General features: G+C 58.7%; 192 protein-coding genes, 13 tRNA genes, 7 pseudogenes and 1 other annotated feature (2 of these 213 cut by a window edge). Of the genes and pseudogenes, 100 read left to right on the forward strand and 112 right to left on the reverse strand.

Translation table 11 applies throughout. From position 1 onward, the window contains the following. Nucleotides 1-1,626, forward strand: partial view of an MlaD family protein gene (locus tag ACTG19_RS02020; RefSeq protein ID WP_439988657.1) — the 3' portion only. Its footprint begins 927 nt before the window's first position; the window shows 1,626 of its 2,553 coding nt (coding positions 928-2,553); its start codon lies off the left edge, out of view; it ends in the stop codon at nt 1,624-1,626. Between the two features lie 144 nt (nt 1,627-1,770). After that, entirely contained in the window at nt 1,771-3,201 is a 1,431-nt protein-coding gene (gene rsmF / locus ACTG19_RS02025) for a 16S rRNA (cytosine(1407)-C(5))-methyltransferase RsmF (protein ID WP_113739558.1), read from the forward strand. 226 nt (nt 3,202-3,427) lie between these two features. Here the strand turns inward: rsmF and ACTG19_RS02030 are convergent, their stop codons facing one another. Together ACTG19_RS02030 and ACTG19_RS02035 are read right to left on the reverse strand one after the other, a co-directional pair. Continuing rightward, complete coding sequence (locus ACTG19_RS02030) at nt 3,428-3,700, reverse strand: RepB family protein (RefSeq protein ID WP_174218724.1); 273 nt, start codon at nt 3,698-3,700, stop codon at nt 3,428-3,430. Between the two features lie 143 nt (nt 3,701-3,843). Further along, nucleotides 3,844-4,203 carry a helix-turn-helix domain-containing protein gene (locus tag ACTG19_RS02035; RefSeq protein ID WP_439988658.1) on the reverse strand — a complete coding sequence of 120 codons (360 nt, stop codon included), beginning with the start codon at nt 4,201-4,203 and terminating at the stop codon, nt 3,844-3,846. A gap of 126 nt (nt 4,204-4,329) precedes the next feature. Here ACTG19_RS02035 and ACTG19_RS02040 point away from each other — a divergent pair, with 126 nt between their 5' ends. From ACTG19_RS02040 to ACTG19_RS02095, 12 genes are all read left to right on the forward strand, one after another. After that, nucleotides 4,330-4,524 (forward strand): hypothetical protein, encoded by a 195-nt coding sequence (locus ACTG19_RS02040; RefSeq protein WP_439988659.1) that lies wholly within the window; start codon nt 4,330-4,332, stop codon nt 4,522-4,524. Between the two features lie 271 nt (nt 4,525-4,795). Further along, the gene (locus ACTG19_RS02045; RefSeq protein ID WP_323935249.1) at nt 4,796-5,020 is read left to right on the forward strand and encodes a hypothetical protein; all 225 of its coding nucleotides are present in this window, start codon (nt 4,796-4,798) and stop codon (nt 5,018-5,020) included. 152 nt (nt 5,021-5,172) lie between these two features. Next, a protein-coding gene (locus ACTG19_RS02050) for an IS3 family transposase (protein WP_100654772.1) occupies nt 5,173-6,377 on the forward strand; the annotation gives its coding sequence in 2 pieces (ribosomal slippage) (nt 5,173-5,491 and nt 5,491-6,377; 1,206 coding nt in all). A 270-nt stretch (nt 6,378-6,647) separates the two neighbouring features. Next, a complete protein-coding gene (locus tag ACTG19_RS02055) occupies nt 6,648-7,826 on the forward strand; it encodes a replication initiation factor domain-containing protein (RefSeq protein ID WP_439988660.1) in 1,179 nt (392 codons plus the stop codon). Beyond that, on the forward strand, nt 7,819-8,208 hold the full coding sequence (locus ACTG19_RS02060; protein ID WP_439988661.1) for a hypothetical protein: 390 nt from the start codon (nt 7,819-7,821) through the stop codon (nt 8,206-8,208). The genes ACTG19_RS02055 and ACTG19_RS02060 overlap by 8 nt, the downstream gene beginning before the upstream one ends. Before the next feature lie 249 nt (nt 8,209-8,457). Further along, nucleotides 8,458-8,679, forward strand: coding sequence for a hypothetical protein (locus ACTG19_RS02065; protein WP_439988662.1), 222 nt, complete (start codon nt 8,458-8,460; stop codon nt 8,677-8,679). Nucleotides 8,680-8,791: 112 nt separating this feature from the next. Further along, complete coding sequence (locus ACTG19_RS02070; protein ID WP_439988663.1) at nt 8,792-10,234, forward strand: hypothetical protein; 1,443 nt, start codon at nt 8,792-8,794, stop codon at nt 10,232-10,234. Between the two features lie 36 nt (nt 10,235-10,270). Beyond that, entirely contained in the window at nt 10,271-10,579 is a 309-nt protein-coding gene (locus ACTG19_RS02075; protein WP_323935240.1) for a DUF2523 family protein, read from the forward strand. Between the two features lies 1 nt (nt 10,580). Further along, the gene (locus tag ACTG19_RS02080) at nt 10,581-11,768 is read left to right on the forward strand and encodes a zonular occludens toxin domain-containing protein (RefSeq protein ID WP_439988664.1); all 1,188 of its coding nucleotides are present in this window, start codon (nt 10,581-10,583) and stop codon (nt 11,766-11,768) included. Nucleotides 11,769-11,776: 8 nt separating this feature from the next. After that, a protein-coding gene (locus tag ACTG19_RS02085) for an IS3 family transposase (protein ID WP_439988665.1) occupies nt 11,777-12,939 on the forward strand; the annotation gives its coding sequence in 2 pieces (ribosomal slippage) (nt 11,777-12,032 and nt 12,032-12,939; 1,164 coding nt in all). Then, a complete protein-coding gene (locus tag ACTG19_RS02090; RefSeq protein ID WP_439988666.1) occupies nt 12,936-13,172 on the forward strand; it encodes a hypothetical protein in 237 nt (78 codons plus the stop codon). Before ACTG19_RS02085 ends, ACTG19_RS02090 begins: the two co-directional genes overlap by 4 nt. A gap of 142 nt (nt 13,173-13,314) precedes the next feature. Next, nucleotides 13,315-13,752, forward strand: coding sequence for a hypothetical protein (locus tag ACTG19_RS02095; protein ID WP_439988667.1), 438 nt, complete (start codon nt 13,315-13,317; stop codon nt 13,750-13,752). Between the two features lie 513 nt (nt 13,753-14,265). Here the strand turns inward: ACTG19_RS02095 and ACTG19_RS02100 are convergent. The 15 genes and pseudogenes from ACTG19_RS02100 to yceD all read right to left on the reverse strand — a co-directional run bounded on the left by ACTG19_RS02100 (nt 14,266) and on the right by yceD (nt 26,437). Beyond that, a complete protein-coding gene (locus ACTG19_RS02100; protein ID WP_439988668.1) occupies nt 14,266-14,613 on the reverse strand; it encodes a DUF3653 domain-containing protein in 348 nt (115 codons plus the stop codon). Between the two features lie 87 nt (nt 14,614-14,700). After that, complete coding sequence (locus ACTG19_RS02105; RefSeq protein WP_419178071.1) at nt 14,701-15,642, reverse strand: site-specific integrase; 942 nt, start codon at nt 15,640-15,642, stop codon at nt 14,701-14,703. Between the two features lie 373 nt (nt 15,643-16,015). Then, nucleotides 16,016-16,795 (reverse strand): TatD family hydrolase, encoded by a 780-nt coding sequence (locus ACTG19_RS02110; protein WP_100653773.1) that lies wholly within the window; start codon nt 16,793-16,795, stop codon nt 16,016-16,018. A gap of 25 nt (nt 16,796-16,820) precedes the next feature. Next, nucleotides 16,821-17,768, reverse strand: a complete 948-nt coding sequence (gene holB / locus ACTG19_RS02115) for a DNA polymerase III subunit delta' (protein WP_113739561.1) — start codon at nt 17,766-17,768, stop codon at nt 16,821-16,823. After that, entirely contained in the window at nt 17,753-18,394 is a 642-nt protein-coding gene (gene tmk / locus ACTG19_RS02120) for a dTMP kinase (protein WP_005345536.1), read from the reverse strand. Before tmk ends, holB begins: the two co-directional genes overlap by 16 nt. Further along, entirely contained in the window at nt 18,394-19,395 is a 1,002-nt protein-coding gene (gene mltG / locus ACTG19_RS02125) for an endolytic transglycosylase MltG (RefSeq protein WP_162628389.1), read from the reverse strand. The genes tmk and mltG overlap by 1 nt, the downstream gene beginning before the upstream one ends. After that, on the reverse strand, nt 19,385-20,191 hold the full coding sequence (gene pabC / locus ACTG19_RS02130; protein ID WP_113739562.1) for an aminodeoxychorismate lyase: 807 nt from the start codon (nt 20,189-20,191) through the stop codon (nt 19,385-19,387). Before pabC ends, mltG begins: the two co-directional genes overlap by 11 nt. A 68-nt stretch (nt 20,192-20,259) precedes the next feature. Next, nucleotides 20,260-21,501, reverse strand: a complete 1,242-nt coding sequence (fabF, locus tag ACTG19_RS02135; RefSeq protein ID WP_005333158.1) for a beta-ketoacyl-ACP synthase II — start codon at nt 21,499-21,501, stop codon at nt 20,260-20,262. 82 nt (nt 21,502-21,583) lie between these two features. Then, nucleotides 21,584-21,820 carry an acyl carrier protein gene (gene acpP / locus ACTG19_RS02140; protein WP_005300909.1) on the reverse strand — a complete coding sequence of 79 codons (237 nt, stop codon included), beginning with the start codon at nt 21,818-21,820 and terminating at the stop codon, nt 21,584-21,586. 158 nt (nt 21,821-21,978) lie between these two features. Next, complete coding sequence (gene fabG / locus ACTG19_RS02145) at nt 21,979-22,713, reverse strand: 3-oxoacyl-ACP reductase FabG (protein WP_005333159.1); 735 nt, start codon at nt 22,711-22,713, stop codon at nt 21,979-21,981. Between the two features lie 13 nt (nt 22,714-22,726). Next, complete coding sequence (fabD, locus tag ACTG19_RS02150; protein ID WP_005333161.1) at nt 22,727-23,662, reverse strand: ACP S-malonyltransferase; 936 nt, start codon at nt 23,660-23,662, stop codon at nt 22,727-22,729. A 71-nt stretch (nt 23,663-23,733) separates the two neighbouring features. Beyond that, nucleotides 23,734-24,692, reverse strand: a pseudogene (locus ACTG19_RS02155) (beta-ketoacyl-ACP synthase III). Nucleotides 24,693-24,699: 7 nt separating this feature from the next. Then, nucleotides 24,700-25,719 carry a phosphate acyltransferase PlsX gene (plsX, locus tag ACTG19_RS02160; protein ID WP_113739563.1) on the reverse strand — a complete coding sequence of 340 codons (1,020 nt, stop codon included), beginning with the start codon at nt 25,717-25,719 and terminating at the stop codon, nt 24,700-24,702. 9 nt (nt 25,720-25,728) lie between these two features. Beyond that, entirely contained in the window at nt 25,729-25,896 is a 168-nt protein-coding gene (rpmF, locus tag ACTG19_RS02165) for a 50S ribosomal protein L32 (protein ID WP_005300935.1), read from the reverse strand. Between the two features lie 19 nt (nt 25,897-25,915). Then, complete coding sequence (gene yceD / locus ACTG19_RS02170; RefSeq protein ID WP_013723766.1) at nt 25,916-26,437, reverse strand: 23S rRNA accumulation protein YceD; 522 nt, start codon at nt 26,435-26,437, stop codon at nt 25,916-25,918. A gap of 118 nt (nt 26,438-26,555) precedes the next feature. Between yceD and ACTG19_RS02175 the strand changes: the two genes are divergently transcribed. Beyond that, on the forward strand, nt 26,556-27,137 hold the full coding sequence (locus ACTG19_RS02175) for a Maf family protein (protein WP_113739564.1): 582 nt from the start codon (nt 26,556-26,558) through the stop codon (nt 27,135-27,137). Between the two features lie 100 nt (nt 27,138-27,237). Here ACTG19_RS02175 and ACTG19_RS02180 read toward each other — a convergent pair whose 3' ends face one another. Together ACTG19_RS02180 and rluC are read right to left on the reverse strand one after the other, a co-directional pair. Continuing rightward, nucleotides 27,238-27,900 carry an HAD-IA family hydrolase gene (locus tag ACTG19_RS02180; protein WP_113739565.1) on the reverse strand — a complete coding sequence of 221 codons (663 nt, stop codon included), beginning with the start codon at nt 27,898-27,900 and terminating at the stop codon, nt 27,238-27,240. Continuing rightward, nucleotides 27,900-28,844, reverse strand: a complete 945-nt coding sequence (gene rluC, locus ACTG19_RS02185; RefSeq protein ID WP_005351815.1) for a 23S rRNA pseudouridine(955/2504/2580) synthase RluC — start codon at nt 28,842-28,844, stop codon at nt 27,900-27,902. The genes ACTG19_RS02180 and rluC overlap by 1 nt, the downstream gene beginning before the upstream one ends. A gap of 413 nt (nt 28,845-29,257) precedes the next feature. On the opposite strand from rluC, the gene rne reads away from it, so the two are divergent. Next, nucleotides 29,258-32,344: a ribonuclease E gene (gene rne / locus ACTG19_RS02190; RefSeq protein ID WP_439988669.1), complete on the forward strand. Its 3,087-nt coding sequence runs from the start codon at nt 29,258-29,260 to the stop codon at nt 32,342-32,344. A 115-nt stretch (nt 32,345-32,459) separates the two neighbouring features. Continuing rightward, nucleotides 32,460-33,550 (forward strand): annotated as a pseudogene (locus tag ACTG19_RS02195) (IS3 family transposase); the annotation flags it as partial. Between the two features lie 184 nt (nt 33,551-33,734). Here ACTG19_RS02195 and ACTG19_RS02200 read toward each other — a convergent pair. From ACTG19_RS02200 to apbC, 4 genes are all read right to left on the reverse strand, one after another. Then, on the reverse strand, nt 33,735-35,207 hold the full coding sequence (locus ACTG19_RS02200; protein ID WP_439988670.1) for an inorganic phosphate transporter: 1,473 nt from the start codon (nt 35,205-35,207) through the stop codon (nt 33,735-33,737). A 376-nt stretch (nt 35,208-35,583) separates the two neighbouring features. Then, nucleotides 35,584-36,165 (reverse strand): dCTP deaminase, encoded by a 582-nt coding sequence (dcd, locus tag ACTG19_RS02205; protein ID WP_005336719.1) that lies wholly within the window; start codon nt 36,163-36,165, stop codon nt 35,584-35,586. Nucleotides 36,166-36,228: 63 nt separating this feature from the next. Continuing rightward, the gene (gene udk / locus ACTG19_RS02210) at nt 36,229-36,873 is read right to left on the reverse strand and encodes a uridine kinase (RefSeq protein ID WP_005352133.1); all 645 of its coding nucleotides are present in this window, start codon (nt 36,871-36,873) and stop codon (nt 36,229-36,231) included. A gap of 110 nt (nt 36,874-36,983) precedes the next feature. Further along, nucleotides 36,984-38,066 (reverse strand): iron-sulfur cluster carrier protein ApbC, encoded by a 1,083-nt coding sequence (gene apbC / locus ACTG19_RS02215; protein WP_005345574.1) that lies wholly within the window; start codon nt 38,064-38,066, stop codon nt 36,984-36,986. Nucleotides 38,067-38,252: 186 nt separating this feature from the next. Here apbC and metG point away from each other — a divergent pair, with 186 nt between their 5' ends. Beyond that, a complete protein-coding gene (gene metG / locus ACTG19_RS02220) occupies nt 38,253-40,286 on the forward strand; it encodes a methionine--tRNA ligase (protein ID WP_026034905.1) in 2,034 nt (677 codons plus the stop codon). 109 nt (nt 40,287-40,395) lie between these two features. Here metG and ACTG19_RS02225 read toward each other — a convergent pair whose 3' ends face one another. Both ACTG19_RS02225 and ACTG19_RS02230 read right to left on the reverse strand, forming a co-directional pair. Further along, nucleotides 40,396-41,154 (reverse strand): CHAD domain-containing protein, encoded by a 759-nt coding sequence (locus ACTG19_RS02225; RefSeq protein ID WP_113739569.1) that lies wholly within the window; start codon nt 41,152-41,154, stop codon nt 40,396-40,398. A 15-nt stretch (nt 41,155-41,169) separates the two neighbouring features. Continuing rightward, nucleotides 41,170-41,442 carry an acylphosphatase gene (locus ACTG19_RS02230; protein ID WP_113739570.1) on the reverse strand — a complete coding sequence of 91 codons (273 nt, stop codon included), beginning with the start codon at nt 41,440-41,442 and terminating at the stop codon, nt 41,170-41,172. An 82-nt stretch (nt 41,443-41,524) separates the two neighbouring features. Between ACTG19_RS02230 and ACTG19_RS02235 the strand changes: the two genes are divergently transcribed. From ACTG19_RS02235 to ACTG19_RS02260, 6 genes are all read left to right on the forward strand, one after another. Then, nucleotides 41,525-42,955, forward strand: a complete 1,431-nt coding sequence (locus ACTG19_RS02235; protein WP_113739571.1) for a methyl-accepting chemotaxis protein — start codon at nt 41,525-41,527, stop codon at nt 42,953-42,955. A gap of 113 nt (nt 42,956-43,068) precedes the next feature. Further along, a complete protein-coding gene (locus tag ACTG19_RS02240) occupies nt 43,069-44,262 on the forward strand; it encodes a class I SAM-dependent methyltransferase (RefSeq protein ID WP_113739572.1) in 1,194 nt (397 codons plus the stop codon). A 343-nt stretch (nt 44,263-44,605) separates the two neighbouring features. Continuing rightward, nucleotides 44,606-45,790 carry an acyltransferase family protein gene (locus ACTG19_RS02245; protein ID WP_113739573.1) on the forward strand — a complete coding sequence of 395 codons (1,185 nt, stop codon included), beginning with the start codon at nt 44,606-44,608 and terminating at the stop codon, nt 45,788-45,790. 409 nt (nt 45,791-46,199) lie between these two features. After that, complete coding sequence (selD, locus tag ACTG19_RS02250) at nt 46,200-47,237, forward strand: selenide, water dikinase SelD (RefSeq protein ID WP_064336017.1); 1,038 nt, start codon at nt 46,200-46,202, stop codon at nt 47,235-47,237. Next, nucleotides 47,234-48,349 carry a tRNA 2-selenouridine(34) synthase MnmH gene (mnmH, locus tag ACTG19_RS02255; RefSeq protein WP_113739574.1) on the forward strand — a complete coding sequence of 372 codons (1,116 nt, stop codon included), beginning with the start codon at nt 47,234-47,236 and terminating at the stop codon, nt 48,347-48,349. The genes selD and mnmH overlap by 4 nt, the downstream gene beginning before the upstream one ends. A 22-nt stretch (nt 48,350-48,371) precedes the next feature. Then, on the forward strand, nt 48,372-49,016 hold the full coding sequence (locus ACTG19_RS02260; RefSeq protein ID WP_113739575.1) for an MBL fold metallo-hydrolase: 645 nt from the start codon (nt 48,372-48,374) through the stop codon (nt 49,014-49,016). Between the two features lie 187 nt (nt 49,017-49,203). On the opposite strand, the gene rnd is transcribed toward ACTG19_RS02260, so the two are convergent. The 7 genes from rnd to ACTG19_RS02295 form a co-directional block, all read right to left on the reverse strand. Next, entirely contained in the window at nt 49,204-50,316 is a 1,113-nt protein-coding gene (gene rnd / locus ACTG19_RS02265) for a ribonuclease D (protein WP_108612378.1), read from the reverse strand. 108 nt (nt 50,317-50,424) lie between these two features. Next, complete coding sequence (gene fadD / locus ACTG19_RS02270; RefSeq protein ID WP_100647250.1) at nt 50,425-52,101, reverse strand: long-chain-fatty-acid--CoA ligase FadD; 1,677 nt, start codon at nt 52,099-52,101, stop codon at nt 50,425-50,427. A gap of 198 nt (nt 52,102-52,299) precedes the next feature. Continuing rightward, on the reverse strand, nt 52,300-53,178 hold the full coding sequence (locus tag ACTG19_RS02275) for an alpha/beta fold hydrolase (protein ID WP_113739577.1): 879 nt from the start codon (nt 53,176-53,178) through the stop codon (nt 52,300-52,302). Between the two features lie 8 nt (nt 53,179-53,186). Next, on the reverse strand, nt 53,187-53,702 hold the full coding sequence (locus ACTG19_RS02280) for a Slp family lipoprotein (protein ID WP_113739578.1): 516 nt from the start codon (nt 53,700-53,702) through the stop codon (nt 53,187-53,189). Nucleotides 53,703-53,820: 118 nt separating this feature from the next. Beyond that, nucleotides 53,821-54,522, reverse strand: coding sequence for a tRNA (adenosine(37)-N6)-threonylcarbamoyltransferase complex dimerization subunit type 1 TsaB (gene tsaB / locus ACTG19_RS02285; protein WP_005345613.1), 702 nt, complete (start codon nt 54,520-54,522; stop codon nt 53,821-53,823). Nucleotides 54,523-54,612: 90 nt separating this feature from the next. Beyond that, complete coding sequence (locus ACTG19_RS02290) at nt 54,613-56,532, reverse strand: ATP-dependent DNA helicase (protein WP_113739579.1); 1,920 nt, start codon at nt 56,530-56,532, stop codon at nt 54,613-54,615. 67 nt (nt 56,533-56,599) lie between these two features. Then, nucleotides 56,600-56,845 carry a hypothetical protein gene (locus ACTG19_RS02295; RefSeq protein WP_005336755.1) on the reverse strand — a complete coding sequence of 82 codons (246 nt, stop codon included), beginning with the start codon at nt 56,843-56,845 and terminating at the stop codon, nt 56,600-56,602. A gap of 187 nt (nt 56,846-57,032) precedes the next feature. After that, nucleotides 57,033-57,161 (forward strand) — a sequence feature (His leader region). Nucleotides 57,162-57,186: 25 nt separating this feature from the next. Here ACTG19_RS02295 and hisG point away from each other — a divergent pair. The 8 genes from hisG to hisIE are packed head-to-tail and all read left to right on the forward strand — an operon-like array spanning nt 57,187 to nt 64,437. After that, nucleotides 57,187-58,083, forward strand: coding sequence for an ATP phosphoribosyltransferase (gene hisG / locus ACTG19_RS02300; RefSeq protein ID WP_005352174.1), 897 nt, complete (start codon nt 57,187-57,189; stop codon nt 58,081-58,083). A 12-nt stretch (nt 58,084-58,095) separates the two neighbouring features. Then, complete coding sequence (gene hisD, locus ACTG19_RS02305) at nt 58,096-59,421, forward strand: histidinol dehydrogenase (RefSeq protein WP_113739580.1); 1,326 nt, start codon at nt 58,096-58,098, stop codon at nt 59,419-59,421. Further along, nucleotides 59,418-60,488 carry a histidinol-phosphate transaminase gene (gene hisC, locus ACTG19_RS02310; protein ID WP_113739581.1) on the forward strand — a complete coding sequence of 357 codons (1,071 nt, stop codon included), beginning with the start codon at nt 59,418-59,420 and terminating at the stop codon, nt 60,486-60,488. The genes hisD and hisC overlap by 4 nt, the downstream gene beginning before the upstream one ends. 15 nt (nt 60,489-60,503) lie before the next feature. After that, a complete protein-coding gene (hisB, locus tag ACTG19_RS02315) occupies nt 60,504-61,613 on the forward strand; it encodes a bifunctional histidinol-phosphatase/imidazoleglycerol-phosphate dehydratase HisB (protein WP_160882141.1) in 1,110 nt (369 codons plus the stop codon). Beyond that, on the forward strand, nt 61,613-62,254 hold the full coding sequence (gene hisH, locus ACTG19_RS02320; RefSeq protein WP_201989473.1) for an imidazole glycerol phosphate synthase subunit HisH: 642 nt from the start codon (nt 61,613-61,615) through the stop codon (nt 62,252-62,254). The genes hisB and hisH overlap by 1 nt, the downstream gene beginning before the upstream one ends. Before the next feature lie 5 nt (nt 62,255-62,259). Beyond that, nucleotides 62,260-63,021, forward strand: a complete 762-nt coding sequence (gene hisA, locus ACTG19_RS02325) for a 1-(5-phosphoribosyl)-5-[(5-phosphoribosylamino)methylideneamino]imidazole-4-carboxamide isomerase (RefSeq protein ID WP_201989475.1) — start codon at nt 62,260-62,262, stop codon at nt 63,019-63,021. Further along, nucleotides 63,021-63,794, forward strand: a complete 774-nt coding sequence (hisF, locus tag ACTG19_RS02330) for an imidazole glycerol phosphate synthase subunit HisF (protein WP_113739585.1) — start codon at nt 63,021-63,023, stop codon at nt 63,792-63,794. The genes hisA and hisF overlap by 1 nt, the downstream gene beginning before the upstream one ends. After that, the gene (gene hisIE, locus ACTG19_RS02335; protein WP_439988671.1) at nt 63,787-64,437 is read left to right on the forward strand and encodes a bifunctional phosphoribosyl-AMP cyclohydrolase/phosphoribosyl-ATP diphosphatase HisIE; all 651 of its coding nucleotides are present in this window, start codon (nt 63,787-63,789) and stop codon (nt 64,435-64,437) included. Before hisF ends, hisIE begins: the two co-directional genes overlap by 8 nt. Nucleotides 64,438-64,470: 33 nt before the next feature. Here hisIE and ACTG19_RS02340 read toward each other — a convergent pair whose 3' ends face one another. After that, nucleotides 64,471-65,985 (reverse strand): KAP family P-loop NTPase fold protein, encoded by a 1,515-nt coding sequence (locus tag ACTG19_RS02340; RefSeq protein WP_439988672.1) that lies wholly within the window; start codon nt 65,983-65,985, stop codon nt 64,471-64,473. A gap of 354 nt (nt 65,986-66,339) precedes the next feature. Between ACTG19_RS02340 and ACTG19_RS02345 the strand changes: the two genes are divergently transcribed. After that, nucleotides 66,340-67,629, forward strand: coding sequence for a sensor domain-containing diguanylate cyclase (locus tag ACTG19_RS02345; protein ID WP_439988673.1), 1,290 nt, complete (start codon nt 66,340-66,342; stop codon nt 67,627-67,629). Between the two features lie 86 nt (nt 67,630-67,715). Here the strand turns inward: ACTG19_RS02345 and ACTG19_RS02350 are convergent, their stop codons facing one another. Then, a complete protein-coding gene (locus ACTG19_RS02350; RefSeq protein WP_439988674.1) occupies nt 67,716-69,338 on the reverse strand; it encodes an acyl-CoA synthetase in 1,623 nt (540 codons plus the stop codon). Nucleotides 69,339-70,003: 665 nt separating this feature from the next. On the opposite strand from ACTG19_RS02350, the gene ACTG19_RS02355 reads away from it, so the two are divergent. Continuing rightward, nucleotides 70,004-71,530, forward strand: coding sequence for a YfcC family protein (locus ACTG19_RS02355; protein ID WP_201989479.1), 1,527 nt, complete (start codon nt 70,004-70,006; stop codon nt 71,528-71,530). A 62-nt stretch (nt 71,531-71,592) separates the two neighbouring features. Here ACTG19_RS02355 and ACTG19_RS02360 read toward each other — a convergent pair whose 3' ends face one another. Then, nucleotides 71,593-71,781 (reverse strand): hypothetical protein, encoded by a 189-nt coding sequence (locus tag ACTG19_RS02360; RefSeq protein WP_113740031.1) that lies wholly within the window; start codon nt 71,779-71,781, stop codon nt 71,593-71,595. Nucleotides 71,782-72,282: 501 nt separating this feature from the next. Here ACTG19_RS02360 and ACTG19_RS02365 point away from each other — a divergent pair. Continuing rightward, the gene (locus ACTG19_RS02365; protein WP_058058824.1) at nt 72,283-72,822 is read left to right on the forward strand and encodes a glycine zipper 2TM domain-containing protein; all 540 of its coding nucleotides are present in this window, start codon (nt 72,283-72,285) and stop codon (nt 72,820-72,822) included. 275 nt (nt 72,823-73,097) lie between these two features. Here the strand turns inward: ACTG19_RS02365 and xdhC are convergent, their stop codons facing one another. From xdhC to ygfK, 10 genes are all read right to left on the reverse strand, one after another. Beyond that, a complete protein-coding gene (gene xdhC, locus ACTG19_RS02370; protein ID WP_021230037.1) occupies nt 73,098-73,583 on the reverse strand; it encodes a xanthine dehydrogenase iron sulfur-binding subunit XdhC in 486 nt (161 codons plus the stop codon). Further along, on the reverse strand, nt 73,580-74,458 hold the full coding sequence (xdhB, locus tag ACTG19_RS02375) for a xanthine dehydrogenase FAD-binding subunit XdhB (RefSeq protein WP_058058807.1): 879 nt from the start codon (nt 74,456-74,458) through the stop codon (nt 73,580-73,582). The genes xdhC and xdhB overlap by 4 nt, the downstream gene beginning before the upstream one ends. Further along, nucleotides 74,451-76,769 carry a xanthine dehydrogenase molybdenum-binding subunit XdhA gene (gene xdhA, locus ACTG19_RS02380; protein ID WP_439988675.1) on the reverse strand — a complete coding sequence of 773 codons (2,319 nt, stop codon included), beginning with the start codon at nt 76,767-76,769 and terminating at the stop codon, nt 74,451-74,453. Before xdhA ends, xdhB begins: the two co-directional genes overlap by 8 nt. Nucleotides 76,770-77,133: 364 nt before the next feature. Further along, the gene (locus tag ACTG19_RS02385; RefSeq protein ID WP_180343373.1) at nt 77,134-78,435 is read right to left on the reverse strand and encodes an NCS2 family permease; all 1,302 of its coding nucleotides are present in this window, start codon (nt 78,433-78,435) and stop codon (nt 77,134-77,136) included. A gap of 397 nt (nt 78,436-78,832) precedes the next feature. Then, nucleotides 78,833-80,149 (reverse strand): guanine deaminase, encoded by a 1,317-nt coding sequence (gene guaD / locus ACTG19_RS02390; protein ID WP_005336781.1) that lies wholly within the window; start codon nt 80,147-80,149, stop codon nt 78,833-78,835. A gap of 52 nt (nt 80,150-80,201) precedes the next feature. Next, nucleotides 80,202-81,725 (reverse strand): nucleobase:cation symporter-2 family protein, encoded by a 1,524-nt coding sequence (locus tag ACTG19_RS02395; protein ID WP_439988676.1) that lies wholly within the window; start codon nt 81,723-81,725, stop codon nt 80,202-80,204. 95 nt (nt 81,726-81,820) lie between these two features. Then, nucleotides 81,821-84,718 carry a molybdopterin-dependent oxidoreductase Mo/Fe-S-binding subunit gene (locus ACTG19_RS02400; RefSeq protein ID WP_439988677.1) on the reverse strand — a complete coding sequence of 966 codons (2,898 nt, stop codon included), beginning with the start codon at nt 84,716-84,718 and terminating at the stop codon, nt 81,821-81,823. Then, the gene (gene ygfM, locus ACTG19_RS02405) at nt 84,715-85,491 is read right to left on the reverse strand and encodes a molybdopterin-dependent oxidoreductase FAD-binding subunit (RefSeq protein ID WP_439988678.1); all 777 of its coding nucleotides are present in this window, start codon (nt 85,489-85,491) and stop codon (nt 84,715-84,717) included. Before ygfM ends, ACTG19_RS02400 begins: the two co-directional genes overlap by 4 nt. Nucleotides 85,492-85,571: 80 nt before the next feature. Beyond that, the gene (ssnA, locus tag ACTG19_RS02410) at nt 85,572-86,900 is read right to left on the reverse strand and encodes a putative aminohydrolase SsnA (protein WP_439988679.1); all 1,329 of its coding nucleotides are present in this window, start codon (nt 86,898-86,900) and stop codon (nt 85,572-85,574) included. A 30-nt stretch (nt 86,901-86,930) separates the two neighbouring features. Then, nucleotides 86,931-90,041, reverse strand: a complete 3,111-nt coding sequence (gene ygfK, locus ACTG19_RS02415) for a putative selenate reductase subunit YgfK (RefSeq protein ID WP_439988680.1) — start codon at nt 90,039-90,041, stop codon at nt 86,931-86,933. A 136-nt stretch (nt 90,042-90,177) separates the two neighbouring features. Between ygfK and ACTG19_RS02420 the strand changes: the two genes are divergently transcribed. Further along, on the forward strand, nt 90,178-90,405 hold the full coding sequence (locus ACTG19_RS02420) for a hypothetical protein (RefSeq protein WP_124242039.1): 228 nt from the start codon (nt 90,178-90,180) through the stop codon (nt 90,403-90,405). Nucleotides 90,406-90,514: 109 nt separating this feature from the next. On the opposite strand, the gene mocA is transcribed toward ACTG19_RS02420, so the two are convergent. Further along, the gene (gene mocA, locus ACTG19_RS02425; RefSeq protein WP_439988681.1) at nt 90,515-91,180 is read right to left on the reverse strand and encodes a molybdenum cofactor cytidylyltransferase; all 666 of its coding nucleotides are present in this window, start codon (nt 91,178-91,180) and stop codon (nt 90,515-90,517) included. Between mocA and yqeC the strand changes: the two genes are divergently transcribed. Continuing rightward, nucleotides 91,179-92,027 carry a selenium cofactor biosynthesis protein YqeC gene (yqeC, locus tag ACTG19_RS02430; RefSeq protein WP_439988682.1) on the forward strand — a complete coding sequence of 283 codons (849 nt, stop codon included), beginning with the start codon at nt 91,179-91,181 and terminating at the stop codon, nt 92,025-92,027. The genes mocA and yqeC overlap by 2 nt on opposite strands. 27 nt (nt 92,028-92,054) lie before the next feature. Then, complete coding sequence (gene yqeB / locus ACTG19_RS02435) at nt 92,055-93,647, forward strand: selenium-dependent molybdenum cofactor biosynthesis protein YqeB (protein ID WP_439988683.1); 1,593 nt, start codon at nt 92,055-92,057, stop codon at nt 93,645-93,647. Nucleotides 93,648-93,718: 71 nt separating this feature from the next. Here yqeB and ACTG19_RS02440 read toward each other — a convergent pair whose 3' ends face one another. The 6 genes from ACTG19_RS02440 to ygeW all read right to left on the reverse strand — a co-directional run bounded on the left by ACTG19_RS02440 (nt 93,719) and on the right by ygeW (nt 101,253). Next, nucleotides 93,719-94,642, reverse strand: a complete 924-nt coding sequence (locus tag ACTG19_RS02440) for a DMT family transporter (protein WP_439988684.1) — start codon at nt 94,640-94,642, stop codon at nt 93,719-93,721. Between the two features lie 171 nt (nt 94,643-94,813). Then, nucleotides 94,814-95,746 carry a carbamate kinase gene (gene arcC, locus ACTG19_RS02445; RefSeq protein WP_113740019.1) on the reverse strand — a complete coding sequence of 311 codons (933 nt, stop codon included), beginning with the start codon at nt 95,744-95,746 and terminating at the stop codon, nt 94,814-94,816. A 95-nt stretch (nt 95,747-95,841) separates the two neighbouring features. Next, nucleotides 95,842-97,266: a dihydropyrimidinase gene (gene hydA / locus ACTG19_RS02450; RefSeq protein ID WP_201989525.1), complete on the reverse strand. Its 1,425-nt coding sequence runs from the start codon at nt 97,264-97,266 to the stop codon at nt 95,842-95,844. A gap of 105 nt (nt 97,267-97,371) precedes the next feature. Then, on the reverse strand, nt 97,372-98,589 hold the full coding sequence (locus ACTG19_RS02455; protein ID WP_042011253.1) for a YgeY family selenium metabolism-linked hydrolase: 1,218 nt from the start codon (nt 98,587-98,589) through the stop codon (nt 97,372-97,374). Nucleotides 98,590-98,728: 139 nt separating this feature from the next. Continuing rightward, the gene (dpaL, locus tag ACTG19_RS02460) at nt 98,729-99,928 is read right to left on the reverse strand and encodes a diaminopropionate ammonia-lyase (protein ID WP_113740018.1); all 1,200 of its coding nucleotides are present in this window, start codon (nt 99,926-99,928) and stop codon (nt 98,729-98,731) included. Between the two features lie 137 nt (nt 99,929-100,065). After that, complete coding sequence (gene ygeW, locus ACTG19_RS02465; RefSeq protein ID WP_043820254.1) at nt 100,066-101,253, reverse strand: knotted carbamoyltransferase YgeW; 1,188 nt, start codon at nt 101,251-101,253, stop codon at nt 100,066-100,068. A gap of 605 nt (nt 101,254-101,858) precedes the next feature. Between ygeW and ACTG19_RS02470 the strand changes: the two genes are divergently transcribed. After that, nucleotides 101,859-102,452 carry a hypothetical protein gene (locus tag ACTG19_RS02470; RefSeq protein WP_113740017.1) on the forward strand — a complete coding sequence of 198 codons (594 nt, stop codon included), beginning with the start codon at nt 101,859-101,861 and terminating at the stop codon, nt 102,450-102,452. 41 nt (nt 102,453-102,493) lie between these two features. Here ACTG19_RS02470 and ACTG19_RS02475 read toward each other — a convergent pair. Further along, nucleotides 102,494-103,497 (reverse strand): annotated as a pseudogene (locus ACTG19_RS02475) (Wadjet anti-phage system protein JetD domain-containing protein). Nucleotides 103,498-103,709: 212 nt separating this feature from the next. On the opposite strand from ACTG19_RS02475, the gene ACTG19_RS02480 reads away from it, so the two are divergent. Then, nucleotides 103,710-104,951: an esterase/lipase family protein gene (locus ACTG19_RS02480; RefSeq protein WP_113740016.1), complete on the forward strand. Its 1,242-nt coding sequence runs from the start codon at nt 103,710-103,712 to the stop codon at nt 104,949-104,951. Nucleotides 104,952-105,431: 480 nt separating this feature from the next. Then, complete coding sequence (locus ACTG19_RS02485; RefSeq protein ID WP_033113256.1) at nt 105,432-105,635, forward strand: hypothetical protein; 204 nt, start codon at nt 105,432-105,434, stop codon at nt 105,633-105,635. A gap of 78 nt (nt 105,636-105,713) precedes the next feature. Here ACTG19_RS02485 and ACTG19_RS02490 read toward each other — a convergent pair whose 3' ends face one another. The 4 genes from ACTG19_RS02490 to ACTG19_RS02505 all read right to left on the reverse strand — a co-directional run bounded on the left by ACTG19_RS02490 (nt 105,714) and on the right by ACTG19_RS02505 (nt 108,062). After that, the gene (locus ACTG19_RS02490) at nt 105,714-106,544 is read right to left on the reverse strand and encodes a hypothetical protein (protein ID WP_113740015.1); all 831 of its coding nucleotides are present in this window, start codon (nt 106,542-106,544) and stop codon (nt 105,714-105,716) included. A gap of 49 nt (nt 106,545-106,593) precedes the next feature. Further along, nucleotides 106,594-107,097 (reverse strand): peptide deformylase, encoded by a 504-nt coding sequence (def, locus tag ACTG19_RS02495; RefSeq protein ID WP_033113258.1) that lies wholly within the window; start codon nt 107,095-107,097, stop codon nt 106,594-106,596. Next, nucleotides 107,097-107,579 (reverse strand): GNAT family N-acetyltransferase, encoded by a 483-nt coding sequence (locus ACTG19_RS02500; protein ID WP_113740014.1) that lies wholly within the window; start codon nt 107,577-107,579, stop codon nt 107,097-107,099. The genes def and ACTG19_RS02500 overlap by 1 nt, the downstream gene beginning before the upstream one ends. A 99-nt stretch (nt 107,580-107,678) precedes the next feature. Then, nucleotides 107,679-108,062 carry a septal ring lytic transglycosylase RlpA family protein gene (locus ACTG19_RS02505; protein ID WP_439989587.1) on the reverse strand — a complete coding sequence of 128 codons (384 nt, stop codon included), beginning with the start codon at nt 108,060-108,062 and terminating at the stop codon, nt 107,679-107,681. A gap of 92 nt (nt 108,063-108,154) precedes the next feature. On the opposite strand from ACTG19_RS02505, the gene ACTG19_RS02510 reads away from it, so the two are divergent. Further along, on the forward strand, nt 108,155-109,195 hold the full coding sequence (locus ACTG19_RS02510) for an IS481-like element ISAs19 family transposase (protein WP_101615945.1): 1,041 nt from the start codon (nt 108,155-108,157) through the stop codon (nt 109,193-109,195). A 115-nt stretch (nt 109,196-109,310) separates the two neighbouring features. Here the strand turns inward: ACTG19_RS02510 and ACTG19_RS02515 are convergent, their stop codons facing one another. The 5 genes from ACTG19_RS02515 to cmoM form a co-directional block, all read right to left on the reverse strand. After that, nucleotides 109,311-109,928 (reverse strand): hypothetical protein, encoded by a 618-nt coding sequence (locus ACTG19_RS02515; protein ID WP_162628425.1) that lies wholly within the window; start codon nt 109,926-109,928, stop codon nt 109,311-109,313. 61 nt (nt 109,929-109,989) lie between these two features. After that, nucleotides 109,990-114,417, reverse strand: a complete 4,428-nt coding sequence (gene mukB / locus ACTG19_RS02520; protein WP_439988685.1) for a chromosome partition protein MukB — start codon at nt 114,415-114,417, stop codon at nt 109,990-109,992. A 3-nt stretch (nt 114,418-114,420) separates the two neighbouring features. Beyond that, the gene (gene mukE, locus ACTG19_RS02525; protein ID WP_005336835.1) at nt 114,421-115,140 is read right to left on the reverse strand and encodes a chromosome partition protein MukE; all 720 of its coding nucleotides are present in this window, start codon (nt 115,138-115,140) and stop codon (nt 114,421-114,423) included. Continuing rightward, nucleotides 115,121-116,440, reverse strand: a complete 1,320-nt coding sequence (gene mukF, locus ACTG19_RS02530; protein WP_041207658.1) for a chromosome partition protein MukF — start codon at nt 116,438-116,440, stop codon at nt 115,121-115,123. The genes mukE and mukF overlap by 20 nt, the downstream gene beginning before the upstream one ends. A gap of 100 nt (nt 116,441-116,540) precedes the next feature. Continuing rightward, entirely contained in the window at nt 116,541-117,317 is a 777-nt protein-coding gene (gene cmoM / locus ACTG19_RS02535) for a tRNA uridine 5-oxyacetic acid(34) methyltransferase CmoM (protein WP_033113262.1), read from the reverse strand. 101 nt (nt 117,318-117,418) lie between these two features. On the opposite strand from cmoM, the gene elyC reads away from it, so the two are divergent. From elyC to pfkA, 3 genes are all read left to right on the forward strand, one after another. Further along, nucleotides 117,419-118,189: an envelope biogenesis factor ElyC gene (elyC, locus tag ACTG19_RS02540; protein WP_439988686.1), complete on the forward strand. Its 771-nt coding sequence runs from the start codon at nt 117,419-117,421 to the stop codon at nt 118,187-118,189. A gap of 135 nt (nt 118,190-118,324) precedes the next feature. Continuing rightward, entirely contained in the window at nt 118,325-119,080 is a 756-nt protein-coding gene (gene tpiA / locus ACTG19_RS02545) for a triose-phosphate isomerase (protein ID WP_047440675.1), read from the forward strand. Nucleotides 119,081-119,229: 149 nt separating this feature from the next. Beyond that, complete coding sequence (pfkA, locus tag ACTG19_RS02550) at nt 119,230-120,201, forward strand: 6-phosphofructokinase (protein ID WP_005336840.1); 972 nt, start codon at nt 119,230-119,232, stop codon at nt 120,199-120,201. 1,610 nt (nt 120,202-121,811) lie between these two features. On the opposite strand, the gene ACTG19_RS02555 is transcribed toward pfkA, so the two are convergent. Next, on the reverse strand, nt 121,812-123,053 hold the full coding sequence (locus ACTG19_RS02555) for a dicarboxylate/amino acid:cation symporter (protein WP_005360943.1): 1,242 nt from the start codon (nt 123,051-123,053) through the stop codon (nt 121,812-121,814). Nucleotides 123,054-123,323: 270 nt separating this feature from the next. Here ACTG19_RS02555 and ACTG19_RS02560 point away from each other — a divergent pair, with 270 nt between their 5' ends. From ACTG19_RS02560 to ACTG19_RS02570, 3 genes are all read left to right on the forward strand, one after another. Next, the gene (locus tag ACTG19_RS02560) at nt 123,324-123,608 is read left to right on the forward strand and encodes a pyrimidine/purine nucleoside phosphorylase (protein WP_043820279.1); all 285 of its coding nucleotides are present in this window, start codon (nt 123,324-123,326) and stop codon (nt 123,606-123,608) included. Nucleotides 123,609-123,760: 152 nt separating this feature from the next. After that, nucleotides 123,761-125,146, forward strand: coding sequence for an L-serine ammonia-lyase (locus tag ACTG19_RS02565; RefSeq protein WP_113740008.1), 1,386 nt, complete (start codon nt 123,761-123,763; stop codon nt 125,144-125,146). Between the two features lie 275 nt (nt 125,147-125,421). Further along, entirely contained in the window at nt 125,422-126,792 is a 1,371-nt protein-coding gene (locus ACTG19_RS02570; RefSeq protein ID WP_005336844.1) for an L-serine ammonia-lyase, read from the forward strand. Between the two features lie 854 nt (nt 126,793-127,646). Here ACTG19_RS02570 and ACTG19_RS02575 read toward each other — a convergent pair. Beyond that, nucleotides 127,647-127,925, reverse strand: coding sequence for a YcgL domain-containing protein (locus tag ACTG19_RS02575; protein ID WP_005360946.1), 279 nt, complete (start codon nt 127,923-127,925; stop codon nt 127,647-127,649). Between the two features lie 107 nt (nt 127,926-128,032). On the opposite strand from ACTG19_RS02575, the gene minC reads away from it, so the two are divergent. The 6 genes from minC to ACTG19_RS02605 all read left to right on the forward strand — a co-directional run bounded on the left by minC (nt 128,033) and on the right by ACTG19_RS02605 (nt 131,755). Next, a complete protein-coding gene (gene minC / locus ACTG19_RS02580) occupies nt 128,033-128,752 on the forward strand; it encodes a septum site-determining protein MinC (protein WP_439988687.1) in 720 nt (239 codons plus the stop codon). An 18-nt stretch (nt 128,753-128,770) separates the two neighbouring features. Then, nucleotides 128,771-129,583, forward strand: a complete 813-nt coding sequence (minD, locus tag ACTG19_RS02585) for a septum site-determining protein MinD (protein WP_005336847.1) — start codon at nt 128,771-128,773, stop codon at nt 129,581-129,583. Between the two features lie 2 nt (nt 129,584-129,585). After that, a complete protein-coding gene (minE, locus tag ACTG19_RS02590; RefSeq protein ID WP_005336848.1) occupies nt 129,586-129,852 on the forward strand; it encodes a cell division topological specificity factor MinE in 267 nt (88 codons plus the stop codon). Nucleotides 129,853-130,049: 197 nt separating this feature from the next. Then, complete coding sequence (locus tag ACTG19_RS02595; RefSeq protein ID WP_005352317.1) at nt 130,050-130,376, forward strand: HI1450 family dsDNA-mimic protein; 327 nt, start codon at nt 130,050-130,052, stop codon at nt 130,374-130,376. Then, complete coding sequence (gene mtgA, locus ACTG19_RS02600) at nt 130,361-131,152, forward strand: monofunctional biosynthetic peptidoglycan transglycosylase (protein WP_439988688.1); 792 nt, start codon at nt 130,361-130,363, stop codon at nt 131,150-131,152. The genes ACTG19_RS02595 and mtgA overlap by 16 nt, the downstream gene beginning before the upstream one ends. Nucleotides 131,153-131,431: 279 nt before the next feature. Beyond that, nucleotides 131,432-131,755: an HI1450 family dsDNA-mimic protein gene (locus ACTG19_RS02605; RefSeq protein WP_005336851.1), complete on the forward strand. Its 324-nt coding sequence runs from the start codon at nt 131,432-131,434 to the stop codon at nt 131,753-131,755. 55 nt (nt 131,756-131,810) lie between these two features. Here the strand turns inward: ACTG19_RS02605 and ACTG19_RS02610 are convergent, their stop codons facing one another. Further along, entirely contained in the window at nt 131,811-132,122 is a 312-nt protein-coding gene (locus ACTG19_RS02610) for a DUF1289 domain-containing protein (RefSeq protein WP_005360950.1), read from the reverse strand. A gap of 1 nt (nt 132,123) precedes the next feature. Then, nucleotides 132,124-133,002 (reverse strand): CvfB family protein, encoded by an 879-nt coding sequence (locus ACTG19_RS02615; RefSeq protein ID WP_005345791.1) that lies wholly within the window; start codon nt 133,000-133,002, stop codon nt 132,124-132,126. Nucleotides 133,003-133,233: 231 nt separating this feature from the next. Between ACTG19_RS02615 and ACTG19_RS02620 the strand changes: the two genes are divergently transcribed. The 4 genes from ACTG19_RS02620 (at nt 133,234) to ACTG19_RS02635 (ending at nt 135,617) form a co-directional block, all read left to right on the forward strand. After that, complete coding sequence (locus ACTG19_RS02620) at nt 133,234-134,448, forward strand: UPF0149 family protein (RefSeq protein WP_439988689.1); 1,215 nt, start codon at nt 133,234-133,236, stop codon at nt 134,446-134,448. Nucleotides 134,449-134,618: 170 nt separating this feature from the next. Beyond that, a complete protein-coding gene (locus ACTG19_RS02625) occupies nt 134,619-135,083 on the forward strand; it encodes a MarR family winged helix-turn-helix transcriptional regulator (protein ID WP_005336856.1) in 465 nt (154 codons plus the stop codon). A 2-nt stretch (nt 135,084-135,085) separates the two neighbouring features. Next, nucleotides 135,086-135,274 carry a DUF4250 domain-containing protein gene (locus ACTG19_RS02630; RefSeq protein WP_257724851.1) on the forward strand — a complete coding sequence of 63 codons (189 nt, stop codon included), beginning with the start codon at nt 135,086-135,088 and terminating at the stop codon, nt 135,272-135,274. A gap of 163 nt (nt 135,275-135,437) precedes the next feature. After that, nucleotides 135,438-135,617, forward strand: a complete 180-nt coding sequence (locus tag ACTG19_RS02635; protein WP_005345799.1) for a hypothetical protein — start codon at nt 135,438-135,440, stop codon at nt 135,615-135,617. A 183-nt stretch (nt 135,618-135,800) separates the two neighbouring features. Here the strand turns inward: ACTG19_RS02635 and ACTG19_RS02640 are convergent, their stop codons facing one another. After that, a complete protein-coding gene (locus ACTG19_RS02640; protein WP_439988690.1) occupies nt 135,801-136,388 on the reverse strand; it encodes an FMN-dependent NADH-azoreductase in 588 nt (195 codons plus the stop codon). 226 nt (nt 136,389-136,614) lie between these two features. Between ACTG19_RS02640 and ACTG19_RS02645 the strand changes: the two genes are divergently transcribed. The 4 genes from ACTG19_RS02645 (at nt 136,615) to ACTG19_RS02660 (ending at nt 140,177) form a co-directional block, all read left to right on the forward strand. Next, a complete protein-coding gene (locus ACTG19_RS02645; protein ID WP_101530832.1) occupies nt 136,615-137,505 on the forward strand; it encodes a DMT family transporter in 891 nt (296 codons plus the stop codon). Between the two features lie 85 nt (nt 137,506-137,590). Next, nucleotides 137,591-138,769: a formate-dependent phosphoribosylglycinamide formyltransferase gene (gene purT / locus ACTG19_RS02650; RefSeq protein ID WP_421312162.1), complete on the forward strand. Its 1,179-nt coding sequence runs from the start codon at nt 137,591-137,593 to the stop codon at nt 138,767-138,769. Nucleotides 138,770-138,894: 125 nt separating this feature from the next. Beyond that, entirely contained in the window at nt 138,895-139,554 is a 660-nt protein-coding gene (gene hxpB / locus ACTG19_RS02655; RefSeq protein WP_421312164.1) for a hexitol phosphatase HxpB, read from the forward strand. A gap of 419 nt (nt 139,555-139,973) precedes the next feature. Beyond that, a complete protein-coding gene (locus ACTG19_RS02660; RefSeq protein WP_005336871.1) occupies nt 139,974-140,177 on the forward strand; it encodes a CPXCG motif-containing cysteine-rich protein in 204 nt (67 codons plus the stop codon). Nucleotides 140,178-140,351: 174 nt separating this feature from the next. Here the strand turns inward: ACTG19_RS02660 and ACTG19_RS02665 are convergent, their stop codons facing one another. Both ACTG19_RS02665 and ACTG19_RS02670 read right to left on the reverse strand, forming a co-directional pair. Beyond that, nucleotides 140,352-140,969 (reverse strand): riboflavin synthase subunit alpha, encoded by a 618-nt coding sequence (locus ACTG19_RS02665; protein WP_167556565.1) that lies wholly within the window; start codon nt 140,967-140,969, stop codon nt 140,352-140,354. A gap of 102 nt (nt 140,970-141,071) precedes the next feature. After that, nucleotides 141,072-141,974 (reverse strand): DMT family transporter, encoded by a 903-nt coding sequence (locus ACTG19_RS02670; RefSeq protein WP_439988691.1) that lies wholly within the window; start codon nt 141,972-141,974, stop codon nt 141,072-141,074. 130 nt (nt 141,975-142,104) lie between these two features. Here ACTG19_RS02670 and ACTG19_RS02675 point away from each other — a divergent pair, with 130 nt between their 5' ends. From ACTG19_RS02675 to ACTG19_RS02705, 7 genes are all read left to right on the forward strand, one after another. Further along, nucleotides 142,105-142,311 carry a YaeP family protein gene (locus ACTG19_RS02675; protein ID WP_005352334.1) on the forward strand — a complete coding sequence of 69 codons (207 nt, stop codon included), beginning with the start codon at nt 142,105-142,107 and terminating at the stop codon, nt 142,309-142,311. Nucleotides 142,312-142,459: 148 nt separating this feature from the next. Then, nucleotides 142,460-143,839 (forward strand): MATE family efflux transporter, encoded by a 1,380-nt coding sequence (locus ACTG19_RS02680; protein WP_439988692.1) that lies wholly within the window; start codon nt 142,460-142,462, stop codon nt 143,837-143,839. 159 nt (nt 143,840-143,998) lie between these two features. Continuing rightward, a tRNA-Val gene (locus ACTG19_RS02685) sits at nt 143,999-144,075 on the forward strand. 12 nt (nt 144,076-144,087) lie between these two features. Beyond that, nucleotides 144,088-144,164: transfer RNA gene (locus tag ACTG19_RS02690), tRNA-Val, on the forward strand. An 18-nt stretch (nt 144,165-144,182) separates the two neighbouring features. Then, nucleotides 144,183-144,259: transfer RNA gene (locus tag ACTG19_RS02695), tRNA-Val, on the forward strand. Between the two features lie 25 nt (nt 144,260-144,284). Further along, a tRNA-Val gene (locus tag ACTG19_RS02700) sits at nt 144,285-144,361 on the forward strand. Nucleotides 144,362-144,399: 38 nt separating this feature from the next. Next, nucleotides 144,400-144,476 (forward strand) — tRNA-Val (locus tag ACTG19_RS02705). Between the two features lie 170 nt (nt 144,477-144,646). Here the strand turns inward: ACTG19_RS02705 and ACTG19_RS02710 are convergent. The 6 genes from ACTG19_RS02710 to fadR all read right to left on the reverse strand — a co-directional run bounded on the left by ACTG19_RS02710 (nt 144,647) and on the right by fadR (nt 150,214). Further along, entirely contained in the window at nt 144,647-146,482 is a 1,836-nt protein-coding gene (locus ACTG19_RS02710; protein ID WP_101530828.1) for a sigma 54-interacting transcriptional regulator, read from the reverse strand. A 283-nt stretch (nt 146,483-146,765) separates the two neighbouring features. Beyond that, nucleotides 146,766-147,230 carry a hypothetical protein gene (locus ACTG19_RS02715; RefSeq protein WP_021229454.1) on the reverse strand — a complete coding sequence of 155 codons (465 nt, stop codon included), beginning with the start codon at nt 147,228-147,230 and terminating at the stop codon, nt 146,766-146,768. Nucleotides 147,231-147,451: 221 nt separating this feature from the next. Then, nucleotides 147,452-148,336 (reverse strand): AEC family transporter, encoded by an 885-nt coding sequence (locus ACTG19_RS02720; protein WP_201946795.1) that lies wholly within the window; start codon nt 148,334-148,336, stop codon nt 147,452-147,454. Between the two features lie 12 nt (nt 148,337-148,348). Beyond that, nucleotides 148,349-148,906: a YaeQ family protein gene (locus tag ACTG19_RS02725; protein WP_439988693.1), complete on the reverse strand. Its 558-nt coding sequence runs from the start codon at nt 148,904-148,906 to the stop codon at nt 148,349-148,351. A gap of 188 nt (nt 148,907-149,094) precedes the next feature. Then, on the reverse strand, nt 149,095-149,235 hold the full coding sequence (locus ACTG19_RS02730) for a TIGR02808 family protein (RefSeq protein WP_005345965.1): 141 nt from the start codon (nt 149,233-149,235) through the stop codon (nt 149,095-149,097). 265 nt (nt 149,236-149,500) lie between these two features. Further along, complete coding sequence (gene fadR, locus ACTG19_RS02735) at nt 149,501-150,214, reverse strand: fatty acid metabolism transcriptional regulator FadR (RefSeq protein WP_026034983.1); 714 nt, start codon at nt 150,212-150,214, stop codon at nt 149,501-149,503. Nucleotides 150,215-150,547: 333 nt separating this feature from the next. Between fadR and nhaB the strand changes: the two genes are divergently transcribed. Both nhaB and dsbB read left to right on the forward strand, forming a co-directional pair. Next, complete coding sequence (nhaB, locus tag ACTG19_RS02740) at nt 150,548-152,128, forward strand: Na(+)/H(+) antiporter NhaB (RefSeq protein WP_064338053.1); 1,581 nt, start codon at nt 150,548-150,550, stop codon at nt 152,126-152,128. Nucleotides 152,129-152,226: 98 nt separating this feature from the next. Next, a complete protein-coding gene (gene dsbB / locus ACTG19_RS02745; RefSeq protein ID WP_005336895.1) occupies nt 152,227-152,748 on the forward strand; it encodes a disulfide bond formation protein DsbB in 522 nt (173 codons plus the stop codon). 78 nt (nt 152,749-152,826) lie between these two features. Here dsbB and ACTG19_RS02750 read toward each other — a convergent pair whose 3' ends face one another. The 3 genes from ACTG19_RS02750 to uvrB all read right to left on the reverse strand — a co-directional run bounded on the left by ACTG19_RS02750 (nt 152,827) and on the right by uvrB (nt 155,920). Beyond that, nucleotides 152,827-153,474 (reverse strand): DedA family protein, encoded by a 648-nt coding sequence (locus tag ACTG19_RS02750; protein ID WP_040069761.1) that lies wholly within the window; start codon nt 153,472-153,474, stop codon nt 152,827-152,829. A gap of 179 nt (nt 153,475-153,653) precedes the next feature. Further along, nucleotides 153,654-153,911, reverse strand: coding sequence for a YkvA family protein (locus ACTG19_RS02755; RefSeq protein ID WP_043820318.1), 258 nt, complete (start codon nt 153,909-153,911; stop codon nt 153,654-153,656). Then, on the reverse strand, nt 153,908-155,920 hold the full coding sequence (gene uvrB, locus ACTG19_RS02760) for an excinuclease ABC subunit UvrB (RefSeq protein WP_439988694.1): 2,013 nt from the start codon (nt 155,918-155,920) through the stop codon (nt 153,908-153,910). Before uvrB ends, ACTG19_RS02755 begins: the two co-directional genes overlap by 4 nt. A gap of 133 nt (nt 155,921-156,053) precedes the next feature. Here uvrB and ACTG19_RS02765 point away from each other — a divergent pair. Continuing rightward, nucleotides 156,054-156,129, forward strand: a tRNA-Asn gene (locus ACTG19_RS02765). Nucleotides 156,130-156,601: 472 nt separating this feature from the next. On the opposite strand, the gene ACTG19_RS02770 is transcribed toward ACTG19_RS02765, so the two are convergent. Beyond that, complete coding sequence (locus tag ACTG19_RS02770; protein WP_439988695.1) at nt 156,602-156,766, reverse strand: hypothetical protein; 165 nt, start codon at nt 156,764-156,766, stop codon at nt 156,602-156,604. A gap of 137 nt (nt 156,767-156,903) precedes the next feature. On the opposite strand from ACTG19_RS02770, the gene ACTG19_RS02775 reads away from it, so the two are divergent. Next, a complete protein-coding gene (locus ACTG19_RS02775) occupies nt 156,904-158,589 on the forward strand; it encodes an aspartate:alanine antiporter (RefSeq protein WP_005336899.1) in 1,686 nt (561 codons plus the stop codon). A 267-nt stretch (nt 158,590-158,856) separates the two neighbouring features. On the opposite strand, the gene ACTG19_RS02780 is transcribed toward ACTG19_RS02775, so the two are convergent. Continuing rightward, nucleotides 158,857-160,076, reverse strand: a protein-coding gene (locus ACTG19_RS02780) for an IS3 family transposase (protein WP_439988696.1) whose coding sequence is annotated in 2 segments (ribosomal slippage) — nt 158,857-159,728 and nt 159,728-160,076 — 1,221 coding nt in all. Because the reading frame shifts where the segments join, the coding sequence is not laid out codon by codon here. Between the two features lie 104 nt (nt 160,077-160,180). Then, complete coding sequence (fabB, locus tag ACTG19_RS02785) at nt 160,181-161,392, reverse strand: beta-ketoacyl-ACP synthase I (protein ID WP_040068049.1); 1,212 nt, start codon at nt 161,390-161,392, stop codon at nt 160,181-160,183. Between the two features lie 90 nt (nt 161,393-161,482). Between fabB and mnmC the strand changes: the two genes are divergently transcribed. After that, a complete protein-coding gene (gene mnmC / locus ACTG19_RS02790) occupies nt 161,483-163,501 on the forward strand; it encodes a bifunctional tRNA (5-methylaminomethyl-2-thiouridine)(34)-methyltransferase MnmD/FAD-dependent 5-carboxymethylaminomethyl-2-thiouridine(34) oxidoreductase MnmC (protein WP_439988697.1) in 2,019 nt (672 codons plus the stop codon). Between the two features lie 95 nt (nt 163,502-163,596). Here mnmC and ACTG19_RS02795 read toward each other — a convergent pair whose 3' ends face one another. Both ACTG19_RS02795 and ACTG19_RS02800 read right to left on the reverse strand, forming a co-directional pair. After that, complete coding sequence (locus ACTG19_RS02795; RefSeq protein ID WP_064335946.1) at nt 163,597-164,193, reverse strand: DUF922 domain-containing protein; 597 nt, start codon at nt 164,191-164,193, stop codon at nt 163,597-163,599. Nucleotides 164,194-164,376: 183 nt separating this feature from the next. Beyond that, nucleotides 164,377-164,841, reverse strand: a complete 465-nt coding sequence (locus ACTG19_RS02800) for a hypothetical protein (RefSeq protein WP_201950787.1) — start codon at nt 164,839-164,841, stop codon at nt 164,377-164,379. Between the two features lie 195 nt (nt 164,842-165,036). On the opposite strand from ACTG19_RS02800, the gene dcuC reads away from it, so the two are divergent. From dcuC to ACTG19_RS02825, 5 genes are all read left to right on the forward strand, one after another. Beyond that, entirely contained in the window at nt 165,037-166,389 is a 1,353-nt protein-coding gene (gene dcuC, locus ACTG19_RS02805) for an anaerobic C4-dicarboxylate transporter DcuC (RefSeq protein ID WP_158111151.1), read from the forward strand. A 91-nt stretch (nt 166,390-166,480) separates the two neighbouring features. After that, on the forward strand, nt 166,481-168,127 hold the full coding sequence (locus tag ACTG19_RS02810; protein ID WP_439988698.1) for a bifunctional metallophosphatase/5'-nucleotidase: 1,647 nt from the start codon (nt 166,481-166,483) through the stop codon (nt 168,125-168,127). Nucleotides 168,128-168,316: 189 nt separating this feature from the next. Then, entirely contained in the window at nt 168,317-169,960 is a 1,644-nt protein-coding gene (locus ACTG19_RS02815; protein WP_439988699.1) for a hypothetical protein, read from the forward strand. Nucleotides 169,961-170,104: 144 nt separating this feature from the next. After that, nucleotides 170,105-170,608, forward strand: coding sequence for a M48 family metallopeptidase (locus ACTG19_RS02820; RefSeq protein WP_005333421.1), 504 nt, complete (start codon nt 170,105-170,107; stop codon nt 170,606-170,608). A 26-nt stretch (nt 170,609-170,634) separates the two neighbouring features. Further along, on the forward strand, nt 170,635-171,498 hold the full coding sequence (locus ACTG19_RS02825) for a DUF2927 domain-containing protein (RefSeq protein ID WP_439988700.1): 864 nt from the start codon (nt 170,635-170,637) through the stop codon (nt 171,496-171,498). 171 nt (nt 171,499-171,669) lie between these two features. Here the strand turns inward: ACTG19_RS02825 and ACTG19_RS02830 are convergent, their stop codons facing one another. Continuing rightward, nucleotides 171,670-171,921, reverse strand: a complete 252-nt coding sequence (locus ACTG19_RS02830) for a DinI family protein (protein WP_005333426.1) — start codon at nt 171,919-171,921, stop codon at nt 171,670-171,672. 74 nt (nt 171,922-171,995) lie between these two features. Beyond that, nucleotides 171,996-174,421: pseudogene (locus tag ACTG19_RS02835) on the reverse strand (DNA polymerase II). A gap of 166 nt (nt 174,422-174,587) precedes the next feature. Here ACTG19_RS02835 and ACTG19_RS02840 point away from each other — a divergent pair. After that, nucleotides 174,588-175,082, forward strand: coding sequence for a prolyl-tRNA synthetase associated domain-containing protein (locus ACTG19_RS02840; protein ID WP_439988701.1), 495 nt, complete (start codon nt 174,588-174,590; stop codon nt 175,080-175,082). A gap of 109 nt (nt 175,083-175,191) precedes the next feature. On the opposite strand, the gene ACTG19_RS02845 is transcribed toward ACTG19_RS02840, so the two are convergent. Continuing rightward, nucleotides 175,192-175,320, reverse strand: coding sequence for a hypothetical protein (locus ACTG19_RS02845; protein WP_439988702.1), 129 nt, complete (start codon nt 175,318-175,320; stop codon nt 175,192-175,194). A gap of 25 nt (nt 175,321-175,345) precedes the next feature. Here ACTG19_RS02845 and ACTG19_RS02850 point away from each other — a divergent pair, with 25 nt between their 5' ends. Together ACTG19_RS02850 and ACTG19_RS02855 are read left to right on the forward strand one after the other, a co-directional pair. Next, a complete protein-coding gene (locus tag ACTG19_RS02850) occupies nt 175,346-176,584 on the forward strand; it encodes a GGDEF domain-containing protein (protein WP_439988703.1) in 1,239 nt (412 codons plus the stop codon). Continuing rightward, nucleotides 176,581-177,105: a GNAT family N-acetyltransferase gene (locus ACTG19_RS02855; RefSeq protein WP_439988704.1), complete on the forward strand. Its 525-nt coding sequence runs from the start codon at nt 176,581-176,583 to the stop codon at nt 177,103-177,105. Before ACTG19_RS02850 ends, ACTG19_RS02855 begins: the two co-directional genes overlap by 4 nt. Before the next feature lie 60 nt (nt 177,106-177,165). On the opposite strand, the gene ACTG19_RS02860 is transcribed toward ACTG19_RS02855, so the two are convergent. The 4 genes from ACTG19_RS02860 to ACTG19_RS02875 form a co-directional block, all read right to left on the reverse strand. Beyond that, complete coding sequence (locus ACTG19_RS02860) at nt 177,166-178,026, reverse strand: PA4780 family RIO1-like protein kinase (protein ID WP_439988705.1); 861 nt, start codon at nt 178,024-178,026, stop codon at nt 177,166-177,168. Between the two features lie 195 nt (nt 178,027-178,221). Continuing rightward, nucleotides 178,222-179,217: an LpxL/LpxP family acyltransferase gene (locus tag ACTG19_RS02865; RefSeq protein WP_439988706.1), complete on the reverse strand. Its 996-nt coding sequence runs from the start codon at nt 179,215-179,217 to the stop codon at nt 178,222-178,224. A gap of 150 nt (nt 179,218-179,367) precedes the next feature. Beyond that, the gene (locus ACTG19_RS02870) at nt 179,368-180,357 is read right to left on the reverse strand and encodes a lipid A biosynthesis (KDO)2-(lauroyl)-lipid IVA acyltransferase (protein ID WP_439988707.1); all 990 of its coding nucleotides are present in this window, start codon (nt 180,355-180,357) and stop codon (nt 179,368-179,370) included. A 195-nt stretch (nt 180,358-180,552) separates the two neighbouring features. Continuing rightward, nucleotides 180,553-181,545, reverse strand: coding sequence for a TDT family transporter (locus tag ACTG19_RS02875; protein ID WP_439988708.1), 993 nt, complete (start codon nt 181,543-181,545; stop codon nt 180,553-180,555). Between the two features lie 102 nt (nt 181,546-181,647). On the opposite strand from ACTG19_RS02875, the gene ACTG19_RS02880 reads away from it, so the two are divergent. Then, nucleotides 181,648-182,553, forward strand: coding sequence for a LysR substrate-binding domain-containing protein (locus tag ACTG19_RS02880; RefSeq protein WP_439988709.1), 906 nt, complete (start codon nt 181,648-181,650; stop codon nt 182,551-182,553). Nucleotides 182,554-182,649: 96 nt separating this feature from the next. Here ACTG19_RS02880 and nfo read toward each other — a convergent pair whose 3' ends face one another. From nfo to ACTG19_RS02905, 5 genes and pseudogenes are all read right to left on the reverse strand, one after another. After that, complete coding sequence (gene nfo, locus ACTG19_RS02885; RefSeq protein ID WP_439988710.1) at nt 182,650-183,492, reverse strand: deoxyribonuclease IV; 843 nt, start codon at nt 183,490-183,492, stop codon at nt 182,650-182,652. Nucleotides 183,493-183,799: 307 nt separating this feature from the next. Beyond that, nucleotides 183,800-184,129, reverse strand: a complete 330-nt coding sequence (locus ACTG19_RS02890) for a YbaB/EbfC family nucleoid-associated protein (RefSeq protein ID WP_005333445.1) — start codon at nt 184,127-184,129, stop codon at nt 183,800-183,802. Between the two features lie 114 nt (nt 184,130-184,243). After that, a pseudogene (gene dnaX, locus ACTG19_RS02895) lies at nt 184,244-186,833 on the reverse strand (DNA polymerase III subunit gamma/tau). A 172-nt stretch (nt 186,834-187,005) separates the two neighbouring features. Then, nucleotides 187,006-187,551 carry an adenine phosphoribosyltransferase gene (gene apt, locus ACTG19_RS02900; RefSeq protein WP_005352403.1) on the reverse strand — a complete coding sequence of 182 codons (546 nt, stop codon included), beginning with the start codon at nt 187,549-187,551 and terminating at the stop codon, nt 187,006-187,008. Nucleotides 187,552-187,685: 134 nt separating this feature from the next. After that, a complete protein-coding gene (locus tag ACTG19_RS02905; RefSeq protein ID WP_005352406.1) occupies nt 187,686-188,063 on the reverse strand; it encodes a YbaN family protein in 378 nt (125 codons plus the stop codon). Between the two features lie 123 nt (nt 188,064-188,186). Here ACTG19_RS02905 and dusC point away from each other — a divergent pair, with 123 nt between their 5' ends. The 3 genes from dusC (at nt 188,187) to ACTG19_RS02920 (ending at nt 190,477) form a co-directional block, all read left to right on the forward strand. Continuing rightward, nucleotides 188,187-189,131 carry a tRNA dihydrouridine(16) synthase DusC gene (gene dusC / locus ACTG19_RS02910; RefSeq protein WP_204381018.1) on the forward strand — a complete coding sequence of 315 codons (945 nt, stop codon included), beginning with the start codon at nt 188,187-188,189 and terminating at the stop codon, nt 189,129-189,131. Nucleotides 189,132-189,228: 97 nt separating this feature from the next. Continuing rightward, nucleotides 189,229-189,597 (forward strand): TraR/DksA family transcriptional regulator, encoded by a 369-nt coding sequence (locus tag ACTG19_RS02915; protein WP_005333451.1) that lies wholly within the window; start codon nt 189,229-189,231, stop codon nt 189,595-189,597. Nucleotides 189,598-189,757: 160 nt separating this feature from the next. Beyond that, nucleotides 189,758-190,477 (forward strand): substrate-binding periplasmic protein, encoded by a 720-nt coding sequence (locus ACTG19_RS02920; RefSeq protein WP_439988711.1) that lies wholly within the window; start codon nt 189,758-189,760, stop codon nt 190,475-190,477. A gap of 116 nt (nt 190,478-190,593) precedes the next feature. On the opposite strand, the gene yjjG is transcribed toward ACTG19_RS02920, so the two are convergent. From yjjG to ACTG19_RS02965, 9 genes are all read right to left on the reverse strand, one after another. Further along, the gene (gene yjjG / locus ACTG19_RS02925; protein ID WP_076491983.1) at nt 190,594-191,274 is read right to left on the reverse strand and encodes a pyrimidine 5'-nucleotidase; all 681 of its coding nucleotides are present in this window, start codon (nt 191,272-191,274) and stop codon (nt 190,594-190,596) included. 14 nt (nt 191,275-191,288) lie between these two features. Continuing rightward, nucleotides 191,289-192,788, reverse strand: a complete 1,500-nt coding sequence (locus ACTG19_RS02930) for a M17 family metallopeptidase (protein ID WP_439989588.1) — start codon at nt 192,786-192,788, stop codon at nt 191,289-191,291. Between the two features lie 171 nt (nt 192,789-192,959). Continuing rightward, nucleotides 192,960-193,036, reverse strand: a tRNA-Met gene (locus tag ACTG19_RS02935). 88 nt (nt 193,037-193,124) lie between these two features. Continuing rightward, nucleotides 193,125-193,201, reverse strand: a tRNA-Met gene (locus ACTG19_RS02940). Nucleotides 193,202-193,289: 88 nt separating this feature from the next. Further along, nucleotides 193,290-193,366, reverse strand: a tRNA-Met gene (locus ACTG19_RS02945). A gap of 87 nt (nt 193,367-193,453) precedes the next feature. Beyond that, a tRNA-Met gene (locus tag ACTG19_RS02950) sits at nt 193,454-193,530 on the reverse strand. An 88-nt stretch (nt 193,531-193,618) separates the two neighbouring features. After that, nucleotides 193,619-193,695: transfer RNA gene (locus tag ACTG19_RS02955), tRNA-Met, on the reverse strand. Between the two features lie 88 nt (nt 193,696-193,783). Continuing rightward, nucleotides 193,784-193,860 (reverse strand) — tRNA-Met (locus ACTG19_RS02960). 94 nt (nt 193,861-193,954) lie between these two features. Continuing rightward, nucleotides 193,955-194,031: transfer RNA gene (locus ACTG19_RS02965), tRNA-Met, on the reverse strand. Nucleotides 194,032-194,227: 196 nt separating this feature from the next. Between ACTG19_RS02965 and glgX the strand changes: the two genes are divergently transcribed. After that, nucleotides 194,228-196,291 (forward strand): glycogen debranching protein GlgX, encoded by a 2,064-nt coding sequence (gene glgX / locus ACTG19_RS02970; protein WP_439988712.1) that lies wholly within the window; start codon nt 194,228-194,230, stop codon nt 196,289-196,291. A 94-nt stretch (nt 196,292-196,385) separates the two neighbouring features. Here the strand turns inward: glgX and ACTG19_RS02975 are convergent, their stop codons facing one another. The 3 genes from ACTG19_RS02975 to ACTG19_RS02985 all read right to left on the reverse strand — a co-directional run bounded on the left by ACTG19_RS02975 (nt 196,386) and on the right by ACTG19_RS02985 (nt 200,082). Further along, nucleotides 196,386-197,105 (reverse strand): hypothetical protein, encoded by a 720-nt coding sequence (locus tag ACTG19_RS02975; protein ID WP_439988713.1) that lies wholly within the window; start codon nt 197,103-197,105, stop codon nt 196,386-196,388. Nucleotides 197,106-197,303: 198 nt separating this feature from the next. Then, entirely contained in the window at nt 197,304-198,941 is a 1,638-nt protein-coding gene (locus ACTG19_RS02980; RefSeq protein ID WP_005333463.1) for an ATP-dependent endonuclease, read from the reverse strand. Between the two features lie 262 nt (nt 198,942-199,203). Next, nucleotides 199,204-200,082: a helix-turn-helix domain-containing protein gene (locus ACTG19_RS02985; protein ID WP_139746712.1), complete on the reverse strand. Its 879-nt coding sequence runs from the start codon at nt 200,080-200,082 to the stop codon at nt 199,204-199,206. Nucleotides 200,083-200,250: 168 nt separating this feature from the next. Here ACTG19_RS02985 and ACTG19_RS02990 point away from each other — a divergent pair, with 168 nt between their 5' ends. Then, nucleotides 200,251-201,189 carry a DMT family transporter gene (locus ACTG19_RS02990; RefSeq protein ID WP_439988714.1) on the forward strand — a complete coding sequence of 313 codons (939 nt, stop codon included), beginning with the start codon at nt 200,251-200,253 and terminating at the stop codon, nt 201,187-201,189. A 48-nt stretch (nt 201,190-201,237) separates the two neighbouring features. Continuing rightward, a complete protein-coding gene (locus tag ACTG19_RS02995) occupies nt 201,238-202,104 on the forward strand; it encodes a LysR family transcriptional regulator (RefSeq protein ID WP_439988716.1) in 867 nt (288 codons plus the stop codon). 76 nt (nt 202,105-202,180) lie between these two features. Here the strand turns inward: ACTG19_RS02995 and ACTG19_RS03000 are convergent, their stop codons facing one another. From ACTG19_RS03000 to ACTG19_RS03015, 4 genes and pseudogenes are all read right to left on the reverse strand, one after another. Continuing rightward, nucleotides 202,181-202,957 (reverse strand): TSUP family transporter, encoded by a 777-nt coding sequence (locus ACTG19_RS03000; RefSeq protein WP_124929336.1) that lies wholly within the window; start codon nt 202,955-202,957, stop codon nt 202,181-202,183. Nucleotides 202,958-203,131: 174 nt separating this feature from the next. Then, entirely contained in the window at nt 203,132-203,887 is a 756-nt protein-coding gene (locus ACTG19_RS03005; RefSeq protein ID WP_439988717.1) for a tRNA-uridine aminocarboxypropyltransferase, read from the reverse strand. A gap of 173 nt (nt 203,888-204,060) precedes the next feature. Next, nucleotides 204,061-205,271: pseudogene (locus ACTG19_RS03010) on the reverse strand (ROK family protein). 132 nt (nt 205,272-205,403) lie between these two features. Then, the gene (locus ACTG19_RS03015; protein ID WP_139406894.1) at nt 205,404-207,071 is read right to left on the reverse strand and encodes a methyl-accepting chemotaxis protein; all 1,668 of its coding nucleotides are present in this window, start codon (nt 207,069-207,071) and stop codon (nt 205,404-205,406) included. 123 nt (nt 207,072-207,194) lie between these two features. On the opposite strand from ACTG19_RS03015, the gene ACTG19_RS03020 reads away from it, so the two are divergent. From ACTG19_RS03020 to glpC, 4 genes are all read left to right on the forward strand, one after another. Further along, nucleotides 207,195-207,650 carry a YchJ family protein gene (locus ACTG19_RS03020; protein WP_075115082.1) on the forward strand — a complete coding sequence of 152 codons (456 nt, stop codon included), beginning with the start codon at nt 207,195-207,197 and terminating at the stop codon, nt 207,648-207,650. Nucleotides 207,651-207,892: 242 nt separating this feature from the next. Further along, nucleotides 207,893-209,566, forward strand: a complete 1,674-nt coding sequence (gene glpA, locus ACTG19_RS03025; RefSeq protein ID WP_421252236.1) for an anaerobic glycerol-3-phosphate dehydrogenase subunit A — start codon at nt 207,893-207,895, stop codon at nt 209,564-209,566. Beyond that, entirely contained in the window at nt 209,556-210,821 is a 1,266-nt protein-coding gene (glpB, locus tag ACTG19_RS03030; RefSeq protein WP_421209282.1) for a glycerol-3-phosphate dehydrogenase subunit GlpB, read from the forward strand. Before glpA ends, glpB begins: the two co-directional genes overlap by 11 nt. A 51-nt stretch (nt 210,822-210,872) precedes the next feature. Then, nucleotides 210,873-212,075: an anaerobic glycerol-3-phosphate dehydrogenase subunit GlpC gene (gene glpC / locus ACTG19_RS03035; RefSeq protein WP_236294136.1), complete on the forward strand. Its 1,203-nt coding sequence runs from the start codon at nt 210,873-210,875 to the stop codon at nt 212,073-212,075. Nucleotides 212,076-212,175: 100 nt separating this feature from the next. Here the strand turns inward: glpC and ACTG19_RS03040 are convergent. Further along, nucleotides 212,176-222,860 (reverse strand): annotated as a pseudogene (locus tag ACTG19_RS03040) (retention module-containing protein). Nucleotides 222,861-223,586: 726 nt separating this feature from the next. Here ACTG19_RS03040 and nrfA point away from each other — a divergent pair. The 7 genes from nrfA to nrfF form a co-directional block, all read left to right on the forward strand. Next, nucleotides 223,587-225,023 (forward strand): ammonia-forming nitrite reductase cytochrome c552 subunit, encoded by a 1,437-nt coding sequence (gene nrfA / locus ACTG19_RS03045; protein ID WP_439988718.1) that lies wholly within the window; start codon nt 223,587-223,589, stop codon nt 225,021-225,023. Between the two features lie 53 nt (nt 225,024-225,076). After that, nucleotides 225,077-225,676 carry a cytochrome c nitrite reductase pentaheme subunit gene (nrfB, locus tag ACTG19_RS03050; protein WP_439988719.1) on the forward strand — a complete coding sequence of 200 codons (600 nt, stop codon included), beginning with the start codon at nt 225,077-225,079 and terminating at the stop codon, nt 225,674-225,676. After that, entirely contained in the window at nt 225,673-226,353 is a 681-nt protein-coding gene (gene nrfC / locus ACTG19_RS03055; RefSeq protein WP_439988720.1) for a cytochrome c nitrite reductase Fe-S protein, read from the forward strand. The genes nrfB and nrfC overlap by 4 nt, the downstream gene beginning before the upstream one ends. An 87-nt stretch (nt 226,354-226,440) precedes the next feature. Then, nucleotides 226,441-227,394, forward strand: coding sequence for a cytochrome c nitrite reductase subunit NrfD (gene nrfD / locus ACTG19_RS03060; protein WP_139746703.1), 954 nt, complete (start codon nt 226,441-226,443; stop codon nt 227,392-227,394). Nucleotides 227,395-227,712: 318 nt separating this feature from the next. After that, nucleotides 227,713-229,680: a heme lyase NrfEFG subunit NrfE gene (nrfE, locus tag ACTG19_RS03065; RefSeq protein ID WP_439988721.1), complete on the forward strand. Its 1,968-nt coding sequence runs from the start codon at nt 227,713-227,715 to the stop codon at nt 229,678-229,680. Further along, the gene (locus tag ACTG19_RS03070; protein WP_439988722.1) at nt 229,677-230,267 is read left to right on the forward strand and encodes a DsbE family thiol:disulfide interchange protein; all 591 of its coding nucleotides are present in this window, start codon (nt 229,677-229,679) and stop codon (nt 230,265-230,267) included. The genes nrfE and ACTG19_RS03070 overlap by 4 nt, the downstream gene beginning before the upstream one ends. Beyond that, a protein-coding gene (nrfF, locus tag ACTG19_RS03075; protein WP_439988723.1) for a heme lyase NrfEFG subunit NrfF crosses the window boundary here: on the forward strand, nt 230,264-230,686 show its 5' portion. It continues 783 nt past the right edge of the window; the window shows 423 of its 1,206 coding nt (coding positions 1-423); its start codon is at nt 230,264-230,266; the stop codon falls past the right edge of the window. The genes ACTG19_RS03070 and nrfF overlap by 4 nt, the downstream gene beginning before the upstream one ends.

Here is a 230,686-nt window from a genome sequence, read left to right on the forward strand (position 1 = left end):
GACAAAGGCCGGGTGGTCACAGCGCTGATCAACCCGGAGCAGGCTTATCGCATTACCGACAAGAGCCAACTGGTGTGGGAGAGCATCTCCCTCTCCGCGACCGGCGTGCAGCATGCAGATCGCCTGCTCTCAGGCCCGGCCATTCGCCTCGACTATGTGGCGGGCAAACCGGTACAGAAGATGACCCTGACCGATCGCGCGCCCCAGAGCGGCACCAAGGTGACGCTGCAGGCTGACGATCTGGCAGGGCTCAATCAGGATGCACCTGTCTGGTACAAGGGATTTCAGGTGGGCCGTATCAGCCAGCTCACCCTGGATGCGCGCGGCAATGCCAGCATCGAGCTGGTGATGGCGCCAAATTATGGCCATCTGCTCAATTGTGCTCGCTTCTATCGCGCCGCCCCGTTGCAGATTGATGCCGATCTGAGTGGCATCAAAGTAGAAACCAGTCCGGCCAGTGCTTGGCTGGGGGGCGGGATCAAGCTGGTGCAAGCCAGCAGTGGCGAGCGGATTAATCGTCTCTACCCGAGTCAGGAGCTGGCACTGCTCGGCACCCGTGATGCCAAGCCGCAGCGCTGGTTGCTCAAAGCAGATCAGGCCGATGGCATTGGCATTGGCTCGCCAGTGCTTTATCTGGGGCTGGAAGCGGGCAAGGTCAAACAGCTGCGCGCCGCCAAAGAGGGGGTCGAGATCGAACTCGAGATTGATGGAGTCTATGCTCCCCTCCTCGCCCAGCAACCCCAATTCTGGAAAAAACCGGCCATCGACACCAAGGTGCGGGTCGATGGGGTGCAGGTCAAGGTGGGCAACCTCGGTACCCTGCTGCGCGGCGCCATCGAGTTCGATCGGCTGGCCAATGGCCGCAGCAGCCATCAACTGTTCGATTCCAGGGAGCAAGCCAAGGCCAAGGTGCGCCAACTGTCACTGGTGGCAGAGAGTAACCCGGGGCTCGGGATTGGCAGCCCGATCCGCTATCGCGGTGTCGATATCGGCAAAATTGAAGAGATCGAGCTGGAGCCGTCACTGGGTCAGGTGATCTTCAAGGCAGAGCTCGATGGCCACTACGCCGAGCGTTTCCTGCAGTCCGGTGCCCGCTTTACTCTGGTGCAGGCCAAGCTGGGGCTGGGCGGTGTCGCTCACCTCGATACCCTGATCAAGGGGGCGTTTGTAGAAGCACAACCCGGTAAAGGCGCTGGCAAAGATCGCTTCCCCTTGAGTCAGGTCGGCCCGGTGGGTCTGGCCCTGACCCTCAAGAGCCCCTCCGTCAATGGCCTGAGCGTCGGCAGCCCGCTACTGTTTCGCAAGATGGTGGTGGGCAGTGTCACCAAGGTGGCACTGGCTCGGGATGGTAGCGAGGTGGTGATCGACGTTAACGTCGATCAGGAGTATGCCCATTTGGTGCGGGCCAACTCCCGTTTCTGGAATGTCTCCGGGGTCAAGGCGGATATCGGCCTGACTGGCGGCACCATCGAAGTGGAGACAGTACAGAGCCTGCTGGCTGGCGGCATTGCTTTCAATACGCCGGAGAAAGAGATGGGTCCAACCGTCAAGGCAGGACACAGCTATCCGCTCTACGGCAAGGCCGAGAAAGAGTGGCTGGAGTGGAGTCCGCGTATCCAGCCCTGATCTCTTCCCTTTGTATCTCATCCAAGCCCGGCACAGTGCCGGGCTTTTTTATATTCCGGTGCCTGTTGATAGGGTTCAGATTCAGAATATTCTTAGCCTTGTGGTAGGATATCGCCCCTCTTTTTCGGTCAACGAGACGGCACAGTGCACGACAACACCTTCCTTCCCGATTACTTTTTACGCCACATTGCGGCCATCATGCCGGCCCATCTCTCGATGGATGACTTTGTGGCCAGTTGTCGACGTCCGCTGCGCCGCAGCATTCGGGTCAATACCTTGAAGATCGCCGTCTCGGATTTCGTCGCCCTGATGGAGCCACTGGGTTGGCAGCTTGACCCTGTCCCCTGGTGTGATACCGGCTTCTGGCTGACCCGCAGCGATGAAACCGTCCCACTTGGCAACACCGCCGAGCACTTGAGCGGGCTCTTCTACATTCAGGAAGCGAGCTCCATGCTGCCGGTGACGGCACTCTTTGCCAGCGACAAGATCAAAGCGGATGGCATGTTGCTGGATGCGGCGGCGGCCCCCGGCTCCAAGACCACCCAGATAGCCGCCTTGATGAACAATCAGGGGATGCTGGTTGCCAACGAGTTTTCCAGCAGCCGGTTGAAAGTGCTTAGCGCCAATATCCAGCGCTGCGGCGTGACCAATGTGGGCATGACCCATTTTGATGCCAAGGTATTTGGCCAGTGGTTGCCGGAGACCTTCGATGCCATCCTGCTTGATGCCCCCTGCTCCGGTGAAGGTACGGTGCGCAAGGATGAAGATGCGCTGCGCAACTGGAGTATCGAGAGCATCGACGAGATTGCGGCGGTGCAACAAGGGTTGCTGGAGAGCGCTTTCCATGCCCTGAAACCGGGTGGCGTACTGGTCTACTCCACTTGCACCTTGAGTGAGCAGGAGAACCAAGCGGTTTGCCAATCCCTGCTGGACAAGTTTGGCGATGCCTTGAGTTTTGACTCGCTGGCAGACCTGTTCCCTCATGCAGAGCAGGCCTGCACATCCGAGGGATACCTGCACGTTTGGCCCCAGATCTTCGACAGTGAAGGCTTTTTCGTCGCCAGATTGCGCAAGCATCACTCGGTTCACAACACCATGTTCAAGCCGGGCAAGCTGGGTAGATTCCCCTTTGCGCCGCTTCCTGCCAAAGAGGCGGAACCCATGTTGCGCGAGATTGAAGCCAACTTCGGGGTGGCACCACAGGGTCTGCTGTTTGGCCGCAATGACGAGATCTGGCTCTTCCCCCAGCGGTTTGATCAGGTGCAGGGCAAGTTGCGTTTCGATCGCATCGGCATCAAGTTGGCCGAAACCTTCAAGAAAGGCTATCGCCTCACTCATGAGTGGGCACTGGCCTATGGCGATAAAGCGAGCAAGGGCGTGGTTGAGCTTGATAGCGCCAATGCGCGGGAATTCATGATGGGGCGGGATGTCTGGCCAGAACAGGATGTTGGCACTGGCGAGGTGATCGTCCGCTATCAGGGGCATACCCTGGGCATGGGGAAATGGGTGGGGAGTCGGGTCAAGAATGCCCTCCCCCGCGAGCTGGTGCGTGACAACAATCTGTTCAATGCGTAGCGGGTCGTTCGGTGCATCAGCACTTGAACGAGTCTGAAATACCCACACTCTGGTTGAACTTTTCTTCGGATCTTGAAAAGCCTTGAGCCTTGTCTAAGCTTAAGGCAATCCGAACACCAGTTAGCGCACGGCTCTGCAAGGAGCCAATTCCCCTATGCCAGGTACAAGGAATTCGTACCTGGCTTTTTTTATCTCTTCACGTATCGCTGTTACTTCACTCTTGTGTCTATTCAACGGTCTCTTCGACCTGTGTGGCGACTCTGTTTTCAAACGGAGGTTCTCTACCCAGCTCATGTTGGTAGAGCAGATCGATCGCCTGCTCGATGAGTGATGCCTGACTGTCTTCGAGATGAAGACCCAGTGCGGCCAATCGTTCGGCGTGGCGATTGCTGATCCAGCATTGCAGTCTGGTATGGGTCTCTTGCTTGCGTTTTACATGTTGGCGCTGCCGCTCGGCATTGTTTTGTGGCCCCGCCTCTTGCACTTCACGCCCTGTCATTTCTTGGCTCATATGTCCTTGCGATGTTCCATTTCCGGATTTGTTATCTCTCATGACATGCCATTATAAATTGGAAGATGGCCCTTCCCTCTTGGGCTGTTGGCTTGCGAGACAAATATATCATCAGATCAACAAGATATCATTTAACATAAAAAATGAATATGCGCAGTGACCAACCCACTAAGGCTAGCGCTTTCGACCATCATGCAAGTCACGGCTAGCGCGGTTCCCGTGCTTGCGCAGTATTTTTTTAAGATGCCATACCATGTCTCTTTCATCTCTGGAGTCTTGGCTCTTACTGCATTCAGGGAAATTATTACTTCGAACGGATCCAGCCCTGCCCCTTCTGCTAGAAATTTTGCAGTCTCATCAGTGAATTGCGCTCTTCCTTTGTTTATTCCTGCTATGTATGCACTGCTAAAACCAAGGTCTTGGCACACTTGCGCGTAACTCGTGTAGTTTTTGGCCCTCATGTAGGCCTCCATCAACGTTTTAGAGTCCATTTTCTTTCCTCATCTGCTTGTCAAATCGATCTTACCACAGCTCATTCGGTACACATTCCATACGTTGTAATAAGTTAGCGCTTCATTTATAAATCATTCGAACTTACTACTTAGTGAGCAAATGACATGGAACGCCAGACCCTACAGCAGATAACACCGGTTTACCACGTTTGCCCTGAGTGCAACGGCGACGGCTGCCGTGACTGTGGTTCCATGGGCATTGTTGAGGGTGACTATCCCGACGACCTGTTTGATCTGGCAATTCCCTTCCCTTCCGACCGTGAACTTGATTTCAACGCTGATGCTGGAGTTTCCCAATGATTACTTCTAAGTCAGGCCTTTTGGGTCACGCCATGACTATTCAGCCTTCTACTGAATCTAAGTCTTGCCCTCACTGTGGGAAGACTGACTTTGATAACGGATCTGCTTGTTACGCCCCACAGGTTTCATCCCCTGCCGTTGGTGATTGGGTTTGTGTTTATTCCCGTGATTATGGCCCTGATGCTGATCTTGACCCTTATGAGTGTCGTTATTGTGGTTGTATTGGTGGCCATGTTGACGGTTGTGTTTCTGTCGATCCGGACCTTGATTTATGACTACTCCGACCATTCAACGCACCCTCTACTGGCAACAAGAGCCCACCGGCTGGATTGCTGCCAGTATTGCCGGGCAGGTCGAGATGTTTCCTTCTCTGCTGTCCTGTGCCAACTACCTTTCTTTTAACTACCCCGACACCGACTTTGACTTTGTTGAAGTCACCGAAAGCACCTGGGCAGCTCTCTATGAGCAAGGAGTGTTTTTCGATGACTGGTCATAACGCCCAACTCGTTAAGCATGACTTTCTCTCCTTCACTTGGAGCCCAGAAGTCATCAAGCGCTAGATTGGCCCCTTGAAGATCCAGACACTTCGCCCCTCTTAACTTAAGAGGTAGTCTTGGAGCTATGTTCAGTACTAGTCACAACGAGAAGATGGTCGAAGTGTTAACAGGGGCCGAGCGCCGTCGACGCCGGACTCCACAAGAAAAGATCGCCATCGTGCAGCAGACCTTTGAGCCCGGGATGACCGTCTCTCATGTTGCTCGCTTGCACGACGTCAACGCAAACCAGCTTTTCAAATGGCGTAAGCAATTCCAAGAAGGGTCTCTCACGGCGATCACCGCCGGTGAGGATGTTGTTCCTGCTTCCGAGTTGGCTGCTGCCATCAAGCAGATCCGAGAGCTTCAGCGTCTGCTCGGGAAGAAGACCATGGAGAACGAGATCCTCAAAGAAGCCGTGGAGTATGGTCGAGCAAAAAAATGGATTGCGCATGCGCCCTTGTTGCCGGGGGACGACGATTAAGTGCTGTGAGCCAGGCTCTTAATGTATCGCGTGCGCAGCTATCCGTTCGTGTTCATCGAAAACCGGGTTGGCAAGATGGTCGTCATCATCGCCAGCGTGATGATGCAGCCTTACTTGGCCGTATCATGGAGGCGATGGCAGAGCTTCCCTCCTATGGCTATCGCCGGGTCTGGGCGCTGTTACGGCGTCAGTCTGAGGCAACAGAACAACCTGTGGTAAACGCTAAGCGGGTATATCGCGTCATGCGCGAACATGGCTTGCTGCTGGAAAGAAAACCAGCTGCACCATTGGCCCAGCAGGCACATAAGGGGCGTGTTGCCGTCAAGGAGAGCAATCGACGGTGGTGCTCAGATGGCTTCGAGTTTCGCTGCGATAACGGTGAAAAACTACGTGTCACGTTCGCCATGGATTGCTGCGATAGGGAAGCGTTGGACTGGGCGGCCAGTACTGGGGGTTACGATAGTGACACTGTGCAAGATGTCATGCTGAGGTCTGTCGAACGTCGCTTTGGGGATTCGTTGCCGGCATCACCGGTGGAGTGGCTGACTGATAATGGCTCGGCGTATCGAGCCCATGAGACCCGCGCGTTTGCACGAGAAATCGGGTTGGAGCCCAGAACGACAGCAGTGAGAAGCCCACAGAGTAACGGTATAGCGGAGAGCTTCGTGAAGACGATGAAGCGAGACTATATCGAGATGATGCCAAAACCGGATAGCCGAACAGCGGTAGGCAATTTGGCTATCGCGTTTGAGCATTATAACGAGCACCACCCGCACAGCGCCTTGGGATACCGTTCACCACGGGAATTTCTGCGCAGTCGGGTATCACAACCCTAAGCGGGAAAAAGTGTCTGGACCTATGGGGTCAAATCCAAGCGCATTGCTGGCCTTGCCAAGCAAGGTGCCATTCTCAAGTCTATTCCGGTGTTCGATAAGCACACTCATCACTTGCTGAGTCGCATCAAGCCTTTGCCAACTGAAAAGGGGCTTATCTATGTACGACCCGTCCCTAGTCGCGATGACCCTCGCGCTCTTGTTGACGTTTCTATCCCTAACGCAGCTGTAGAAGGTGCCCGCGCCGTTCTCACTGCTTCCATGTACGAAGCCATGGAAGCCAACATTCGCCGTGGTTACAAGGACGACGCTAACCGCCGTTTGAACAAAGAGCTCAAAGCCGTCCTCGGCCAGCTGGTTGACGCTTCAGAACTGGAACTCAATCCAGAAGGCACCATCTGGGATGCCTACAACGATTTGATTCATGCATACGGAATTCAATTCCTTGATTCCTTGTGCTGCTCAGAACTGGAGATCTTCTTTGATGAGCTTAATCATGAAATCGGCGTCCCTATTCCTGCGCCTCGCTTTGCTATTCGCCCTCGTCGTGGCGGTGTGCACGGTTATTCAAGTTCAGGAGATATCCTCGTTGACGGAATCCCAGCAGGATTGGTTGCTTGGGGTGCTGCTAATCACGGCTGTTTCGTCTCGTTCTCCGGTATGGGCTGTGATGCTCTTGACTTTGGTGCTCTGCATCGCGTCTTGGCCCGTATTCCTGGTGTTCGGATTACTCGGGTTGATTTGGCACTCGACGATTATCATGGAAGATTTATTTCCTACGGATCAGCCGTAGAGGCCGCCAAGGCTGGCGGGTTCCATCCCCAGCGCGGCATGGCTCCCAAGTGGATGAAGATAGAAGCCGGTGAGTTCGAGCTCATCCCTGAAGTCGTCAAGGGCCTGGCCAAGCGCTTTGGCATGATTGCCAATGCCGGTTGTTCTCTCTACATCGGTTCTCGTATCAACGGTAAATGCGGCCGGATGTATGAAAAAGGTAAACAACTTTCATCCGTTGAGTTTCCTGATTGGGTCCGGGCTGAGGGTGAACTGCACAGCAAAGACCGCGTTATACCGCTCGATGTGCTGATCAACCCAGACCCTTACTTTGCTGGTCTCTATCCCCAGTTCGCCGTGTGGCTGCAACAGCTTTCTGAGGCTGCCAAGCCGGTAGAGCCTGTCCGTGTCACCACGTTCAAGAACAAGTTTGCTCTGTCCCGTGATAACGCAATTGCCAATATGGCCCGTCTTGCCGGTCGTGTTGTCAATTACATGAGCACGGTTGAAGGTTTGAAACCTGAATCAATTATCAAACAGTTGACCAGCCATTTGTCACCTGACGATGTTCCATCCCGACTATTGATGCCGTTACCGCCAGAGATATTGGACGGTACTTGCTCATTGTTTCTTGTGCCCAAAGCAGAGGGCTTTTTAACCGGAGAGTACAACCATGTCTGAGATCCAAAACGTCATTGTTATGTGCGTCACCCACGGTCGTGGTGTGTCCCGTAAAAGCGGTTCACCCAAGCCTTATGACTTCGCACAGCTCGAATACATCGTGCCGGCCACGAACGTGGATATGGCCGAGTGCAACATCACCAACTGGGGATTCCAGTCCAAACAGTTCCCAGTCAAGAACGACCCAACCGTTTTGGCTCACCTGGCTGTCTGTCCGAAGCTGGTTCCTGTGACCTTGATCCTTGAGTCTGACCCGCGCGATTTCTCCAAGAACATCGTTGTCGGCTTCAAGTCTGATCAACCGGTCAAAGACGAATTTGGCGGCCCTGCTGCCAAAGTCACTGGCAAAGACGATAAGTCTGAGTCCGTGAGTAAGTTCTGATGAGCTGCCTACTTGTCTCCGGTACCGGGGATCTCATCGTCACTCAAGACGCTCTGAGCTCTTGCACGGGATATGTGCTTGTTACCCCTGACCAATATCGGGCACAGGTAGGCGCTTTGTCAGAATTTGATAAGAACCTCGCCAATGAGTACCTCGGATTCATGCTGTTGACCTTCTTTGCCGGTCACAGCCTTGGCCGAATCGTTCGCTGGCTCGGTAAACACTGATTTCACTCAAAAGGATATTGCTATGAAAATCCGTAACATGGTTCGTAAGTACGCTGCTCCGGTAGCTGTTGTCACCTCCGCCGCTGTCGCCTCCTCCTCTGCGTTCGCCGTGGATATCGCGACTGAGTTCGCCGCTGCCAAGGCCGCTGCTGAAGGCAATATCAACCTTGTTGTGGTTGGTGTTGTCGCTCTGGCCCTGCTGACCTTCGGTATCGGTGCTGTCCTGTCCTGGACTCGTAAGTAATGTTCTCCGCCCTTCTCTGGGCAACGGCTGTAGGCCTCTGCTTCGTTCTTGGCTTTACGTCAGGGGTCTATGCCGGATAACACGAGGGGGCGGGGAAACCCGCCTTTTTTTTATGAAATGGATCTTCGCCCTCTTATTTCTCATTCCATCGCTTTCATTTGCTGTTGCATCATTACCTGCTAAACAATCCGCTGATATTGATAAAACAAAATCCGGCCTTTGTTATTTTAATGGCTCCAATAATGGTGCCTCTACATTTGATGCATGCGTTTCTTCTAATACTGGCTCAGGTACTAACCGCTCTTGGGAATTGACAGGCGGCTTCTCTTATTCAGGAAAGAATTCACAGGGTTATCATGTTTTTACTGCTCCTATAAGAAAATATCGTTCTGATGGTTGGAATCCTCCTCAAGGCACTGTTGGTACGTTGTCTTTTTGGGCTGTTTCTGTTTTTTCTTCTTTTATTTGCCCTCCCGATGGTAATCCCGAATACTCTGTTGGTCCTATTGATTTAAATGGCTCCAAGGTTTGTCAGATACCGCCAAAGGTTTGTTTGAAGGGCGCAATTATTCGTGTTACTTCCGATGGCAGAGAAACTTGTGTCTCAAATTGTGGCGCAGCTGCTGGCCTTGCTCATTCCGGTCAATACTTCTTTCAGGCTGGCCCAACTGTTGGATCTACAGCTGGTGAGGTTAAATGCTATGGCCAGTGCTCTATTCAGACCATTGGTGGTGGTGTTCAGCTTTCTACTGGTGCTTGGACTGGCTCCTTTACTTTTAACGGTGCTAATTGTCCTGTCGTTCGTCCTGAGCCTACGCTCGATTCTGAGAGCAATACATCATCCAACGGTGATGCCCCTCCCGTAGATAACTCAAACACCTCTGAGGGTACTGAGGACGCCATGGGTGATCTTTCCGGTGCAGCCTCCAGTGCAACCGGTACTCAAGTCCAGCCCAACGCTACCGGTACAAATGGTGAGACCACGCTCAAGGATGTAGCCAAGGTAGTGGCCGACTCCGCCAACGCACAGATTAAGGCCTCTTCCGAGCAGAACGTCGCAACCGGCAAGCTCGTTTCCAATATCTCCAAGGATATTCAGAACGCCATCCACAATAGTGGCCATGGCGGTGGTGGTGCCTCTGCATCCCTTCAGGCCCAAGGCAACGGCAAGCTCGACGGCATCAAGGACGCTCTCGACAAGATCTCCGACAAGCTCGATGAGGAAGAAACAGGGGATGGCCCGTTTGTTCCTGGCTCCGGCTCCGGTGCGTTCTGGGAAAGCGTTATTCCCGAATCCTCGTTTACAGAAATCAAAGAGAAACAGGCCGAATCCATCCAGAAGATGAAAGACCTGAGCACTGAATTTCAGTCCTCTATCAAGTTCACCGAACTCTCTGCATCCGGTGAACCTGATGAGTGGACGTTGAATATGCACGGGACGGCTATGCCGTTCGGTATGGGGGCGTTTCAGATGATCTTGGATATGGGCCTTGCTGCTATCGTCCTCTTCATCTGTGCGCTGTATGCGGTCTACATCATCGCGAATAGGAAATGAATTATGATAACGGAATTCATAAATTGGGTGTCGGGAATGATGGTGGATATCCATGCCTTTTTTACGGATGGAGTCCCTTATATCGTGTCCAGAACTCTTGCCTACGTGGTCGAGATTGGTCTCTACCTCAAGATTGAGGGTGAGATCATGATGATCCAACTGGGTTATTCCATTGCCCAACAGATCCTCCAGGACTTCAACATATCCGGCATCCTCCAGCCGCTTATGAGTTCGTTACCGTCCTCTATCCAGTGGTTCCTATTCCAGTCTGGCGCGGTCGATGGCTTGAACATGATCCTTCACGCCATTGTTACTCGCTTTGCTCTGAACTTCTTGGGGTGGTGATATGGCCGTCGTCATTCGTCACGGGCCTAATGGCTCTTACAAGTCCGCTTCCGCTGTTTGGTATGACCTGCTTCCTGCCCTTCGTCAAGGCCGTATCTGTATCACCAACCTTGAGGGGTGTTATCCCCTCGAGGACATCGAGAAACGGCTCGGAGAGAAGTTTCCAGACTCTACTCGTCTCTACCGTATCAATATCATCCACGATGACGCCTTGCGCCTCTGGCGGCGCTGGTTTCACTGGGCCCCTGTCGGCTCGTTTCTTCTCATGGACGAAGTTCAGGATATTTACCCTGACAAGTCATGGAAGGAATCCGACTTGGATTACCAGCCGATTGAGACCTACAAAGACCAATTACCTCCCGGCTTAATTGAGGATTATTACGCGGCTCTTGATGCCTGTAAGCCTGAACAGTTCGAATCCTGTGATTATGATGATACGGGTTCATTATTATTTGATGATAATGGCCGCGTTATTTATCCCAAAACCTTGAACGGTGCTTTTAAACGTCACCGTAAATTCAACTGGGATATTGTTTGCGTTACCCCTGATATTAACGATATTTCCCCAATGGTTCGTGGTTGTGCCGAATTAGCCAAGGCTCAATCTAATAAGGACTCCTTTTTCTTATACAGACGTAAACCGAGGATATATGAACATAATCCGCGTTCGAATGGTGTTCCCGCTGCGAATTCTCCGGTATATCGTGAGAAAGTACCGTTGGCGGCGTTCCTCCTCTACAAATCAACCCAGACCGGCAAGCATACGAAATCGGGTCAGTCTAAAGGCCCTTTCAGCTCACCCCTCTTTTATTTTTATGCGTTTCTTATGCTGGTCTTTGGTGGGTTCGCTATATACAACTATTCTGAGGCCGACAAGCTCAATGCTCAGATCGATGGTAAGTCGACTGTGGCAACTCCTGAAAAAGATCCTGATGTGGCTGTTCAAGCTGGTTCGGATCTTCCTGATAATGTGGGTACTGGCCGCCCTGACAAGATACCTCCTCGCAAGCCTATTTTTGTGAACCCTTATGATGCCAAGGCCGTCTACGTTACCGGCGAATCACTCGACACCCAGGGGAACGGCGTGATCACCATCGCCCTGTTTACCAAAGACGGCGATGAGTACCACTGTAGTGGTCTAATCATCCCGGACACCATTTTAGGTGGTACAGTCGCCACCATGACCTGAGGTGTTCAATGACAAGATTACGTCGCTCATTTACTGCCGAATTCAAACTCGAAGCTGCATCCCTGGTGCTCGACCAGGGATATTCTGTCCCTGAAGCCAACCGTTCACTGGATGTCGGTGAAACCGTGCTCCGTCGCTGGGTTCAGCAACTGCAATCCGAACGAACTGGCACAACCCCAATCGGCAAAGCACTGACTCCGGAGCAGCAAAAAATTCAGGAGCTGGAAGCCCGTATCAACCGGCTCGAACGTGAAAAGGACATTCTAAAAAAGGCTACTGCTCTCTTGATGGCGGACGAGTTCACACGTACGCGCTGATAGACCGATTAAGGGAGCAAGCCCCCATCACCTTGGTCTGCTGCGCTTTCGATGTTCCCACCTCCTGTTTTTACGATTATCTGGCCCGTAGGCGGGCGATTAACCGTGAGCGCATGCAACAGCGCTCTGAGTTGCGCCGGTTGTTCAAAGCGAGCAGGGATTCGGCTGGCAGCCGCGCCTTGATGTCGATGATGCGGGAGTTGGGGTATCAGATTGGTCGATTCAAAGTACGTAACCTGATGAAGGAAGCCGGGCTGGTATCCAAACAGCCGGGCGCACACCGCTATAAGGTGGCACAGTCTGAACGACCGGACATTCCCAATCTGCTGGCCCGCGAATTTGATGTCCAGCAACCCAATCAGGTGTGGTGTGGCGATATCACCTACGTCTGGGCAGGTGGTCGTTGGCATTACCTGGCAGCGGTGCTTGACCTGCACACCCGGCGGGTCGTGGGCTGGGCGATGTCAGATAAACCAGATGCAGAGCTTGCCATCAAAGCACTTGAGATGGCGTATCAGCAACGAGGTTGTCCGTCAGGCGTGCTGTTTCACTCTGACCAGGGCAGCCAATATGGCAGCGGGGCATTTCGGCAACGACTGTGGCGCTATCGCATGACCCAGAGTATGAGTCGGCGTGGCAACTGCTGGGATAACGCCCCGATGGAACGGTTGTTCAGAAGCCTGAAGTCAGAGTGGCTCCCGGCTATGGGATATATGAACTTGCGAGAGGCGAAGCGGGATATCAGTTACTACCTGATGGATTACTACAACTGGCGGCGTCCACATCAACACAATGACGGGATACCGCCAGCAAAAGCCGAAGAACGGCCTAACCAAGTGTCCGGATTTAGTTGACCACTACACACACCAACAACGATGAGCTCTACTCCATGGGCTATGCCGTTCGCTATAAGCGTTACTGCCAAGCCGAGCTCTACAACGTAGAGACCGGCGAGTCTGTCACCATCTTCTGTCAGCCTACCAAGTACGAAGAGCCCAAGGCTTCTGTCCTGCCTACTCCAGCCCTTATGAACCCGTTCACCACCAAGGAGACGGCTGAGGGAGGAAGCAAGGAGGGAGCGGCCTAGCGGACGACGACGCGACGACCGGAAAGTGAAACCCGATCATCATTAAATTAATGGTAACAGTTACTGTAATTACCTTGCTATTTTGGTAACAGTGACCGATAATGTAATTACGGTAACAGTTACCTTAAACAAGGGAATGATCATGAAACTTATCTGCACCAAATCAGGCCTTGGGATTGAAGTCGGCACACAATATCCCGTTCTTTCAGAGAATAAGTTAGCCTGGGTAATCGTTATTGGTCAGATGGAAAAGAAGGTTATGAAATCTACTGGTCTTTTCGCTTGTGCTCAAAGCCGCGGCCCTTCTTTTGAATTGGTAACAGTTACCGAAACTCAGCTTGATCTTATTCCCCAAAAGCGTCCAGTTGGTCGCCCTAAGACTGGTAAAGCTCTTACTCCAGCCGAAAAACAGGCCCGTTACCGTGCCCGTCAGGCACAAAAAACGGTAACAGTTACTTTTAATCGTTCTGATATTCCTGCTCTTAAGATTTTGCTTGCGCAAGCTGATCTCTCTCGCGCGCTTCCTGCTGATGAGCTTGATCGTCTTTGTAAGGCTGTTTATTCAGCTTCTCTTTCCTAGCCCTCTCTCTTTGCCGCCTTGTGTCGTTCTTGGCGAGCGGCCGAAGGCCATAGCGAGTATAAGGCCGCCCACTGCTGTCCATTTCTGGGAAAGCGGTAGGTCGGCCGAAACTTCTTTGGAATGCTTCCCTGATGCAGGCTCACCCCCTTCCCTGCTAAACCGTCTTTAGTGCTCCGCTAGGTTTCCTAGTCAAACGCTAAATCGCGGGGGCCCCACTTGTGGGGTTCCGATTTAGTGATTGACTACTCCACCCCTCTATATCCTTGTGCAGGGGATTGGGGGGATCACTTCGCCCCCAATCCCTTGATAAACCTGTTTGTCTCTTTTCTTGATAGAGTGCCCAGCCGAAGGCTATGGGGCACGTCCAGCGACTTCCTGTGCCTCCTGTCGAAGACAAGCGACACTCACCGCGCCAGCCTGTTTACCCCCCGTGTAGTAATACGGGGGGAATTCTCGGTGCCTACCCTGGGCACAGACCTATGAAAAACGAAGGGGCCCTTGGGCCCCTTGTCTTTATCTGTAGTACCTGTATTTCTTCCTTGGGTTGTGCCACCGCTTGAAATGGTCGGCGCCCATGATATCGATCAGCTCCAGCCGCTGACGGGTCATCTGTGAACCGGCAGGGGTGATAAGGTGGTAGCCTGACATGCGCCACCCCTCCCAGTATCGCGTGAAGATGGTCGGCAACTCTCTCCCGCATGCCATCCGCATCACTCGCTTGTAAATGTCGGGGATCTTCTTTCCCTCGTCCCACAATGTGACCTCGGTCACAGAAACGAAACAGAGTTCAGCTGTTTCTTTGACGCTCAACCCGCATTCAAACCAACGGAAAATGAAATTTTTCGTGATATTACGTTCCATACAATCCAAACCGTCATAACTGGGGGATTCCAGCGGGTCGCAGTTTGAGCCCGTATTTAACGTAATCTGTGCAGTGACGCAGTTATGTCAAAGCAAACCATCCAGGGCATGATCGGAGAACTTATGGGCGTCATCGAAGTACTCCTGCAGGGTTCGCATATCCTTGTGGCGAGTGACTTCAATGATCTTGTTCATCGGCTTGCCGGCAGTCACTGCCGAGGTGATAAAACCGCGCCGCAGGCTATGGCCACTGACGTAAAGATCGTCGATGGTTTGGCCGGTTCGCCGCTTGATCATCAGGTTGATGCCCTGTGGGCCGAGTGGTTCGGCCATCAATTGGCCCCAGCGGTTCATGCGCCGAAACAGCGGCCCCTCGCTGATCCGGCTTTTGTGTAGCCATTTTTGCAGTGCCGACACGGGGCAATAGTGTTTGCCCGGGATCAGGGCTATCTCGGTTTCATGCAGCTGATGCTTGCTCGGTTTGAGACGAAGACGGATCCCCTGCCCCACAAAATCGAGATCGGTCACTTCAATTCGGGCCGCTTCCGAACGGCGCAAGGCGCCACTAAACATCAGCAGTAGCAGGGTGTGATCGCGCAAGCCCGCCAGATCATGGGTGTCAATGCCATCGAGTACCTGGGTCAATGGCTGTAACGTCAGGGCGCCAGTTTTGCGCTTGCGGTTATCTCCCAATCTGACAATACCGCGCATCATCTCCTTGATTTCGGGATGCTCGGTGGGCATGGGATGAATCCCTTTCTGCTTGAAGGCATAACGGATCCCGGCAAGCCGCCGCACCAGGGTTGCCGGTTTACGAGGTTCACCGTTACGCAGCTCACCCTTCCCCTCCTCTTTATCCAGCCATACCCAGTCGGCCAATACGCCGTCGGCCTGATCTGCCAGAAAGTTCATGATGTCGTGATGGGTGGTTTGCAGCGGATCCAGCCTGTGCAATTGGCACCAGAAGACAAAAATACGGGTATCCGCCTGATAGGCATTGAGGGTGGAATCCGCTTTTGCACTGCGCAAAAAGCGGCGTGCCCGGCTATTTAGTTGCGCATCGAACACAGTCTGCAGTGACTGATGAGCCGGATTGGACAAGGTTGGAAATGCCACGGAACTCTATGATTCATATGAAGTTTGAGAGGATCTTACAGGATCTTCCCTATACATCAAGTATTGATAATGAATATTATCGATACTTAGAACATCTTGTTTTAATGCCCTTTAACCACGCTGAATAAAGGAAACATAGGAATATCATTCAACCCAGTTTGGCAGAAACGAAAAAGTAAAATTGGCAGGGAAAAGTGAGAGATAACACAGCTCGGTGTTGATATTCAGGTGGGTAATCAGCTTGGTATTTGAAATATAAAAAGCCCCGAGCAACGGGGCTTCTGTGTTATTTTTTCGCCAGTTTGAATAGTTCAAAGAAATTCCGGCTAGTGGCTTCTGCCAATTCATTAAGCGGAATATGACGCAGATCGGCAATAAACTGCGCAACGTCTCGCACAAAGGCGGGCTCGTTCTCCCTCCCCCGATGCGGCACGGGGGCAAGATAGGGCGAGTCGGTCTCGACCAGCAATCTGTCGAGGGGCAGAGCCTTGACCACCTCTTGCAGGGCAGACGCATTTTTGAAGGTGACGATCCCGGAGATGGAGATATAGAACCCCATCGCCATCGCAGCTTGCGCCATTTCGAGGGATTCGGTGAAGCAGTGCAGCACACCGCCAACCTGATCAGCGCCCTCTTCAAGCATGATCTGCAAGGTATCTTGCTGGGCATCGCGGGTATGGATGATCAGCGGCTTGTTCAACGCGCGAGCAACCCGGATATGTTCGCGGAAAGAGGCTTGCTGCACCTCTTTGTTCTCGGGTGAGTAAAAGTAATCGAGACCGGTCTCACCGATGGCCACCACACGTGGATCGGCAGCTTGCTTGAGCAGCAACTCGGCATCGACACCGGGTTCCTGATTGAGCGGGTGTACCCCGCAAGAGGCAAATACCTGGGGATAGGGAGCGATCGCCTCGAGCATGGTCGGGAACTGTGCCTGAGTCACACTGACACAGAGAAAATATCCCACGTCCAGTTTCGCGGCCTTTGCCAGTACATCAGCCAAGCTGGTCTGCTTGCTGCCATAGCTGAGGCGATCGAGATGACAGTGGGAATCAACGAGTAACATATAAAACCTTTCTGCTTGTCGGTACTTATAACCAGCGACTGAGCCAGTTCATCAGATAGATGGTGGGATTGGAGAGCTGACCCGGCTGACATGCCGCTTTCAGGGCAACCAGATCTTGTTCTGCCTCCAGCAGTTTTTCGCTGGAGTGCTGCTCCGCCAACCGTTGACTCAAGATGGCCAGATCAGGCATTGCCAGCTGATGGTGACCACATCCGGCCTGGGTTTTCAGGGCATCGCACAAGAAGAGCTGCAACCAGTGCAACCTGACCTGCGTCTCCTGACCAAGCTGGCTGCACAATGCCGTCGCCTTGACCGGACTTTGACTCAGGGCGACAAACTGCTCCAGCAGTTCGCGGCGAGTACCGTCCTGTTGCTGCTCGATATAGTCGAGTACCCGCAGCGGGGCCCCCTGACAGATCCGCACCTGAGCCAGAGTGGCCTGATGACCCTGCTCGGCCAACCAGCGTACTGTTTCCCCTTCCGCAGGCAACTGACAGACATGTTTGTGACAGCGACTGAGAATGGTAGGGAGCAGCCGGGAAACCTGGGAGGCAATAAGCAACAGCAAGCTGTCGCCGGCCGGCTCTTCCAGGGTTTTCAGCAGGGCATTTGCCGCCGATTCGGTCATCCGCTCCGCATCAGGAATGATCACCACCTTGCCACGGCCGAGCTGGGCAGAGCCCTGCAGCCGCGTGCAGATCTCGCGAATGGCCTCGACCCCGATGGTCTTGCTGTCGCGCGTTATGGTGCCGAGATCCGGGTGGTTGCCCTTGTCAAACAGCTGGCAAGAGTGGCAGTGGCCGCACGGCTCTCCGCGATCCGGTTGCTGGCAAAGGTGCAAACGTGCCAGCCGCTCGGCCAGTTGCTCCTTGCCAAGACCAGGATCGCCCAGCAACAACCAGGCGTGGCCGAGACGACCGGACTGGGCCGTCTGGCTCAGGGCATGCCAGTCGGGGATCAGCCAGGGATACATAGCGGCTCGTTCGACAGATAGTGATCCAATGCACGCTCGATGGCAGCTTTGACCTGTTCCGGCGTTTGCGCCGCATCGATCACCACAATGGAATCATCCTTGGCGGCCAGTTCGAGATAACGAGTTCGGGTACGCTCGAAGAAGCTCAGTTGCTCCAGTTCGATGCGATCCAGCTCGCCGCGATGGCGCGCGCGCTGCAAGCCAAGGGCAGGATCGATATCGAGATAGAGGGTAAGATCCGGCTTGAAGTTGCCAAGCACCGCCTGCTTGATGGCACCGATAAGCTGGGCATCGATACCACGGCCGCCCCCCTGATAGGCCTGGGAGGAGAGATCGTGGCGATCCCCCACCACCCAGACACCGTCGGCCAGTGCGGGTTTGATGCGGGTCTCCACCAGTTGTACCCGGGAGGCATACATCAGCAGCAATTCCGCCTCGATGGTGAGGCGCTCGTCGTGCACCTCTTTGACGATGGCCCGCATCCGCTCGGCCAGCGGCGTACCACCCGGCTCGCGGGTGCACTCGATCCGGTTGATGCCGTGACGCTGCAGATAGTCAGTCACATAACGCACGGCCGAGCTCTTCCCTGCCCCTTCCAATCCTTCGATCACAATAAATTTAGACATTAGGGTTTCTTCAATATGTACTCACGAACCGCCCGATTGTGTTCATCGAGGGTCTTGGAGAAATAGTGGGCACCGCCCCCCTTGGCGACAAAATAGAGATAGTCGGTCGATTTGGGGTTAAGCGCAGCTTCGATGGAGGCCTTACCCGGCATGGCAATAGGCGTGGGCGGCAGGCCGTCGATCACATAGGTGTTGTAGGGATTCTTGTCGGTCAGATCGCTGCGGCGAATATTGCCATCGTAGCGATCTTTCACCCCGTAAATGACGGTGGGATCAGTCTGCAACTTCATGCCCAGACGCAGACGGTTGACGAATACGGAGGCGATCTGCGCCCGCTCGTCCGGCTGGCCGGTCTCTTTCTCGATGATGGAGGCCATGATCAACGCCTCATAGGGCGTTTTGTAAGGCAGGTTAGCCTGACGTTTTTCCCAGCTCTGCTGCAGGAAAGCCTCCATATCCAGATGGGCGCGACGCAAGATCGAGAGATCGCTGGCATGGGTGGTATAGGCGTAGGTTTCCGGCAAGAACCACCCCTCCAGCTTGCCATTCTCGATGCCGAGCTCCTGCGCTAGGTCGGCTTCGGATTGCTCGACGGTCAACCGCTCAAGATATGGGGCGCTGGAGAGCTGCTTCTGCCAATCCTCGAAACGGGAACCTTCGACGAAGGTGAGGCTGAAGTGAAACTCCTTGCCCGATGCGAACAGGGAAAGGGTCTCCTTGAGAGGGGCCCCTTCCTTGATTTCATAGGTGCCCGATTTGATGGCCACCAGTTCGGGATGGCTGCGCAGCCAGAGTCGCACCGCCCAGGGGCTGGTTTCCCCCTCCCCCAGTTCGGCGATGAGACGCGCCGCATGGGCGCCCTTCTCCACCGTAAAGAGCCGGGTCGGCCCCTTGTTGGTTAGCGTCTCTACCTGTTGCCATTTGTAATGTACATAGCCCCCGGCAGCGGCCACCGTCAGTGCCGCCCCCGCGAGCAGGGTGTAAAGCCGATTAAACTTCAATGACCAAACGCTCCTGTAAACGGCGACTCAATACCGCAGTGGGATAGTGAATATCCTCGATGCCATTGACCGGCACGACCCCCATAAGGGTATTGGTGAGCCACACCTCTTCCGCCTGCCATAGTGACTCCAGCGGAGCCTCTACCACACGCAACTCAATACTCATCTGTTTCAGCATCGCCATCACCTGGCGGCGCATGATGCCATCGACACCACCGCGGGCGAGATCGGGCGTAAACACCGTCTTGCCCCGACGCCAAAACAGATTGGCACTGACCCCTTCAATGAGAAAACCGCGACTGTTAAGCACTATCCCTTCGACTGCATTTCTGCTGACAAGTTCGCTTTTTAGCAATACCTGCTCCAGACGATTCAAGGTTTTAAGCCCGGCCAGCATGGGGGCATCACCGATCCGCTGGCGGCACACCACCATCTCGATCCCCTCCTGTTGCCACTGTCCATAGTGAGTGGGAAATGGCGCCAGAGTGACAATCCGGGTTGTGTGTTGACATCCGCTGCCATCATAGCCCCGCCCCCCCTTGCCGCGGGTCAGGATCACCTTGGCAACGCATTGTGGCTGGTCGGCCACCATCTTTTCAACCTCCCGGGTCAAGAGACCCCAGTCCGGTTCAATCAATCCCAGCCGGTTGTTGGCCAGCTGCAACCGTGCCAGATGGGCAGGCCACTGCAACACGCGACCCTCCCTGACCGCCATGGTGGTGAAATGACCGTCACCATAAGCCAGCCCCCGATCATAGACCGAGATGGTATCAAGCTTCATGCCATTGATAAGCAAAGGGATCCCTCCGATAAAAAAGGCCCGATACCGGCAGTATCGGGCCTGTGTCTTTGCCCTGCGGCAAATTATACGCGTTTGAAGATCAGTGAGCCATTGGTGCCGCCAAAACCAAACGAGTTGGAAAGGGCGTACTCGAAGCTACCAGGCTTGGCCACATGGGGTACCAGATCCAGATCGCACTCTTCATCCGGGTTGTCCAGGTTGATGGTGGGCGGAGCCACCTGGTCACGCAGGGCCAACACAGTGATGATCGCCTCGATGGCACCGGCGGCGCCCAGCAGGTGACCTGTCATGGACTTGGTGGAGCTCACCATCAGGGATTTGGCGTGCTCACCAAACACCGACTTCATGCCACGCAGCTCGGCCACATCACCCAGCGGGGTGGAGGTACCGTGCGCGTTGATGTAACCAATCTGCTCGGGGGCAATGCCGGCATCCTTGATGGCATTTTTCATGGCGCGAGCGCCACCGTTGCCATCAGCAGGAGGCGCAGTCATGTGATACGCGTCACCGCTCATGCCAAAACCGACCAGCTCGGCGTAGATCTTGGCGCCACGGGCTTTGGCGTGTTCGTACTCTTCCAGCACCAGTACACCGGCACCGTCACCCAGCACGAAACCATCGCGATCTTTATCCCACGGACGGCTCGCTTTTTGCGGCTCGTCGTTGCGGTTGGAGAGTGCCTTGGCGGCAGCAAAACCACCCATTCCCATCGCGGTGGAGGCTTTCTCGGCGCCACCGGCGACCATCACATCGGCATCACCGTAAGCGATCATCCGGCCAGCCATGCCGATGGCATGGGTACCTGTGGTACAGGCGGTAGTCACGGCGATGTTCGGCCCTTGCAGACCTTTCATGATGGAAAGATGACCGGACACCATATTGATGATGGTGGACGGAACGAAGAAGGGACTGATCTTGCGCGGGCCGCCATTGACCAAGCTTTCGTGGTTCTGTTCAATCAGACCCAGACCGCCGATACCGGAGCCAATCGCCACGCCGACACGCTCGGCATTCTCTTCATTGATGGTCAGGCCGGAATCATCCAGCGCCTGCATTCCGGCCGCGATGCCGTATTGAATGAAGAGATCCATCTTGCGAGCGTCTTTACGGTTGATACCGTACTGCTCGGGATCGAAATCCTTGACCAGGCCAGCGAAGCGGGTTGCAAACTCGCTGGCATCAAAATGTTCGATAAGGGAAATGCCGCTCTGCCCGTTGAGCAGTGCTTGCCAGCTGGATTCGGCAGTGTTACCCACCGGGGAAAGCATCCCCAAGCCGGTCACCACGACTCTGCGTTTTGACACTGAGGTAGTCTCCGAGAGGTGTTTTGAAAGGGAACAAATACAAAAGAAGCGGCCCTTGGGCCGCTTCTCTTAGAACAGGAACTTATTCCTGATTAGCGGTGATGTAGTCGATAGCCGCTTGAACAGTGGTGATCTTCTCGGCTTCTTCATCAGGAATTTCGGTATCGAATTCTTCTTCCAGCGCCATTACCAGTTCAACGGTATCCAAAGAGTCAGCGCCCAGGTCGTCGACGAAGGAGGCAGCGTTCTTAACGTCTTCCTCTTTAACACCCAGTTGTTCGATGATGATTTTCTTTACGCGTTCTTCGATGTTGCTCATGACCTGAATTTTCCTTTAAAAATACGCTATTTGCGTCTGGTTGGGGTAGTTTATTCAATTGACGTGAGTTTGCAAGTAGCTTGCCGCTGGTCAAACCACGAAATGTGCCAAACTTCGGCGTACTATCGCAAATTTGAACAGATCTTACGACAAATTGATTACACCATGTACATCCCGCCATTAACATGCAGGGTTTCGCCGGTGATATAGGCTGCTTCATCAGAAGCCAAGAATACCACAGCTGCGGCAATTTCTTTTGGATCACCCAAACGGGCGGCAGGCACCTGACTCATGATGCCGGCACGTTGATCGTCATTCAGGGCACGGGTCATGTCGGTTTCGATGAAACCGGGAGCAACCGCGTTCACTGTGATACCACGGGATGCCACTTCCCGCGCCAACGATTTGGTAAAACCAACCAGACCGGCCTTGGCGGCAGCATAGTTGACCTGACCGGCATTGCCCATGGTTCCCACCACGGAGCCAATGCTGATGATGCGACCGTGACGTTTCTTCATCATGGCACGCAACACCGGTTTGCTCAGACGGTAGAGAGAGGTCAGATTGGTATCGATGATCTCGTTCCACTCGTCATCTTTCATCCGCATCAACAGGTTGTCACGGGTGATACCCGCGTTGTTGATCAGGATGTCGATGTCGCCAAAGCGCGCCTTGATGGCGGCGAAGACGGCTTCGATGGATTCCTGGCTGGTCACGTTCAGTGCCATGCCGCAACCATTCTCGCCCAGATAGGCGCTGATCGCCTCGGCACCGCTCTCGCTGGTCGCCGTACCGACCACTTTCGCGCCACGGGCCACGAATGTTTCGGCAATCGCACGGCCGATGCCACGACTGGCACCGGTCACCAACACAACCTTATCGGTAAAGCTCATCACTTGCTCCTGTTTACTTGATCTGGGCCAGCGCCTGCTCAAAAGAGGCGGCATCGTTGGCGTGAATACCTTCCACCCGCTTGTCGATGCGCTTTGCGAGCCCGGTCAACACTTTGCCCGGTCCCATCTCGATCTCGAGGGTAACGCCCTCATTGGCCATCCTCTCGACAGTCTCGGTCCAACGAACCGGGCTAAACAGCTGACGTACCAGCGCTTGCTTGATGGCGGCCGGATCCTGTTCACAGGATACGTCGACATTATTGATGACCGCGATGGTTGGAACCTTGATCTCGATCCCGTCCAGCGCAGCTGCCAGTTTTTCTGCGGCAGGTTTCATCAGTGCGCAGTGAGACGGCACGGAGACCGGCAGCGGCAGCGCACGCTTGGCGCCCGACTCTTTCATCAGCACGTTGGCGCGCTCAACGGCCTCTTTGTGACCGGCGATAACCACCTGGCCCGGGGAGTTGAAGTTAACCGGAGAGACCACCTGCCCTTGTGCCGCTTTTTCGCAGTTGGCGGCGATGGATTCGTTATCCAGACCGATGATGGCCGCCATGGCGCCGGTGCCTTCGGGTACCGCTTCCTGCATGGCCAGACCACGCAGCTCGACCAGTTTGACCGCATCGGCAAAATCAAGTGCGCCACTGCAAACCAGCGCGGAGTACTCACCCAAGCTATGACCCGCCATCATGGCAGGCGTTGCCCCACCCTGCTGTTGCCACAGGCGCCAGAGGGCGACAGAGGCAGTCAGCAACGCAGGCTGAGTGCGCCAGGTCTTGTTCAGATCTTCAACCGGACCATCCATCACCAGGGCAAACAGGTCATAACCCAGCACCTGACTCGCCTCGGCGAAGGTCTCCTTGATCACGGCATGTTGTTCGGCCAGCTCGGCCAGCATGCCAACGGACTGGGAACCTTGTCCCGGGAAGGCAATGGCAAATTGGGTCATCATTGATTCCTTTTAGATAAGACAAAAATGAAATCGGTGACGGGATGATGGGCGCACCATCCCGCCGAAGATCAGAGGCGAACCAGCGCCGAGCCCCAGGCAAAACCGCCGCCAAAGGCTTCCAGCAGTACCAGCTGACCCGGTTTGATCCGGCCATCCCGCACCCCTTCGTCGAAGGCGACCGGAACAGAAGCGGCAGAGGTATTGCCGTGCTTGTCGAGGGTCAGCACCACTTTATCGAGGCTCATACCGAGCTTCTTGGCGGTGGCACTGATGATGCGGAAGTTGGCCTGATGCGGCACCAGCCAGTCCAGCTCGCTCGGTTCGATGCCAGCAGCGGCCAACGTCTCGGTGACGATCTCGCTCAAACGGGTGACCGCGACCTTGAAGACATCGTTGCCCTTCATATACATGTAGGCTTCGAGCTCGGCACCCGCATGCCGCGACGGGGATGAGGCAGCTTGAGCAGCTCGCCATAACGGCCATCGGCATGAAGATGAGTAGAGAGGATGCCCGGGGTCTCGCTGGCACCGACAATCACGGCCCCTGCCCCGTCACCAAACAGGATGATGGTGCCGCGATCTTGCGGATCGCACATGCGGGAGAGCACATCGGCCCCGACGACCAGCACATGGCGGGCTGCGCCGGATTTGACGAACTGATCGGCAATGGAGAGTGCGTAGGTGAAGCCTGCGCAAGCAGCAGCCACGTCAAAGGCAGGAATGCCCGGAACGCCGAGCAGCCCCTGCAGCTCGCAGGCGGCAGCAGGGAATGCATTTTCAGCACTGGTAGTGGCCAGCACTATCATATCGAGATCGGCAGCGGTCAGACCGGCTGCATCCAGGGCGCGCAGGGCGGCCTGGTAAGAGAGGGTGGCAACGGTTTCGTCAGCCCCGGCAATACGGCGCTCACGGATACCGGTGCGTTCCACGATCCACTCATCACTGGTCTCAACCATCTGCTCGAGATCGGCGTTGGTACGCACTGAACTCGGCAGGTAGCTGCCAGTACCCAGAATTTTGCTATGCATAGAGTTCTTATAGATCCCTGTCAGAGAAGACAGCTTCAAGGCGATCTGCTATTTGCAGTGGAAGTTGATGTTTGGCCTCTTGTGCGGCCAGCAGGATCGCATTACACAGGGCGCGCCGTTCGGCCCGCCCATGACTTTTTACCACAATGCCGCGCAATCCTAACAGACTTGCTCCGTTATACTGGTCGGGGTTCAGGTAAGAAAAACGCCGTTTGAACATAAATCCGGCGATCCGGCCAAGAAAAGTGCGTTTCTTGCGGGGATATCCGGCCAGCTGGGCCATCATCCGCACCACCCCTTCTGCCGTCTTGAGGGCGACATTGCCGACAAAACCGTCGCAGACGATCACGTCGCTGTCGCCGCTGAAGATGCGATCCCCTTCTACAAACCCGACATAATTGAGCGCGTGGCACTGACGCAACAATTCGGCGCTGTGGCGCACCAGATCGTTGCCCTTGATCTCCTCCTCGCCGATGTTGAGCAAGGCAACACGGGGGGATGCAATGCCTTCTACCTTTTCGGCCACGACGGAGCCCATCACCGCAAACTGCAGCAAGGTATCCGCATCGCAACTGACGTTGGCGCCGAGATCCAGCATCACGGTGCGTTTGCCACTCAATGTCGGCAGCGCCTTGATAAGTGCCGGCCGATCGACCCCGGGCAGGGATTTGAGCACGCACTTGGCCATCGCCATCAACGCACCGGTATTACCGGCACTGACGCAGGCATCGGCCTCACCGGCTTTCACCAGATTGAGTACCACCCGCATGGAGGAGTCTTTCAGAGTTCGCAGCGCCACGATCGGTTTATCGCCCATGCCAACCACCTGGGATGCATGTACGAAACGAACGCGGGGATGATTCAGCAAGCCATGTTGCTGCAGCAGAGAAGAGCTCTGATGCTGGTCGCCGACCAGGATCAGTTTTAACTGGGGTAAAAGAGACAGTGCCTGCACGGCGGCAGGCACTGTTTCCGAGGGGCCAATATCTCCCCCCATGATGTCTAGCGCGACAGTTTGCGTAGACAAAGGCAATCCTTAAGCGATTACCTTTTTACCGCGGTAGAAACCATCGGCAGTCACGTGGTGACGACGATGAATTTCGCCACTGGTCTGATCAACAGTCAGGGCAGCGGTGGTCAGCGCATCGTGGGAACGACGCATGCCACGCTTGGCACGGGTTTTACGGTTCTGTTGTACGGCCATTGTAGGCTAACTCCTAAATTCACTTACGTTTAAGCTCTTCAAGAACTGCAAAGGGATTCGGCCGCTCATCAGCAGGTTCGATTTCACCCCAGGTCATCTCCATGTTTCCTCTCGGGCATGCATCCAGAGAATGCATTGCAACTTGAGGCAACGAGAGGATGAGTTCATCCTCCAGGATTTGATGAAGATCTATCTCGCCGTTTTCGTCCAACTCAATGGGCTCATAAGCTTCCGGCAGTTCTTCCTCGTTTGTTCTTTCGAACAGCGGAGTGTAGATAAATTCAGCTTCACAGAGGTGTTCGAATGTCTCTCCGCAACGTTGGCAAACCAGGTCAACCTTGGCATGGGCAGTGCCTTTCATAACGGTCAACTTCTGGACATCTTTGCCAAAGTGCAGTGATACATCGATATCACTCTGCAAGCCAGCGGTTGATTCCTCCAGCCTGGGCATCTGCGACTTTTCCACTATCCCGATGTAATCGAGCAGCTTCAAGGCACTACGGACTGGATCAACCTTAACGGGCAACTTCACCTTTTGCATAGGGCGCGAATAATATAGGTCCAACAACTGATAGTCAAAGGAAAAAGTCCTTACCGCCGATGATTTTAACGTCACAAGTCCCTAGAATGCCGGTACTCGCTTTCATCGGTACCTGATTATGCCACAGAATCTGATCCTCGCCTCAACTTCTCGCTATCGCAAAGCCCTGCTGGAGAAGCTCGGACTCCCCTTTGAATGTGCCGCCCCCGATGTGGATGAGCAACCACTGGCTGGCGAATCCGCCGAGGCGCTGGTGGCCAGACTGGCTCGTGCCAAGGCTGATGCCATCGCTGGGCAACGTGATCACGGCTTGATCATCGGCTCTGATCAGGTGTGTGTCTGCAATGGCCGTATCCTCGGCAAACCGGGCACCATCGACAATGCCATCGCCCAGCTGATGGCGGCTCAAGGTCGCAGCGTCACCTTTTACACCGGGCTGTGCGTACTTAACGCTGCAACCAATGAGATTCATCAATTGATTGAACCGTTTACGGTCCACTTTCGCGATCTCGACGAATCCGCCATTCGCCGCTATGTAGAGGCTGAACTGCCCCTCGATTGTGCGGGCAGCTTCAAGTGTGAAGGGATGGGGATCGTTCTGTTCAAGGGGCTGGAGGGGCGCGATCCTAACGCATTGATCGGTCTGCCACTGATCGGCCTGATCGAGCTGCTGGAGCGCCACGGTATTGCCCTGCCCTGATTGCGGACGAATAGATAAGCTAGAACGAGAATATAAAAAGCCCGGTCAATATACCGGGCTTCTGTTATCAATCAGATTGATGTCTGTTAAAAAGATGCGTCTACAACAGCCCGCGAAGAGCCGTCATGGAGTCCACCACCGCCACAGGTCCGTGACGACTGAGGGCATCCCGACTATCTACACCCCAAGTAACGCCGATGCGCGGCATGGCAATTGCCTCGGCCATCGCCATATCGTGAACAGAGTCGCCGATCATGACGGCCTGCCAGGGTGACAGCCCCAGCTCATCCAGGATCTGCTCAAGCATCAGCGGATCAGGCTTGGAGCGGGCTTCATCGGCCCCACGACTGATCACAAACAACGGGCGCAGCCCGGTCTCATCCAATACCCGATCCAGCCCACGGCGCGATTTCCCGGTAGCAACAGCCAGTTGCAGTCCCCGTGACTGCCAGTCATGCAGCAACTCCCCTGCCCCGGCAAACAGCGGACTGGGGGTCGCATCGTGCAGATAGTGATGACGATAGCGATCGATGAGCGCGGCAATTTTGCGCTCATCAATAGCGCTACCATTGTCGCTACGTAAAAGGAAAAGGCGGGACATGGCGACATCAAGGCTCAATCCGATGATCTGCCGGATCTGGGCTGGTGCAGGAACCGCCAGCTCACAATCTCTGGCAGCCCCCTGCACACAGGCCACAATCCGGCCCACCGAATCCATCAGGGTACCGTCCCAATCGAAAATGGCGAGCCGGATATCCTGCATCAGCGTGGCAAGCCGTTGAGGAAGTTGTCGAGCTCAGGTGCCAGCGGCGCTTCTACCTGCATCTCGCGACCATCGGCCGGATGGGTGAAACTGAGCTTCCAGGCATGCAAAAAGAGCCGTTTCAGACCTTGGCTGCGCATTTTCTCGTCAAACGCCGCTTCACCGTACTTATCGTCACAGGCGATCGGATGACCGGCATGCAGGGTGTGCACCCGGATCTGGTGGGTACGACCGGTGATGGGGCTGCACTCGACCAGAGTCGCTTCGGCAAATTGACGCACGATGCGGAACCGGGTTTCGGAGGGCTTGCCATCGGCACTGACCCGTACTACCCGTTCGCCAGACTGCAGATCGTTTTTGCGCAGCGGCGCATTGACCACCTTGACGTGAGCCTGCCATTTGCCGCGAACCAGCGCCAGATACTGCTTGCGCATGGTCTTGACCCGCAACTGCTCATGCAGGCTGCGCAGGGCGCTGCGTTTTTTGGCAACCAGCAGTACGCCTGAGGTATCGCGATCCAGTCGATGAACCAGCTCGAGGAAACGGGCTTCAGGACGCAGGGCGCGCAGCCCTTCAATCACACCAAAGCTCAGCCCGCTGCCGCCATGTACGGCCATGCCGGAGGGCTTGTTCAGCACGATCATGGCATCGTCTTCAAACAGGATCTGGCTCTCCAGACGCTGGATAACACCGAGGTTGGCTGAAGGCAGCTCATTCTTCTCGGCAACGCGCACGGGGGGCACCCGCACCTCGTCACCTGCGCAGAGTTTGTACTCCGGTTTGATGCGCTTTTTGTTTACTCGCACTTCACCTTTGCGAAGGATGCGATAGATCAGGCTCTTGGGGACGCCCTTTAGCTGAGTCTTGAGAAAATTGTCGATGCGCTGCCCGTCATGCTCAGCTTCGATGGTGAGCAGCTGCACTTGTTGTTGTATCTGTGTCATGGCGCGGATTTTAACACTGCCAGCGCCCCTTGGCTGCATGGTTTGTTGAAAAATGGCGCCTTGCTATAAAAGAGGTTTAAATGGGATAATAAACAAGGTTTTGTCATTGTGTTCAAGCCTTGTACTAAGTGGCCAAAAAGTATGCCACCCAATCCCGAAACACCGTGTATACAAGAACATGACGGTTCCCGGGTGCGAGGTACAACGCATGGAGAACACAAACATCACCGTTTATTTGTCTCCATTTCGGCATCCTTATTCATTCCTTCTCGAGAAGTGATGACCAGAACGCCCTTAGTTTGCGCCTCATGCATACCCCAACCGGGAGGTTGCCCCAGTATGCTGAAGACCCGAGGCCGGCGCTGGCAGGACCCAGATGGAGGAAATCAAAATGACACAATAATGAGAACTCAATGAAAAGAATGCTTATCAACGCAACTCAAGAAGAGGAGTTGCGCGTAGCGCTGGTTGACGGACAACAGCTCTACGATTTGGATATTGAAAGTCCGGGACACGAGCAGAAGAAAGCGAACATTTACAAGGGTAAGATCACCCGCGTAGAACCCAGCCTTGAAGCTGCTTTTGTCGACTACGGCGCCGAGCGCCACGGTTTCCTGCCGTTGAAGGAGATCGCCCGCAATTACTTCCCCTCCGGTTACTCCTATCAGGGTCGTCCCAACATCAAAGAAGTGGTCCGCGAAGGTCAGGAAGTTATCGTCCAGATCGACAAGGAAGAGCGTGGCACCAAGGGTGCAGCCCTCACCACCTTTATCAGCCTGGCAGGTAGCTACCTGGTACTGATGCCCAACAACCCCCGTGCCGGTGGTATCTCCCGCCGTATCGAGGGTGATGAGCGGACTGAACTGAAAGAAGCCCTGAGCGGATTGACCGTGCCGGAAGGCATGGGCCTGATCGTACGTACCGCCGGTGTGGGCAAGTCGCCAGAAGAGCTGGAATGGGATCTGAACGTTCTGCTCAACCACTGGGACTCCATCCACAAAGCCTCCCAGGAGCGCGCCGCGCCGGTGCTGATCCATCAGGAAAGCAATGTCATCGTGCGTGCCATCCGTGACTATCTGCGTCGCGATGTGGGCGAGATCCTGATCGACAATCCGGTGATTTTCGAACGCGCCAAGGCCCATATCGAGCTGGTACGTCCCGATTTCCTCAACCGTGTGAAGCTGTACAAGGGTGAAGTTGCCCTGTTCAACCACTTCCAGATTGAAAGCCAGATCGAATCAGCCTTCCAGCGTGAAGTGCGCCTCCCTTCCGGTGGCAGCATCGTTATCGATCCGACCGAAGCACTGACCTCCATCGATATCAACTCCTCCCGCGCCACCAAGGGCGGCGATATCGAAGAGACGGCGCTGCAAACCAACCTGGAAGCGGCCGACGAAATTGCCCGCCAATTGCGTCTGCGCGATCTGGGTGGCCTGATCGTAATCGACTTCATCGACATGACGCCGGTTCGCCATCAGCGCGAAGTAGAAAACCGTCTGCGTGAAGCGGTTCATCAGGATCGCGCCCGCATCCAGCTGGGCCGTATCTCCCGTTTCGGTCTGCTGGAGATGTCTCGCCAGCGTCTGCGTCCTTCCCTCAACGAGTCCAGCAGCCACATCTGCCCCCGTTGCCAGGGTCAAGGCGTGATCCGTGACAACGAATCCCTCGCCTTGTCCATCCTGCGTCTCATCGAAGAAGAGGCCATGAAGGACAACACCGAGCAGGTTCACGGCCAAGTGCCGGTGGATGTTGCAGCCTATCTGCTTAACGAGAAGCGTGCCGCCATCGCCAGTCTGGAACAGCGAAATGATGTGCGTGTTTACATCATTCCGAACCAGCATCTGGAAACCCCGCACTACGAAGTGACCCGCATTCGTCAGAACGAGATCCCGGAAGCGGCCAGCTATGAGCTGAAAACCGAGATTGCCAAGCCGGTCTACCAGCCGAAGCAAGCTCAGGTGATCGAGCGTGAACAACCGCTGCTGCAAGGCTTTGCCCAGCCGACTCAACCCGCGCCAGTTGCAGCACAGCAGCAGACAGCCCCGGCCGTTGCCGCTGCACCTGCCGAAGCAGGTTTCTTCAGCAAGCTGATCAAAGGCATTACCGGCCTGTTCAGCAGCGATGCAGCACCTGCCGACGTGAAAGCGCCCGCCGAGAAACCTGCTGCTCGTGAAGCACGCAAGGATGAAGGTCAACGTCACCAGCGCGAAGAAGGTCGTGGCCGTGGTCAGCGTCCTCGTCGTGACGACAATCGTGGCAACCGCAACAATGCGGAAGCTGGCGAGAAGCGTGAAGGTGGCAACCGCGAAGCCGGTGAAAACCGCAATCGCCGTCCCCGCAAAGAGCGCGAGCCTCGTCAGGAGCGTGAAGCCCGTGGTGAGGTGCGTAGCGAACAGCGCATTGAACGTGAACCCCGTCAGGAGCGCGAACCTCGCGAACCGCGTCAGGAACGTGCGCCACGTCCTGCCCGTGAACCTCGTGCTCCCCGTGAGCCGCGCACCGAAGTCGTTGTTGAAGCGGTAGACGCCGTTGATGCAACTGCCGTCCAGCCACGTCAGGAGAAAGAGCTGAAAGTGGCCGAGCGCCGCGAACGTCGTCAACTGCGCAAGCAGATCCGTGTCGATGTCGCCGCTGCTGACACCTCTGCCCTGCCGGTTGACGAAGTAGCAGCGCAAGCTGAAGTGATCGATGCCACAGTGGGTAACGAGCAGGAAGAGCAGAGTGAAGGCCAGCGCCGCTCACGCCGCACTCCGCGCAGCCAGCGTATCGAAGGTCAGCGCCGCAAGCGCATCAACGAAGATGCCCGCAGCCAGCGTGACGAAGAACAGCAAGATACCACCACTCTGACCACCGCAGCCCAGGCAGATATTGCCAAAGCGCAGGTTGAAGAGCCGGTAGTGCCTGTTGTTACCATCCCGAGCGCTGAAGCCGTCGCTGCTGCCCTGCAAGCCTCTGCGGCACTGACCGAGCATGTGGTTGTCGAAGCCGTTGCTGAAGAAGCTGCCGAGCAGGCTGCTGCCCAGGTCGAAGCAACTCAAGCCGATGTGATCGCTAGCCCGGTTGTTGACGCTGTCGCTGAGGTCGTGGTGCCAGCAGAGCCGGAAGTTGCCGTTGTCGCCGCTCCGGTTGCCGACATGGCTGCCACTGAAGTCGTTGAAACTGCTCCGGTTGTTGAAGAAACCCCTGCTGTCAGCACTCCTGTCGTGGAAGCTGTACCGGCTGCAGTCGAAATGCCAGTTGCTGCCCCGGCACCTGTCGCTGCAGTTGTGGTGGAAGAGACTCCGGTCGTGACCAAACAGGTAGCTCACGGTGCTGGCCTGCTGGCTCGTGCCCGCAAAGCATCCGCCCCGATGGCAACCCCTGCCGAAGCCCCTGCCCTGCCTGTTCGTGAGCCGGTTAACTACCCGCCGCTGGTACGCAACGAAGTGAGCACCTCAGGTCGTCATGGTGGTAGCACTGCCGCCGTCAACGTGGCCACCTGCCCGGCCGGTCGCCCCTAAGCAACCCGGGTTGACCCCCTAAACAAAAGCCACACCAACCGGTGTGGCTTTTTTATTGCCTGTGTCCCGTCCTGAATATGGTTTACACCTTTCCCCCCAATAAATGGAGAACCCGATGGGACAAGGTGTGAAACGGACACAGCGCGATTACTCGCTGACTTTTAAACTGGCACTGGTCGAGCAGATTGAAAAAGGCGAGCTCACCTACAAACAGGCTCAGGTGCGTTATGGCATTCAGGGCCGTTCCACCGTTCTGGTATGGTTGCGTAAACATGGTCGGCAAGATTGGAGCCAGGGGGCTTCTGTACGTGCCGGCAGGAGCATCACCATGCCTGACTACGACAACCAGACGCCAGAACAGCGCATCAAGGAACTTGAGCAACAGCTGGCGCTGATGAGTCAGAAAGCCCAGTTCTTTGAGGCCGTCGTCGATGTACTGAAGAATGACTACGGCGTCTCCATCGTAAAAAAGCGACCCGTCAAGTCCTCTCGCAGCGGCAAGTCGAGAGGCTGACCATTGTCAGGGCTTGCCTGTTTCTGGGGATAAGCCGGCAGGCTTACTACAAGCGCAATCGGGTCGCCGACGAGCGCCATGCACAAGGGCTACAGGTGGTGCGCTTTGTGCGTCAGGTTCGACTGCGACAACCGCGGGTGGGCACTCGCAAGCTGCATTATCTGCTGCAGGGTCAGGATGATGACGGGCTCAAGGTCGGGCGTGACAGGCTGTTTCAGATATTGGCCGAGCACCGCCTGCTGGTGCCACCCAGACGGGCGTATCACAAGACCACCCACAGTTTTCACCGTTTCTACCGTCATCCCAACTTGCTCAAGGCGGGGCCAGAGCAGGTCACACCGGTGGCCCCGGAGCAGGTCTGGGTTGCTGATATCACCTATCTGCCAGCCAGGAGCGGGCCGCTGTACCTGAGCCTGGTGACGGATGCGTACTCACGCAAGATAGTGGGCCATCACGTACACGAAGGAATGCATGCCGAATCGGTGGCGATGGCGTTCAAGAAAGCGCTGAAGCAACGGTGTGGCAGCGGGGAGCTAATCCATCATTCGGACCGCGGCGTGCAGTATTGCTCTGGGCTGTATCAGTCACTACATGAACGGTACGGGGTGAAATGCTCGATGACGGATGGGTATGACTGTTACCAGAATGCGTTGGCGGAGCGGATGAACGGGATTTTGAAGGGAGTGTTACTACAGGAAAACGCCCTGGTTTCTCCTGTGTTTGCGCTTTGGATATTTCTGAGAAAGTTCATTCAAAGCGTCAATGTTCAGTATCACACCTATTGATAATTTCAATACAACACTTTGTTTGTTGGCATATCAAAGCCAATCACAGATATGAAAAAAGGGCCCACAGGCCCTTAGAAAAATAGCGATATTATCCACCAAACAGATGGTGGCTAACGATGAACAGGCCGCCGGAGAGCAGCATGGTCAGCGGCAGAGTCAATACCCAGGCCATCAGGATGGTCTTGATGGTCTGGCTCTGCAGGCCGGATTTGTTGGCAATCATGGTACCCGCCACCGCAGAAGAGAGAATATGGGTGGTGGACACCGGCATACCGGTCAGACTGGCGACACCGATGGAGGTTGCAGCCGTGATCTGGGCCGCAATGCCCTGGCTGTAGGTCATGCCTGTGGTGCCGATCTTCTCGCCCACGGTATGAACGATACGACGCCAGCCCACCATGGTGCCACAACCCAGCGCCAGCGCGATGGAGACAATCACCCAGGTCGGTGCGTATTCAGCGGTCGCGGTCAGATCCTTGCGCCATTTGGCCAGATCGGTCAGCTCCTTGGCTGGCAGTGGCAGCTTGGCTGCCTTGCGGGCGGTGTCATCGATACAGAGCAGCAGACGACGCACTTCACGGCGGTCGGTCAGGCTCATCTGATCATAAGTACGCACGGCCCCCAGACGGGCATCCAGGGTGGCCATCGCCTGCAGCACGCCATCGGCGGAACAGTGGGTCATCAGCTCTTCCTGAGCCGTTACCGGTGCAGAGAAGTTGATGACACCTGAGAGGGCTGACTGGTTTCGCTGGTAGATCTCCATGATGCGCTGGTTGGCATCCTGGGTCCGATCCAGATCATAGGAGCGGCTGTTCATGTCCAGCGCGAAATAGGCGGGCGCCATGCAGATCAGCACCAGCATCACAAGACCGATACCCTTCTGGCCATCGTTGGAGCCGTGCACGAAGCTGACGCCCATGGCCGAGGCCACCAGGGTAAGACGCGCCCAAAACGGCGGGTGCTTCTTGCCATCCACCAGCTGACGCTCTTCCGGTGTTTTGTGGATCTTGTTGCTGGTCCAGATGCGTTTCATTGCCAGCAGCAGCAGTGCCGCGATGATGAAACCTATGGTGGGAGAGATGATGAGGGACAGCATGATGTCGATCGCTTTGCCCACGTTGATCCCTTCTGTCACCGGTTTATGGGTGATCCAGGCATAGGCGCCGCCTACCCCCAGAATGGAACCGATCAAGGTATGTGAACTGGAGGCCGGGATCCCGAAGAACCAGGTGCCCAGGTTCCACACGATGGCGGAAAACAGCAAGGAGAAGACCATGATCAACCCTTGGGTGGAGTCCATCCCAAGCAGCAGGTCGATGGGCAGCAGATGGACAATGGCATAGGCCACACCCAGACCGCCGAACATGACGCCAAAAAAGTTGAAGATCCCCGATGCAACGACCGCCAGGTGAGCGGGCATCGCCTTGGTATAGATAACCGTTGCTACCGCGTTGGCGGTATCGTGAAAGCCGTTGATGAATTCATAGGCAAGCACAAAAAAAACGGCCAATACTAAACCGATCGACCACCACAAACCCAAACCACTAAACATTTCAAACATAAAAAAAAGCCTGTTTATGAGTTGCGGCGGATTATGCCAGATGGCGGCCAACACCATAGCCACCATTGAAATATTTCAGCCATAAAAAAAAAGAGCTTTTTGGAAAAAAATATCCTAGAGCCAGTCCTCATGCGGCTTGCCATCGATTAATTAAAGCCATCAATGATTGCAGGAAATGGCAAAATTAGCTGACAATTAAACCAATAATTTCATTTTTATGACGCATTTATGACAGAAAAACGGGAAAAAGTGGTGATAAAACAACCCGCCCCTCCCATCTCATCCGACCATTACCATTAACCCCATATCCATTTGATTCCAGATGCAAAAAGGGAGCACCTTGTGCTCCCTTGAATCGTTGCAGTGCCGTCTGTCATCAGTCCTGATTGATGCGGCTGGCAACGGCGCCCTGCTGGCTTTTGTACTTGGCATTTTCCCGCTTGTTGTAGGGGCGGGCCGCAACACCGGAGAGCATCTCGAAGTTCAAGGCGCCAATCTTCATCTTCGGGCGCAGCGCCAGCGGCAGTTTGCCACCATTGTAGAACTCCAGCACGATACGACCGGACCAACCCGGATCGATCCGGTGCGCCGTCACGTGCACCATCAGACCCAGGCGCGCCAATGAAGAGCGGCCATCCAGCCAACCGACGATATCGGCAGGCAGGGTGACGGATTCGTAGGTCACTGCCAGCGCCAGCTGACCCGGGTGCAGATAGAAAGCTTCGCCATCGGGGATGTGGATCTCGTCACTCATCACCCGATCGATGGCATCGGCCATCTCGCTGCTCGGGCCGCTCAGGTCGATATAGGGCGCGGTATGATCGCGAAACACCCGAAACTCGTTACCCAGCAGCACATCGACACTGACACCACTGATCCGCTCTACCCCGGGCCGTGGCTCAATGACGATCTTGCCTTCATCCAGATGGCGTTCAATATCGGTATCACACAGACGCATTGGGCGACTCTCCTGACAAATTGTGCTTTTAAAAAAGCCGGGCATCACCCGGCTTGTTTCATCTTAACCAATCAACATGTGGCGAATACGCGCCTTGAGCATGTCGATGGCGATGCGGTTCTTGCCACCACGGGGCACGATCACATCGGCATACTGTTTGGACGGCTCGATAAACTGCAGGAACATCGGACGTACCGTCTTCTGGTACTGCTTGAGCACGGAGTCCATGGTACGGCCACGCTCCTGCACGTCACGCACCAGACGGCGCAGCAGGCAGATGTCGAGCGGGGTATCCATAAAGATGGAGGCATCCATCAGGTCCCGCAGACGGCTGTCGGTCAGCAGCAGGATCCCTTCCAGAATGATCACCCGGCGCGGCGCAAACGGGGTCACTTCGTTCATCCGGGTGTGTTCGGTGTAGGAGTACTGGGGAATGGCAACCGCGTCACCTTTAACCAGCTGGCTCAGGTGCTGTACCAGCAAGTCGTGATCCAGCGCGTTAGGGTGGTCATAGTTGGTCTTGACCCGCTCTTCCATGGTCAGGTGGGTCTGATCACGGTAGTAGCAATCTTCGGTGATCACACCAATCTGACCTGCGCCCAGTTCGGCCACCAGCTCTTCATAAATGGTCTGGGCTATAAGACTTTTGCCAGACGCAGATGCGCCCGCAATACCGATGATCACACACGAATGTTGAGTATCAGACATGACAAATACCTAAAAGAGAAGAGCAGTGGGGATGGTTTAAACCGATCCATTATATAAAAAAGGGTGGGTCATGCCCACCCTCAATTCCCTTTCAAGTGACCGACCGCCGATTATTCATCCAGCGCCATGGCATAGAGGGGGGTCGCAATCGGTTTTGCGCTGAAAAAGAGTTCAGCCCCTACCCTGCGCGCCAGCTTCAAATAGGCCTGAGCCAAGCTCCCTTCCGGTGCGCCGAACACCGTCGGGCAGCCATCATCCATGTGTTGGCGGATGTCGATGTGCAGCGGCAACTGGCCAAGCAGCGCCACTTGATACTGCTCTGCCATCTTCTGGCCGCCACCGGTACCAAACAGCGGCTCATGATGACCACAGGCGCTGCAGACGTGGTAGCTCATGTTCTCGATAATACCGAGCACCGGCACATTGACCTTGTTGAACATGGCGATCCCCTTGCGGGCATCGGCCAGCGCCACATCTTGCGGGGTGGTGACAATCACCGCCGCCGAAGTCGGCACCTGCTGGGCCATGGTGAGCTGGATATCGCCAGTGCCCGGCGGCATGTCGACCACCAGATAATCCACCTCGCCCCAGCGGGTCTCATGAAGGATCTGCGCCAGCGCCTTGCTCGCCATCGGGCCACGCCAGATGGTGGCATCCTGCTCGGAGACCAGATAGCCGATACTGTTGCTCTTGAGGCCGCAGGCCATCACCGGCTCCATCAGCTTGCCGTCATGGCTGACCGGGCGCTCTTTGAGGGTGCCCATCATGGTGGGAATGGAAGGGCCATAGATATCGGCATCGAGAATGGCGACCCGCGCCCCCTCTTTCTGCAGCGCCAGCGCCAGATTGACCGCGGTGGTGGATTTGCCCACCCCCCCCTTGCCGGAGGCAACCACGATGATGTTGCGAATGCCCTGCACGGCATTGAGGCCCTGCGCCCGCGGCATGCTGGCGACGTCAATCTCCAGTGCCCAGTCGATACGGGCGGCACCGGTGGCGCTACGCAGCCTGGCATCATAGTTCTCTTTGAGCTGATCGAGCAGCGAAAGACCGGCAAACGGCAATACCAGCCGGATAGTGAGCCCCTGACCCTGATTGATGATCTCGCGAACGAATCCGGCATCCACCAGATCCTTGTGCCAGCCTGCTGGCTTAAATTCGGCGAGGATCTGTTTTACTGAATCAATCACCATTAACTCCTCATTATCTTGTCATTATCTTGAGGTGAACGGTTACCGCACACAAATCAGTGGCTTGCCTGCCATCGTAACAGCAGGTGCTGCCAAGGTTGGCATAGCCACAACCCTAGGCAGGCTACCCCCAATTCGGGTAACATGCACGGCACTCTATCATCCCAACAAGCACATCAAGAACGTAATATGGCAACTGATCCCCGTAAAATGCTGGTAACCTGCGCCCTCCCCTATGCCAATGGCTCCATCCATCTTGGCCACATGCTGGAACACATCCAGGCCGATATCTGGGTTCGTTATCAGCGAATGCGCGGTCATCAGGTGCACTTCATCTGTGCCGATGATGCCCACGGCACCCCGATCATGCTCAAGGCACAGCAGATGGGGATCACCCCGGAAGAGATGATTGCCGCTGTCTCCAAGGAGCACCAGGCTGATTTCGCCGGGTTCAACATCAGCTTTGACAACTATCACTCTACCCACAGCGACGAGAACCGCGAGCTGGCGGAGCTGATCTATGGCCGCCTGAAAAATGGTGGCTTTATCAAGAGCCGCACCATCTCCCAACTGTTCGATCCGGAAAAATCCATGTTCCTGCCGGACCGTTTCGTCAAGGGTACCTGCCCCAAGTGCAAATCTCCGGAGCAGTATGGCGACAACTGCGACAGCTGCGGCGCCACCTACAGCCCGACGGAGCTGATCGATCCGAAATCCGCCGTCTCCGGTGCAACTCCGGTAATGAAGGACTCCGAGCACTTCTTCTTCGACCTGCCGCAGTTTGAAAAATGGCTCTCTGAGTGGGTACGCGGCTCCGGCGCCATTCAGGAAGAGATGGCCAACAAGATGCAGGAGTGGTTCGAGAGCGGCTTGCAGCAGTGGGACATCACCCGTGATGCCCCCTACTTCGGGTTCGAAATTCCCGGCGCCCCGGGCAAGTACTTCTACGTCTGGCTGGATGCCCCCATCGGTTACATGGCTTCCTTCAAGAACCTGTGCAACAAGCGTGGCGACATCGACTTTGACAGCTACTGGAAAGCGGACTCCGACGCCGAGCTCTACCACTTCATCGGCAAGGATATCGCCTACTTCCACTGCTTGTTCTGGCCGTCCATGCTGGAAGGTGCCAACTTCCGCAAGCCGACCAAGGTCAACGTGCACGGCTATGTGACCGTCAACGGCGCCAAGATGTCCAAATCCAAGGGCACCTTTATCAAGGCATCCACCTACCTGAACCACCTGGATCCGGAGTGCCTGCGTTACTACTACGCCGCCAAGCTCAACAGCCGCATCGATGATCTGGACCTGAACCTCGAAGATTTCGTGCAGCGCGTCAACGCCGACGTGGTCAACAAGCTGGTCAACCTCGCCTCCCGCAACGCCGGCTTTATTGCCAAGCGCTTTGGCGGCAAGCTGGCAGCAACCTGCGCCGAGCCCGAGCTCTACGCCGAATTCGCCAATGCCCGTACCGCCATTGCCGAAGCGTATGAGAGCCGCGAGTTCAGCCGCGCCATCCGCGAGATCATGGCGCTGGCCGACAAGGCCAACCGCTACGTGGACGACAAGGCTCCCTGGGTTATCGCCAAGCAGGAAGGGGCTGACGCCGAGCTGCAGGCGGTCTGCTCTGTTGGCATCAACCTGTTCCGCGTGCTGATGGCCTACCTCAAGCCCGTCATGCCGCTGCTGGCCGAACGTGCCGAAGCCTTCCTGGCCGAAACCCTCAGCTGGGATGGCATCGAGATGCCGCTGGTCGATCACACCGTTGCACCGTTCAAGGCCCTCTTCTCCCGCATCGAGCCGGCGAAGATTGAAGCCATGATCGAGGCATCAAAGGAAGACCTGGCCAAGGAGCAGGCACCGAAAGTGACCGGCCCGCTGGCTGATGACCCCATCAGCGAAACCATCACCTATGACGACTTTGCCAAGATTGACCTGCGCGTCGCGCTGATCAAGAAGGCCGAAGCGGTACCGGAAGCCGAGAAACTGCTAAAGCTGCAACTGGATATCGGCGGTGAAACCCGTCAGGTGTTTGCCGGTATCAAGTCCGCTTACAACCCGGAAGATCTGGAAGGCAAGCTGACCGTGATGGTGGCCAACCTGGCGCCGCGCAAGATGCGTTTCGGCATGTCCGAAGGCATGGTGCTGGCTGCAGGCCCGGGCGGCAAGGATCTCTGGATCCTGGAGCCGCAGGAAGGCGCCCAGCCGGGTATGCGCGTCAAGTAAGCGCATCGACCCGATAAAAAAGAGGCCTGCGGGCCTCTTTTTTTGTCTCTGCACTCTTTTCGTCTCTGCGACTCTGCTGATTACTCCTATTGAGCATTCAGCAGGATGATTAGAGTGGGCTATCCAGCATCGCCACCCTGAGCCCCACCAGTTCAGCCTGCTGACAATCGAGGCGGCGCAATCGCGCCGCTATCTTGCGCTTGAGTTTGCACCTTACCCTGCGCTGCCGTTTATTTCCTTTCAGAGCGCGCCGCCACTGCTGCCAATCCTGCAACTGCCCGAGCCGCTCCTGCCAATGGCTAAAGGCGCTAACCCACTGCGCCTCCCCCGCCCCCAGCTCCAGCAGCAACTCGGCGCCGTAGCGCGCCTGTTTTATCTCAAGGCGCAAATGATGCCAGCGGCGCAGCTGTTGGCGATGGGAGATGTTGCCAGCCGGGTGCTCATCAAGTCGGCTCAATGCTCCATCGAGGCGACGGGCAAGGTGGCGCCGGTAGTGACGAGCCAGCCCTGAGGTATCGGGAGTTTGCTCCAATGCATCCAGCCAGCGGGCAAGCAGGCCCGAAAAAAGGGGAACCGTCACCCTGGGCAAGACGATTGTGGATGACGCGCCAAAGCGCGCGGCGTAAACCTGTGCATCGCGCAGGGCCGAGAGTCGGCCAATGGCCCGCTGCAGCCGTCGTTCCAGTTTTGGATGGCAAAGGGCGGGTCGCCACAATGCGAGCAGCGCCTGCATGCGGCGCGCAGCGATGCGATAACCATGGACATGGGTTTCGCTCGCTTCACGGCGCACCGCGCGAGCAGCATGGCGGTAGCTGGCAACCAGCACCCGGGCCTGCGCCAGCAAGGGATCACGCGTATCGGCAGTCATGATGTTCCCGGCAGATCAGTTGGTATGAAAGCCCTGGCCGCTTGGCGGCAGCGCCTCTTCATACTCCATCCGGGTCACCCGGGCGGTGCGCGGGCCATGTTCCAGCCAGCCCAGCATCATCTGCACCCCCTGTGCGGGACCGCTGATGAGGATCTCCACCGATCCATCCTCCAGGTTGTAGGCATGGCCCCGCAAACCCAGTTGCAGCGCCCGCTCACGGGTGAAATAGCGAAATCCCACCCCCTGCACCTGCCCCCACACCCGAATGACAAACGATTGCTCTCCCATTTCTCACACCTTCCGCTTAAGAAAAAATTTCCCGAGACGATAATGTGCCCGACACTCTATCTCTGCAGGATGCAGCTCCATTATGAAAGAAGTTAAATTCCGGTGGGTTGACCGCTATCTCATTCACCTCACCATCAGTGAAAAATTCCATATCGCGTTCTGGTTACCTCTCTTCATCATCGCCTTTCTCAGCTGGTATATGCTGGCGGCCAGCCATCAGCAGGAGATCTCCCTGCGGGTAGCGCAGTTGCAGCAACGGGTCGAGACCACGGCGCAGCTGGTCAGCCAGCAGCCCACTTTGGTGTTGCCTGCTGATCTGCGTCTGACCCGGCAAGGCAGCAGCGGGTTGCAGCAGCAAGGAGATCACTACCTCTTTACCGCGCCAGCGGGTCAGGCAGGCTACGTCACCGGTGATCTCGATACCGGCAACCTCTCCATGTGGGAGGGTCAGGGCTCGACCCTGCTCCTCATCGGCGCGCTGGCCGCCCTGATGGCACTGGTGATCCACTACATGATGACCTTTGTCTCCGGTGCGCTCTACTCCACCAACAAGGCGCTGCAAACCGTGGCGGACGGGGATCTCACCTTCCGTCTCAACTTCTTCCCGGTGCGGGACGAGTTCTCCACCCTGGCGGGCAGCATCGACCGCTTTACCGACCGCCAGCATCAGATCGTCAAGCTGGTCGAAGAGTCTGCCGAAGCGCTGACCCTGGCCGCAGACGAGTTTCGTGACCATGCCCGCGAAGGCGAGACCATGGCGCGTTCCCAGCGCCAGCACATGGATTCACTGGCCACCGCCATGGAACAGATGTCGGCGGCAATCCGCGAAGTAGCGCGCAATGCCAACGATACCCTGCAGCAGACCCGCCAATCGAGCGAAGAGGCGGCAAATGGCGCCAACCGGGTAGCCCGCACCATCGAAGCGATCCGCACCCTGGCCGACGAGATTGGCAACGCCTCCGGCGCGGTCGAGCGGCTCACCCACAATGCCAACCGGATCAACGAGGTGGTCAACGTCATCAACGCCATCTCCCAGCAGACCAACCTGCTGGCTCTCAACGCCGCTATCGAAGCGGCCCGTGCCGGTGAGCAGGGTCGCGGCTTTGCGGTGGTAGCGGATGAAGTACGTACCCTCGCCAGCCGTACCCAGCAGGCGACGGTGGAGATCCAGCAGATGATCGAAGAGCTGCAGACCGGTACCGGCGCGCTGAACGAGATCATGGAAAAGACTGTAGGGCGCGCCGCCAGCAGCCAGCAGCTCATCAGCGAAGTGGGGCTCGATATCGAAAAACTGAGCAACCACAGCGATGCGGTGCTGGAGATGAGCACCCAGATCGCTACCTCGAGCGAAGAGCAAAGCTCGGTCGCCGCCGAGATCACCCACAATCTGGATCAGGTACGCCATGAAGCGGCACAGGTGGAAGAGTCTGCCAGCGCCTCGGTAGCCGGTACGCAGGGACTTAAAGCCACCGCCAGCGAACTGACCCAGGCACTCAAGGGGATTAAGCTCTGACCATATGAGGTGTCAGATCAGGGCAACCCCATCCATTACACAGGGTTGTTTGAGTTTTACCTGCGGGCCACATAGAATGTGGCCCCTTTTCTTTCTACCATCGGCAAACATCCATGAGCGCTTCCATCTATCTCGTCAAAGGCCGCGAAAAATCCCTGCTGCGTCGCCATCCCTGGATCTTCTCCAAGGGGATAGAGCGGGTTCAGGGCAACCCCATTGACGGCGATACCGTCGAGATCTATGCCAACGATGGCAAGTGGCTCGCCCGTGGCGCCTGGTCAGGCAGCTCCCAGATCCGTGCCCGGGTCTGGACCTTCGACAAGGATGAGACCGTCGATCTCGACTTCTTTATCCGTCGTCTCAAATATGCGCAGGAGTCTCGCGATCCGCTGATCAAGCGTCAGGGCCTCACCGGCTATCGCCTCTGCGCCGCCGAATCCGACGGCCTGCCGGGTCTGACCATCGACCGTTATGCCGATTTTCTGGTGTGCCAGATCCTCTCTGCCGGCGCCGAGTTTCAGCGTGAGCTGATAACGCAAGCACTGCGTACCCTCTACCCCGAGTGCAGCATCTATGAACGCTCCGATGTGGCAGTGCGCAAGAAGGAAGGGCTGAAAGAGCGCACCGGCATTATCTATGGCGAGACCCCGAACGAGCCGGTGGTCATCGAGGAGAATGGCGGCGTCAAGATCCTGGTAGACATTCGCAACGGCCACAAAACCGGTTTCTATCTGGATCAGCGTGACAACCGTCAGGCTGCCGCCAAGTACACCGAAGGCAAGCGGGTGCTCAACTGCTTCTGCTACACCGGCGGTTTTGGCGTTTATGCCCTCAAGGGCGGCGCCAAAGAAGTGGTCAACGTCGATCTCTCCCAGAATGCGCTGGATATTGCCCGCCAGAATGCCGAGCTGAACGGGCTGGATACCAGCAATACCCAATTTGTCCGTCACGACGTGTTCAAGCTGCTGCGGGAATATCGCGAGAAGGGCGAGAAGTTCGATGTCATCGTGCTGGACCCGCCCAAGTTTGCCGAAAGCAAGGCCCAGCTGCTGGGTGCCTGCCGTGGCTACAAGGACATCAATATGCTGGCGTTCCAGCTGCTGGCGCCGGGTGGCGTGCTCTTGACCTACTCCTGCTCCGGCCTGATGGAGCAGAGCCTGTTCCAGAAGATCGTTGCCGATGCGGCGCTCGATGCCGGCCGCGATGCCCAGATCCTGGAGCTGCTCTCCCAGGCCTCCGATCACCCCATCGGTACCGCCTATCCGGAAGGCTTCTACCTCAAGGGTCTGGTGGTGCGCGCCCGCTGATCGGCCCCCCCCTCCCCTTGTGATCAATCAGGCCCCTTGCGGGCCTGATTGCTTTGCATCGTATGGTGCCTGAGCCTGACGCTCGCCCCGATTCCCCCTCTCTGCTTTATGGGTGTTTCCTCTCTTCCTCTTTCCCTACCTGCTCTCCACGGCTTCTCTGTTTAAATTTTTTTGCACAAAAGCTGCACATTTATGATTTAAATCACACCCGTATGACTCTCTTTTCCGTAGTGTGATCCCGCCTGCGGCAGCCAAGCCGGGGCAACCGTCCCATCAGGATTGATGGACGGCACAACAACTAAATAGATGTCAGGCCAAGCTGAACATCACAAGGGATCCCGTTATGAATCAATCATTGCCGCTGTTAACGCCGCTGCGGGGCATCGCTGCCCTGATGGTGGTGCTGTTCCATGCCCGCTTGCTGCTCTTTCCCCAGTGGATGGAGTCGATCGCAGGCCACACCCAACTCATCGAGAATGGCTACCTCTGGGTCGACCTGTTTTTTATTTTGAGCGGCGTGGTGCTGGCCCATGTCTATGGCGAGGCCTTCACCCATACGCCCCGCACCATGAGCTATGGCCGTTTTCTCTGGCTACGGCTGACCCGCGTCTACCCCCTCTATCTGGTGACCCTGCTGCTGCTGGTCGGCTGGGAGCTTTACAAGGCGCAGCACGGGGTGGGCTTCTACGCCGGCCCCTTGTTCAAGATGTGGGAGTGGGAAGGGATGCCGCCTTTCGGCTCCCCCTTCACCCCGGCCGAGGCGTTGCCGAGCGCCTTCCTGCTGCTGCAGGTGGTGACCGATCACGGGCTGACCTGGAACTTCGCCGCCTGGTCCCTCAGCGTGGAGTGGATCAGCTACCTGCTGTTCCCGCTGCTGATTCCGCTGGCGGTCACCCGCAGTCGCTGGAGCCATCTCGCCCCCCTGCTGGCGCTGACGGTGCTGGCCTTTATCGTGCACAGTCGCGGCACCCTGGATGTCACCAGCGGCGCGCTGGCGGTGGGGCGCGGGGTGAGTGAATTTGTGCTCGGCCTCTGGCTGCTGCCGAGGGTCAAGGCCGCGCAAGGCTTGCCCATGATGAAGCGAGATCTGCCGCTGCTGGTCGCCTTTGTGCTGCCCTTCGCGCTGATGCAGTGCACCATGACGCCACCACTGACACTGCTGCTGATCGCCTCCTACGTGCTGCTGATCTGGATTGCCGCCTGCCAAGGCAATCGCCAAAGCCCGCTGCTGCGCTTCCTGGATAACCGCTTCACCAACTGGCTGGGGGATCTCTCCTACTCCATCTATCTGCTCCACGCGCTGGTGCTGCTCACCGGCTGCGAGCTTATCCACTATCTGGCGCCGGGGATCACCGAATGGTGGTATGGCCAGACCAACCCGCTGCTGGGGGTGGTAGCAACTTTGCTGATGCTGGCGGTGCTGATCGGGCTGTCGGCGCTGAGCTACAACCTGCTGGAGCGGCCACTGCAACGGCGCCTGCGCCGCTGGGGCAAGGCTCGCCAGCCGGTGCTGGAGCAAGCCGGCTAACCCGTTTTCGCCAACTGATAGCCCCGCAGAGGTCAAGCCAACCTCTGCGGGGCAAATCCGCGAGTGCTCTCCCCCTGCCGATAACTGAGCGGCTCATGCCAGCGCCCTCCTCCCTTACCTTCCACCCGCCAATCCCCTTCGCTTTGTGTGAATTCCTGTTCGAACCGGAGGGGGCATTTGTGGCATAATGCCCTGTCCTGTGGCCCTTGGCGGGGCTGTGTTGGCGCATCTGCCGCCTCTTCTTCCCCGTCCTACCCGGCAGCCCTGCGTGACTGCCTGACATCACTGCTTCCAGAAGCAGCCAAGGCCACCAATTTTTGCGGCTCTTTACATGACGGTAGATGGCCGCGCATTGACCAAGATGGCTCCCGCAGAGCCTCTGCACACGGTGCACAAACAAGGGGTAAGTATGTCTTCCATTCGTCTGACCCAATACAGCCACGGCGCTGGCTGTGGCTGCAAAATCTCTCCCAAGGTGCTCGACACCATTCTCAAGAGCCAGATCCCGGGCTTCAACGACCCGACCCTGATCGTTGGCAACAGCAGCAAGGATGACGCGGCCGTGGTCGATATCGGCAACGGTCAGGGCATTGTCTCCACCACCGACTTCTTCATGCCCATCGTCGATGACCCCTTCACCTTTGGCCGCATCGCCGCTACCAATGCCATCAGCGATATCTACGCCATGGGCGGCAAGCCTATCGTTGCCATCGCCATTCTCGGCTGGCCCATCAATACTCTGGCGCCGGAAGTGGCCCAGCAGGTGATCGACGGCGGCCGCCAGGTGTGCCACGAAGCGGGGATTTCGCTGGCCGGTGGCCACAGTATCGATGCCCCCGAGCCCATCTTCGGCCTCGCGGTCACCGGTATCGTGCCCCTTGACGCCATCAAGCAGAACGACACCGCCAAGGTGGGTGACACCCTCTACCTGACCAAGCCCCTCGGTATCGGCATCCTCACCACCGCCCAGAAGAAGGGCAAGCTCAAACCCGAACACGAGCAACTGGCCCCCAACGCCATGTGCACCCTCAACAAGATTGGCCAGCGTTTTGCCGAGCTGCCGGGTGTCCACGCCATGACCGACGTGACCGGTTTTGGTCTGGCGGGCCATCTGCTGGAGATGTGTGAAGGATCCAATGTCAGCGCCCGCCTCGACTTCAAGGCGCTGCCGCTGCTGGATGAGGTGGATTACTACCTCACCGAGGGCTGCGTACCGGGTGGCACCCTGCGCAACCACGACTCCTACGGACACAAGCTCGATGCCATGGACGATCGCACCCGCAACATCATGTGCGACCCGCAAACCAGCGGCGGCCTGCTGGTCGCAGTGGGTAAAGAGAGCGAAGCCGAGCTGCTCGCCATCGCGCGTGAAGCTGGCCTTGCGCTCTCGCCCATCGGCCAGATCAAGCCCCTTGAGGGCTCCCGCTTTATCGAGATTGTCCAATGAGTGAATTGCCACTGGCCACGGACTACGCCCAACTCTTTTTGGACGATGTGCCGTTGATTGATGTGCGCGCCCCCATCGAGTTCAAGGAGGGGGCTTTCCCCTGCTCGACCAATCTGCCCTTGATGACAGACGATGAGCGCGCCCAAGTGGGGACCTGCTTCAAGAAGCAGGGTCAGGCCGCCGCCATTGAGCTTGGACACAAGCTGGTGGGGGGAGCAGTACGTGCCGAGCGACTCGAAGGCTGGCTGGCGCAGTTGCGCCAGCAGCCCGATGCCGTGCTCTACTGCTTTCGCGGCGGCCTTCGCTCGCAAACCGTACAACAGTGGCTGGCTGAAGCGGGGGTGACTCGCCCCCGCGTCGCCGGTGGCTACAAGGAGCTGCGCCGTTTCCTGATCGACACCCAGGACAAGGCTTCTGCCGAGTGTCACTGGAGCGTGCTGACCGGCATGACCGGCTCCGGCAAGACCCACATGCTCGATCAGGTGACCCAGGCGGTGGATCTGGAGGGGCATGCCCATCACAGGGGCTCGTCGTTTGGTCAACTGCCCGGCGGCCAGCCCAGCAACATCAATTTTGAAAACAACCTCGCCATCGAGCTGCTCAAACGCCGCCATCGTGGCGAGCATGCCTTCGTGGTCGAGGACGAGAGCCGCCTGATCGGCCGCTGCTGCCTGCCCCTCTCCCTCCATGAGGCCATGAGTCAGGCACCGCTGGTGGTGGTGGATGTACCGCAAATCGATCGGGCCGAGCAGATCCGTGAGGATTACGTGCACGATCTCTGGCTGCGCTATCAAGCCATGTATGGCCAGGAAGCCGGTTGGCCACTGTTTGCTGCCTACCTCACCGATGCGCTGGCCCGCCTCAAGCGCCGTCTTGGTGATCAGGCCCACCGCGAGCTGGACGCCCTGATGCAGACCGCCCTCACCGAGCAGGAAAAGAGCGGCGATACCGCGCAGCATCTGGCCTGGATCACGTTGCTGCTGACCCGCTACTACGACCCCATGTATCTCTACCAGCTTGGCAACAAGCAGGAGCGCATCGTATTCCGCGGTGACAAGCAGGCCTGTCTCGACTATTTCGCCGAGCAGCATGCCAGCGCGCTGCGCGGCTGACCCATCCCAAGAGAGGAACTCTATGTTGAAATTCGAGGTGATCCCGGTCACCCAGTTCGCCCAGAACTGCTCCCTCATCTGGTGTGACGAGACCCATCAGGCGGCCCTGATCGATCCGGGCGGCGAAGCGGACAAACTGCTGGCTGCCATCGCCAAGCGCGGCCTGACCCTGACCCACATCCTGCTGACCCACGGTCATCTGGATCACGTCGGTGCAGCCGCCGAGCTGCGGGAAAAAACTGGCGTCACCATTACCGGCCCCCACAAGGAGGACGCCTTCTGGCTCGACATGCTGCCCCAGCAGAGCCAGATGTTCGGCTTCGCCCATACCCCCGCGTTCACGCCGGATCGCTGGCTGGAGCAGGGTGACAAGGTGCAGGTTGGCCAGTGCGAGCTGGATGTCTACTTCTGCCCAGGCCACACCCCGGGTCATATCGTGCTGCTGAACCAGGCCGAAAAACTCGCCTGGGTTGGCGACGTGCTGTTTGCCGGCAGCATCGGCCGCACCGACTTCCCCCGTGGGGATCACGGTACGCTGATCAAGTCGATCACCGAGACCCTGCTGCCGCTGGGTGAGGAAATCGTCTTTATCCCGGGTCACGGCCCCAGCTCCACCTTCGGTCGCGAGAAGGTGAGCAACCCCTATCTGACCCAGCCTATCTGGTGATCAAAAAAGGCAGCGGTGTTCCGCTGCCTTTTCTTCTCTGCTCTCTTTTTCATTCTCGACTCCTGCCATCCGGCCAGCCACGTCCCACCAGCGTTCCCCATTTCGGCATGCCCATTTGTCTCTTTCGCCCAATAAAAATCCCCACCCGAGGGTGAGGATTGATTTATAGGTGCAACCGTCTGGTGGCTTATTGTGCCAGCAGGTGACCGACCAGCTCATGACGCCACCCTTGCAGCAGCATCGGTTTGTCGCTGCGGGCCCGTTCTTCGTCATTCATCCGCCAGCTCCAGGTGAAGTACTGGTGAATGATCTTCTTGCTGGCAATCAGCTCGGGCGGAATATTGCTCGCCTTGGCCTTCTCTTCCACCATTGCCTTGATGCGCTTGAGCTCGGCCTTGTACTGGGGGAAGTCCACCAGCCGGCGAATGGGCTCGGGCCAGCTGTCAGGATCGCTCTGCTGCGCCTTGGCGACGATATCGAGCATCCGCTTGCCGTGGATCTTGATCTCGATGGGCGAGAGGCCGAGCTCGTTGAGATCCCGCAGGGAGGCAGGACGACGCTCCGCCACCTTGAACAGGTGCAGCTCTTTCACCACAAAATTGAGGGCCAGGTCCCGGCGCACCGCCTCTTGCTGGCGCCAGGCGGCCAGCTCGCGCAGAATGGCGAGCTCGCGGCGACCCAGTTGCCAGGCGTTGACGATTTCAAGATAAGCCTGACGGGGATCGCTACCCTGGGTCTTGCGGGCAGAGTGGTTCTGGCACTCCTGCTCGAACCAGGCAAACTTGCCGCTTTCCCGCAGTTTGGCCATCACTTTCTCGTAGAGCGGCATCAGGTAGAAGACATCCGCTGCCGCGTATTCGAGCTGACGTGGCGTAAGCGGGCGGGCCAGCCAATCGGTGCGCGCTTGGTCTTTTTCCAGCTCGACCCCAAGGAATTCGTTCACCAGCGCACCAAAGCCGACCGAGACACCGTAACCGAGAAAAGCGGTTGCCAGCTGGGTGTCGTGCATCTGGTTGGGCAGGTGGCCCGCCTGATGCTGGATAAGCTCCAGATCTTCGCCAGAGGCGTGCAGGATGGCGATCTGCCCTTCCCGGCCCAGTCGCTGCCAGAGGGCGGAGAGATCCAGGGTGAGCGGATCCAGCAGCGCCAGATGCTCGCCGTCATAGATCTGGAACAGGCCAAGCTGGGGATAGTAGGTACGGGTGCGAACGAATTCAGTATCGATAGCCAGGGGAACGTCGGCCAGAGAAGCAAGATACTGCTCAAGTTCGGCTTGCTGAGTGATAAGTTGATAGTGCATCTGTGCCTGCGCGGTTGATCAGGGCCAAAAAGAAAAAACCGTGGGATGACCCACGGTTCTGCATAACGACGGTGCTGGTTTGCAGAAAATTCTGCAGCTGCAGTCCGGTTATTGCTTGGCAATCTCCTCGTCGCGCAGTACGCGGCGCAGGATCTTGCCCACATTGGTCTTGGGAAGTTCGTCACGAAATTCTACCAGTTTCGGCACCTTATAGGCAGTCAGATGTTTGCGGCAGTGGGCAATAATCTCGTCCTCCTGCAATTTTGCATCTTTCTTGACCACAAAGATCTTCACCAACTCGCCGGAGACCTTGTGCGGCACACCCACGGCGGCCACTTCCAACACTTTCGGGTGCAGGGCAACGACATCTTCGATCTCGTTCGGATAGACGTTGAAACCGGAGACCAGGATCATGTCCTTCTTGCGGTCAACGATCTTGAAGAAGCCCTGCTCGTCGCACACCGCGATATCACCGGTACAGAGCCAGCCATCCTGCATCACTTCGGCAGTCGCCTCGGGGCGCTGCCAGTAGCCCACCATCACCTGCGGGCCACGAACCTGCATTTCGCCGGGGGTGCCGAGGGCGTGGATCACCTGACCGTTGTCATCCACCAGACGGATCTCGGTAGAGCAGACCGGCAAACCGATGGAGCCGTTGTAATCGGTCAGATCGTAGGGGCAGACGCTCACCAGTGGCGAACACTCGGTCAGGCCATAGCCTTCCAGCAGCGGGGTGTCGGTCAGTGTCTTCCACTTCTCCGCAACCGCACGCTGCACCGCCATGCCGCCACCGATGGTCAGCTTGAGCTTGTCAAAGGAGATCCCCTGAAACTCTTCGTTGTTGACCAGCGCATTGAACAGGGTGTTAACCCCGGTAATGCAGGTAAAGGGGTACTTCTTGATCTCTTTGACAAAGCCCGGGATGTCGCGCGGGTTGCTGATCAGCAGGTTGTAACCGCCGATACGCATAAAGAGCAGGCAATTCACGGTCAGGGCGAAGACGTGATAGAGCGGCAATGCGGTGACCACGAACTCCTTGCCGCGTTCCAGCATGGGGCCGTAGACGCCGAGGCATTGCTCGACGTTGGCAATCATGTTGCGATGAGTCAGCATGGCCCCTTTGGAGAGGCCGGTGGTGCCACCGGTGTACTGCAGGAAGGCGAGATCGTCGTTGGTGATCTCCGGCTTGATGTACTGCAGGAAACGCCCCTTGGAGAGGGCCTGACGCATGGTGGTGGCGTGGGGCAGATTGTATTTCGGCACCAGCTTCTTGACGTACTTGACCACGAAGTTGACCAAGGTGCCCTTGGCCAGCCCCAGGTTATCCCCCATCCGGGTCAGGATAACGTGCTTGATCGGGGTGTCGTAGACCACTTTTTCCAGGGTATGGGCGAAGTTGGAGACGATAACGATGGCTTTGGCACCGGAGTCCTTGAGCTGATGCTCCAGCTCACGCGGGGTATAGAGCGGGTTGACGTTGACCACTATCATGCCGGCACGCAGGATGCCAAACACGGCGATGGGGTATTGCAGCAGGTTCGGCATCATCACCGCGACCCGATCCCCTTTCTCCAGCTTCAGCTCGTTTTGCAGGTAGGCAGCAAAGGCGCGGGACTGCTCTTCCAGTCGGCGGTAGGTGATGGTTTGGCCCATATTGACGAAGGCGGGCTGATCGGCAAACTGGGTCACCGAGGATTCGAACATCTCGACCAGGGAGCTGTATTGGTCTGGATTGATCTCGGCGGGGACCCCTTCCGGATAACGTTTCAGCCAGACTTTTTCCACAAACTTCTCCTGCATAACTAGCACCTGTGCGCTCACTGTGTTGCCTCCGTCCCGGTTCACATCCATTTTAATCGGTTGTTTTAAGCTGATGCTCTAATGCCGCACATATTTACACAGCGCAACATCAATTAACAGCAAATTAACAACAGAAAAATGTGAGGGAGAAAACAAACCTGGAATTATTGAAAGCTGGCGATTCTACCGAACTTGACAAAACTTTACGATACAAACGGCCGTATCAACCGAATTTTCCATATGAAAATGGTGGTTTCCACCCAATATGACCCGCTCGATCTGCTGGAAAGCATCCTGACGGGCCTGCCATTGGGCTTCAAGTGCAGCAAAGCCCTGCTCCCCCTGAATCAACAGCACAGGACAACGGATAGCCGCCATCAATGCCCGAGCCTGTCCTTCGCTCATTCTCAGGGGCGACAGATCCCGCAAACGGGGGTCGCTGCGCCAGTGCCAGCGTCCTGCCCGCTCTTCAAGCTGCCGCTCACAGATAAGACGCGCCGCCTGCGACGTGATATCCGCCACTTTGCAACGGGCGGCGACAGCTTCATCGATGGAAGCAAAGCCGTTAGCACTGCGCTCCCGGGTGCGACTGCGGTTTAAAATCGCTCGTCGCAGCTGGGCAGGTACCTCCTCATCGGGCTGGCTCAGCGGCCCCAGCCCCTCCAGCATGATCAACCGCTCCACCTGTTTGGGGAACACCCCGGCATAGGCGGAGGCGATCAGCGCCCCGAGGGAGTGACCGAGCAGAGTGAAGCGCGACCACCCTGCCGCCTGCACGATCTGGTAGAGATCGTCCAGCCAGTCAACAAAGACATAAGGGGTGGTTTTGTGATCGGAGTGACCGTGTCCCGGCAGATCGACACAGATGAGGTGAAAATCACCCAGATGGGGCGCCAGCGGCAAGAAGCTGACGCTATTGTCGAGCCAGCCATGCAGGGCGATCAGCAGGGGTTTGCCCTGCTGATCATGCTCCGCAGACTGGTTATCCAGCAGGGCTACCCGCCGCCCATCTGCCAAGGTGAGCAGGCGTTCGTGCAGAGTGCTTTTGATGCTCTTGATCATGGCAAGCCTTAGCGACGCAGCGGCCGTCTCGGCCAGAAGGGATCATAGAAGGGGTCGTAGAAGTAAGGGTCCATATAGCGCACCTCCACCTCCTTGACTGGCGGCCACAGCTTGCTGCCCGTCACATTGAGCACAGAGAGGCGGTACTTGTGCTCGCCAATCTGGCTATCCACCGGTTTGCCTATGGTGCCAAGCACCGTCAGGCTGCGCCCCTTGGCGTAGAGGGTCGGATCGACAAAACCCTTCATGATGGCCAGAAAACGGCCCGGGCTCTGCTCGGTCTGCTCCGGCACACCGTTGGATTTAAGCGGCAGATAGACCACTTCAATAACACTCTGATCCGCCTTGTTGTGCACCGCCGAGATAACGCCGCTCCAGCGGGCCGGTTTGCCCTCCATTCCGCCAAGGGCGGGTTGATAAGCCACCAGCTGGTTTTCTGGCTCATAGGCCAGCTCCTTGGGTACCGAGCTACAGGCCCCGAGCAGCAGAGCCAGCGCCCCGACCACCATAGTGCGTTTCATCATGTCGCTTCTGCTATTACGCATCATGTCACTCTCCTGTTGCCAGCGTGGCCTGTCGGACCACCCGCTTTTATTGCAGCTGATGAGCGGCAAGAGCGACATGCTGTCAGTGCTCCTGCCCTTATTCGCGACCCGGCAGTTTTTTCCAGGTCACCTTGTCACGCAAATAGACCGGCGTTGCTTGTTCAACCGGCACCGCCTCCCCCGCCAGCCAGGCGGCGCGGGCCAGCGGCAGCATGTCCTCTGCCGCCGGGAAACGTACCTGGCTCACCGCCAGCTCATCGGCCAAACCACTCAGGGTCTCGCCATAGGTTTCAAAACCGGTGCCGACGCAGGTCACAGGGCCCGCCAGCTTGCCACGGACGTCAACCAGTGCCGCGGGCTCGCTCACCACCTCGTCCCCCACCAGTTGCATGCGGCCATCAATCAGCTCATAGCGGCCGAAATAGACCTCGTTCATCCGCGCATCGATGGCGGTCAGCACCTGCTCGGCGCCATCCAGTCGATAGGCACCTTGCGCCATGGCGGCCAGGGTCGAGATGCCGATCAGCGGCACCCCCGCACCAAACGCCAGACCTTGCGCCACACTGATGCCGATCCGCACGCCAGTAAAGGAGCCCGGGCCGCGACCGAACGCAATGGCATCAAGGTCACTCAAACTTATCCCGGCATCCTCTAACACAGCCTGAACCATGGGCAGGATTTTTCGGGTGTGATCCCGTGGCGCCTCCTCCCAGCGGGAGAACAGCTTGTCACCCACCAGCAAGGCGGCGGAGCAGGCTTCGGTGGCGGTATCTACGGCCAGGATCTTCAACTCGTTCATGCTTTCCAATCTCTATAAAATCAGTCAATTACATAACCGGCAAGCGAGATATGCTCACCCGTTGTTCAAATCTGTTAGCTGGCGACACATTTATTCACCGCGTTCAGTGCGATCGAAAAAACTCCCCAGCGTACCCAACTCCCGGGTGCGAGGGATGGCAGGCAGACTCTTGATAAAGGTGGCGCCGTAAGGTTTGTTGACCATGCGTGGATCACAGATAACCAGCACCCCGTGATCACTGCGATCACGAATAAGCCGCCCCACCCCCTGCTTGAGGGCAATCACCGCCTTGGGCAACTGCAGCTCGGCGAAGGGATCCCCCCCCTTGAGCTTGCAATCATCCACCCGCGCCTTGAGCAGCGGATCATCGGGGCTGGCAAACGGCAGTTTGTCGATGATAACACACGACAACGCCGCCCCTCGCACGTCGATCCCCTCCCAGAAACTGCTGGTCGCCACCAGCACGGCGCGGCCATTCTCGACAAACTCCTTGAGCAACCGTTGCTTGTTGTCCTCCCCCTGCAGCAAGACGGTGCGGCCAATCTCCCGGCGCAGCACCTCGGCCACCTGACGCATCACCTGATGGCTGGTGCAGAGGAAGAAACAGCCCCCAGGCGTCTTGTTGATGAGGGGGATCATCAGATTGGCCAGCTGCTCGCCACGGCCAAAGGCGTTGGGTTCCGGCAGATAGCGGGGCACACAGAGCCGCGCCTGCTCGCCATAGTCGAACGGGCTGTCGAGAATAAGCTCGGCGCTGCCTGCCAGCCCCAGCTCGGCCTTGAAGTGATCAAACCGCATATCCACCGTCAGGGTGGCGGAGGTGAAGACCCAGGCCACTTCCGGTCTTTGCACCTCGGCACTGAATCGCTCGGCCACCGAAAGCGGCGTCAGATTGAGGGTGAAATGAAGCCGCGAGCAGTCATACCAGTAGGAGAAACCGGTCTGGTTGACCGCCAGCACTTCACCCAGGCGAGTGCGCAGTTCACTGATGCGCCCGAAGGCGTGATCCAGCTGCTCGCCCCGGCCGAGAGCCAGTTTCAGCACTTCATAACAGAGTCCGAGGGCATCGTTGAGGCGGGCCAGCGCCTGGCCCCAGAGCGGCTGGCGCAACATGTCGCGGGTATTGCCGCGACCGCCATCCACCCCGAAGGCGAGACGCAGATCCTGACTGGCGATAGCGAGCCGGTCCGCCGCCTTGCCGAGCTGGGCCATGTCGTGGGCCTCTGCCCGATAGGCCAGCTGGATATCCTGCGCCAGATCCTGAATCGTTCGGCTGCCTACCGATTTGCCGAAGTAGTTGGTGGCGATCTCCGGCAGCTGATGGGCTTCATCAAACACATAGACTTGTGCTTCCGGCACCAACTCGCCAAATCCCGTGTCTTTCACCGCCATATCGGCGAAGAAGAGGTGGTGGTTGATCACCACCACCTGGGCATCCATGGCGCGGCGACGAGCCACCACCAGATGGCAGTCGTCGTAATAGGGGCAGTCGCGACCGAGACAGTTATCGTTGGTGCTGGTGACGTGGGCGAGGATCTCGGCGTTCTCCTGCAATCCCGGAATATCCCCCACATCGCCGTTATCGGTAGCAGTGGACCAAGATTTGACCTTCACCAGATCGTTCAGGATTTCAGGCTTTTGCAGATGGGATTCGCTCAAGAGCCGGTTCATCCGCTCGATGCAGAGATAGTTGCTGCGCCCCTTGAGCAGGGCCACCGGCGGGGTGTAGGAGAGCGCGCCTGTGATTGTCGGGAGATCCCGATAGAAGAGCTGCTCCTGCAGGTTCTTGGAGCCGGTACTGATCACCACCCGCTTGCCGGATTCCAGCGCAGGGACCAGATAGGCGTAGGTCTTGCCGGTACCGGTCCCCGCCTCCACCAGCAGACGGCCACCACTTTTGATGGCGCATGCGACCGCTTCGGCCATCTCCAGTTGGGGAGCGCGGGCTTTGAAACCGTCGATATGGCTGGCCAGAGGGCCATCTGGCTTGAACAGGGTCTGGATGGTCAAAAGGGCGTCCCGCAGCAAAAGCGGACATTATGCCAAAAGCGCGGCAAAAGCGGGACAGATAATCTGCCTAGACGAACAGATCGATCTGATGCTCGGGATCCGGCTTGTGATCGCCCTCCTCCGCCTTTGGCTGATCACGCTTGGCGGGGGTGCTATACGCCTGCTGGCGCTGTTGGGAGTCACTGTTATCAGTGCTGGTCTTGCGCAGCTGGTGCTTTTTGCTGATCTGGTTCACTTCCCGCTTGATCTCTTCGCTGCCGGGCGCGGCAGGCGCCCGGGGCAAAATGGGGAACAACAGGTCCTGGCTGGGCATGATGGCGACTCCTGCAGGGGTTATTGTCTAGTTATCGACCAGAAAACCGTTTTCGCCACTTTAATCGATCAAATCACAATTTCGGGTTGCATTTTCTGTCAAGGCAGGTAGTTTAAATCAGGCGTCAATTACGACATCTTATTTTGTAAAGGATTGATTACATGAAGTTCACCACCCTGAAGACTCATCACCACCATCATCATCCCGACTAGTCTTTCAGGAGGTTGACTGCTGGAAGACACTTAACTGGTGACTTCCAAAAGGACCGCAAGATTCATAAACCCTCGGAAGCACCCACTTCCGAGGGTTTTTTCGTTTTTGACTAGAAGGAAATCGAGCAAATGGAAACACAACGTCTGCGTATCGCCATGCAAAAGTCCGGTCGTCTGAGCCAGGACTCCCAGGCCCTGTTCAAGAGCTGTGGCCTCAAGATCAACCTGCGCGAGCAGCGCCTCATCGCCCATGTCGAGAACATGCCCATCGATATCCTGCGGGTGCGTGATGATGATATCCCGGGGTTGGTGATGGAAGGGGTGGTCGATCTTGGCATCATCGGCGAGAACGTGCTGGAAGAAGTGCAGCTGATCCGCGCCTCACAGGGCCTGCCCTTCGAAGTCAAAACCCTCAAGCAGCTCGATTTTGGCGGCTGCCGCCTCTCGCTGGCGGTGCCGGAAGATGTGACCTACACAGGGCCACAGAGTCTGGCGGGCAAGCGCATCGCCACCTCCTACCCCGGGCTGCTCAAGCGCTTCTTTGATGAAAAGGGTCTTGGCTTCAAGAGCGTGATGCTGGGCGGCTCGGTGGAAGTGGCGCCCCGTGCGGGCCTGGCCGATGCCATCTGCGATCTGGTCTCCACCGGCGCGACCCTGGAAGCCAATGGCCTCAAAGAGGTGGAGGTGATCTACCGCTCCAAGGCGGTGCTGGTACAGGCCCCCAACCCCTTGTCCGATGCCAAGCAGAAGCTGATCGACAAACTGCTGCCCCGCATTCAGGGGATGCAGCAGGCCCGCGAGAGCAAGTACATCATGCTGCACGCCCCCAAAGACAAGCTCGATGCCATCACAGATCTGCTGCCGGGTGCCGAACGCCCCACCATCATGCAGCTGGCCGGAGACACCAATCAGGTAGCGTTGCACGTCGTCTCCAGCGAGACCCTGTTCTGGGAGACTATGGAGCAGCTCAAGGCTCTGGGTGCCAGCTCCATTCTGGTGCTGCCCATCGAAAAAATGATGGAATAAGGAAGGGACATCATGCAGACCCTGATCTGGAAGACCCTCTCCCCTGCCCAGCAGGCCGACGTGCTGACCCGGCCCGCCCTCAATGACGAGGCCGATATTGGCGCCGTGGTCAAAGAGATCATCGCCGCGGTACGCAGCCGTGGCGATGAGGCCCTGCGCGAGCTGAGCCAGCGCTTCGAGCGTGCCCCCCGTGAGCAGTTGCGCGTCAGCGAAGATGAGATTGAAGCCGCCTGCGCGCGGCTGGATGACGACATCAAAAATGCCATCGAAGCGGCCATTACCAACATTCGCACCTTCCACGCCGCCCAAATGCAGCCATTGGTACGGGTAGAGACCCAACCCGGAGTGGTGTGCGAGCTGCGCACCCAACCCATCAGTCGGGTCGGCCTCTATGTGCCGGGGGGCAGCGCGCCGCTCCCCTCCACCGTGATGATGCTGGCCATTCCGGCTGCTATCGCCGGTTGCCGTGAAGTGGTGCTCTGCACCCCGTCTCCGGCGAGCGACGAGATCCTGTTTGCCGCCCGCGCCTGCGGCGTCGAGAAGGTGTTCGCCATCGGCGGCGCCCAGGCCATCGCGGCAATGGCGTACGGCACAGAGAGCATTCCCAAGGTGGACAAGATCTTCGGCCCGGGTAACGCCTATGTAACCGAAGCCAAGGGGCAGGTTTCCCGCGACTGGCGCGGCGCCGCCATCGACATGCCCGCCGGCCCCTCCGAGGTGCTGGTGATTGCCGACGAGAGCGCCAACCCCGCCTTCGTGGCGGCGGATCTGCTCTCCCAGGCCGAGCATGGTCCCGACAGCCAGGTGGTGCTGATCACCACCTCGCCGCTACTGGCCGATGCCATCGCAGGGGAGATCAAGAGCCAGCTGGCCAAGTTGAGCCGCCGCGATATCGCCGCCCAGGCGCTCGGCAGCAGTCTGGTGATCCTCTGTGACGATCTGGCCGAAGCATGTGCCATCTCCAACGCCTACGCGCCGGAGCACCTGATCGTGCAGACCCGCGCCCCCCGCGATCTGCTGGACCAGCTTGAGAATGCCGGTTCCATCTTTCTGGGAGCATGGACCCCCGAGTCGGTCGGCGATTACGCCAGCGGCACCAACCACACTCTGCCTACCTATGGCTATGCCCGCACCTGCTCGAGCCTTGGCCTTGCAGATTATCAGCGCCGCTACACAGTGCAGGAGCTGAGCGCCGAAGGTATTCGCGGCCTTGGCCCCATTGTCGAGCGCATTGCTCAGGCCGAAGGGCTCGATGGCCACAAGAACGCCGTGACGCTGAGATTGAACGCCCTGGCCGCCGCGCCCCAACAAACAGCACAGCAGAAGGATTTGTCATGAGCATTGCCAATCTGGCGCGCCGCGTGGTGCGGGCCCTCACCCCTTATCAATCCGCCCGCCGCATCGGCGGCAAGGGCCACGTCTGGCTCAACGCCAACGAGGCGCCGCAGGCCTATCCCTTTACCATCGAGGGGAGCCGCCTCAACCGCTACCCCGAGTGCCAACCGGCCGAGGTGGTGAACGGCTATGCCGCCTACGCCGGGGTCAATCCCGATCAGGTGCTGGTGAGCCGCGGCGCCGACGAGGCCATCGAACTGCTGATCCGCACCTTCTGCGAAGCGGGTGAAGATCAGATCCTCATCTGCCCGCCCACCTACGGCATGTACGCCATCAGCGCCGAGACCTGTGGCGTCGGTATCGTCGAGCAGCCGCTGACCGCCAGCCGCCAACCTGACTGGCCCGCCATCGCCGATCGCCTCAGTGACGTGAAGCTGGTGTTTCTCTGCTCCCCCAACAACCCCACCGGGGATCTGGTGGGGCGCGACGGCCTCATCGCCCTGCTGGAAAAAGCGCGGGATCGCGCCATCGTGGTGGTGGACGAGGCCTATATCGAGTTCTGCCCGGAAGCGTCCGTGGTGGACCTGCTGGCCCGCTTCCCCAATCTGGTGGTGACCCGCACCCTCTCCAAGGCCTTTGCCCTGGCGGGGATCCGCTGCGGCTTTACGCTGGCAAGCCCCGAGGTGATCGCCATGCTGGCCAAGGTGATCGCCCCCTATCCCATCCCCGAGCCCATCGCCCAGATCGCGGCACAAGCCCTCTCCCCCATGGGGCTGGAGCTGATGCAGGAGCGAGTGGTAGAGCTCAACAAGCAAAAAGCCGCCTTCAAGGCAGAGCTGACAACGCTTGCCTGCGTGAAGGAAGTATTCGAGGACAAGGGCAACTTCGTGCTGGTGCGCTTTGTGGATGGCGCAGCCGTCTTTGCCGCCATGAAGGCCGCTGGCATCATACTGCGGGATTTCTCGACCAAACCCGGCCTTGATAACAGCATTCGCGTCACCATCGGCTATCAGGGCGAGATGGATGCCGTGCTGGCGGTATTGCGTGATCTGCCCTCTCCCACTTTGTAAGACAAGGATGTAGCGATGAAGACCCCGTTTTTGTTTATCGACCGCGACGGCACCCTGATTGAAGAGCCGGTGACCGACAAGCAGGTAGATAGCCTCGCCAAACTGCGCTTCGAGCCCATGGTCATTCCGGTGCTGCGCGAGTTGCAGGCCGCAGGCTACGTGCTGGTGATGGTGACCAATCAGGATGGGCTGGGCACCGCCAGCCTGCCGCTGGAGAACTTCCAGCCACCCCACGACCTGATGATGCACCTGTTTGAATCGCAAGGGGTGAAGTGGGAGCAGGTGCTGATCTGCCCCCACTTCCCCACCGACGGCTGCAGCTGCCGCAAGCCCCATCTCGGGCTGGTGAAAGAGTACCTCGCCTCGGGTCGCATCGACTTTGCCAACTCCTTCGTGATTGGCGATCGCCAGACCGACCTGCAGCTTGCCGAGAATATGGGCATTGGCGGTATTCGCTACCACCCGCAGGATCACGACTGGCTCGCTATCCGTGATCAGCTGCTTTCCAAGGGGCGCGTAGCCTCGGTGGAGCGCAACACCAAGGAGACCCGCATCCAGGTGGCGCTGGACTTAGACAAGAGCGGCGGCAACCAGATCGCCACCGGCATAGGCTTCTTTGATCACATGCTGGATCAAATTGCCACCCACGCCGGTTTCCAACTCAAGCTGAACGTCAGCGGCGACCTGCATATCGACGATCACCACACGGTGGAAGACGTCGGTCTGGCCCTCGGTCAGGCATTGCGTCAGGCCCTTGGCAACAAGCGCGGCATCGGCCGTTTCGGCTTCGTGCTGGCAATGGACGAAGTGCAAGCGGTGATCGATGCGCGCCCGCTGACCGAGCAGGAGGTGAGCACCGCGCTGGATCTCAGCGGCCGCCCCTACTTCGTGTTTGACTGCCCGAGCGGCTTTGGCCGCGACAATGTTGGCGAGATGGCCACCGAGATGGTGCCCCACTTCTTCCGCTCGCTGTCAGACGCCATGGCCATCACATTGCAGATGAAGGTGGGCAGCGGCAATACCCACCATCAGGTAGAGGCGCTGTTCAAAGGCTTTGGCCGCGCCCTGCGTCAGGCTATTCGGGTGGAAGGGAGCGAACTTCCCTCCAGCAAGGGAGTGCTGTGATGGATGTGAGCAAGCAGAAGCTGGTCATTATCGATACCGGTTGTGCAAATCTGGCCTCGGTCAGAATGGCGTTCGAACGCCTCGGCGTGCAGCCGCTGGTCTCAAGCGTGGCGGCTGATATCGAGCAGGCGGACAAGCTGATCCTGCCCGGCGTCGGCACTGCGGTGGCCGCCATGAAAAACCTCAATGAACGGGGACTGGTGCCCCTTATTCGCGCCGCCAAGCAGCCGCTGCTGGGCTTTTGCCTCGGTATGCAGATGCTGGCGGAGGCCTCCGAAGAGAGCATGAGTGCCGATGGCAGTAAAGGCGATCTCATCGACTGCCTTGGCATAGTGCCGGGCAAAATCCGGCTGATGGAGGTCGGTAATCTGCGCCTGCCCCATATGGGCTGGAACCAGATTGAGCATGACGAAACCCATCCTCTGCTCAAGGGGATCCCGAGCGGCAGCTACTTCTACTTCGTCCACTCCTATGCGCTGGAGGTAACCGAAGCGACGCTGGCGACCTGCGACTACGGCAACCCTTTTACCGCCATCGTCGGTGGGGTTGCAGAGCACAGCAACTTCTTCGGCGCCCAATTCCACCCGGAGCGCTCAGGCGCATCCGGTGCCCGTTTGCTGCAAAATTTTCTGGAGCTGTGACTAGCATGATCATTCCCGCAATTGACCTTATCAACGGTCAGGTAGTTCGCCTCTATCAGGGGGACTACCAGCAGAAGACCGAATACAGCAGCAGCCCGCAGGCCCGCTTTGACGAATATGTCTCCCAGGGGGCGGTGCAGCTCCATCTGGTGGATCTGGACGGTGCCAAGGATGCCAAGGCGCGCCAGCTGCCCCTGCTGACCCAACTGCTGTCAGCCACCGAAGCGCCTGTGCAAGTCGGTGGCGGCGTGCGCACCGAGCAGGATGTGGCAGATCTCTTGGCCGCCGGTGCCAGCCGAGTGGTGATTGGATCCACCGCCGTCAAATCCCCGGATCTGGTAGCCAGCTGGATGGAGAAATACGGCCCCGAGCAGATCGTGCTGGCGCTGGACGTCAATATCGATGAGCAGGGCAATCGCCATATCGCGGTAGCAGGCTGGCAGGAGAACAGCGGCGTAACCATCGAAGCACTGATCGAGCGCTTCCTCCCCGCCGGGCTCAAGCACGTGCTCTGCACCGACATCAGCCGTGACGGCACCCTGGCTGGCACCAATGTCGAGCTCTATCGGGATCTCTGCGCCCGCTACCCGAGCGTCGCCTTTCAAGCCTCCGGCGGCATTGGCGGCATCGCAGATATCGAGGCGCTCAAGGGCTCCGGCGTCAAGGGGGTCATCCTTGGCCGCGCCCTGCTGGAGGGCAAGTTCTCGGTGGGTGACGCCATCGCCTGCTGGCAAGCTCCCGCAGCCGTTACCACAGGAGGTAACTGATGCTGGCAAGACGCATTATCCCCTGCCTCGACGTGAAAGATGGCGTGGTGGTCAAGGGGGTGCAGTTTCGCAACCACGAGGTGATGGGCGGCATTGTCGAGCTGGCGCGCCGCTACGCCGAGGAAGGCGCTGATGAGCTGGTGTTCTATGACATCACCGCCTCCAGCGATGCCCGGGTAGTGGACAAGAGCTGGGTGAGCCGGGTGGCGGAGGTGATCGATATCCCCTTCTGCGTCGCCGGTGGCATCAAGAGCGTCGAAGACGCCCGCCAGATCCTCGAATTTGGCGCCGACAAGGTCTCCATCAACTCCCCTGCCCTTGCCGACCCGACCCTGATCAGCCGACTGGCCGAGCGCTTTGGCGTGCAGTGCGTGGTGGTGGGGATTGACTCCTACTTCGACGCCGACACGGGCCACTATCAGGTCAAACAGTTTACTGGTGACGAGAGCCGCACCCGCACCACCGCCTGGCACACTCTCGACTGGGTGCAGGAGGTGCAAAAGCGCGGCGCGGGCGAAATCGTGCTGAACGTGATGAATCAGGACGGCATGCGCCAAGGTTATGATCTCGAGCAGCTCAAGCTGGTACGCAGCATCTGCAAGGTGCCGCTGATTGCCTCCGGCGGCGCCGGTGCCATGGCACACTTTCGCGATGCCTTCACCCTCGCCGATGTGGACGGGGCGCTGGCCGCCTCTGTGTTCCACAAGGGCCTTATCCCCATTCCCGAATTGAAACGCTGGCTGAAAACTGAAGGAGTCGCCATCCGTGAATAACTTCTCTGAAAATGCACAAACAACCGCCAGCGCGCGCCCCCTTGCCGAGCAACTCGACTGGGAAAAGTGTGACGGCATGATCCCCGCCATCGTCCAGCATGCCGCCAGCGGCGAGGTGCTGATGCAGGGCTTTATGACCCGCGAAGCGCTGGAGAAGACCCAGAGCTCCGGTCAGGTCACCTTCTTTAGCCGCAGCAAACAGCGGCTCTGGACCAAGGGTGAAAGCTCGGGCAATGTGCTCCAACTCGTGGCCATCAGCACCGACTGCGATCAGGACTCTCTGCTGATTGCCGCCAACCCCGTCGGCCCCACCTGTCACAAAGGGACAACCTCCTGTTTCCATGGTCACCCGCTGCCACCCCTCGGTTTTCTGGTGGAGCTGGAACAGGTGCTGGCCGCCCGCAAAGGGGCCGATCCGGCCACCAGCTACACCGCCAGCCTCTATGGCAAAGGCACCAAGCGCATCGCCCAGAAGGTCGGTGAGGAAGGTGTCGAAGTGGCGCTGGCCGCCATGGCCAAGGATCGGGAGGAGCTCATCAACGAATCCGCCGATCTGCTCTACCACCTGACCGTACTGCTGCAAAATGAAGGTCTGGGATTACAGGATGTCGTTCAGCGGCTTTATGAGCGGCATAATAAATAAACTGATAATAAAGCCGGGTTACCCCGGCTTTATTTAGTCAAGATGCACGGCTAGCTCAACTAAATTTTTATACGTTGTTAAGCGTCGCTCCAATAGTGACAGTTCCTTTTCTGCCAAAATAGTGTTTTCTTCTACAGTCAAATTCCGCATACGCCTAACACAATCTATTGTTAACGAGATAAAACGAGATGAATATTCATCATCTAAAGTCGGCTTCAATAGCCCCTCATAAGACATGACTAAAATGTTTCTCAAGGAAACCATATATTCACTATCTTTAAATGGATTTGCATATCGTTCACCATCGACATACTTAATATAACTTCCTATAGTACTCCCTGCTTTTATAAAACATTGAAAATGTTGTTCTTCATACTCACTTGTCAGACTATTAAAACCTTTCAAAGTAGGATGGTTATCTGTCTTAGGCATTTTGCCATCCGCTACAGCGCGATAATCTCCATTGTTTTTCTCGCATAGAGAGAACAGGTAAACAAGAAAAATCAGATTTAATGTGCGACCTTGGTAATTTACGATGGACGCGATCGTTCGATCCAACACTTGCTCTGTTTTTCTTAAGCTCAATGAAAAATGATCACAAACAGCAGTTAATACATTTACCAACACTTGGCTATTAGTGATCTCAGGCCATACATTGATATACTCAAAATGCAATTTTTTATCTACAACTGCCTGCTTAATAAACTCTCGCCGAGAGATACTGCCTAACGTAAATCGTCTATGAAAAAATCGTCCAAGATAGCTTTCTGCATCAAAACCATCGCCATAAATGACCTTGATAGCATGCTGCAACTGCTCAGTATCTGTTGCCAGTACAAATACTACCCCGGGAATATCAAAAATATGTTTGATGGTCTCCAGCATTTCTACCGCATAGGAGGGGCGACAGCGATCCAGCTCATCAATCAGGATAAATGCGGGTGCCTGTTTCTTTTTCTTGCCAATAATTGCTTCAACCCACTGTTTTATTTCATGCTTGAGCAACTGTACTGCTTCTGTCTTTTTACGAGTATCTTGAAAAAGTGATTCAACCAGTTTGCCCGCGTCATCAGCTGTAATGACCTCTTGGACTTCATCGATATTGATGCCAGAGACTTTTTTAAACAGAGCCTTGGTTACTATCGGCGCAGTTGCTTTTAACAATGATGCCAATTTGGTCGACAGATAGGGGGAAAGCTGAGGGCTACCCGCTTCTTCTTTCAGCTGTTCAATAATCGACGAAATCACCGTCAATAAGGGATCATCGGAAAAGTCCTGCTGCCAGGCATCGATATAGACGGTGGGATAGTGCGCTTTCAGCTCCATATACCAGCGCTTGATAAACCAGGTTTTACCCGCCCCCCACTCGGCATTGAGGTTGAGCACATAGTTGCGCTGCTTGCCTTCGGCGGCCAAGTAGTTGGTCAGAAACTCTGCATAGCGGGCACGATCAAGCCGATCGGCACTCAAGATCTCTTCGCTACCCGCAATGGCCCCCGGCCCGTCCCACTGAACAACGTCATCCCAATTAAACGGTGCCACTGCCATCTCGAATCTCTCCATATTGCGTTGCTGAGGATGATATCAGGGGCACAGTGAAAATTGTTTGATTAAAGACCTGTTTGTTGCCCTTTCTGCCGCTCGGGCTGGCGTATTTAACTGCCGGGCAATTGCTCTGCTGCTCGCCCACGATGCCGGGCCGATATAGGTGGGACGGTTATCTGCATAGCCACGGACTCAGTTGATTTCCTTTGACCACACCAACGATGACAATCGTGTGACATGGCGCAGAACTTGCGGAAATAAACACGAAATATGGCCTGTTCAGTGCTTAATTTAAACCGTTGGTACATATATTAGCGCGGTATACAACGACTCCATTGACCAAGGATGGTTAACCCCATGAAGAATGAACCCTTCTCTATCCAGTTACAGCATGAGCTGGATCACCTCAAAGCCATCTTCAACGAGACGGACGCCTACATGTTTACCAAGGATCTGGCGGGCCGTTACACCTATGCCAATCAGGCGGTGCTGGATCTCTTTGGTTGCACCCTCGCCGAGTTGCAGGGGCAGGATGATCGGGCCTTTTTTGATCTCGAATTCTCCGACACCATTCAACGCAACGACCGGTTGGTACTGGAGCAACAACTCGCCATCGCCCAGGAGGAGATCAACTACCTCAAATCCACCGGGGAAAAGCGCTGCTACTGGACCGTTAAAAAGCCCATCCATGACAAGGATGGCAACCTGATCGGCCTGTGCGGCATCTCCACCGATATCACCGAACACAAGCTGATTGAGGCCCGCATGGCGGAGCAGCATCAACTGCTGGAAATCATCCTCGCCAATGTGGATGCCCATATCTATATGAAGGACAGCCTGCACCGCTTTCTCTACGTCAACCAAAAGGTCGCCGATCTGCTGGGCCTTCCTGCCGAGCAGATCATCAACCGGCGCGATGACGAGGTGATCCCGGCTGCCAGCGCCTGCCAGCTGTGGCGGCTGGACAACCGGGTATTCGAAACCGGCGAGCTGCAAGCCGGGGAAGAGATGCTGACCGATCCCGAGGGAAATCAGCACTACTATTGGTCGGTCAAGGTGCCCTTTCTGCTGGGGGATGGCACCCCCACCCTGATCGGTATCTCCTCCGACATTACCGAACTGCACCAGCTCAAGGAGCAGCTGCACCAACAGTCGGTGCGCGATGGCCTCACCGGTCTCTACAACCGCCGTTTCTTTTTCGAGTTGTGCGAGAAGAACCTCAGTCTGGACATGCGCCACCACCTCACCTCGGTGCTGATGGTGCTGGATGTGGATCAGTTCAAGTGCATCAACGATCGCTTCGGCCATCCCCTTGGGGATAGCGCGCTGGTGCATCTGGGCAGGGTGATGCAATCGGTGCTGCGCAGCGAAGATGTGTTGGCCCGCATCGGCGGTGACGAGTTTGCCATCTTGCTACCCAACACCACCCTCTCGGCCGCCGCATCCCTGGCCGAGCGGCTGCGCCTGCAGGTGATGCAAAGCCCGCTCCCCCTACCCGATGGGGAGAAGCTGGTCATCACCATCAGCGCCGGACTGGTGGAAAATGGCGAAGGGGAGCTGATGGAGAGCCTCTACGCCCGCGCCGATCAGATGCTCTATCAGGCTAAACAGAGCGGCCGCAACTGCGTCGCCTGCAAGGCACCCTAGCCATACAACGGGAGGGCCAGCAGCCCTCCAGCTCCCTCGTATCTCCCTCCTATGAATGGCTGTGCTGGCTCCTTACGAACAGGCCGCTACCCCAGCTGTTTGCGCAGCACAAACTTTTGCACCTTGCCGGTGGAGGTTTTCGGCAGCGGGGTGAAGATGATGCGTTTGGGGGCCTTGAAGTGGGCCATCTGCTCCCGGCAAAAGGCGATCAACTCCGCCTGGGTGGTCTCTCGCCCCTCTTTCAGTTTGACGAAGGCGCAGGGCACCTCCCCCCACTTCTCATCGGGCATGGCGATCACCGCCGCTTCGTCCACATCGGGATGGCGATAGAGCACATCTTCCACCTCCAGACTGGAGATATTCTCCCCGCCGGAGATGATGATGTCCTTGGATCTGTCCTTGATCTCCACATAACCATCCGGGTGCCATACCGCCAGATCGCCACTGCGAAACCACCCCTCCGCCATCGCCTCGGCGCTGGCCGCCGGATTTTTCAGATAGCCTTTCATCACCACATTACCGCGCAGCACTATTTCTCCCATGGTTTTGCCATCCTTGGCCACCGGCTCGCCACTGACCGGATTGATGACCCGCATCTCCCCCTGCAGAGGTGACGCAACCCCCTGGCGCGCCTTGAGGCGGGAGAGCGCCGTGGCATCCTGACCTTGCCAGCTTCTTTGCGGTTCGCACAACACGCAGGGGCCATAGGTTTCGGTCAGGCCATAGACGTGGGTCACAGCGATCCCCATCGCTTCCATACCGGCGATCACGGTGGCGGGGGGCGCAGCGCCAGCGGTCATCACCTTGATGGGGTGATCCAGCCCCCGCTTGAGCGCCGGATCGGCATTGTTGAGCATATTGAGCACGATGGGCGCTGCGCAGAAGTGGCTCACCTTGTGCTCGTGCAGCGCCTCATAAATGGCGGCGGCCTGCACATGCCGCAGGCAGACGCTCACCCCGGCGGTGGCCGCCAGCGTCCAGGGGAAACACCAGCCGTTGCAGTGAAACATCGGCAATGTCCAGAGGTAGACGGGATGTTTGGGCAGCTCCCAGGAGAGTACGTTGTTGATGGCGTTGAGGTGGGCGCCGCGATGGTGATAGACCACACCCTTGGGGTTGCCGGTAGTGCCGGAGGTGTAGTTAAGTGAGATGGCCTGCCACTCATCCTCTGGCAACCAGCCGGGTTCATCGCCACTCCCTTGCGCAAGGAACTGTTCATAGTCGAGGTCACTGATAAGCGCACCCTCCCGGTAGAGGGGATCATCGATGGCGATGACCAGCGGTTGGCTCTCCAGCAGATCCAGCGCCTTGCGCACCACAGGGCCAAACTCCCTGTCCACCAGCACCACCTTGCTCTGGGCATGCTGGAAGATAAAGGCCATCGACTCGGCATCGAGCCGGGTATTGATGGTGTTGAGCACGGCGCCGCTCATCGGCACCCCGAAATGGGCTTCAAACATCGCCGGGATATTGGGCGCAACGATGGAGACGGTATCCCCCTCCCCGATACCGCGAAGCCGCAGGGCAGAGGCCAACTGGCGGCAACGGCGGGCGGTCTCGCCCCAGCTCTGGCGCAGCGGGCCGTGGATCAGCGCCGGATAGTCGGGGTAGACCCGCTCCGCCCGCCCCAAAAAGCTGATGGGGGTCAGGGCCTCGAAATTGGCGGGATTTTTTTCCAGATCGCGCTGATAGATGTTCTGCACTGTCATCGGGTTCCTTCCTCACAAGTGGCACAAAACGGGCAGTTTAGGGATGATTCAGAGATCAGTAAGCGACATGGGCATCCTGCCCGTCACTGGTCTCTTATGGGGATGACAGCCTAACAGCGAGCCTGCGGCGGCAGGTATTAGCAAAACGTCTTAGACAGGAACAGCCTGCTGCCAACAGGGGTTCCCTGTTTTCGTTGCAAAAAATATTTCATTACGGGAAAGCGTGCCATTTTTTTCACTGGCTGTTTTTGGCGAATAACAAAAATGGCGATAATGGAATATTATTCCGCCAAAGCCTCTTTATATGTCATTTCATTCATCTCGGTGCGCACTACTTTCATGGCATTTATTTAAGACAAGCCACATTAAACGAAAGCTGAAATAGTTATTGCATAATAACTTTTATTTCATATCAGCTATTAGATCCATGACAAATAAATTCTGTGAGCCATCCCATAAAGTGAGCATGGTGCCATGTTCATCCAGCCGAGCACGGGTTACGGTTACAACGTGAAACAATCTACCGGATGTTCAATATCAGGCCAGATTTCTCGCCAATCACTACGCAATCCACAGTGAGTTTGCGTACCTTAGATGTATGACGCAGAAACCCTATCGACCCGATATTCCGCCGAGCCCAAACCTGCTTTATCAAGGAGCATTTTATGAGTGCCGTGCCGAATACTACACCACGCAGACAATTCCCTACTGCATTTACCATTCTGTTTCTTATTATGTTGCTGGCCATTGCGCTGACCTGGATAATTCCGGCGGGCGCCTATGCCAAGCTCTCATATAATCCGGTCAGTGAAAGCCTGATGGTCAATAGCCCACAGGGGGAAATAAGCCGACTTCCCGCAACCCAGGATGCTCTGGCAAAACTCAATATCAATATCGCGGTGGAGCAATTTACCAACGGCACCATCCGCAAGCCCATCGCCATTCCCGGCACCTATGCACGACTGGAGCAAGCGCCCAAGGGGCTCGGTGACGTGGCAGTCAGCATGGTCAAGGGCACCATAGAGGGGGCGGATATCATCGTCTTTATTCTGGTGCTCGGGGGGCTGATCGGCGTCATCAACAAGACAGGTGCCTTCAGTGCAGGGCTGGTGGCGTTGTCACGCAAGACCCGGGGCAACGAGTTCCTGTTTGTGGCGCTGGTCTGCTTCGTAATGGCGCTGGGAGGCACCACCTGCGGACTGGAGGAAGAAGCGGTCGCCTTCTACCCCATACTGGTGCCCATCTTTCTGGCGCTCGGCTATGACTCCATCGTCTGCGTAGGGGCCATCTTCCTCGCCGCCTCCATGGGAACCACCTTCTCCACCATCAATCCCTTCTCGGTGGTGATCGCCTCCAATGCCGCTGGCATTCCCTTTACCGAGGGGCTGATCTTTCGCGCCATTGGCTGTCTGGTGGGCACCCTGGTGGTGATCGGTTATCTCTACTGGTACTGCAAGAAGATCAAGGCCAATCCAGCCTTCTCCTACACCTATGAGGACAGAGAGAGTTTTCGCGCCCGTTTTCTCAAAGAGGGCTCTATGGACGAAGGGGTGCCCTTCACCCTGCGCCGCAAGATCATTCTGACCCTGTTTATCCTCGCCTTCCCGCTGATGGTGTGGGGCGTCTCCATGGCGGGTTGGTGGTTCCCGCAGATGGCGGCCTCCTTCCTGACCATCGCCATCATCATCATTTTTATCTCGGGCCTCAAAGAGAAAGAGGCGGTCGAAGCCTTCACCCAGGGCGCATCGGAGCTGGTGGCCGTTTCGCTCATCATCGGACTGGCGCGGGGGGTCAATCTGGTGCTGGATCAGGGGATGATCTCGGACACTATTCTGGCCTATGCCTCCGATCTGGTCTCCGGCATGCATGGCGCCGTGTTCGCGGTGGCGCAGATGCTGGTGTTCGCCCTGCTGGGGCTGGTGGTGCCCTCCTCCTCGGGGCTTGCAGTGCTCTCCATGCCCATCATGGCGCCGCTGGCAGATACCGTCATGATCCCGCGCTATATCGTGGTGTCGGCCTACAACTGGGGGCAATACGCCATGTTGTTTCTGGCCCCCACCGGACTGGTGCTGGTCACTCTGCAGATGCTCGGCATCCAGTTCAACAAGTGGGTCAAGTTCGTGCTGCCCATGGTGGGTTTTGTGCTGGGATTTGGCGCCCTGATGCTGGTGGTGCAAGTGATGTTGGCCTGATGGGCCTGTGATACATGAGTGACAACACCCCGAGCCTGGCGCGGGGTGTTCTTTTGTCAGTCTTAGTGGCGCACCCGCTCCTGCTGGCGGAAGCAGTAGAGTTTAAGGCTGATGTCGGCGATATCGGCAGGAAGCTCCTCTCCCTGCTCGGCCAGGGGCCGGTAGAGGGATGAGAGCAGACGTTCGGCCTGCTGCGCCGTGATGATGTTGGCCTGGACGGCCGGGGTGATCCAGCTGGGTAACATTGACATATCTCCCCCTCGTTGATCCGGTGATCTCGGGTGAACGTCTTCATATCAGGTCTTACGCAGTTGTCTGCCGACCCGCTCACCCTTTGCTTCACCCAATCAAAGCAAAATGCTTGCCGTGATCTCTTATCGGCCAACATCCGATGGGGCTGGAGCCATTTATCAATTACTTGCGTGGCCATCTCAACAAACAGAGCCCTTGTTCAAGACCTCCCTTGACCTGCCCCCGTCAGCACTTTGCCACTCTGGCATTCTGCTCACCGCCCGCCTTGCAAATTGCGACTCGAATTGCTCCTTATCACACTGGCAAAGCCCGCCATGCGACGGAAACTGGTCACTTTTAGTCCGTTGTCGCCAAAGCCCGACACTTTTTCATGGTGGCTATTTTTTGACCTTGCCAGCGCCTGTCGCAGGCCCATCCCCCTCGCCTTGTCCGGCCAACCGGTTATGACAAGATGGCGCCAGATTGGAACAGCCCGTATGGGTATGCAGGAGAACAACAAGATGAACAGATCCATGATGGCAGGTATCGGTATTGGCATCGCCTCGGCCCTGGCACTCTCGGCGGCGGCCAGCGGCTCCCTCTTTACACCCCAGCCCACCTTTGCCGAGGTGATCGCCAGCAAGCCGATCACCGAGACCATCAAGACTCCCCGACAGGAGTGTCGCAACGTCACCGTGACCCACCGCAAGCCGGTACAGGATGAGCACAAGATCCTCGGCACAGTGGTTGGCGCGGCGCTGGGTGGCGTGGTTGGCCACCAGTTTGGCGGCGGCAGCGGCAAGAAGGTGGCCACTGCTGCAGGGGCCGTCGCGGGTGGCTATGCCGGTAATCAGGTGCAGGGCAATATGCAGGCGGGCGATACCTACACCACCACCGAGCAGCGCTGCAAGACCGTGCAGGATACGAGCGTCAACACCATAGGTTATGACGTGACCTATCGCCTCGCAGGTCAGGAGGGGGTGATCCGCATGAAGCAAGTCCCGGGCGCCACCATTCCGGTCAAAGATGGCAAATTGGTGATCGACCAGCCAAAAGTGTGATTTCTCCTGACCCCACTCAGCAGCAGGCCCGCCTCTTTCGAGGCGGGCCTGTGTGGGCGGCTTGATTTCCTTTTTTCAAATAACGGCACGCACCACTCACGGCACCCGAACTATCACCCTTTGCACCACCACTTGCAGGATACGAGCGTCAACACCATAGGTTATTGACCTACTCGCGCCCGTCCCGGGCGCCACCATTCCCAAAGATGGCGTTCTGATAACCGGTATTTCCTTTTTTCAAATAACGGCACGCACCACTCACGGCACCCGAACTATCACCCTTTGCAACACTTCTTCACCGCCCGTACCACGTTCTGATAACCGGTACAGCGGCAGAGGTTGCCCGACAGCCCGCGGCGGATCTCCGCATCGGTCAGCGGACGGCGTTCGGTCTTGTCGAGCAGGGCGGCGCTCGCCATCACAAGACCAGGCGTGCAAAAACCGCACTGCACCGCCCCCTCGTCGATAAAGGCCTGCTGCACATCAGAGAGCTCGTTACCTTTGCGTTCCCCCTCCACGGTACGAATGGATTTGCCATCGGCCCAGACCGCCAGATAGAGGCAGCTGTCGATGGCCGTGCCATTCACCCGCACGGTACAGGCGCCGCACTCACCGACACTGCACCCCTCTTTCACACTGATCAGCCCCTGCCCGCGCAGGAAGTGGAGCAGCGACATGGTGGGCGGCACTGCATAGGAGTAAGGCTTGCCGTTGATCTCGCACTGGATCTCCACGGCGGGACAGCTTTGCGGTTGCATCATAGGATCTTCCCTCCGGCACGTTCGACTGCGCAGGCGACCACCCGCTGCGCCAGGGTTTTGATAAGGTGCAGGCGAAACTCCTTCTCTGCCCGCCAGGAGGATCGCGGCGCCACATCGGCTACCACAGCCTCGGCAATCGCTGCCAGTGTGGCGCGAGTCAGCGGTTGCCCCTCGGCCGCCGCTTCCGCGTGAGGGGTGCGCACCGGTGTCGGGGCCGCCACCCCATAGGCCAGCCGCAGGCGCTTAAAGTGACCATCCTCAATCTGGCAGTAGGCGGCGCAGCCGATGGTGGCGATATCCATGGCATCGCGCATGGCGTACTTGAAGTAGTGGGAGCCCACCTGGGTGTGCGCGTCCGGGGCAAAGTGAAACGCCACCAGGATCTCCGCCGGTTGCAGCGCCACCTTGCCGGGGCCGGTATGAAATCCGGCGATGGGGATGCGGCGCGTACCATTGGGCCCGGCAATTTCCAGCTCCGCTTCCAGCGCCACGGTAGGCGCCGCCGAGTCGGCACTGGTGGCGCCGTTGCAGATGTTGCCGCCATAGGTGGCGACGTTGCGGATCTGCGGCCCGGCGATGGTGGCGGCCGCTTCAGCCAGCATCGGCAGGCGGCGCTGCACCAGCTCGTTTTCAATCAGCTCGGTAAAGGTGGTGCCGGAGCCGATACGGATCGATCCGTCCGGCAACTCGCTCACCCCTTTGAGTTCGGGCAAGTCGTGAATATCGACGATATGGCGATAGGCGGCGTTGAGGTGATGCAGCTGGATCATCACATCGGTGCCGCCTGCCAGCAAACGCGCCTCGGGGTCAGCCTGACGCAGGGCGACCGCCTCGGCCACACTGTGCGCCTTGTAGTAACGGGCAATATCAAACATGGTGTTGCTCCTCCCCTGCTCCCTCGCCAATCAAACCCGCCGCGACAAACTCCCGGAACAGGGTCTTGGGGGTGATGGGCAGCTCGTTGATGGCGACGCCGGTCGCCATGCGAATGGCGTTACGGATGGCGGGGCCCGGCGAGATGATAGGCGGTTCCCCCAGGGATTTGTGGCCATAGACCGACTGGGGCTCGTAGGTCTGCACGAAGTCGCATTCAAGCTCGGGCAAATCCAGCATGGTGGGGAACTTGTAGTCGAGCAGGTTGGGGTTGCGCACCACACCGGTCTTGGCGTCGATGATCATCTCCTCGAACAGGGACCAGCCGATCCCCATCCCCATGCCGCCATGCACCTGTCCCTCCGCCAGCTGCGGATTGAGGATCTTGCCCGCATCGTGCAAGTTGAGGATGCGATTGATGGTCACCTTGCAGAGATCGATATCGACGCTGAGATCGACAAAGGTACAGCCAAAGCTCGGCGGGTTGGTGGTGGTCTTGTGGGAGACTTCCGAGGTGATCTGGCCGCCGATGGTGAGATGGTAATAAGCATTGACCGACACCTCGGCGACGCTGATCAGCACCTTGTCCGGCGCACCGGCCAGCACCACGTAGCCGTCGATCAGGGTCAGCGATCCCACATCCTGATGGCAGAGTTGGGCTGCCAGCGACAAAATGCGCGCCCGCAGCTGCAGCGCCGCCTGATGGATGGCGGGGGCTGCCACATAGCTCTGGCGCGAGGCGAACGAGCCCGGATCATAGGCGGTAATGTCGGTATCCTGAGTCGAAATGACCCGGATCTGCTCAAACGGAATGCCTAACGTCTGGGCCGCCATCTGGGCAAAGACGGTATCCGACCCCTGTCCTATCTCGGTAGCGCCGATCTGCAGATTGACGGTGCCATCCTGATTGAGCAGCATGCGGGCGCCGGCAATTTCGACCCCCACCGGGTAGGTGTTGGAGCCGTAGCTAAAACACGCAACCCCGATGCCACGGCGTACCCGACTTGCCGGATCCTGCGCCAGACATTCGGCCTTGAGCCGTTCCCACTGGAACTGCTCGCCGCCCCGGCGCAGACACTCAGGGAGCCCTGCGCTGTAGATGGTCTTCTGGTTGACCTGATTGACATCCCCCTCGCGCGCCACGTTGGCGATGCGTACTTCGAGCGGATCCAGACCCAACTCGGCGCAGGCATCATCCAGCATGCATTCAAGGGCAAACACCACCTGCGGCGCACCGTAACCGCGCATGGCACCGGCGGTGGGCAGGTTGCTGTAGAAGGTTTTGGCGTCGTAGCCAAAGGCGCTGCGCGGATAGAGGTAGCTGATCTTGTTGGCGCCGGCGCTGGCGATGGAGTGGCCGTGGGAAGCATAGCCACCGGTGTTGGAGAGCACGTCGAGCTGATAGCCCTTGAGGATGCCATCCCGGTTGATACCGATGATGCCGTCGATGGCAAAGCCGTGGCGGGTGCGGGAAGCAAAGAAGCACTCCTCCCGGCTCAAGGTAACCTTGACCGGCACGCCGCCGAGCTTGTAGCTCAAAAATGCCGCCATCGGCTCTTCCAGCACATCCTGCTTGTTGCCAAAGCCGCCGCCCATATAGGGCTTGATCACCCGCACGCTCGACCAGGGCAGACCGAGGGATTTGGCCACCCGGCTGCGCACAATCTGGGGGATCTGGGTGCTGCTGACGACGATGATGTGGTCCGGTTGATCCATGTAGGCGTAGCAGGTCACCGTCTCCAGATGGCAGTGCTGCACCACCGGCGTCCGGTAGTGCCCCTGAAATTGCAGGTCAGCGGAGGCAATGGCCTGCTCCGGGTCATTGGCGCGAAGCTGGCTTTGGCGCAGCAGATTGCCGCTCGGGTGGATGGGATAGGCACCGTCGGCCAGCGCGCTTTGGGCATCCGTCATCACCGGCAGCGGCTCGTAAGTCACCTTGACCAGCGCGGCCGCTTTTTCGGCCACCAGCGGATCGCGCGCCACCACGATGGCGACCCCATCACCAAAGTGGCGTACATGGTCGGTGAGCAGACGGCGGTCTTTCACATCCCGTTTCGCCTCATCGAGGGACCAGGCGTGACCGGCGGTGCGAAAACAGGTGGTGGGGACATCTTCATGGGTAAATACGGCTTCGACCCCGTGCAGGGCCAGTGCCTCGGTCGCATCGATGGCGAGCACCTTGCCGTGGGCAATATTGCTTCGCACGTACTTGGCGTGGCGCATCCCGAGCATGATGTTGTCATCGGTATAGCGGGCGCTGCCGGTCACCTTGGCCTCGGCATCCACCCGCTGGAGCGGTAATCCTATGGACATATGCAAGTCCTTTTTCGAATGGAAAAATCTGGAACCGGCATAAAAAACAGCAAGATATGCGCCTGTTTCCCGCCCTCATCAGGAGAATGGGGAGAAGTGTGAAGGGGATCCCATCTAGCCCGCTTTTGTTGGCCCGAAGCGACAAGCCAGGGGCAGCCCCTGAGCAAATGTGTCCCGTCGGCGGTGAAAAAATCGGCATTGCGAGGACAACAAGGGCGAGAGCCTATCAATCTGGTAGGGAGATTTATCAAAATGGTATCGCGATGGCACCAGCAGCTAAGGCATGGTAACCAGCGTTGACGGTCAGAGCGCCGCAGATATAAAAATGGGGCCGCCAGAGCGACCCCAAACGGGAGGGTTATCCCTAAATAGCCCACCCTCCAGCATAAAAGAGCACCAGCGCCAGGGCGATGACCACGGTGCCGACGTTGAGCTTGTGCCACTCCTTCGAGCAGATGCGGCCGATCACCAGCGAGCTGAAGCCAAGCATGATGCCGGTGACGATGTTGCAGGTGAGCACGATAAAGACCGCGCACACCAGCCCGGACATGGCCCCGACAAAGTCATCGAAATCGAGCTTGGTGACATTGCTCAGCATCAAGAGCCCCACATACATCAGGGCCGGCGCCGTGGCATAGGCGGGCACCAGATAGGAGAGCGGCGAGAGGAACAGCATCAGCAGGAACAGGCCGCCAACCACGGTAGCGGTCAGGCCGGTTTTGCCACCCGCCGCCGTGCCCGCGGCCGATTCGATATAGACGGCAGCCGGGGCCGCCCCCACCAGACTGGAGAAGATGCTGCTGACCGAGTCGGCACTGAGCGCCTTGCCGCTGTTGATGATGTGACCATCCTTATCCAGCAGGTTGGCCTGCCCCGCCACGGCCCGGATGGTGCCGGTGGCATCGAATACCGCTGTCATCACCAGCGCCAGCACGCTGGGCAGCACCAGCGGCGAGAGGGCCCCCATGATGTCCAGACTGAAGATGAGGGACTTGCCCTGATCGTCCGAAAGGCTCGGCAGGGCGAACAATCCCTGATACTTCACCGCCGGATCGAAGATAAGGCCGAAGATGGAGATGGCGATGATCACCAGCAGGATCCCGCCCGGTACTCTCAGCTTCTCCAGCCCGAAGATCACCGCAAGGCCGATCAGGGACATAATGACCGGCATAGAGGTAAAGGCTCCCAGCGCCACCGGCAGCCCCTCGAGCGGGTTCTTGATCACCAGCCCCACCCCGTTGGCGGCGATAAGCAGCAAGAAGAGACCAATCCCGATGCCGGTGCCGTGGGCAATCCCCATCGGCAGGTTGTCGAGGATCCAGCTACGCACCCCAGTCACCGAGATGGCGGTAAACAGCACCCCCATCAGGAAGACGGCCCCCAACGCCACCGGAATGGGGATCTGCTGCCCCAGCACCAGACTGAAGGCAGTAAACGCCGTGAGGGAAATAGCGCAGCCGATGGCCATCGGCAGCTTGGCCCAGAGCCCCATCAAGAGCGAACCGAACCCCGCCACCAGACAGGTGGCGACAAACACGGCGCCGGGGGGAAAGCCCGCCTTGCCGAGCATGCTCGGCACCACGATCACCGAGTAGACCATGGCAAGGAAGGTGGTGAGGCCCGCCAGAACCTCCTGTCTGACATTGCTGCCCCGCTCGCTGATCATAAAGTAGCGATCAAGAGCCGTGAGCGGCTGTTGCTTTGCTGCGCTAGGGCTGGCGTCATCATTGGCCAGCTGTTCCACGCTGTTTGTCCTGCTGTTTGCTTGGGTCATACCCAACTCCTTCACACGCGCCTGAATGTTCCATGACGAAATGGCGACAGGATCTGCGGGTCTGCCTCGCGCCAGTCTGATGAGAAACAGGCGATGGAGGCAGAGGATGCTACAGACAGACCAGGGCAGGCAGCCTTGACTCAAACGTTTGCCTTGCTGGTCAAAAAAACCGGGCCATTTCACGTTCTATGCGGGGAGATCCCCTGTGGTGCGGCAAGACTGGCGCCCCTGTGGGGCACGCCAGCCACCGTATTCGTTGGGGCTGCGCCGCGGCAGCCCACTCCAGCCTCTACCCCCGTTCATGCACCAGTTGGCCATCCACATAGGTGCGGTAGATGGATCTGTCATCCCCCAGGGTCAACAGCACAAAGAGCTTGTCCCGCAGGGTGGTGGAGTTGTCATAACGCAGCTGCTGCAGCGGGGTAGCGACCGGGTCGAGCACCACGAAGTCCGCCTCCTTGCCCACCGCAAAGCTGCCGATCTTCTCGTCCAGCCCCAGCGAATGGGCGCCGCCCAGGGTGGCCAGATAGAAAGCCTGATAGGCCGAGAGCCGTTCGCCCTGCAGTTGCATCACCTTGTAGGCCTCGTTGAGGGTCTGCAGCATATTGAAGGTGGTGCCCGCGCCGATGTCGGTGCCCATCCCCACCTTCACCTGCTTGCGCCACGCCTTGTGCAGCTTGAACAGGCCGCTGCCGAGATAAAGATTCGAGGTGGGGCAAAACGCGATGGTGGAGCCGGTCTCCTTCAAGCAATCCCACTCCTGCTCTTCCAGATGGACGCAGTGGGCAAAGACGCAGTTGTGGCCGGTCAGCCCATGCTGGTGATAGACATCGAGATAGCCCTTGTGCGCCGGGAAAAGAGATTTGACCCAGGCGATCTCGTCCTTGTTCTCGCACAGATGGGTGTGCAGATAGGTGGTGGGAAACTCTTCGCGCAGTCGCCGCGCCATCGCCAGCTGCTCGGGTGTCGAGGTGGGTGCAAATCGTGGTGTGATGGCATAGAGCAGTCGACCATTGCCGTGCCAGCGCTCGATAAGCTGCTTGCTCTGCACATAGCTGCTCTCGGCTGTATCGAGCAGATAATCGGGCGCATTGCGATCCATCATCACCTTGCCGGCGATCATCCGCATATTAATTCGACTGGCCGCCTCGAACAGGGCATCCACCGACTCGGGGTGAACGGTGCCAAACACCAGCGCCGTGGTGGTGCCGTTTCGCAGCAGCTGTTTGATAAAGAAGGTGGACATCTCGCGGGCATATTCGAGATCGTTGTAGCGCCGCTCGGCCGGGAAGGTGTGGCGGTTGAGCCACTCCAGCAGCTGCTCGCCATAGGCCCCTACCATCTCGCTCTGGGGATAGTGAATGTGGGTATCGACAAAGCCCGGCACTATCATCTTGCCGCGATAATCGCGCACCCGCACTTCGGCCGGAATGCGATCTTTCCCCTCCTCCCACTCACCGAACCAGTCGATGCAGCCGTTGCGAATGATCAGCAGACCATCCTCTATAAGGCGGGCGTTGGACTCAATCTCCTCGGGCTGATCCACCACCCGGGTGATATCGAAGAAGCTGCCGCGTACCGCTTTGACAGAGTTGTCGTTTTTCATAACCGTTTCCCTGTTTTTCTTGTTCTGTTGACGTTTTTTGCCGGTTTAACCGTCAGATCCGTTCCACTTGTGGCGCCACCGCCTGCCCAGGCACTGGCTCGGGTGAACCCTCCCCCTTGCTGGCCAATGGCTGGCCCGCGCTGCGGGCGGTAAAGATCACATCCGGCTTGTCGCTCAGCTGGATCACCTCCACCGCCTCGGCATCCCTGACGGCTGCCTTGCGCTTGCGGCTCTGTGGCAGCACCAGATTCATGATGATGGCGGTGATGCCGCCGGCGCAGATGGGGTTCTCCACCAGCATATAGATACCCGCCGGCAGCACCTTGAAGACGTTCGGGTCATAGGAGACGCCGAGTCCAAGACCCAGCGAAGTGGCGACAATCAGGGTCTCCCGCCGATCGAAACCGTGGCTGATGATGATGCGACCACCGGCGATGGCGATCATCGAGAACATGATGACCATGGCTCCCCCCATCACAGGTGACGGTATGGTGGTAAAGAAGCGCCCCACCACAGGGAAGAGCCCCAGCAGCACCAGAATGACGGCGATAAACTTGCCCACATGGCGTGACGCCACCCCGGTCATCTGGATGACGCCGTTGTTCTGGGCAAAGGTGGTGAGTGGCAAAGAGCCGAGGGCAGAGGCGATCACCGATACCAGACCGTCAGCCAGCACGCCGCCGGAGAGCCGTTTTTGAAATTCAGGCCCCTGAATATCCCGGTGGGAGACCATGGCGGTGGCGGTGATGTCCCCCACCGCCTCCAGCACGCTCAACAGATAGATGGTGCCCGCCAACATAAAGGCGTGAAAATCGAAGGAAAAACCGTACTTGAACGGGATCGGCACCGTAATAAGCGGCAGGTCCTCAAGGGCGGAGAAATCCACCATGCCGAGCATCAGGGCCACCGCATAACCCACCAGCAGGCCGATGGCAATGCCGCTCATCCGCAGCAGCGGGCTTCGACTGCAGTTGAAGGCGACGATAACGCAGAGCACCAAGAGCCCCAGCCCGATGTGCTCGTATTTGCCAAAGGTGCCGCTGCTCATGGCAGAGAAGCCGCCGCCAAAGTCGATGATCCCCACCTTGATAAGGCTCAGGCCAATCATCAGTACCACCACACCGCTCACGGTCGGGGTGATCACCCGCTTGAGATAGGGCAGCACGAAGGAGGAGCCCATCACCAGAAAGGCACCGACAAAGGAGACCCCGAGCAGGGTCGAGACGATCAGCTCCTCGTGGATGCCATCTTTTTTCATGGCGCCGCCGAGGGCGATCATCACGGTCACGAAGGAGAAGTTGACCGACTGGATGGAGAGCAGCCCCGAACCGATGGGGCCATAACGGTTCACCTGCAACCAGGTGCCGATGCCGGAGGCGATCATCGCCATGGAGACCAGATAGGCGGTGGTCTCGGTGGAGAGGCCCAGGGCGCCGCCGACGATCAGCGCCGGGGTCACCATGGGGACAAAAATCGCCAGTAGATGGGTCACTGCGCCCATCAGGGTTTGATAAAACGGGGGTTTGTCTTCCAGCTCGTAAATGAGATCCGAGTGCTTGCGTGTTGTTTTAGACATCGTGTTTGTCCCATCACACAGAATGTAGGCGGAGTACTCATTCCGCCGTCAGGCGCTGGGGGCGAGCTGGCGCCCGCCCCTCACCTTTTCTTTTGTTATGCCGACACTTTTTGCTCCAGCTTGCCCAGTTCGCGCAGGATCTGTTCCGGCGTGAAGTGCCACTTGCGCAGCCAGACGCCGCAGGCGTCGTGGATGGCGGTGGCGATGGCGGGCGCCGCACCGTTCACCCCGATCTCCGAGATGGACTTGGCGCCGTAGGGGCCAACCTTGTCGTCACTCGGTACCAGGAAGGCCCGGAAGTCGCGCGGAATATCGCCAATCTTGGGCGCGCCATAGCTCTTCAGATCCCGGGTGAGCGGGATGCCCTTGCTGTCGTAGCAGATCTCTTCGCTCATGGTGTGGCCGATGGCCCGCATGGTCGCCCCGTAGATCTGGCCGAGGGCCAGCTCCGGGTTGATGGGAGTGCCGCAGTCGAGCAGGGCGTAGAACTTGTCGAGCCGGATCTCGCCGGTTCTGACGTTGACCGCCACCTCGGCGAAGTTGGCCCCGTATGGGAAGGCAAGCTCAGAGGTGATGTAGCTGGCAGTGCCCACCAGAATGCCGAAGCCGGTGCCGGTCTCGGCCTTGTGGGCCAGCTTGGCGAGGGTCACCTCCCCCTTCTTGCCGCGCACGATACCGGGGTGAACCAGCTCTACGTCTTCGACCGGCTCGCCCAGCATGGCGGCGCCGTGGAACAGGATCTTCGCCTTGAGGTTCTCGGCCGCCATCTTGGCCGCGTTGCCGGAGAAGCAGGTACCGGACGAGGCGTAGGCCCCCTTGTCGAACAGGGCATGGTCGGTGTCGCCAGAGATCACATGCACATCGCTGAGCGGGCAACCGAGCACTTCAGCGGTCAGCTTGGCCACCACGGTATCGAGGCCGGTGCCGATATCGGCGCCACCGGAGTGGACGATAAAGGTGCCGTCCGATTCCAGCTTGACCATGCAGTTGGCCTGATCAATATCGGGGATCCCCGATTTTTGCATGATGATGGCGACGCCACGACCGATGCGCCAATCCCCGTCAGCGGGTTTGGGGCTATCCCAGGCAATCAACTCGCGACCCTGCTTGAGGATGGGTTCAAGCGCGCAACTGGCCGCGTGCGGCACAGAGGTGGGCATCTTGCCCTCACCGATGGCACCCAGCACCTTGAGGATGTCCCCTTCGTGCACCCGGTTGTGCTCCACCATGTCGAGCTGATCGATCTCCAGTTTATCGGCCAGTTCGGCAATCGCCATGGTCAGCGCGAAGTTACCCTTGGGCGCGCCATAACCCTGATAGGCGCCGGTCGGACAGATGTTGCTGTAGTAGGTGTTGACGGTAAAGCGCACGTTGTCGCACGGATAGAGCGGCAAAGAGAGCGCCGGGCCGTTGCTTGGCACCGTCAATGAGTGGTTGCCGTAAGGGCCGGTGTTGGCGCGAAAATCCATCTCGATGGCGGTAATGGTGCCATCTTTCTTGGCCCCCACTTTCACCTTCACCTTGGCCACGTGGCGGGAGGTGTTGCTGATGAACTCCTCTTCACGGGTGTAGCGGAAAGTGACGGGACGGCCGGTGACCTTGGTCGCCCAGGCGCACACCTCTTCCAGCAAGATATCCTGCTTGGAGCCAAAGCCGCCCCCTACCCGCTCCTTGATCACATGCACCTGATGCTGCTTGAGGCCCACAATGCGCGCTACCTGACGACGCACGTGCCACGGCACTTGGGTAGAGGCGTGAATGACCAGACGATCCCCATCCATGTAGGTGAAGCAGATGTGCGGCTCGGTCGGGCACTGCTGGGCCTGGGTCGATTCGTAGGTGCGCTCGACAATCTCGTCCGCCTCGGCAAAGCCCTTGGCCACGTCGCCGATCTGGCCATGGACGCTGGCGGCCAGGTTCTCGTGGGGGCGGGAGCCGATGGGGAAGTTGATGATCATGTGCTCGTCGCCGCGGCGCACCGAGCAGGCGTTCTGCTGCTCGAGATCCGCAGGGGCACCGGCCATGTAGACAATGGGCTCGTCGTGCACCAGCGGTGCATTGGGGGCCATCGCCTCATCGATAGTCATGACCGCTGGCAGAACCTGATACTCGACCTCGATGAGTTTGAGGGCCGCCAATGCGATGGCTTCGCTCTCGGCCACCACAGCGGCAACACGATCACCTACGTGACGCAGCTTGCGGCTGAACATGCGGCGATCGAGGGGTGACGGCTCAGGGGCACTCTGGCCACCCGGGGTGTAAAACACATCCGGGCAGTTGAGGTGGGTGATGACATGCACGACGCCCGGCAGCGCTTGCGCGCGGCTCACATCGAGTTTGGTGATCACCGCATGGGGATGGGGGCTGCGCAGCATCTTGATGATCAACGCATCGTCGGTAACCCGATCCTCCACATAACAGGGCTTGGCCTGCACCATCTTGGCGGCGTCCACTTTTGGGCAGCTCTTGCCGATGTGGCGCAGATCGTCACGGAACTCGGGGGCAATCTGGCACAGGTAATCGGGATTCTTCATCCGTGAACAGGCCAGTTCGATGGCCTGATAGAACTGCTGGTAGCCGCCGTCCCGGTGAAACAGGCCCGAGAGCGCGTCATCGATTTGATCACGGGTGGGGTTGGGGTGGCGATCAAGCAGGTCGGTGACGATGAGCGCCGCAGCCGGATCGTTGTAACCGGACTGAACTACCCCCACATCCACCATCGCCTGCTGTACCAGACTGAGCTGGTTCCAGCTGCCGAGGGACTCGGCGGTGCGCACGTCTGCTCCATCCAGCTGGGCTGCGATCAGCAGGGAGGCGTTGATCACCTTGCCATTGAAGAGAATGGCGTCGGAGCCGGCAAAACCGAAGCCGTCGTCGCTGTTGCGCACCGAGTGCATCCGGCACTGATTGAACAGCACCCGCTGGGCATTGTCACCGACCTTGCAGATGACGGTGCGCAGGGCACCGTTCAGGGTAAAGTTGAGTTCCATCATGCTTGCACCTCCTGCTGCTGGCAGTCCACCAGCAGCTCCGCCACTACCACGCCGGTGATATACCGCTTGTAACTTATGCTGCCCGCCAGATCCTCACGGGGCGCAATCAGCTCGCTCACGGCGGCCTCCAGCGCGGCATCGTGCAGATCTCGGCGCTCCAGATCCCGCAGGCGCATCGGCTGCGGGGTGACGCCAGCGACGGCCACCCGCATCTCGCCAATGCTGTCGAGGGCCACCGCGGCGGTCATCACCGTCAGACCGTCGGCGTTGCGGCTGATGCGGCGAGTGGCGCAGCGCAGCGCGGGCTCCGGCAGCACCACCCCCAGCACCAGCTCCTTGCGCTGGCCCGCCAGATAGGCATCGATGGGTTGCAACTGATTGTTCTCCAGCACCACCACGGCTTCGAGTACCAGCAGTACCGGCAGCAGCGGGGAGTCCTGCTGCTGGCAGGCAATTTCGCCGCCAATGGTGGCCTGATTGCGCACATGGCGGGAGTAGACAAACCCCAGCGCCTCGCACAGGGCGGCCGGGGTACGGGGGTCATCTTTGAGTGCTTGCAGGGTGACGGTGGCGCCGATGTGGAGTTGACCGTGCTGCTGCTCAATCTGGCCAAGTCCGAGCTTGTCCAGCGAGATGGCGACCTTCTTGTCGGTGCGGGTCGGGGCTGCGTTGAGCTTGCTGCCGCCCCCCATGTAGACGGCGTCGTTGCCAAAGCGGGCCTTGAGTTCCAAAGCCTGACCCAGTTGTTCGGGTCGGAAGAATTGCTCAATCATGTGTCGTCCTTACTCTTGCAGCCCGCCGCCGGGGAGATCCACAGGGCGGGCAATCCGGTCCAAAATTGTGGAGGGTGGCCTCAGGCCAGCTGATCCATCCGTTGCCACAGGCGGCTCGCCACCTTGCTGGCCTGCTGATAAATGGGCTCGACGTCAAAGGCGAACTCGCGGTCCTGATAGACCATGCGACCCTCGACCATCACGCTGTTAACGCTGGCAGAGCCCATGCCAAAGGCGAGATGGCCGCCGAGGTTGCGCGGCGCCAGCGGGGTCGGTGCGGCGTAGTCACAAATGGTGAGGTCGGCCTTGTATCCCGGCTCCAGGCGGCCAAATTTGGCGTCGAAGTTGCGCTCCAGCAGGGTGTTGCCATTCCAGAGGAAGCGGGCAAAGCTGTCGGGCCAGAGCGCTCCGCCGGCATCCTTGTGCTTGAAGTAGGCAAACTTGAGCTCTTCGAGCATGTCGGAGCCGATACCATCGGTACCCAGCGCCAGGTTGCGATACTCCGGCAGATGCATGTTGTAGCCCACATGGTTGTTCATGTTGGAGCGGGCGTTGTGCACCAGGAAGGCATCGCGGCTGTTGAGCAGCTCGATGTCGGCCGGGCTCAGGTAGATGCCGTGGGCGATCAGGGTCTTGCTGTCGATAAGACCAAACTCGTCCAGCCGGGCGATGGGCTCCTTGCCATAGTGGTGGTGGCCGTGGGCCATGTCGTAACGGTCTTCCGCCACATGGATATGCAGCCCGCGACCGGTAACCTGTACCGCTTCGCGCAGCATGGCCAGCCCCTCGTCGGGCACGGTGAAGGGGGCGTGGGCACCAATATGGGCTTCCACCAGATAGGGTTCGCTCCCCTTGGCTTTGGCCGCATCGATCTGTTGGGCGAACAGGATGTTCTCTTCCACCCCGGCCTGCAGCTCGGCGAGGCCGCCGTTGCGATCCGTGGTCTCGAAGCAGGTCATGCCACGCAGGCCCGCCTCCATAAACCCTTTGCGCAGCACATTCAGGGAGCCCTTGATGAAGTTGGGCGAAGCGTGGTGGTCGATCACCGCACTGCAACCGCTCTTGATCGCTTCCAGCGAGCAGATGAGGCCGCTGTAGTAAAGGGACTCTTCATCGAGCGCCCGATCGAGCCGCCACCAGAGGTTTTTCAGGGTAGATATAAAATCCGGGCAGGGGGCGATGTTGGCCATGATCCCCCGCGACAGGCCGGAGTAGAAGTGGTTGTGGGCGCAGACGATGCCCGGCATCACCAGCTTACCGCCCATCTCCCGATAGTTGGCCTCCGGGTAGAGGGCCCGCAGATTGGGCCCTACCGCTTTGATAAGGGTGCCTTCGATGGCGATATCCACCCCTTCCAGTACCCGGGTCGGCTCCAGCTGGACGGCGGTGACGTTTTTCAGAATAAACATGGTTTGCTCCTTCGCTTATTCGTTATTCGCTCAGACCTCGACGGCCCCCAGCAGGTAGTGGTGATGGGCGTGGACATGGCTGATGATCCGGCACATGTCGCCAAGGGCCGCTGGCGCATCCTTGATCTGGCTCTGGGCGTCTATGGTCAGGCGATAGGTCTCGCCATCCTGACGCACCCGCAGTTCGCCACCGTCAGCCAGATAGAAACCGGGGTTGCGGCTGTTGTCGAAGTCCTCGGGCAGGCTGAAGATGGTGACCTTGTCCTGATAGGGCTTGCCCTGCCACGGGCAGAACTGGGCACAGTTGCCACATTCGTTGCAGTAGGCATCCAGGTGCAGGGTCTGGAACTGGTCTTTGAAGCCCGGCACCGCGATGGCGACGTTGGCCCGGTTGGGGCAGACATCCACGCACTTGCTGCAGAGGTAGTTGCACTCGAGGCAACGGTGTGCCTCTTGCGCCACGAAGGCATCACGCTCGCTCTTGTCAACCATGGTGACGGCGATGCTCCCCTTGCGGCGGTAGATCTCGTCCTTGCCCGACGGCTGGATTGAGACCTCGGACTGACTGCCAGCGATATGCTCGCGAGAGAGCACCAGATCCGCGGCGCGGCGGGCACCGCCGATGGCACCGACGATGGAGGACGGGCCGCTCTGCACATCGCCAATCAGGAAGACGTTGCGACGGCTGGTTTCGCCGGTCTGGCTATCCACGTCCGGCCAGCCATCGCTGCCAAGGGGAATGCCCATCGCTTTCAATACCTCGCAATCAGGCTGCTCGCCGATGGCGGTGATCAGGGCATCCATCTGCATCACTTCAGTCTGCTCGGTCGGCACCGGACGGCGGCGGCCCTGCTCGTCAGGATCCCCCAGCGCCATCATCCGCACGGTCAGCTTGCCATCTTTGTCAAAACGCTCCGGATTGGTGAGGAAGCAGAAACGCACCCCATCCTCCACCGCTTCCAGATACTCCTCGCGATAGGCGGGCATCTCTTTTTCGCTGCGACGGTAGATAACGGTCACATCGCTGACACCGGGTACCTTGAGGGCGGCGCGGGCACAGTCCATGGCGGTGTTGCCGGCGCCGATCACCGCCACATGGCGGCCGAGCGGCAGCGGCTTGCCCTGATTGAAGCTGCGCAGGAAGTGGAAGGATTTGTAAATCCGCTCGTGCCCCCCATCGAGGCGCATACCGCCATTCTTGTCGGCACCGATGCCGACGAAGACATAGGTAAAGCCCTGAGCATGCAGCTTGTCGATGGTGAGCGCCGGATCGCAGCCAAACTCGAACTTGACCCCGTGAGCGGCGACAAAGTCGATGTCGTGCTGGATAAGCTCGGCCGGGATGCGGAACTCGGGGATGATGTGTTTGACCACGCCACCGGCATCGGCTTCGCGCTCGAACACGGTGACCGGGTGGCCGGCACGGGCCAGGAAGTAACCGGCGGAGAGACCAGCCGGGCCTGCACCAATAACCGCAACCGGGTGCTTGTCACCGCTGCCTGCCGGCTTGTGCCAGCGCGCCTTGTACCCTTCCCAGCCGCGCTCCAGCGCCACTTTTTTCAGCTCACGGATATTGAGCGGGCTGTCGTAATCGAGACGGGTGCAGTTGTACTGGCACTGGTGATCGCAGATATGGCTGGTGATGGCGGGCAAGGCGTTGCGCTGATAAATCAGCTCAAGGGCTGCCACATACTCTCCCTCGCCCATCAGGCGAATGTACTCGGGGATATCCTGATGCACGGCGCAGGCGGTGACGCAGGGCGCCACGTAGCAGTCGGTCAGCGGCAGGCCACCACCCACTTCGATGCGATCCTCGGACTTCCACTCCTTCTGGGTGTAATCCATGGTGAGCGCCTTGGCGGCAAGCGCCTCCAGCTTGGCCACGTCCACCTGACTCATGCCCCAGCTGTCCGACGCATCTATCTCTTTGAGGCACTCAATCTGACGCAGGTAGCCACCCGGTTTCAGCAGGTCGGTGGCCATGGTGATGGGACGAATACCGGTCTCGAAGATCTCGGCGATGTTGAACTTGCTGGCTCCGCCCGAGTATGAGATGGGCAGCTTGCCATCGAAGGCGCGGGACAGCACGGCGGCCACGTTGATGGAGAGGGGGAACAGCGCCCGGCCGGACATATACATCTCATCCCCCGGCAGCGCCCCCTTGCGGTTGATGGTGCCAAGGGTATTGGTCAGCTTGACCCCGAAGGTGAGCCCCTTCTCGGCCCCCAGCGCCATCAAGCGGGTCAGCATGGCCTTGGCCTGATCCAGCTTGAGGTCGTGATCGAACGACTCTTCACTCAGCCCAATGTAATCAAAGCCACAGGTATCGAGGATCTCGCGCACCCGCGGGTAGCCCAGCAGGGTCGGGTTCAGTTTGACGAAGGTGTTGAGCCCCTTCTCTTCCAGCATGTAGCGGCAGATGGCCTCAATCTCGTTCGGTGGGCAGCCGTGCATGGTAGAGAGGGTAACGCCATGAACCAGATTGGCCGGGATGTGCTCCACCAGCTGTTGCAGGCGATCGCGGCGCGCCCCCAGTCCCAGCTCGGTGATAAACTGCTCGTCGGCCACCAGCTCGCGTACCACCTGCTGGTACTCGGCAAATTTCGGATTGCTGCTGGCATCCATCAGGCTGTGGATGAACTGCTGCATCGGTGGCTGTTTGATGCCATCGAGGTTGTAACCCACGCTCATGTTGAAGATGAAGGACTTGGCCTCTCCGTCGAGGCGGGGGTCGAACACCTCCTCCAGCAGATAGAGGGCAAACCAAGCCTTCAGATACTCGTCAAACGCCTTGGGCAGGGTGAACTCGGTGGACCACTCTGTGTTGAAGCACTCGTCTTCGGCGTCGATGCAGGGCTTTTCCAGTTCGAGACGGTCCAGGATCTGCACCGTCTTGAGCTCGATAAAGCGCCCGCCAGTCAGCCAGGAGGTGACGATGTTCTGGGCCAACTGAGTATGGGGGCCAGCTGCCGGGCCTATGGGGGTCTCGCAGGTTTCACCGAACACCTTGATCTTGCGCTCGTCCTGCTTGCGATAGAATTGCGCGGCGGGAATACCGAAAATGCTCTGACTCTCTTTATATTCCGCGAAAATACGGGTCAGCAGGTTCTTGAACGGAACGGGTCGCATAATATCGCCCATGGCTATCTCCTTGCAGCTGTTCTGCACATTGGCAGCATGAATAAATGGGGTATCCCGCACGGGCATTACCCCTTGGCAAGGAGAGGAGCAACTATCAGGCCACTCCATCGGCAAAACTATTTTTTAGGGTAAAAGCGTGAGATGGCTCGAATTAATGAAGGCGGTTTGGCATGTCGCCATTATGATTAATGAGAGTGGTTCTCACTCACTTGAAATTTTATTCAAGGCAATGCCAGAGAAAAATGAAAAGTATCAAATCGGCAGCGATAAATATCACTTTGATAGGGTAAAAATCATCCAGCATTATCGCAAGCAAACCCCGGCCAATATGGCCGGGGTTTGCTTAAAAGTCACTGCTATATAAAAGGCGGTCGTCGCTATTTCGGTTTATCCAAAGGCTGCGAGATGACTCGGCGTTACCGCCCCGCTGGCTGCCATTGTATGCAGAGGGAGGTGGGTCCCAACGATGCGACTCAGCCCTGCTCGGTTGTAAGCTCGTCGGCAGAACGCAGCTCCAGCTCGCCGCGGATCAGCGCCTGATAGCGCTCGGGGGTATCGATATCAAAGAGGATGGCAGGACTTTCAACCGGTATGCTTCGGTGTGGGCATTGCAGCAACCAGCGGCGCACCGAACCCTGTGCTGGCGCGGCAGCCAGCTCCCTTGCGAGGGATTTTGGCAGCAAGACAGGGTGGCCCGCCTCCCCCTCATAGCTCGGGAACAGGGCGAACTCTCCGCGTGCCTGCCACAACTGTTGATAGACCTCGCGCGGGATACAGGGCAGATCCCCGTGGCTGATAAAGAGGTAGTCAGCATCGCTGGCCGCCAGAGCGCAGCGGATGGAACTGCCCAACCCCTGCTCATAGTCAGGGTTGTGGACGATGAGGATGTCTGGGCGATTTCCATAACAGGCAGCGAGCTCGGCCCTGCGATGGCCCACGACCAAAATAATCCGGGAGCAGAAGGCCAGGGCATTTTTGAGACTTGCATCAAGAATTGTCCCCGAGCCATAAGGTAGCATCATTTTCCATGCCCCCATGCGGGATGACAAACCTGCTGCGGTAATTATACAGTCACACTGTTCACGCCCCCGAGCCTGCACCTTTTCATTCACCTCGCTATTTATTTCGGTCATTGCCATGTCCTTGCCACACTCTGTTATTCACGCGTTTCCGGATATTGGTTCGCTTTTAAATCCACTGCTTGAAAATAGTGACAACCATACCACGCTAATTAGCCTTTGTGGTGCCGGCGGAAAAACCAGCACTCTGTTCTGGCTGGCGGAATATTTTTATAAGCAGGGTAAAAGGGTGCTAATTACCACCACCACCCGGATGTTTCTGCCAGCCCCGTCACACTATCGGGAATTGATTATCGAGACGGATCCCGTTCGTCAACTTACCCGCTGTCAGGCCCTGCCAGATGGCCCGACCCTGGTTGCCCTGTTCAGCCATCTCGACGAGCGCACCGGCAAGGTTGCAGGGCCGGATCTGCGCCAAATCGACCTGCTCAAAGGACAGCAGCGCTTCGATCTCATCCTGGTCGAAGCGGATGGCGCCCATCACAAGTTATTGAAAGTGCCCGCTTTGCACGAACCTTGCATTCCTCAGCACAGTGATTGGGTGATCGCCCTGACGGGCGGCGCCATGGTGGGGGCCAAGGCCGACCCGCAGCAGATCCACCGCTGGGCAGAGCTTCAGGCCCTGTGCGGGATAGAGGCCGGTGACCCCCTCGACTGGGCCCTATTTCACCAGCTGCTCTCCCACCCCGAGGGGCTGTTCAAGGGCACCCCGGCCAGGGCGCGCCGGATCTGGTTTATCAATGGGGATTATCAAAATGAGGCGTCGTGGCTCGATGAATTGATAAAGCTGCATAGCCGCCACCCCGAGATCTATGCCATCTGGCAGGGGGCGGTTCGCGAGCCACAGCCCATTCGCCACGCACTCGGTTACTTCGCTCAGGATGAGGCTCAGCCGCCTCACCCATGATGGTTTAAGGATAAGAAGAGGTACCTTATGAATCTGTTTGCACACGCAGCCCGACTGGAACAGGAGAACATTCCCTTTGCCATGGCCCAGATCATCGAGAGCCGTGGCTCCACCCCCCGCCATCAGGCCCAGATGCTGGTGATGGCTGATGGCCAGATCCTCGGCACCATCGGCGGCGGCATGATCGAGCGGCTGGTGATCGAGGAAGCGATGGCCGCCATTGCCGAGCGCAAGCCGCGCATCTTCCATGGCCGGATGGCCCGCAGCGGTGAACATGCGGTAGGGTCGGATTGCGGCGGCGCCATGTCGGTCTATATCGATGTCTATGGCCTGCGCCCCCGGCTGGTACTGATCGGTGCTGGTCACGTCAACCGGGCGCTGGCACATGCTGCGGCGACGCTGGGTTTTGATATCCATGTGGGCGACTGTTTTGAAGGGAGCCTCAACCCCGACCACTTCCCCGCAGGTACCCATCTCAAGCAGGCCGATACCATCAGCGCGGTGATCGAGGCGCTGGCCATAGAGCCCGCCAACTTCGTCATCATCGCCACCAACCATCAGGACAAGGAGGCGCTGGAGCGGCTCATCACCCGTCCCCTCGCCTATCTGGGGCTGCTCGCCAGCAAGCGCAAGGTACAGACCTTCACCCAGGCCCTGCGCCAGCAAGGGGTGAGTCAGGAGCAGTTGCAGCGGCTGCACGCCCCCATCGGCTACAACATCGGTGCCGAGACGCCCGAGGAGATCGCCATCAGCATCCTCGCCGAGCTGCTGCAGGTGAAAAACGGCAAATCGGGTGGCCTGATGCAGGATGACGTGCGCCTCAAGCGGGATCAGCTGGTGGTGATGCGCGGCTCCGGCGATATCGCCACCGGCGTGGCGCTGCGCCTGCACAATGCCGGCTTCAAGGTGGTGATGCTGGATCTCGACAAGCCCACGGTGATCCGCCGCACCGTCGCCTTCGCCCAGGGGATGTTCGACGGTGAAACCAGCGTCGAGGGTGTGCGCGCCAAGCGGGTCGAGAGCGTTGAGCAGGCGTTCGAGCAGCTGGATCGGGGCATCATTCCGCTGCTGGTTGACCCCGACTGCGCCACCCTCACCGAGCTCAAGCCCCGCTATCTGGTGGATGCCATCCTCGCCAAGCAGAACCTCGGCACCCACAAGGAGATGGCCCCCATTACGGTAGCCCTCGGCCCGGGGTTTGAGGCGGGGTGCGACTGCGATGCGGTGATCGAGACCAACCGTGGTCACCATCTGGGGCGAGTTATCTATCAGGGCCCCGCCCAGCCCAACACCGGTATTCCCGGAGTGATCGAGGGGCACTCCGCCCGCCGGGTGGTGCGCGCCCCCGCCCCCGGGGTGATGAAGAGCCTTATCAAGCTCGGTGATCTGGTGCAGGAGGGGGATGTGATCGCCCATGTGGGGGACGCCCCCATTATCGCGCCGCTCTCCGGCATGGTGCGGGGGCTGCTCAGCGATGGCATCGAGGTGACCGTCGGCTTCAAGATCGGTGACATCGACCCCAGAGGCGAGCGGGCCGACGCCACTACGGTATCGGACAAGGCACGCGCCATCGGCGGCGCCGTGCTGGAAGCCATGATGCATCTGGCCCAGCGCAGATAAGAGAGTGTTCTTAAAACCAGAAGGGCCCGCCATGATGGCAGGCCCTTTTTATTTCGTTGCCGACAATCGACTCAGCCGTGCTTGACGCGGGTCTCCCCCGCCACCGACACCACAGAGCGCTTGCCCTTGCGGCTGATGACGAGAAGCGCCAGCACGATAAGGGCGATGCCGCTCCCCTCCACCGGCCCCGGATTTTCGCCCAGCAGCCACCAGGAGAGCAGCACGCCGCTCACCGGCACCGCCAGTGTGCTGAGGCTGGCGATCCCGGCCGGCAGCTTTTTCAATACAAACAGCCAGAGGCTCCAGGCCAGCGCCGTGGCGAAGATGGCGCTGTAGGCGAGCGCACCAAACACATAGGGCTGCCAGTCGATGGGTCGCTCCGGCACCAGCGCCGCCACCACGGCCATCACCATGGTGGCGTAGATCATCTGCCAGGTGGTGAGGGACATCAGATCCACCGCGGGGTGGCGGACATACATCCGCTTGGCGATGATGGCGCTGATCCCCCAGCAGATGCCGGAAGCAATCCCCAGCAGCGCACTCTTCATGGAATCCAGATGCAGCTGCCAGGGCTCGATCACCAAGAGCAGCCCGCAAGCCGCCACCCCGACCGCCAGATAGTGGAGCTTGCGCATCCGCTCGCCGAGAAAGAGCGCCGCGAAGATCACCACCCAGAACGGCATGGTGTAGCTCAGAATAGCCACCTTGCCCGCCACGCCGCTGATCAGCGCCCACTGGGCCAACCCCACCATGCCGCAGGTTTGGAACAGGGCGATGGCGAGGGTATAGCGAAACGGGGTGGGTTTAAGATAACGGCGCCCACGCAGGGCCAATACCAGCAGCAGAACCAGAGATCCGCACAGGCAGCGCAGGGCGGTGAACTCGAAGGCCCCCGCGTAGAGCATCACCTGCTTCATCACGATCCAGCTGTAACTCCAGATGGCGGTGAGCAGGATCAATCCCACCAGCGCCGCCATATTGATCTTTCCGCTCATTTGCTTGTTACTCACCTCTTGTCACTCATTGCGCCGGGTCTGCTCTCGGCGTCTTGCCCGCGCTTGAAGGCGGTCATCTTACGCCGCTCATCCTCCGCTGACCATGGTCGCCCCGAAATGAACAAGGGGGCCGTCGGCCCCCGCAATCACACTCAACCCGAGCTGGAACGCCTAGCGGCAGATAAGGGTTCCCGTCTTGCCGGCAATGCCGTCGGCGGCCTTCTCCAGCAAGGTGATCAGGGATTTGCGCCCCGGCAGGGAGGTGGCGAACGAGAGCGCCGCCTCCACCTTGGGCAGCATGGAGCCCTTGGCAAACTGCTCCTGGGCAATAAAGCTGTTGGCATCGGCCACGCTCAACTGATCGAGCCACTGCACATCGGGCTTGCCGAAGTTGATGGCCACTTTCTCTACCGCGGTAAGGATGATCAGCATGTCGGCGTCAATCAGTTCCGCCAGCTTGGCACTGGCCCAATCCTTGTCGATCACCGCGCTGGCACCGCGCAGGTGATTGCCTTCGCGCAGCACCGGAATGCCGCCGCCACCGACGGTGATCACCACCTGACCGGCAGCCAGCATGGCTGAGACGGTCTCTTTCTCGATGATGTCGACGGGTTTGGGGGATGCGACCACCCGGCGATAGCCACGGCCGGCATCCTCTTTGAGCCGCTCGCCTTTGGCCATGAGCGCCTCGGCCTCCTCCTTGCTGAAGAAACCGCCAATGGGCTTGCTCGGGTCGAGGAAGGCTGGATCGTTCTTGTCGACCTCAACCTGAGTCACCAGAGTGGCGACCGGCTTGTGGATGCCGCGTTCCAGCAGTGCTTCGCGCAGGGCATTTTGCAGGTCATAGCCGATATAACCCTGACTCAGGGCCACACAGACCGACATGGGCAGATGGGGGGATTTTGGCTCGTGGCGGGCCGCCACTTCGAACGCCTGCTGGATCATCCCCACCTGCGGCCCGTTACCGTGGGTGACCACCACCTCGTGCCCCTGGGCGATCAGGTCGGCAATGGTGCCCGCCGTGCTCTGCACCGCCTTCATCTGCTCGGGCAAGTTGTTGCCCAGCGCATTGCCACCAAGGGCCAGTACGATTCTCTGTTTCATCTTGTTATCTCCAGTGATGGGACAAGCCGGCGCGATACCGGCCCACCTTTCGTTGTTCACATAACCTTGCTGATTTGCGTGTTTCGAACGAATTGTCAGCCTGCTACCAAGGGGCAAGGCGAGTGCAGCTCCGGCGCCAACGCCGGATCAAAGGGCGCTCTGGCCAAAAACCGGCCATGACCACGCCGCCCCAGAAACTCGCCATCGCGGGCGACTATCTCGCCGCGACTCAGGGTCATCCTGATCTGGCCGGGGCAATGCATCCCCTCGTAGGGGCTGTAGTCGCCGTTGTCGTGCAACTGTTGATGGGAAATCAGGGTGTCACCACGGGGATCCATCAGCACCAGATCGGCGTCAGATCCCGGTTGCAAGTTGCCCTTGCGCGGCCAGAGGCCAAACAGGCGCGCCGGGTTGGCACTGGTGAGGGCCACGAAGCGGGACGGCGAGATGCGCCCGCCCAATACCCCGTGGGCAAAGAGCAGCAGCATCCGGTTTTCGACCCCGGGCAAGCCGTTGGGGCAGCGGCTGAAATCGCCCCCCGAGAGGGTCATGCGCTGGGCGTGGGAGAAGTTGCAGTGATCGGTCGCCACCGTATCGATGTCACCAGCAGCGATACCGACCCACAGCTTGTCCTGCTCGCGGCGCGAGCGCAGCGGCGGGCTCAGCAGATAGTCGACCCCGTTCTCCTTGTAATAACACTGCTCATCGAGCAGCAGATATTGCGGGCAGGTCTCCACCCAGACCGGCTGGCCCTGACGGCGCGCCAGTTTCAGATACTCCAGCCCCAAGCCATTGGAGAGGTGGACGATATAGAGCGGGGCATTGCCAGCGAGCCCCGCCAGATTGATCATCCGGGCGATCGCCTCCGCCTCGCACTCCAGCGGACGGCTTTGCGGGTGATACCAGGGTTCACAGTTACCGGCGGCCAATAGGGCCGCCCGGCGCGCCGCGATGGCGGCATCATTCTCGGGATGGACGGTGGCAAGCGCCCCCACCTCTTTGAGGCGGGCCAGGGCGCGCAGCACGTCATGGTCCCCCAGCTTGTACTGGTAGGTGAGATAGAGCTTGAAGCTGCTGATCCCTTCCTCCTGCACCATGGCGGCCATCTCATTAAGGATGGCGTCATCCACATGCTGGATCACGCCATGAAAGCTGTAGTCGATCACCGCCTGATCGGCGGCGTAATCGTGATAGCGGGCCAGCTGGTGATGCAGATTGCACCCCGCCGGGCCAAATCCCATGTGATCGACGATGGTGGTGGTGCCACCACAAGCGGCGGCACGGGTACCGCTGAAAAAGTCATCGCAACTGCGGGCAATCCCGACATCGATGTTGAAATGGGTGTGGACGTCGATGCCACCCGGCATCACATAGCAGCCGCTGGCATCGATCACCTCGGTTTCGCTATCGGGCTGGATATCGGCGGCACGGGCGCGGATCACCCCGTGCTCGATCAGCAGATCCTGACGATATTCCCCCTGCGCATCGACCAGCACACCGTTTTTGATCAGCCGTTTCATCCCCACCACCTCGAACATCACTTCAAACAGCAAAGCCCCGCCTCAATGGAGACGGGGCACTTGCAACAGCTGGGCGGTGATGAGAGTCACCACCCGGCAGACCCCTTACTTGTCCAGCTCGGCCAGATAGAGCATAGGGATCACGGCGTACATGGCGGCGCACTTGACCAGATGCTCTTTCCAGGTCTTCTCGTTCGGGGCATGGGCTTCCGGCTCTTTACCCGGGCCAAAACCGATGACCGGAATACCGTGACGACCCATGATGGAGACCCCGTTGGTCGAGAAGGTCCACTTGTCCACCACCGGCTCCTTGTTGAACAGCTCGCGATAAGCCTTGGAGAGGGTTTTGACGGTGATGTGATCCTCTTCCACCTTCCAGGTCGGGAAGTAGCACTCGGTCGGGTAGACCAGACCGGTATAGGCCGGACGGTCATACTGGTACATGGAGACCTCGGCACCGGCGGCTTGCACCGCTGGCAGGGCGCGGATCTCGTCCAACGCACCTTGCCAGGTCTCGCCCCAGGTGAGACGACGGTCGATGGAGACGGCGCAGCTGTCCGCCACGGCGCAGCGGCTCGGAGAGGTGAAGAAGATCTCGGAGACGGTCAGGGTGCCCTTGCCGAGGAAGTCGTCGTTGCCGAGGTTGTGGCTGAGCTCCTGCAGCTCGCCAAGAATGGGGCCCATCTTGAAGATGGCGTTGTCACCGCGCTCCGGCGCAGAGCCGTGGCAGCTCACCCCCTGCACTTCCACCCGGATCTCCATACGGCCACGCTGGCCACGGTAGATCTGGCAGTCGGTGGGCTCGGTACTGACCACGAACTCGGGGCGGATCTTGCTCTGCTCGATGATGTACTGCCAGCAGAGGCCATCGCAATCCTCTTCCTGGACGGTACCGGTCACCAGCAGGGTGTACTGATCTTCCAGCCCCAGATCCTTGATGATCTTGCCGGCATAAACCATAGAGGCCATGCCCCCTTCCTGATCGGAGGCGCCACGGCCACCGATGATCTCGTGATCTTCCATCCCCTCATAGGGGTCGAAGGTCCAGTTGGCGCGGTTGCCGACCCCCACGGTATCGATGTGGGCATCCATGGCGATCAGGTGCGGGCCGTGACCGATATAACCCAGCACGTTACCCATGGGGTCAATCTCGACCTTGTCAAAGCCAACCTTCTCCATCTCCTGCTTGATGCGCAGCACGACGCGCTCTTCATCGCAGCTCTCGCTCGGGATGGCGATCATGTCGCGCAGGAACTGACTCATCTCGGCCTTGTACTGATAGGCCTTCTCCAACACCATTTCAAACGGAATTTGCTTGCTCATTGTGATTCTCCATAACAACTGAGAGTGCGCGGCCTGTTCGTCGGCAGCGCCCTGTGCCCGTTACCGCGCCCCGTTGGCGAGGCGCGATCAATGCTTCAATTCGTGTCTCTGCTCTCGCAGGGATTAGTCACAGCCGGGGTTAATCGCAGGCAGGATGTTTGCCTTCCCACACCACTTCCCGGTAGTGGGTCACATCGGTGTCCCCTTCGGTGTTGATGATCAGCACCACGGAGTCGCGACTTAGCCCGAGACGTTCCATCAGCGCCGCGCGATCCGGGTGGTGGCGCACCGCCGCCAGCACGCCGGTACCGACCGAGCCGGACTCACCGGAGATGATGCGCGGATCATTGCCAAGAGGGTTGCCCAGCACTCTCATCCCCAGCGCCGACACCTTGTCGTGGCAGGAGATAAACTGGGTGGTGCAGCTTCTGAGCAGTGGCCAACCGAGGGGGTTGGGTTCGCCACAGGCGAGACCGGCCATGATGGTGCGCATGTCGCCCCCCACGTTGACCATCTCCCCCGCCACGCCGGAGCGGTAGATGCAGTCGGCCTGATCCGGCTCGACTACGATACTGTGCAGGTTTTTCGCCCCGAAGCAGTCCACCAGATAACCGAGCACTCCGCCCGCCAGCGCCCCTACCCCGGCCTGCAGCAGCACGTGGGTGGGCTGCTTGATGCCCATATCCTGCATCTGCTCGACCGCTTCGTCGGCCAGAGTGGAGTAACCCTGCATGATCCAGGTCGGGATCTTGGTGTAGCCCTCCCAGGCGGTGTCCTGCACTATGTGCCAGCCGCGCTCTTCGGCCATCTTCATGGTCAGGCGCACGGTATCGTCGTAGTTCATGTCGGTGACGATGCACTCGGCACCGAGATTGAGAATGTGGTCAACCCGCTCCTGGGCTGAGCCCTTGGGCATGTAGACCACCGCATGCTGGCCCACCTGCTTGGCGGCCCAGGCAACGCCACGACCGTGGTTGCCATCCGTGGTGGTGGCGAAGGTCATCGGCTCCTTGATGGTGCGTTTGATGAGATCGAAGGAGAAGTCCTCGATGGCCACCCCGTACTTTTCACAGAGCAGGTTGGCGATGGCATAAACGCCACCCAGCATCTTGAAGGCATTGAGGCCAAAGCGCTTTGACTCGTCTTTGACCAATATATTTTTCACCCCGATATAGGCGGCCAGATCTTTTAGGTCGCACAATGGGGTCGGCTCATAACCGGCCAGTTTTTTATGAAAAGCGCGAGCCTTTTGTGCTTCGGCGCGAGAAAACAGCGGAGATGGCTCAGCGGTAAAGAAACGGTTATCGGCAATATCCATCTTCAGCGAAAATTGGGACATGCTTACCTCACTAGGCGTTACCTGACAAAGAGCTGCCTCGCCGGGAGATCCGTTATTCAGATACCACGGGGAGAAAACTCAAAATAATGGGTTCGACAGTGTGGGCAGGATGAATATTCACCCTGCCCTGCCGTTATTTATTTCACCCGCTTTTGCGCCTCTTTAATCAGATTTTCCAGGGTTTCTGCCGGGGCGGAGAATTTACGGGCCATGATCATGGCGGCGATAATATAGGGCTTCCAGCTCGCCTCTTTGTAAGTGGCGATACGGTATTTCTCGAATACCCCTTCGGTTACTTCGCCCTCTTTGCAGGAGACGCCGGAAATATCGGCGGGCAGGCAGTGCATATAGAGCGCTTCGCCCCCCTTGGTAAGCTTCATCATCTCCTCGGTGCAGTGCCAATCCTTGTGCTTAGCGTTCTGCTCCAAACAGTGTTTCTCCAGATCTTTGAGGCCAGCGTGGTCATTGGCACGCAGCAACTCGGTGCGCTGCTCCATCACCTTGTAGGGAGCCCAGGACTTGGGATAGACGATATCGGCATCCTTGAACGCCTCTTCCATGGAGGTGACCTGGCGGAAGCTGCCACCGGATGCCTTGGCATTCTCCTTGGCCACTTCGATCACGTCCGGGATCAGGTCATACCCTTCCGGATGGGCCAGGGTCACGTCCATACCGAAACGGGTCATCAGACCGATGATGCCCTGGGGCACGGAGAGCGGCTTGCCGTAGCTGGGGGAGTAGGCCCAGGTCATGGCAATCTTCTTGCCCTTGAGGCTCTCTAGGCTACCGAAGTGCTCCTGCAACCAGGCGAGATCAGCCATGGACTGGGTCGGGTGATCAATGTCGCACTGCAGGTTGACCAGTGCCGGACGCTGGGGGAGCACCCCCTTCTCGAACCCTTCATCCAGTGCCGCACCCACTTCGCGCATATAGGCGTTACCGGCACCGAGGAACATGTCGTCACGGATGCCGATGGCATCGGCGCAGAAGGAGATCATGTTGGCGGTTTCACGGACGGTTTCGCCATGGGCGATCTGGGATTTGCCCTCATCCAGATCCTGCTGGGCCAGACCGAGCAGGTTCAGCGCAGAGGCGTAAGAGAAGCGGGTTCGGGTGGAGTTATCGCGGAAAACCGAGATACCGAGCCCGCTGTTAAACAGTTTGGTGCAGATATTTTCGGCGCGCAGGGTCTTGAGGGATTCGGCCAGTTTCAATACCAGCTCCAGCTCCTGAGGGGTTTGCTCCCAGGTCAGCAGAAAATCTTTTTCATGCAGGTTGGATTTGAGTGCTCTGATCTCTTTGATTAATTCGTTAACTGCTTTCATCGTTCGCCCCAATCATTGGATGAGATATGGATAGCTCCCCTTTCACTCACGATGTCACCAGCATCCCGGTTGTGGGTGAGCGCGTCGGTTAGCGTCGATATGAGGCAATCAATAACCGTGCCAAACCAATAAAATGCAGGCAGATATTAATAAATGGCGAAAGTGTGTGATGCCACCCACAAAATCAGCGGCTATTTAAGCGGTTTATTCAATAAAAAGGTGAGCGGATCAGCCAAGCCATAAAATAGCCGAGTGATAATAATCAGAGGTGATATCTCGGCATCGGTGAGAATTATCATCAAAGGTCAGTTTCAAGGGCTGAAATGATATCAGCGGGGCTGTCGTTATCATTATGATAATGCCCGCAACACCTTTTCTCTTGGAATGAACTCTCCAGCGTTTACACTGCTGCTATCTCGCCTCCCCTGCACTCCCGTATCACCTCTCGCCTTATCTTCCGGCCACATCGCTGGGCGCGGTTGGCCCAAGGTGCTAACGTGAATACGCCAGCTGCGCATCTGTCTCGGATGCTCAGAAGAGGCCGACGTTCACTGCCGCAACTGCGCGGAAGAACCTGCATGACTTACATCTTTGAGGGATTATCTATGTCCAGGAATGCTGCTCTGCTCATCACCCTGACCCTGCTCGGGATCACCCCTGCCCACGCCATCAGTGCCAAATATGCCGAGCAACTGGAGCGATCCGGCTGCACCCAGGTTACCGAGGCGCAGGGCTGTGACATTCACAAAACCAAAGCGGAAAATGCCAAGGCGGGATTTGGCACGGCCGCCCCTGCAGCAGAGGGCGGTCTGAATCTGAGCTATGAGCAGAAGCTGGAGCGCTCGGGCTGCACTCAGGTGAGCGAGCTCAATGGCTGCGATATCAACAAAACCAAGGCTGAGAACGCGGCTGCCGGTGTTGGCAATGCTCCGGCCGCGGCAACCAGCGCCAGCCCCTATGAAGGCAACTGGATCGCCACCTTCCCTCAAACAGGCGCCACCGTGGCCAATATCCGCATCGATGGCAAGGATCAGGTGTGGGTCAACGACAAGAAGGTCAATGCCAAGAAATCCGATGGCGCGCTGGTGTTCAAGGATGGCATGGTCATCTACACCATTCAGGGGGATCGCCGCATCAAGGGTGAAGATGGCTGGGTCGATAATGATGCTGGCACCAAGGGGCCCATCAACGCGAAGTAAACAGCTGACCACGAAATGACGGGGAGCGCGGGCTCCCCGTTTCACACCTGATTGCCCATCTCTTCCAATGACCAGCTCCGCCAGTGAGGGGCCAGAATCAATACCTCCTGCTCCAGCCAAGTCCCGTCTGTGATCAGTTTCTCAAGCCAGGGAACGCCTGCCGACGCGCCATGACCATCAACCTGATCAGCCTGCGTCGTCAAACGCCAGGGCACCTTGCCACTGTCCGTTGCAAAGGTGCGAACAGGGCGGGCATAGTGATCCAGATAAGGCCGCAACTCACAGGGAAGCCAGAGCATGGCCGGTCGATTTAGCTCGCGCGCCAGCTCGACGGCAATATCGATACCCCGTTGATCGAGATCGCCGAAATGGGCCCACTGCACGCCCGCAGGCAGCAGCGGGATCAGCTGTTTGGCCAGGGTGGTATTGCGACCGGGTGCAAAAAGCAGCAGTTGCCCGGGTTGCAGCGGGTAGTCGACAAAGGCCCCCTTGTTTTCCACCGTAATGACCCGCTCCCCTTGCCAGCCGATGGCCGCCAGCGTGCCCAGAGTCCGCTCCGGCAACGCCAATTCCCCCAGCAGCGCCATCATTGCCGTCATATCGTGCTGCTGACCTTGCCGATCGACCAATGAGAGAGGTTCGAGGGTACGGATGCGGATCACCTCATCTTGAGTTAGCGACAAGTCCGCAAGCAGTGGCGCTGCAAGGGATGCTGATCGCGGATGCTTGCTATCCCCATGCCAGAGGGCATAAAAGCAGGCCTGATTGAGCCGCGCAGGCAAACTCACTCCCATTCGTTGCAGCTGCTCACCCTTGTCCTGTTCCGGGGGCGCCACCAACGCCAGCTGCCCGAGCAAATAAGTCCGCCCCGCGTCGGTCAACACATAATGAGCACCTCGGCCAACCGGCTTGATCCCGGCCACTGCCTGCAACAGATCCTTCAACTCGCGTCATGCCGACTCTCAAGGGTGCAGCCCTTTCCGTTCTGGCTATCGAGCAACCGTGCACACAAATCCTGTACCCGCATCTCATCAAACAGCGACATCCTCACCTCTCCATGTGGCTTCATATGACGAAGTAGAGGTGATTTTCCCTGCCATTACCGTGACCGGCTTCGCAAGCGGTTCTTATCAGCCCCGCCATGCATGGCCCGTTACTGGTAAACCCGCCACAAAGGGCGCAAGCTGGTTTGATATAGAGATACGCTGCACTCTTCGCGGCACGACAACGCGATACCCGCTTTCACAAGGGCTTGCCATGACCGACGCCACAGACCCCTCGCCATCCTCTTCCTGGCATCTTTCGGATATCCGCGAGCTGGCGCACCTGCTGACTCTGGCGCTGCCCGCCGCGGTAGAGATCACCGAAGCGGTACATCAGGCGGTACTGAGCGGTATGGGGCTCAAGGGACGGGATGAGGGAAAAACAGCCGGGATCACCGGACTGGTCTACAAGAGGGTACATGGCGCCGCCAACACCCTGGGCAGCGGCATCAACCATCTGCTCAGCCGCCTGCCAGCCACACCACCGCCCCACCAGATCCCCGAAACACCGAAACGTGCGGCCCTGATCGCCACGCTCAACGGCGTGTTGGGGGACAAGCTGGTCGAACACCACAATGCTCTCGCCACCCCCATGACTCTGCGCTATCAGGGCAAGCCCCTCGATTGGCAGGCGATGCCAAAGGATCTACCCCGCGAGGGACGGGTGCTGCTGATGATCCATGGCCTCTGCATGAACGATCTGCAGTGGCAGACCGAGCATCAAGGCAAACCGGTCAATCACGGGGAGCAACTTGCCGCCGCGCTTGGCTATCAGCCTCTTTACCTGCGCTACAACTCGGGCCTGCCCATTGCACAAAACGGACAGGCGCTGGCCCTGTTGCTGGAGCAGCTGTTCGCCCACTGGCCGGGAGAGCTCAAAGAGATAACGATAATGGGCTACAGCATGGGGGGACTGGTTGCACGCAGCGCCTGCCACCATGCTGGCGTGGCCGGGCTCACCTGGCCTGCGCACCTTGCCAACCTGATATTTCTTGGCACACCACACCACGGCGCACCGCTCGAACATGCAGGTCACTGGCTGGAACAGTTGCTGCCCGCTACCGCCTACAGCGAGCCCTTCGTCAGACTGGCGCGGCTGCGCAGTGCTGGCATCAAGGATTTACGCCACGGCAAGGTGATCGATGCCGTTGCCCCACCCGACCCCGCCGTCCCCTCACAGGACCCACGCGCGCCACTCCCATTGCCCGGCGGCGTCAACTGCTATGCCATTGCCGCGACCACAGCCGCCAAGCGCAGCCTGCTGGCCGACCGGCTGATTGGCGATGGACTGGTGCCGCTACGCAGCGCCCTCGGCCAGCACAACGAAGCGCGCCATCTGCTGGCTTTTCTTCCTGCCCATACCCTGATTGTCTATCGCACCAGTCATATGGCCCTGCTCGCCAGCCCGCAGGTTGGCCAGCAACTGCTGCGCTGGCTCAGCCCCTTGCAGTTATAGCGAGCTGGCTATTAAAGCAACAGAGTGCTGGTTCACAAAGAAGCCCTGTGGCACTCTGGGACGTCAAAGGGAAGACCCACACTGACACCTCATGTGTCCCCACGGCAAAGGAGCGCCACCGATGGCCAAAGCAAGCAAGAAAGAGATCAAGAAGAAGATCGCCGCTCGTCTTGAGAAAATTGCCAAGCATGAAGGCAAGATCAAGAAGCTGAAGAAGGCCCTGAAGTAGGGCCCATCGCATAAGAAAACCGCCAGCTGGCGGTTTTTTCATCCTCCTTTTCGCCCCTTTCCCATCTCTTTTGATACCAATGGCCTTGATGTAAACGCCTAAAGTGCACCTCAGCAAAACAACCCGACTGAAGCCACGCACGTTCTCATCGCTGATATTTGGTCTAACAGCGCCAATCGGGCGCCGCGCGTGCCCATGCCAGCAACTACCTTCAACGGAGTGTTTGATATGAGCCAGCAGTGGAGCGCCATATGTTCTCTTACACCCTCACCTTCAAAGATGATGTCGACCGCCTGACCGCCCCCGAGCAGGAGGTCTCCTTGCAAAGCCCTGCCCAGGCGGGCGATTTCCTTATCCTCTCCGACGGTAGCCGCCATCAGGTGATGTTTGTCACCCACAGGGCTAACTACAGCAGCCTCTATCTCGATAAAGGGGTCAGGGTGCCGCAAAGCTAGCAAAGCTCATTCTTCAGTTTGCGAAAGCAAAGAGCGGCACCTGGCTGCTCTTTGGTCTCTCTTTATGTGGATTTGCTGTCACAGCACCTTGATCACCGGTTGGTGCACTATCTCGACGTCGTCTTTATAGACCACCAGCTCACCCGGTGGCACGCCTCGCTCACCCAATACGGTGACAACGCACTCGTAGCGATAGGGGCCGCTCGTGAAGAGATAGGTATGATTGCCCCCCGTCCCCTCCACCCTGACGGTGCCATTTTTCAACACCAGATCCGGCTTGTCGGCGAGCGTCTTGCCCTTGGCCCAGGAGGCGTAGCGATAGTGGCCATCGTCCAACTCGTCGATGCGGATGGTAAATTTCTCGGTCTGCCACATCAGCTCGGGGCTCTTGTACTCCCGCACACTGGGATGCAGACCGCTCTTCTGCCTGGCGATAAGCTCGGCTTTCAATTTGGCGGCCTGTGCAGTCTGATGATTGATACCGATGACCTTGCCATCAAAGTCCATCCAGACCTCACCACTGCCCAGCATAATGCCTCGCCAGCCCATGGTCTGCCAATCCTGCCCGACCCGGGAGGTAGCAATGCTTTTTAATATAGCGTCATCAAATACCTCGCCAAATCGGGTCAGCATCTCCGCCGGGGTTTTGATGGCGGGAATGGGATACTCCTGCTTGAAGGGGTACTTCATCTGGTTGGCAAGGGCCTGATGATCCCGGGCTTCTGCCGCATCGACCAACTGCTGCACAAAGGGGCGATATTCGGCCGGCAGCTGCTCCTCGTCGGCTGATACGGGGAGGGCTACCCATAATGTTCCCAGCAGCAAGGCAGCCCATAAACCATAGCGCCCCTGCTCTCCTTTGTTATTGCGGCTAAACAGTGCCCTGACATTCCATTTTGCCACTTTCATTCTGCCTGCTCCCCACATAACTAAAACGGCCAGCCACTATCCGCAGACATTAGCTGGCGGACTTGAGCGATTTTTTAACTCGTTTGAGTGCCATCTGCCGCTTGAGCGGTGACAGGTAATCAATGAACAAGTTGCCATCCAGATGATCAATTTCATGCTGCATGACAATGGCCAAAAAATCGCTGCTCTCGATGGTGATCGGATTGCCTTTTCGATCCAGTGCAGATACTACCACCGAGCTGTAACGCTCGACATCCGCGTAGTAATCCGGCACGGAGAGACAGCCCTCTTGTCCAAGCACCTTTTCAGTACCGCTTATCACTTGTGGATTAATCAAAACCAGCGGCTGATCCCTGCTCTCGGACAAGTCGATAATAACGACGGCCTCTTTACGCCCGACTTGAGTCGCGGCCAAACCAATCCCGTTTTCCGTCGCATACAGGGTCTCCAACATGTCATCGATCAGCCCCTGTACGGCAGCAATATCCTCAACCCGCTCGGCCTTGAGCCTCAACCTGGGGTCGGGAGCCGTCAAAATATTCAAAATCGCCATCACAACTCTCCATTAACCACTTTTTTCAATCCGAGGTCACAGCCCAACGGCCGGGACATGGAGACAAACTCTTGATCCTCTTCGACCACGTTGTAACCAAGGCGCTCATAAAACCGTATCGCCCCATGGTTGTCTGTGAAGCTGGACAAGGTGACCCGGCATTTGCCCTCACGCTCAGCCTCCTGATGCAGCCGCTCCATCACGGCAGCGCCAAGATGTCGCCCCTGATACTGAGGGAAAATGATCAGCAGATGAACATGCTGGGCATCCTCATATGGCTTGCTACATAACAGACCAATGCGCTCTCCCCCATGCTGGATCCACGAAAACCATTGCGGCAGATAGGAGCTGGCTAGCCGTTCGCGTTGAAATTGGTCATCCCAGCCAAAGAGCGACTCAACATAGGGAAAAATCCCCTGTTTCACGGCAGTAAAGACCTGCTCAAATTCATTTTGCGACACATCAATCAGCTCAATATCCATCTCTTTCCCTGCTCAAGCCATATTGGATACGCTGTTAGCGCACAAGCAGCCTATTACGATTTTTCCAAACGGCTGCAGATTCAGAAGCATCACGAGCGGTCACAACACCTCAACCTTTACCTTGATAACACCTTCGCGAATGTTGGCGATGGAGCCGAAGGCTGATTTGGAGAGATCGATAATTCGCCCGCTTTTAAAGGCGCCGCGGTCATTGACCTTGACCACTACGCTCTTGCCATTGGCGAGGTTGGTCACCCGCACCATGGAGCCAAAGGGCAATTCCATATGGGCGGCGCTATTGAGGTTGTTGCGATAGAGCTCGCCGCTGGCAGTCTTTTTACCGTGATAGCGGTCGGCATAATAGCTGGCATAACCGGTCTCGCTATAGCCGCGCCAGCTGCCGCCGTGACGCTCGTCATAACGGCTGCTACAGGCTACAAGTAGCAAACAGAGTGTTATTACTAGAGTGTATGGAGATGGTATTCACCTGACAGTTGCCCACAAAAGGGAGTGGTCATACGGCTTCAAACCGGATAACAAAACGGTACCCCTACCGTGTTATCCGGAGTCACCGTATGACCACCAACGAGAAAGTAGCACGTCGTAAACTCAGCCTGCTAGAGCTCGCCAAAGAGCTCAATAACGTCAGCAAAGCCTGCAAGCTCATCGGCTACAGCCGCCAGCAGTTCTACGAGATTCGCCGTAACTACCAGACCTATGGCGCCGAGGGCTTGCTCGACAAACTGCCCGGCTGTAAAGGGGCTCATCCCAACCGGGTCGCTCCCGAGATTGAGCAGGCCATCCTCGATTACTCCCTCACCAGGCCTACTCACGGCCCGCTGCGGGTCGCGCAAGAACTGGCTTTGCAAGGCATCAACGTCAGTGCCGGCGGCGTGCGTGGCGTGTGGCAACGTCACGATTTGCTCTCCAAACACGACCGCTTGTTACGTCTCGAGAAAACCCATCGGGAACAAACGATTGAGCTCAATGACGAGCAAATTCGCCTGCTCGAGCGATTCAGTCCCGAGTTCCGAGAACGCCAGATTGAGGTCCACTACACCGGGGAACTGGTGGCGGTCGACACCTTCTTCGTCGGCGCGCTCAAGGGGGTCGGTAAGGTGTATCTGCAAACCGTGCTGGACTGCTATAGCCGCCACGCCTGGGGGCGGCTCTACACCAGCAAGCTGCCCATCACCTCGGTCCATGTGCTCAACGAAACAGTGCTGCCATTCTTTGAAACCCACGAGGCACGGGTCTATACCATCCTGTCGGACAACGGGCGCGAGTTCTGCGGGCGCCCTGACCATCATCCCTACGAGCTGTTCCTGCAACTGGAGGGGATTGAGCACCGAACCACCAAGGTGCGCAGGCCGCAGAGCAACGGCTTTATCGAGCGGCTACATCGAACCTTGCTGGATGAACACTTCCGTATCAAGGGGAGAACGACTTGGTATGAGTCGGTGGAGCAGATGCAGACAGACCTGGATAGCTACCTGGAACACTACAACACCGAGCGGCCACATCAGGGCAGGATGATGGAGGGTCAGACCCCCTACAGCATGTTCAAGAAGGGTCTGAAATTGATACCGAAGGAAGTGCGCACTAAAGTAGCGTAAACAAGACACCGGTTTGAGGCCGGTGTCAGGTGATAACTAGATCTGTACAACTAGAGTTTCTCCCACTCTATTATGCATAACATTATCCTTGTTAAATAAAGCATCTAACATGAAATTATTTATCTATACTTTCATTTATGAAATCATTCAATGTTTTATCAATATTCTTACAAAAAACCTGATACTCATCATAAACACAACCAGATAGCGGAAGCTCTGGATTTATTTTATTATCTATGTGATGTCTGATATGCCAACGAGCCATGCAAATGTTCGTATAAATCGTTCTATATCTATCCATCCAGATGTTAAGCTTGCTTCGTTCTATTCCCCCGTTACTAAAAACCTCATCTCTAAAAACTCTAGTTTCACCAACCAAATATGACAACTCATTATTAATATCATCCAAATACCCATGAATAATTTGATATGATACTCGTTGGGAGCGATTAAGATGGATGGCGACATCAACAAAAAAACCATTAAAAACACAAGCTCTTATCTTGCTTGGAAATGCACCGCCAAACTCTTTATTACAGATATGCTTTATATTTCCCTCTAGAGTTAATTGTGAATTTTCTAACTGAGCATCAATATCGGAAAGCTCAAGAAACATATTATTTTTAATTCTATTTCTATTGATGCGAGCCTGTATAAATGCATAGAACTGAGCGGACAGAAATCCGACTATGGCTGTGACAATTGGCAGAACAACATCTTTGTCTATCACCATAATAGCCCTCTTCAATCTTTTGAAAACGGGAGGCCTGCCTCCCGTTTTCATACGTTACCTCTCAGGCAATCAGCTTGTCGTCGGCAAAGCCGAAGCCGCGCAGACCCACCACATGCACGTGCTCGTGCTTGCCCTGCACCTTGCGGATGAGCTTGTAGGTGGTGCCCTTCTCCGGGCTGATGTTCTCGGGCGCCGCGATAAGCAGCTGCATATCCTGCCGCTCGCACAGCTCGAACAGGGTGGCGATGGATTTGCCATCCAGACGGGCCGCTTCGTCGAGGAACAACAGACGGCAGGGGGCGATATCCTTGCCGCGCAGACGGCGGGACTCCTCCTCCCAACTGATCAGTACCATCAAGAGGATGGCCTGACCGGTACCGATCGCCTCGCCGGTGGAGAGCGCGCCGCTCTCGGCACGCAGCCAGCCATCGGCCCCGCGCTGCACCTCGATCTCCAGCTCCAGATAGTTGCGATAGTCGAGCAGCACGTCGCCCATCACCTGATAGCTGCGATCCCCCTGTTCGATCTGCGGGTTCAGGCGCTGGAACAGCTTGGCCATCGCCTCGGAGAAGCTGAGCTCCTTGTCGGCGAACAGATCGTTGTGCATGGCGGTTTGATCGGCCAGCGCCGTCAGCAGACGGGTGTGGGCCTCGCGGATATTGACGTTGAGGCGCACCCCGCGCACCAGACCGAAGGCGATGTTCTGCAAGCCCTGGTTGAGCACCCGGATACGGTTCTGCTCGCGGCGGATGATGTTGGTGATCTTGGCCGCCACCTCGTGAGAGGAGAGCGACAGGTGGGTTTCCCGCTGCTTGAGTTCGTCTGCCAGACGCGCCAGCTCGATCTCCATCTCCTCGATCGCCTCCACCGGATCATCGGAGCGGATGATGTCGTTGCGGATGCGATCTTTGAGGTAACGGTAAACCTGCACGTAGAAGGCCACCTTCTGCTCGGTGCTGCGGTTGCCCTCCGACAGTCGCAGCGCATCGCGCAGGGCCTCGTCGTGGGCCACAGCCACTCGCAGGGCGCCGAGGGCCTTGTCAGACATGGAGCGCAGCTCGTCGCTGTCAAGATACGCCAGCTCGCGCTTGTTGAGGCGCTTCTCGACGTCGGTCTCCCGCGCCAGACGCACCACCCGCGACCAGCTCGCTTTGTGACCCACCAGAGATTTACGGGCGCTGTAGTAATCCTTGCCTTCCAGCTTGAGACGGCCGCCAAGGGATTCGATCTCTCGCTTGGTGACCTGCAACTGGGCCTCGGCGCTGGTGCGACGGGAACGGGTGCGGATCAGCAGCTCTTCAATCTCTTTCTTGTGGGCGCGCGCCTTCTCTTCCATATCGTCAGAGAGGGTCAGCCCCATGGCCGCCAGCTCCTGCTCGAACTCGGTCAGGGTCTGGCGCTTGGCCTCGACGCTGGAGTTGAAGGCGGTGCGCAGCTGCAACGCCTCGGTGTGACGCTGGGCAATCTGCTTGTGCTGCTCGCCAGCAGTGCGGGCCGCAAGCTCGGCCGCTTTCAGCTTCTCTTTGAGTCGCTCGCTCATCTCGGAGGCCTTGCCCAGCAGGTCTTGCGCATCCTGATAGGCAAAGTGCGGCAGACGGGCCACCAGCTGATCGAGGGCATAGCAACGGCGCTTCTGCGCGGCCAGCAGGTCGCTCACCTCATCGTAAGCCGCCTGCAGGGCGGCAAGATCCTGCGGATCCTGACGCAGCACTTGCACCATGGTTTCCAGCTTTTCCAGCGACTTGCCGTGTTTGGCGATAAAGGCTTCGGCCTGTTTCAGCGCTTCCACATCGGCGTGAGCCGCCTCGAGGCGGGCCGCCAGCTCTGTCTCGGCAAACAGGTGGGCAAAGGGCAGCATCCCCTGCACCAGCTGGATATGGCGAGTCAGCTGGGCAGCAGCCGCTTTGGCATCACTCAGCTGCTTGTCACACTCGCCGATGGCTCCTTGCAGCGCGCGCAGCTCGGCCTGCTTGGCCTGCACTTCGGCTTCGGGATCGGGGCGGAAGGCGATATCCAGATGCTGGCCGATAAAGTCGCGGAAGTGACCGTAGAGACGGTGGTACTTCTGCTGCTCGAAGGCGGCCTTGGCGTAACCCTCGATCAGCCCTTCGCGTTCAAGATCAAGCTGCTCGATCCGTTTTTCCCGGGCGGCGCGACCAAACAGCGGCAGCTCGGGATAGCGGGAGAAGCGCACCTGACGCTTGCTGGTGCGCACCAGCACGGCGTCTCCCAGCTCTTCCGCTTCCACTAGGTCCTCGTCAAAGGAGTCGGGGTTGCCCTGAATCAGGTAGATATCTTCCGGGCAATCTTCCAGCTTTTTCAGCCGCTCGATGGCGCCCTCAAGGTCGAGCACCACCAGGGCGCTGCGAGCCGGGCCGTAGAGCGCGGAGTAGTAAGGGGCATCATCGATGGAGATGTCGTCGTAGACATCGGAGAGCAGCACGCCCCCCACCTGCTCGGCAATGCGGGCAAGACGGGGATCCGCCTCGCCTGCCCCCAGCTGCAGGTTGCGAATTTGCAGCTCCAGCGCCTGTTTCTGCGCCGCGATGCGATTGCTCTCCTGCTCGAACTCGCGCTCCTTGTCGAGCACGCTCTGCATACCGGCCGAAAGCTCTTCGGCGGTAGTCAGCGGCAGACCGCTCTGCTCGCGCAGCTGCTCGAGTTTTTCAAAGGATTTGAGCCAGCGCGGCGCCAGCTTGGTCAGCTCCGCAATATCGCGACCCAGCTGGGTGCCCTGATGCTCGAGGCTGGCGCGGCGCTGGTTCACCTCCGCCTGCTGCTCGGAGAGCTCCTCCTGACGGGTACGTTGGGCTTCGAGGAAGATCTCCAGCTCATCGCTGCTGGCAATAAGCTGGCCAGAGGCCTGCTGCAGCTCATCGCGCAGCTTGAAGAGATTTTTCTGGCTTTCGCTCTCTTTCTCGAGGCGAGCCAGCGCGGCGCGCAGCCCCTGCCCCTGGGCAATGCGAGCCTTGTCTTCGATGTGACGCTTGAGCAGCGCCTGCGCAGTGGGCCAGGCGGCCTCGCGCACTGTCTCCGGAGCGATGCTGAGCAGCAGCGCCAGCGCCGCTTCGTGCTCGGCCACTGCCGCCTTGGCCAGTGCCAATTGTTGCTCGGCCCCCAGCACCCGGCTGGTGAGGCTCTGCTCGGCGCTACGGAACTGGTGCAGGGTGTCGCTCGCCTGTTCGGCGGTCAGCCCAGGCAGCTCGCACTGCTCGCGGGCAGCATCGAGAGCCTGCACCGCCTGACGGTACTGGATGGCGCGGGTCTGCTGGATATCGAGCGCCTGCTGGTAGTCGGCCAGCTGGGTCTTGAGGCTGTCGACTTCTGCCTGCGCCAGCTCCTTGCGCTCTTCCACTTCCAGCAGCTGGCCGTGGATCTCTTCCACTACCGCCTGCTGCTGCTCGAGTTTGTCAGAGAGACCCGCCAGATCGGCGCGGTACATCTCGATCTTCTTCTGCAAGGAAACCGCAGCCATCACCTTGGCCAGATGCTCGGAGGCAGACTCCAGCTCGTCGGTCAGCAATTTTTCGCGGTTGGTGAGCTGCTCCACCTCATCGGCCAGATAGATGGCGCGCTGCTTCTCTTCGGCCAGAATGCGGCGCTTGTCGGCCAGCTCCTGGCGCGCCTTGAGAGCCAGCTCGGAGAGGCGGCTCTTCTCGGCGGCGTTGCGCACATAATCGGCGGCCACATAGTGGGTGGTCTCGGTGATCAGGTTCTTGAACAGATCCCGCTGACCCTGGGTCTCCTTGATGGCCTCCAGCGTGCGGCGGTTTTCATAGATGGCCGCCTCCATGTCTGCAAACGCCTTGCGCACCCCGGAGTTCTCCGGCAGCAGGTATTCACGCAGGGAACGGCTGATGGACGAGGAGATGCCGCCGTAGAGGGAGGCCTCGATCAGGCGATAGAACTTGCCGCGATCCTTCTGGTCACGCAGCTTCTTAGGGGTGATGCCGAACTCGAACATGAAGTTGTGATAGTCGGTCACCGTATTGAATTTGGCGACTTTCAGCGCACCCAGCTCGGCGGCCGCCCCTTTCAGATCGGTAAAGGCGCGTACCCGCCCCTTGCCGCCATCAAGCTTCTCCAGCAGCAGATCGGTCGGTGCCAGATTCTCCGGCACATCCACCAGCGCAAACGGAGTGATGTTGACCTTGTTGTCGCGGTTGGCCACCTGCTCGAGGTGCACGCCGACCCAGATCCGCTGTTCGCGGCTGTTCATCACTTCCAGTAGGGAATAGCAGTGGCCGCGCTGCAGCTTGCCGTAGAGCCCCTTGTCACGTGAGGCGCTGCTGGAGCCCGCTTCCGTGGTGTTGCGGAAGTGAAGCAGTGACTGGTCGGGGATGAGCGCTGCGATAAAGGCCGCCATGGTGGTGGACTTGCCCGCGCCGTTGCCGCCGGAAAGGGTAGTGACCAGCTGGTCGAGATCGAAGGTCCGGGCAAAGAAGCCGTTCCAGTTGACCATGGTCAGGGATTTGAACTTGCCTCGCACCGGTTATACCTCCAGATCCAGTTGTTCTTCATCGAGATCCGCCTCGATGTCATCAAAGAGCGAGTCGCTGCTCGGCATTTCATCGTCGTGGAAGATGGCTTCACCCTCCTGGATCATCCGCAGCTGAACGGCGCGCGGATCTTCATCGGAACGCACGTCGGCGGCGAAGCGGAACACCGATTCGTTGACCCGGAATTTATCCCCGTTGCCAAGGGCGGTGATCATGCCAAGACGGCGCAGGCGACGCATGGAGGTACGGATCTTTTCGAGCAGCTTCTTCTTGTCGAGATCGGTACCGCCTGAGCGGCTGTTGACCATCCGCAGCAGCTGCTTCTCGTCGGCGAGGCTCAACACCTCTTCTTGCAGCTCGGCCATGGCGAATACCCCTTCCGAGGCGAGACGATCCGGGCTCAGGTAGAGGTAGCAGAGCACCTTGCCCACCAGCATATCGAGCTCGGAGAGCACAGTGGTGCCGATGTCAGAGCTCGGGCGCGGGCGCAGGTAGAAGAAGCCTTCCGGCGCCTTGATCAGCTCCACCTGATAGCGGCCGTAGAAGATCTCCAGCTCGCTGTGATATTCGACCAGTGCCGAATGCTGCTCGAACTCGTCGGCACTGATGTGGCGACCGGAGCGCAAGGCGGTGTCGATGCGCGGAAACAAGGGGTTGGCAATCGCCTCTGCAAGGCGCAGCGGCAAGGGAAACTCAGAATTGATCAATGACATAGGCCTGAACCTTGGATCCAGCTTGGTTAATGGGTTTCCATGCGGGTTGGCGATGCAGTTCGCGCTCGCCGCTGGCATGGCCCAGGCGCACGGCCTGGTCGATCAGAAGACGCGCCACATCGAAGTGGGCATGAGCCGGATAGTCCAGCAGGTATTCCCGCAGCACATCGGCCAAGTCCAGCTGCTGGCCCTGCTCGGGGTAGCGGGCCAGATAGCGCTCGATGCGCTCGGCCAGCTCCTGGTTGATATCCACCATCTCGACGTACTCCATCTCGAGGGGCACCTCACCGGTCACCTCCTCGTCGTGGATGGCGATAGTTTCGTCGCGCAGCTCCAGCAGACGGGGCTCTTCGGCCACCCGCAGCTGCCAGTTGTGCTGCTCGAAGTTGCGAATGGACTCGCGCAGCCGCTGGCTGAAGGCGCGGTTCTTGTCCATATCGATGGCGTTGCGGATAAATTTGTGGACGTGCCTGTCGTAGCGGGACCAGAGCTCGATGCACTGCTGACCCCAGCTGGTGATGACGTCAAGACGACCTTGCAAGGCGTGAGTCAGCTCCTCGACGTGGAACAGATCGTCGCGCCCCTGCGCCGCTTCCTGAATATTGAGCAGCCCCGCCTGCAGGCGGTGGCCGGCAGCGTCCAGGGTATCCTGCAGCTCGCGCAGGGTCTGGCCGGTCTCGTGCAGCAACTTTTCGCAGCTGTGAATGGCATCGACCCAGTTCTGGGTCAGCAGGGCCGCAATCTCGCTCTTGACCTGATTCTGCTGCTCATCCATGGCGCGCTGGGTGAGATCGATCCGCCCCAGGGTCTCTTCCAGCGAGAAGGTGAGGCGCGGCAGCACCTCGGCATCCCACTGCTCGCGGGTGTTGGTCTCGAGCGCCGCCTTGCGGGCGGTGTCGAGCTCGGCAGCCAGGTGCTCGAGTAGAATGGAGAGCTTGATGGAGTCAACCTGACGCTGATCCATAAAGAAGTCGACGATGCTCACCCCTAGGCGCGACAGGCGGTAGAGGCTCTCCCCCGCCACCATGTCGGTATTGAAGCGCGACAGCAGCTGCTGGCGAATAAGATCGTTGATGGCGTTGTTGGCGCGACCGGTGAGGGTCTCGTCCATCTGGCCGAAGGCGCTGCTGACATAGCCAAAGGCATCGTGCAGCGCCGCTTCCGACAGGTCCGACTCATCTTCGGACAGGGTCTTGATTGCAATCAAAAAGGCCAGCCGGTCGGTTGGCAGGCTCAACGCCAACCCCTCCTGCCTGACCCATCCCACCATTTCGGGCAGGGTACGGGATGTACTCATCATGATGTTGTCATCTCGTTGTTGTATTGGGCGCAAAATCGTGCGCGCGGCTACATCCGGTAGCATCGAAAACATGGTTCACATCGAAGTGAACCGCGAGCAATCAGCTGGCCGGCTTCTGGGCCATCACATGGATATAGCGACCGAGGGAGACAAAAGGCTCCTGACGGCAATATTGCTGCTCCATGGCCAGCAGATCGTCGAACTTCTCCACCTGATCCTGCTTGTGACGCATATAGTCGTGGATCACCCGCACCCCGGTCTTGCCGATGATGCGCAGCCCCCCGCGACCAATCCAGTCATAGACCTGCTCCGGCAGCTGGGGATTGGTGGGCGTAAGCGCTGTCTGGCGCTTCTTGCGAAGGCCAAGGCGCACATAGTCAAAATTGCCCACCACCAGGCTCTGGAACAGCAAGCCATGACGGTTGTAGAAAAGCAGCGACAGTATGCCCCCGGCATTGACGAAAGGGAACAGACCCAGCAAGGTCTGGCGCGGCTCGGCGAGCCACTCCAGCACCGCATGGCAAAGCACCAGATCAAAGGTCCCGGTCACGTGTTGCTTCAGATCCTGGATGGGGCAATGGATGAGACGGATTTTGTCTTCCAGCCCCTTCTCGGCGATCTGACTGCGGGCCAGTTCCAGCATTTCTGCTGACAGATCGCACAGCTCCACCTGATGGCCCATGGCCGCCAGTTTCTGGGCGAAATAGCCAAAACCGCCCCCCGCATCGAGGATGCGCAGCGGTCGGTTGCCAAGGCGGGCCAGGCAGGCTTCGATGTCGCTCCAGACAATGGTGGTGCGGATGCGCCCCTTGGTGGAGTCGTAAATGTTGCGGGCGAACTTGTCGGCGCGCCCGTCAAAACTCTGATCGTGCTTCAAGGAGAAACTCAACATTAGCGCCACGGGGTTGTGGCCATCCCAAAAAAGAGAGGTATTCTGTCACATCCCGAATTTGCTGAAAACTCAAGGAAGTGTCTGCCGTGTTTGTGATTAAAAAGTGGCTGGGTCAGCTGTTGATGCCGCTCCCCTTCTCCCTCTCCCTGCTGCTGATCGCCCTGCTGCTGCTCTGGTTCACCCGTTTTCAGAAAACCGGCAAGCTGCTGGCCACTCTCTCTCTGCTCATTGTGGCGCTGATGGGGATGCGGCCGATGAGCTATGAACTGGCCCGCGGGCTGGAGCAGACCTTCCCGCCATTCGAGGTGAGCCAGCATCCCAACATCGAGGCCATCGTGGTGCTCGGCAATGGCCATGTCAGCGATCCGGCAGTGCCTATGCGCAGTTGGCAGAACAATATCTCGCTGGCACGGACTCTTGAAGGGGTTCGCCTCGCCCAGGCCTATCCCGACGCCGAGCTGGTTTTCTCCGGCTATGTGTCGGGGGATCCCCTCTCCAATGCCGAGGTCAATGCCCGGATGGCAGAGAGCCTTGGCATTCCCCGCTCGCGGATGACGTTGTTTGAAAACAACAAAGACACTCATGATGAGGCAGTCAGTATCAGCCGCCATCTGAAAGGAAAAGAGGTGGCGCTGGTCAGTTCGGCCACTCATTTGCCACGTGCCATGGCCCTCTATCAGGGTCAGGGACTCAATGCCGTGCCAGCCCCCACCGACTACACCGCCAAGCAGAGCCAGGTACCCCAGCCCCTCTACAGTTATTTACCCAAAGGGCGTTATCTGATGTATTCCGAAGCTGCCATCCACGAATGGATTGGGGTATGGTGGGCTCGCTTGCGGGGGCAGGTTAACGAATGAGCGATCAAGCGTTTCATTCCTGATTTGGATCAGGAAAGCGAAAAAAAATTACGTCATTTGCCGCCGGGTCAGCTATCTTGGGCTCGGTTCAATTCATATAATGTCGCGCAATCAAATGCCTAGGAGATATACAAGATGAGACAGCACCTGGTAATGGGTAACTGGAAACTGAACGGCACCAAAGCTTCTGTAGAAGCTCTGATCAAAGGACTGACCCCGGCTGCTGCCGCTCATCCTTCTGTGCAAGTCGCCGTCTGCCCGCCGGTTATCTTTTTGGGTCTGGTTGAGCAACTGACCGCTGGCAGCAAGATTGCCTACGGTGCCCAGAACGCTGACGTTCACGAGTCTGGTGCCTTCACCGGCGAAAACGCCCCCTCCATGCTGAAAGCCTTTGGTTGCACCTACTCTCTGGTCGGCCACAGCGAGCGTCGTACCCTGCACGCAGAGACCGACGACGTGGTTGCAGCCAAGTACGAAGCCATCCAGAAAGGCGGCCTGATCCCGGTTCTGTGCATCGGTGAAACTCTGGAGCAGTTCGAAGCCGGCGTGACCAAGAACGTGGTTGAGACCCAGCTGAAAGCCGTTATCGACCGTTGCGGTATCGCCTCCTTCAACAACGCCGTTATCGCTTACGAGCCGGTATGGGCCATCGGTACCGGCAAGACTGCCACTCCGGAAATCGCTCAGTCCGTTCACGCTCACATCCGTCAGTACCTGGCCGGTTTTGATGCCGCCGTTGCTGCCAAAGTACAGATCCTGTACGGCGGTTCCGTTACTGGCGCCACTGCAGCCGACCTGTTCGGTCAGCCGGACATCGACGGTGGCCTGGTCGGTGGTGCGTCCCTGAAAGTGGACGACTTCTCCCAGATCATCGCTGGCGCTGCCAAGTAATCGCTGATTACGGCAAAGAGAGGGGCTCGTCCCCTCTCTTGTATCGCTTTTCCTATGGTGGCCCCCGCATCCCATATGAAAGCCGATATAGTAAAAGTGGCTTGTCTATTTAAACATTCGTATTTGACAACTCAGATCCAGAGGCACTCATGACCAAACAAATCAAACGTATTGGTGTTTTGACCAGTGGTGGCGACGCACCGGGTATGAACGCAGCCATTCGCGCCGTGGTTCGCGCCGGTTTGCATCATGGCCTGGAAGTTTACGGTATTTATGATGGCTACCTCGGTCTGCACCAGGATCGTATCGTCAAGCTGGAGCGTCACAGCGTCTCCGACGTGGTGAACCGTGGTGGTACTTTCCTCGGCTCCGCCCGTTTCCCTGCCTTCAAAGACCCCGCAGTGCGCGCCGAAGCGATCGAAAACCTGAAAAAGCACGGTATCGATGCGCTGGTCGTCATCGGTGGTGACGGCTCCTACATGGGTGCCAAGAAGCTGACCGAAGAGGGTTTCCCCTGCATCGGCCTGCCGGGCACCATCGACAACGATATCGCCGGTACCGACTTCACCATCGGTTTTGATACCGCTCTGAACGTGGTGGTTGACGCCATCGACCGTCTGCGCGACACCTGCAGCTCCCATCACCGTATCTCCGTGGTCGAGATCATGGGTCGCCACTGTGGCGATCTGGCCATGTCTGCCGCCGTTGCCGGTGGTGCCGAGTATGTGATCGTGCCGGAAGTAGCCTTCGACAAAGAGAAGCTGCTCAAGCAGATCAAGGAAGGCGAAGCCAAGGGCAAGAAGCACGCCATCATCACCATCTGCGAGCACGTTACCGACGTGAACGCACTGGCTAAAGACATCGAAGCCCTGACCGGTCGTGAAACCCGCGCCACCATCCTGGGCCACATCCAGCGTGGCGGTGCCCCGACTGCCCGTGACCGCATCATGTCCAGCCGTATGGGTGCTTACGCCGTTGAGCAGCTGCTGGCTGGTCACGGTGGTCGCTGCGTCGGTATCCAGCGCAACGAGCTGGTCCACCACGACATCATCGACTGCATCGAGAACATGAAGCGTCCGTTCGATCAGGAGCTGTACAACCTCTCCACCACCCTGTTCTAAGCCTCGCGGCTTTTAACCGGCTGTTGATGACAAAAACCCTCCATCGGAGGGTTTTTTTATATCTCAAGCAAATGGTGCATCGGCACGCTGTTTGCCCCTCACCATACGGGTTGCCTGATTCCCAACCCTTGCTCCGTCTGTCGGATCGTTAACGTCCACCTCCTCGCACCAACCGATATCAGCCAAAGATACCGTTCCGGTATTGTCGTGGATCTTTTATCACTGCGAACCGGATTGCGTTGACCTGCGCTCTGTCGACCCTGAAGCGAGCTTGTTCAGCCTCCTCGTCATACGCCGCTTTTTATATCTCAATCTTGCAGAAGGGATTCAGATCTCTTCCCCAACCATGCTCCGGCGCAGTTCTCGTATTGCACTCACATGACTCACGCAGATGCATCGCCCACGCAAATCGCTACTCGCGCCCAGCCCAGCCCAGCCCAGCCCAGCCAGAGAATACGCCTCTGGCCTATTGCGCACCTCACTCTTGCTGCGGCCATGTCGACTCCGAGGCCGACGGGGAAATTGGCGGTGATAAAACAGCCAGCTGCCACTCTATATCCCCCCGATGCACGGCTCTCCTCCCTATGCCCCCAGTGTTTTGCTGTAAAAATGCGGAGACTCTGGACTGATAAAGTGATGGTGCGACAAGGGTTGGCAACCAGACTCTCTCCATAGACTTCTTTTGGATGGGCTATCTACGTCAGGAATCGTCAAACTATGGTCTTGAACACTTTTTATGGCTTCAATGACACTATTACAAGGGTGAAAACTTATAAAAAGCCATTTGAGCTCCATACAAAACCCATCACAAAACCAACCAGTAGCTCAACAACCAATTGAATTTAAATGAAATAATCATAAAAACAGAATCTTGAATGCCTGACCTGCCATGGCAGGTGATAAAATCAGCTCAATATGACAAAAATAGCCATCTCAACCAACCACGAACATAAAGCAGTTATTTTATCAACTTACACCTTGTTTTACCCCCTTGTTATGGTATCTTGACTGCATCAACCAACAACTTAGGGAGAGAAAAATGAAAGAGTTTGTCGTTACTGCCGTTTTCACGGTGTTTTTCACCCTGGTTGCTGTCTCTCTGCCCTCACTGTCACAGTTCTGAGCCGGATAGAGAGGCATCAATCCGGACCGACTCTCTTTGCCATGTCTGTTTAATCGCCATCAACTGGCGCTTTTCAGTGACAATGCCGAGATGGTCAACATAGATATGATTTCATCACGTTGACGCTGTTTCTTTCGCCACAAGGGTGTAACTAGGATGGTTTAACCATATGGCCTGATGGAGTAGAACCAGCAGCAGATCATATCCGAGGGGAGCAAGGCTCCCCTTTTTGTTACCCGCCATTTGACAATCCCCTACCCCGGCATCTACAACAGGCCGGTTGACGCCATACGGCCCATGCCCACAACTGATGTTTTCCCTCCCATGCTCTCCATTCAACACAGCTAAATCCGTCAGCAATCTCTTGTGCACACCTTTGCTCTGATACTTGTCCGGCAGATATAAAAAAGCCCCCGCCATCATGGCAGGGGCTCGCGTTACCCAGTGTCAGCTTAAGGCTGTTATATCTCAGTCCAGCTCAAAGCAGTTATGCCTTGTTCCAGCGCTCTGGGTCATATTCCGGGCTGAAGCGGTCAACAATGACAGCACAGGCCGCATCGCCGGTGATATTGAGGGAGGTGCGGATCATGTCGAACAGACGATCCAGCGCGAACAGCAGCGGCAACCCTTCAATGGGGATCCCGGCCGCCAGCAGCACGGCAACCACCAGGAAGCTTGGGCCCGGCACACCGGCCTGGCCGATCGCCCCCAGAGTGGAGGTCACAATGATGGCCGCCCAAGCACCGACGCTCAGATCGATGTTGTAAACCTGCGCGAAGAAGATGGCGACCAGACCGTAATAGATGGCGTTGCCACTCATGTTGATGGTGGCACCCAGCGGCAACACAAAGGAAGCGGTCGCGTTGGTCACTTTCAGATCATGCTCGCAGGTCTCCATATTGACCGGCAGGGTCGCCATGGAAGAGGCGGTGGAGAAGGCCACGATCTGCGGCTTCTTCATGGCAGAGAGGTACTTCATCACCGGCGTGTTGGAGAACATCATCACCAGCAGCGGATAGACCACGAAGCCGAAGATAAGGATGGCTGCCACATAAACCACGAACAGCTTGAGTACAAGGGTCAGCACGTCGAAGCCATAGGTACCGATGGCTTCCGCCATCAGACCGAACACCCCGAGCGGTGCGATGATCATCACCTTGTTGATCATCCAGACAAAGGCATCCACCAGAGTATTGAGCCCATCGACCAGTGGCTTGGCCCGCTCGCGTGGTTGTTTGGCCAGCGCAATGCCGAGGAACATGCAGAACACCAGGATCTGCAGGATGTTCGCTTCGTTGAGGGAGTTGAAGACGTTGGTGGGGATCATGCCAAGCAAGGTGGCGACTGCATCCGGCAGCGCCCCTTTATCGGCGTAGTCACCGCCAAACATGGAGGCAACGGAAGCGAAATCGACCCCGACACCCGGTTTGAAGATCTGCCCCATCACCAGCGCCAGCAACACGGCCAACGCTGAGGTCACGAGGAAGAAGGCCAGCGTAGCCGCACCGATCTTGCCCGCAGCCGGGCTGGCGCCCAGATTGGCGGCGCCGGAGAGGATGGCAACCGCCACCAGCGGGATCACCAGCATCTTGATCAGCTGGATAAACAGGGTACCGAGCGGTGCAAACACGGTGGCTTGTTCACCCATGAACGCGCCGACCACTGCGCCCAGTACCATGGCGACCACAACCTGGAAGCCGATGTTTTTAATGAGTCCTTTAGTTAACACAATATGTTCCTTTATGTAGCAAAATTCACACTTTTCCCAGTGCAATTAACCAAACAGGGGAATGAGCGGCTGCCCATTCCCCTGTTTGCGCGTGTTATCTCACATTTAATTGCTGTTTTAAATCAGCAAATCATTAACCTTGGCTATTAATAAGTTTGCGAAAAAGTGAAGATTCAAAGCGGTCTCGGCGATTTTTCCCTCATCCCCCATGACAACTGGCAAAAGATTGTGCTAGTTTGGCTGCACAAACGTACACACAGGGATGTAAAGATGCTGAAAGTTAACGAGTATTTCGACGGAAATGTAAAATCCATCGGTTTCGAACAAAAAGGCGAGAAATCAACCGTCGGGGTGATGAACGCCGGTGACTACCTGTTCAACACCGCCGCCCCAGAACGGATGACAGTGATCAAGGGCGCCCTCACCATCCAGCTGGCTGATGAAGATGAGTGGCACACCTACAGCCAGGGTGAATCCTTCCTGGTGGCCGGTCACTCCTCCTTCAAACTGGAAGTGAAAACCCCCACAGCTTATCTGTGCGAATTTATCGACTGATCAGGCCGGTTGAAGGGGAGCAGCCCCTTCAATCTTCTTGGTTTCCCCAGACCCATTATCTGTGTCCATGTCACAGCACCGCACATCCCCGCTTTCCATCCACGTCAAAAATCCTAGAATAAACAGACATAAACCATCACCGGATTGATGTCATGATCAGCGTGTTTGACCTGTTTTCCATCGGAATTGGCCCCTCCTCTTCCCATACTGTCGGCCCCATGCGTGCATCCTATGCTTTCGTCCAGCAGCTCAAGCTGCAAGGCCATCTGCCACAGGTCACGCGGGTCGAAGTGGAGTGTTACGGCTCGCTGGGCCAGACCGGCAAAGGGCACGGTACCGGCAAGGCAATCATTCTGGGGTTATCGGGCTTTGAACCGGAATCGGTCGATATCGATGCGATTCCCGCCATTCTGGCTCGAGTGGAAAAGGAACAGAACCTGCAGCTGGCAGGCGAACAACCAAGCCATTTTCCCCGCACCGGTGCCATCATCTTCAACCGCCGAAAAACCCTGCCGGCCCACACCAATGGCATGACTCTGCGCGCCTTTGATAAAGAGGAAAACCTGCGCTTCAGCCAGACCTACTACTCCATCGGGGGCGGCTTCATCATTGAAGAGAGCCACTTTGCCACCGCCAAAGAAGAGGCCGCCAAGTCCGATGCCGAACATCCAGTCCCCTACCCGTTCGACAGCGGCGCCCAGCTACTGGCCCACTGTCAGGAGAGCGGCCTCTCCATCTCGGGGCTTATCCTCGCCAATGAGCGGGTATTTCGTAGCGATGAGCAGATAAAAGCGGGGCTGCGCAAGATCTGGCAGGCGATGCAGGGCTGCGTCGAGCGAGGCTGCAAGAGCGAAGGGGTGCTGCCGGGCGGCCTCAAGGTTCGGCGCCGCGCCCCGGGGCTGTTCCGCCAGCTAAGCTGCGAGACCAACTTCAACAAGGATCCGCTGATGGTGATGGAGTGGGTCGACTTGTTTGCGCTGGCCGTCAACGAGGAGAACGCCGCCGGTGGTCGGGTGGTGACCGCCCCCACCAATGGCGCCGCGGGCATCATTCCCGCCGTGCTGCACTACTACGATCGCTTCGTCCACAAGGTGGATGACGAGACGCTGATCCGCTACTTCCTCACCGCGGCTGCCATCGGCATCTTATATAAGAAGAACGCCTCCCTCTCCGGCGCCGAAGTGGGTTGTCAGGGAGAAGTGGGAGTCGCCTGTTCCATGGCGGCTGGCGCACTGACCGAACTGCTGGGTGGCAGCCCGGCCATGGTGGAGAACGCCGCCGAAATAGGCATGGAGCACAATCTCGGCCTCACCTGCGATCCTATAGGCGGACTGGTGCAGGTACCCTGCATCGAGCGCAACGCCATGGGGGCGGTCAAGGCGATCAATGCCGCCCGCCTCGCCCTGCGCGGCACCGGCGAGCACAAGGTGTCGCTCGACAAGGTGATCAAGACCATGTGGGAGACCGGCAACGACATGAAGACCAAATACAAGGAGACGGCCCGTGGCGGCCTCGCCGTTAACATTACCGAATGTTAAAAAACGGCAAATGACTCCATTTGGTTCCGAAATGCCCGGCATCGCCGGGTATTTTTATGGGCAAACGCTTAACAAAATGGATAAGCACAAAAATAAATTTTATACTCGCGCCTCAGATTCAACAAAAATAGATCTATTTCAACTTTTTTTAGGTCTGGAGCCGTTACACTACGGTTATCTGGTTCTGTGACCTGCGCTGACAAGCGCGTTCCATGGATCTCCCAAATTTCTGTGAGTGGGCATGCCGCCCCCTTCTACCCTGAGGTAATAGTGACATGATCAGCGTTTTTGATATCTTCAAAATCGGTGTAGGCCCCTCTTCTTCCCACACTGTTGGCCCGATGAAAGCGGCCAAACAGTTTGTTGACGAGCTGCGCGCGGGCGGCAAGATCCGCGATGTAACCCGGATCAATGTCGACGTTTACGGCTCCCTCTCCTGGACCGGCAAAGGCCACCATACCGACACTGCCATCATCATGGGCCTGGCTGGCAACCTGCCGGAAAATGTCGATATCGATGCCATCCCCGAGTTTATCTCCCGTGTTGAGCAGACCGAGCGCCTGCCGATCGGCCTGCACTGCCACACTGTCAGCTTCCCGCGCGACGCCATGGTATTCCACGACGAAGCCCTGCCACTGCACGAAAACGGCATGAAGCTGACTGCCCTGATCGAAGATGAAGTGGTTTACAGCAAGACCTACTACTCCATCGGTGGCGGTTTCATCGTTGACGAAGAGAACTTCGGCAAGGCTGACAGCGGCGACATGTCCGTACGCTATCCGTTCAAGAGCGCCGCCGAGCTGGTTGCCCATTGCAGCCAGACCGGTCTCTCCATCTCTGCTCTGATGATGGAAAACGAGAAGTGCTTCAACACTCCGGAAGAGATCTACAAGAAGTTCGGCAAGATCTGGAACACCATGCGCGAAGGTATCGAGCGCGGTTGCCGTACCGAAGGCGTTCTCTCCGGCCCGCTGCGCGTACCCCGTCGTGCCGCGCCGCTCTACCGTCAGCTCAACACCAACGAGAACCTCTCGAGCGATCCGATGAACATCGTTGACTGGGTCAACATGTTCGCTCTGGCAGTCAGTGAAGAGAACGCTGCCGGTGGCCGCGTGGTCACCGCCCCGACCAACGGCGCTGCCGGTATCATCCCGGCCGTACTGGCCTACTACGACAAGTTCATCCAGCCGGTTGGCCGCGACGAATACACCCGCTTCTATCTGGCTGCCGGTGCCGTCGGCATCCTCTACAAGATGAACGCCTCCATCTCCGGCGCCGAAGTGGGCTGTCAGGGTGAAGTGGGTGTCTCATGCTCCATGGCCGCTGCCGGTCTGACCGAGCTGATGGGCGGTAGCCCGGAGCACGTCTGCGAAGCTGCCGAGATCGGCATGGAACACAACCTGGGTCTGACCTGTGATCCGGTTGCCGGTCAGGTACAGGTGCCTTGCATCGAGCGTAACGCCATAGCAGCCATGAAGGCAGTCAACGCCTCCCGTATGGCCCTGCGTCGTACCTCCAAGCCGCGCGTCTCTTTGGACAAGGTGATCGAGACCATGTACATCACCGGCAAGGACATGGACTCCAAGTACCGTGAAACCTCCCGTGGTGGTCTGGCCATCAAGGTGATGCAGGTTGCTTGCGAATAAATAGGGGTTGCGACCCTCATCTGAACAAAGGCGGGATATCCCGCCTTTTTTATTGCCCGAATGGGATGCCGGGCACTTATACCGGCATACCGACCATTTCACTGTAGGGCGTCGCTGATATACCCCTGCTATGCCACCGCAATGCGGATTGCCTTGTCTGCATACCTCTCTGATGACATACCTTGATTAACTCTTCTCAATGCATTGAGAGGGACATTACGCCCCGATATGAAACCTTTACCTGCTATCTTGCCCCAGCCACGCTTTCACACCTAATCGATATCGAGATGGTCCCTCATCTCAATATCCCCCTTTGGTCATACCCTTGTTTGGCAAGACGCGGTTACCGCTCACCCTGCGGATTATCACGCCGCCACATTGATTGCCTCCTATGTGGCACTTTCGTGATCAGGGCAAACAATCAAGTACACAAACAGGGGGTTAGCTCATCATTTTGGCCACAGCGCATCGCGCAAACTGGTTTTAGCACCGTTATCACCGCCCTCTTTACGCCCTATTTGATGTAAAACGCATCAAGCAGTGGAGGCCAAAAAAGCGCCCAAGGAAGAGGCTGAAAATAATCGATGAATGGGCCAATAGCCGTTGAAATGGCGGATATGAGTACGCGCCACTCGCTATTTTTGTGAGCGCCAGCAAAGGTTGAGGATATGGTGTTGGGAGCAGATTGACTTTCTATTTAAACAGCGAAAAGTGAATATCACCAAAGGGAGGGTTTAATTTGGCCAGATCCTGTCACGGGATTATCGCAGGCCACCTCACCGGGGCCGGAATGCGTCATGCAGAGTCACAAAGAATTAGCCCCGCTGGGCAGAACGCACCACGGGGCTGGATATTCAGGATGGTTTTTTCAGGCTGGCCTTGTGCTGTTCCAGCAAATTCTCAGGGGGCGGTGGCACCTGCAGGTAGAACCCCTGGTTGGTCAGCGCGGCCATCACCTTGCCGACATCAGCCAGCCCCAAGGGCTTGGCCGGATCCAGCTTGGTCATCAGCACCAGCTCGGGACGCCCGAATGCGCTCAGCAGTGGCTCGGGAACGCGGGAGAAATCCTCTCTTTTTTCAACAAAAAGGTAGGTCTCGGCTTTTTTGCGACTTTTATAGACTGCACACAACATGGAAATTGATATAATCCGACGAGTTTATTGCCTCTGATGGGGGCAAACTATAACATCAGGAATTGAATAACAATAACGGATTAGCATCTCTGCCTCGGGGAAGATTCATGGTTGAGCGCGATAACGAATTGAAAGGGACCACCTTCACTATTTCTGTGTTGCATATCAGCGATGGCGAGCCTGAGCGGATACGTCAGTTGTTGGCCGAAAAAGTGGCCCAGGCACCCTACTTTTTTAATTGCGCACCGCTGGTGATCAATGTTTCCCGACTGGAACATATTCCCGATTTCGAACAGCTCAAGGAGCTGGTGGAGTCCGAAGAATTTGTGCTGGTCGGCATCACGGGGGCGCGCAGTGAAGAGATGAAGACGGCCGCCAAGGCGGTGGGACTGGCCGTGATGGCCTCGGGCAAGAGTCGCAAGAGCGAACCGGAACCCGAGCCTGCCCCCGCGCCAGCCGCCCCTGAGGTGGTTCCCGAGCCCGAACCCGCCCCCTTGATCCCGAGCAAGGTACATGTGGGACCGGTTCGTTCCGGCCAGCAGATTTACGCCGCCGGCACCTCGCTGGTGGTGCTGGGGTCCGTCAGTCCGGGAGCCGAAGTGCTCGCCGACGACAGCATTCATATTTATGGCACCCTGCGTGGCAGAGCCATTGCCGGTGCCCGGGGAAACACCCAGGCCCGGATCTATTGCCAGCAATTACAGGCCGAGCTGCTCTCCATCGCGGGCACATTCCAGCTGAGCGATGCATTGCAGGCAGGCCTGATCCAGCAACCGGTACACGTCCGGCTGGACAATGAACAACTCCGAATAGACCGTATCAAATAGAGTTACAAGGAAGCGAGAATGGCGCGAATCATAGTCGTTACATCGGGTAAAGGTGGCGTTGGCAAGACCACAACCAGTGCGGCCCTGAGCACCGGCTTAGCCCAGCGTGGTCACAAGACAGTGGTCATTGACTTTGACATCGGTCTGAGAAACCTGGATCTCATCATGGGCTGCGAGCGGCGCGTGGTGTATGACTTCGTCAACGTCATCAACGGGGAAGCAAACCTCAATCAGGCGCTGATCAAAGACAAACGCTCGGAAAATCTGTTTATCCTGCCCGCCTCCCAGACCCGGGACAAAGATGCCCTCACCCGTGAGGGGGTCGAGAAGATCCTGGATCAGCTGGCGGAGATGAAGTTCGATTACATCGTCTGCGACTCCCCGGCGGGGATCGAGGCGGGCGCGCTGATGGCGCTCTATTTTGCCGACGAAGCGATCGTCACCACCAACCCGGAAGTCTCTTCCGTGCGTGACTCCGACCGCATCCTTGGTATCCTGGCCTCCAAGTCCCGTCGCGCCGAACGTGGCGAAGACCCCATCAAAGAGCACCTGCTGCTGACGCGCTACTGCCCGACCCGCGTCAACCGCGGCGACATGCTGAGCGTGCAGGATGTGCAGGAGATCCTGGCCATCCCGTTGCTCGGGGTGATCCCGGAGTCCCAGGCGGTGCTGCGCGCCTCCAACTCCGGTGAACCGGTTATTCTGGACAAGGAGTCCGATGCCGGTCAGGCCTACGAAGATGCGGTGTCCCGCCTGCTGGGCGATGCCAAGGAATTTCGTTTTCTGGAAGAAGAGAAGAAGGGCTTCTTTAGCCGACTGTTCGGGAGTTAAACATGTCATTATTGGATTATTTTCGTTCCAACAAGAAACAGAACACCGCACAACTGGCCAAAGAGCGGTTGCAGATCATTGTTGCTCACGAGCGTTCATCCAGAGGGGGGCCGGATTACCTGCCCCAGCTCAAGCAGGATATCCTCGATGTGATCCGCAAATACGTCAACATTGATCCGGAGAAGATAACCGTCCAACTGGATCAGAAGAGTGATGAGCTGTCGGTACTGGAGCTCAACATCACCTTCGCCGATGACAAGAAGGGATGAGCTGACGCCCTATGCGTGACCCCTTCCCCCAATGAAGACCGGATCCTGTCACTGGATCCGGTTTTTTATTGGCACAAAAACAGGTCACAGCGGCTCGCCTCATCTCGCCAAGGGGTCTGCCGACCGCTAGAATAGCGCCGCCCCGCAGGCTGTGATCTGCGATGGCACCTTTTTCTCTTTTCTGGAACAGACCGCTTATGTCTATGAATGACGAAATGCACAGCGTCGAGGAACTGCTCGATACCGCCCTCGAACTCTTTATGGAGCTGGCCTCTGACAACCTGCCGGAGCAGGAGATCGCCCGCTTCAATCAGGAGTTCAACGATCGCGGCCTGCTGGCCGAAACCGATCCGGCCGATGACTGGGAAGCGGACGTGGGATTTGCGGTGAGCGACACCGACTATGCCGAGATCTGGGTTGGCCTTGGCAATGAAGAACAAGAGTATGAGCACCTGTTTGCCCGCATGCTGCTCTCCCGCCGTGTTGACGAGAAGTTCTGCCACATCGAATGGCTGCCCCAATAATTCCGGATCCCGATGATCCCAGCCACTATCAGTGGGAGTCTGACCCTGACTCTGTGGCCCCTGAACGTCCATCTGTATCGCTTGGGCGCCGGGTGTTGAGGTGGGCAGGCAAGATTGCGCTGGTCGGGCTGCTCTGCTCGGTCGGCTCGGTCGCCTTGCTGCGTTTTATCGATCCGCCGATGTGGAGCTGGCGTATCGAGCGGGCTCTGTTTCCGCCCGCCAAGATCACCCAGGTGCGCCATGAATGGGTAGATCTGAAGTCCATCTCCAAGGAGCTGCAACTGGCGGTGATCGCCGCCGAGGATCAGCGCTTTGCCGAGCACAACGGCTTTGACATGGATGCCATCAACGCCGCACTCAAGCACAACCAGCACAGCGAACGGGTGCGCGGCGCCAGCACCCTCAGCCAGCAGACCGCCAAGAACCTCTTTATGTGGAGTGATCGCAGCTTCCTGCGCAAGGGGCTGGAGGCCTGGTTTACCCTGCTGATGGAACTGGGTTGGGACAAGGCCCGCATTCTCGAGGTCTATCTCAATATCGTGGAGTTCGGCCCCGGCATCTATGGTGCCGAAGCCGCTGCCCGCACCTACTTTGGCAAACCGGCCAGCCGCTTGACCCGCTACGAGTCATCCCTGCTGGCCGCCGCCCTGCCCAATCCGTGGCGCTATCGGGTCAAGCCTCCTTCACCCTATGTGCAGAAGCGCTCGGTCTGGATCCGCCGCCAGATGGGTCAACTGGGCCAGATCACCCTCAATCGGGTGCATCAGGCCGACTGATCCTCAGGGCTCATCGGGTTTCTCCGGTGGGCCTAAATGGCCGCCCATCGTCTCGCGGTGGAGCGGCAGATAGTGCCACCACCAGGCCTCGCGCCGTCGCTTGATCTGTTGCCGCCGTCCCCGCTGCTTCATCCCCTCACTCCCTGCCAGATGATCCGCGCCTTAACCATACTCCCCCAACGGCAACTTGGACAGGCCAGCCACGCCCGGCGTACTGGTCTGGCCGCCACAGCCAATAATTGTTACAGTAGCGAACCTCGATGTATCTGGAGTGATTTCATGGAACAGCGTACCCCGGATCAGCTGGTCGAATGGGCCTATGATCAGTTTCTTGAGCAGGCCGCCGATATGCTGGCCCCCGAACAAATTGTCGACATCACCCTGGAGTTTGAGCAGCGTGGCGCCGTGGAGGCGACCCTGCCCAATGCCGACTGGTCGACCGAGCTGGGTGAGCCGGTTGATATGGAGCGCTGGGTCGAAGTGTGGGTCGGTTTGCTGGATCATCAGGATGAGTTTGAGGTGATCTTCGCCACCTTCCTGCTGCCCCGTCTGTTGACCGAAGATCAAGTGCATGTGCGCTGGCATCGCCAGCAGCAGGCATAAAAAAGGCGCCATCGGCGCCTTTCTTGTTTCTATGCTCTTTTATTTCTGTTCTCTGCTAATCCTGCGCCGCGATGGCCTTGGCCAGACAGCGGCGGCACCAGCAAGCGCTGGCCTCCTGCATCGGCAATACCGGCAACTGGCTGCACCAGCACTGGGCGATGGTCTGACCGGCAGAGACGGCGCAATAGGCCGGTTCGCCACAACCCGGACAGCGGTGGGTGCTTTTCGAGCCATTCAGCTCGGCCATCACCGCCAGCTGGGCCTTGCTATCCATCGCCGACCAGTGGCCGATCTCGGTCAAGGTACGGCCACAACCAAGGCAAAGCCCATCTTTCGCCTTGCAGAGGCCAACACAGGGGCTCGGCATCTTATTCGCTATCCTGCGCCTGCTCGCCTGCTTGTACCTGCGCGGCACCGGCATCGGTCAGGGTAATAGCGTTATCTTCGATGACAATCTTGCCCTGCTTGTAGAGGCCACCGATCGCCTTCTTGAAGGTGCCCTTGCTCATGCTGAACAGCTTGTAGATGAGCTCGGGTTCGCTCTTGTCACCCACCGCCAGACTGCCGCCCTGCTTTTTCATCCGGCTCAGAATGCGTTCACCAGCGTCATCAACCCGCGCCAGACCAGGCTTTTGCAGGGTCAGATCGAGCTTGCCATCTTCGCGTACCTGCTTGACCCAGGCGGTTTGCGGCCGACCGGTCATCACCCGGCCAAACACTTCGTTCTTGAACAGCATGCCGGGATACTGACCGTTGACGATCACCTTGATGCCAAGGGGCGAGTGCTCACCCGGCAGCGCGGTCACTTCGTCACCAACCTTGAAGTTGCTGCCGGCCGGGGTCAGGAAACGCTCGATGCGGCTGGTGCCGACCATGCGCCCTTCGTTATCCAGTTGCAGACGCACCAGATAAACGTGGCCCACCTGCATCGGCTTGTTCTGCTCACGGCTGGGCACAAACAGATCCTTTTTCATGCCCCAGTCGAGGAAGGCACCAATCTTGTTGGCATTGACCACTTTCAGACCGGCAAATTCGTCCACCATGGCAAATGGCTTGTCGGTGGTGATCACCGGTTCGCAATCGGCATCCAGATAGAGGAAGACCTGCACGCTATCCCCCTCTTTCACCCCTTCCGGCAGTTGACGCTTGGGCAGCAGCAGTTCACCGTACTCATCGGCCGCAAGCCAGGCGCCACGGTCTTCGAGTTCAACAACGGTGAGGGTGTTCATCTTGCCAATCTGTATCATGGTGCTCTCTTTTTTCATTACCCGGATGGGCCAACTGAACATGGCCCCTATGGGCGCGCATGTTACCTCAAGAGCGGTGATCCGGCCTAGTCCCCAAGCCACCACGAGCCGCCCTTTCGCTCCTATCTTATCCGCCAATGGTGATTAAATCGCCAAACAGGCGGCCATTTGCTGCAAATAACCCCACTTTTAGGTAGACTTCGCGGCTGTTCAAATCCAGAGGAACTGTCGATGAACCCATCCACTCGTACCCGCCATCTTAATCAATGGATCCAGAGCCACAGCGATCAGGACATGACCTACCCGGCCCTGCACGGTTTTCTCTGTGCTCGTCTGGTGGGGCCAGAGACCCCTGACTGGCAACACCCGCTGGCTGGTCTGCTGGAACAGGATGCCGAGTTGGATGAAAAAAGCGCAGAAGCCCTCAACCACCTGATCGCCGAGCTGGAATCCCAAGCCGACGACGCCCAGCTGGCCCTGCCCAGCCAGTGCCGCCTGCCCAGCGATAACCCCGAGCAGGTGTTCGAACAGAGCCACCCCCTCGGTCAATGGTGTTATGGCTTCAGCATGGGTTTTGCCACCTGGCCCAAGCCGAAGGATTTGAACGACCCGACCACCCAGTACCGCTTCAGTCTGGCCGCCGAGCTGAGCCTGTTTCGCGACAAGCAGATGGCCCAGATGCTCTATAGCGCCGCCGCCAGCGAGCTTCCCTTTGTCGAGTTCTGCAAACGCCAGCGCCAGAACATGAAAACCGCCCTCAACCAGTTACTCAACCTCGACCAGTATCAGGCCGCCCCCAGCACCGATGTCGTCCTCAATGGCGAGCAGGCCCAACAGTGGCAGACCTGGTTCGAGCTGGCCGACAACTGCCGCGATCATCAGGCCCGCCTCGGCTGGTTCGAGAAGATCATCGCCGATGCCACTCCGCTCTTTGACGACGCCTTCTGGCAGCAAATCGCCGGCCACGGCTGGAGTGCCCCCGAGCTGCGCCCTCTGCTGGCCGCCAGAGCCGGCCGCGCCGACTGCCTGCTGCGCCTTGGCAAGCTGGGCGAGGCCAAAGCGGAGTATCTGGCGCTGCTGACAATCTGCGTGGCCGATGAGCTGGGTTGCCGCTACAACCTCTCCACCCTCTATGCACTGCAAGGGGATTGGCAGGCGTTGGCCGCCCTGCTGGTGCGCTTCGATGAAGCCTCCAGCTGGTTGCTCTATAACAAGGCGCTGATGGTCTTTGCTACCGAGGGTGCCGAGGCAGCCAAGCCCCATCTGCTGGTCGCCATCGAGGCCAACCCGCACATTCCGGCCTGCCTGCTGGGTCAGCGCAAGCTGCCCAAACAGGAGCCACAAAGCTGGCAAGCGGGCAGCCGAGACGAGGCCGCGCTCTACGCCATCCACACTCGTGAGGCCTGGCTCAAGCAGAACGCCCTCATCTGGTTGCGTAAAGGCTGAACAGCGTTGGCTTAAAATCCCGTCGGTCAGACCCGGTTTTTCCTTGAGGGCGTGCGCCACCGCACATTTCATCGCAACCGGGTCAGACAAATCAGCTTGAGTTTCGTATCATCAATGTCAAAGTATCAAAAGAAACTGCATCTGATGCAGCCGTCACAGCAGGGTGTAATATGTCAAAAATCATAGCGTTACTCGCTCACTACCCGCCCTATCAGTTGGTACATGCCGCCGAGATGCTACGGGATACCTTCGAACAGTTTTATGAACAGCGTTACCAGCTGACCGTGCCGCAATGGCGCCTGATGATGGTGCTCGGCCCCAACTACCCCATCAGCCAGAAAGAGCTGGTCGAGGCGAGCGGCATGGACAAGGTGCGCATCTCTCGCGAGATCCGCCGTCTGGTCGAAAAAGGGATCATCTTTACCGAGAGCAGCGAGCAGGATAAACGCATCAGCCTGGTCTCCCTCACCAATGCCGGGCTCGCCCTCTTCCTGCAGCTCAAAAGTGAAGCGGGCAGCTGGCAACATACCCTGACCGACTATCTGCCTAGCGAATCCCGCGAGGCGATCCGCCAGCATCTGCACAGCGTCAGCGCCGCCATCGAGCAGCTGCAATCACTGGATCGGGAGAAATAATCATGGATTTGAAAAAATTCGCCACCATGGACATCAACATGCTGCTGAGCGTCGTCAATATGCAGCTGCGAGATCGCTATGACGATCTTGATGATCTCTGCAAGGCGCAGGAGATCGATCAGACTGCACTGGAAGCGCGGCTCGCCAGCGGCGATTTTCACTACCAGCCAGCGCAGAAACAGTTCAGATAAAGAGAGCTAGCGGGATCGGGATCACAGCGCCAGTGATGGCGCTGGTTCTGCGGTAAAAACCTGATATGGTCTGAAGAGCCCCAACAGGGTGATGCACGGATACATCACCCTGTCACAAGAGGGCATTAAAATCGTTTCAGGTGAGCAAACCAAGGATGACCCCATGATATTGATGACCCGACAGAGCCTGTTGATCACGCTCTGTACCCTGTTGATGATCAGCCTCTTCACACCCCACTTGCCGCAAAGTACCGAACAGTGGCTAACCACCCTCTTGCTTGGCCTGCTGGTCACGGTGGCATTGCTGCTGGTGCGTGGTTGTCGTCGCTTTATGATGGAGTAGTGACTCCGCCGGAACGTCTATACCGACCGCTTGCCGCGATACCCTCTATAGCAGCAACGTCTGTCGCAATCGTATCTAGCCCAAAAACAAACGCAGCCTGATGGCTGCGTTCTTGTATCTGGCGGGGCAACCCCTTGAAGAGATAACCCCTGACGGGATAGATAGCCCTTATAGAGAGAGCCCTTAGATAGCCAGAGCCTCAAGCTGCGCTTTGGCCGCTTCCATCCCCTTGCTCTGGGCATCCGGGCCCATCCCCATCCCCTCGGCGTAGATGAAATCCACCTCTTTGATACCGATGAAACCGAGCACGGTACGCATGTAGGGGGTGACCAGATCGGTGGCGCTGCCAACGTGCATGCCGCCACGGGGGCTGCTCACCAGCGCACGGGTATTTTCAACCATACCCACCGGGCCGGTCTCGGTATAGCGGAAGGTGACGCCAGCGCGAGCCACCAGATCAATCCAGTTTTTCAGCTGGGTCGGGATGTTAAAGTTGTACATGGGGGCCGCAATCACCACCAAGTCGCTCGCTTTGAGTTCGGCAATCAGCTCGTCGGACTGGGCGATCACCGCCAGTTGACGCTCATTGAGGTTGTCACCACCGCGCAGGCCGGAGGCCAACTCGCCATCCAGCACCGGCAAGTTGAGGGCCGCCAGATCACGCACGGTGACGGCATCATCCTGATGGTCAGCCAGGAAACCGTCTATCAGGGCGTTGGATTGGGAATATTGACCCAGGATGCTGGATTTGAGTACGAGGATATTGGCCATGGTGAAACTCCATTTGGTTGTCGGTTGAACAGCGTTGCTGTCGATGGAGGTCACTCTAAACATTGTGCTTATTTGCTGATAGCGAAAATAGATGCTCAACTTGTTCAAATTTTTTGATGCAAGGCCACTTCCTCGCCAGCCAACCCTGCGGCCGCGCTTCAACCCTTGGCAGAACAAACGATTGCCGTTATGATCCGCCGCACTTTTTTCCAGCGACCCGGATCCCATGATACCCTCGCGCAGGCACTCTCCTTTGGCCGGTGCAGTCTGGATGATGGTGGCAGGACTCTGCTTCGCCGCCGTCAACAGCCTGAGCCAGTATGTCAGCTTCAAACTCGGCCTTGCCTCTACCCAGGTAGCCTTCCATCAATACCTGATCGCCCTGATCTGCCTGCTGCCCTGGCTGGTTCGCCATGGCCTGCGCCAATCCCTGATGACCAATCAGTTCCGGTTGCACCTGTTGCGGGTATTGCTGGCGGTGATCGGCATCCAGCTCTGGCTCTGGGCACTGGCGTACCCCGTCCCCATCTGGCAGGGGATCGCCCTGCTGATGACCTCACCGCTGTTTGCCACCCTGGGCTCCGCCCTGCTGCTCAAGGAGCAGGTGAGCCGCGCCCGCATTCTGGCCACCCTGGCGGGCTTTGCCGGCGCCATGCTGATCCTCGCCCCCTGGACTGACGAATTCAACTGGGCCTCCCTACTGCCGGTGGCGGCGGCGCTGTTCTGGGCAGGTTACTCCCTGATGGTGCGCTATCAGGCAGCCAACGAATCATCCCACACCATAGTGGTCTACCTGCTTATTTTCAGTACCCCGTTCAACGTCATGCTGGCCCTGCCGGAGTGGCAGTGGCCAAGCGAGAGCCAGTGGCTGCTGGTAGCCGCTTCCGGCGTGCTGACGGCGCTGGCCCAGATGTCCATCGCTCGCGCCTACAGCGTGGCGGAGGCCTCCTTCGTACAGCCTTTCGATTTTGCCAAGCTGCCGATGAACGTGCTGGCGGGCTGGCTGGTATTTGGCTGGGCCCCCCCCGGCCGTCTGTGGCTTGGCGCCGCTATCATCATTGGCGCCATTACCTTGCTGACCCATCTGGAGCAGCGCGCTCACAAACCCGTTTCCTGAGGTACGCCATGCGTGCCTCTTTTTTTGTCCGCTATTCGTGCGATAGCGATCATCAACAATGACCATCGACATCAGGAGAGATCGTATGTTTGGAACCGCAACCCGCCCCGGCGCCACCCGTGCCCTGCTGCTGGGCTCCGGCGAACTTGGCAAGGAGGTCGCCATCGAGTTGCAACGCTTCGGGATCGAAGTGATCGCCGCCGACCGCTACCCCAATGCCCCCGCCATGCAGGTGGCGCACAAAGCCCACGTGCTGGATATGCTCGATGGCAACGCCCTGCGTGCCCTGGTCGCCGAGGTTAAACCCGACCTCATCATCCCCGAGATTGAAGCGATTGCCACCGATACCCTTGCAGCCCTTGAGCAAGAAGGGGTCAAGGTAGTGCCCAACGCCCGTGCTACCCAGCTCACCATGAACCGGGAAGGGATCCGCCGCCTCGCTGCCGAGACGCTGGGTCTGCCCACCTCCCCCTACCGCTTTGCCCAAAGCAAAGAGGAGTTTGTCGCCGCCGTCGAGGCTATCGGCCTGCCATGTGTGGTGAAACCTGTGATGAGTTCGTCCGGCAAGGGGCAGAGTGTACTGCGCGATCTCGCCAAGCTCGATGAGAGCTGGACCTACGCCCAGGAAGGCGGCCGCGCCGGTCGTGGCAAGGTGATCGTCGAGGGCTTCGTTCCCTTCGAGTACGAGATCACCCTGCTCACGGTACGCGCCGTCGATGGCATTCACTTCTGCGCTCCTATCGGCCACCGTCAGGAAGATGGCGACTATCGCGAATCCTGGCAGCCGCAGGTGATGAGCGAGCAGGCGCTGGCCCGCTCCAAAGAGGTTGCGGCCAAGGTGGTCGAGGCCCTCGGTGGTTACGGCCTGTTCGGAGTCGAGCTCTTTATCAGGGGTGATGAGGTGTGGTTCAGCGAAGTCTCTCCCCGCCCCCACGATACCGGCATGGTGACCCTGATCTCGCAGGATCTCTCCGAGTTCGCCCTGCACGTGCGCGCCATTCTGGGGCTGCCGGTCGGCACCATCACCCAGTACGGGCCGAGCGCCTCCGCCGTGGTACTGCGCGAAGGGCACAGCCAGAATATCTGCTATCAGGGGATTGGTGAGGCGTTGGCGCTGGTGCCGGGCGCCCAACTGCGGCTGTTTGGCAAACCGGAGATCGCCGGTCGCCGCCGTCTTGGCGTGGCGCTGGCCCGCGCAGAGGATTGCCAGGATGCGGTAGAGAAAGCCAAAGCCGTGGCCGCCAAGGTCGAGGTGCTGTTCTAAGGGCTTTTTGCCATAGCAAAACAAACGTTTGCCGATGTGATCGGGCGCAAGGGGCATGGCAATGCCCCTTTTGCATTTGCTCGTCAGGCTTATAATCCCCTCTTCAAATTTGTCAGGAGTACAAGATGTTAGCTGCCGTGATCTTCGATATGGATGGTGTTCTGATCGACTCGGAACCCTTTTGGCAACGGGCCCAGATCGCCGTTTTCTCCGAACTGGGTCACCCCCACACCGTCGAGGATTGTGAGTCGACCATCGGCGTGCGCATCGATCAGCTGGTTGCCCACTGGTATCGCCTGCGCCCGTGGAGCGGCCCAACTCAGGAAGAGGTGGTACAGCGCATTCTGGATCGGGTCAACGCCCTGATCCTCTCCGAAGGTCAGGCCAAAGCCGGTGTGCTGGAGGCGCTCGACCTTATCGAAGCCCGCGGCCTGAAAGTGGGTCTGGCGACCTCCTCCCCCTTTGCGATGGTAGAAGCGGTGCTCGGCAAACTCGGCATTCGCGATCGCTTTATGGCGGTGCACTCCGCAGAGGTGGAGCGTTTCGGCAAACCGCACCCGGATGTCTATATCCACGCTGCCGAGAAACTGGGGGTAGAGCCCGTCCATTGTCTAGCCATCGAAGACAGTTTTACCGGCCTGCTGGCGGCCAAGGCGGCCTCCATGACAGCGCTGATCGTGCCGGACCCCGCTTTGGTGGGTGACCCACGCTTGGCCATCGCCAACTACCAGCTCGGCTCGCTGGCCGAGCTCAATAGTGAAATGCTGGCCAGCTGGGCCAAATAATTCGCCCGCACCAGCCGTTCGCATCCTTCACGGGGCCGCAGGCATACCTGCCTGCGGCCCCGTTTTTATAGGTGAATCGGTGCCAAAGGATAGATACCCACCTAGCGGCAACAAGAGGAAAACCGGCCGGATGTGCTGCCCCCCTCCCGGATGGCCAAATGGCCTTTTTCGCCAGTAAAAACCGCCGTTCAGCCCCTTCCATTACCAACCAGTAGTTGGCAATAACAGCTACAAATCGCCGATTAGAAACCAACTTTCGGGCCATTTTTGCCCCGGCAGCGCCTGCTGATCCCCTTTTCCGATCCGGGTTTGATCCCTGTCATACCGCCTTCATAAACGTGCGCTTGCTCGCGGTTAGCCCGCGCCTGCGCAGCTAGAATCAAGGGAGACAGGCGGCCCGCGGGCCCGAGGAGGTTATCATGATCGAGTACACCAGCAAGCGCATCGTCTGCCCCCACTGCGGTCACCATACCCGGGTCGAGCTGGATGCCAGCCAGGGTGATCAGGAGTTTTACGAAGATTGCATGGCCTGTTGCAATCCGATCCACCTGCGGCTTCACCGCGACGAAGCCCGCGACTGTTTGCAGCTGTTTGTGGATGCGGATGACGAGCAACTGTTTTGATTACGAGTCACAAAAAGCCGAGCAGCTGCTGTGCCTTCAAGTCGCAAAGAGCTGAGCAGATGTTGTGACTGCGAGTCATAAAAAGTTGAGTAGATATTTTCACCATATGAATAACAAGGGCCTGCACACTGCAGGCCCTTGCTTATGAGGCGATTAACACCGAGCCGTTTCCTTTCAGTTACCCCCGCGCGCCGCCAGTACCCGCTCCACCGTATCGACGATTGCCTGGGTCTGGGGATCGATCTCGATATTGGTCTGCCAGCCCGCCTTTACCCAACCCAGATTGGTGCGGGCCAGGGTCTCGGGGATCAGGTGGACGCAGAACTCCCGCTCGCGCACCTCACCTATGGTCAGACTGATGCCATCGATGCCGATGTACCCCTTGGTCAGCACATATTTCATCAGCTCGGGAGCAAGGCGATACCACACCTGACGGTTGTTGGGGGTATCGATCACCGAGGTAACCTCTGCCATGCCGATGATATGGCCGGACATGGCATGACCGCCGATCTCGTCGCCAAAGCGGGCGGCCCGCTCCACATTGACCTTGTCCCCCACCTGCAGCTTGCCGAGGTTGGTCAGGCGCAGGGTCTCCTGCATCAGATCGAAGCTGACCAGCTCCCCCTCGACACGGGTGACGGTCAGGCAGCAGCCGTTGTGAGCGACTGAGGCGCCGAGGGCCAGCCCTTCCCCCCACTCCCGGCTGGGCATGCGGATCACGTGGGTACGAAATGAAGCACTCTCTTCGATGGCGACCAGCTCGGCCACACCTTGCACAATTCCGGTAAACATCATCACCTCTTTGTTTCTGGTAACACGCTCTGTTTTTTATCGCGGCCTGTGGCCGCTTCTTTTACATAATCCGTTTTTACACAATTCGTTTCGTACAAACTGTCACACCTGCTCCGCCGCCTCAGACCGCGCCAGCACACGAGCCCGGCGCTGGGAATGGATGACCACTATGCCAGCCAGCACGATGAGCAGACACCCCGCCATACTACTGAGGGTCGGCATTTCACCAAACATCAGATAGCCGCAGAGGGTAGAAAAAAAGATCTGGAAATAGAAGAAGGGCGCCAGAGTAGAGGCCTGCGCATACTGCATCGCCTTGATAAGGCAATATTGGGAGAGCAGGGTCACCACTGGTAGCGCCAGCAGATAGGGCAAGTCAGCAAGCCCAGGGAAGTGCCACAGTGCAGGCTGCCAGCAGAGTGCAACCATTGCCACCATCCCCAGCATGAAGCAGGTGACGATCAGGATATCGAGGGTGGTCAAACGTGGATCCACCAGCTTGGTGATGAGGTTGTAGCCGGTGTTGGCCAGCACAATGACCAGTGGCAGCAGATAGTAGAGGTTCGCGTCTCCCCCATCAGGATGGGTCACCACCAGCACGCCAAACAACTCCAGCAGCACGGCCGCCACCTTGGTCCGGGTCAGACGCTCCCTGAAAAAGATCACGCCCGCCACCACGAAGGCCAGCGAACCAAGCTGGCAAATGATGGTGTAGACGTTGAGCGGTACATGGGCCAGCGCAATCACCGAGACCAGCGCACAGACCAGAAACAGCAGCGAGCGCAACAATAGCCAGCGATCCACCGCCAGCAGCGCCGACATGGTGCGCCTTGGCAATAACAGCAGCAGACCGAGGAAAGGAACAAAGAAGCGAAACCAGACCATCTCCATCACGGAGTAGCCATGGAGTACCAGATATTTGTCTGCGCCATCCTTAAGCGTCAGGGCGAGAAGTGCAAACAGCGTCAGAAAGATCGCCAGTGAGTTGCGCGAAGAGAACAGCATCAAAGAGGCCGAAACAGGAAAAGGGGGTAACCAAACTAACGGGCTTGCCGCAAATTACAACCGCGAGACTGACAAAATGGGAGCAAAACCGCTATATTTGCTCGCCTTTTTACTTTCAAGGAAGCAAATCATGATGGTTTATGAGTGCTGTGAAGCGATCCGTATCGCCTATAACCAGATTGGCTCCGGCGAGCAGGGCTACGTGCCGAAGGCCATCGCCGCCACTATCCGTGCCCTCAACGCGGTCGCCGCCGATGAGCGGGTGCCCGCCGAACTGCGTGAACAGGCCGCCTATGCGGCAGCCAACCTGCTGATCAGCGATCACGAAGACGCCTGATCCCGCTGCCGGGGCGGCAACTATTTCGTCCTGGATGAATTTCAGGCTAAAATGCCTCCCCCACCCTTTGCATGCCCGCCCGGGTGTGCAAAGGCTCTTCCCGATTTCCGCTCTTTACTCTATCTATCTGATCCACTCGGAGGTGTCAGTGCAACGTTATTGGTCCGAGGCGAAGCAGCTCGTCCGTCTAGCCAGCCCCATACTGGTCGCCCAGGTCGCCCAGGTCGCCATGAACTTCGTCGATACCGTGATGGCGGGTCAGGTGAGTGCGGTCGATCTGGCCGCCGTGTCGGTGGCCTCCAGCTTCTGGCTACCGGTGATCCTGCTGGTGCAGGGGATCATCATGGCGCTCACCCCCATCGTTTCCCAGCTCAACGGCGCCCGCAAGCGGGATCAAATCCGCCCGGCCGTCCATCAGGGCTTCTGGCTGGCACTCATCGTCACCCCGCTGGCAATGATTGCGCTCTATTACAGCCCGCTGGCGCTGCAGTTCATGGATGTGGAGCCGGTGATGGCGGCCAAGACCACCGGCTACCTGCACGCCATCCTGTGGGGCCTGCCCGCCTTCGTGATGTTCCAGGTGCTGCGCAACTTCAGCGAGGGTCTCTCCCACACCATGCCCACCATGGTAATCGGCTTTGTCGGGCTGGCGGTCAATATCCCCGCCAACTACATCTTCATTCACGGTCACTTCGGCATGCCAAAGCTCGGCGGTGTCGGCTGTGGCGTGGCTACCGCCATCGTGCTGTGGGCCATGCTGCTGGCGATGATCCTCTACGTGAAGCTCTTCTCTCATTTCAAGGAGATCAACCTCTTCTCCCGACTCGCACGCCCCAACGGCAGCCGGATCTGGCGCTTGTTCCGCTTGGGCTTCCCCATCGCCATGGCCATCTTCTGCGAGGTGACCCTGTTTACCGTGGTGGCCCTGATGCTGGCCCCCTTCGGCGCCGAGACGGTGGCGAGCCACCAGATTGCCCTCAACTTCTCCAGCCTGGTCTTTATGCTGCCCCTCTCCATCGGGGTGGGTGTCACCATCCGGGTCGGCCACAGTATCGGTGAAGGGCAGCCCCATCATGCCCGGGTAGCGGCTCGCACCGGCTTGATGCTGGGGATGGCCATCGCCGCTGCTACTGCCGCCATGACGGTGCTGCTGCGCGAACAGATCGCCTCCATCTATACCGATGATCAGCAGGTGATCGTCCTGGCGGCCATTTTGCTGTTCTTCGCCGCCATCTATCAAATCTCCGACTCGGTGCAGGTGGTCGCGGCCGCCGCACTACGCGGTTACAAGGATACCCAGGCGATCTTCTACGTCACCATCGTCGCCTACTGGGGACTGGGGCTGCCCACCGGCATGATCCTGGGTCTGACCGACTGGCTGGTGCCGCGGATGGGGCCGCAGGGCTTCTGGATCGGCTTTATCGTCGGTCTCACCAGCGCGGCCCTGATGCTGGGGGCGAGATTGCGCTACATCTATGGCCGTTTTGCCACTCCGGAAGCCTGCACTACCCTGTCGCGAGCCCAGTAACAGGGCTTGGCAAGGGACAACTCGCCTGCAAAATCAACAGGCTGCGCAAGAACTGGGCAAACAGTCTCCTTTGTGCATATGGCCTGTTGACAGCCTTGGGGGGCATGGGTAGTATGCCGACCACGTCAGCAGCGCTGGCGTAGTGAAGTAAGAGAAAGTGGGTTTATAGCTCAGTTGGTTAGAGCACTACCTTGACATGGTAGGGGTCGTTGGTTCGAATCCAATTAAACCCACCACTTTTCTGTGATGCGTCCTTAGCTCAGCTGGTTAGAGCACCACCTTGACATGGTGGGGGTCGGTGGTTCGAATCCACTAGGACGCACCATTACAGAACACTGATTATGCGTCCTTAGCTCAGCTGGTTAGAGCATCACCTTGACATGGTGGGGGTCGGTGGTTCGAATCCACTAGGACGCACCATTCAGTTTGAAAGAAATGCAGATGTGGGTTTATAGCTCAGTTGGTTAGAGCACTACCTTGACATGGTAGGGGTCGTTGGTTCGAATCCAATTAAACCCACCACTTCTGCATAAAGAAATAAAAGTCGCATTGCGCACCCTGCGTCCTTAGCTCAGCTGGTTAGAGCATCACCTTGACATGGTGGGGGTCGGTGGTTCGAATCCACTAGGACGCACCAGATTAAAAAAGCCCGCTCATCGAGCGGGCTTTTTGCATTCTCCATGCAGCCACTCCCCTGCCCCGCCAATCCGTTCACTACCGACCGGGCAACGGCGCAGAGCCTTGTTCCCATAAAAAAACCCGTGTCATCCGATAAACGACACGGGCCGGATAGATGCCGCCAGATCTTCAGCTCTGCACGGCAATCTCGTACTTCTTTATCTTGCGATAGAGGGTGGCAATCCCAATCCCCAGCGCCTGTGCGGCCAGTTTTTTGTTGCCAAGCCGCTGCAGGGTCTCTTCTATCATCTGTTTTTCCATGCTCTCAAGACCGCTCTCACCCGGAACGGGCTCAGGCAGTTTCTCCGGCGTGGCGGCAAGCGGCGCTGTGGCAGGCACATTGAACGCCGCATCCAGGTCGGTCACCGGGATCGACTGGGCCGCCACGCGATGGGGCTCCTGATTGCGGATGATGTTGGGGGGCAGCAGACTGGCGTCAATCACTTCGCCCGCTTGGCTGACGTTGACCAGATATTCGATGAGGTTGCTGAGCTCACGGACGTTGCCCGGCCAGCGATACCCCTTGAGCAGCGCCATCACCTCGGGAGCCAAACCGGGATAGACGATGCCAATGCGGCTGGTGTGCAGGTTGAGGAAGTAGTGGGTCAGCAGCTCCACGTCCCCTTCCCGCTCCCGCAGCGGCGGCAGGTTGAGGGGGATGACGTTGATGCGATAGTAGAGATCTTCACGAAACTTCCCTTCGGCGATGTATTGATCGAGATGCTGGTGAGTAGCGGCGATGATGCGAATATCCACCGGCACCGGTCGGCTGGCCCCGATGGGGGTCACCTCCCGCAGCTCCAGCACCCGCAGCAGCTTGGCCTGCATGGTGAGCGGCATGTCGCCAATCTCGTCAAGGAACAGGGTGCCCTGATGGGCCGCCTGGATCAGGCCCTGTTTGCCACCGCTGGAGGCACCGGTAAAGGAGCCCTTCACATAACCAAACAGCTCGCTCTCCAGCAGTTGTTCGGGAATGGCGGCACAGTTGATGGCAATAAAAGGCTTGTCCTGCCGCGGACTCAGGCGATGAACGGCGCGGGCCACCACCTCTTTACCGGTACCGCTCTCGCCACAAATCAGCACGCTGGAGGGACTCTGGGCGATGCGGTGCAGTAGCCGCTTGAGGGTGCGCATCGGCTTGCTCTCGCCGATCAGCTGATCGATCCGCACATCCGGATCCGGCTCCTGCACCTGACCGGAGTGGGACTGGTGAAAGGCCATCAGAAAGAGCTGCTGCCCCTGCACATGATGTAGCTGGCCGATGATCAGCTCCTGACGACCTTCAAAGGTGATGATGTGCTGGAGATGACCACTCAGCCCCTGTTGGGAGAAGGTGAGCGGGCGGATCCCCACTTCGCGCCCCTGCAGCTGTTCCTGCTGGCAACCCAGATGATGGAGCGCCGCCTCGTTGGCGTAGAGCAGTTGACTCTTGTCATCGAGCAGCAGGCAACCCTGATCCATGTTGGTCATCAGATTGAGGAACACCTTGTTGACCCCGTCCGACAGCCCGCGTGAATCGAGCAGCTTGGCTACAAAGATGGTGGAGATATGGCGCACATAGTCGCACACATCCTGCAGATTGTTGTTGAGGCGCGCCTGCTGCTCGTCGCTGAAAGCCACCAAACTGATCACCCCGATGCAGCGCTCGTCCACCATGATGGGCACCCCGAGGAAGGCGCGCTCACGGCAGCTCTCCTTGCAGGTACAACCGTCACACACGGGATCATCACTGGTGTGGGTAACGATCTTCTCCCTTTGGTTATCAATCACATAGCGCAGCAGGCGGGAGTCGCCCTCCAGCTGACGTCCGAAGAACTTGCCATAGGGCCCGGTGCCAGCCACCCGAACCATATCGGCATCCACAATTTCGACCTCAAGCTGCAGCACACTCGCCAGCATCTTGGCAAAGCGCAAGATGGTCGGCTGGATCTGCATCAACAGACACTGGTTGCTCACGGATCTCATCCATCATTCCTTTTTGTTCTTGTTATCCTCCCCCGAAAGGGAGTCATGCTGGCCAGATACTAAGGGATATCAGGGGGAACTACTTCGGGGGGGATCACGAAAAGGGAAAATGATCCGTATCCTCCGTGACTTCAGAGGCACAGATAAAATTCAATAAAAACATGAAGATGAAAACACATGCAGCAAGATAAACCACTCGGGACAGCCAAGCCTGCTGATCTGCGGAATCCATCGACAAATCATGCTGAAGGTAGGGAAAACAGCCACTGAAATGGCATCTGGCTCACGCGCCGCGTACCTGTTTCAAGACTTGGCACTCATGGTCGAAATCCGCTTTATCTTGCGGCTGAATGTAACTTTGCCAGCGGGCAAACAGCTCGGCCGTTGGATAACGATGCAGACGAATACCGGTGCGATAGAGTTTGGGAAAGAGTGGGTCTGGCTGGGATCTCACGACCAGACCGCGCAGTTTCTCGCCAGAGGGAATGGCAATCACCAGCTCATCCCCCTCTTTCAACCGTATGGCCCCCAGAATACCGATGCCGCCGATGGCTATGTCGCGCACTACCACATAGGGCACCGGGTTGAGCAACTCCAAAAACCAGTTGCGACGGCTGCATTCTGCCTTGTAACCACCGCCACTGAGGATAAAACGGCGGTGTCTGCGCCAGTCATAACCGGTAGGCAATGCCGGGTCATAGCGCGATTTTGCCTGCCCCACAGGATCAGATTGCTCACTTGTGCCCATCCGGTTTCCCTCACTGGCATTGGTTAAACAGTGTCAGTCAGCTCTTTTTCAACTATAGCTGTCGCCGTTAGGCCGGGGGCTCAGGGTCGGATACGGGTCGACAGATATATTACGGAGGCAATGATGAATAGAGATGACATGGATGAGATGCGAACTACTGCGACTCGGTTCGATCAAGCAATAGACCAGTGAGTCGCACCGCCGCAGCGATGCAATCTGGCTTAGCCGGGCAGATGAAGTGCCAGCCAGACCGCCAGCGGGATCACTAGCACAGAGAGGGCATTGCCGCCGAGCACGATACTGGCCACCTTGTCCGGCTGACAGTGATACTGCTCGCAGAGCATGTAATTCAAGACCGCAGGGGGCAAGGAAACCGACAACATCAACAGCGGGATCCACTCCGTCTTGAGCGGCAACAGCCAGATCGCCAGCAGCAGCGACAATCCCCCCGCCAGCAGATAGAGCAGGTTGCACTTGAGCGCGAGGCCAAGGTGATCGAGTTCTCCCTCCATCAGGCGAATACCCAGCGCAAAGAGCATCAGGGGCACCGAGATCTGGCCGAGCAGCGAGGCCGTGGTCACCACATATTCCGGCAGCGTAATGTGCAGGTTGGCCACCAGCAAACCGGCCAGCGCGGCCCACAACACAGGGCTGCGCAGCCACAGCCAGCGGGAGGTATTGGCCGAGAGAATAAACATGCCGACCGAGAAGTGCAGCAGATTGGAGAGCACAAAGAGGATCACGATGGCCCCCAGTTGCTGCTCGCCAAACGCCAGCACCATCAAGGGGATACCGAGATTGCCGGTATTTCGGAACATGGCGGGCAAGATCAGGGCTGCCCGCTCAATTCCTTTGAGTTTGAGCAGCGCGAGCAACAGACCGGGTAACAGAATAACCAGCGCCCCCGCCGCAATCAGCGGCAGATGCTCCGCCAGCACCAGCGGATACTTGACCAGCGCGGAGAAGACCAGCGCTGGGGTAAACAGCTCGATATTGGCCCGATTGACGTAACCGAGCGCAGCCCCCGGTCGCAATCGCCCGTAGAGGGCGCCGAGCCCGACCACACCGAACACCGGAATGACGATATTGAGCAAGGCGCTGAACATGGGCGGCGTCCGTTACAGTTCGCGGGCCGGTTTGCCCATCAGCACCACCGGATCCAGCGTCACTTCCAGTGCGCCATTGCTTACCCAGAGCTGACCATCGGAAATAGTGCAGGTGAGCTGCATGGTGCGCTCGACCATGGCGGTGAGCGGCAGAGTCTGGCTGTCGGAGAGTTCGATGATGCTGAGGTTGTCATGCTGGCTCAGCTTGCCCTGGTTCTGCTTCCACCAGACGGCTGTACCACGACCACCGTAGAGGTAGAGCACCACCTGACGGGCACGGTTACAGGCCTTTTTCAGCCGTTTTTCATCGGGTTGGCCCAGCTCGATCCAGAGCTCTACGTCGTCCGAGTAGTTCTTGCACCAGAGCTCGGGTTCGTCATCGGCGCTCAATCCCTTGGTGAACTCCAGTCGCTCGGCAGCGTGCCAGGCAAAGGCCGCCAGCCGGATCATCATCCGCTCATCGGTTTCGGAGGGGTGGCGCGCCAGCGTGAGGGAGAAGTCCTGATAAAGATTGCGATCCATATCAGACAAACTGATCTGGGCCTTGAATACGGTTGCCTTGAGAGCCATAGAAAACCTTGAACACCTGATAAGAGAAGGGTGAGTGGGAAATACGGGCGCCAGTGTAATCAAAATCGGCGGCAGGTTCGACCATCCTGACCAAAGATTTCCCCTTCCCTGCCGGGATAAGTGCTTTAAAAGACACAAAAAACAAATGCCAGTCCGAAGACTGGCATTTGGCGGCATGGAGAAGCGACTCACTTCTCGGCGGACTGTACCCCGAACGCATTCAGCAGCATGCAACAGGTCACTGCCACCGCCACGAATCCGCTCAGAAAGATAAAGGGCATGGCCCCATATCCCAGTACTGTCCAGATGGTGTGTTCAAGAAGACTCATTGTTGTGTCCTTCATCCGGTGAAAGGTGTGTTCCTTCTGGCGGATATTGGCTCCGCTCTTGATGCCTCCATTTGACCTCAATCAGCGGTTGGGTCCTATGCCACCAAAGTGATAAATGCAGGGTTCATTTGCGCTGGATCAAGCTTTTTGGCCAAATATCCATGCAGTTCAAGCAATTACCACCGCCAATCAAGGATAGACACAAACACGGCAGAATAAAAAAACGCGCCGGATGGCGCGTTTCTTGGACAGCACAGGCAAGGGATCAGTTGTCGCACAGATCGCTTGGCATGTCCTGACGCAGGCGGGTCCACAGCTTGCCGGACTCGATACCGTACTGACGCACCGTCATGAACACGGCTTCGTGGTTCTTGGTCTCCGCCAGATTGAGCAGGGTCTTGTAGTAGGCGTCTGCGGTCTCGCGGGCCTGCTTGTCGGAGAAGTAGTAGCTGCCGACCCGGCTGTACAACCCTTTGAAACCGTTCAGGATCAGGGCGTAGATCGGATTGCCGGAAGCAAACGCCAGCTGGTGGTGCAGGCGATAATCGAACTCGGCATAAGCCTGTGCGTTGTTCTCGACCCCATCGGCGCCACGCAGGATCTCGGCGGCCTGTTCCGGATTGTGACGGATCGCCCCGCGGATAAAGATGGTGCAGATATGGGTACGGGCGGAGAGCAGCTGAGCTATCAGATCAGGTACCTTGTCCTGATCCAGACGGGCCAACGTCTCCAGAATATTGAGGCCGGAGGTTTCCCAGAAATTGTTCACCTTGGTCGGCTTGCCATGCTGTATGGTCAACCAGCCATCACGGGCCAGTCGCTGCAGCACTTCGCGCAAGGTCGTCCGCGTCACCCCGATCAACTCGGATAATTCACGCTCGGCGGGCAGAATAGATCCGGGAGGAAAGCGATTGTTCCAGATGGACTCGATGATGTATTCCTCGGCAAACCCAGCTGGGCTCTGCGCTTTTATAACCATGAATTGACTCTGTTGTAATGCGTAAAAAGGCTGACGAATGATATCAAAGCGATGATGGCTGGCAAGCATAAGGTCAGTCCTCTGCTCACATATGGCAAATATAGTGTTGGGAATATGTATCTAATCGCCACGAGGGAGCCAGCCAACCCCGACAAGGTGGTTATAAAACAGACACATGGGCAGAGATCCATCGGCTATCATTTATAATCGTCACGCTTTTTGATTAAAATCACGAGGAATCAGACAGATAAAGGCCAACATCCGGAGGCACAGGTCGAATCATCCTTGACTGCATAGAAGCAGATCCTAACAACAAAGTTGAGACCCATTATCATGCCAATAAGCCTAGGGCAGGCATTCGCCAAGAACTTCTTGGGCAATGCACCACAGTGGTATAAAAGCGCCATCTTGCTATTTCTGGTGATCAATCCGATTGCCTTCCACCTTGATCCTTTCATTGCGGGCTGGTTACTGGTCGTTGAGTTTATCTTCACCCTGGCCATGGCCCTCAAGTGCTACCCCCTGCAACCGGGTGGTCTGCTCGCGATCGAAGCCGTGTTGATCGGCATGACCTCCGCCGATCAGGTCAAGCACGAGCTGGTCGCCAATATCGAAGTGCTACTGTTGCTGGTGTTCATGGTGGCAGGCATCTATTTCATGAAGCAGCTGCTGCTCTATGTCTTCACCAAGCTGCTGATCGGCGTACGCTCCAAGATCCTGCTCTCCCTCTCCTTCTGTCTGGTCTCCGCCTTCCTGTCAGCCTTTCTCGATGCCCTGACCGTGATTGCCGTGGTGATCAGCGTCGCCACCGGCTTTTATGCCATTTATCACAAGGTCTCGTCCGGCAAGGAGTTTGGTCACAGCCATGACCATACCGATGATAAGGAAGTCGCCGAGCTCAATCGCCAGGATCTCGATGATTTTCGCGCCTTCCTGCGCAGCCTGATGATGCATGCCGCCATCGGTACCGCGCTGGGTGGTGTCTGCACCCTGGTGGGCGAGCCGCAAAACCTCATCATCGGCGAGCAAGCCAGCTGGAACTTCGCCGAATTTGCCATTCGCATGTCACCCGTCACCGTCCCCGTCTTTATCTGCGGTCTGCTGACCTGCGTGCTGGTAGAGCAGTTCCGCTGGTTTGGCTATGGCGCCCGCCTGCCGGACACGGTGCGTGCCATCATGGAGGAGTACAACCGCTACGAAGAGGCAAAACGCAGCCCGCAAGACAAGGCCAAGCTGATCGTTCAGGCATTGATTGCGGTCTGGCTGATCGTCGGTCTGGCCATGCACCTGGCAGCCGTTGGCCTGATTGGCCTCTCGGTCATCGTGCTGGCCACCTCCCTGACCGGGATCACCGAGGAGCACTCGCTGGGTAAAGCCTTCCAGGAGGCACTCCCCTTCACCGCCCTGCTGGCGGTCTTCTTCAGCGTGGTCGCCGTCATCATCGATCAGCAGCTGTTCAAGCCGGTGATCCAGCTGGTACTGGCAGCCAAACCGGAGAACCAGCTGGCCCTCTTCTATCTGGCCAACGGGGTGCTCTCCATGGTCAGTGACAACGTCTTTGTCGGCACCGTCTACATCAATGAGGTGAAGACGGCCATGCTCAATGGTGCCATCGACCGCGCCCAGTTCGATCTGCTGGCGGTAGCCATCAACACAGGTACCAACCTGCCGTCGGTCGCCACTCCCAATGGTCAGGCCGCCTTCCTGTTTATGCTCACCTCGGCATTGGCGCCGCTGCTGCGTCTCTCCTATGGCCGCATGGTCTGGATGGCGCTGCCCTACACATTGGTGCTGGGGCTGATCGGCTTTTTCTCTGTCGAATTGCTGCTTGGTCCTGCCACCGAGTGGTTCTATCAGCACGGATGGCTGGTGATGGAGAGTGCGCTGCCAGCGGTACAGCCGGCACTGCATTAATCCGTTACGACGGTTTCCGAGGGCCCTTTCAGGGCCCTTTTCTTTTCGGTTCCGCTCTGCTCTAATTCAGCCACTGTTTTTTCTGAGAGATCAATGAGATGATCGAGTTTCTCCGCCGTATCGCCGCCCATCGGCTGGCCTGGGGTCTGTTGGCAGCATCAGCCCTGTTCCTCGAGTTGTGCGCCCTCTTCTTCCAGCATGTGCTGGGCCTCTCCCCGTGCGTGATGTGTGTTTACGAACGGTTGGCGACCCTGGGTGTGCTGGCCGCCGGTCTGCTCGGCATGGTGGCGCCGGATAAGTGGTATGTTCGCTGGAGTGCCATGTTGCTGTGGGGCTACAGTGCCTTCCGCGGCTTCCAGCTGGCCCTCAAGCATGTGGACTATCAGGTTAACCCCTCCCCATTCAACGTCTGCAGCCCGTTTGCCGACTTCCCGAGCTGGGCTCCGCTCGATCAGTGGCTCCCCTGGCTCTTTATGCCGGAAGGGGATTGTGCCCAGATCACCTGGCAGTTCTTCGGTTACTCCATGCCCCAGTGGCTGGTTGTCATCTTCGCCGCTTACCTGTTGGTCTTCACCGTGGTGGCCATCGGCAATCTGGTGAAAGGACGCTGCTGCAACTGAGTGTCATGCCCGCGTGAAGATAAAAAGGGGGAGCCATAATGGCTCCCCCTTTCTCGTTCTGGCTGACCGTATTTCTGGTTACGCCCTAGCAGTGCTCATCTTGGCCTTGACCGCGCCAATTACCATGGGCAACAGGGAGATACCGATGATGCCGAAGATCAGCAGGGTAAAGTTGTGACGCACCACCGGCAGATTACCAAAGAAGTGGCCGGCATAGACGAAGGAGAGTACCCACAGCAGACCGCCAACCAGGTTGAACGCCAGGAAGCGCGGATAGGTCATGGCCCCCATCCCTGCCACAAACGGCGCAAAGGTACGCACAATTGGCAGGAAGCGGGTGATGATGATGGTTTTGCCACCATGCTTGGCATAGAAGGCGTGGGTCTTCTCCAGATAATCCCGGCGGAAGATTTTGGAGTCCGGATTACGGAACAGCTGCTCGCCGAAGAAGTGACCAATGGTGTAGTTGACCACGTTGCCCAGCACGGCAGCGATGATCAGCACGGCCGCTAGGGTATGGACATCCAGCACGCTGCCCACGGTAAGCGCACCGGCGGCAAACAGCAGGGAGTCACCCGGCAGGAACGGCGTCACTACCAAGCCGGTTTCACAGAAGATGATCAGAAACAGGATGGCGTAAACCCAGACGCCATAGTTCTCGAACAGCTCTTTCAAATGCACATCTACGTGCAGAATAAAGTCAATTGCAAAGAGGATCAGATCCATTTTTTCCATACCCATAAAGTGAACGGCGTGGAGTCTACGCCAATGCTATTCGGGCGACAATCACCGGGGCAGCCTCTTTTTCATCCCGCCGCGCCCACCTTCAAATGAAACCGTTTTTCCGCTTCCTTCGAGGGTGGGAGCACAAAGAGTGATGTCAAGCGTGGTGTTGAAAAGGTGAACTAGGAGGCCTGTTCCAGCTCGCTGCGCACTGCGGGGGGCAAACAACGCTCCCAGCCCCATAGCAACACCAACAGCAGGGTCACATCATCGAACCACCCCAGCAAAGGCACCACGTCAGGGATAAGATCCACCGGACTGATGCCATAGAGCAGGATAAGGATCACCAGTCCCCTCGCCCACCAGGGGGTACCGGGATGGCGAAAACCCTGATAGAGACGACGCAGTCGTTGCCAAATCAGCCAGCGTTTGCGGCTCATGATTCGATCAACTCGCTGCGCAACTGCTGGATCTGATCCCGTAGTGCCGCCGCCTGTTCGAACTCCAGATCCCGGGCATGTTGGAACATCTGCTCCTCCATCCGCTTGATCTCTTTGGCAATCTCGCTGGCAGAGCGGACATGGTATTCCCCTTGCGGCTCGGCCGCCTTGCGCATCCCCTTGCCAGGTTTGCCTGCCGTGCGGCTGCCTCCCATGTCCATCACATCGCCAATGGACTTGTTGAGCCCTTTGGGGGTGATCCCATGCTTGAGGTTATGGGCATGCTGCAAGGCGCGGCGCCGCTCGGTCTCCTCAATGGCGACCTTCATCGAGTTGGTGATGGTATCGCCGTAGAGAATGACCTTGCCGTTGAGGTTACGCGCCGCCCGGCCGATGGTCTGGATCAGCGAGCGAGTGGAGCGCAGGAAGCCCTCTTTATCTGCATCGAGAATTGCCACCAGCGACACTTCCGGCATGTCGAGACCTTCCCGCAGCAGGTTGATACCCACCAGCACATCGAACTTGCCAAGGCGCAGATCGCGGATGATCTCCACCCGTTCGACCGTATCAATATCGGAGTGGAGGTAGCGCACCTTGACGTCGTGCTCCGCCAGATACTCGGTCAAGTCTTCCGCCATCCGCTTGGTCAGGGTCGTGACCAGCACCCGCTCCTCGACGGCGACCCGCTTTCGGATCTCGGAGAGCAGATCGTCCACCTGAGTGGTCACCGGACGCACATCGATCTCCGGATCGAGCAGGCCGGTTGGGCGCACCACCTGCTGCACCACATCGCCGCCGGACTTCTCCAGCTCGTAGGGGCCCGGGGTCGCCGAGACAAACACCGTCTGCGGCATCAGCGCTTCAAATTCGTCGAACTTGAGCGGCCGGTTGTCCAGCGCCGAGGGGAGCCGGAAGCCGTACTCCACCAGGGTCTCCTTGCGGGAGCGGTCCCCTTTGAACATGGCGCCGATCTGCGGCACCGTGACGTGGGACTCGTCGATGATGAGCAGACCGTCCCCCGGCAGGTAGTCAAACAGGGTGGGCGGCGGCTCCCCCGGCGCACGGCCGGAGAGGTAGCGGCTATAGTTCTCGATACCGGAGCAGTAACCCAGCTCCTGCATCATCTCCATGTCGAACTGGGTACGCTGGCTGATGCGCTGCTCTTCAACCAGCTTGTTGAGGGACAACAGCTGCTCGCGGCGACTGCGCAGCTCCTCCTTGATATGCTCGATAGCCCCCAGAATGGTCTCGCGCGGGGTGGCGTAGTGGGTCTTGGGGTAGATGGTGTAGCGCACTACCGTCTGCTCGATAGCGCCGGTCAGCGGGTCGAACAGGGAGAGCCGCTCCACCTCTTCATCAAATAGCTCCACCCGCAGTGCCAGCTTGTCCGATTCGGCAGGGTAAATATCGATGACTTCGCCGCGCACCCGGAAGGTACCGCGTTGAAACGCCATGTCGTTGCGGGTGTACTGCAGCTCGGCGAGGCGACGCAGGATATCCCGCTGGTTAATCACATCCCCCACTTTGAGATGCAGCATCATGCTCAGATAAGCTTGGGGATCCCCCAGACCATAGATGGCCGACACCGAAGCAACGATCACCACGTCGCGCCGCTCCAGCAGCGCCTTGGTGGCGGACAATCGCATCTGCTCGATGTGATCGTTGATGGAGGCATCCTTCTCTATAAAGGTGTCGGTGGTCGGCACATAGGCTTCGGGCTGGTAATAGTCGTAGTAGGAGACGAAATACTCCACCGCGTTGTCGGGGAAGAACTCTTTCATCTCACCATAGAGCTGGGCGGCCAGGGTCTTGTTGGGAGCCAGGATCATGGTCGGGCGGTTCAGGGTGGCGATGACATTGGCCATGGTGAAGGTCTTGCCCGAACCGGTCACCCCGAGCAGGGTCTGGTGGGCCAGCCCCGACTCGATGCCATCCAGCAGTTGGGCAATCGCCGTGGGCTGATCCCCGGCGGGTTGAAACTGGCTGGCTAACTTGAACAATTTGCTCATGAACACTCCCGACACAAAACAGCAGGAGAGCAGTGTAACCGAGGGTTTGGCAGCGGTACACCCGTGCCATCATCCCGCGAATGGCTTGACCACCTCGGACACCTTCTGTATGATGCTCCTCCTTGCCTGATGTTCCCCCGTAGTTCAGTCGGTAGAACGGCGGACTGTTAATCCGTATGTCACTGGTTCAAGTCCAGTCGGGGGAGCCAATTCCTCACCATCTCGGTGCAAGTTATCCACTTTAGTGCCCTCTCCTGCCAATTTTAATGCACAAGATCCTTCTTGCTGCTGACGCTCCCTTTTGTTACCCGTCCCGGCTCGACAGAGTTTTCTCCTGTCGCATCTAACTATTTGATTTTTATACAAACATTTTTCTTCCGGTATTTTTTGAACAGCCCTTGCATCCCAGTGCTGGCGCGGCTTTCAGGGCGATGAACAAGTTTCATAAACAGGGTTATCCACAGATTCTGTGGGTAAGTGCAGCAAGCCCTGTCAGGACGCGGGATTGCCCTTGATGGCCCCCGGCGAAGAGTCATTTTGCTGGCCAACCTGATTTTATGCTGTTTTTTTGCCCCCTCAGGAACAGTGAGGTGACAGGCTCTATTGGCACTTTTCAGAGGTATCTTTTTGCCAACCCTTTTCCCTGTGGGCGAACGGGCAAATATCAAGCTGATTTGCCCCTCAGCCAACCATGACGGCCATCGGTTGAATCTGCTGAAACAGATCCCCGCCAAGCGGCTGAACAGCAGAATCTAAAATATCGGCCTGCGCCAGAGCTCTTCGGTCGCGGGCAGCAGATTTCACTAATTGACAACGGCTGTTACAGCAAAAATTGCCAGATTTCATCCGCTTGTCTCCCTATCACGCCGCCGGTTCCACAAATAGCGTCCGATAACGTCCGATTAATCGCTCCCTTGCGCTTCTTTATTGGGGATAGATCCGGCACAATATCGACCCCACTTTTTTCCTCGGTTTTTCCGGGCATGACCATAGATTTCGTGACACTGCTACATCAAAGCGACTCCCTGCTGCTGTTCGTGGTATTGGCCTTCGGCCTGCTGCTTGGCAAGGTGCGAATTGGCAACTTTCAGATTGGCAACACCATAGGTGTGCTGTTTACCGCCCTGCTGTTCGGCCAGATGGGCTTCGAATTTGCGGCCACCACTGAAAACGTCGGCTTTATGCTGTTCATCTTCTGTGTAGGGATCGAGGCGGGCCCTCACTTCTTCAGCGTCTTCCTGCGCGACGGCATCCACTACATCACCCTGACCCTGGTGATCTTGCTGACCGCCCTGTTGCTGACGGTGGGGCTGGCCAAGTTCTTCAATCTGGGACCGGGCATGGCGGCGGGGATCCTGGCGGGTTCCCTCACCTCGACCCCGGCACTGGTGGGTGCTCAGGATGCCTTGCGCAGTGGTCTGCTCAACCTGCCCCATCAGACCGATATGCAGGCTGTGCTCGACAATATGGGCATCGGCTACGCCCTGACCTATCTGGTGGGTCTGGTGGGCCTGATGCTGGTGGTGCGCTATCTCCCATCGCTGGCACGCCTCGACCTCAATACCGAAGCGCAAAAAATCGCCCGTGAGCGGGGGCTCTCCGACAGCGAGAGTCGCAAGACCTATCTGCCCATCATCCGCGCCTATCGGGTTGGTCCCGAACTGGCAGCCTGGATCGGTGGCCGTACCCTGCGTGAGACCGGCATCTATCCCCATACCGGCTGCTATGTAGAGCGGATCCGCCGCAACGGCATTCTGGCCAGTCCCGATGGCGATGCCGTCATTCAGGAAGGGGATGAGATCGCTCTGGTGGGCTATCCCGAGAGCCACGAGAAGCTGGACGTCAACTATCGCAACGGTAAAGAGGTGTTCGACCGCAACCTGCTCGACCTGCAGATCGTCACCGAAGAGATAGTGGTAAAGAATGACTCCGTGGTAGGCCGCCATCTGGTGGAGCTCAACCTCACCGAGAAAGGGTGCTTCCTCAACCGGGTAGTGCGCTCCCAGATCGAGATGCCCTTCGATCGCAACATCATGCTGCAAAAGGGCGACGTGTTGCAGATCAGCGGCGAGAAGCAGCGGGTCAAACTGCTGGCCAACAAGATCGGCTTTATCAGCATCCACAGCCAGACCACAGATCTGGTGGCCTTCACCACCTTCTTCGTACTCGGCCTGCTGATCGGCTCTGTTTCGCTGGTGTTCGGTCAGATCGAATTCGGTCTCGGCAACGCCGTCGGCCTGCTGCTGGCAGGCATTCTGATGGGTTACCTGCGGGCCAACCACCCGACGGTCGGCTATGTGCCGCCCGGCGCGCTCAGATTGGCCAAGGATCTCGGTCTGGCGGTCTTTATGGTGAGCACGGGCCTGAAAGCCGGTGGCGGCATCCTCGACCACCTCAGCGAGGTGGGTACGGTAGTGCTCTTCTCCGGCATGCTGGTGACCACCTTGCCGGTGCTGGTAGGCTATCTGTTCGGGGTCTGGGTGCTCAAGATGAACCCGGCGCTGCTGCTCGGTGCCATCACAGGTGCCCGTACCTGTGCCCCGGCGATGGATGTGGTCAACGAGGCAGCCAACAGCTCCATTCCGGCGCTCGGCTATGCCGGTACCTATGCGGTGGCCAACGTGATGCTGACCCTTGCGGGCTCCTTTATCATCGGCTTCTGGTTCTAGCCAGCAGCCATCACATTACCGCTAACAAAGAAGGGAGCCTCAGGCTCCCTTCTTGCTATCTGCCTTTCTCCCAAGTGCGGAGCAGGCTCATTGGTGTGGCGCCCCCCATCTGCGCTGAAATCTGCCACCAACCCACTCCCCCTATTCCACAATGGTCGATGCTCTGCTCTGCTCTGCTCTGCTCTGCTCTGCTCTGCAATGAGTGATGGCAGATCCCGTGTCTAGTCCTGAAATAGGTTTACACATTTTCAACTAGCATTTCTCTACTCAGAACCCCCTATGCACCGCATCGAGGGTTCTGTATTTCAACGCATGATGCGGCCGCTCCGCGTTGTAAATATCCACCGCTTCACGCACCATTTCCCGCGCTTGCGTCAAATCCTGCGGGCTTTGCAGCAATAACTCTCCTTTCAAAATCCCGCTCACCCGCTCCGCCAACGCATTTTGGTAACAGTCATACCCATCCGTCATCGAGCATTTCACCCCGTACCGCTCATGTAGTGACTGATACAGCCCCGAGCAATACTGCACGCCGCGGTCCGAATGATGGATGAGTTCACCGCCGCCACGTCGTTGCTTCAGCGCTTTCTTGAACGCCATCGCCACCGACTTGGCGTGCATCCCTTGGTGCACATGATGGCCCACTATCTTGCGTGAGTACGCATCCGTCACCAAGCTCAGGTACAGTGGCCCGCTCCTGGCTGGCAGATAGGTGATATCAGCGACCCAGACCTGCTCCGGGGCCACCGGCGTGACCTGCTCTGGCCCCGCCTTGAGCAAGTTGGGATGACGGTAGAAACGGTGAAAACTGTGGGTGGTCTTGTGATACGCCCGCTTAGGCTGCACCAGCAGGCGGTGCTCGGCCAATATCTGAAACAGCCTGTCCCGCCCGACCTTGAGCCCGCCATCATCCTGACCCTGCAGCAGATAATGCAGCTTGCGAGTGCCCACCCGAGGTTGTCGCAGTCGAACCTGACGCACGAAGCGCACCACCTGTAGCCCTTGTGCATGGCGCTCGTCGGCGACCCGATCGCGCTTGTAGTAAGCCTGCCGGCTTATCCCCAGAAACAGGCAAGCCCTGACAATGGTCAGCCTCTCGACTTGCCGCTGCGAGAGGACTTGCCGGGTCGCTTTTTTACGATGGAGACGCCGTAGTCATTCTTCAGTACATCGACGACGGCCTCAAAGAACTGGGCCTTCTGGCTCATCAGCGCCAGCTGTTGCTCAAGTTCCTTGATGCGCTGTTCGGGTGTCTGGTTGTCGGGGTCAGGCATGGTGATGCTCCTGCCGGCACGTACAGAAGCCCCCTGGCTCCAATCTTGCCGACCATGTTTACGCAACCATACCAGAACGGTGGAGCGGCCCTGAATGCCATAACGCACCTGAGCCTGTTTGTAGGTGAGTTCGCCTTTTTCAATCTGCTCGACCAGCGCCAGTTTAAAAGTCAGCGAGTAATCGCGCTGTGTCCGTTTCACACCTTGTCCCATCGGGTTCTCCATTTATTGGGGGGAAAGGTGTAAACCATATTCAGGACGGGACACCGAAGACAAAAAAAGCGCCCTGAGGCGCTTTTTTCATATCAACCGGATGATCAAGCTTTGAACTTGCTGAACACCAGAGAGGCGTTGGTACCGCCAAAGCCGAAACTGTTGGACATGACGGTGTTGAGCTCGGCCGCTTCGTACTCGCGCACGATGGGCAGCCCTTCAGCCTTCTCGTCCAGGGTCTCGATGTTGATGCTAGGGGCGATAAAGCCGTGTTCCATCATCAGCAGGGAGTAGACAGCCTCGTGCACGCCCGCAGCGCCCAGCGCATGGCCGGTCATCGCCTTGGTAGCAGAGATCTTGGGACCGTTGGCGCCAAACAGAGTCTGGATAGCTTCCAGCTCTTTGGTATCACCCACCGGAGTGGAAGTGCCGTGGGTGTTGATGTAATCAACCTTGCCCACACCCTGCATTGCCATCTTCATGCAACGCACCGCGCCTTCACCGCTCGGCGCGACCATGTCGTAGCCGTCGGAGGTAGCACCGTAACCGGTCAGCTCGGCATAGATGTGAGCACCACGGGCCAGCGCATGTTCCAGCTCTTCGATCACCAGAATTCCACCGCCACCGGAGATAACGAAACCGTCGCGGTTCGCATCATAGGTACGGGACGCTTTTTCCGGCGTGTCGTTGTACTTGGTGGAGAGCGCGCCCATGGCGTCAAACTGGATGGTAGAGGACCAGTCCAGCTCTTCACCGCCACCGGCGAAGACCACATCCTGTTTGCCAAGCTGGATCAGCTCAAGCGCGTGACCGATGCAATGAGCAGAGGTGGCGCAAGCTGAGCTGATGGAGTAGTTGACACCCTTGATCTGGAACGGGGTCGCGAGGCAAGCAGAGGTGGTGGAAGACATGGTGCGCGGCACCATGTAAGGGCCCACACGCTTGACCCCTTTCTCGCGGGCGATGTCCACAGATTCCGAGGTGTTCTTGCCGGAGGCACCACCTGAACCGACCACCAGGCCGGTACGCTCGTTGGAGACCTGATCTTCCGCCAGACCGGCATCTGCAATGGCCTGCTGCATGGAGAGGTAGGCGTAGGCCGCAGCGTCACCCATGAAACGCATGACTTTACGGTCGATCAGTTCAGACGGATCGAGTTTGATGTTACCCCAGACACGGCTGCGCAGGTTGTGCTGCTCGAACTGCTCGGAATAGGTGATGCCGGATTTACCTGCTTTCAGGGAGGCCAGCACTTCTTCCTTGTTGTTGCCGATACTGGAGATGACGCCGATACCGGTGATCACTGCTCTTCTCATTAATTCATCTCGTCTGGAAAAACTGGCGCCAAGTCTACCCGCTTTCGGCTGCCAAACTGGTCTGCTTTCACGTAGAATGCCCGCGATTTTGTGACGCGAGCCGAGGAAAACGTGAGTCAAACATCCTTACATCATGCCCGATTGGACTGGAATGAAGCGGGAACTCCTGTCTCCAGTGACTTCGGGGATGTGTACTTTTCCAATGATAACGGTCTAAGTGAAACCCGCTACGTCTTTTTGCAGCAAAACCGGCTACCTGCGCGATTTTCGCACCACGATAGTGACAGTTTCGTGATAGGTGAAACAGGTTTCGGCACAGGTCTTAACTTTCTGGCGACAATGCAAGCCTTCCTGGAACAGGCGCCCCAATCCGGCAACGGCTCCCGTCTGCACTTCATCAGTTTCGAGAAATACCCCCTGACCCAAGACGATCTGCGCAAGGCGCTGGCCGCCTGGCCTGAAATTGGCCACTTGAGTCAGGATCTTGTCGCCCAATGGCCGCTGCCGGTCTCCGGTTGCCACCGCCTGCATTTTGCGGGTGGCCGCATTCGCCTCGATCTCTGGTTTGGCGACATCAAGGATATGCTGCCGCAGGTGCCTCATCGGGCAGAAGGTCTGGTGGATGCCTGGTATCTGGATGGTTTCTCCCCGGCCAAGAACCCGGAGATGTGGACACAGGAGCTGTTTGATGGTCTCGCTCGCCTCGCCCGTCCCGATTGCTCCATTGCCACCTTTACCTGTGCCGGTTTTGTCCGTCGCGGCCTGATTGCCGCCGGTTTTGCCATGAAGAAGGTGAAGGGCCACGGTAGCAAGCGGGAGATGCTGGTGGGGGATCGCACCGACAAGCAGCCGCAGCAGACCATCGCCCCCTGGTATGCCCGTCCTGCCGGACGCACTGGCGAGGTAGTGATCATCGGCGGCGGCATCGCCTCGGCCATGACGGCGCTCTCTCTGGTGGAGCGGGGTCGCAAGGTGACGTTGCTGTGCGCAGATGGCGAACCGGCTACCGGCGCCTCAGGCAATCGCCAGGGGGCGCTTTATCCGCTGCTTAACGGCGAGCACGATGCACTGTCACGCTTCTATTCGCTCGCTTTTGGCTATGCCCACCAACGGCTGCTGGCGTTGGCCGAGCGTCATCCCATCGCTTTTGCACTGTGCGGGGTAACCCAGCTCGGTTATGACGACAAATCGGCAGCCAAGCTGGCCAAGATGAGTCAGGGCCCCTTCCCGTCCGAACTGATGCATCCCCTCTCTACAGCAGAGGTAGAGCAGGTGGTTGGCCTGCCCTGCGGCCACAGCGGCGTCAGCTATCCGCTGGGAGGCTGGCTCTGTCCGGCCGATCTCACCCGAGCCGCCCTGAAAGAGGCGCAAGCCAGCGGCCTGCTTGAGGTGGTGTTCAACACCGAGGTGGTTGCCATTGCCGAGCAGACAGATGCTTGGCACATAGAGAACCAGGATGGCCGCCACTGGCAGGCCCCCAATCTGGTGGTCGCCGCCGGACACAAGCTGCCATCACTGCTCCCCTTTGCCGAGCTGCCGCTCTATCCGGTGCGCGGTCAGGTGAGCCATGTGCCGACCACGGCCAGCTTGCGTCAGCTCAAGACCGTGCTCTGCTACGATGGCTACCTCACGCCAATGCACAACGATCAACACTGCATCGGCGCCAGTTATGGCCGCAACCAGAGCAGCCTTGAGTTTCGTGCCGAGGAGCAAATCCAGAATCAGGTGCGGTTGCAAGCCTGCCTGCCAGAGCAAACCTGGCCCGCCGAGGTGGATGTGAGTGGCAACAAGGCGCGCGTAGGGGTGCGTTGCGCCAGTCGGGATCACCTGCCGGTGGTGGGGCCAGTGGCCAGATTGCAAGGTCTGGCGGATCACTATGCGCAGCTGCAGCATGATCAGCACAACGCCCAGCCGCTCCCCCTTCACCCCGGCCTCTATGTGCTGGGGGCGCTCGGTTCGCGGGGCCTCTGCTCGGCGCCGCTCTGTGGTGAGCTGCTCGCCAGCGAGATCTGCGGCGATCCCCTGCCGCTGGCCGCCGATCTGCTGGAGGCGCTCCACCCAGCCCGTTACTGGGTACGCAAGCTGCTCAAAGGCAAAGCGCTGGTCTGAACCGGACTCTGCAAACAAACAGAATGGCCGCCCATCGGGCGGCCATTCTGTTTATCAAATCGTGCGATGCTGGATATTGCGTCTTGAGATAGCGCTCACTTGGGCCAGTGCACCCCAAGCTGTTCGCCGTAACCTGTCTGACGCTGGAATCCGTCGAGCCGTCCCTTAATCTTGTTCAGCTCGCCACTGCCTGCTGCCCACGCGGCATAGCGCAGCGCCTGACAATCTGCATGACCGGGTAATCCCGCAATGGCGCCCCCCACCTGATTGGCCCCCTGCAGCACCATCTCCTTGAAGCGGGATTCGTAGTCAAACATGCTGGAGAGCAGACGCCCCCAGCGCTGGCGGGCAGGATCGTTACTGTTCGCGCTCTGACGCCAGCGGGGCAGCAACACAGTGGCGTTGGTGGTCACCGTCACCCGGTTGAGCTGGCAGCGCCCCGGCAACTGCTCGGTATCCAGCTGCCAGTCCACCTGATAACTCGCCTTGCCGAGTACGGGCTTGCCATTCACCTTGGGAGCACTCTGGGCAATCGCCCGGGCAAGCTGCTCCGGACTGGTTGCATTGACCTCATAAAAACGGACATTGATGCGGGACTCTGGCACCACTTGCGGCCGGCTCGGCTGAGCCTGACTCATCAGGGGCAACAGCAACAACCCGACCCCCACTACTCCATAAACCTTGCTGACCATGCCAGACTACCTTCCTTGATTGCACGGGCGGAGTACCAACCTTGGTGAACCCCACCGCCACACAGATGACGGGTATAGCCTATGTGTGACGACGAGGCGGCGCAATACAATGATGCGCCCAGAAATCAGAGCACGCTCACAGGTTGCGTGAGCAGAGTATGGCACAAGGCCAAAACTGTATTTTTATTGAGCATGACGGCTGATTCGCTGCCAGTCGAGGTGATAGTTTTTCACATTGATGTCATGACCATCTATCTGAATAAAATGATCATTTTTAAGGCGGTTGGCAAAAAAGTCCTGATCTGCCCCCTCATTGAGCCACAGCTCGCAAAGTCCCCGTTTTCCCTCTCTGGCATAGAATCTCGGAGTGACCAGCAGCGCGACCCCATCTACCCGGATGGCATGACGGGCCAGGCAGTTTGCTTCCGTGGTTTTGGATGCCAGCGCGGCAAAACGGGGTCTGTTCCCCTCGGCAACCACCAGAACGCCGTAAGAGTGAGGAGCCATGAGACGCCGCATGGCGACCGCCTGATGAGGACCGGTTTGATGAAAACCGTCATTGGTTACCGCAAACACGCAAGTAGGTGAAAATAGCATCGCAAGCAGGAAAAGAGAGCGTTTAATGCCTGAAAAATCACCAATCGCCATATAAAAGCCTCAAAAGACAACCAAGGCTGGCAAGGGTAGGTAGCCAAACCCGCTGGGTAAAGTACCTTTACCTTTCTTTAATTCTGTTCATGGGGTTAAACGTTGATTTAGCTCACACAACATCCTGTTTCCAGTCGCCACTCTACCCCTATCGGAATAGACTCCCTCCACTCTCATCCAATCAGAAGGCAACATATGCTGGAACTCATCGTTGGCACCCTGGTCACCCTGGTGGTGGGCCGTGCCATTTTCAAAGGATACTCCGCGACCGGGGTGCTGCTGAGCGGCGGCTTGCTGCTGCTGGTCATCACCGCCATGATGGGCAAGCCGGTACTGCCGAGCAAGGTGGTCAGCACCGGTTATATCGCAACCGATATCTTCGAATACGTCCGCTTCCTGCTCAATGACCGTGGCGGTGGACTGGGGATGCTGATCATGGTGCTGTGCGGCTTCGCCGGCTACATGAGCCATATCGGCGCCAACACCATTCTGGTCAAGCTGGCCAGCAAACCGCTCGGCATCATCAAGTCCCCCTATATCCTGCTGGTGGCGGCCTATCTGGTGGCCTGCGCCATGTCGCTGGCGGTGAGCTCCGCCACCGGCCTCGGCGTGCTGTTGATGGCCACCCTGTTCCCGCTAATGGTCAACATGGGGATCTCCCGTGGCGCGGCTGCGGCCGTGTGCGCCTCGCCAGCCGCCATCATTCTGGCACCGACCTCAGGGGACGTGGTGATGGCCGCTCAGGCCGCCAACATGCCGCTGCTGGATTTTGCCTTCAAGCTGACCTTGCCCATCTCGCTGGTGGCGATCGCCTGTATGGCGGTGACCCACTTCTTCTGGCAGCGCTACCTTGATCAAAAATCCGGTGAGCACAACGAACCGGTCGCACCGGGTGATCTGGTGACGACTGCGCCGGCCTTCTACGCCATCCTGCCCTTTACCCCCATCATCGGGGTGCTGGTATTTGACGGCAAATGGGGTCCGCAGCTGGATATCGTCACCATCATCGTCATGTGCATGGTGTTGGCCAGCCTGCTGGAGCTCGTGCGGATCCGCAATGGCAAGGAGCTGCTGGACGGTCTGCAGGTATGCTGGCGCAACATGGCTGACGCCTTTGCCGGTGTGGTCATGCTGCTGGTCGGTGCCGGTGTCTTCGCCCAGGGTCTGATGACCATCGGCTTTATCGACACACTGCTGGCTCACGCGCAGGATCTCGGCTCCGGCGGCCTGATCATGATGCTGTCACTGGTGGTGATAACCACCCTGGCCGCCTTCACCACCGGCTCGGGCAATGCCCCCTTCTACGCCTTCGTAGAGCTGATCCCCAATCTGGCAAGCAGCCTTGGCATTAACCCGGCCTATCTGGTGATTCCCATGCTGCAAGCCTCCAACCTGGGTCGCACCATTTCTCCGGTATCCGGGGTGGTGGTCGCCTGTGCCGGGATGGGCAAACTCTCGCCGTTCGAGGTGGTCAAGCGCACCAGTATGCCGGTCGCCGTCGGCCTGCTGGTGGTGATCATCGCCACCCAGATCATGGTACCCGCCTGATCATTGACCAGCCCGGCACCCTGCCGGGCTGGTATCCTCCCCCCCCTTTGCAGTAGACTCGGTGCTCATTTTCCCCCTAAGGAGGACCGAGATGAGTATTACGGTTCAACTTGCCCATTTCAGTGATTGCCACTCCCACTTCGATGGCGCGCCCATGAGCTTCTCCCCTGTCGGTGAAGGCCAGTGGCGCACCCAGTGCGGCGGTTATGCCCGGATCCTGACCCGACTGACCCAACTGCGTGCCAAAGCCGCAGCAGCCGGCCAGCGTTTTCTGTTTCTGCACGGTGGCGACTCCTTTCAGGGCTCGCTCTATTTCAACCGCTTCAAAGGGCGCGCCAACGCCGACCTGCTCGCCATGCTGGCCCCCGATGCCATGGTGCTCGGCAACCACGAGTTCGATCTGGGTAACGGCCCGCTGGTGGAGTTCTTGCGCCAGCTCGATTTTCCGGTGCTGGCCGCCAATCTGGACAACAGTCAGGAGCCTGCCGACACGCCGCTTGGGCTGTGGGATATTCCCCACCTCTACGACGCCCATCAGCCCTGGCATCGTCAGGTGATCGACGGGGTTCCCTTTGCGCTGCTTGGCATCACTCTCGCCCAGATGGCCGCCATCGCCAACCCGGATCCCCACACCCGTTTTCACGCGGTGGCCGACACCCTCACCAAGGTGCTGCGGGAGATAAAGAGCGAAGGGATCCACCATATCGTGCTGCTGAGCCACCTCGGGCTGGATCAGGACAAGCTGCTGGCCGAGCGCTTCCCCGAGCTCAGCCTCATCATCGGCGGCCACACCCACAGCCTGCTGGGGGATCTCGCGCCGCTGGGTCTGCCAAGCGAAGGTACCTACCCCCTGATGAACAACGGGGTAGCCATTTTGCACGCTGGCCACAGCGCCCTCTGCCTCGGTGTCTGCGAGCTCACCTTCGATGAGGCGGGCCGCGTCGTGCAAAGTCAGGGTCAGCTGGAGTGGCTCCCCTGGCAGCCCTGGCCATTTGCCTCCACGCCACCTGTCGGGCTCACCTTCTGCGAGCCGGACCCACAACTGGAACAACATCTGGCCAAACGCTACCGGCCGGAGATTGAAACCATGAGCCAGCGCATCGTCACCCGACTGGCGGCGCCACTGCCCCATCAGCGGCTACCGGATGCCACCCTGCCCCACGGCAGCCAGCTCGCCCCGCTGGTGGCCCGCGCCATGCTAACCGCTGCCCGTGAACAGGTAGGCGAGGTGGACTTTGCCCTGCACAATGCTGGCGGCGTGCGCTGCTCGCTGGAGCCGGGCCCCCTGAGCGAAGCAGATATCGCCGGTCGCCTGCTGCCGTTTGCCATTCCTCTCACCCTCTATCGGGTGCACGGTCACGAGTTGGCGGAAGCGCTGGAGAATGCCATCGACAACGCCACCAACAACGGCGTGGTCGGCAATGGCAATGGCAGCTTCCCCTACACCGCAGGGGTGCGATTCACCTATCAGGCCGATCGGCCCAAGGGTCAGCGCATCACCCGACTGGAGTGGGAAGCCGCCCCCGGCCAGTGGCAAGCGGTCAATGCCGAACAGGTCTATCGCGGAGTGTCGAGCGCCTATACCGCCTCCGGCAAGGAGGGCTACACCGCACTGGCGCGGACCCTGACCCAGCACAATCAGGAGCTCGGCATCACCCTGGCCGACGCCTTTATCCGCTGGGCCCGTCACCTGCCGACACTGGAAGCGCAGCCGCCCCTGCTTGAGTACATCCATTGATGCAGAGGGGGAATGGCTTTGCCACATCCCCCTGACGGCCAATATTGCCGCAGCCAGCGCCCGGTTCCCTGCAAGAACCGGGCTTTTTCGAGAATATTTGCCCCACACGGGCCCGCCCCATTGCATCGCACTCACTAGCTCGGCAAGATAGGCCCGCTTTCAAGACCAGCTGCAGGAACAGGCGACTTCATGAATCACTCCATCCGTTTCACTCCCCCTCGCGTCAACCCGGGTATCAAGCCAGCCATCGTGCTGCTGACCGCCCTGCTGGCGCTGCTCTTCTGTCTGCGCAACCCGCTCTTCCACGCCATGGCGCCGGGCTTTGATGCCTCGCTGTTCGCGGTGATGGGCAAGATGTGGAGCGAAGGGGGCGTGCTCTATCGCGACATGATCGACATCAAGGGGCCGATGATCTTCGCTCTCGACGCGCTGGGTTATCGAATGGGGGGATTTGTCGGGATCTGGACACTGGAGTGGGTGCTCTGCTGGCTCGGATTGCTGGCCAGCTGGCAGGCCTTTGCCCAGCTCGGACTCTCGTTCAAGGCGCGCCTTGGCGCCATGCTGGCGGTGCTGGCTCTCTACGGCACCCGTTACTACTACGGCAACATGACCGAGGACTGGACCTTCCACCTCGCCCTCATCGCCCAGTGTGCATTCATTACCCTGCTGCTGGACAAGGGATTTCGCTGGTGGCCGGCACTGGTGGCGGCACTCACCTTCGCCATCGTCGCCTGGATGCGCACCAACAACGGCGCCTTCTGGGGGGCCTGGTATCTGGTGCTGTTCTGCCACTGGTGCCTGCACGAAAAGTGGCGTGATGCCATCTTGCTGCTCATCTCCAGCCTGCTGGGGCTGGCGCTGATTGGCGGCCCGCTTTACGCCTACTTCCAGCAGCATGATCTGCTGGCGGCCTTCAAATACTACGCCTTCGACATCTTCTTCGAGGGGAGCTACGGCAACGGCTTCTCTCCCATGGTGGGCGCCGTCGGCCTGCTGCGCACAGGCCTTGTGATGCTGCTGCCCGCCTTCATCATTCTGATGCTGAGCCGCCGTCAGGAGTGGTATCTGCCCGCCCTGCTGGCAACCCTGTTTGGGGTACTGTTCACCCTGATCGCCAACTCGGTCTCCGGCCATGTGTTCGATCACTACGACGTGCTCTATCTGCAACTGGCGGTGCTGCCGCTGGCGGTATTGCTGGATCGCAGCGAACAGCAGGCAGATGCCATCGGGCTGCTTTGCATCTCGCTGGTGGTGCTCACCGCCAGCTGGCTGCTGGCCCAGCAGCTCGCCTTTGGCTGGAGCACCAAGGAGTGGTCCCTCGAGCGGGTCAACGAGGTGCTCGGTACCAGCCTGCTGTGGGCGCTGCCGGTGCTGATCCTCATCCCCCTCTGGCGCGCCTGGGATGTGCGCAGTGCCACCCCCTGGCTGGCAACGCTGGCCATGCTGCTGCTGATGATCAACAACGCCTGGGAAGGCACCCTCAAGGGTCGCCCTTTCAATCCGGCCGCGCAGGTACGGGTCGATCGCATCAAAGCCGAGACAGTCCCGAGCGACAAGATCTGGGTCGATGGCATCCAGCCGCAATATTATCTCTGGACCGATCGCCAGCCGGCGTCCGCCTACCTCTTCTTTGCCAACGTCAATCCGCCCTATGACGTGCGCGAGCGAGTGCTGGCCGATATCCAGCGCCAGAATCCGAAGTTCATCATCGCCAAGCCGGATCGGGTGAGCGAGGAGCTGAAAAAACCGAGCACCCCTTCCCATCTCGCCTTCTATCAATACCTGACCAGCCACTACGAAGAGGTGGATCCGGGTCTCTATCGCCGACGCTGATCGTCAATACGCCCCGCAGGGCGGCCATTGTTGCAATGGCCGCCCTTTTTCTTGCGCCAGAACCCCTTGCAGCAGCGGCCCGCAGTAGGCAAGCCCGCCCGAGATAACTACAATGACGCTCTTTTTGATGTAACGAGTGACACCATGGCGGAACTGACTTATCTGGGCGGCTATCCCGACCCTCTCAAGGCACAGGTACAGCAGCTGATTGCGGCAGGCAAGCTGGGGGAGATGCTGGCCAAACGCTATCCGGAAAGCCACCAGATCCAGAGCGACAAGGCGCTGCTCGCCTACACCATGGAGCTGAAGAACCGCTACCTCAAGAGCTCGGCGCCCCTGTCAAAGGTGGTGTTCGATGGCAAGATCAACGTGATCAAGGATGCCCTCGGCCTGCACACCTACGTCAGCCGGGTACAGGGCAGCAAGCTCAAGGCCAAGAACGAGATCCGCATCGCCGCCCTGTTCAAGGAGGCACCGCCCCCGTTCCTGAAAATGATCGTGGTGCACGAGCTGGCCCATATCAAAGAGAAGGATCACAACAAGAGCTTCTACCAGCTCTGCCAGCACATGGAGCCCGACTATCATCAACTGGAGTTTGATCTCAGGCTCTGGCTCACCTGGCGCGATATCGACAAGGCCAACCGCTAGGCTGACAACCGTTTCAGGGAGGAAACATGTCATTTGCCGCAACCCCCTTTGGTGCCACCCGCTTTATTGCCACTTTGGTAATGGCCAACTTGGGCTGCGCTGCCCGTCCCCGCTGCTCGTCACACGGGCTGCTGGCGCTGCTGCTTTTGCTCGCGGGCCACAGCGCCCGGGCCGATGAGCGCTGGCAGAGCAACAGCTATCTGGTCGAGAGCTTTATGGCCATCGCCATGGAGCGGGAGTATGGCGAAGCCAGGCAGACCCGTTTTGCCCGCTGGCAGCAGCCGATCCGGCTGCAACTTATCAACGAGTCGGGTGACAAGCCGCTGCAGGCCGACGTGGTGAAGGTACAGGCAGCCCATCTGGCCCGTATCACCGGCCACCCCATCAGCATGGTGTCCGCAAAGCCCAACCTCACCCTGATCATGACCGACTACAGCAAGATGAAGAGCTGGGCCAACCGCACCATGGGGGGGGATCCATCGGTCAAGATGGCGCTCAAGGAGGGGCTCTGCCTTGCCAACTTCGCAACCAATGCGAAACACGAGATCAGCCGTGCCACCATCATCATTCCGGTAGACTACAGCCGGGCCAAGGGACGCTTTCTCGACTGCGTGGTGGAGGAGTTCACCCAGGTGATGGGGCTGCCCAACGACTCGGACAAGGTGTTTCCCTCCATCTTCAATGACAACAGCATCGACAGCTTTTTGACCGGACTGGACTATGTGCTGCTAAAGATGGCCTATCACCCGACCCTCAAAGCCGGAATGAGCAGTGACGAGATCCGCGCCGCACTGCCTATCGCACTGGCCGATCTGCGTGCCAAAGGGGAGATCCGCGAAGCCAATCGCCGGGTGCAGCAGCAGAGCCTGAAAAGCTGGGCAGGCTTGTAACGGCCTGGCTCAACCCAGAGCCAGACAAGCCACCGCGAACTCATCACCAACAAAAACGCAGCCACCTGGCTGCGTTTTTGTTGTATGGGTATCAGCAGTGCATTAGCGGGCATGCACGTTTATCCACAACCCATTTATCCAACGTCCGAGTTATCCACTGACCGTGCGGGATCAGGAGGCGACGTTCTCTTCCGGCATCCAGCTCTCGGCGTTCTCCCACACCTCCTGCACCATGGCTTCGGCCAGCTCTTTGTCTTCCTTGCTGGCACGGCTGACGGTCAGGGCCATGGCACTGCCCGGCGCGACCCGCACATGGATGTCGGGGAATTTTTCGCCAAGCTGCTTGAGCAGCTCCTGACGCAGCGCCTCCATGGTCGAGGTCGGGATCTGATGTTTTCTGTCGATGATGATTTCAAGACGCATAGGAAACTTCTCCATGATTTATAACTGTATTTTTATCCAGTATTCATGGGAAGTAAAGTGCCAACTTGCACCAATCAGAAAAGATCCAGCTGCTGGCCGCAGATCCGGTCGAACGACTCGCCGATAAAGGGCAGGATGGCGTCGGCAATGGGCCGCAATTGCTTGTCGATATAGTGTTCGTAATCGATGGCACTGCGCCGGTACTCCAGCGGCTCGGGGCCATTGAGGGTCATCAGATAGGCGATAGAGCCCCGATGCTGATAGCGCTGGGGCAGACCGCGGCGCAGGTTCTCCTCATCGGCCAGCCGCGCCGCCCGCACATGGGGCGGCACATTCTTCTGATACTCCTCGAGCTTCTGGCGCAGCCGTTTGCGGTAGATAAGCAGATCGTCGTGACGACCGGCCCGAGTCTCATCCACCATGGTGCGCACATAGCCGCTGGGATCTTCATCGTGAAACACCAGCTCATAGAGGCGGGTCTGGAATTGCTTGGCCAGCATGGTCCAGTCGGTGCGCACCGATTCGAGCCCCTTGAATACCAGCTGTTCACTCCCCTCACTGGCCTTGCCAACCAGACCGGCATAGCGCTTCTTGCTGCCCTTCTCCAAGCCGCGAATGGTGGGCATCAGAAAGCGGCGGTAGTGGGTCTCGTACTGGATCTCGAGATAACTCGGCAGGTCGAACTCGCGCCTGATCAGTGCAGCCCAGTTATCGTTGATCATTTGAGCCAGTCGCTGGCCGATCTCGTCCGCCTCATCGGGGCTGGTCTCGCGCCCCAGATGGACAAAGGTGGAGTCGGTATCGCCATAGATCACCTCGAACCCCTTCGCCTCAATCCACTCGCGGGTCTGCTGCATGATGCTGTGACCACGCAAGGTGATAGATGAGGCTAGGCGCGGATCATAGAAACGGCAGCCCCCCGAACCCAGCACGCCGTAGAAGGAGTTCATGATGATCTTGATGGCCTGGGAGAGTGCCTTGTTGCTGGCAGCCTTGGCCCGATCCCGCGCCGCCCACAGGGTGGCGATGAGTTCCGGCAAGAAATGCCGCTCGCGGGAGAACATGGCGCCGCGAAAGCCTGGAATGGCGTGCTCGGGGTGTTGCAACCCCTCGATGAGTCCCATGGGGTCGATGCAGAAGGTGCGGATGATGCTGGGATAGAGGCTCTTGAAATCGAGCACCAGCACGTGGCGATAGAGGCCGGGTTTGGAGTCCATCACATAGCCACCTGGGCTCGCCAACCCGCCGTCGGCCGGCAGATTGGGCGCCACGTAGCCGCCACGATGGAGCCGCGGCAGATAGAGGTTGGTAAAGGCCGCCACCGAGCCCCCCACCCTGTCCAGCTCAAGGCCGGTGAGGGAGGCGCGCTCGATGGCAAAAGGGATAAGGTGGCAGTAGTCGAAGATCTCCCACACCAGCTTGCAATCTTCCAGGTTATAGCGGGCCAGCGCCTCCTTGTCGGAGTGGAACAGCTCGGTGATCTTTCCCCCCGATTGGCCACGTCCTCGATATCCTTGCCACGGCCAAGCAGTTCGCTCGCCACCGCATCCAGGCTGTAGCTGGCAAACTGCCAGGTGGCGCTTTTCAGGGTGTCGATACCATCGAGCACCATGCGCCCGGGAATGATGACGTTGCCGGTCTGGGGATCGCCCCGTGACGAGCGCCAGAAGCAGAGCTCACGACCCCGCCCGAGCCGCAGCCGCCGCTTGTTAAGCTCGGCGCGGCGTAGCAGCAGGCGAAAATCAAAATTAACCACGTTCCAGCCGATGACCAGATCAGGGTCATGCAGGCTGAACCAGCTCTCCAGCGCACTCAGCAGGGCGCTCTCGTCCGCCACCCACTGGACCTGGGTTCCCCAGCTCTCGGCATCCGCCTCCGGGGTGCCGATCATGATGACCCGCGCATCCTGCTCGCTGTAAAGACCGACCGAGAAGAGGGCCCCGTCCATGGCGCACTCCACATCCAGCGACACCCAGGAGAGGGTTGGCGTCACCGCCTGCGGCGCGCAGCGCGCCTCGTTCACCTCCCAGTAGCCCTGCTTGCCCCCCTTTTTTACCACCCGGCCATCGAAGCGCACGCCAGCGGTGATGAAACGCTCCATCAGAAACCGCTCCGGCAGCCGGATATCCGCCTCGAAGTGCTCCAGTCCGCGAATGAGCAGCAACTCGATGGCGCGGTGAAAGGCGCTCAGGGTAGCGAAATAGCAGCCCACCACGGGGCGACCGTCGAAGGTGTGCATCGGCAGGCGGCGAAACCGTCCGCTCACCCCGGCGCCTTTGAACAGCTCGGCGGCTTCTGCCATATGGCTCTGCGGCAGGAAGAACACCGGCTCCTGCCCCGGCACCACCACCCGCACCGGCCCCTGCGCGCTCCAGAGCCACATCACGATTTCGGTGGTTGCAGGCAGCCCGTTGCGGCCGCGCACGTCCCGACCGTGGCGGGTCAGGATAAAACCGTCGAGCGGCGGAGTGGCGGGTACGGTGGGCTGGGTTGCAGTCATGAAGCGTAAAGGGGCTGTCCGAGAATGGGACTATTGTACGTTCATACAGTGCCTGCTCGCAATCGTCACGCTGGCTGCGAGGCGGGAGTCAAACTGGTAAGCTCGATCCGGTCGTGATTCCCGCCCATCCCGTTCTGACCACTCTTCGCCGACGAAAGGAGTATCTGTGGCAATCTATTCCCTGCTGGATCAGCTGGCTATCCCCTACCAGTGCTTTGACCATCCCCCGGTGTTTACCTGTGAGGAGGCGAGCAAGTTGCTGCCCGACCTACCCGCCACCAAGACCAAGAACCTCTTTTTGCGCGATCCGAAAAGCGAGCGGCTGTTTCTGGTGGTGAGTCCGGAGGATCAGCGGGTCGACCTCAAGGCGCTGGCAGCCATGCTCGGCATCAAGCGGCTGAGCTTTGGCTCCCCCGAGCGGCTCGATGCGGTGCTCGGCCTTACCCCGGGCTCGGTGACCCTGCTCGCCATGGTGCGCGACAGGGAAAAAGCGGTAGAGCTGGTGGTGGACGAGGCCATCTGGCAGGCCGAACAGGTGCAGTGCCATCCGCTGGTCAACACCGCGACTCTGATCATCCGCCTCGACGACGTGCGCCGTCTGCTGACCCATCTGGACAGGGAGGCCATCGTAATGCGCTTGCCTGCTGCAACCTGCGATTAGCACAACGTCTGGCGGTTGGGTTCAACCTGCCGCCAACACAACCACCTTTCACGCAGCGAAATTGACTGACAAGACAATAAAATGGCTCCTTGTGCGCTGATAAATCGAGTCAGCAGTTGCCATCGCGCAAGAAGTCGGAGGTGAGCACATTCGGCCATTTAACCCATTGATAATAGGCTGGATTCATGTTGTGATCGGCCACTGCCAGCAGGCGATACCCCATCGCCTGTTCGTTCACAGGTGACTTCCCAGAGAGCCCCTTGATGCCAAGTCTGTTTTCCTCGGCCCAGTTGTTGAGTCTGGTGCTGTTCGTCACGCTGTCACATGTGGGGGTCGCCACCATTTTCGCCGCCATGTGGCACACCCATCGCCAGATCAGGGCATTGATCTACTGGTCAGCGGGGGAACTGGTTATCGCGGGGGCTTTTTGCTGCCTGCTGCTGCGCCCCCTCGAGGGAAATGCATCCCTTGCCAATATTCTCTGCACCAACCTGCTGTTGATGTCGACCACCCTGCTCTATGAACGGGGGATGCGCCACTTCTTTCGCCGTGAAGCAGACCAACTGGGTTGGCTGCAGCCCGCCGTTACCCTCGGCGGTTTCGTCCTGTTTGCCCTGACCACCCTGCAGCAACCCCTCTTTGATGTGCACAGCCGGATCATCGTGCTCTCCGGCGTGCTCTCGCTGCAGATTGCGCTGCTTATCTGGCAGCTCTGGCGCTACCAGCGGCTGGCCCCCGTCTATCGGGTGCTGCGCTTTGCCATTCTGCTGCTCGGCCTGCAACTGCTGTTGCAACTGCTGCGGATCGCCAAACACCTCTGGCAGCCGGAGCTGGCGGCCAACTCCTTCACCGACCCGCTGCTCGGGCCTGTGATCCTGCTCAGCCTGCTCTTTACCATCGCCCGCAGTTATCTACTGCTGAGCCTGGTCCACACCCGCCAGCAGCAAGCCTTGCTGGCCACCCAGCGCAAGCTGGAGCGGCGCGCCAATCAGGATGAGCTGACCGGCCTCTTCAGCCGCCACTATTTCGAACGCCAGGTTGCCCTGCGTGCCCGCGAGGTGACGAGCCCCGGCCAGCTGCTGCTGATCGATCTGGACAACTTCAAACAGATCAACGACCGCCACGGCCACCCCGCCGGTGATGCCATGCTGCGCGCCGTGGGTCGGGTGATCGCCAATACCCTACCTGCCGAGGGCATGGCCGGTCGGCTTGGCGGCGATGAGCTGGCCCTGCTGCTGATGGCGGACCCGCAGACCCTGCCCGACTACTGTCACAGCCTGCAACAGCAGATCGCCGAGGCGACCCGGGCGCTGGCCGGTGGCCCCATCAGCCTCAGCATCGGCCTCACCTCGCTACACCCTGACGAAGGATTTGAAGCGGCCTACCTGCGAGCGGATCAGGCTCTTTACGCCGCCAAACAGGCTGGAAGGCAACGGGCCTGCGTACAGGAGCTCCACCACAACGAGCCCCAGCCGCTGCAGCCCTGCGCGCTCCTATCATGAGCGCAGTGCTCGCTCTGCAATGTCGACCGGCCAGACTGGCAGATGCTCCGGCTTACCATCGCTATGTCACCGAATGCGCCAAAGACGGACAGCCGCTCTATCAGGTGGCACAATTTGACCCGGACGGCTGGCTACAGAGCCTGCTGGATCACGCAGAAGGACGCAACTTGCCCAGTGGATACCTGCCGACTACCACCTATTTTGCCCTCGATGGCGAGGAGATCATCGCCACCCTGCGTCTGCGTCACGGTGACAATGAGGCAACCCGCCAGTGGCTGGGTCATATCGGTTACGAAACTCGCCCCTCTCGCCGTGGCGAAGGGGCCGCGACCGTGCTGCTGCGCTGGGTACAACAACAGGTGCTGGCAGCGCCGGTGCTGATCTGCTGTGACCAAGACAATCTGGCCTCCCGCAAGGTCATTACAGCAGCCGGTGGCGTGTGGCTGGGACGGCGCTTCCATCCGGGGGATCGCAACTGGCTGGAGATGTATCAACTAGCCCCCAGCCCCAGCCGACCATAGCCGCAGCAGTAATAAAAAGAGCGCCCCGAAGGCGCTCTTTTTGCGAACGTGGCAAGACCGTTAGTAACTGTCTTCCTGCTCCGCCTTCATCCGGGCCTGACGGGCATAGGCCTCCTCTTCGGCGCTCTCGATCTCCTGCAGCACCGAATCGAGATCGATGGCGGCGCGGCTCTCTTCAAAGTGACCGGTCAGCTCGCTATCGGGGGTGAGTTTGCCATCTTCAAACAGCGCCCACATCTCCTGGGCATAACGGATCTTGAGCAGCTCGGGGGCATACATGCCGTAGTAGTTGCGCATATTGTTGACGTCCCGCTCCAGCATCGCCTTGGCCTGGTTGTTGGCAGCGGCGTCCACCACCTGGGGCAGGTCGATAATGACGGGGCCCTGTTCATCCACCAGCACATTGAACTCGGAGAGATCGCCGTGGATAAGACCGGCGCAGAGCATGCGCACCACGTAACGGATCACCTTGGCATGGTCGATGACCGCCTGCTCGGGGGTGAGTGCCACATCGTTGAGGCGCGGCGCGACATTGCCATCCTCATCGGTGATAAGTTCCATCAAGAGGACACCATCGAGGCAGACATAAGGCTGCGGCACCCGCACACCGGCCGCCGCCAGCTTGAACAGGGCGTCGACCTCGGTGTTCTGCCACACCTCTTCATGCTGCTTGCGGCCGTACTTGGAGCCCTTCTCCATGGCGCGAGCGCTGCGGCTGTTACGCACCTTGCGCCCCTCCTGATAGACCACGGCCTGCTTGAAGCTGCGCTTGGACGCCTCTTTATAGACTTTGGCGCAGCGGATCTCGTCGCCGCAGCGCACTACATAGACGTCGGCCTCTTTGCCGCTCATCAACCGGCTGACGACCTCATCGACCAGGCCGTCATCAACCAGAGGTTGGATTCGATTTGGAATTTTCATGGCCGCCCTTTTACCCTATTTCCGCTCTCGAAGATAGCTCCGCGCACGCTCACCTGCCTCTCCCTTTCATAAGACACCCTGTTATCCCCTGTTTGCGCTGTTTTTGTCCACCCGTTCGCCTTAAAAACCACCAGCAGCAGACCAAATACGAAAGGCGCCTGTGCCAACAAAAATGGCCCGCAAGCGGGCCAATTTTCAAGGTTCGGGCGGCAAGCCCTGACGAATGCGCTGGATCCCCGCTTCATAGAGTCCGTCATCCCCCTCCTGATGCTCCAGGGTTTCGAAGATCTTGAGAAACCACATGTACTGCTCGGGATGGCGGGCCACCTGCATCTCCACCACCCGGTTCATGGCATTGACGTCTGCCAGCAGATCGGCGGTGGGATAAGGGTCAAACGGCGGCTCGATCTCCAGCAGATAGCGTCCCTCATCCTCGTCATAGCTGGCGAAGATGGGCACGGCTCTGGCACCGGTCAGCTTCACCAGCTTGGGCAGGGCAGGCAGGGTTGCCTTGGGGCGGCCGAAAAAGGGAACAAATACGCTCGCCTCGCGGCCGTGATCCTGATCCGGCAGATAGAAGAAGCTGGCTCCAGCGCGGATCGCCTTGATCGCCGGCTTGATACCGACGCTGCGTTCATACACCTTGCCTGCTTTGGCTCGTTCGCGGTTGATGTACCAGTCGAACACCTGATCCTTGGGGCTCTTCATCATGGTGCACATATTGATGCCCATCATGGAGAAGTAACGACCAATCATATCGACCGCCCAGGTATGAGGCACCACCAGGATCACCGGTCGGCCAGCGGCCTGCTCCGCTTGCACATGCTCCCAGCCGCTCACCTTGACGCGGCGAGCAAGATGCGTTTTGCTGCGCCAGCTAAGCTCGCCAAAACCCATAAAGGTCTTGAGCCCGACCCGGATCGACTTAAGCAACAACGCCTGTCGGGCGGCGGCATCCAGCCCAGGAAAGCAGATCTTGAGGTTGGTATCGGCGATATAGGCCTGCTTTTTCGAAAAACGCAGCAGGGTCGGCGAAACCAGATCGGCAAAGCGATCTCGCACCCTCGCAGGGGTAAATGCCAGCAAAGAGAGCAGGCCCAGCGCACACCAGCTGCCCCACCATTTGGGATGCAGCAGGCGAGTATGAAATGAGGTATCAAATACCGGATCTAATGCGGACATGGCGGCCATCAAGTCATCAAAAACAAACGGTTATTGTAGTTATCCTGATATTTTTTTCTAGCCTAAGGTGCCAGACCGCCGACCTGCTAAGCACTGATCAGACGAGCCATCACAATAAATGACTCTTTTGACACCACACCAATAAATGCAGAGCAAGGGTCAGTCGTGAGGCAATAATCCCTTGCGGATCCGTCTAATCCCCTCTTCGTAGAGGCCATCCATTCCCTCCTGCTCCTGACGGGTATCGAAGATCTTGAGGAACCACATGTACTGACCCGGGTGGCGCGTCAGTTGCTGTTGCACCATGTCGTTCATCCGACAGGTATCGGCCAGCACATCCCCGGAGGGATAGTTGTCGAACGGAGCCTCGATCTCCAGCCGATAGCAGTGGCTCGCTTCGTCATAGCAGGCGAGCAACGGCACTGCCTTGGCACCACTCACCTGGACCAAACGGGGCAAGGCTGGCAGGGTCGCCTTGGGATAGTCAAAGAAGGGGGCGAAGATGCTCTTCTCGCGGCCATGATCCTGATCCGGCAGATAGAAGAAGCTGCGACCGCTCTTGATGGTTCTGATCACCGCCTTGATCCCGGCGCTGCGCTCATAGACGCGGCAACCGTTCCTGGCCCGCGCCCGGTTAAGGTGCCAGTCAAACACCGGATTGCGCGCCCGTTTCATCATGGTGCACATAGACACCCCGCGCTGGGTAAAGCAATAGCCTGCGGCATCAACCGGCCAGGTGTGGGGCACCACCAGGATCACCGGACGACCGGCGGCACGTTCCGCCTCGATATGTTCCCAACCGCTCACCAGCATCCGGCTCATCAGATAACGCTGGCTGCGCATGGTGAACTCGCCAAATCCCAACAAACTCTTAAGGCCGACCCGGATCGAGGTCAATGCGATGGCGTCGCGCTCGGCCAGGCTCTTGTGCGGAAAGCAGACCTCCAAGTTGATTCTGGCGATATAGAGCTGTTTTTTCGAAATCCGAAACACCAGCGGAGCCAGCCAATCTGCCAACCGGTCACGCAGACGCACCGGAACAAACGCAAGCACCATCAGCACGCCGAGTGCCAACCAACTGAACCAGTAACGGGGGTAAAGGAAACGAGACTCAAAAATGGGGTTGAACAGGGGATCTTGGGGCGGCATGATTCACGGCTTACATCAAAATGGTGGTGCATTGTAGTCACCCTGACAGGTAATACCAGTTAAATCCGCACTCACACGCGCAAAAGACGGAACCATATGACAGAAGTGGCGAAAAGGTAAAAAAATGCCCCGCATTGCGGAGCATTTTGTTTGCTGATTAATCCGTTGAACGACCAGCCAGGTCAGGCGTCTTGCTTAACGGTGGCCACCCTGATGGGACATACCGTGACTTACCACGACCTCTCGCTGCGGCAGAAAAAACATCAGATAACGCAGTGCCACATAACCGACGATGATGGTAGCCACCCCCAGCTCGAAGTGGGCCAGCAGTCTGATCTGCTCGACGTAGTGACTCCCTTGCGCAAACCCTTCAACCAGATGAGCCACTTTGAACAGAGCGGTGGCACCGATCACCAGCGGGAAGGTGAAGGCGGCATAACCCGGCGAGAAGGGCAGACGCAGCAGTTTGATGAAGGCTAGATAGATGATGCCTGTCATCAGGATGGCGATCCCCAACAATACGGCCACCAGCAGCAGCGACGGCTCCTGGCTGACGGTCAGGTAACCGGCCAGAGAAAGGCTGGCAGGAGCAGCCAGAATGGCGATGGTCGGTTTGGCGGCATCCGGCACTTCATGGCTGAAGATCAGGCGATAGAGCATCAGCGGCAGCATCAGGCCATAGCAGATGATCCCGAACCAGAGCAGACCGTTGGCCAGCGGGGCAAATTGACCACCCGGGAAGGCGACGTCAGCCACGATGATCCCCACCGGCGGCACGAACCAGCTCGGCACCATGTGGTGGATTTCAAACTCTTTGGCGCGATGCCAGATAAAAGTGGCCAGGAACAGCAGGTGAACCGCCACGGCAAACAGCCAGAGGGCCTCGCCCGCTTGCGGCGCAATCATACCCAGCGCTTTGGAGACCACCATGGTGCCCATGGCATAGGTCGGTACCACACTGCCCACCACAGGGTGAGCGAGATCCTGCAACAGCAGGCGGGGGTGAAGCAGAAACTTGAAGGTCAGGATCACCAGCAGCACGGCCGCAATGGCGGCACCCAGCAGTTGCATCCGGCCATCGAAGTGACCGGCATTTTCCCAACACCAACCAAGGCTGGCGATGCCCAGCGCCAGACCCGCCATGGGGGTTGGGGCGGCAGCCAGTGATTTACGGGTTCTTGCGATCATGATGACACCTTTCTATTGATGACTATGGCGATAGGATAATGCCCCCTTATCGTTTACGATATCTAAATGAATTAAATCAATCATTCAGGAAAACCAAACACGATGAAACTGACCCTGCAGCAGCTGAAAGTGTTCGCCACCATTGCCCGTTATGGAAACCTTGGCCTTGCCGCCAACGAGCTCTGTCTGAGCAAAGGAGCCGTTTCCCAGTCGCTGCAGGAGTTGGAGCGCCAACTCTCCACCCCGCTGTTTGACCGTATTCACCCCAGATTACAGCTCAACAACGAGGGGCGCTTGCTGCAACCGGCCGCCGAAGAGCTGTTGACCCGGATGCAGGATATCGAGAACCTGTTCAGTCCCGATGCCGAGTCGAGTGGCCAACTACGCCTTGGCGCCAGCCAGACCATCGGCAACTACCTGCTACCGAGCCTGCTCGCCAGCAGCAAACAGGAGCTGGGGCTCCCCCCCAAGGTAACCATCAACAACACTCACCTGCTCTGCCATGCGCTGGCCAACTTCGAACTGGATATGGCACTGATCGAGGGGGATAACCACCACCCCGACCTGCTCGCCGAACCCTGGTTGCAAGACGAGATGTTGGTAGTGGCCCCACCTGGTCACCCTCTTGCCAACAAGATGAATCTCCCTCTCTCCCGACTGGGTGGCGAGACCTGGGTGCTGCGTGAAGCACAATCTGGCAGCCGCGAGCAGTTTATCCAGCAGATCCAGCCCGAGCTACCCCGCTGGCAAGCAGGGCTTGAGCTCAACACTCTGGAGGCGGTGATGCTGGCGGTGGAGAAAGGGCTTGGTATCTCCTTTATCTCCCGGCTGGCAGCCTCCGATCGGCTCAAAAATGGTCGGCTGATCGCCCTGCCCCTCTCCCGCCGCTTCCCGCGCCAGCTCTCCCTTATCTGGCATAAACAGAAGTACCACTCCACCTCCCTGCGCCACTTTATCCACTTCTGCCGGGCTCAGGTGAACGATGCCGAGGTGATCAGCTTAGAGTAACGCCTGCTCGGAGCGCTACTGACAGCCCCGCACGCTCATGAAGGAAAAAGCAGAGAGGGGGACACGGCACCCTCTCTTTGATTCGCTTGCTCGGTATCACGGCGCCAGACTGCGCAACCAGCTGATCTCCTCGCCCCAGATGGACTCATCGATGGTCTCGAGGATCAGCGGAATGCGATCGAAGCGATCATCATTCATGATGTGGTGGAATACCGCCTCCCCCAGATTGCCCTCCCGCAGGCTGTGGTGGCGATCGACCCTGCTGCCGAAGGTGCACTTGGCGCCGTTGATATGCATCCCCTTGAGATAGTGAAAACCCACCGTGCGGTCGAACTCGGCAAAGACGGCAGCACAACTCTCTGCGCTACGCAGATCATAACCGGCAGCAAAGGCGTGGCAGGTATCGAAACAGATCCCGACTCGGCTCTTGTCCTCCACCCCCTCGATGATGGTGGCGAGATGCTCGAACGACCAGCCGAGGTTGGTCCCCTGCCCGGCGGTGTTCTCAATGACTGCCGTCACCCCTTCACTGCGCTCCAGCGCCCAGTTGATGGACTCGCTCACCAGCTTGAGGCTAGCCGCCTCTGGGATCTGCTTGAGATGGCTACCGGGGTGGAAGTTCAGATAGCAAAGCCCCAGCTGCTCGCAGCGCTTCATCTCATCGAGAAACGCGTCACGGGATTTGGCCAGACCATCGGGATCGGGATGACCCAGATTGATGAGGTAGCTGTCGTGGGGCAGGATCTGCTCCGGCAGAAAACCGGCCTTGTCACAGGCCGCCTTGAAGGCATGGATGGTGGCATCCGACAAGGGGGCCGCCTGCCACTGACGTTGATTCTTGGTAAAGAGGGCAAACGCGTTGGCCCCGATGGCCTGGGCGCGGGCGATGGTATTCTCCACCCCGCCGGCCGCACTGACGTGGGCTCCGATATATTTCATACAATCTCCTCAATACGGCAAGCCGCCATTATGCCGATCCCACCCGGCCACGCCAAACCGGGATATCCGATAGCGGGTATCGACAAATAGCGCAAGGCGCTGCGTTTCATGGCGCAATCGGCCTGTGCTGTAGCAACCTCGACCCAGAAGGGATAGTTAGAGCCCGTCCACGCCAGCATGGCGCCCATAAAAAACGCAGCGTATAGCCTGAGCAATAACGCTGCGTCTTTGGGTCTCTCGGCCGTCCTCCTTACCGTGACCCGAATGGCCAGCGACAAGGGAGCAAGAATGCGCGGGGAGAGTCGCCTTAGAACGGCATCTTGAAGCCTGGCGGCAGTTGCATGCCACCGGTCAGTTCGCCCATCTTGGCTTTGTTCTGCTCTTCCACACGACGCACGGCATCGTTGCACGCGGCGGCGACCAGATCTTCCAGCAGTTCCTTGTCATCTTCCATCAGGGAGGGATCGATCTCGATGCGACGGACGCTGTGGCTACCGGTCATGGTGACCTTGACCATGCCGGCACCGGCTTCACCGGTCACTTCCATCTGAGCCAGCTGCTCCTGCGCCTTCTGCATACGCTCTTGCATCTGTTGGGCCTGTTTCATCAGGTTCCCCATTCCACCTTTACCAAACATATGTCGTCTCTCGTCTTGAAATCCGGCATCCAGCGCCGGGCTGTGGGCTTGTCTGTCCTAGATGGGGACAGCCAAACTGCTTTTCAACCGGAAGCGAGCTCCCGGCCACGGAATTTAGCGGTTGAGGGGCTCAATGCTCTCATGATGGAGCACGGCACCAAACCGCTGAACTAAAAACTGTACGTTGGGATCCTGCTCCAGATCCCGGCTCACCTGCTCGCGCACCCCGAGATAGAGGCGGTGTTCGATCTCGAGGGGGGTCTCCTGGTCAGGCACCACGCCGAGCGTTACCTCGACCTGCACCGGTTGCCCCAGTGCCGGGCCGATGATCTCGGCCAGATCGGCGCGCGCCTTGTCGCTAACCAGATGGCGCTGCTCGGGCTTGAGGGTCAGCAACACCTTGTCCCCTTCCCGCGTCATCACCGAGTTGATGGCCAGCTGGCGCAGCCGACCACCCACCTGGGTGTGGGCAATCAACTCGGCCCAAGCATCGCCACAACCATTGAGCAGCGAGGAGGGGATAAGGCGGGTCGCCTCTCCCTCTTGCGGCTCGCTGTCGCTCTCGAGCTCATCCCAGTCGATGGTTTCCATCGCCGGCTGGGCGGGCTCGCTCTGCGCCACAGGGGCAGCAGCCAGCACCGTGGTAGCAACGGGGGCGACCGGCTGGGGCACTGGGGCAGGCGTCACCGCAGGCGCCACAGAGCCGGGCTCGCCGGGTCGATAGCTCGGCTGCCCATCGAGATCCCAAGGGGGCAGATCGGTTGACTGGGCCGGTGCCGTAACGGGGGCGTGGCTCATGGCCGGAGTCTGCTCGACAAAGCTCTGATTGAGGTACTCTTCGTACTCCCCGTTGTCACCCTGCGGCTCGTAACCGTCGCCATAGAGATCCACTGGCGGCAGATCATTATAGTGCCCCATCGTCGCCATCCCCTGCCCGGCCGGTTGGCCGACCGGAGCTGGCTGTTGGGTGACGACCGGTGCAACAGCGGGCGCGACAGGGCGAGCTGGTGCAACCGGCACTGCACGCGGCGCCGCCGGGGCATCCTGACCACGCTGGCGGCTGCGCAGCATATTTCGCTTGCCAAGCAGGCTCTGCATGCTCGATACCGCTGAAACAGCTGCAGGTACGGTAACCGGCGCGGTTGTCGGTTCGAACGCGGGCTCGAAGGCGGCGGTCAGCGACTCGCCACGGGAATAGTCCGTATCGGCTGCGGCAGATGATCGATCAGCATCAACGTGCTGTGCGGCTGAGTGAGCCGGCACATCCGGCTGCACATGTGGCAACGCGGGCTCGGGTTGATACCCCATGCCTGCGGCTTCACGCAGCAACTCATCCTGCTGGCTGAACAGCTCGATGGCTTGCGCCTCCTCCTCGCTATCGGCGGGGTTGCCGATGTCATCCACCATCGCAGGCAGGGAGACATCAACCGCGGGCACTGCACTGTTGGCAACAGGTGTGCTGGCAACAGGGCTGGCTAGCGGTGCGGGTACGGCGCCGCTGATCGGTGCCAGTTCGGCCGATTCAGCGGCCGGGCGCTTTCCCGGCAAAGAGACTACCGGAGTTGCACTGCTCGTCATTGACGGGGGCAATGCGGTGAGGCTGGCAGGATGCAGGGCATCGCGCCTTGGCGAGAAGGCGAGCATCCGCAGGCAGGTCATCTCCAGCGCGGTGCGGCCATCGGGGGCCCAAGGCAGATCTTTGCGGCCACCCAGCACAATCTGGTAGCAGAGTTGCACCTCTTCCGGGCTCATCGCCTTGGCCATTTGCAGCAGGGCATCAGCATCCGCCCCCTGCTCCTGCACGCTGGCGGGTAGCAGCTGGGCCATGGCGATACGATGCAGCAGCCCTTCCAGCTCGGCGTGAAGCTGATCAAAATCGGGACCCAGAGTAGCGATCTCGCTGATCTTGGCCATGGTCGCCGGCGCATCCTGCCGCAGGATGGCTTCCAGCAGCTGGTGCAGATGACGGTGATCGAGCGTGCCCAACATCGTCAACACGCTGTCGAGGCGGACGCTGCCGTTGCCGTGAGCCAGCGCCTGATCAGTCAGGCTCAGGGCATCGCGCATACTGCCGTCAGCCGCTTTGGCCAAGGCCAGCAGGGCGCGCGGTTCGAATGGCTGCCCCTCCTGATCCAGCACCCATTCGAGCTGCTTGGCGATCTGGGTCTGATCCAGACTCTTCAGATGAAACTGCAGACAGCGCGAGAGGATGGTAATGGGCAGCTTCTGCGGATCCGTGGTGGCCAGCAGAAACTTCACATAGGGGGGGCTCTTCCAGGGTTTTCAGCAGCGCGTTGAAGCTGTGACGCGACAACATGTGCACTTCATCGATGAGGTAGACCTTGAAGCGGCCGCGGGCTGGACGGTACTGCACGTTGTCGAGCAGCTCGCGGGTATCTTCCACCTTGGTGCGGGACGCCGCGTCAATCTCCAGCAGGTCGACAAAGTTGCCCTGATCGATCTCGCGGCAGGTATCACAGACGCCGCACGGGTGGCTGCTGATCCCCTGCTCGCAGTTGAGGCTCTTGGCCAGAATACGGGCGATGGTGGTCTTGCCGACCCCACGGGTACCGCTCAGCAGATAGGCGTGATGCAGCCGTCCCTGATCCAGGGCGTTGGTCAAGGCGGTCAGCACATGTTGCTGGCCTACCACTTGTTCAAACGTATGGGGGCGCCATTTGCGCGCCAGAACCTGATAGCTCATAAATCCATCATGCAGGGAAGACAGGGCATTGAGGCCGGATGCTAACACAAATGGCGGGCTGGCTGTATCGGCTATCGGTGACAGCGGGAGGGATCGCTTGATTTTCAAACCGATGCCCGCAAGGGCACCGGTTCAACGCAGGCCCGATGCAGAGGATCGGGCCGAAGAGGCATTACTCGCCGGCCAGCTCGACCAGTGAGACCACCTTGATGCCAGCGGCAGTCAGGCGGGCATCGCCACCCAGAGACGGCAGGGAGATGATGAAGGCCGCATCGGCAACTTCACCACCGGCACGGCGGATCAGCTTGACGGTCGCATCGACGGTACCACCGGTCGCCAGCAAATCGTCCACGACCAGCACCTTGTCACCGGGTACGATGGCATCGGTGTGCAGTTGCAGGGTGTCGGTGCCGTACTCGAGGGCATAGGACTCCTCGATCACTTCGCGCGGCAGCTTGCCCGGCTTGCGGACCGGCACGAAGCCCAGCCCCATGGCATAGGCAACCGGCGCGCCAAAGATGAAGCCGCGAGCTTCGGTGCCAACAATCTTGGTGATCCCTTGATCACGATAATGATTGGCCAGCAGATCGATGGTGGCCTTGAAGGCCTCGGCGTTCTCGATCAGGCTGGTAATGTCACGAAACAGAATCCCCGGCTTCGGATAGTCGGGAATGGTCTTGATGCTTGCTTCGATAAATTTCAGGGTTTCCGGATTCATGTGTTGACCGCTTATTTTTTTGACCCAGGGGTGGCCATTTTTTCTCAATTCCCTTCTGCGGGAAATAAAAAAGCCTGTCACGCAAAAATGACAGGCCGACTCCATAGCATTATTGCTGCAATAGCTTAGGGACTTCACTTCACCATTGCAACTGGCTCCAGCACTGGCAGACGCATTAACCAGGTGAGCAGGATCACCATTATGACAACCAGCAGCCCCTTGACCCACAGCAGTGGCACTACCGCCAGCGACACCGAAAAGGTGAGCAAAATGAAGATAATGGCGCGCCGTCTGGCCTGACGACGAATGCCGCGATACTGCTGCCAATCCACGATGGGCGGGCCAAACCAGGGATGGGTCAGCAACCAGCGATGAAAACGGGGCGACGAGCGGGCAAACAGGGCGGCAGCCAGCAACATGAAGGGGGTAGTCGGCAACAGGGGCAGCACAATGCCCACAATACCGGTGGCAAATGCCAGCCACCCGAGCGCCATCAGACACCAACGCTTCATTCCTTCTCCTTGCGTGATTTATCTCCCTCTAGCCTAACAGAGTTTGAGCGGGTGCTGACAGCGGGCCGCAACCCCACTACAATCTGCGCTCTTTTTTCTTGCCACTCTCGTCGGAAAGCCGTTATGCGCGTTATTTTGGCCCCCATGCAGGGGGTACTGGATCACCTGATGCGGGAGGTACTCACCTCCGTCAATGATTACGATCTCTGCGTGAGCGAGTTTATCCGGGTCGTCGATCAGCTGCTGCCCGCCAAGGTGTTCTACCGCCTCTGCCCTGAACTGCTCCAAGATGGCAAAACCCGCGCAGGCACCCCGGTGCGGGTACAACTGCTGGGGCAACACCCCGAGTGGCTGGCCGAGAACGCCGTGCGCGCCATCGAGCTGGGCTCCCCCGGCGTCGATCTCAACTTCGGCTGTCCCGCCCCTACGGTCAACAAGAGCAAGGGCGGTGCGGTGCTGCTCAAAGAGCCCGAGACCATCTACCGCATCGTCAAGGCGGTACGTGACGCAGTGCCCGCCCATCTGCCGGTGAGCGCCAAAATTCGCCTCGGTTACGATGACAAGGATCTCTATCTGGAGAACGCTCAGGCGGTCTTCCAGGGGGGCGCCAACGAGCTGGCCGTTCATGCGCGCACCAAGCGCGAAGGGTACAAGGCCCCCGCCCACTGGGAATATGTGGACGCCATTCGCCGCGCCCTGCCCATCCCAGTCACCGCCAACGGCGAAATTTGGGATCACAAAGATGCCCTCGCCTGCGCCAGGGTCTCGGGTTGCGGTGCCCTGATGGTCGGGCGCGGCGCCATCTCCCTGCCCAATCTGGCCAACGTGATGAAAACCGGCTGCCCGCACATGAGCTGGGCCGAGGTGCTGCAGTTGATGGTGAGCTATACCGAGCAGGATCTGGCCAGCGAAAAAGCCGACTACTACCCCAGCCGCATCAAACAGTGGTTCAGCTATCTCAAGCGGGAATATCCCGAAGCGGACCTGCTGTTTCAGGAGATCCGGGTGCTCAAAGAGACGGCTCCCATCCGCGATGCCCTGCTGCAAGCAGCCAAAAGCCACGGCTAACCACGTTTAACTTGACGCATATCATCTTGATAGAGTTATCGGATCCCTATACTGCCCCGAATCTGTCGTCTGTCCTGTGGGGGATAATGTGTGTGAAATGACGCAAGCACAGTTGACTGTCTGGCGTAATCGCCTGCTGTCAGACTGGGCCCAAGTAAGAGAAACGCTGATCGGTCAGCTTAAAGCCTGCCGCCGTGACGAGTGGGCCGAACAGGTCGGTCACTGCGAGCAGGATCAACTGGTGGAACTGACCAGCCGGCTGGATCTGCCGAAAGTAGAGCAGAGCGTGGCCCGCCTCAAGCGGATCGATGCGGCACTCTGCCAGATGGATCTCGGCCTCTATGGCCTCTGCTCCGATTGTGAAGAGCCGCTTTCCATCGAACAGCTGGAACAGGATCCGACCCTGCAACGCTGCCCGCGCTGTGAAACCCGTTATCGCAAGGGATTCCACGCCCACGAACTGTGAGGGATGCACATCTGTGCATCCGCTCAACCCTCAGCACTGGTTACTCCGTCGTTCCTGTCCAATACTCACCGTATCAGCCTGTTCGAGGGTATGCGTTGTGTACAGACTCTTGTTGTTATGGTGTTTGTGTTGCCAGGCTACGGCACAGGAGTCATTGGTCGTGGGCTGGGTCGACTGGCAGCCCTTCAGTTATCGCAATGAACAGCAACAGCTCCGTGGACTGGATGTGGAGCTGCTCAACGCCATCTTCCTGCGGGCCGGTTATCAGGCCAAATTCAGTGAAATGCCCTGGGCTCGCGTGCTGCACGAGCTGAAATTCGGCACGGTTCAACTGACCATGTCAGCCAATATCACCGCCGAGCGGCAGCAATATGCCCGCTTCAGCCACCCCTATCGGGAAGAGGAGACGGCCATCATCATCCGTCGGCAAGATGCCGAACGCTGGCGCGGGATCACCACCCTCGAGCAGTTGATCAACACCCCCGACTTCCATATCGGGGTGCTCAAGGGCTTTGATTACGGCAATACCTTCCGCCAGTTGATGGCAAGGCCCGAGCTGCAGCCTCGCTTGCAGATGCGCCTGCGGCTGGATCAGCTGCTGAAGATGCTGCAAGGGGGACGGATCCAGGGGTTTATTCTGGATCCCCATGGACTGCAGGGGTGGCAGGGTAAAGATGAAGCGCAGGATCAGCTGCATACCCTGCTGCGTATCGAAGTCACGCCGGTTCACCTGATGCTGAGCAAAGAGAGCACCACAGAGGCGCAACTGCAGCGGATCAATCAGGCTATCGATCAATTGAAACAGAGTCCCGACTATCAGCAGATCCTCGGTCGCTACCAGTTCAGATCCCTGCATTCACAGGAAAACACTCATAAGTAAGGGGAGCATCAGCTCCCCTTACTGTCTCAAGCAAACCCAATCCTGTCTCAAACAACCCTGGTTGCAACTTGCCAGGACGTTTTGGTCACCGATAACGTGATAGTTAAACTTGGCTATCAGCGTCCCAGCACAATGTCGGCAAGGTGGGTGAAGTGGTGGATTTCGTGTGTGGCATCGCACTCGCCCGCTTGCCGCGCCGGGTTGTACCAGCAGGTTGCCAGCCCCTGCGCCGCCGCCCCGGCAATATCGGTTTTCGGATTATCCCCCACCATCAGCACCCGCGCAGGATCCGGCTGCCCCATCAGGGAGAGGGTGTGCTGGAAAATAGCTGGCGCTGGCTTGGTCACCCGGATCTCGTCGGAGATCACCAGCGGCTCGAACCACTCGCTCCAGCCCAGTTTGCCGAGCCGCCCCCGCTGGGGCACGCTGAAACCATTGGTGATGATCCCCATCCGCACCTTGCTGCGCAACTGCTGCAGGGTCTCGACCACCCCTTCGAGAGGCATGCTAAGGGCAATGATTTGCTCCAGAAAGGTGTTGTTCATCGCCATGGGATCGGCGGCAACCTGCTGGGCAAAGAGGGAGAAGCGGGTCTGCTGCAACGCCGTTGCATCGATCTCGCCGTCGTTGTACTGCTGCCAGAGCCCGTGGTTGAGGGCGTGGTACTGCGCCATGCTGGCGTCATCAGCCTGTACGCCATAGATCTGCAAGGTATGCGTCAGCGCGGAGGCGACCGGAAAATCGAGCAGGGTTTCATCCAAATCGAACAGCACCCAGTCATAGCTTGGTTGTTTCACAGAAATCCTTGTAATCATTCAGATTGTTCAGAGGCTTGGCGACCAACTCTGCCAAGCGGGCTGGCCAGCAGATCCAGCGTGAGGCGCACGCCAAAGCCGGTCACTTCGCTGGAGACCACCCCATTGCCCCCCTTGTTGCGAAAACCGCTCAGGTCGAAGTGCAGCCAGGGGGTCTGCTCGGGCACGAAGTGGGCGAGGAAACGGGCCGCATCGATGTGATCCGGCGAACTGCCCGGCGCACACTGCAACAGATCGGCCCACTCGCTCTCGATGTTGTCGTCGTAATCGTCATCAAGCGGGAAGGGCCAGATCCGCTCACCGCTGCGCTGACCCAGATTGACCAGTGATGCCATCCATTCGCTGCGATTGGTAAAGACGCCGCTGTAGCGGCTACCCAGCGCCCGTTTGCAGGCCCCGGTCAGGGTCGCGTAATCGAGCAGCAGATCCGGAGTATCCTGCACCGCCATTGCCAGGGTATCGGCCAATACCATTCGCCCTTCGGCATCAGTATCGACCACCTCGATGGAGGTGCCATTGATGGCAGTCACCACCTCACCGGGGCGATAGGCGTGAGGGCCGATATGGTTCTCGGCAATGGCCAGCCAGCAGTGTACCTCGTAGGGTAGCTGAGCTCGGCTGATGGCGTAGAGGGCCCCCAGCGCCACCGCGCTGCCCCCCATGTCCAGATGCATGCCATACATGCTGCCAGAGACCTTGAGGTTGTAACCGCCGGAGTCGTGGCAGATCCCCTTGCCCACCAACGCAATGCGGCGCACCGGCTTGGGCGGGTAGTAGCTGAGCTTGACCATGGCTCCCTGATTGTCTTCCGAACCACGAGCAACGGCCAGAAACGCCCCCGCCCCCAGCTCGGCCAGCTGTGCCTGATCATAGTGATGGCAGTGCCACCCCTCATCTTGCGCCAGCTTGCTGACAAACTCGCGATAGCTGGCGGCCGTCAGCTCGGAGGCAGGCAACACCGCCAGATGGCGAGCCAGCCCGTTGCCCCCCGCTTCGCTGTAAAGGCGTGCCAAGTCCAGCACCACTGCGGGTGAAATCTTGATCTGCTGATAGCTCCAGCTGCTTTCACTGCGTCGCTTGCTGGTGGGCAACGAAATATTGGCGGCAAGCAGGGCCGACAACATCACTTCGGCCAGCATCACTCGCTCGGAGGGGGAAAAACCTTCCAGATGCAGCCCGAGCCGCTCCACATTGAGCCCAGAAAGAGGAGCAATCCAGCCTCTGATCTGTTTATAGAGGCGGTGATCCCGCGTCACACTGCCGGCCACAAACATCACCTGCAACAGGGTATTGCCATGCATCAGGGTAAAGGGTGCTTTTTTCCCCAGCGCAAGCTGGGTCTGGAGACCCACAAGGGCGGGGAGCGAAAGCAAGGACTCCTTCTGCTCTTCGGCGATCAGCAGCAGTTGCAACGGCAGCCCTTGGGCAAGGGCTTCGGCCAGCGTGGCATCACGGCTTTCAATAGCAGGAGGAAGATAGGTGAAGGGAGTGATCACAGGCACGTGCCTCATCCATGAAGAGATAACTGATGATACCCAACAAATGGTTGATACGACCAGTTTTGGTCTTGAAAAAGCGTCAGAAATAGCAGCAATCACCAGACGGTGACGAGCATCAAGAAGGATTGTTCAATGATTGGCAATACAGGAAGGGAACGTACAGAAAGTTGGTTGCGGGGGCCGGATTTGAACCGACGACCTTCGGGTTATGAGCCCGACGAGCTACCGAGCTGCTCCACCCCGCGTCCGAATTGTCACCCTCAGGCCGAGCAGTAGCTTGGTGGCGTTTGTCTGCTTTCGACTGTTTACACAATCGCAGGCTGACGAAAAAGTTGGTTGCGGGGGCCGGATTTGAACCGACGACCTTCGGGTTATGAGCCCGACGAGCTACCGAGCTGCTCCACCCCGCGTCCGAATTGTCACCCTCAAGCCGAGCAGTAGCTTGGTGGTGTTTGTCTGCCTTCGATTGTTTACGCAATCGCAGGCTGACGAAAGAGTTGGTTGCGGGGGCCGGATTTGAACCGACGACCTTCGGGTTATGAGCCCGACGAGCTACCGAGCTGCTCCACCCCGCGTCCGAATTGTCACCCTCAAGCCGAGCAGTAGCTTGGTGGCGTTTGTCTGCTTTCGACTGTTTACACAATCGCAAGCTGACGAAAAGTTGGTTGCGGGGGCCGGATTTGAACCGACGACCTTCGGGTTATGAGCCCGACGAGCTACCGAGCTGCTCCACCCCGCGTCCGAATTGTCACCCTCAAGCCGAGCAGTAGCTTGGTGGCGTTTGTCTGCTTTCGACTGTTTACACAATCGCAAGCTGACGAAAGAGTTGGTTGCGGGGGCCGGATTTGAACCGACGACCTTCGGGTTATGAGCCCGACGAGCTACCGAGCTGCTCCACCCCGCGTCCGAATTGTCACCCTCAAGCCGAGCAGTAGCTTGGTGGCGTTTGTCTGCTTTCGACTGTTTACACAATCGCAAGCTGACGAAAGAGTTGGTTGCGGGGGCCGGATTTGAACCGACGACCTTCGGGTTATGAGCCCGACGAGCTACCGAGCTGCTCCACCCCGCGTCCGAATTTTTCTCGAAGTGGCCGAGCAGTAGCCAGTTCGATTTCTCCTTTCCCACCAACCGGTTACACCGGCTTGACTGGTCAGGATCTCAGATGGTTGCGGGGGCCAGATTTGAACTGACGACCTTCGGGTTATGAGCCCGACGAGCTACCGGGCTGCTCCACCCCGCGTCTGAGGTCGCCAATAATAGGCGCCAGCGCACAGATTGCAAGTAAATATCTCAAAAAAAGTTTATTCGTAGATTAATCGGACAAATAGTGCGGTCATTAGCAGCATCATGCTGTTTTTTCAGGCAATCGAGTCCTTGCCAGGCATCCGGCACTACACTCAATAAGGTGAACACTCCTCATTTTGGGTAGGTAGAATATGCGCATCTCCGCCGGTCACTGCCGTCAGTTGGGGGCCACACCCGACAGTAACGGCGTCAACTTTGCGATCTGGGCACGCCTCGCCAGCCGGGTCGAACTGCTGCTCTTCGCAAGCGCAGACGATGCGACCCCCGAGGTGATCCCCCTCTCCCCGCGCCTTAATCGCACCGCCTACTACTGGCATATCCATGTGGAGGGGATCTCGGTCGGGCAGCGTTACGCCTATCGCATTCAGGGCCCGTGGCGCCCATATGGCGGCACCCGCTTCGATGCCGAGAAGGTGTTGCTCGACCCTTACGGCCGCAGCATCGAGCTTGGCGCCAATTACGATCGATGGGCGGCGGCCCGTCCCGGCAGCAATCTGGCTTGTTGCGCCAAGAACAAGGTGGTCGATACTCGCCACTACGACTGGGAAGGAGACAAACTGCCCGCTCACTCCCTCTCCCGCTCGGTGATCTACGAACTGCATCTGGGGGGCTTTACCAAGTCCCCGAGCTCCGGGGTCGATCCGGCGCTACGTGGCACCTATCTCGGGCTGATTGAGAAGATCCCCTATCTGCAATCTCTCGGTGTCACCGCCGTCGAGCTGCTGCCGGTGTTCCAGTTCGATCCTCAGGATGCGCCCAAAGGACTCTCCAACTACTGGGGGTACAGCCCCATGTCCTTTTTCGCCCCCCACGCCCAATACGCCTGCGGCGATGATCCGCTGACCGAATTTCGCGACATGGTCAAGGCGCTGCACAAGGCCAATATCGAGGTGATCCTGGACGTGGTTTACAACCACACCGCCGAAGGGGGTGATGATGGCCCCACCTTCTCGTTTCGCGGCATCGACAACGAGGCCTACTACATCCTCGACAACAACCAGAAGGACACCAACTATTCGGGCTGCGGCAACACCTTCAACGGCGCTCATCCGGTGGTGCTTCGGATGATCATGGACAGCCTCCACTTCTGGCGTCAGGAGATGCACGTCGATGGCTTTCGGTTTGATCTGGCCGCCATTCTGTCGCGGGATGAATCGGGTCAACCGCAGGCCAATGCGCCTACCCTGCGCACCATAGATACCGACCCCAACATCGCCGACATCAAGCTGATTGCCGAAGCCTGGGACGCGGGGGGACTCTATCAGGTGGGGTCACTGGCCGGCGCCCGCTGGCGTGAGTGGAACGGCCAGTTCCGGGATGATGTGCGCCGCTTCCTGCGCGGGGATGACAACAGCGTCACCGCCTTTGTCGAGCGGCTGTGCGGCAGTCCCGACATCTACCACTATCACCACGCCGATCCCGAGAAAAGCATCAACTTCGTTACCTGCCACGACGGTTTTACCCTGTGGGACTGGGCCAGTTACAACAGCAAGCACAACGAGGCCAACGGGGAGGAGAACCGTGACGGCTGCGATCACAACTTCAGCTGGAACCACGGCCATGAAGGGGTAACGGAAGATCCCCAGATCAACGCCCTGCGGATGCGTCAGGCCAAAAACATGATGGTGGCGACCCTGCTCTCGGTGGGCTCCCCCATGCTGCTGATGGGAGACGAGCTGCTGCGCACCCAGCAGGGCAACAACAACGGCTACTGTCAGGACAATGCCACCTGCTGGATGAACTGGCTGCCCAATGCCCGCAGTCAGGAGATGTTCCGCTTTATGAAGGAGCTGATCCAGTACCGTAAACACCTGTTCCAGCGCCCGGAGCAGGAGAGCATGCCGCTGTCGCTCACCGAGATCCTGCGCCACAGCGAGATCTGCTGGCATGGGGTCAACGCCGGGCAACCGGATTTCAGCCCCCACTCCCACGCCATCGCCATGTCGGCGCTGTCGAGCGAGACCAAGCTGGCGCTCTATGTGCTGTTCAACGCCTACTGGGAGCCCCTCACCTTCAACCTGCCGAGCCCCCCCAAGGGGGTCGGCGGCTACTGGCGGCGGATCCTCGATACCGCCCTCCCCTCGCCGCAAGATATCTGCACCTTCGGCATGCCGCTGGAGGGATTAACCCGGGAGTATCTCGCCCAGCCGCGCAGCAGTTGCCTCTTTATCTGCGGGGCCGACGATTTCTATTGATCGATTGCTGTGAATTGATAGCAGCGATACCTGCAAGCCAGATATGCAAAAGCCCCGAGTGTTGGCTCGGGGCTTTCTCATTTCAGCGCCAGTGTCAGATCAGCTGGTGCAACACGCTGGTAGCGGCGATCTGGGCGATCAGCAGGCCACACAGGGAGGTGGAGACCACCACTGGCGCGGTATCACGCTGCAAGTAGAGTGGGCTGAACCAGAGCAGCAGAGAGGCCACCAGCAGCGCTGCCTGGGTCACCACCGCCGGGATCAGGGCATCGAGATTGGCCTCACCCCCTTGCCAGCCCACCAGCACTGCCAGCCAGACAAGGCTGGCCATCGCCCCCACCAGACCGGCCAGCGGCAACAGGGTGTTGAATGCCTTGAGACGATGACGGGCCCGCAGCAGCATCAGGTGGGCAAAGGCCGCCCCCAGCATCGCCATCTGCAGCAGGCCGCTCACCCAGCCCTGCAGTTGCAGCAGCCCGAAGCCATAGAGAGCGAGCGGCAACGCCGGTAGCCAGAGCAGTGTCGAGGGGACTGAACGCTTGCCCTCCAGCCGTGACTGGGCCAGCGACAAGCCAACCCCGAGCACCAGTGCTACACCACCACTCCAGATAAGCCAACTGGCCGCCTTGGCCTCGACCGCCAGCATCAGGGAGAGCGCGGTAATAACCCAGATGGAGAAGAGCTGCTGAGTGATGCGCGAGCGCTGGCCAGGGCAAATATCACCGCGCCACAGCACGATGCCGAGGGCGATCAGGGCGCCAAGCGCCATCAATCCGGTGAGGGGAAAGAGCCAAAAAGGGAGTTGGACGAACACGACGCCTCCAGCAGTAAAGATTCGAGGTGCGCCACCGGGGCGCCAGAGAGGGGCGAGTATACCCAAACCGGCGGCTATCCCCAATCGCGACAAACAATCGTGGGCAAACAATCCGGGGCAATTTGCCGCCAGCAGAGCCCACCTTGAGGGGCGCCCTGCTGGCAGCCATATCCATAGTGACGGGATGCAGAGCTGGCTTTAGCCCTGACCGCGGGCCAGCGCCACCACCCGGGCAAACATCTGGCGGATCACCGGCGGAATATGCTCGGCGCCGAGCCGCTCCGCCTCTTCCACCACCGCCAGCGCCATTCCCGGCTTGCTGCGGTGATGGATCGCCTTGTTGATGATGTGACTGGCGCTCCACATGGCGCGCCCACCCACCCCGGCCTCGCGACGAAACACAGCTTCAAAACCGTTGTGATAGAGGTAGTGCTCGATGTCGGCGGCAGGGAGTTGGGTCAGTCGGTCCCGCTCCCGCTCGCCCTTGAGCTGGCCACGGGCCGAGGTGGCATACTTGAGCCCCGCCTCGTCGCCATCGGTCAGCAGGTGCCACTCGATGCCAAAATCCCGCGCCACCTTGATGAGCGGCGACTGGCCGCACTGGGCAAACTCGATGATCCGCACCCCTTCGGCCCGCAGACTGTAACCGCAGATCTGCGCCAACTCGGAGAGCAGCCAGATCTCGGTCTCCCCCTCCACCAGCAGCCAGCAACGGGCAAACAGCGACATGGGGCGGTTGATCCGCACGTGGAAGGCGATCTTGCGCAGATCGTCGCTGCTGTAACGCTCGCCCCCCAGCTGGTGACAGAGGATATCCTGTTGACGGCGCACCAGCCGCCGCACCTGATTGAGAGGCAGGGAGGAGAGCAAGTCCCCCGAGTTGGTGGTGAGCAGCTTCTGGCCCGGCAGTTGTTCCAGCAGCCCCCACGCCAGCGCCAGCATGGTCGGGTGCAGCCGGCTCTCCGGGTCCTCCAGGATCATGATGGGGCGGGCCCCCTCCTCCAGCTCGCGGTTGCCCCGCGCTTGCAACAGGGTCGCAGCCATCCCCGCCATTGCCAGCTGCAGGGCGCGGTTATCGGCGCGGCGCAGCAGGGTATGCAGGTTGCCAGGATTGCGCAATGTCATGGGGCGATTGATGATGTCGCGCTGACTGCGCGGCTTGTTCTTGATGGGGGCCAGAGCGTTGAAGTAGTGGTCCATCAACTGGCGCACCGCCTGCAGCGCCTCTTTGAGCTCCGGCTCGCCGATCCGCTGGGGTTCGTCGATCAGCTTGTCTGCCAGCTCGCTCAGGCGATGCTCGGAGAGATCACCCCACTGCAATGTCTCCACCCCGTTGCGAGCGGTACGGGCGTCCCGAAGCCGGAACACCGGGTTCATGGTGATGAGCATGCAGACAAGCTCGTGGGTGTTGGCAATGGGCAGGCTCTTGCCTACCCCGTCGAGAAAGTCGTGAATGGTGAGCACAGAGCCATCCGCCTGCAGCTCGGCGCTGGCGCGATAGTGAATGCGGTGGAATTTGTCCTTGTGCAGCACCCAGGAGGGGCAAAGACGGGCCAGCCGACGGGAGTGCTGACACATCTGGGGTCTGTGCTCACTGAAGGTGAGCACCAGTTGCAGGTGGCGCGCCGGGGCCAGTTCGGGATCTTCCGGTTGGTGAAAATCCTCGGCGGTGAACTGATAGGGCTCGGCATCCTGCCCCAGCAGACACCAGAGGGCGCGCAGCAGGCTTGATTTGCCCCAGGTATTTTCACCAATCAGCACCGTTGTCTGATCCAGCCCGAGCGACAGGCGATTAATCCCGCGAAAACCTTTTACTTCAATACGTTCCAGAAACATCCAGCCATGTCCACATCATTGTGATGGGGCAATAGTGGCAAAGTTACCGGAAAAATCCTATCGCAGGCGGGGCTTTTTCAACGTGAACTGTGAGGCACTGCAGGTTCGGGAGGGGTAACGACAGCGGTGCGATCTTGCGGGGCATTCCAGTGGCTGAACCAGAGATGACGGGTACGGATTTGACGTTTGCGATAATTCAATGGGCATTCCTTTCAATGGATAAGTGGTAGAGAGTACACCTCTTTTGCCCAAAGTCTCAGGGTTATCTGTGACGAGAAGATGACAATTGCGCCCGCCACTGCCCCGGCGTCAAACCAAACGCCTCGCGAAAACGATTACCGAAATGTGCCTGGGAAGAGAAGCCACACTGACTGGCGATGCTGGCCAGCGGCTCGGGGCCAGCCAACAGCTGCTTAGCCCGTTTGAGCCGCAGCCCCAGCAGATAGCGGTGGGGCGGGCAGCCGAGACTCTGGCCGAACATGCGGGCAAAGTGATACTCGCTCAGCCCCGCCTGCTGCGCCAGCTCTGCCAGCGTGACCGAATCAGCCAGATGGGCCTGCAGATACTCCTGCACCCGCTTGATCACCACGGGCGCCAGCCCGCCGCGCAGAGGCGGCAAACCGGGAGCCTCCTCGGTGTGGTGGCGATAGGCGTGGAGGATCAACATCCAGGCGCCGTGGGAAAGCGCCAGCCGATCGACCCCGTGCTGCCACTGCAGTTGCATCAACTGGCGCTGCACCAGTCCGGCCGCCTGCGGATCGTCGATAAAGGTCTTGTCCACCAGTTGCAGGTGGCGCCCCTCCTTGTCACACACCTCCTCGGCGATACGGGTGAGGTGAGTCGGGGTGAAGTAGAGATGAAAGAAGCGAAACTCTTCGCGCACCAGCCACTCGGATCTGTGGTGATCCGGCATGATGCACACCTTGCCGGTGCCGCCGTGGCCACCCGGCCCATCGAGTCGCTCGGTCTGCTCGCCCCCCTGCAGATAGACGCTCAGGGTGTGGTGGCCCGGCTTGTGATAACGGGTCTGGTCATAGCAGTTGCGCCAACTGGCCACCCCGAGCCCGGGTTCGAGCCAGCAGGCGTCCTCCAGCCGGGCGCCGGTGCTGACCAGTGCATCAAATACCCCTGCTGTTTTCATTCGCCCCTGCCGCCTGTTCCGGTGTACATATTATGCCGCTGCCATCCATCTTACCGACCGCGCCCGCAGATGACAGCGCAAGGCGATGAAAAACCGCAAGATGGTGCAATCCAGCCATCAGGGCTCGCCCCATAGTGGGTCATCTCTCCCTGACTCACCGGAACTGTGATGAATCTGATGCTCTATCTTGCCACCGTGCTTATCTGGGGCAGCACCTGGATTGCCATCGCCTGGCAACTTGGCCCCATTCCCATCGAGGTGTCGGTGCTCTACCGCTTCCTGCTGGCGGCGGTGGCACTGTTTGCCCTGCTCACCGCCAGCGGCCGCTTTCCACGCCTCCCCTGGCACGGCCAGCGTTACGCCGCACTGCTCGGTGCCCTGCTCTTTTCCACCAACTTTCTCTGTTTCTACCACGCCACCCGCTATATCCCGAGCGGCATGTCGGCAGTGATCTTTGCCAGTGCCAGCATCTTCAACGGCCTCAACCTCTGGCTGTTCGAGCGCAAGCGCCCCACCCTGCGCTGGCTGCAAGGCTCCTTGCTGGGGCTCTTTGGCACCCTGCTGCTGTTCTGGCCAGTGTTGGCAGATGCGCAATTGGGTGCAAACGGCTGGAAGGGGCTGCTGCTCGCCTGTTGCGGCACCCTCTGCTTTTCGCTGGGCAATCTGGTCTCGGCCCGGGGCCAACGCCACGGCTACCACGTACTGCAACTGGTACCCTGGGGCATGGTTTACGGCGTGGTGCTGTTGCTGGGCTGGGTCATATTGCTCGGGCAGCAACTGATGGTACCGACCGATGGCCACTATCTGGCAGCCATGGTCTACCTCGCCCTGTTTGGCTCGGTGATCGCCTTTACCGCCTATCTGACGCTGGTGGGGCGCATCGGTGCCAGCAAGGCCTCCTACGCCACCGTGCTCTTTCCGCTAGTGGCGCTTACCCTATCCACCTTTTATGAAGGCTTTGTCTGGCAGCCGGTCTCGGTGGCCGGAGTGGTGATCAGCCTCATCGGCAATCTGGTGATCTTCGCGCCGCCCTTGAGCGAGTGGCGCATTCGACCGGCCAAGGCAGCAAACGACCCTTGCTCCTTAGCCAGTCAGCCCCTAAGGTAGCGCTGATCAATCTGTGACGATCCTGATGGCGATAAACAAGGGGGCGAGATGTTACTGGAAGGGCTGGAGACGCTGAGCCTGCTGGCAAGTGAAGGAACCATGGCCAAGGTGGCCAGTCGCCTCTATATCAGCCAGTCGGCGGTGAGCAAGCGCATTGCCCAGCTGGAGCAGCGCCTTGGCAAGAAGCTGATTGAGCCGGAGGGGCGCCAGATCCGCCTCACCCCGCAGGCGCAGGAGCTGCTGGAGCGAGTGGCCCCGAGTCTGGCCGAGATGAAGGGGGTACTGGCCGATAGCCAGGATCTGGCGGATCAGAGCCCCCTCCCCATCGCCTGCTCTGAAACCCTGCTGGCGGGTTATCTCGCCCACTTTATGCGCGACTATCTGGAGCGCGATCCCCACCTTGCCCTCTCTACCCACCACACGCCGGTCATTCTGGCACGGGTGCGCAGCGGCGATGCCCTGCTCGGCATCTGCGCCGGTCGGCTCCCTCCCGGCCATGGCCTCGGCGCCGATCTGCTGCTTGAGGAGCCCTTCTATCTGGTGGGCGAGGCGCAGCAGAGCCTGCCGCCAGCCAGCGCAGAAAGCAGGCGCAAGATCCTCACCATGGATCTGGAGAACCCCTCCAACCGCTACCTGCGCGAACCGCTGGCTGATTTGGGGCTGGAGCCCGCCATGGAGCTCGACTCCTATCTTGCGCTCATCGAACTGGCCAAGGCAGGCATTGGCCCTGTGCTGCTCCCCGCTGGCCTACTGGGGCTGGTGGGAGAACAGGGGGAGATGGCCCGCCCACTGCCCGGGCTGGGCCGCCCCCTGCATCTGGTCTACCGGCCAAACAGCCTCAAGCGAGAGCGGATCGCCAGGCTGGTGAGCGCCTTGCACCAACACTTTCGCCACCGCAGCGACACGCCGAGCTAGCCGTTTAAACCACCAGATATGACAACGGGGCCCAAGGGCCCCGTTAACAATTGCGATGCGGCAAGCAAGGCGCACATCAGATCCAGACAAACAGCTCCGGATACTGGCTCCAGACCAGCTTGGCGGACATCAGCAGGGAGACGGTCACCAGCAGCGGCTTGATCAGCTTCACCCCTTTTTTCAGCACCATCTTGGAGCCAAAGCGAGCGCCGATAAACTGCCCCAGCGCCATGCAAAAACCAACACTCCACACCACCTTGCCACCGAGCGCAAAGAACAGCAGGGAGGCGATATTCGAGGTGAAGTTGAGCAGCTTGGTATGGGCGGTGGCGCGCGCCATGCCAAAACCCGCCAGCGCCACGAAACCGATGGCAAAAAACGAACCTGTGCCCGGCCCGAAGAAGCCGTCATAAAAGCCGACACCGCCGCCCACCAGCAGCGCAAACAGCATGGGAGTCAGACGGCGGGAGCTCTCGGCATCGCTTACCCGTGGCGAGAAGTAGAAGTAGCAGGCAAAAGCCATCAGCAGGAAAGGGAGCAGGCGCTCGAGAATGGCGGCGTCTATGGTCTGCACCGCCAGCGTGCCGATGGCCGCACCGATAAAGGTGCAGATCACCGCAGGCCAGATCATGGCCCACTCAAGCAGCCCCTTGCGGGCATAGAACCAGGTGGCGGAGAAAGAGCCAAAACTGCTCTGCAGCTTGTTGGTGCCAAGCACCAGCGCCGGCGGCATGCCGGTGGCCAGCAGGGCCGGCACCGTCAGCAGGCCGCCGCCACCGGCGATGGCATCGATAAAGCCGGCGACAAGCGCCACGCCAAACAGGGCAAACAGGGTAACCAGTTCCAATTCCATCCATAGACCTCACGAGAGTGGGTTGCCCGAAGGAGCAACCGGAGATAACCAAAACGACGTTGTGCGGGGGGCACAGACTGTCCGCTATCCTAGCGAGCCACTGACCATGAATCTAACGAAACAGTGGCAGCCAATTGATTCCTGATTTTCATTGATTTGAGCTCAGAGGGCCCGTTAGCAAGCCGTTGAAGCGACGTTCGCTTCCTTGATGGCCGCCAGCGCCTCACAGAGATGATCCTCATCGGCACCGGGGAAACGGCTGACCCGACCGGCCATGTAGCGGCTGCTGAACAAGTTGAACCAGTGCTGCAGTGCCAGCCCTGCCTTGAGCTCTCCCGCCACTTCCAGCACGCAGGCCGCCACTTCGGCGGTGCAGAGGTGCTCCTCGCTGTTGGCCACCCGCATGCCGTAGGTGGAGAGCGCATCGGGTTTGATGGCGAGCACAGGAAAACCGTCCAGGTAGGGGCTCTTGTTGAACATCTTGCGCGCCTCCGGCCAGGTGCCGTCGAGCAGGATCAAGAGCGGCTTCTTGCCCGGAGCCAGCGTCACCTCGCCGGTCAGGCGGGCAGGCTCCTTCTCGCAAGCGGGAAAGACCACATAGGGCTGCCAGGCGGGATCGGCCAGCAGGGCCAGCAACTCGGGATGGGGCCGGGTACGTGACCAGAGAAAGGCCCAGGTGGTATCCGGCAACACATCGGCGATGAGGCGACCGGTGTTGGAGGGCTTCATCGGCTCGCTGTCATACATCAGCAGGCAGAAACCGGCCTCCGCTTTGAGCTCGGGGCGCCACTCGCAGGCACACCAGTCCTCGCGCAGCTGACAGGCCGGACAGCGGGCCAGGGTGCCGCCACGGGCAAGAAACGGTCGGGTAGAGATACTCTTGCGCCAGGCCCGCAGGCGGTTGACGGCGTGATCAGGAACAGGCTTCATCTAGGTTCACAACTGGAGTCAAAACAGGAACGGCAGCGGTGCCAACATGTCACGGCGCCATAGGGCGCGATAACAGGGGGCTGCCGGAAAAGCGCAAGATTGTACCGAGTTACGCGCTGGCGGAACAGCAATCCCTGCCCCTTTCGCCAGATGCAGTGCCCACTCCTCTTGCCTTACGACTCCTGACAGCTGCGCAGCAGCTCCAGCAACAGGCTGCCATCGCGCAGTGCCTTGTGCACCTGCACCGAAGTGGGCTTGGTGGGATCTTCGTAGAAGTGGGTGGATTCAATCTGCAGCCGCACCAGATATTCGGCGGGCAACTGGCTGGCCAGCGACTGGTGCAGCATGGGGAACAGCAGCCGATCGGCACGGGTGATTTCCCCCCCAGTAGCAGCTTGCCCGGATTGAGCAGGCAGATGAGATTGGAGAGTACCTTGGAGAGACGACCCGCCGCCTGATGGAGAATATCCTGACAGAGGCTGTTGCCCGCCAGCGCCAGCTCGCACAGCTCGCGGATGGTGACGCTCTCGGGCAAGTCGTGCTCCTGCATCCGTTCGCGCAGATCCCGGTATTGCGCCTCCAGCGCCTGATTGGTCACCAGGGTGCAGGCGCAGCCAAAACCGCCGCAGTAGCAGCGCTGGCCATAGGGCTCGAGCTGCAGGTGGCTGAGATCCCCGAGCAGCGCATTCTCGCTCTCGATGAGCTGACCATTGACCACCATGCCGACCCCGATGTCGTTGTGGACAAACACCAGCACCGCATCGGCACAATTTTTGGCGGCACCCCACTCCCGCTCGGCCTGGATCCAGGTGCGCACGTCACCGCTCACCAGCACAGGTACCGAGAACGCCTGTTGCAGAGTCGGGCCAAGGGGCCAGTTGCGCAGATCGTAGAAGGGGAAGTGCTTGACCATACCGGAGTGGCGCTCTACCTGACCCGGCAGACAGAGGGCGATACAGGCCAGACTGAGAGATTTTCTCGGCAAAAACACCTTGATGGCGTGCACCAGACTGCCCAGCAGATCGGCGCGCTCCTCCTCGGTAAAGAGGTGGCGCTGGCGGGCCAGCGAGCGACCGGAGAAGTCAAACAGCGCCATATCCACGTAGCCACGGCCAAGACGCATGGAGAGAAACTGGAAGCGGCGCTCGTTAATGCGCAGCAAGGTCTGGCGACGGCCGCGCCCCACCGAACTTTCACCACAGGTGACCACCAGACCCCCATCGAGCAGTTCCCGGGTGATCTTGGTGATACTGGCAGGCGAGAGGCCGGTCAGGCGGGAGAGATCGGTACGCGACAGCTCCTTGTGCTCTTCCAGGCTGGCATAGACCAGGCCGTAGTTGAGCTGCCGGATCAAATCGATACTACCTTTCACGATCTCATTCATAGGGTATGGGGCAAAGGCTGAAAAAAAGAGGCTGGCAATTTTCACACATTATTGGTCAATCCCCAAATAAAGTGCGGCCTGAACCGGGGGTCAGGCCGCATCTTGTGGTTGCCGTCACGGACCATTACAAGATCAATAACGGAATTGCGATACCAGTTTGCGCAATTTGTCGCCGGTACTGGCCAGATCCCGGGTGGTGCTGTTGGATTCCACCGCTGCGCTGGTCAGCTCGCTGACAATCTGCTGAATGGCCACCAGGTTCTTGTTGATCTCCTCCGATACCGCGTGCTGCTCCTCGGCGGCGGTGGCGATCTGGATGTTCATGTCGTTGATGGTACTGACCGCCATCACCATGCTGTCGAGGGAGCTGGCGATATGGCTTGCCTCCTGCACCGTCTCCTGGCTGCGATCCTCGCTCGCCTGCATCACCTCCACCGCCTGCTTCACCCCGCCCTGCAGACGTTGCAGCATCTCGTTGATCTCCTTGGTGCTTTGTTGGGTACGACCCGCGAGCGAACGCACTTCGTCCGCCACCACCGCAAAGCCGCGCCCCTGCTCACCGGCACGGGCCGCCTCAATGGCGGCGTTCAGCGCCAGCAGGTTGGTCTGCTCGGCAATGCCGCGAATGACCTCCACCACAGAGCCAATCTTGGCGGTCTCTTGCGCCAATTGCTCGATAACGCCGGAGGCGGTATGCACCTCCCCCACCAGCCGGTTGATACTGTTGATGGCCCCGCTCACCACACCCCGGGCGGCGTCCGATTCACGGGCCGCATCACTGGTTGCCGTCGCGGCATTGGAGGCACTGGCCGCCACCTCCTGCGCGGTGGAGCTCATTTCTGTCACCGCGGTGACCACCTGATCGGTCTCGCGACTGTGGCCCTGCATCTGATGGTCATAGTGCTCGCTGAGATGGTGCAGCTTGTCGACCGCGCTAAAGAGGTGGTTGCTGGTCTCGCCCACCTGACTCACCACCGACTGGATCCGCTCGACAAAGCGGTTGAAGGCGCTGGCCAGCTGACCAATCTCGTCCTGGCTCTGCACCTTGAGCCGCTGGGTAAGATCACCGTCGCCGTTGGCGATATCGTTCAATGCCAGTACCGCATCCGCCAGCGGCTTGGTGACCCGATTGCCCACAATGACGGTCGCCGCCAGGGTGATACCTAGGATCAGCAGGATCACCAGCACACTGCTCTGCAACGAGGCATGCATGTTGCTCTCGCGCTCTGCTCGCAAGGCCGCCAGCTCGTTGTCGATATCATCGATATAAAAACCGGTACCAATGGCCCACTGGTATTTGTCCAGCACCAGAGTAAAGGCCAGTTTGGGAGCATCGCGCCCGATAGAGGGCTTGGCCGTCCAGTATTCGGTAAAACCATCCCCCTGACGGGCCGACTTGAGGATCTCCTGGATCAGCAATTTGCCCTTGGCATCCTTGTCGTTCCAGCGGTTTTTCCCCTCCAGCTCGGTACGTACCGGCAGCAGTATGGTGTTGCCCTCGAAGTCATAGACAAAAAAGTAGCCGTCACTGCTGTAACGCAGCGGCCTGAGCAACTCTTTGACCTTTTGACGATTTTCCGGTGAATCCGGCAGGGAATACACGGCATCGACGGCGGTTTTGGCCATCATGATGTAACTGCTGAGCAGCGCTTTACGCTCCTTGATGGCATTTTCCCTCGCCACCACCAGATCAGACTCCAGATCACTCTTGGAGACCATGTAGTTACTGAGATTGACCACTAGGGCCATCAGCAGCACGGGTACTGCACCCAGTAACAGGATTTTCTGCTTTAGCGTCATCTTTCACATCCTTGCAGCTGTTTTTATTGGAATTCCTTGCTTACCCATCAGTATAGGTGCTGGCAGGGCGAGCCCAGCTTTCGTTACAATTCCCTTAAACAAATCGGCCAGAACGTGAAAATCATGAATCTTTGTCCTTGTGGCTCAACCCTTTCTCTCGAATTGTGCTGTGGCTCACGTCACAGTGGCGCTGTGGCTGACACCCCGGAACAGCTGATGCGCTCTCGCTACAGCGCTTTTGTGCTCGGTCTGGGGGAGTATCTGGTCCATAGCTGGCACCCGGCCCACCTTGGCGGTCTCACCGCCGAAGAGCTTTCACGCATCGACACCCGCTGGGATGGTCTCGAGATCATCGCCAGCCAGGGCGGTCCGGAGGATGAAACCGGGATGGTGGAGTTCAAAGCCTGGTTTCTGGAGGGGGATGAGCGTCACTGCCTCCATGAGCGTTCCCGCTTCGTGCGTTATCAGGGGCGCTGGGTCTACACCGAGGGGGAGCAGGATCCGGCCCCCCTCAAGGCGGGACGCAACGATCCCTGCCCCTGTGGCAGCGGCAAAAAGCACAAGAAGTGCTGCGGCTGACCCATAACACACCCTCCAGACTCGTCAAACAGTGACAAGGGGCATCCGATGCCCCTTTTTTGTGTCTGCCATTCGCCACCAGCCCATCAACCGATGCGATAACAAGCGTGACAAATGTCACATAATGCTCATTAACGCGCGAGCAAATGAGCGTTTGCGAGCGCAAATTTGGCCCATATCAAACATTTTCACTCAGAAGTAGGCCACACTGGCCTCATCTGGAAGAGATGAGACGGGCAACAATGAAAAGAATAACTACACAAGTCGTCATCATAGGCGGCGGTGCCACAGGGGCCGGCATCATGCGCGATTGCGCACTGCGCGGCATCGACTGCATCCTGCTCGAGCGCGATGATATCGCCGCCGGCACCACCGGCCGCAACCACGGCCTGCTCCACTCCGGTGCCCGCTACGCGGTGACGGATCAGGAGTCCGCCCGCGAATGCATCCAGGAAAACCGCATCCTCAAGCGGATTGCCAGCCACTGTGTCGAGGACACGGGCGGCCTCTTCCTCACCCTGCCGGAAGATGACATCAATTTCCAAACCACCTTTATGGATGCCTGCGCCCTGGCCGGTATCGAAACCCGCCAGCTCGATCCCGGTGAAGCCCTGCGCATGGAGCCCAACGCCAACCCGGCGATGATCGGCGCCATCCATGTACCGGATGGTACGGTCGATCCGTTCCGCCTCGCTGCAGCCAACGTGCTGGACGCCAAAGAACATGGCGCCCGCATCTTCACCCACTGCAAGGTGCTGGGACTCTTGCGCACACAAGATCGGGTGCACGGGGTCAAGGCGATCAATACCCGCACCGGCGAAGCGTTCGAGGTGGAGTGTCAGGAGGTGATCAACGCCGCCGGCATCTGGGGCCAGCAAATTTGCGAATACGCCGATCTCGGCATCCGCATGTTCCCGGCCAAGGGCTCCCTGCTCATCATGGATTACCGCATCAACCAGCTGGTGCTCAACCGTGCTCGCAAACCGGCGGATGCGGACATTCTGGTGCCGGGCGACACCATCTCCCTCATCGGCACCACCTCCAGCCGCATCGATTACAACAAGATTGACCAGCTCACCGTCGAACCCGAAGAGGTCGAAGTGTTGCTGCGCGAAGGTATCAAGCTTGCTCCCATCATGGCCCGCACCCGTCTGCTGCGCGCCTACGCCGGCGTTCGCCCGCTGGTGGCGGTGGACGGTGACGACACCGGCCGCAACATCAGTCGCGGTATCGTGCTGCTGGATCACGCCGAGCGCGATGGTCTCAAGGGGTTCAACACCATCACCGGCGGCAAGCTGATGACCTACCGCCTGATGGCGGAGTGGGCCACCGATCTGCTGGCCAAGAAACTCGGTAACAACAAACCCTGCCAGACCGCCGAGCTGAGCCTGCCTGGCTCGCGGGATCCGGAGAAGGTCTCCGCTCCCGGTCTCTCGGTGCCGGTCGAAGGCTCCGCCCAATACCGCCACGGCGAGCGGGTCATCGCCTTCTTCCGTGACAATCCCAAGGCCAACGCCCTGATCTGCGAGTGCGAAATGGTCACCGCAGGTGAAATCGAATACGCCCTGCGCGAGCTGGATGTGGACAACCTCATCGATCTGCGCCGCCGCACCCGTCTGGGCATGGGCCCCTGTCAGGGCGAGCTCTGCGCCTACCGCGCCGCCGGTCTGATGCAGGAGTACGGCAAGGCCGATGGCCGTCAGGCCTGCGTCATGCTGCGCCAGTTCCTTGAGGAGCGTTACAAGGGAACCCGCCCCGTTCTGTGGGGCGATGCCCTGCGCGAGGCCGAGTTCACCTACTGGATCTACGAAGGGCTGTTTGGCCTGGGGGAATGGACGGCGCCACAGCTGGTCGCCGATACCCCACGCGACCCAACCAGCGAGACCACTCACAAGGAGAGCCGTCATGAAGTTTGACAATATCGTTATCGGCGGTGGCATGGCGGGACTCTCGGCCGCCCTGCGGCTAGTAGAGGCGGGCCAGAAGACCCTGCTGATGGCCTCCGGCCAGAGTGCCCTGCACTTCTCCTCCGGCTCGGTCGATCTGCTCGAAAGCGAGGGAGATCCCCGCGCCGCCCTGCCCGCCTTTATGGCTGCCCATCCGGATCACCCCTACAGCAAAGTCGGAATGCAAAATATCGAGGCAAGTCTGGCCGATCTGCAGCGCCACTGCGCCGAACAGGGATTGCCGCTGGTTCGCCACGAGACCAATCACCAGCGCCTGACCCCCATCGGTACCCTCAAGCGCACCTGGCTCTCCCCCGATACCTGCGCCTGTGTCACCGATGCACCGATCCCGGATGTACTGCTGCTGGCCACCCTCGAGGGCTTTCGCGACTTTCATCCGGCACTGGCTGCCGCCAATCTGGCGACCCATCCGCGTTTTGCCCACTGCCGCATTCTGACCGGCGAAATCCGCCTGCCCCAGCTGGCAGAATTCAGCCGCAATCCCCACGAGTTTCGCTCAGCCGATATCGCGCGCCTGTGTGACAAGCACCATCTGGTGGCCGATCTGGCCCGCGAGATCAGCCGCATGGTGCAGGAGAGCGGTGTACCCGGTTGCCGCCATATCGTGCTGCCCGCCTGTCTTTCGCTGGGGCTGGTAGGCCCGCGTCTGACGGAGCTGGAGCAGCGTACCGGCTGCACCATCAAGGAGGTGGCCACCATGCCGCCGTCTCTGATCGGAATGAGAATGCAGGAGGCGCTCAAGCGCCGCTTTATGGCCCTTGGTGGCACCTTCCTCACCAGCGAGCGGGTGCTGGGCGCCCGTTACGACGGTGACCGGGTGGTCGGCGTACATACCCAGAATGGCGATGATCAGCTGTTTGAAGCGGACAACTTCGTGCTCGCCTCCGGCAGCTTCTTCAGCCGTGGGCTGGAGTCCCGTCTGCGCGGCATTCGCGAGCCCATCTTCGATGCCGATGTGCTGAGTCTGGAGGAACGCGATGCCTGGGCCGGTCGCCGCCTGTTCGATCACCACCCCTTTATGGGCTTCGGGGTCAAGACCGACGACAAGCTCAGAGTGCTGCGTGGCGGCAAGCCGCTCACCAACCTCTATGGCGCGGGCAGTGTCTTGGCCCATTACGACCCAATTCGTGAAGGTTCCGGCTCCGGCGTTGCCGTTGCCACCGGCTGGCAGGCTGCCGGCCATATTCTGGGCGCGGCCCAATGATTACTACGTCCCATATCCCGTGTCTTCATCATCGCCGGGAGGAGAACTGACATGCTACTGGATCATGCCAACCAAACTTTCGATCAGTGCATCAAATGCACTGTCTGTACCGCCTACTGCCCGGTGGCCAAGGCCAACCCCGCCTACCCCGGCCCGAAACAGGCGGGCCCGGATGGCGAGCGGCTGCGCATCAAGAGCCCCGAGCTGTTCGATAGCGCCCTCAAGCACTGCACCAACTGCAAACGCTGCGAAGTAGCCTGCCCGAGCGGAGTGCGCATCGGCGACATCATCGCCAAGGCCAAGCATCAGTACAGCGGTTTCAAACCGGGGATCCGCGAGTTCGTGCTCTCCCACACCGATCTGATGGGCAGCATGTCTACCCTGATGGCGCCGGTGGTCAACTTCACCACCGGCCTCAAGCCGATGAAGCTGGTGCTGGACAAGGCGCTGGGGGTCTCATCCCACCGCGATCTGCCCAAATACTCCCAAGGCACCTTCCGCGGCTGGTACAAAAAGCAGAAAGAGACTCAGGCCAGCTTTGCGCGGCAGATCGCCTACTTCCACGGCTGCTATGTCAACTACAACCACCCGCAGCTTGGCAAGGAGCTGGTACAGGTGCTCAACGCCATGAACATCGGTGTGCAGTTGCTTGAGCGGGAGAAGTGCTGCGGCGTGCCGCTGATTGCCAACGGCTTCATGGACAAGGCCAAGCAACAGGCGGCCTTCAACATCAAGCAGATGGAAAACTCCCTGCTGGGCAACGAGATGCCGCTCTTGGCCACCTCCTCCACCTGCGGCTTTACCCTGCGCGATGAATATCCCCACCTGCTGGAGCAGGACAACCACAAGGTGCGGGATCGCATCTCGCTGGTGACCCGCTTCCTGTGGAACGAGTTCTACAAGGGCAACAAACCGGCGATGAAGCCGCTCAATCTGCACATCGCCTACCACACCCCCTGCCACATGGAAAAAATGGGGGGCGTCATCTACACCCTCGAATTGCTGCGCGCCATTCCCGGGGTCAAGGTGACGGTGCTGGAGTCCCAGTGCTGCGGTATCGCCGGCACCTACGGCTTCAAGTCGGAGAACTACCAGACCAGCCAGACCATCGGTGAGGGGCTGTTTGATCAAATCAACCGCCTCTCCCCCGATCTGGTGATCACCGACTGCGAGACCTGCAAATGGCAGATCGAGATGAGCACCAGCTTCCGCTGTGAGCATCCGATCCACCTGCTGGCACAGGCGTTGGCCTGACTACTCCGGCCCTTGCGGCCGTATAAAAAAACAATCCACGCAGAGATAAACAAAGAGCCGGCAATTGCCGGCTCTTCTTTTTTACGCTTCACGCTCGCTATCAGGGGTGCTGGATGATCAGGCTATGTTGATCTTCCAGCATGCTCTGCAGGATATCGTGGGACGAGGTGCTGGTGAGATTCCAGCTGGTCAGGTCCACATCCTTCAGGGTGATCTGTTGGGTTATCTGGCCATCACCAGCGGGTGAAACCGAGAGATTCACATCGCTCAGGCCATTGCTCCCCGTGGTCACCGAGGCAGAGAGATGCTTGAGCAGATCATCGACACCATTGCCAGTGACCCCTTGCAGCATGTCAGCCAGATCGATCTTGTCCCCTTGCTCCGGATGGAAGTCGGTGATGGTATCGATGGCGGGCAGCCCCAGACTCCCCTCGTCCCCGTGCTGCCAGACGAAGAGATCGCTGCCAGCCCCGCCGGTGAGGATGTCGTTGCCATGCCCCCCCAATAGACGGTCATCGCCGGAGGAACCAAACAGCCAATCCCCCTGATCGGAACCGACCAGCTCATTACCACTCTGGCCGTGCACCGTAATGGTCTCAAGGGGCGTGCTGACGGTTGAGCCGCCGACACTCGACTCGGCACTGATCCCCAGCACATGGTCACCGTCGCCAAAACCGCTGAAGTAGAGCGGAACCGAGTGATCGGCCGGGATCAGCCAGTCGCCATTGCCATCGGCATGACCAACGATCTGACCATGCTCGTCCTGCACCTGCGCCCCATCCAGACCGCTGATGCGGATGGAGAGCTCACCGGTTGCCGGATTGACCACGCTGGCATTGATGCCAAGGGGGATAACGGCCCCCTGCAAGGCATGGAACGCATGCTGATCCACCGTCAGACCCGGCATATCCGGCTCGGGAGTGACAGTGATGGTCACCTGATCGGTGTCGCTCAGCGGGCCACCCGTACCAGTGTTGCCCTGATCGGAGGTAGTGACGGTAAGGGTATCCTCTCCCCAGAAATCTTTGGCCGGTTCATAGTGCAGGTTGCTTGCCAGCAACTGGTTGAGATCAGCCAGCGACCCCACCAGGGTGATCTCGCTGGTACCCGCCCCCTGCACCATCACGGCGCCGGTTGCGCCCAGCAAGGTCAGCACACCATGCTCGACCCGCAGCACCATGGAGACAGGCGCACTGCCTGCATCCACATCCTTCACGCTGACACCGGAGAGCGACAGGGAGCCATCTTCCTTCACCGTCATGCTGCCAGGCAGCTGATTGACCGGGGCATCGTTGACCGGCTGCACTTCGATGGGCAGCACATCGGTATCGCTGAGTGCCCCGCCACTACCCGTGTTCCCCTGATCGTTGGTGACCATGGTCAGGGCGTCATTGCCGTAGAAATCACTGTTGCCCTGATATGTGACCCCACCAGATAGCAAGGCATTGAGATCGGCCAGCGTGCCGGTCAGCACCAGCGAACCGGTGCCGTTGCCGACCACCGTCACGCCGCTGCCAGCAGGCAGCGTCAGGGTGCCATGCTCCACCGACAGGGTGATCTTGATGGGGCTGTTGCCCGCATCCACATCTTTCACCTGCAAACCGTGGATGACGAAAGGCTGATCTTCCTGCGCGACCTGAGGGGTCGTTGGCAATACGTTGATTGGCGCATCGTTGACCGGGCTTACATCCACATGGATGGTGCCATTGACCTCGGGGCCAAGGGCGCCGTTGTCGAGGCTCTGGGCGGTGATCTTGAGATCCAGTGCACCGTTGGCATCATTGGTCACCAGCTCGACCGTACCCAGCTTGCCGCCCTCGGTAGTGACCTGCCAGCGACCGCCACCCAGATCAACAACCGTCCCCGCCACGCCATTTGGCAAGCGGATCTCGGCACCATCAGGCACCCCTTCGATAGTGACCCGCACCTGCTCGGGCTTGTTCTCATGCACATTACCCGCACTGCCGCCGGTTGGCTGGGTATCCCGGGTCTCCAGCCCCAGATCCAGAGTAATCACATCCCCTTCGGTACCGCTCGCCTGACCCTGAATGTCGGCGATAAGGGCATCCCCCACCGGATTGACGGTGACGGTAAAGCTGCCACTGGTTTCGAGCGGGATGGTGAGCCCCTTGTCCAAGGTAAAGGCGCTGAGTGACAGATCCACGGTGCCGCTGAAATCAGCTGGCGGGATCAGGGTCAGCTTGGAGAAATCGGTCCCCACCGGGATCTGCCAGACGCCGCCACCATTGTTGACCGCCGGAGCCGACAGGGTGAAGCCATCCGGTACCCCCTTGATCTGCAGCGCGACGATCTGCTCCGAGCCATCGTTATCGATTAGGGTTGCGCCAAATCCGGCAAGGTTGACCGTGCCATCCTCGCTCCCCGTGACGCTGTGCACCGAGAGCTGGGCCCGATCGTTGACCGGTCTCACCTCAAAGCCGACCTGCCCGCTCCAGCTGCCGCTGTCGGTCACCTGTTGGCCACCGACCAGCGCGGTATCGACAATATCGACCTTGATGTCGAGCGGCACCTGACCGCTGAAGTGCTCTTTGGGCACAAACACCAGATCTTTAAGCGCTGCCACATCGTTGACCACCAATGTGGTCAGTGGCTGGTCGCCGACTAGGAAATAGCCAAACTTGGGATCGACTCTAATGGTCACCGCCTTCACCGTCTCGACACCTCCGTCAGCCTCGCTCGGGCTGATATCAGCCAGTTTCACCGAGAGATCGAGGTGGATCTTGCTATCTTCCAGATTGTCCGGCTGCCCGTCCTGGTTGGTGTCCTGCACGGTCAGTGTCAGTTCCGGATGCTCGCCACGACCACCATTCACATCGACCACGGGGGTCACATCGACCCTAACCGTGCTGCTGTCGACTTTGATGTCGCCACTGGCGGTATCGGTATTCACCACCTTCACCTCGATATTGAGCGAACCGGCAAAGTCCTGTGGCAAGCCAAGGGTCAACCCTTCCAGGCCCGCCAGTGACGGTGGCACCTTGATGACGTATTCACCAGTCGAGATGTTGTGCTCGGCGCCGCTGATGGTCGCACCTGCCGGCAGCCCCTTGAGGACGATAGTCACCTCGTCGCTGCCCTGATCGGCCACGCCGATATGGATCACCTTCTTGAGCTGCTGTCCAAAGTCAACCCGGATATCCTCCTTGCCCACCAGCACGGCGTTGTCATCGATGTCGACAGTCGCCGCCGGAGTCTTGGGCGTCACTGGCGTGTTCTCAAATTCGGCACTGGTTTTCAGGCTCACTTTGACGTGGGCACTGGCATCGCCATCATCGCCCCGGTCGATCACTATGGCATCGATGCGGATCGGTTCGACCTTGCCGACAACCCCGTCCGGCGCATGCAACTTGAAGCTGCCGAGATTGCCCGCCGGCACGATCCAGCTGCCGTTACCGTTGTTGATACCGCCAATCACCACAAACTGATCGCCTGCGCCACCGTTCAACACCGGCAGGTTAATCACCAGATAGTCGATCTCCTCCACGCTCGAGGGATCGAGGTCGGTAAAGAGGAAACGCCCTGCCAGATCGATATCGGCACCGCCCTGACCTACCAGCGGGCCGCCGGTCTCTGCACCAGCTTGCCATCGGACTCCACCACGGCCTGGATATCGACATGCAGATTGCCATCGATCACCTTCTCGGCCACGGCTCCCGAATCCACATCGTGCTGGGTCACGGTGACATGGCTCTGGATATTGGTATCCCGATCGCTATCCTCCGGCGCCTTCACCAGCAGTTGTCCCCCGTTGAGCAGGCTGTCGAGCTGGGTGGCGGTCAGGGTGACCTTGCCACTGACCACGGTCAGCTGGCTCTCGACACTGCCGACTCGCAGCCAGATCTGGTAGCCATCTTCCACCCCGGAGAGACTCAGCGCCGTGACTTTCTCGGCGCCGTCAGTAAGGGTCGGATGCCAGTCCAGCACGGTGAACTGATCTTCCAGGCCATGACTGGTCTTGCTGTAGTCGGTGGCGTCAATCTCCGGTTCCACCTTGATATGCAGCGGCACATCGAAGCTCTTGTGGTCGCCATCGTTCTCGGTCACCACCACCTTGGCGATCAGGTTCAAATCCGCCGTGCTGTTATGGGGCGGCTGAATAAGCAGGTTGCCAAAATCGGAGACATTGACCTGATAGGTTGGCTTGCCGCTGGCATCGAGTCCGGCAAAAGTTAGAGTCAGCTCCTTGCCATTGGCATCAAAGACCCGGGCCCCTTCCGGCAGCCCTTGCAACACCACGTTGAGGCTCTCGGAAGTGTCGTGCGGGGTATCGACCCACTCGCCCGAGGTGAGGATAAAGTTGAGCGGCGCCCGCCCATCTTCGCCCACTGTGGTGGCATAGCCTGTCCCCTCTACCTCCCAGCCGGTATTGCCAAGCTCGAAATGGGGCTGATCCACCACCCCCACCAGATCCACATGAATGGTCTGGGAGCCCGTCTCCTTTTCGTTCACCACGGTATGGGTCTGGCCGTTGGCATCGGTCAGGGTGGCACTGTCTTTGACCACGCCCTTGATGGTCAGATCGAAATCGACGTTGCTGTTTTTGGGCGGCAGCAGCCTGAGCTCATTGATGCGCTCCAAGGGCACCTCGTAATACCCGGCAGCATTCTGGCTGACGGCAATGCCCCCGAGCAGCAGCGTCGCCCCGGCGGGCAGGCCGCTGATGCGCACAAAGAGCTGCTCGGAGCCATCGGTGGTGTCACCCAGGTGGGCGAGGGCAATCTTGCTGCCCAGATCGAGCAAGGTATCCTCTTTGCCCTGAATATCGCGCACGGTGAGTTTGGCGTCATCCGCCTGCGGAGTGACGTTGATCACCAGATCAATTTTGTCTCCCTGCGCCGTGCCCTGACCCTGAGCGATAGGGTTCTTCTCGGTGCTGATCGGCGTCACCGACAGCTTGATATCACCACTGAAATCCTCGCCCGGAACCACAGTCACCTTGTTGATGTTGCCTGCCGAAACGGTGTAGATGCCATTGCTATTTGGCTTGAGCTCGACACCGTCGAGCATCAGGGTTCCCTTGCCCGCTTCCAGCTTGATCTGATAGGTCAACGTCTCGGATCTGTCGGTATCAGTCAGGCTCGCCTTGACGTCCAGCTTGATACCCGTGCTGTCTTCATTGGTGTCATAGTGGCGAGTGGTGTTGGCTGTGTCCCACATCGGCTTGTCGGCCACGCCGCGCACCGTCACAGCCAGATCGCCCGTTACAGCCGCAGGTGCCGCCCCTTCGGTGACACCGACCTGCAGTTGCACCTGGAAGTGCAGCGGCTGACCGCCATTGCTCCAGCTCGACCAGTTGCTTGAAGGCACAAAGGTCACCCCCTGAGTGGTGTAGTGAACATTATCACTGGTCACCATGGCCGCTGGCGGCACGATAAACCACTTGCCATCAGCCGTGGTGGTGAGGGTAACGCCGTTGTAATAGAAGGTGCCATGGGCATTGGCAGGCGCCTGGATAAGCAACTGATCCACATGCTCACCGCGATCGAAATCGCCAATATCGAGCTGCATGTTGATAGGGATACCCTGCCTCGGGTCTTGCGCCCCCTGATCTTCGTTACCAATGGCTGCGCTAACGGTAAAGCGCACCGCTTCATCCTGCAGATTGAGGGTCAGTGTGCTGTCCGCACGATCGTCATCGCCATCGACCAGATGGGCTGTCACCACCTGACTGAGCTGACTTGCGTCGTGATTGAAACCGGCCGCAGGCTTGAAGGAGTAGGAGCCATCGGCAGAGATGGTCAGGGTTCCCATCACCTGCTTGCCATCGGGGCTCATCACATCTTGTATCAAAGAGCCATTGATGGCGTACGTCTGGCCATTGATGGTGATCGACTCGACACGGGCACCATCCGCACCTTCATTGGCGGTAGGCAGCAGATCGCCGGTCACGGTACTGCTCCCCTCGCTCAGGGTATGAGCCAGCACAGTGCCGATAGGCATGTCATCCTGCACCGTCACGGTCACGCTGACGTTCGGACTGCGATCGCCATCATGATCGGTGACAAACAGCGGCACTTCGATGGTCAACTCATCCTTGCCCTGTGCACCGTGATCAAGCTGGCCTACCAGATGGACGCTGTAACTGCCGTTAACATCGAGGTGGACCCAGAAAACGGGTTTGCCCCCCTCGGCCGTAGCCAGATACCAGCCGGTGCTGTGTGCAGCCAGCGTAACCGCTTTGCCACCCGACGTGAGATGATTGGCCTGATTGAATGCAGCCACATCCAGCTCAAGGGAGGCAACCCGATCCGAACCGGCTGTGATGGTCACCTTGCCACTATCGGTTTCTCCACTCTCTGCTGGTGTGGTCCCCGGATGCTGACCGTTCACTGCATCGAGATCAGACTCCTCGACCCGAACCGGTTCAATGGCGGATATGATCGGGTTGATGCCATCAGTCACCGTGACAGTGGCGGTGCCCTGATTTTTGCTGCCGTCGCTGTCGGTGACTTCGACCGGCAGATTCAGCTCCAGCTTGTTGTCTGCCCCGTGATCCAGGTTGGTATGCACCGTTACCTGATAACCGATCTCTGCGCTGGTGTGAGCGGCGATGGTGGCGGGCACTGTGGGGATGGAGACCGTCATCACTACCAGACCACCACTGGTCACCGCCTGGAAGGTGTGACCATCGGTGCCAACCGCTTTCCAGGTCAGGGTTTCGCCGTTATGGGTGATGGGCTTGCCGCTGGCATCCATGACCTGACCGGAGAGGGTCAGTCGTACATCGGTCACCGGATCCGAGTCAGCCTTGATGGTGATCTTGCCGCTCGCCTGCTGGTCATCAGTGGTCGAGTTGGCGCCATCGAAACGCCCTTCGCTTAAGGTGACGCCAGTCAGGGTGAGGGTTGGTTTCTCCCCTTCCCCAATCTGGATATTGAGGGTGCCGCTGGTGCTGTCGTTGTTGCCGCCCGCCTTGTCGTAGTCGTTGACGATCACCTTGATGGGCAGCTCGGTCACGGCGTTAGAGCCCTGATGAAGCCCCTGATAGAGGGTGACCTGATAGTCAAACCCGTTTTTGCCCGCCTGATCCAGGCTGCCAACCAGCTTGACCTCGAACACTTCGACCCGCAGGCCATCCACCATCACATAGCCCTTGAGCAGCTGGCTGCCCGGGATCAGCGGGTCACCATCCACCAGCTCGTACTGCACCGGTTTACCCAATGCGGTCAGCGCAGGTTGTTCGCTGCCATCGGCAAACACCACTTCGACCACCCGATCCGACCCTGCTTGCACATCGAAGTGACCGGTTTGACTCAGGCTGTTGCTGCCGGTGAGGTTCCCCTCATCCAGGGTTACACCGGTGCCCGGGATAAAGCTCGGCGCCTTGCCGTCCACGATGGTGAGCGGCAACGTGGTACCAATGCGATCGCCATCCTTGTCGGCCAGGGTGACGGCCAGCGGCAGGTTGAGGGATTCACTCCCCTTGTGATCCAGCTCGCCGCTCAGGGTGACCTTGGCGGTGACGCTCCAGTTGCCGTTGTTATCGACCAGGCTCAACTCGGCGCGCAGCACCACCTGGCCACCGGCGGTTCCGACCAGCTGGCCATTGGCATCGAGGGAAAAAGTGATCGGGTTGCCGTGACTGGTGAGTCCGGTCAGGGTTCTCTGAATGGTGGCGATATCAAAGCCGAGGGAGTTAGGGTCAAGGGCATCACTGCCGTGCGCGACCAAGAAACTCATGGTGCTGACGGCAGCCGTCTCCCCTTGCGCCATCTCGGTAATAGTGGTGCCAGTCACGGCGGAGATGGTCGGATTGGCACCATCCCCCACCGCCACAGTGATGGTTGATGAGACCTTGTCACCATCGCTGTCGAGCAGGGTAAAGCCCGCCTTGAGCAGGCTGTCGGCACTGCCCTGATCCAGCGGTTGATGGAGGGTAAAGCTGTATTTGCCATCGTTGCCGAGGGTCAGCTCAAACACCAGCTTGCCATCTGGGGTACGCCCCTCAATAAGATGGTCAGCCACCGTGATAGTCACGGCCTGCTTGCCAGAGGTGAACCCTTGCAGCCCCGGCTGTTTGGCATCGAAAGTGATGCTGGCCAGCGGATCGCTGCCCGCTGTGATAGTCAGATCGCCGTTAAGGGTCTGGCCCTGCTGCCAGTTGCTATCTTCGGTGAGCGTGAGGGAGACAGGATTAACCTGCGGCAAGGCACCGTCGGTAATGGTGATATTGAGGGTGCCGAGGTTGCTCTTGTCGCCGTCAAAATCTGAGCCCTGTACCTTCAGGTCAAGGTTGAGGCTGTTGGTCGCTTCCGGCTCGTCAAACACCCCGGTCAGGGAGACACTGTATTTGCCATCCAGCCCGATGGTCACGGTGAGGATTGCCTTGTCCTGCCAATCCTTGACGATCAGCCGGTTGTCCTGAACCTCGTAACTCGTCGCCTTGCCCTGGCTGGTGAGCCCCGCCAACGCAGGTTGGCTGGCCTCAAAGTGGAGGGAGACCAGACGATCGCTGCCCACCGTCACCGGCAGCTGACCATCGATGCTCTGGTTGCCCCCCTCTTGCAGGGCGACCCCCTTGTCGACGCCCAATACGGGATCACTGCCATCATTGACGGTCAGGGTCAGGTTGGCGCTGGTGCTGTCGCCATCGATCTCGTTGGCGCTCACCTGCAAGCCGAGGGAGAGGCTGTCACTGCCCTTGTGATCCAGCGGGCCGGTGAGGGTGACCTCCACCCGACCAACCAGATCGCTGCCCTGCTGCTCCGCCTTCAGCTCGGCACGCAGTACCTCCACTTGTTTGCCACTGCCATCCAGGTAGTAACCCACCAGGGTGCGAACATTGGCAAACTCAAAGGTCAGCGGATGGCCATCGCTGGCAAGACCCGATCCGTTGAGGGTAGTCAGGGTGCTGCTCTGATTGCTGAACACCAACGAATCCACCAGCAGAGGATCGACACCGTGTTTGACCACAAAGCTGCTCTCGCCCACTACGGCTGCGCCGTTGGTAAAGGCATCTTCAGTCAGAGGAATGGCCGGGATCTCGAAGCTGGGCGGATTGCTGTCCACCAGATTGATCACCAGCGGCGCCTTCACCAGATCGCCGTCGCTATCGCGATATTCGAGGTTAAACGGCAGGCGCAACGCGTCCTGACCGTGATCCAGGCTCTGACTCCAGACGATGCGGTAACTGCCGTCATTGTTGAGGGTCAGGGTGAAGACAGTCGCCCCACCGGCACTGGCGGTCAGGGACTGACCGTTGATGATGTAGCCAAGGGGCGCGCCATGGCTGACGAGCCCCAGCCCTTCCAAGGCACTCTGATCAGCGGCGAACTGGACTTGCAGATTGCCATCCTGGCCAGCACCGGTATTTAGGCTGCCGGTCGCGGTGATCGGGCCATCGGCCAATCCGGCTTCGGAGAGCGTCAGGGTCTCGCTCTGACCGATCAGCGGCGCCCCATCGCTGGCACTGTTGCCCGCCAGATCGGTGACACTGGCACGCACTTCAAAGGATTGCTTGATCCCGGAGAGATCAAGACCTGATACCTGCCAGCGGCCATCGGCCCCGACCTGTGCCGAGGTGGTCAACAGCAGTTGGCCATTGCTGTCGACCAGAGTGATGATGACACTCTGACCCGCCTCCACATTGCTGGTGGAGCCGCTCAGGGTGGCGCTGCTGTTGCCAAACAGGGCTGCGGAATCGAGATCATCGATATCGATAAAGGCCTGGGTATCGACATTGATAACGAGGGTATCGCTGGCGCGGTTGCCAGCAATATCCACGGAATTGACCTGAAACTGGTACTGGCCATCGGCCAGGGTCTGCGGCAGCTGATATTGCCAGTTACCGGCGGCATCCACCGTCAGGACGGTGAGCACGCTGCCGCCAAGGCTCAGGGTTACGGTGGCGCCGGGCTCCCCCTTCCCTTGCAGCAGCGGGGTATTGTCGCGGGTCAGATCATCAGTCTGGCTGGCGCCGGTGTCGCTCTCATCGGCGAGATCGAGGGTAATGGTGGTGATGGTATCGAGCAGAGTCTGTCCGGTATCGCTGGCGTTGTTGCCCGCCTGATCCAGGGTATTGGCCACAATCTGCAACGGGCCATCCACCAGCTTGCCGGTCACATCGCCAAAATTGGCTTCCCACACCAGGCCGGGCAGCACCACTGTCGTCACCGTCAGTGAATTTCCCGCCTGATCGATAAGAGTCACAGTGACTGGCTGGCCTACCTCCACATCATCCACCACACCACGAATGATGACGCCAGCCGCTTCATCGGCGTTGATAATGTTGTCGCTGGTTTGGGGCTCGGTGATGGTGATGGCAGCAAAGAAATCGCGCTCTTCGGAAAACAGCAGCTCATCGCCAACAGGTTGCACCGCATGGTCGGTATCAAAACCGGCCTCGGCCAGGGTGGCGTCATTGGTACGATCGACCACCACAAATCCACCCGAGCTGGAACCGGCTACACCACCGATATTATCGGCGGCGGCTGCGTTACCGGCGGCGGTCTCCTGGAACAATTCGGTCGGGTCAATACCCTGACGGATCGCCTCTTGCAACGAGGCCAGTTCCGGATCGGCCGGTTGCCCATCAGCAGCAGGTGTGGCGGGCTCAGGTTTGGCGGCCATATCTTGCTCACCAGCAGGCTCACTGCCCGGCTCGGCTAGTTGAAAGTGGCCCCCTTGGGCAGCTTGCAGGCGATCCCCCGGCTGCAATGCCATCCCCACTTTTGCTCGTCTGACAGATCCATCTGCACTGATGACAAACACGGAGCCCTCGAGTTGGGTGATCACCGTGGACTTTTCAATTTGCAACTCTGCCATACAACCTCCAGCAAAACCTTAACCACCAACATCAGTACCTACAGGGTACTTGTCTGTTCAATAATCATACCGCACCAGACTAAGTGGGTCTTTTCGCTATTTTCGACAATGATTGCCATAAAATGGCCATAACTTACAAGATTGTGCATCTAACAGGCCTTTTTAAATGAAATGAGATTTGGATGACCCCAATCGCATCACCTTTATTAACAGGTCTATCAGACTCCATGTGACTATTTCTGTCGTTTGACGATAAATCCACTGCAGCTTCAATAAATGGATCATAATCCGAAGGTCAAAAGCTCATACAACAACACCGAAAATTTGCATATTGAGTCAATTATTAGCATAAGTCATTGCCAAAATCTGTGAACAATACGGCAGCAATCAGGATCAGCAGCAAAAAGTGCCAGTATGTAACTGTACCGTTCAAACTCCTGCCATCGAATGCTCGGCAGTTAACAAGAAGTTGAGTTTCCATAAAATTTAATCCAGATCTCATTTCAGCGATCAATCCTGTGCACCAATTGATCTGGCACAACTCTCCCTCCGATAAATCATCATTAAATTTACCTATTTGTTAGGGTAACCCTCGAGCAATCATATATTGCGCGGTTTTATTCACCCGCAAGCGAATGTCTGCCCACCCCGCCCGACGGGGGGAAGATCCACACCAAGATGGAACGGGTCAGACGAGACCAAAACATTTATCTGGGAGTGATAAACGTGGGTTCACAACACAGGCATATCAAACTGGGCCTCGCCACCCTGCTGCTGACTACCAGCCTTGGCACCAGCGGCTGGGCACTGGCTGATGACGCAACCACCAATGGCAAGATAGAGGCGCGCAGCGAGCTGTTCGCCAAGGATCACGCCGATCAGTTCACCAGCTGGCAAGCCACCAGCGAAAGCAAGGAGCGCACCGACGCGCTGGCGGAAGATCCCAACATGGTGGTGCTCTGGGCCGGCTACCCCTTCGCCAAGGATTACAACAAACCGCGCGGCCACTTCTATGCCCTGACCGACGTGCGGGAAACCCTGCGTACTGGCGCCCCCAAGACCGCCGAAGATGGCCCCCTGCCGATGGCCTGCTGGAGCTGCAAAGGCCCGGATGTGGCCCGCATCATCGACGAGAAGGGTGAGGATGGCTACTTCAAGGGGATGTGGGCAAAAGGCGGGCCGGAAGTAGTCAACACCATCGGCTGCGCCGACTGCCACGACACCGTCTCGAAGGAGTTCAAGGAGGGTAAACCTGCCCTGCACCTCTCCCGTCCCTATGCCGATCGGGCCATGACCGCCATCGGCAAGCCGTTCAAGGAGCAGGGGCGCTTTGATCAGCAGTCCCAAGTGTGCGGCCAGTGCCACGTGGAGTATTACTTCAGCGGCCCCACCAAGGCGGTCAAATTCCCCTGGGACAAGGGCACCACTGTGGAGCAGATGGAGGCCTATTACGATGAAATCGGCTTTGCCGACTGGACCCATGCCCTCTCCAAAACCCCCATGCTGAAAGCCCAGCATCCCGAGTACGAAACCTGGCGCGCCGGCATTCACGGCCAGAACAACGTCGCCTGTGTCGACTGCCACATGCCCAAGGTGCAGAACGAGCAGGGCAAGATCTACACCGATCACAAGGTGGGCAACCCCTTCGATCGCTTCGAGCAGACCTGCCGCAACTGCCACACCCAGAGCAAGGAGATGCTGCAAGGGATTGTCAAACAGCGCAAAGAAGCGGTGATTGAGACCAAGCTGAAGGTCGAAAAGCAGCTGGTACACGCCCACTTTGAAGCCAAGGCGGCCTGGGATGCCGGCGCCACCGAGGCAGAGATGAAGGATATTCTGCAGGACATCCGTCACGCCCAGTGGCGCTGGGACTACGCCATCGCCTCCCACGGGGTGCAGATGCACGCCCCCGAAGTGGCCCTCAAGGTACTTGGCAGCGCGCTGGATAAAGCCGCTGACGCCCGCACCAAGCTGGCGCGCCTGTTGGCCAGCAAGGGGATCAGCCACGAGATCGCCATCCCCGACATCTCTACCAAGGAGAAAGCGCAAGCCGCCCTTGGCATGGATATGAAGCAGTTCAACAGCGACAAGGCCCAGTTCCTCAAGACCACGGTCCCCGCCTGGGATGCCGAGGCCAAAGCGGCCGGACGGCTGGCACAGTAACGGCGCCTGCGGGCCCGGCGCCAAGTCGGGACCGCAGCGGATGGAGGCTTCCTATGGGTGATTTAACGATGGATTTTTTACGACTGATGCTGATGGCAGCCATGCTGCTCACCAGCCTGCAGGGTCAGGCGGCCGAGCCGGCAGCTGCCCCTGTTCCAGCTACACATGAGGTGGAATTTTTACGCAATCCCGACAAGGCCTGCACCGACTGTCACAAGGAGCAGAGCGAGGGAATGCACGGCAAGCATGGTCAGGCGACCAATCCCAACAACCTCAAGCCGGTGACCTGCACCAACTGCCACGGCCAGCCCTCCCCCCAGCACCGGGAAGGGGTCAAGGATGTGATGCGCTTCAGCCACAGCCTGAAGGATAAAGAGAGCATCAAGCTTTATCCCATCAGCGAGCAGAATGGAGTCTGCATGAGCTGCCACGAGCCCAAAGTGCTTCGCGAGGCGCTCTGGGCCCACGATGTGCACGCCACCAAGTTCACCTGCACCAGCTGCCACCAGTTGCATCCGGCCAAGGAGCCCATGGTGGGGATCCCGGAAAAATCCCGCATCAAGCTCTGCGTCGACTGCCACAGCAAGCAGCATGAGGCCAGCAAGGCCCGGCAGGAGCAGTCCAAACCGGCTACCGGCAAGGAGGCATCATGAGCTGCTCTCGCCGTGACTTTATGGCGGGCATGGGCGCAGGGGCCCTTATCATGATGACGGGGCCGACTCGTTCCCTTGCTACTCCCCTAACTCACAGCCAGATCATCGACGGGATACGCTATGGCATGATCCACGACGAGACGGCCTGCATCGGCTGCACCGCCTGCATGGATGCCTGCCGGGAGGTGAATCAGGTGCCACAGGGGGTCTCGCGCCTCGAGATCATCCGTTCAGGCCCAGTCGGTGAATTTCCCGATGCCGAGTACCGCTTCTTTCGCAAATCTTGCCAGCACTGCGACAACGCCCCCTGTGTGCATGTCTGCCCCACCGGCGCCTCCCATATCCGCAAGGAGGATGGCATCGTCGATGTCGACGCGGATCTCTGCGTCGGCTGCATGTATTGCCTCGCCGCCTGCCCCTATCAGGTGCGCTTTATCAACCCTGTGACCCGAGTGGCGGACAAATGCGACTTTTGCCGCAAGACCAACCTCGCGGCGGGCAAGGAGCCGGCCTGCGTGGAATCCTGCCCCACCAAGGCGCTGGTGTTCGGCAATCTGGATGACCCGGACAGCCCCATCGCCAAACGGCTGGTGAAGGAGACCACCTATCGCTACAAGCAGGCGCTCGGCACCTCGCCCAAGATGTACCGCGTGCCCAAAGGGGAGATAACGTCATGACCATGCAAGCGGCATTTCACTACCCTTCCCTTGTCTGGGAATTTGTCCGATCGCCATCTACCGCAGTAACAGAGGGAGGAATGGATCATGTTGCATGACGCATTTCACTTCCCTTCACTTGTCTGGGACTGGCCCATCGCTATCTATCTCTTTCTGCTCGGCATCTCCGCCGGGGCCACCACCCTCTCGGTGCTGCTGCGCCGCAAGGGGGCCGGCAGCGAGAGCGGCATCATCAAGGCAACCGCCATTCTGGCGCCAGCGAGCGTGATATTGGGGCTGCTCATCCTTATCTTCCATCTGGCCCGCCCCTGGACCTTCTGGAAGCTGATGTTCCACTACCAGTTCGACTCCGTGATGTCGATGGGGGTCATGCTGTTCCAGCTCTATATGGTGGTGCTGTTCGCCTGGCTGGCTGTGGTGTTTCGCACCGAGATCGAGACAATGCGCTGCCGGTTGCTGAAAGAGAAGTTCGCTTTTGTGGATGGGCTGATTGGCTGGCTTGCCCGCATCGAGCGGCTGCTGGCGCCGCTGTTGCTGCTGCTCGCCGTGCTGCTGGGGGCCTACACAGGCTTTCTGCTCTCGGCGCTCAAGACCTATCCGCTCTTGAACAACCCGGTGCTGCCGGTGCTGTTTCTGGTCTCGGGCATCAGCTCCGGCATCGCCTCCACCATCTTGCTGGCGGTGACGATCTTCAAGGAGAACCATCACAGTCAGGGGGTGAGCTTTGTGCATCGCTTCGAGCGGCCCGTGCTGGCGGTGGAGGTGTTGCTGCTGGTCTGCTTCTTTACCGGCCTCTACTTTGGTGGCGGTCAGAAAGAGGTGGCCATGTGGGCCGCCATCGGCAGCGGCTTCTGGGCTCAGGTGTTCTGGCTCGGGGTGGTAGGCATCGGCATGCTGCTGCCCCAGTTGCTGGCTCTGCTGGCCCCGGCGCCCCTGCGGGAGCGCAACGGCCATCTGGTGCTGGTCTGCAGCCTGACTCTGGTGGGGATCCTGCTGCTGCGCTACTTCGTGCTTTATGCCGGCCAGATGACGGTAGTTTAAAAACCGGTTCACGCTCCTGTTGCGAGGCCGTGATCAAGGCTCATGTGCTGCTCGGAATCCTCATGTATTCACATACATTGCGGTTCCTGCGCTGCTCTTTACCTTGCTGACGACCTCTCACGACGGATCGTGAACCGGTTATTGAAAGCTGGGGATAAGCACCAGCCGCCCTTCGGTTGACTGGCGCTGGTTTGTTGCTGGCCCAATGAATTTCTGGTGATGCCACACCCGTTGCTTGGCAATGTTCCCCGCCAAAGCGAGACGACGCTACGTGTGTGCCATGACATGAATGAGATCAAAGATTGAACCGGAGGTTATGTGCTGGCGGAGCTCGGCTATCTCTCACTGTTGCTGGCGACCGGGCTCGCCCTGCTGCAAGGGCTGCTGCCCTGGCTGGGATTGCGGCTCGCCTCACGTCCGCTGCTGGGCTGCGCAAAGCCGCTGGCCCTCCTGGTCGCGCTCCTGTTGTTGGCCGCCCTGCTGCTGCTCGCCAGCTGTTTTGCCCAGGATGATTTCACCGTCAGCTATGTAGCCCAGCACGCCAACAGCGCCCTGCCTCTTGGCTTCAAGCTAGCGGCCGTGTGGGGCGGCCACGAGGGCTCCATGCTGCTCTTCGTCTTTGCGCTGGGGCTGTGGGGCGCTCTGGTGGCCCTTTGCTCCAAGCGGGTCGATCCGCTGATCCGCACCCGGGTATTGGCCATCATGGGGCTGATCGTCGGGCTGTTTTGCCTCTATACCCTGATCTTCTCCAGCCCGTTTGACCGCCAGTTTCCGGGACCGCTGGAGGGGCGCGATCTCAACCCCATGCTGCAGGATATCGGCCTTATCATCCACCCGCCCCTGCTCTATCTCGGTTACGTCGGCTTTGCGGTCAACTTCGCCTTCGCCATGGCGGCGCTGCATTCGGGCAGGCTCGATGGCGCAGTAGCCCACTGGAGTCGCCCCTGGGCGCTCGGCTCCTGGGTCTTTCTCACCGCCGGCATCGTGCTGGGCTCCTGGTGGGCCTATTACGAGCTCGGCTGGGGTGGCTGGTGGTTCTGGGATCCGGTAGAAAACGCCTCCCTCTTGCCCTGGCTGCTGGGCACTGCCCTGCTGCACGCCCTGATTGTCTGCGAGAAGCGCGGCGCTTACGGCCACGCCGTACTGCTGCTCTCCATCTTTACCTTTGCCTTGAGCCTGCTCGGCACCTTTGTGGTGCGCTCCGGGGTGCTCACCTCGGTGCACGCCTTTGCGGTGGACCCCAGCCGCGGCCTCACCCTCTTGTTGCTGCTCGGCTTGCTATTGACCAGCGCCCTCACCCTGTTTGCCCTGCGGGCGGACATTCGCGCCCCCTATGCCCGCTTTGGCTTGCTGTCAAAGGAGGGGCTGCTCGGCGCTGCTATCCTGCTGCTCTGCGTGGCCTGCGCCAGCGTGCTGCTCGGCACCTTCTACCCCATGGTGTTCCAGTCGCTTCATCTGGGCTCGCTCTCGGTGGGGGCCCCCTATTTCAATGCCATCTTCGTGCCGCTGGCCCTCTGCCTGATGGGGCTGATGACCCAGCTGCCGCGCCTGCGCTGGCAGCAGCTTGCGGCACATTCCCGACTCAACGCTCTGTTGCCGCCGCTGTTTGGACTGCTTGGCGGCGGGCTGCTTAGCCTTGCCTATCTGGAACAGGGATCGTTTTCCGGTAGCTGGATTGGCATCCTCGCCAATATGGTGAGCCTCTGGCTGATGGCCAGTCTGTTGCTCCCGCTCTTGCAACCGACGTCGTTGCGCGAGCTCACCCTCAATCGGCTCGGCAGCCTGCTGGCCCACCTTGGGGTGGCGGTGTGCGCCCTTGGCATCGCGCAGGTGAGTGACCACAGTCAGGAGGGGGGCACTGTGCTTGGTGCCAACCAACCCTACCAACTCGGCGCGTTCGAGTTTCGCTATGAGGGGCGCGAGCCGGTGATCGGCCCCAACTATACCGCCGAGCGGATCACGCTTAGCGTGCACAAGAACGGTAAAGAGGTGGCGCGGCTGACGCCGGAGCGGCGCCATTACAGCGTTCGCACCATGAACATGAACGAACCCGGCATCGCGTGGGGAATGTTCGGCGATCTCTACGTGGTACTGGGTGAGAAGATGGGACCAGATGCCTATGCCATGCGGCTGCACTACAAGCCGCTGGTGCGCTGGATCTGGTTCGGCGGCCTGTTGATGATGGCGGGCGGCACCCTGCGCCTGCTCGCCCGTCGCCCCTTGCTTGCCTCTCGTTCCGTTGCGGTTCGCACCTCCCATCAACGGCTCGAACAGGAGGCGTTATGAGATCCCGCCTGCGTCTCTTTCTTCCCCTGCTCCTTACTCTGGGGCTCGGCACTCTGCTCTGGCTCGGCCTTGGCAACAATCCATATAGCCAAGATGAAGCGACGCTCGGGCGTACCCTGCCTGCGTGGCAGAGCGACAATCTGCTGGACGGGAGTCCGATCCAGACCGCCAGCCTCAAGGGCGAACCCTTTGTCCTTAACGTCTGGGCCAGCTGGTGCGCCAACTGCCGCGCCGAGCATCCGCTGCTCAGCGAGCTCGCGGGCACAGTGCCCCTCTACGGTCTCAACTACCGGGACAAGGGGGATGCCGCCCGCGCCTGGCTTATCCAGGCGGGCAACCCCTATCGCGCCGTACTGGCCGACCCTGACGGCAAACTGGCTCTTGAGCTCGGCGTCTACGGCACGCCAGAGACCTATCTGTTTGATGCCGATGGTGCCCTGCTAGCCCGCCATACCGGCGAGCTTACCAAAGGGATCTGGCAACGTCAGTTTGCTCCCCTGCTCGACCAGGCGCGAACGGACGCGCAGATAAAGGCCGCCACAACGGCACCAGCTATTGCAATATCAGCTCGGGAGACACAGCCATGATGTGCCGTTCTCTTGCCTGCGCCCTGCTGGCCCTCGCCATGCTGCTGAGTGCAACTGCATATTCCAGCGGGATCGATACCTATCAGTTTCGCCACCCCGAGCTGCAAAATCGGGCGCAAGAGCTGGCCCGCGCCCTGCGCTGCCCCCAGTGCCAGAACCAGAATCTGGTGGAGTCCAACTCCCCCATCGCGCGGGATCTGCGGCTAGAGGTCTACCGCTGGGTGGACGAGGGGCAGTCTGATGAGCAGGTGATCGCCCGCATGACGGAGCGCTTCGGCGATTTCGTCCGCTACAATCCCCCCTTAAAGAGCAGCACGGCGCTGCTGTGGGGCGGTCCCCTGCTGCTGTTGGGGCTGGCGCTGTTGACCCTGTTTCGCCGCCTCACGCGCACAAAAGTACAAGCCATCCCTGTCGTTAGA

It is taken from the genome of Aeromonas sp. 3P (genome assembly GCF_051919745.1).
Classification (GTDB): domain Bacteria; phylum Pseudomonadota; class Gammaproteobacteria; order Enterobacterales; family Aeromonadaceae; genus Aeromonas; species Aeromonas veronii.

What these genes read in the sequence shown, in the direction of transcription:
- ACTG19_RS02030 (WP_174218724.1), bottom strand. Translation starts at nt 3,700, where the DNA reads ATGACAGGGCGTGAAGTGCAAGAGGCGGGGCCACAAAACAATGCCGAG.
- ACTG19_RS02035 (WP_439988658.1), bottom strand. Translation starts at nt 4,203, where the DNA reads ATGGACTCTAAAACGTTGATGGAGGCCTACATGAGGGCCAAAAACTAC.
- ACTG19_RS02040 (WP_439988659.1), top strand. Translation starts at nt 4,330, where the DNA reads ATGGAACGCCAGACCCTACAGCAGATAACACCGGTTTACCACGTTTGC.
- ACTG19_RS02045 (WP_323935249.1), top strand. Translation starts at nt 4,796, where the DNA reads ATGACTACTCCGACCATTCAACGCACCCTCTACTGGCAACAAGAGCCC.
- ACTG19_RS02055 (WP_439988660.1), top strand. Translation starts at nt 6,648, where the DNA reads ATGGAAGCCAACATTCGCCGTGGTTACAAGGACGACGCTAACCGCCGT.
- ACTG19_RS02060 (WP_439988661.1), top strand. Translation starts at nt 7,819, where the DNA reads ATGTCTGAGATCCAAAACGTCATTGTTATGTGCGTCACCCACGGTCGT.
- ACTG19_RS02065 (WP_439988662.1), top strand. Translation starts at nt 8,458, where the DNA reads ATGAAAATCCGTAACATGGTTCGTAAGTACGCTGCTCCGGTAGCTGTT.
- ACTG19_RS02070 (WP_439988663.1), top strand. Translation starts at nt 8,792, where the DNA reads ATGAAATGGATCTTCGCCCTCTTATTTCTCATTCCATCGCTTTCATTT.
- ACTG19_RS02075 (WP_323935240.1), top strand. Translation starts at nt 10,271, where the DNA reads ATGATGGTGGATATCCATGCCTTTTTTACGGATGGAGTCCCTTATATC.
- ACTG19_RS02080 (WP_439988664.1), top strand. Translation starts at nt 10,581, where the DNA reads ATGGCCGTCGTCATTCGTCACGGGCCTAATGGCTCTTACAAGTCCGCT.
- ACTG19_RS02095 (WP_439988667.1), top strand. Translation starts at nt 13,315, where the DNA reads ATGAAACTTATCTGCACCAAATCAGGCCTTGGGATTGAAGTCGGCACA.
- ACTG19_RS02100 (WP_439988668.1), bottom strand. Translation starts at nt 14,613, where the DNA reads ATGGAACGTAATATCACGAAAAATTTCATTTTCCGTTGGTTTGAATGC.
- ACTG19_RS02110 (WP_100653773.1), bottom strand. Translation starts at nt 16,795, where the DNA reads ATGTTACTCGTTGATTCCCACTGTCATCTCGATCGCCTCAGCTATGGC.
- holB (WP_113739561.1), bottom strand. Translation starts at nt 17,768, where the DNA reads ATGTATCCCTGGCTGATCCCCGACTGGCATGCCCTGAGCCAGACGGCC.
- tmk (WP_005345536.1), bottom strand. Translation starts at nt 18,394, where the DNA reads ATGTCTAAATTTATTGTGATCGAAGGATTGGAAGGGGCAGGGAAGAGC.
- acpP (WP_005300909.1), bottom strand. Translation starts at nt 21,820, where the DNA reads ATGAGCAACATCGAAGAACGCGTAAAGAAAATCATCATCGAACAACTG.
- fabG (WP_005333159.1), bottom strand. Translation starts at nt 22,713, where the DNA reads ATGAGCTTTACCGATAAGGTTGTGTTGGTGACCGGTGCCAGTCGTGGC.
- fabD (WP_005333161.1), bottom strand. Translation starts at nt 23,662, where the DNA reads ATGACCCAATTTGCCATTGCCTTCCCGGGACAAGGTTCCCAGTCCGTT.
- rpmF (WP_005300935.1), bottom strand. Translation starts at nt 25,896, where the DNA reads ATGGCCGTACAACAGAACCGTAAAACCCGTGCCAAGCGTGGCATGCGT.
- yceD (WP_013723766.1), bottom strand. Translation starts at nt 26,437, where the DNA reads ATGCAAAAGGTGAAGTTGCCCGTTAAGGTTGATCCAGTCCGTAGTGCC.
- ACTG19_RS02175 (WP_113739564.1), top strand. Translation starts at nt 26,556, where the DNA reads ATGCCACAGAATCTGATCCTCGCCTCAACTTCTCGCTATCGCAAAGCC.
- ACTG19_RS02180 (WP_113739565.1), bottom strand. Translation starts at nt 27,900, where the DNA reads ATGCAGGATATCCGGCTCGCCATTTTCGATTGGGACGGTACCCTGATG.
- rluC (WP_005351815.1), bottom strand. Translation starts at nt 28,844, where the DNA reads ATGACACAGATACAACAACAAGTGCAGCTGCTCACCATCGAAGCTGAG.
- rne (WP_439988669.1), top strand. Translation starts at nt 29,258, where the DNA reads ATGAAAAGAATGCTTATCAACGCAACTCAAGAAGAGGAGTTGCGCGTA.
- ACTG19_RS02200 (WP_439988670.1), bottom strand. Translation starts at nt 35,207, where the DNA reads ATGTTTGAAATGTTTAGTGGTTTGGGTTTGTGGTGGTCGATCGGTTTA.
- dcd (WP_005336719.1), bottom strand. Translation starts at nt 36,165, where the DNA reads ATGCGTCTGTGTGATACCGATATTGAACGCCATCTGGATGAAGGCAAG.
- udk (WP_005352133.1), bottom strand. Translation starts at nt 36,873, where the DNA reads ATGTCTGATACTCAACATTCGTGTGTGATCATCGGTATTGCGGGCGCA.
- apbC (WP_005345574.1), bottom strand. Translation starts at nt 38,066, where the DNA reads ATGGTGATTGATTCAGTAAAACAGATCCTCGCCGAATTTAAGCCAGCA.
- metG (WP_026034905.1), top strand. Translation starts at nt 38,253, where the DNA reads ATGGCAACTGATCCCCGTAAAATGCTGGTAACCTGCGCCCTCCCCTAT.
- ACTG19_RS02225 (WP_113739569.1), bottom strand. Translation starts at nt 41,154, where the DNA reads ATGACTGCCGATACGCGTGATCCCTTGCTGGCGCAGGCCCGGGTGCTG.
- ACTG19_RS02230 (WP_113739570.1), bottom strand. Translation starts at nt 41,442, where the DNA reads ATGGGAGAGCAATCGTTTGTCATTCGGGTGTGGGGGCAGGTGCAGGGG.
- ACTG19_RS02235 (WP_113739571.1), top strand. Translation starts at nt 41,525, where the DNA reads ATGAAAGAAGTTAAATTCCGGTGGGTTGACCGCTATCTCATTCACCTC.
- ACTG19_RS02240 (WP_113739572.1), top strand. Translation starts at nt 43,069, where the DNA reads ATGAGCGCTTCCATCTATCTCGTCAAAGGCCGCGAAAAATCCCTGCTG.
- ACTG19_RS02245 (WP_113739573.1), top strand. Translation starts at nt 44,606, where the DNA reads ATGAATCAATCATTGCCGCTGTTAACGCCGCTGCGGGGCATCGCTGCC.
- selD (WP_064336017.1), top strand. Translation starts at nt 46,200, where the DNA reads ATGTCTTCCATTCGTCTGACCCAATACAGCCACGGCGCTGGCTGTGGC.
- mnmH (WP_113739574.1), top strand. Translation starts at nt 47,234, where the DNA reads ATGAGTGAATTGCCACTGGCCACGGACTACGCCCAACTCTTTTTGGAC.
- ACTG19_RS02260 (WP_113739575.1), top strand. Translation starts at nt 48,372, where the DNA reads ATGTTGAAATTCGAGGTGATCCCGGTCACCCAGTTCGCCCAGAACTGC.
- rnd (WP_108612378.1), bottom strand. Translation starts at nt 50,316, where the DNA reads ATGCACTATCAACTTATCACTCAGCAAGCCGAACTTGAGCAGTATCTT.
- ACTG19_RS02275 (WP_113739577.1), bottom strand. Translation starts at nt 53,178, where the DNA reads ATGATCAAGAGCATCAAAAGCACTCTGCACGAACGCCTGCTCACCTTG.
- ACTG19_RS02280 (WP_113739578.1), bottom strand. Translation starts at nt 53,702, where the DNA reads ATGATGAAACGCACTATGGTGGTCGGGGCGCTGGCTCTGCTGCTCGGG.
- tsaB (WP_005345613.1), bottom strand. Translation starts at nt 54,522, where the DNA reads ATGAACGAGTTGAAGATCCTGGCCGTAGATACCGCCACCGAAGCCTGC.
- ACTG19_RS02295 (WP_005336755.1), bottom strand. Translation starts at nt 56,845, where the DNA reads ATGCCCAGCCAGGACCTGTTGTTCCCCATTTTGCCCCGGGCGCCTGCC.
- hisG (WP_005352174.1), top strand. Translation starts at nt 57,187, where the DNA reads ATGGAAACACAACGTCTGCGTATCGCCATGCAAAAGTCCGGTCGTCTG.
- hisD (WP_113739580.1), top strand. Translation starts at nt 58,096, where the DNA reads ATGCAGACCCTGATCTGGAAGACCCTCTCCCCTGCCCAGCAGGCCGAC.
- hisC (WP_113739581.1), top strand. Translation starts at nt 59,418, where the DNA reads ATGAGCATTGCCAATCTGGCGCGCCGCGTGGTGCGGGCCCTCACCCCT.
- hisB (WP_160882141.1), top strand. Translation starts at nt 60,504, where the DNA reads ATGAAGACCCCGTTTTTGTTTATCGACCGCGACGGCACCCTGATTGAA.
- hisH (WP_201989473.1), top strand. Translation starts at nt 61,613, where the DNA reads ATGGATGTGAGCAAGCAGAAGCTGGTCATTATCGATACCGGTTGTGCA.
- hisA (WP_201989475.1), top strand. Translation starts at nt 62,260, where the DNA reads ATGATCATTCCCGCAATTGACCTTATCAACGGTCAGGTAGTTCGCCTC.
- hisF (WP_113739585.1), top strand. Translation starts at nt 63,021, where the DNA reads ATGCTGGCAAGACGCATTATCCCCTGCCTCGACGTGAAAGATGGCGTG.
- ACTG19_RS02340 (WP_439988672.1), bottom strand. Translation starts at nt 65,985, where the DNA reads ATGGCAGTGGCACCGTTTAATTGGGATGACGTTGTTCAGTGGGACGGG.
- ACTG19_RS02345 (WP_439988673.1), top strand. Translation starts at nt 66,340, where the DNA reads ATGAAGAATGAACCCTTCTCTATCCAGTTACAGCATGAGCTGGATCAC.
- ACTG19_RS02350 (WP_439988674.1), bottom strand. Translation starts at nt 69,338, where the DNA reads ATGACAGTGCAGAACATCTATCAGCGCGATCTGGAAAAAAATCCCGCC.
- ACTG19_RS02355 (WP_201989479.1), top strand. Translation starts at nt 70,004, where the DNA reads ATGAGTGCCGTGCCGAATACTACACCACGCAGACAATTCCCTACTGCA.
- ACTG19_RS02360 (WP_113740031.1), bottom strand. Translation starts at nt 71,781, where the DNA reads ATGTCAATGTTACCCAGCTGGATCACCCCGGCCGTCCAGGCCAACATC.
- ACTG19_RS02365 (WP_058058824.1), top strand. Translation starts at nt 72,283, where the DNA reads ATGAACAGATCCATGATGGCAGGTATCGGTATTGGCATCGCCTCGGCC.
- xdhC (WP_021230037.1), bottom strand. Translation starts at nt 73,583, where the DNA reads ATGATGCAACCGCAAAGCTGTCCCGCCGTGGAGATCCAGTGCGAGATC.
- xdhB (WP_058058807.1), bottom strand. Translation starts at nt 74,458, where the DNA reads ATGTTTGATATTGCCCGTTACTACAAGGCGCACAGTGTGGCCGAGGCG.
- xdhA (WP_439988675.1), bottom strand. Translation starts at nt 76,769, where the DNA reads ATGTCCATAGGATTACCGCTCCAGCGGGTGGATGCCGAGGCCAAGGTG.
- ACTG19_RS02385 (WP_180343373.1), bottom strand. Translation starts at nt 78,435, where the DNA reads ATGATCAGCGAGCGGGGCAGCAATGTCAGACAGGAGGTTCTGGCGGGC.
- guaD (WP_005336781.1), bottom strand. Translation starts at nt 80,149, where the DNA reads ATGAAAAACGACAACTCTGTCAAAGCGGTACGCGGCAGCTTCTTCGAT.
- ACTG19_RS02395 (WP_439988676.1), bottom strand. Translation starts at nt 81,725, where the DNA reads ATGTCTAAAACAACACGCAAGCACTCGGATCTCATTTACGAGCTGGAA.
- ACTG19_RS02400 (WP_439988677.1), bottom strand. Translation starts at nt 84,718, where the DNA reads ATGATGGAACTCAACTTTACCCTGAACGGTGCCCTGCGCACCGTCATC.
- ygfM (WP_439988678.1), bottom strand. Translation starts at nt 85,491, where the DNA reads ATGATTGAGCAATTCTTCCGACCCGAACAACTGGGTCAGGCTTTGGAA.
- ssnA (WP_439988679.1), bottom strand. Translation starts at nt 86,900, where the DNA reads ATGTTTATTCTGAAAAACGTCACCGCCGTCCAGCTGGAGCCGACCCGG.
- ygfK (WP_439988680.1), bottom strand. Translation starts at nt 90,041, where the DNA reads ATGGGCGATATTATGCGACCCGTTCCGTTCAAGAACCTGCTGACCCGT.
- yqeC (WP_439988682.1), top strand. Translation starts at nt 91,179, where the DNA reads ATGTCCTTGCCACACTCTGTTATTCACGCGTTTCCGGATATTGGTTCG.
- mocA (WP_439988681.1), bottom strand. Translation starts at nt 91,180, where the DNA reads ATGGCAATGACCGAAATAAATAGCGAGGTGAATGAAAAGGTGCAGGCT.
- yqeB (WP_439988683.1), top strand. Translation starts at nt 92,055, where the DNA reads ATGAATCTGTTTGCACACGCAGCCCGACTGGAACAGGAGAACATTCCC.
- ACTG19_RS02440 (WP_439988684.1), bottom strand. Translation starts at nt 94,642, where the DNA reads ATGAGCGGAAAGATCAATATGGCGGCGCTGGTGGGATTGATCCTGCTC.
- arcC (WP_113740019.1), bottom strand. Translation starts at nt 95,746, where the DNA reads ATGAAACAGAGAATCGTACTGGCCCTTGGTGGCAATGCGCTGGGCAAC.
- hydA (WP_201989525.1), bottom strand. Translation starts at nt 97,266, where the DNA reads ATGAAACGGCTGATCAAAAACGGTGTGCTGGTCGATGCGCAGGGGGAA.
- ACTG19_RS02455 (WP_042011253.1), bottom strand. Translation starts at nt 98,589, where the DNA reads ATGAGCAAGCAAATTCCGTTTGAAATGGTGTTGGAGAAGGCCTATCAG.
- dpaL (WP_113740018.1), bottom strand. Translation starts at nt 99,928, where the DNA reads ATGTCCCAATTTTCGCTGAAGATGGATATTGCCGATAACCGTTTCTTT.
- ygeW (WP_043820254.1), bottom strand. Translation starts at nt 101,253, where the DNA reads ATGAAAGCAGTTAACGAATTAATCAAAGAGATCAGAGCACTCAAATCC.
- ACTG19_RS02470 (WP_113740017.1), top strand. Translation starts at nt 101,859, where the DNA reads ATGTCCAGGAATGCTGCTCTGCTCATCACCCTGACCCTGCTCGGGATC.
- ACTG19_RS02480 (WP_113740016.1), top strand. Translation starts at nt 103,710, where the DNA reads ATGACCGACGCCACAGACCCCTCGCCATCCTCTTCCTGGCATCTTTCG.
- ACTG19_RS02485 (WP_033113256.1), top strand. Translation starts at nt 105,432, where the DNA reads ATGTTCTCTTACACCCTCACCTTCAAAGATGATGTCGACCGCCTGACC.
- ACTG19_RS02490 (WP_113740015.1), bottom strand. Translation starts at nt 106,544, where the DNA reads ATGAAAGTGGCAAAATGGAATGTCAGGGCACTGTTTAGCCGCAATAAC.
- def (WP_033113258.1), bottom strand. Translation starts at nt 107,097, where the DNA reads ATGGCGATTTTGAATATTTTGACGGCTCCCGACCCCAGGTTGAGGCTC.
- ACTG19_RS02500 (WP_113740014.1), bottom strand. Translation starts at nt 107,579, where the DNA reads ATGGATATTGAGCTGATTGATGTGTCGCAAAATGAATTTGAGCAGGTC.
- ACTG19_RS02510 (WP_101615945.1), top strand. Translation starts at nt 108,155, where the DNA reads ATGACCACCAACGAGAAAGTAGCACGTCGTAAACTCAGCCTGCTAGAG.
- ACTG19_RS02515 (WP_162628425.1), bottom strand. Translation starts at nt 109,928, where the DNA reads ATGGTGATAGACAAAGATGTTGTTCTGCCAATTGTCACAGCCATAGTC.
- mukE (WP_005336835.1), bottom strand. Translation starts at nt 115,140, where the DNA reads ATGTCATTGATCAATTCTGAGTTTCCCTTGCCGCTGCGCCTTGCAGAG.
- mukF (WP_041207658.1), bottom strand. Translation starts at nt 116,440, where the DNA reads ATGATGAGTACATCCCGTACCCTGCCCGAAATGGTGGGATGGGTCAGG.
- tpiA (WP_047440675.1), top strand. Translation starts at nt 118,325, where the DNA reads ATGAGACAGCACCTGGTAATGGGTAACTGGAAACTGAACGGCACCAAA.
- pfkA (WP_005336840.1), top strand. Translation starts at nt 119,230, where the DNA reads ATGACCAAACAAATCAAACGTATTGGTGTTTTGACCAGTGGTGGCGAC.
- ACTG19_RS02560 (WP_043820279.1), top strand. Translation starts at nt 123,324, where the DNA reads ATGCTGAAAGTTAACGAGTATTTCGACGGAAATGTAAAATCCATCGGT.
- ACTG19_RS02565 (WP_113740008.1), top strand. Translation starts at nt 123,761, where the DNA reads ATGATCAGCGTGTTTGACCTGTTTTCCATCGGAATTGGCCCCTCCTCT.
- ACTG19_RS02570 (WP_005336844.1), top strand. Translation starts at nt 125,422, where the DNA reads ATGATCAGCGTTTTTGATATCTTCAAAATCGGTGTAGGCCCCTCTTCT.
- ACTG19_RS02575 (WP_005360946.1), bottom strand. Translation starts at nt 127,925, where the DNA reads ATGTTGTGTGCAGTCTATAAAAGTCGCAAAAAAGCCGAGACCTACCTT.
- minC (WP_439988687.1), top strand. Translation starts at nt 128,033, where the DNA reads ATGGTTGAGCGCGATAACGAATTGAAAGGGACCACCTTCACTATTTCT.
- minD (WP_005336847.1), top strand. Translation starts at nt 128,771, where the DNA reads ATGGCGCGAATCATAGTCGTTACATCGGGTAAAGGTGGCGTTGGCAAG.
- minE (WP_005336848.1), top strand. Translation starts at nt 129,586, where the DNA reads ATGTCATTATTGGATTATTTTCGTTCCAACAAGAAACAGAACACCGCA.
- ACTG19_RS02595 (WP_005352317.1), top strand. Translation starts at nt 130,050, where the DNA reads ATGTCTATGAATGACGAAATGCACAGCGTCGAGGAACTGCTCGATACC.
- mtgA (WP_439988688.1), top strand. Translation starts at nt 130,361, where the DNA reads ATGGCTGCCCCAATAATTCCGGATCCCGATGATCCCAGCCACTATCAG.
- ACTG19_RS02605 (WP_005336851.1), top strand. Translation starts at nt 131,432, where the DNA reads ATGGAACAGCGTACCCCGGATCAGCTGGTCGAATGGGCCTATGATCAG.
- ACTG19_RS02610 (WP_005360950.1), bottom strand. Translation starts at nt 132,122, where the DNA reads ATGCCGAGCCCCTGTGTTGGCCTCTGCAAGGCGAAAGATGGGCTTTGC.
- ACTG19_RS02615 (WP_005345791.1), bottom strand. Translation starts at nt 133,002, where the DNA reads ATGATACAGATTGGCAAGATGAACACCCTCACCGTTGTTGAACTCGAA.
- ACTG19_RS02620 (WP_439988689.1), top strand. Translation starts at nt 133,234, where the DNA reads ATGAACCCATCCACTCGTACCCGCCATCTTAATCAATGGATCCAGAGC.
- ACTG19_RS02625 (WP_005336856.1), top strand. Translation starts at nt 134,619, where the DNA reads ATGTCAAAAATCATAGCGTTACTCGCTCACTACCCGCCCTATCAGTTG.
- ACTG19_RS02630 (WP_257724851.1), top strand. Translation starts at nt 135,086, where the DNA reads ATGGATTTGAAAAAATTCGCCACCATGGACATCAACATGCTGCTGAGC.
- ACTG19_RS02635 (WP_005345799.1), top strand. Translation starts at nt 135,438, where the DNA reads ATGATATTGATGACCCGACAGAGCCTGTTGATCACGCTCTGTACCCTG.
- ACTG19_RS02640 (WP_439988690.1), bottom strand. Translation starts at nt 136,388, where the DNA reads ATGGCCAATATCCTCGTACTCAAATCCAGCATCCTGGGTCAATATTCC.
- ACTG19_RS02645 (WP_101530832.1), top strand. Translation starts at nt 136,615, where the DNA reads ATGATACCCTCGCGCAGGCACTCTCCTTTGGCCGGTGCAGTCTGGATG.
- purT (WP_421312162.1), top strand. Translation starts at nt 137,591, where the DNA reads ATGTTTGGAACCGCAACCCGCCCCGGCGCCACCCGTGCCCTGCTGCTG.
- hxpB (WP_421312164.1), top strand. Translation starts at nt 138,895, where the DNA reads ATGTTAGCTGCCGTGATCTTCGATATGGATGGTGTTCTGATCGACTCG.
- ACTG19_RS02660 (WP_005336871.1), top strand. Translation starts at nt 139,974, where the DNA reads ATGATCGAGTACACCAGCAAGCGCATCGTCTGCCCCCACTGCGGTCAC.
- ACTG19_RS02665 (WP_167556565.1), bottom strand. Translation starts at nt 140,969, where the DNA reads ATGTTTACCGGAATTGTGCAAGGTGTGGCCGAGCTGGTCGCCATCGAA.
- ACTG19_RS02670 (WP_439988691.1), bottom strand. Translation starts at nt 141,974, where the DNA reads ATGCTGTTCTCTTCGCGCAACTCACTGGCGATCTTTCTGACGCTGTTT.
- ACTG19_RS02675 (WP_005352334.1), top strand. Translation starts at nt 142,105, where the DNA reads ATGATGGTTTATGAGTGCTGTGAAGCGATCCGTATCGCCTATAACCAG.
- ACTG19_RS02710 (WP_101530828.1), bottom strand. Translation starts at nt 146,482, where the DNA reads ATGAGATCCGTGAGCAACCAGTGTCTGTTGATGCAGATCCAGCCGACC.
- ACTG19_RS02715 (WP_021229454.1), bottom strand. Translation starts at nt 147,230, where the DNA reads ATGGGCACAAGTGAGCAATCTGATCCTGTGGGGCAGGCAAAATCGCGC.
- ACTG19_RS02720 (WP_201946795.1), bottom strand. Translation starts at nt 148,336, where the DNA reads ATGTTCAGCGCCTTGCTCAATATCGTCATTCCGGTGTTCGGTGTGGTC.
- ACTG19_RS02725 (WP_439988693.1), bottom strand. Translation starts at nt 148,906, where the DNA reads ATGGCTCTCAAGGCAACCGTATTCAAGGCCCAGATCAGTTTGTCTGAT.
- ACTG19_RS02730 (WP_005345965.1), bottom strand. Translation starts at nt 149,235, where the DNA reads ATGAGTCTTCTTGAACACACCATCTGGACAGTACTGGGATATGGGGCC.
- fadR (WP_026034983.1), bottom strand. Translation starts at nt 150,214, where the DNA reads ATGGTTATAAAAGCGCAGAGCCCAGCTGGGTTTGCCGAGGAATACATC.
- nhaB (WP_064338053.1), top strand. Translation starts at nt 150,548, where the DNA reads ATGCCAATAAGCCTAGGGCAGGCATTCGCCAAGAACTTCTTGGGCAAT.
- dsbB (WP_005336895.1), top strand. Translation starts at nt 152,227, where the DNA reads ATGATCGAGTTTCTCCGCCGTATCGCCGCCCATCGGCTGGCCTGGGGT.
- ACTG19_RS02750 (WP_040069761.1), bottom strand. Translation starts at nt 153,474, where the DNA reads ATGGATCTGATCCTCTTTGCAATTGACTTTATTCTGCACGTAGATGTG.
- ACTG19_RS02755 (WP_043820318.1), bottom strand. Translation starts at nt 153,911, where the DNA reads ATGAGCCGCAAACGCTGGCTGATTTGGCAACGACTGCGTCGTCTCTAT.
- uvrB (WP_439988694.1), bottom strand. Translation starts at nt 155,920, where the DNA reads ATGAGCAAATTGTTCAAGTTAGCCAGCCAGTTTCAACCCGCCGGGGAT.
- ACTG19_RS02770 (WP_439988695.1), bottom strand. Translation starts at nt 156,766, where the DNA reads ATGAAATCTGGCAATTTTTGCTGTAACAGCCGTTGTCAATTAGTGAAA.
- ACTG19_RS02775 (WP_005336899.1), top strand. Translation starts at nt 156,904, where the DNA reads ATGACCATAGATTTCGTGACACTGCTACATCAAAGCGACTCCCTGCTG.
- fabB (WP_040068049.1), bottom strand. Translation starts at nt 161,392, where the DNA reads ATGAGAAGAGCAGTGATCACCGGTATCGGCGTCATCTCCAGTATCGGC.
- ACTG19_RS02795 (WP_064335946.1), bottom strand. Translation starts at nt 164,193, where the DNA reads ATGGTCAGCAAGGTTTATGGAGTAGTGGGGGTCGGGTTGTTGCTGTTG.
- ACTG19_RS02800 (WP_201950787.1), bottom strand. Translation starts at nt 164,841, where the DNA reads ATGGCGATTGGTGATTTTTCAGGCATTAAACGCTCTCTTTTCCTGCTT.
- dcuC (WP_158111151.1), top strand. Translation starts at nt 165,037, where the DNA reads ATGCTGGAACTCATCGTTGGCACCCTGGTCACCCTGGTGGTGGGCCGT.
- ACTG19_RS02810 (WP_439988698.1), top strand. Translation starts at nt 166,481, where the DNA reads ATGAGTATTACGGTTCAACTTGCCCATTTCAGTGATTGCCACTCCCAC.
- ACTG19_RS02815 (WP_439988699.1), top strand. Translation starts at nt 168,317, where the DNA reads ATGAATCACTCCATCCGTTTCACTCCCCCTCGCGTCAACCCGGGTATC.
- ACTG19_RS02820 (WP_005333421.1), top strand. Translation starts at nt 170,105, where the DNA reads ATGGCGGAACTGACTTATCTGGGCGGCTATCCCGACCCTCTCAAGGCA.
- ACTG19_RS02825 (WP_439988700.1), top strand. Translation starts at nt 170,635, where the DNA reads ATGTCATTTGCCGCAACCCCCTTTGGTGCCACCCGCTTTATTGCCACT.
- ACTG19_RS02830 (WP_005333426.1), bottom strand. Translation starts at nt 171,921, where the DNA reads ATGCGTCTTGAAATCATCATCGACAGAAAACATCAGATCCCGACCTCG.
- ACTG19_RS02850 (WP_439988703.1), top strand. Translation starts at nt 175,346, where the DNA reads ATGCCAAGTCTGTTTTCCTCGGCCCAGTTGTTGAGTCTGGTGCTGTTC.
- ACTG19_RS02855 (WP_439988704.1), top strand. Translation starts at nt 176,581, where the DNA reads ATGAGCGCAGTGCTCGCTCTGCAATGTCGACCGGCCAGACTGGCAGAT.
- ACTG19_RS02860 (WP_439988705.1), bottom strand. Translation starts at nt 178,026, where the DNA reads ATGAAAATTCCAAATCGAATCCAACCTCTGGTTGATGACGGCCTGGTC.
- ACTG19_RS02865 (WP_439988706.1), bottom strand. Translation starts at nt 179,217, where the DNA reads ATGGCCGCCATGTCCGCATTAGATCCGGTATTTGATACCTCATTTCAT.
- ACTG19_RS02870 (WP_439988707.1), bottom strand. Translation starts at nt 180,357, where the DNA reads ATGCCGCCCCAAGATCCCCTGTTCAACCCCATTTTTGAGTCTCGTTTC.
- ACTG19_RS02875 (WP_439988708.1), bottom strand. Translation starts at nt 181,545, where the DNA reads ATGATCGCAAGAACCCGTAAATCACTGGCTGCCGCCCCAACCCCCATG.
- ACTG19_RS02880 (WP_439988709.1), top strand. Translation starts at nt 181,648, where the DNA reads ATGAAACTGACCCTGCAGCAGCTGAAAGTGTTCGCCACCATTGCCCGT.
- nfo (WP_439988710.1), bottom strand. Translation starts at nt 183,492, where the DNA reads ATGAAATATATCGGAGCCCACGTCAGTGCGGCCGGCGGGGTGGAGAAT.
- ACTG19_RS02890 (WP_005333445.1), bottom strand. Translation starts at nt 184,129, where the DNA reads ATGTTTGGTAAAGGTGGAATGGGGAACCTGATGAAACAGGCCCAACAG.
- apt (WP_005352403.1), bottom strand. Translation starts at nt 187,551, where the DNA reads ATGAATCCGGAAACCCTGAAATTTATCGAAGCAAGCATCAAGACCATT.
- ACTG19_RS02905 (WP_005352406.1), bottom strand. Translation starts at nt 188,063, where the DNA reads ATGAAGCGTTGGTGTCTGATGGCGCTCGGGTGGCTGGCATTTGCCACC.
- dusC (WP_204381018.1), top strand. Translation starts at nt 188,187, where the DNA reads ATGCGCGTTATTTTGGCCCCCATGCAGGGGGTACTGGATCACCTGATG.
- ACTG19_RS02915 (WP_005333451.1), top strand. Translation starts at nt 189,229, where the DNA reads ATGACGCAAGCACAGTTGACTGTCTGGCGTAATCGCCTGCTGTCAGAC.
- glgX (WP_439988712.1), top strand. Translation starts at nt 194,228, where the DNA reads ATGCGCATCTCCGCCGGTCACTGCCGTCAGTTGGGGGCCACACCCGAC.
- ACTG19_RS02980 (WP_005333463.1), bottom strand. Translation starts at nt 198,941, where the DNA reads ATGTTTCTGGAACGTATTGAAGTAAAAGGTTTTCGCGGGATTAATCGC.
- ACTG19_RS02985 (WP_139746712.1), bottom strand. Translation starts at nt 200,082, where the DNA reads ATGAAAACAGCAGGGGTATTTGATGCACTGGTCAGCACCGGCGCCCGG.
- ACTG19_RS02990 (WP_439988714.1), top strand. Translation starts at nt 200,251, where the DNA reads ATGAATCTGATGCTCTATCTTGCCACCGTGCTTATCTGGGGCAGCACC.
- ACTG19_RS02995 (WP_439988716.1), top strand. Translation starts at nt 201,238, where the DNA reads ATGTTACTGGAAGGGCTGGAGACGCTGAGCCTGCTGGCAAGTGAAGGA.
- ACTG19_RS03000 (WP_124929336.1), bottom strand. Translation starts at nt 202,957, where the DNA reads ATGGAATTGGAACTGGTTACCCTGTTTGCCCTGTTTGGCGTGGCGCTT.
- ACTG19_RS03005 (WP_439988717.1), bottom strand. Translation starts at nt 203,887, where the DNA reads ATGAAGCCTGTTCCTGATCACGCCGTCAACCGCCTGCGGGCCTGGCGC.
- ACTG19_RS03015 (WP_139406894.1), bottom strand. Translation starts at nt 207,071, where the DNA reads ATGACGCTAAAGCAGAAAATCCTGTTACTGGGTGCAGTACCCGTGCTG.
- ACTG19_RS03020 (WP_075115082.1), top strand. Translation starts at nt 207,195, where the DNA reads ATGAATCTTTGTCCTTGTGGCTCAACCCTTTCTCTCGAATTGTGCTGT.
- glpA (WP_421252236.1), top strand. Translation starts at nt 207,893, where the DNA reads ATGAAAAGAATAACTACACAAGTCGTCATCATAGGCGGCGGTGCCACA.
- glpB (WP_421209282.1), top strand. Translation starts at nt 209,556, where the DNA reads ATGAAGTTTGACAATATCGTTATCGGCGGTGGCATGGCGGGACTCTCG.
- glpC (WP_236294136.1), top strand. Translation starts at nt 210,873, where the DNA reads ATGCTACTGGATCATGCCAACCAAACTTTCGATCAGTGCATCAAATGC.
- nrfB (WP_439988719.1), top strand. Translation starts at nt 225,077, where the DNA reads ATGGGTGATTTAACGATGGATTTTTTACGACTGATGCTGATGGCAGCC.
- nrfC (WP_439988720.1), top strand. Translation starts at nt 225,673, where the DNA reads ATGAGCTGCTCTCGCCGTGACTTTATGGCGGGCATGGGCGCAGGGGCC.
- nrfD (WP_139746703.1), top strand. Translation starts at nt 226,441, where the DNA reads ATGTTGCATGACGCATTTCACTTCCCTTCACTTGTCTGGGACTGGCCC.
- ACTG19_RS03070 (WP_439988722.1), top strand. Translation starts at nt 229,677, where the DNA reads ATGAGATCCCGCCTGCGTCTCTTTCTTCCCCTGCTCCTTACTCTGGGG.